The sequence below is a fragment of the Streptomyces sp. NPDC002742 genome (assembly GCF_042888885.1).
Classification (GTDB): domain Bacteria; phylum Actinomycetota; class Actinomycetes; order Streptomycetales; family Streptomycetaceae; genus Streptomyces.
On the sequence record NZ_JBIAQF010000016.1, the window covers coordinates 1 to 215,065 of the forward strand.

The window sequence follows — 215,065 nt, forward strand, 5'->3', positions numbered from 1 at the left end:
CGCCAGATCGCCGATGCCGCCGATCCCGAGGCGATGCGCGTCCGCATGGTCAAGGAGTACAAGGCCGAGCTGATGCACCCCTACTACGCGGCGGAGCGAGGCCTCGTCGACGACGTCATCGACCCCGCCGAGACCCGCGAGGTCCTGATCAAGTCGCTCGCGATGCTGCACACCAAGCACGCGGACCTGCCCTCCCGCAAGCACGGCAACCCCCCGCAGTAACCCTGCGGATTCTCCGCGGTTCCGCCGCGGAAACCTCTCTCATGGAGACTGAAACCTATGAGCAACGCTGACATCCGCGTCGAGAAGGGTCACGCCGAGCCCGAGGAAGTCGCCGCCATCACGGCGATCCTCCTGGCCCGTGCCGCGGCCGCTCCCACTGATGCCGCTCCTGCCCACCGTGCCCACCGGAAGGCGGGCTGGCGCCGCCTGGAGCGGGAGCCCGGCTTCCGGGCACCGCACAGCTGGCACTGAAGGTCTGACGCCGACAGCCCCGTCCTCCCGATGGAGGGCGGGGCTGTGGTGTGTCCGAGAGGCCGCCGGCGCCCCCCAGGGCCGACCAGGGGCTTCCCGGCGGCCCTTCGGGTGCTCCCCAGCCACCTCGTCGTCAACGGGGCTGTACGGGGCGGCAGTTCGACCTGGACCCCGCCGGTGCGCCGGATGTCGGGTAACAGGCGACAGGCGACAGGCGACAGGCGACAGGCCGCACGTGACGAACAACGGCCCCTGCTTCTCCGGGTGGAGAAGCAGGGGCCGTTGTCGCGGAAGCGGGAGACGCTAGCGGAGGCGCGCCATCAGGGCGTGCTCGACGAGCGTGATCAGCGCCGACTTCGCGTCCGCGCGGTGGCGGGCGTCCGTCGTGATGATCGGGGCGTCCGGGCCGATCTGGAGAGCCTCGCGTACTTCCTCGGGCTGGTACGGCTGGTTGCCGTCGAAGCCGTTGAGGGCGATGACGAACGGCAGGCCGCTGTTCTCGAAGTAGTCGACCGCGGGGAAGCAGTCGGCGAGACGGCGGGTGTCCACCAGGACGATCGCGCCGATGGCGCCGCGGACCAGGTCGTCCCACATGAACCAGAAGCGGTCCTGGCCCGGCGTACCGAAGAGGTACAGGATCAGGTCCTGGTCGAGGGTGATACGGCCGAAGTCCATGGCGACGGTCGTCGTCTTCTTGTCGCCGGTGTGCGTGAGGTCGTCGATGCCCGCCGAGGCGGACGTCATGACGGCCTCGGTACGCAGCGGGTTGATCTCCGAGACGGCGCCGACGAACGTGGTCTTGCCCACGCCGAAGCCGCCCGCCACCACGATCTTCGCGGACGTGGTGGAGCGGGAAGGCCCTCCGCTAGAGCTTGCGAAGTCCACTGAGCACCCTTTCGAGCAATGTCACGGCTGGCTGGCCGCCGGCGCTCTCGTCGCCGCCCGGCTGATGAATGGCGACCAGGCCCGCTTCCGCCAAGTCGGCGACGAGGATCCTGGCTACACCGAGAGGGATGGTCAGCAGGGCCGAGATCTCGGCCACCGACTTGATCTCCCGGCAGAGGTTGCAGATGCGCTGATGCTCGGGCAACTGGCCCTGCATCTGGTGCGGCTGCGCTGTGGTGTGCACCAGTGCCTCGATGGCGAGCTGGTAGCGGGGCCTGGTGCGGCCACCCGTCATGGCGTAGGGACGCACCAGGGGGTTGTTCGACGACCCGGCGGGCGACGGCTCGGGTGAGCGTCGCTGCGGCTGCACGGGCTGGATACGCGGTGCCGACGGCTGGTCGTACGGAGACGGCCCGGGACCCTGCGGACCCTGGGGCGGGTAAGGCTGACGTCGCTGGTTGGGTGCGGAGGGAAAGTTGTACGGGTTCGGGTTCTGTGAACCGTCGCCCTGGCCGCCCTGCCCCTGGCCGGGGCCGTACGACCAGTTGCCCGAAGACGAACCGCCTGGGGGTGTTACCACTCTCTCTCCTCCTCCGACTGTGCCGGGCACCCAACGAGTGGGACCGCGTCCCGAAACCTTACGGCCCCGGGACGCCAATTCGCACCGTCTGTCTATTAGTTGAGAAGGCTGCCCTGGAGCTCCGCACGAAGATCCGGAGTGAGGACCGTGCCCGCACGGTCCACCAGAAGCGCCATCTCGTACCCAATGAGACCGATGTCCGCCTCAGGGTGTGCGAGTACTGCGAGTGAAGAACCATCCGAAACGGACATGAGGAAGAGGAATCCTCGCTCCATCTCCACAACTGTCTGGTTCACATGGCCGCCCTCGAAGATACGGGACGCGCCCGCGGTCAATGAGGTCAGACCGGACGCGACGGCCGCCAACTGGTCGGCGCGGTCGCGGGGAAAGCCTTCGGACATGGCCAGAAGGAGTCCGTCGGCGGAGACCACCACTGTGTGGGACACCCCGGGGGTGTTGTCCACGAAGTTGGTGATCAACCAGTTCAGGTTCTGTGCCGCCTGGCTCATCGGGCTCACAACTAACGCTCCTGGTTGTAGGTGCTGTCAGGACCGAGGCCCTGACCGTTCGTCTCACTACCTGCACTGCGTCCCCGCTCCACGCCGCGACGCAGGTTGCTCAGCCTGCCCCGGACGTCCTCAGGAGCGCGGGAGACCTGGGGGCCGCCCTGGGGGGTCGATTCCGCGGTTCCCTCGACCAGGTTGGCCTTGGGCACCCGCCGCGGCAGACCGGACGAGGTGACCCCGCCCGCCTTGGGCTTTTTGAGCTGCTCGGCGCGCTGCCACCGATCGTCGTTGGACGATCGCCAGTCGTCGCCCGTGTTCCCGGAGGGAGCGGGCGCCGCCTGCTCCCTCGCCGGTTCCGCGGGCCGCCGGCCGTTTCCGGTGGCGGCGGCTCCACGACGGGGCAGTCCCGCGTCGGTCATCGTGTGGGCGGCCGAGGGGGCCGGACCCGGACGACTGAAGCCTACGCTGTCCTGCTGGGCCGCGTCGGCGACCTGCGCAGATTCCGCTTCCGGAGCGTAGTCGGACCGGTACCCGCCCTGGTACGCGTCCTGCTGCGGCCAGTCGTCCTGGTAGGACGGCTCGCCGAAGGCGGACAGCGTCTCCGGGGCGGTGCCGCCCATGCCCGCGTGCTCCGCCTGGACCGGCTCCGTGTAGGAGGGTTCAGGGTAGCCGCCGTTGGACGGGAAGTACGCCTCGTCGTACGCGGCCTGCTGCGGCTCCTCGTACGACGACTGCTGGTCGTAGGTGGTCTGCTGCTCCTCGTGCACACCCTGAGCGCCGTCGTACGCCGGGGCGCCGTTGAAGGACGGCTGCCCGTTGTCGTACGCGGGCTGGGCGTCGAAGCCGTCGGCGTAGGCCTGGGGGCCGTCGATGGCCTCCATTCCCTGCGCCTGGGCCTCCAGGGCCGCACGGCGCTCCTCGCGCACCAGGGAGCGGCCCACCGGGTCCAGGTCGCGGGCGTCGTCCGGGACCTCGTAGCGACTGTCGTCGAAACCGAGGTCCGCGGCGGTCAGCACGGGCTTCTGCTGCTGGGGCGCGAAGCTCTCGCCCTGGAACGACTGCTGCTGCTCGGGAATGATCTGGGACACGGTGAACTCGTCGCGCGTGGGCTGGTGCTCACCGCCGCCACCGTGGGTGATGGCGTCGGGGAGCATGACCAGCGAGGTCGTACCGGCCTGCTCGCCCGAGGGGCGCAGCTGGACGCGGATGCCGTGGCGGTCGGACAGCCGGCCGACCACGAACAGGCCCATGCGCTGCGAGATCGCGGCGTCCACGGTCGGCGGGTTGGCCAGCTTGTGGTTGATGTCCGCGAAGTCCTCGGCGGTGAGGCCGATGCCCTTGTCGTGGATCTCGACCATGATGCGGCCGTCGGGCAGCCGGGTCGCGGTGACGCGGACCTTGGTCTGCGGGGAGGAGAACGTGGTCGCGTTCTCCAGGAGCTCGGCGAGCAGGTGCACGAGGTCGGTCACGGCGCGGCCGTGGATCTCGGCCTCCGGGACACCGGAGAGCTCGATGCGCTCGTACTGCTCCACCTCGGAGGAGGCGGCGCGCAGCACGTCGACCAGCGGGACCGGCTGGTCCCAGCGGCGGCCGGGCTCCTCGCCCGCGAGGACCAGGAGGTTCTCGCCGTTGCGGCGCATACGGGTCGCGAGGTGGTCCAGGCGGAAGAGGTTCTCCAGCTGGTCCGGGTCGGCCTCGTTGTTCTCCAGGCCGGTGATCAGGGTCAGCTGGCCCTCGATCAGCGACTGGTTGCGGCGCGAGAGGTTCGTGAAGATCGCGTTGATGTTGCCTCGCAGGAGGGCCTGCTCGGCGGCCAGTCGTACGGCCTCGCGGTGGACCTGGTCGAAGGCGCGGGCGACTTCGCCGATCTCGTCCGTGGTGGTGATCGGGATCGGCTGCACGCGGGTGTCGACCCGGCCGGGGTCGGTGCGCGAGAGCTGGTCGACCAGCATCGGCAGGCGCTGCTCGGCGACATTGAAGGCGGCGTTGCGCAGCTGGCGCATCGCACGGCTCATCTGGCGGGCCACCATGCCGGCCAGGATGAACGCGGCGAGCAGGGCGATCACGACGATGGCGCCGGTGATGAAGGCGTCGGTCTTGGCCGCGTCGGAGATGTCCGCGGCCTCGGCCACCGCCTTGTCGGAGAGGTCCGACTCGATCTGGCGGTACGCGTTGTACTTGGCGGTGTTGACCGCCATCCAGTTCTGCGCGGTGATGCCTCCCGCGGCCAGCTTGACGCGGTCGCTCTCCAGCGGGGACTGGAGCTTCGCCAGAGCCGTGACCATGTCGGTCGGGTTCGACGGCGGCTTCACGTAGTTCGGGTCGGCGGCCGCGGCTTCCCGCGCCTTCGCCGTCAGGTCCGACTTGATCGTCGCCTGGGCCGCTTCGAGCTTGCTCGCGTCGGCCTCGGTGCCACCACCGATGTACTCCTCGACCGCGATGCCTTCGAGGTAGGCGTACGAGGAGAGGGCGACACGCTGACTGTCGAGGCTGCCCAGACCGGGACCCGGCTTGATCAGCATGTGCATGCCGATGGACCGCTCCAGCGACAGCGCGGCCTTGGACAGCGAGATCGCGTAGACCGTACGGCCGTAGCTCGTGATGTTTCCGGTGCCCAGACCGAGCTCGTTGGCGAACTCCATCAGCGGGTGCTGGATCTGGAGGTAGCCCTCTTCGGTCTTCACACCGGGAAGCTTGGTGGTGTACGCGGCCTTCCGCAGCAGCTCGAGACCGGGCTCGACGTTGCGGAAGACGGCGAGGCGGCGCTCCAGGCCCGGCGTCTTCGGCATGTTCTGGGCGGCCTGGTCGAACGCGTCGGCGGCCAGGTCCGTCTGCTTGCGGACCTTGACGACCGTGGGGTCCTTCTGGCCGGCGCCGCTCAGCAGCGGGTAGGCGCTCAGGTCGCGCTCGACGAACAGCTTGTCGCCGTAATTCAGCGCCGCCTGCACCAGGCGCGCCGTCTTCTCGGCGTCCTGTGCCTCCTGCCAGGTGTCGATCGAGCTCTTCACCTGGAAGCCGCCCATGACCAGGCCGACCACCACGGGTATGAGCAGGATCGCGTTCAGCCTGGTCGGCACGCGCCAGTTGCGCGGGGAGAATCGGCTCCCGCTCGGCGCGGGCGCCGGCGTGGGCTCCGGGCCGGGCGCCTGTGCGGGCGCCGCTCCGCGCGGCGGCGGGGTGAAGTTGCCCCGTGCCGACGGCTCGGGACCGTTCATGCTTCGCCTCACTCGACCAACAACCTCTCGGCGTCGGCACCTATCGTTGTGCCGCGGTATCTACCAGCGCCCTTGACTACTGGGCAGTTCAGCGCATTCCAGCACGTCGAGCGGCGCCCTTCCAAACACTCGGAATCGATGATTCCGAGTGGTGCTGACCACAGATAAAACGGTCATAAAGAGCGAGCCCCGCCAAAAGGCGGGGCTTTCATGAGCGCAGTGGCACCGGGTGACCGCGATGCGTGTCGGGGTCAGCGAAATTCTCTGTCGAAACGTTATGAACACTGTGGCCGACCGTGTCAAATGACACAGTCGGCTCCAATGCGTCTACGACAACTTCCATACGAAGCCGTCTACTTGGCTGCTACCGCAGCCGGGCCATGAGGGCGTGCTCGACCAGGGTGATCAGAGCGCTCTTCGCATCTGCACGGTGTCGGGCGTCCGTCGTGATGATCGGAGCGTCCGGGCCGATCTGAAGGGCCTCGCGTACTTCCTCCGGGTTGTACGGCTGGTGACCGTCGAAGCCGTTGAGGGCGATGACGAACGGCAGGCCGCTGTTCTCGAAGTAGTCGACCGCCGGGAAGCAGTCGGCGAGACGCCGGGTGTCCACCAGGACCACGGCGCCGATGGCGCCGCGGACCAGGTCGTCCCACATGAACCAGAAGCGGTCCTGGCCCGGCGTACCGAAGAGGTACAGGATCAGGTCCTGGTCAAGGGTGATACGGCCGAAGTCCATGGCCACCGTGGTGGTGGTCTTGTCCCCGGTGTGGGTGAGGTCGTCGATCCCCGCCGAAGCGGAGGTCATGACGGCCTCGGTGCGCAGCGGGTTGATCTCGGAAACGGCACCCACGAACGTGGTTTTGCCGACACCGAAGCCACCCGCTACGACGATCTTCGCGGAGGTGGTCGCCCGGCCTCCGTCAGAGCTTGCGAAGTCCACTGAGCACCCTTTCGAGCAAAGTCACGTCCGGCGCACCGCCGTTGTTCTCATCGCCGCCAGGCTGGTGAATGGCGACGAGTCCGGCCTCCGCGAGGTCCGCGACGAGGATCCTGGCCACACCGAGAGGCATGGACAGGAGGGCCGATACCTCGGCCACCGACTTCACTTCCCGGCACAGGTGGCAGATGCGCTGGTGTTCGGGAAGCAGTCCCATCAGCTGGGCCGGGTCGGCCGTGGTGCTGATCAGGGCCTCTATGGCGAGTTGGTACCGCGGCCGGGTCCGGCCACCGGTCATCGCGTACGGACGTACCAGCGGCTGGTCGCCCTCGTCTCCGTACGGCTCAGCGTACGGATCATGAGAGGCGGTGGGCGGTGTCATGAATCCTCCGGGCGGGACAGCAAGTCGGTCAGTCGTGCCGTCTGTTGGGGCCGGTGGGGGGATTGTGGCGGCCGGACGGTGATTTCGTGCGGTGTCTGGATCCGGCGGCGGTCAGTGAAGCAGACTGCCTTGTAGTTCGGCACGCAGGTCCGGCGTGAGGACGGCGCCCGCACGATCGACGAGCAGTGCCATCTCGTAGCCGACGAGGCCGATGTCGCACTCCGGGTGGGAGAGGACCGCGAGGGACGACCCATCCGAAACCGACATCAGGAAGAGGAAACCGCGCTCCATCTCCACGACCGTCTGGGCCACAGCCCCACCTTCGAAGATCCGGGATGCCCCGGCGGTCAGCGAGGTGAGTCCGGAGGCGACGGCCGCCAGTTGGTCCGCGCGGTCGCGGGGAAAGCCTTCGGACATTGCCAGAAGGAGTCCGTCGGCGGACACGACGACGGTGTGGGACACCCCGGGGGTGTTGTCCACAAAGTTGGTGATCAACCAGTTGAGGTTCTGTGCCGCCTGGCTCATCGGGCTCAACTAACGCTCCTGCTGGTGAGTGGGGCTGGGGAAGCTGCCGGTCTGGCCGTTGGGAGCGGCCTGTCGACCTTGCTGAATGCCCCTACGGAGATTGGTGAGCCGGCCGCGTACGTCATCGGGCGCACGCGAGACCTGCGGACCGCTTTGGTGCGTTTGCTGCTGTGCCGTACCCGCGACGAGGTTGGCTCGCGGGACGCGGCGCGGCAGGCCTGAGGTGGTGACCCCGCCTGCCGACGGTTTACGGGCGCGCTCCGCCTGCTTGACGAGATCGTCGTTCGGAGAGCTGCGCCACGTGGTAGCGGCCGGTGCGGCGGCCGGTCGCTGCGGAGCCGGGGGAGTCTGAGGCTGTTGGGGGGCAACCTGCGTGAATCCCTGGGAACCGTTGTTCTGGGGTGTGCCGTTGGCGGGAGCGCCGTTGGCGGGAGCGCCGTCCGAGCCGTTCGCCTGACCGTGGAACCAGTTGGTCTCCAGCGTGTCGTACAGCGGGGTACGGCCGTCACCGGGGTTGGAGGCCGGCGGAAGCGCCTCGGGCGCCTGACGGACGGGCGGCTGGGGGTTGGCCGGCCGCTCGTACTGCCCGGTGGACGACGAGCCCTGGCCGTTGCCGTAACCGGGCGTCGCGAACTGCCCGGTGGACGAGGGGTCCTGGGAAGGCGCGTAGCCCGGCTGGGCGAACTGGCCGGTGGACGACGGGTCCTGGGAGGCACCGTAGCCCTGGGCGGCGAACTGCCCGGTGCCGGCCGGGTTCTGGCCGGCGGCGGACTGGTTGCCGGAACCGTAGCCGTACTGGCCGTTGTTCTGGCCGTTGTTCTGCGGCGCGCTCGCGCCGGGGCGCGGGGCGTCGAAGTCGGGACGGGCGAACTCCGCGGTGGAGGCGGGGCCCTGGCGGTCGTCGATCCGCGGCATGCGCGAAGTGGAGTCGGGGTCCTCGTGGCCACGCGGGGTGTCGAGAGACGTACGCGGAACCGGCGGCTGCGCGTTGTCGTCGCTCCAGCTCGGCGTGCGCGAACCCGTGTTGCCACCGGGCAGCTCGGCACGCGCACCACCGCGGCCCGGAAGCTGCGGCCGACGACGGCTGCCCTTGCCACCACTGGCCGGTGCCTGCGCGGGCGCGGCGGGCGCGGGGTTGTTGTCGCCGAAGGCGTTCTGACCGGCGCCGGATCCGTTGCCGTACGAGTTCTGCTGGCCGCCGGAGGTGTCACCGAAGGCGTTCGGGGAACCCGATCCGCCGCCGAAGCCCTGCTGCGGCATGCCGTTCCCGGCCTGGCCGCCCTGCGGGCTCTGTCCGAAGGCGTTCGCCCCGGCCGGAGCCTGCCTGCCCTGCTGGCCGCCACCCTGGCCCTGCGGACCACGCGCTCCGCCGGGAGCAGCGCCCGGGCGACCGCCCTGGTTGCTTCCGGGCAGCGCGGCCCGCGGACCCGAGCCGGCGCCGACCTGTCCGCGCTGCGGCGGGGCCCCGAGGGGTCCACCGGGAGCGGCGGGGGCTCCGGCACCGAGCGAGGGACCGCCCTGCGGGCCGTTCGAGCGACGGGCCGCGGCCACACCGGCCGAAGCCTGTGCCGCCGCGGGGCCGCCGGAGGCACCCTGGCCCGGCTTGTTCGGCATGGGCTTCTTGCCGCCCTGCGCGACGTCCACGGGCAGCATGACCAGCGCGGTCGTACCACCGGAGTCGGACGGACGCAGCTGGATGCGGATGCCGTGACGCTGCGACAGACGGCCGACCACGAACAGACCCATGCGGCGGGACACCGAGACGTCCACCGTGGGCGGAGCGGCGAGCCGCTCGTTGATCGCGGCCAGGTCCTCGGGGGACAGACCGATACCGGTGTCGTGGATCTCGATCAGCACGCGGCCGTCGGGCAGGGCGTGACCGGTGACCTTGACCTTGGTCTGCGGGGAGGAGAACGACGTGGCGTTCTCCAGCAGCTCGGCGAGCAGGTGGACGAGGTCGTTGACCACCCGGCCGGCGACCTCGGTGGTCGGGACCGAGGAGAGTTCGATGCGCTCGTACTGCTCCACCTCGGAGGCGGCGGCGCGGAGCACGTCGACCAGCGGGACCGGACGGGTCCAGCGGCGACCGGGCTCTTCACCGGCGAGAACGAGAAGGTTTTCACCGTTACGGCGCATGCGGGTCGCGAGGTGGTCGAGCTTGAACAGCGAGGAGAGCTGGTCGGGGTCGGCCTCGCGGGACTCCAGCTCGGATATGAGCGAGAGCTGACGCTGGATAAGACCCTGGGAACGGCGCGAGAGGTTGGTGAACATCGCGTTGACGTTGCCTCGCAGAAGGGCCTGCTCGGCGGCGAGGCGGACGGCCTCGCGGTGCACGTCGTCGAAGGCCGCGGCCACCTGGCCGATCTCGTCCCGGGAGTGCACACCGACCGACTCGACGGAGGTGTCGACGTCCTGCGGGTCCGACTCCGAGAGCTGCTTGACGAGCTCGGGCAGGCGGTCCTGGGCGACCCGGGTCGCGGTGTCCTGGAGGCGGCGCAGCGAGCGGATCATGGAGCGGGCCACCACGAAGGCGCCGACGAGCGAGACACCGAGGACGAGCAGGATCAGTACACCGGAGACGATCGCCTCGCTCTGGGACTGGTTGCGCAGCTCGCGGGCCTTCTGCTCCATCTCGCCGAGCAGCGTGGTCTCGATCTTCGTCATCTGATCGATCTTGGAGGAGTCGTCGTCGACCCAGTCCTTGTAAGAACGCTTGTTCTGCGTCTTCAGACCGTCCTGGTTGCTCAGTACACGCTTGGCGTACTGGTCGGCGGCCTTGATCGTCGGGTTGTCGCCCTCGATCGGCGCGAGCAGCTCCGCGTTGCCCGAGCCGTAGATGTTCTTGAAGCTCTCGTTCTCGGACTCCTGGCTCGCCTGTGCCGAGAGCGCGTACTGCTGGTCGTTCTTGGAGAGCGTTCCGAAGACCGTCGGGCGCTCGGGCAGCGCGGCGGCGATGATGGCGCGCTGGACGGAGGCGTACTCCTTGGCGGCGGAGAAGGACGCCAGCGCACGGGTGCGCTGGATCATCTCCGGGTTGCTGGTCGCCTCGGCCATGTCCTGCGAGAGCGCGAGGAGCTCGGTGACCAGGCGGTGGTACGCGTCCACCGTCTGGGTCGAGTTCTGCGGGTCGTTGTAGGCGTCGCTGCGGATCTGGTTGAGCTTGTACAGCTCGTGCACGACACCGACGAGGCTGTCGTGCACACCGGACAACTGGCCCTGGGCCGTGGCGTCGTCCACCTGCTGCGTGCCTTGGAGGAAGTGGTTTCTCGCGATGTCGGTGGCGTCGCGCACTCCCTTGACGGTGTAGTCGTTGGCCAGGGCGCCGTGGGCCAGCGGACCGGCCGACTCGTCGCGCTCCTTCTGGAGGGCGGCGGCGAGCTCGGTGGCCTGCTTGGTCATCTCGGTCAGCAGTCGCATGTTGTCGAGCTGCTGGATGTTGTCCATCGACTGGTTGATGCGCAGCGCGCCCAGCGAGGTCGCGGCGACCACGGGGAGCGCGAGCAGCGAGACCAGTCGTGTCGAGATGCGCCAGTTCCGCAGGGCTACGCGCGAGCCGGGGCCCGGTTGCGTGCTCTTCGGAGTGACGGCCGTCGTGGTGGCGGGAGCCTTGGGCTTCGCGCCGGCGCGAGCGGAGTGTTCACCGCTGCCGCCGACCTCTGCCGGTCCCGGGTTCTGGGCGTGCTGGGGCGAGGAACCGCGGTCGGTCCCGCCGCGCGGCTCCGGCTCCGCCGAAGCGCTGCCATCCCTCTTGAAACGTCCCTGCACTAGCGTCGCAACCTCTGGACCAGGCGCCCCTCCGCTGGAACGGCGGGACGGTGTCGGCGTTGTACGAGAGGCACAGATGCGCCCCTTGTATGTGGTCTGAGTGACCGGCGCAGGTTCCCCCTATCCAGCCGCCACTCGGCGCTGCGTTGCGCCCCTGCGCGTCGGATCGTGATTCCGCGGCGGTCCGAGGAATTCCAGCACAGTGCAGGATCTCCAACAAGGCCCGAGTACCAGGCTGTGACCTCCGTGACAGCATGTGAGGGTCACGTCACGAGGTGTGCAAGGGGATCTCGTACATACCGGGCGTATGCCTACGAGCCGTTGGGCTATATACCCTGTCCCAGTCGCGATGATCAGGAGCGGAATGGCTGGTTCAGTGGAGCAATGTCCGTTTGGTCGGCCGAGGTTGAGGGCCGTGATTGACCGGTTTGCCCCTCGGTGAGTGAGGAAACTCACACGGTGATCATGACGTCTTCACGGCATCGCCCGGGAATTGAATGTTTAGCCTGACGCTTTACAGGGATGGCGAATCCGACAACCCGCGCCTATGTGGGGCTCTTTGACCCCGACCGGCGCCCAGGACGACAAGGTCGAGCAAAACGGTGAAGACGACGATGATGTTCCGCAACATAGCCAATCCGCGACGCACGACGCTGGCGCACCTCGAGGACGCCGATGGCCTGCGGACGCCGGAGCGGCCGGAGCACTCGGTCGAGCTTCCCCTGCAGACGGCCAACCCCCGCCGCACCGTGCTGATGGCCGTCCCGGTCGCGGCCTCCGCCGCGGAGTGATCCCGGCGACCGGCGGAGCCGCGCCCGGCGCGCGGCCCGCCGGTCACCACCGTCCTCGACCGGCGCCCCGTCACCCCACGGACCCGGACGACAGGCCCGCCGCTCACCGGACCGGCGGATATACGCGAAGCCCGCAGCCCTTGCCGCGTTAGCCTGGAGCGTCAGACTCCAGCCAGCTCAGTGAGGGGCGCAAGGATCCCGTGCGCATCGCCAGATTCTCCATCGACGGCAACGTCGCTTTCGGCGCGGTCGAGGGCGACAAGCCGGACGAGCTCGTCCTCGACATCATCAAGGGCATCCCGTTCGCGGACTTCGAGCTCTCCGGTACGAAGGTCCCGCTGAACAAGGTCCGGCTGCTGCCGCCGGTGCTCCCGAACAAGGTCGTGGCCTTCGGCCGCAACTACGCGGAGCACGCCAAGGAGCTCGGCAACGAGGTGCCCGACGCCCCGTTCGCCTTCTTCAAGCCCTCGACCTCGGTGATCGGTCCGGGCGACCCGATCCAGTACCCCTCCTTCTCCAGCGAGCTGCACCACGAGGCCGAGCTCGCCGTCGTCATCGGCCGCATGTGCCGCGAGGTCCCGCGCGAACGAGTCAAGGACGTCATCCTCGGCTACACCTGCGCCAACGACGTCACCGCCCGCGATGTCCAGCGCCGCGAGAAGCAGTGGGGACGGGCCAAGGGCTTCGACAGCTCCTGCCCGCTCGGCCCCTGGGTGGAGACGGACCTGGACCCCGCCGACCTCACGATCCAGTGCACGGTCAACGGGCAGCAGCGGCAGCTCGGCCGCACCAGCGAGATGATCCACTCCATCGAGGATCTGATCGTCAACATCACCGAGGCCATGACGCTGCTCCCCGGCGACGTGATCCTCACCGGCACCCCGGCCGGGGTCGGCCCCCTGAACGTCGGCGACGAGGTCGCCGTCACCATCGAAGGCATCGGCACTCTCACCAACAAGGTGATCAAGCGTGGCTAACGTCCGTGTACGTTTCTGTCCCTCCCCGACCGGCAACCCCCATGTCGGGCTGGTCCGCACCGCCCTGTTCAACTGGGCGTTCGCCCGGCACAACGAAGGCACCCTGGTCTTCCGCATCGAGGACACCGACGCGGCCCGCGACTCCGAGGAGTCCTACGACCAGCTGCTCGACTCGATGCGCTGGCTGGGCTTCGACTGGGACGAGGGCCCCGAGATCGGCGGCCCGCACGCGCCGTACCGTCAGTCGCAGCGCATGGACATCTACCGGGATGTCGCCCGCAAGCTGCAGGACGCGGGCCACGCGTACCACTGCTACTGCTCGACCGAGGAGCTGGACACCCGCCGCGACGCGGCCCGCGCCGCCGGCAAGCCCTCCGGCTACGACGGCCACTGCCGCGACCTCTCCGCCGAGCGGAAGGCCGCCTACGAGGCCGAGGGCCGCGAGCCCATCGTCCGCTTCCGGATGCCCGACGAGGCGATCACCTTCGACGACCTGGTCCGCGGCGAGATCACGTACCTCCCGGAGAACGTCCCGGACTTCGGCATCGTCCGGGCCAACGGCGCGCCGCTGTACACGCTGGTCAACCCCGTGGACGACGCCCTGATGGAGATCACCCACGTCCTGCGCGGCGAGGACCTGCTCTCCTCCACCCCGCGGCAGATCGCCCTCTACAAGGCGCTGACCGAGCTGGGCATCGCGAAGGAGACCCCGGCCTTCGGCCACCTCCCGTACGTCATGGGCGAGGGCAACAAGAAGCTCTCCAAGCGCGACCCGGAGTCCTCGCTCAACCTCTACAGGGAGCGCGGGTTCCTCCCCGAGGGCCTGCTGAACTACCTCTCCCTGCTCGGCTGGTCGCTCGCGGCGGACCGCGACATCTTCTCCATCGACGAGATGGTCGCCGCGTTCGACGTCACGGACGTGAACCCGAACCCGGCCCGCTTCGACCTGAAGAAGTGCGAGGCGATCAACGCCGACCACATCCGCCTGCTCGATGTGAAGGACTTCACCGAGCGCTGTGCCCCGTGGCTGCGCGCCCCCTTCGCGCCCTGGGCGCCGGAGGACTTCGACGAGGCGAAGTGGCAGGCGATCGCCCCGCACGCCCAGTCGCGCATGAAGGTCCTCTCCGAGATCACGGACAACGTCGACTTCCTGTTCCTGCCGGAGCCGGCCGTCGACGAGGCGTCCTGGACCAAGGCCATGAAGGAGGGCAGCGACGCCCTGCTCCGCACGGCCCGCGAGAAGCTGGACGCGGCCGACTGGTCCTCCCCGGAGTCCCTCAAGGAGGCCGTCCTGGCCGCCGGTGAGGAGCACGGCCTCAAGCTCGGCAAGGCGCAGGCCCCGGTCCGCGTCGCCGTCACCGGCCGCACGGTCGGCCTGCCGCTCTTCGAGTCCCTGGAGATCCTGGGCAAGGAGAAGACGCTGGCCCGCGTCGACGCCGCGCTGGAGCGGCTCGCCGCGTAGGCGGAAGACACGGTCGAGGGGGGTGGTGCCCGGTTCGGGCACCACCCCCCTCGCGTACGCCGACCCGTCGCCCCGCCTCCGTGGCGGCAGGCCCGGCGGCCGGCCGCCTACGATCACGGCTGACCGGGGGACAGCGGGCCGCGGCCGGGGATACGGTCGGCCCATGGGGATCGACGCCGTGGTCTGGGACATCGACGACACGCTCTTCGACTACACGGCCGCGGACCGGGCGGGCATGCGGGACCATCTCGCGGCCGAGGGCCTGCTCGACGGCCGTACGACGGTCGAGCAGGCCCTCGCGCGCTGGCGTGAGGTCACCGACGCGCAGTGGGCGCGGTTCTCGGCGGGCGAGACGGACTGGCAGGGCCAGCGCCGGGAGCGCGTCCGGGTGTTCCTGGGGGAGCCGCTGAGCGACACCGAGGCCGACGCGTGGTTCGACCGGTACGTCACGCATTACGAATGCGCCTGGAGCCTCTTCCCGGACGTCCTGCCCGCCCTGGACGCCCTCGGTGCCAGCCACCGGCACGCGGTCCTGTCCAACTCCAGCCTCCTCGTGCAGGACCGCAAGCTGCGCGTTCTCGGTGTGCACGGCCGTTTCGAGGCGATCTTGTGCGCCGCTGAGCTCGGCGTGTCCAAACCCGACGCGGCCGCCTTCCACGCGGCCTGCGAGGCACTGGGGCTGCCGCCGCACCGGGTCGCCTACGTCGGGGACCATCCGGAGATCGACGGACAGGGCGCGGCCGACGCCGGTCTCCTCTCGGTCTGGATCGACCGGGACGGCGCTCACGCCGCCGCCGCCGACTGCGGCGCGCGGACGGGTCCGCATCGGATCGGATCGCTCGCCGAGTTGCCCGCCGTCCTCGGCGCGGATACCCGTTTTGGAGCGTGGTCCACCTTCGGGTAATGTTCTTTCTGCGCCGCCGGGAGCGGGCCGAAAGGCCGGAGCCCGGAGGAGCTAGCTAAAACAAAATCCCCTTGTGGGGTTGCGTTTCAGTGGCCTATGGTGTAATTGGCAACACTACGGTTTCTGGTACCGTCATTCTAGGTTCGAGTCCTGGTAGGCCAGCTCGCAGAGCTCATCTGCACACGCGGAGTCCAGATCCGCAACGCCCCCGTTGTGTAGCGGCCTAGCACGCTGCCCTCTCACGGCAGTAGCGCCGGTTCGAATCCGGTCGGGGGTACAGATCCTTCCCAGGGAGGCAGTTCGGGTCGCACCCGCTGCCCCTCATGCAGGATCGCTAGGGCCCCCGTTGTGTAGCGGCCTAGCACGCTGCCCTCTCACGGCAGTAGCGCCGGTTCGAATCCGGTCGGGGGTACGGTCTAAACCACCATGGGCTATGGTGTAATTGGCAACACTACGGTTTCTGGTACCGTCATTCTAGGTTCGAGTCCTGGTAGCCCAGCTTCTGATCTGCGGAAACGCATGATTCAGGCCCCCGTTGTGTAGCGGCCTAGCACGCTGCCCTCTCACGGCAGTAGCGCCGGTTCGAATCCGGTCGGGGGTACACGGTCCGCAAAGGGTCTCCACTTCGGTGGGGGCCCTTTCGGCGTTCCCGGGCGCGTTCTCGCGCGCCTGCCGGAGATCGACTTCCCGTGTGCGGGCCGGTGATCAACCAGGCCTGTGTCGCCATGAGTCCGGTCACGCCGTAAAGAGTGCGGGGTGCGCCGGGGGCCGGCGCACCCCGCGTACGGGACGTGCGCTTCGGGGAGGGCCTGCCGCGGCGTTGAGGCCGGCCCGTCCCCTCGCGCGCGGGCGTGGAGCGGTGGAGAGAAGGTCAGCCGGTGCGGCGCAGGGCCTCGGAGAGACGGCCGGCGGCGTCGATGACCGCCTGGGCGTGCATACGGCCCGGGTGACGGGTCAGGCGCTCGATCGGCCCGGAGACCGAGACGGCGGCCACGACGCGGTTCGAGGGGCCGCGGACCGGCGCGGAGACGGACGCCACGCCCGGCTCGCGCTCGCCGATCGACTGGGCCCAGCCCCGGCGCCGCACTCCCGACAGGGCGGTGGCGGTGAAGCGGGCGCCCTGCAGGCCGCGGTGCAGCCGCTCGGGCTCTTCCCAGGCCATCAGGATCTGGGCGGAGGAGCCGGCCTTCATGGTGAGGGTGGAGCCGACCGGCACGGTGTCCCGCAGACCGGACAGCCGCTCGGCCGCGGCGACGCAGATGCGCATGTCGCCCTGGCGGCGGTAGAGCTGCGCGCTCTCGCCCGTCAGGTCCCTCAGGTGCGTGAGCACCGGGCCCGCCGTCGCGAGGAGACGATCCTCACCCGCGGCCGCGGCCAGTTCGGCGAGCCGGGGTCCGAGAATGAAACGGCCCTGCATGTCGCGCGCCACCATGCGGTGGTGTTCAAGTGCCACGGCGAGGCGATGTGCCGTGGGTCGTGCCAGTCCGGTCGCCGCGACCAGGCCCGCGAGGGTGGCCGGACCGGACTCCAGAGCGCTCAGGACAAGGGCTGCCTTGTCCAGAACGCCGACGCCGCTACTGTTGTCCATGAAACGATACTCGCGTCTCACTCTGTGAAACGCAAGTTCAATTTCCGGTGGAACGCGCCACCCTTGTAGACACAGCGGCCCGCGAACCAACGGGTCCGGCGGACGACGTCCGGTACTAGGGGTACGGACGTTCACCGCCCCGGAAATCTCTAGTTGGGCCGGCGCCACACAAGCCGGCCGGAGGGAAAGCGATGGGTAGGACACTCGCGGAGAAGGTCTGGGACGACCATGTCGTCCGGCGCGCCGATGGCGAACCCGACCTCCTCTTCATCGATCTGCACCTGCTGCACGAGGTGACCAGCCCGCAGGCCTTCGACGGTCTGCGTCAGGCGGGGCGCCCGGTGCGCCGCCTCGACCTCACCATCGCCACCGAGGACCACAACACCCCGACCCTGGACATCGACAAGCCCATCGCGGACCCGGTCTCCCGGGTCCAGCTGGAGACGCTGCGCAAGAACGCCGCCGAGTTCGGCGTGCGACTGCACTCGCTGGGCGACGTCGAGCAGGGCGTGGTGCACGTGGTGGGACCCCAGCTGGGTCTGACCCAGCCGGGCACCACGGTGGTCTGCGGTGACTCCCACACCTCCACGCACGGTGCCTTCGGCGCCCTGGCGTTCGGCATCGGCACGTCGCAGGTCGAGCATGTGCTGGCCACCCAGACGCTGCCGCTGGCCCGCCCGAAGACCATGGCCATCACGGTCGACGGCGAACTGCCCGACGGCGTCAGCGCCAAGGACCTGATCCTGGCGATCATCGCCAAGATCGGTACCGGCGGCGGCCAGGGCTACATCCTGGAATACCGCGGTTCCGCCATCGAGAAGCTCTCGATGGAGGCCCGGATGACCGTCTGCAACATGTCGATCGAGGCCGGCGCCCGCGCGGGCATGATCGCTCCCGACGAGACGGCCTTCGCCTATCTCAAGGGCCGTGTGCACGCCCCCGAGGGCGAGGAGTGGGACGCCGCGGTCGCGTACTGGAAGACCCTGAGGTCCGACGACGACGCCGAATTCGACGCGGAGGTCGTCATCGACGCCGCCTCGCTGTCGCCGTTCGTCACCTGGGGCACCAACCCCGGCCAGGGAGCGCCGCTTTCGGCGAACGTCCCCGACCCGGCTTCGTACGAAGACGCTTCGGAGCGCCACGCCGCCGAAAAGGCCCTGGAATACATGGGGTTGACCGCCGGACAGCCGCTGCGCGACATCAAGGTCGACACCGTCTTCGTAGGTTCTTGCACCAATGGCCGTATCGAGGACCTGCGTGCGGCCGCCGAGATCGTCGAGGGCCGCAAAGTCGCCGACGGCGTACGGATGCTGGTCGTCCCCGGCTCCGCGCGGGTCGGTCTGCAGGCCGTTTCCGAGGGTCTGGACGTGGTCTTCAAGGAGGCCGGCGCCGAATGGCGGCACGCGGGCTGCTCGATGTGTCTGGGCATGAACCCCGACCAGCTGGCACCCGGTGAGCGCTCCGCGTCCACCTCCAACCGCAACTTCGAGGGCAGGCAGGGCAAGGGCGGCCGTACGCATCTGGTCTCGCCGCAGGTCGCCGCCGCGTCGGCGGTCCTCGGTCACCTGGCCTCCCCGGCCGACCTGTCCGACGCCCCTGTGCCCGCTGGAGTCTGAGAGTCATGGAAGCATTCACCACGCACACCGGCCGGGCCGTCCCGCTGCGCCGCAGCAACGTCGACACCGACCAGATCATCCCGGCCCACTGGCTCAAGAAGGTGACCAGGGACGGCTTCGAGGACGGTCTCTTCGAGGCCTGGCGCAAGGAAGCGTCCTTCATCCTCAACCAGCCCGAGCGCAAGGGCGCCACGGTTCTGGTGGCGGGTCCCGACTTCGGTACGGGCTCCTCCCGCGAGCACGCCGTCTGGGCGCTCCAGAACTACGGCTTCAAGGCCGTGATCTCGTCCCGGTTCGCCGACATCTTCCGCGGCAACTCGCTCAAGAACGGCCTGCTCACGGTGGTTCTGGAGCAGAAGACCGTGGACGCGCTCCAGGAGCTGACGGAGAACGACCCCGAGGCCGAGATCACGGTCGACCTCCAGGCCCGTGAGGTGCGCGCCGAGGGCGTCACCGCCGCCTTCGAGCTCGACGAGAACGCCCGCTGGCGGCTGCTGAACGGGCTGGACGACATCTCCATCACCCTCCAGAACGAGGGTGACATCGCGGCGTACGAGGCCAAGCGGCCGTCGCACAAGCCGAAGACGCTGCAGGTCTGACGCCAGGGCCGGATCGCGACCGGGTCAAGACTGATTTCAGCCACCGCAACACCCCTCTGTACCCCCAATCGTGGACGGTTGGGGGTACAGCTGTTTCTGCTCCCGCACGGCTCCCGCGTGCCCCCGAGAAGCATGCCAACTCCCTTAGTTGCAAGGGGGGTTGCCTGGGTAGGCGGATGCTGGGGCGACTTCCGGCCAGGGTGGTCAGGAGGCCTCCAGGGGGCGGCAGTTACCCCCTGCGCAGGCGACAACTCGCCCCAGATGGCACAATCTGTGCATGGAACGTGACGGCCAACTCGAGCTCTACGCGGCGGTCGCGGCCCAACTCAAGGAAGCGCACACAACAGTGCGCGCACTGCAAGTCCCGGAGGGCGTACGGATGGCGCTGGCCCGGAAGCTGCTGGTCATTACGGCCGCGGCCAAGCACGATCTCGCCGACGCGGCAAGGCGTCTGGAGCGGTTCACCACCGACCTCGACGAGGGTCGATTCCTCGAAGGGGAACGCTGAGGACTTCCGCTGCGGCCCGAGTTCGTTGCGGCACAAGGGTGATTAGCCCGTTTCGTGTTTGATTTGCGGTATATATCTGCCTAACGTGCGAAAAAGCTTGAACGCATTCGTTCGGGCAATGTCTCCGAAGGGGAAGACGTGAACAAGGCGCAGCTCGTAGAAGCGATTGCCGACAAGGTCGGCGGGCGTCAGCAGGCCGCCGACGCGGTCGACGCGGTACTGGACGCCATCGTCCGTGCGGTTGTCAGCGGAGACCGGGTCTCGGTCACCGGCTTCGGTTCCTTCGAGAAGGTTGACCGTCCGGCTCGTTACGCCCGCAACCCGCAGACGGGTGAGCGTGTCCGGGTCAAGAAGACCTCCGTGCCGCGCTTCCGTGCCGGCCAGGGCTTCAAGGACCTGGTGAGCGGCTCGAAGAAGCTCCCGAAGAACGACGTCGCGGTCAAGAAGGCCCCGAAGGGCAGCCTCTCCGGCGGAGCTTCGGCGACGGTGAAGAAGGCCGCGGCCAAGAAGGCCACCACCGCCAGGAAGGCGGCGGTCGGGAAGGCCGCGGTTGCGAAGAAGACAGTCGCGAAGAAGACCACGGCCGCCGTGAAGAAGACCGCGGCGAAGAAGACGACGGCGAAGACGACGACGGCGAAGACGGCCGCGGCCAAGAAGACCGCGGCGAAGACGACCACCGCCAAGAAGGCCGCCGCCAAGAAGGCGCCGGCGAAGAAGGCCACGGCCAAGAAGGCCCCCGCCAAGAAGTCGACGGCTCGCAAGACCACCGCCAAGAAGGCCACCGCCCGCTAGAAGCCGGGCGCAGGGGCACCTCACGCGCAGGGCCGGGCTCCCGTCGGGAGCCCGGCCCGCGGCACGTTCAGAATGTCTGCGTCAGAACGTCTGCAGCGTGATCAGGGTGATACGGAGCTCCGCGCCCTCGCCCTCGGTCTCTATCCGCACGCGCTGGCCCGGCCGCAGCAGCCGCAGCCCGCCGGCGTCGAACGCCGACCCGTCGAAGGGCACCGGAGTGCCGTCGTCGAGCAGCACCTGTCCGCTGCGGGTCTCGGGGTCGTACGTGTACGAGGTCGCCTGCATGAGGGCAGCCTACTGATCGTGCCCCGCGGAGCGCCCCGCGAGGGACGGCGGCACTGCCCGGCCGCGTGGACTCCGGCTCGGGTCGCGTGGACTCCGGCTCGGGTCGCGCGGACTCCGGCTCGGGTCGCGCGGACTCCGGCTCGGGTCGCGCGGAGTCCGGCTCGGGTCGCGTGGACTCCGGCTCGGGCCCGGACCGGACCCTTCCGTGGGTGCCGGACCTGGCGGTCGGCGAACCGGCGGGGACGCGGCCCGTCGCGGTCGAACCGGCGTGCCGCCGCCTACTGCCCGGGAATCAGCAACCCCGCCGCGGCGGTGGCCGTGCGCGGCCCCACGCCGAGCCTCAGCGCCGCCCTCAGATCGTCCCTTGTGTCCACGTCCTGGCGTACGGAATGCACCGAGTCGAGACGGAGTTCCGCGGCTCCCGAGGCGCGATGGCGGGCCCGGGAATCGCCGCCGAAAGCGGGGAGCAATTCCATGCCCCGGGAAGCGGCCAGGAGAGTGGTGCCGATTGCGGCGGCATCGGCCAGAAAAGCCCGGGGGAATTCACCGGCGGCGGCCAGTACCCGGGCCAATTCCAAAGGCCGCAGAGCGGGCAGATCGGCGTTCAGGGCCGCGACGGCACTTTCGGGATCCCGGGCCCGTACGGCCCTCGCGCCGTGCGCCAGCGCCGCGTTGAGACCCCCTCCCGGCTCGTCGGCGACGATGCGCGCGCCCAGCGCGGACAGCTCCCGCCCGGCCAGCGCGTCGCCCGTGACGACCGCCACATCCTGCACCGCGGCGCAGGCCAGCGCCGCCGCCACGGTGTCCTGCGCGAACGCGAGGGCGAGGCCGGGGCGCACTACGTCGGAGGCGGTGTCCGCCAGCCTGCTCTTGGCCCGCGCCAAGGGTTTGAGGGGTACGACCAAGGTCCACCGCACGAGCGCTCCGCCCTCTCCAGTCACGCCCTATTGTGACCCGGTCACCCTGGCGGTCCGGGCGCCGGGGCGTACGGTGTTCTCGACAGACAGGCGGCCTGGAGCGACACTTGTGCGGCCCCCCAGGCTCTAGAGGAAGGTGTCCGCGTGCCCCGCCGCAGAATCGGCTTCTGGTACCGCTTCGCAGCGGTTCTCTGCAAACCGCCGCTGGTGGTTCTGATCAAGCGGGACTGGCAAGGAATGGAGAACATTCCGGCCGATGGCGGATTTATCACCGCGGTGAACCACAATTCCCACGCGGACCCGTTCGCGTACGCGCACTACCAGTACAACACCGGGCGTGTTCCGCGCTTCCTGGCGAAGGCCGGTCTTTTCAAGAAGGGATTCGTCGGTGCCGCGATGCGCGGGACCGGACAGATTCCCGTCTACCGCGAGAGCACCGACGCGCTGAGCGCCTTCCGGGCCGCGATCGACGCCGTCGAGCGCGGTGAGTGCGTGGCGTTCTACCCGGAGGGCACGCTCACCCGTGACCCCGACGGATGGCCGATGACCGGCAAGACCGGTGCCGCCAGGGTCGCCCTGCAGACCAAGTGCCCGGTGATCCCGGTCGCCCAGTGGGGCGCCAACGAACTGCTGCCCCCGTACGCCAAGAAGCCCAACGTCCTTCCGCGCAAGACGCACCACGTGCTCGCGGGCCCGCCGGTGGACCTCTCGCGCTTCTACGACAGGGAGATGAACCCTGACCTCCTGAAGGAGGCCACGGAGGTCATCATGGCCGCCGTCACCGCGCAGCTGGAGCTGATCCGCGGCGAGAAGGCGCCCGAGAACGTGTACGACCCGCGCGAGGTGCGTATCGCGCAGCGCCGCAAGGCCGTGGCCAAGGGCAAGGCACAGCAGGAAGAAGGGCAGGGCACGTGAGCAAGCCGGTCAGGGCGGCCGTCTTCGGGACCGGATCGTGGGGTACGGCCTTCGGCATGGTGCTCGCCGACGCGGGGTGCGACGTCACCCTGTGGGCGCGCCGTCCCGGACTCGCCGACGCGGTCAACTCCACGCGGATGAACCCGGACTACCTCCCGGGGATCGAACTCCCCGAGAACCTGCGGGCCACCGCCGACCCGGCGGAGGCCGCGCGCGACGCCGACTTCACCGTGCTCGCCGTACCCTCCCAGACGCTGCGCGGGAACCTCGCGGAATGGGTGCCGCTGCTCGCCCCGGACACCGTGCTCGTCTCGCTCATGAAGGGCGTCGAACTCGGCACCGTGAAGCGGATGAGCGAGGTCATCGAGGAGGTCGCCAAGGTCTCCGCGGACCGTGTCGCCGTCGTCACCGGACCCAACCTCGCCAAGGAGATCGCCCAGCGGATGCCCGCGGCCGCGGTCGTCGCCTGCCGGGACGAGGCCGTGGGGCGGCGCATCCAGGCCGCCTGCCACACGCCGTACTTCCGCCCGTACACGAACACCGACGTGGTGGGCTGCGAACTCGGCGGTGCCGTCAAGAACGTGATCGGTCTCGCGGTCGGCATCGCCGACGGCATGGGCCTGGGCGACAACGCCAAGGGCTCGCTGATCACCCGAGGCCTGGCCGAGACCACCCGGCTCGGACTCGTCATGGGCGCGGACCCGATGACGTTCTCCGGCCTCGCGGGCCTCGGCGACCTCGCCGCGACCTGCTCCTCGCCGCTGTCCCGCAACCACACCTTCGGCATCAACCTCGGCAGGGGCATGACCCTCCAGGAGACCATCGCGGTCACCCGGCAGACCGCCGAGGGCGTCAAGTCCTGTGAGTCCGTGCTGGATCTGGCCCGCAGGCACGGCGTCGACATGCCGATCACGGAGACCGTCGTCAGCATCGTCCACGAGGGCAAGCCCCCGGTGGTCGCGCTCAAGGAGCTGATGTCGCGCAGCGCGAAGCCCGAACGCCGCTGAACCGGCCCGGCCGAACGGCCAGGTGGGCGACGCTCCGCAACGGTGGGTACGACGCTGAGCAACGGCCGCCGTGGGGCGCTGACTCACCCCCGGACCACCGGGTACTCTCAACCCGATATGAGCACCGAGAACCTCTCCCAGAACCCTGAGCAGCCGCCTCGCAAGCCGCGCGTGGCCGTCGTCTTCGGCGGCCGCAGCTCCGAACACGGGATCTCCGTGGTCACGGCCGGCGCCGTCCTCAGCGCCATCGACCGTACGAAGTACGACGTACTGCCGATCGGCATCACCCAGGACGGCCGTTGGGCGCTCACCGCGGACGAGCCGGAACGCATGGCGATCGTCGACCGCAGGCAGCCCAGCGTCGAGCAGCTCGCCGAGTCCGGCGAGGGCGGCGTGGTGCTCCCCGTCGACCCGGCCAACCGCGAGGTCGTCTACAACGCACCCGGTTCGGTCCCCAAGGCGCTCGGCGAGGTCGACGTCGTCTTCCCGATGCTGCACGGCCCGTACGGTGAGGACGGCACCCTCCAGGGACTCCTGGAGCTGTCCGGGATCCCCTACGTCGGCTCGGGCGTGCTCGCCTCGGCCGTCGGCCAGGACAAGGACTACATGAAGCGGGTGTTCACCTCGTTCGGCCTGAAGGTGGGCCCGTACGTGGTGATCCGGCCGCGCGAGTGGCAGCAGGACGAGTCCGCCGCCCGCAAGAAGATCGTCGACTTCGCGGGTGAGCACGGCTGGCCGCTCTTCGTGAAGCCCGCGCGCGCGGGTTCCTCGTTCGGCATCACCAAGGTCGACGACCTCTCGGGCCTCGACGAGGCCATCGAGGAGGCCCAGCGGCACGACCCGAAGATCATCGTGGAGGCGCTGCTGCGCGGCCGAGAGATCGAGTGCGGGGTCCTGGAGTTCGAGGACGGGCCGCGCGCCTCGGTCCCCGCGGAGATCCCGCCGGTGCAGTCGCACGCCTTCTACGACTTCGAGGCCAAGTACATCGACGCGGCCGACGGGATCGTGCCCGCGCCGCTCACCGAGGAGCAGACCGCCGAGATCCGCCGGCTGGCCGTCGAGGCCTTCGAAGCGGCCTCCTGCGAGGGCCTGGTCCGCGCGGACTTCTTCCTCACCGAGGACGGCGAGTTCGTGATCAACGAGATCAACACGATGCCCGGCTTCACGCCGATCTCCATGTACCCGCGGATGTGGCGGGAGACGGGTATCGGCTACCCGGAGCTCGTCGACCGCCTGATCCAGGCGGCGCTGCGGCGGTCCACGGGACTGCGCTGAGCATCCCGCGGGACCACGACGTCAGTCGGCGATCCCCTTGGGGATCGCCTTCTTGACGGAGGCGGCGAGGTCGACGAGCACGCCGGAGACATCGGCACCTCGGGGCACCGTGACCTGGACGTACGCCAGACGCGAAGCGGTGGTGAGGCGGGTCGTCCCGTCGTCCTGCTTCTCCATCAGCCAGTCGACGCCGTTCACACCGCCGCCGACCGCCTTCGGGTCGTCGCCCGTCGCGACCAAAGGGTCGACCATCTTCGGGGGCCGCTCGACACCGCAGCGCAGTATGATCGCCGGGCTTCCCCAGCCCGCGGTCAGCGCGGACCGGGGCTCCGGGTCCTCACGGCCCTGGCCGTCCACTTTCCGCGGCAGCACCTTGTCCAGGTTCTGGCACAGCCCGGTGACCTTCGTGTCCGGGCTCGGAACCGCGACGGACGCGCTGTCGTCTGCTGAGGAGCAGCCGGCGATCGCGATCAGAGCCGCGAGAACGGGCAGCCCGAGCAGAGCGGTGTGCCGGTGACGGAAGGAGTTCACCGGCCAAGGGTAGACGGGGGCTACAGGTGCACGACCGGGCAGGTCAGGGTGCGGGTGATGCCGTCCACTTGCTGGACCTTGGCGACCACCATGCGACCGAGTTCGTCGACGGTGTCGGCCTGGGCGCGCACGATCACGTCGTACGGTCCTGTCACGTCCTCGGCCGTGATCACCCCCGGGATCTTGCTGATCGTCTCGGCGACGGTCGACGCTTTGCCGACCTCCGTCTGGATCAGGATGTACGCCTGTACCACGGAACCTCCAGGGCGGCCACGAGGATCATGTGGGGAAAAGGAACGCCACGGTATCGCGTTGCCGCTCGCCGCGGGGAGACCCGCGGTGACTGGGGCTCGCGCGCCGGGGTGGAGGGACTGCGCAAGTTGACGGTCAACTCGACCGTACCGAGTACTCAGACGGCTCGCGACCGGGCACGGGCAGCGACAGAGGGAGCACGACGATCATGAAGGGCACCGTGGGCGAGTTGGGGGAGTTCGGGCTCATCCGAGAGCTCACCTCGCGTCTCACCACCACCCCGGCGGTCCGGGTCGGTCCCGGCGACGACGCCGCGGTGGTGGCAGCGCCGGACCGCAGGGTCGTGGCGAGCACCGACATCCTCCTCGAAGGACGGCACTTCCGCCGCGACTGGTCCACCGCGTACGACGTCGGCCGCAAGGCGGCGGCGCAGAACCTCGCGGACATCGCCGCGATGGGCGCGGTCCCGACCGCGCTGCTGCTCGGCCTGGTCGTGCCCGCCGAGCTCCCGGCCACCTGGCCCTCCGAGCTGATGGACGGGCTGCGCGACGAGTGCCAGGTCGCGGGCGCGGCCGTGGTCGGCGGGGATGTCGTACGGGGCGAGACCATCACCATCGCGATCACCGCTCTCGGTGATCTGCGCAACCACGAGCCGGTCACCCGGGGCGGCGCGCAGCCCGGCGACGTCGTCGCCGTGACCGGCTGGCTGGGCTGGTCCGCGGCGGGGTTCGCGGTGCTCTCCCGGGGCTTCCGCTCGCCGCGCGCCTTCGTCGAGGCCCACCGCCGGCCCGAACCGCCGTACCACGCGGGTCCGGCCGCCGCCGGGCTCGGCGCGACCTCGATGACGGACGTCAGCGACGGATTGATCGCCGACCTCGGGCACATCGCCGAGGCGAGCAAGGTGCGCATCGACATCCGCTCCGGGGACATCGACATCCCCTCCCAGATGAACGACATCGGCCAGGCCGTCGGCGTCGACCCCATCCAGTGGGTGCTCACCGGCGGCGAGGACCACGCGATCGTCGCGACCTTCCCGCCGGACGTGAAGCTGCCCGCGCGCTGGAAGGTGATCGGCGAGGTCCTCAACCCGTCGGCCCTGCCGCAGGTCACGGTGGACGGCGCTTCCTGGACGAAGAAGGGCGGCTGGGACCACTTCGGGGACATCGAGTCCTGAGCCCGCGGCGCCGGGGCGAGCCCCGGCGTCCAACGTGCCGTCCGAGGGATGGACTTCGGGGTCCGAGGAATGAAATGACGCCGCCCGTCGTCAAGGTGGACCGATCATGGTGGAACTGCCCCGGGCCGTGGCCGAGTTGTCCGTGCCCCGGTTGACCGCTCGCGTGGGCCGGCCCGCAGAGGGGCCCGCCCGCAGGACCCGGCCCGCGGTTCACGGACGATGGTCGCGTTGTTCACGGACGCGGATGGCCCCGCGGTACAGGGACGCGGATGGTCCCGTTGTTCACGGGCGCGGATAGTCCCGCAGGTCGATGCCGGTCGCGGCCTTCTCGGTGAGTCTCTGGAAGAAGCCCGCGAGCGGTCGCGAGCTCAGGAGGCGGTACATGAGGTCACGGACGCGGATCCTGCGCTCGGTCGCCGGCGCGAAGAACGGGCCCGCGTTCCCGGAGATCTTCTGGCAGCCCCTGGCGAAGTCCCGGATCCGGTTCTCGTACTCGGCGAAAGCGGTGCGGTGGTCGCCGTCGGCCAGGGCCAGTTCACCGGCCAGGACGTACGCCGCCACGATCGCGACGCCGGTTCCCATGCCACCCATGGTGGCGCCGTACCCGGCGTCCCCGAGCAGCGCCACCCGCCCCTCGGTGAGCCGGTCGACCTGGATCTGGGCGATGGCGTCGAAGTACAGGTCGTCCGCACCCTCCAGGGCCTTCAGGACACGCGGGGCCTCCCAGCTCATCCCGGCGAACCGCTCGGCCAGGATCCGCTTCTGCGCGGCCGTGTCCCGCCGGTCGAACTCCAGTCTCTCCGACCGGAAGACGAGCAGCGCGCCCGAACGGTCCGGATCGCCGTCGTAGTTGCCGATGGCGACCGCCCGGCCCGGCTCGCTGTAGAGCCGGCCGACGCGGTCCAGGCCCAGGTGGTTCGGGACGCTGAAGGCCGCCACGTAGTGGTCCAGGAAGCGCAGGTGGCGGGATTCGCCGCCGAACACCAGGCGGCGGGTGAGGGAGTGCAGTCCGTCGGCGCCCACGACGAGGTCGAAGCGGCGGGGCGTGCCGCGCTCGAAGGTCACGTCGACGCCGTCGGGGGACTCGCCGAGTGTGGCGATCGATTCGCCGAAGACGTACTCGACCCGGTCCGAGGTGCGCTCGTAGATGATCCGGGCCAGGTCGCCGCGGAGGATCTCCACGTCGCCGCTCATCATCTCGGCCGGCAGCTCGACCCGCGGGGTGCCGTCGGCGTCGACGACGGTCTGCGGGCCCATGCGGGTCTGCCGGGCGTGGATCTCGTCCCAGATGCCCATCGAGGTCAGCACGGTGCGGTGCACCCGGCCCCGGAAGTCGACCGGGAACCCGCCCCCACGCAGATCGGGCGCCTTCTCGACGACGGTGACACGGGCGCCGTACCGCGCCAGGCCGAGGGCGAGTGCGGGCCCGGCGACTCCGGCGCCGGAGATGAGGACGTCGAGGTGCGCGAGCCTGCCGGTGCGGTTCTCCATCGGGTTCTTCGTCATGGCCAGGACCTTCGCCGTAGGCGCTTACCGTGCGCCTACCGTTCGCTGACCGCCGTCGCCCCGAGGCTCCGTCCCTTCCGGAAGGCCTTGTCGTACGCCTCCGCCGAGAGCTGACTTCTCACGCGGTCCCTCGTACGGACGATCTCGGGGTCGCCGTCGGCCGCGAAGCCCCGCAGGGCGAGGGCCGCGCCGAGCAGGACGGCAGCCTGTTCGGGAGCCCCGGCGACCGCGGCCGACGCCTCGGCCACGTCGGCGAGTTCGAGTCCGCCGCGCATCTCGCGGGCGAGGGCGCCGGCCCGGGCGAACCGGTCGCGGGCCTCGTCGGCCTGCCCCTCGGCGAGGGCGGTGCGGCCCAGTCCGATCAGGATCCGCACGGACTCGCCGACGCTGAACCAGTTCCGCGCGCACGTCTCCAGGGCGCTTTCGTAGTGCACGCGCGCGCGTGCCGTGTCCCCGTGGTGCCGGGCCGTGTCGCCGAGACCCCGGTGCGCGGCCGCGACCTTGTCCGGGGCTCCGGCGGTTCGGGCCAGGGAAGCGGCGCGCGTGTAGTGCGCGGCCGCTCCTTCGAGGTCCCCCAGATGCAGGAGGACGGTGGCCCGGCGCTGCAACAGGTCACCGGTCTCCTCCGACGCCGCGAGTTCCCGTACGTACGTCAGGGCCTCGTCGATGAGGGCCAGGGCCCGCCGGTGCTCGCCGCGCACGTCGGCCAGCAGCGCCAGCCAGTCGAGGCAGCCGGCCAGACCCCAGCGGCATCCGGTGGCCCGGAACCCGGTCAGTCCCCGGGTGAAGGCCGCTTCGGCGGCATCGGGGCGCCCCGCGAACAACTGCTGGAGGCCGTCGCCGAGTTCCAGCAGGGCCAGCCCCCAGGGGGCGTCACCGGCCTGGCGGCGCACATGGTCGTCGGTGACGTTCCGCGGTCCGTCCGCGACCGACCACATCACGAGGGCGAAGGGCAGCCGCAGGGGTCCGGCCAGGGTGGCGAGCAGGGCGGCGGCCCGCTCCAGGTGCCGCTGGGCGACGGGACCGCCGTCGCCGGAGACCGTATCGACCGTGTTGATCAGGCACAGGACGTACTCCTCGGTCATGCCCCGTGGAGGGGCCTCGCCGAGGGCCGCCAGCAGTTCGCGGGCGAGCGGCACCTGCTCGCCGTGCAGCCCGCGCAGACGCCAGAACCAGGACAGGGCGGCCATGAGGAGCAGGGCCCGTCGCGGGTCGGCGCGGACGAGGTGGCGCAGGGCCGCGTCCAGGTTTCCGCGCTCCGCGCTCAGCCGGGCCAGCCAGGGGAGTTGTCCACCACTTCGCAGACGCGGTTCCGCCTCCTCGGCCAGGACGAGGAAATACCGGGCGTGCGCGTCCCGAAGCAGGTCCTCCTCACCGGCCGACTCCAGGTGCTCGGCGGCGAACGCGCGGATGGTCTCCAGCATCCGGTAGCGCCCGTCGACGGCCTCCAGCAGTGACTTCTCCACCAGGGAGGCCAGCAGGTCCTCGGGATACGGCACGCCGCACACGGCCTCGACCGCGGCGAGGGTCGCGCCCCCGGAGAACACCGTCAGCCGCCGCGCCAGCCCGCGTTCCTCTTCGTCCAGCAGGTCCCAGCTCCACTCCACGACCGCCCGCAGTGTGCGATGCCTGGGCGCCTTGGTGCGGTCGCCCCGGGACAGTACGCGGAAGCGGTCGCCGAGGCGGTCGGCGAGTTCGTCCGGGGTGAGGGTGCGCAGCCGGGCGGCGGCCAGCTCGATGGCCAGCGGCAGCCCGTCGAGCGCGGCACAGATGCCGGCCACGCGCGCGTGTCCCGCGAAACCCGGCCGCACGGCCGCCGCCCGGTCGACGAAGAGCCGTACCGCGGCTTCCGGCGGCAGCGGCGGCACCGGGCAGAGCACCTCTCCCGTGATGCCCAGCGATTCCCGGCTGGTCGCGAGGATCCGCACGCCGGGGCAGGCGCCGAGCAGCAGCGCGGCCACCTGGGCCGCCTCCTCGACCAGGTGCTCGCAGTTGTCCAGCACCAGCAGCAGCTCACGGTCCTCCAGCGCGGCGAGGAGCCGTCGCGTGGTGTCGCTCGCAGGCGTACGGAGTCCCTCGCGGACACCGAGTGCGGTGAGGACGGCGTACGGGATCCGGGAGCCGTCGGTGAGGTCGGTCAGCTCGACGACGCAAACGTCCGCGTAAACGCTTGCGCAAGCGTTTACCTGGCTGTGGCTGTGGCTGTGGCTGCTGGTGCTGGTGCTGGTGCTGGTGCTGGTGCCGGAGCGGGTGCGGGTGCGGGTGCGGGTAATCGTTGCCCCGGCGCGGGCGCGGGCCGCCTCGATCGCGAGGCGGGTCTTTCCGGCTCCTCCCGGTCCGGTGAGCGTCACCAGACGGGCCCCGGCGAGGAGATCCCCGACGTGCCGGAGTTCGGCTTCGCGGCCGATGAAGCGGGTCAGCTGGGCCGGAAGGCGCCGCCGGGCGGGCTCCGCGCCCCGGAGCAGTTCACGGTGGAGCGCGGACAGTTCGGGCGACGGATCGGCGCCGAGTTCGGTGGCGAGCGTACGGCGGGCCTCCTCGTACACCGCGAGTGCCTCGGCGGGCCGCCCGTCGGCGTGCAGGGCCCGCATCAGCTGCCCGTAGAGCCGCTCGCCCAGTGGATGCGAGCCGATCAGCTCGCGCAGCTCCGGTACGAGTTCCGGGCCGCCGCCCACCGCGAGGTCGGCGTCGACGCGGTCCTGGAAGGCGGCGAGCCGCAGCTGGTCGAGGCGGGCGGCCTGGCCGTGCGCGTCCGGGAGGTCGGCGAGAGCGGGGCCCCGCCACAGGGCGAGCGCCTCCCGGAGAAGGCCGGCCGCAGCCACGTGATCGCCGCCTGTGAGGGCGGTGCGCCCCTCACCTGCCAGGCGCTCGAAACGGTGGGCGTCCACGGAGTCGGGGGAGACGAGCATGCGGTAACCGGCCGGCGTGGCCTCGATCTCCGGAGGGGTGCCGAGCCGTTTGCGCAGCCGGGAGATCTGGGACTGGAGGGCGTTGGCCGCCCCGGCCGGCGGTTCGGCGCCGTACAGGCCGTCGGTGAGCCGCCGGGTGGACACCGTCCGCCCCGCGTCGAGGAGGAGCAGGGTGAGCAGGGCGCGGGGCCGGGGTCCGCCGGGGTCCAGCGGGCCGCCGTCCTCGGTGCGGATGTCGAGGGGGCCCAGGATGCCGAAGCGCATTGGACAGATTCTGGCAGCGGGCGGAGTGCTCCTGCCAGGGGGAAGGGCGTCGCGTGAAGCCGCACGAAGCCTGTGAAGCCCCACGAAGTCACCTGAAACCCCGTGAGCGGGAGGTGGCGCAGGTGAGGGAACGAACGAGGGCGGCAAAAAACCCGCCCACCGTGAGGTGGACGGGCTCAGTGCAGACGTACCAGCAGTGGCCGCGCGCTAGCGGTTGTCAGCGCGTGACCTTGCCGGCCTTGATGCACGAGGTGCAAGCGTTCACGCGCTTCGGCGTCCCGCCGACCACGGTACGAACGCGCTGGATGTTGGGATTCCAGCGACGCGGCGTACGGCGGTGCGAAAAGGAGATGCTATTGCCGAAGCCCGGCCCCTTGCCGCAGACATCGCAGTTGGCAGCCACGGGTCACTCCAAAAACTTCAGATGCACTTACGGTTGATCCCGGCATGCCGAGAATCAAGATCTAGGATCTGAGTGGCGGTGCCAGGGGGATGGCCCGATCGGATCGGGCAACTGGAGCAGCATACAACGACTGCGTCCGGAGAACGAAACTACCATGACCGGCCGGTTGCCACTCCGCCCTCCTCAGGGCCCTCTACCGGCAGTAACCCTTTCTGGGTCTACGCTGCGTCCCACGTCCAGCAGCTCAAGGAGGCGCAGGTGCCGCAGGTGCCGCAGACATTCGATGCTCTCGCGGTGCGCACCTGGTGCGGGCTCGCGCTGGAGGCCCTCGGCCGCGCGCGCGAGGAGATCGACGCGATCAATGTCTACCCGGTTGCGGACGGCGACACCGGGACGAACCTGTATCTGACGGTGGAGTCGGCGGCGGCCGCGGTCGAGGCGGTGTTCGCGGGATACGAGGCGGTGACCGCCCGGGCGCCCGGGGCCGCCGGGGGGAACGGGGCCGCCGGAGGAGCCGGGACCACCGAAGGGCCGGGGGCGGCCGGAGGGTGTGGTGTCTCCCTCGCCGACGCCGCGCGGGCGATGGCGCACGGAGCCCTGATCGGGGCCCGGGGCAATTCCGGAACCATCCTCGCGCAGCTGCTGCGGGGCATGGCCCAGGTGCTCGCCGCCGAGGGTGAGACCGCTCACACCGACGGCCGGGGGATGGGCCTCGCCCTGCGGAACGCCGCCGACCTGGCCCGCCAGGCCGTCGCGCACCCTGTCGAGGGAACCGTCCTCACCGTCGCCTCGGCGGCCGCCGACGCGGTTTCCGGCGCCGAGGGGGACTGCGGCACGATCGCGTTCGCGGCCTACGAAGGAGCCAGCGCCGCGCTCACCGCGACCACCGGGCAGCTCGCCGTCCTGGAGCGCGCCGGTGTGGTCGACGCGGGCGGGCGGGGACTGGTGGCGGTGCTCGCGGCCCTGGTGGAGACGTTCACGGGCGAGGCGCCGAGGACGCTCGTGGGACCCGCCGGCCTCCACGAGCCGGGGAAGGAGACCGTTCCCGACGCCATGGGCGGGACCGGTACGGCCGGCATCCCGGCGTCCGGAACCGCCGACACCCTGGACGCCCGTCCCGGGGCCACCGGGACCACCCGGGCCACCGGCACGGGCCGATCCGCCGTGGGCGGGCGTCCCGGTCAGCGCGTGTACGGGGCCGACGGGCCGGCCGACGTGTCGGCGGCGCGGGACGGGACGGGCAGGGCCGACGCGGCCGACGTCTGTGCGGACAGGTCGGCGGAGGACGGACACCCCGCCTTCGAGGTGATCTACCTCCTGGAAGCGCAGGAGGCCGCGGTGGACCGTCTGCGGGACCGGCTCGACGGACTCGGCGACTCCCTCGTCGTGGTCGGCGGCGACGGCCTGTGGAACGTCCATGTGCACGTGGACGACGCGGGCGCGGCCGTCGAGGCGGGAGTCGAGGCGGGGCGGCCGCACCGGATCCGGATCACCCACTTCGGGCTCGGGGACGTGCACACCGGGGCCGGGGCCGGGCGTCCGCCGAGAGAACGGGCGCAGCGAGCCGTCGTGGCCGTCGTGCCCGGCGAGGGCCTCGCCGGGCTCTACACCGAGGCCGGGGCCACCACCGTGCTGGCCAGGCCCGGGGAGCCGCCCGCCAGCGGGGAGCTCGTGGAGGCCGTACGACGGGCCCACGCGCTCGAGGTGGTGCTGCTGCCCAACGACGCCGACCTGCGGCACACCGCGGCGGCAGCCGCCGAACAGGCCCGCGCCGAGGGCGTCCGGGTCGCCCTGATCCCGACCCGCTCCGCCGTGCAGGGCATCGCGGCGCTGGCCGTGCACGAAGCGGAACGCCGCTTCGACGAGGACGTCGTCGCGATGACCTCGGCGGCCGGCGCCACCCGCTACGCCGAGGTCGCCGTCGCCGAGCGGCAGTCCTGGACCATGGCCGGCATCTGCCAGGCCGGGGACGTCCTCGGCCTCATCGACGGCGATGTCGCCGTCATCGGCGCCGACCTCACCACCACGGCGGAGACCGTCCTCGACCGCATGCTCGCGGCGGGCGGTGAGATGGTCACCCTCGTCGTGGGCGACGAGGCTCCCGAGACCATCGCCGCGCACCTTGAGTCCCGGGTACGGGAGTCGTACCTCGCGGTCGACACCGTGGTGTACCGGGGCGGACGCCAGGGCGCGCTGCTGCTGATCGGGGTCGAGTAGCAGGCAGCGGGACGCCGCCCGCGCCGGCGTTCAGACGCTCGCGGGAACCGCGTCCCGCCGGGGGTGTTCCCCGGGTGCGACCGCCCGGTGGGCGCGTTCGACGGCCTGCCCCCAGTACGTTCCGGCGACCATGAGCACGGCACCGAGGGCGGTGAGGGCCGTGAGGTGTTCACCGCCCAGGCCGATGCCGACGGCGACGGCCCAGACCGGCTCGGTGCCCAGCAGCAGACTGGCCCGGCTGGCGGAACCGCGCTGCACCGCCCAGGTCTGGGCGAGGAAGGCGAACACGCTGCAGAACAGGGCGAGATGGAGAAGCTGCGCCCAGCCCGCGGCGTCGACCGTGCCCAGCGTCGGCAGGGTGCCGGCTACGGGCACCGCGAACAGGACGGTGCCGAGAGCCGTCTGGACGGCCGTGACGTGCAACGGCCGTACGGTGTGACGGGCCGTGAGCCGTCCCACGAGCGCCACGTGGGCCGCGCGGACCAGCGCGGCGGCGAGGATCAGCAGGTCACCGCTCCGGGGTGAGTGGAAACCGCTGCCGGACACCAGGAGCCCGACAGCCAGCAGGCACAGGCCGGTGGCGGCGAAGTAGCGAAGCGGCAGCCCCGCAGCGCCGGACGTGCGGTCCAGCAGTGGGGTGAGGACGACGGTGAGGCTGATGAGCAGTCCCGCGTTGGCCGCGCTGGTGTGCGCGACCCCGTACGTCTCCAGGACCAGGACCGCCGCCTGAGTGACCCCCAGCGCCGCCCCGACACGAAGCTCGTCTCGCGTACAGCGCCTGGTCCGGCGCCGGGCGGCCACGAGGGCGAAGCAGGCGACTGCCGAGATGCCGTACCGGGCGAACAGGACGAGCAGGACGGGGAGCGCCGAGGTGGCTGTCTTGGCGGCCAGATAACTGGAACCCCAGACGGCGGCGACGAGGAGGAGCACCGCGTCGGTGCTGCGGACTCTGGACACGTCCCACACGCTCCCCCACGCCGACCCTGAAGCCCAGAGCGAAGTTCTTCAGCGTCTTTTAAGCATCACTACAATGAGCGGATGAACGAGCGGCAGCTGCGGATCCTGCGTGAACTCGGTGAGCTGGGCAGTGTCACCGCCGTGGCGGAGGCGCTGCTGATGACCCCCTCGGCGATCTCCCAGCACCTGCGCCTGCTGCAACGCTCGATCCCCGTCCCGCTCACCGAACGCGACGGACGACGGCTGGTGCTGACGGACGCCGGGCGGGCGCTCGCGGGCGCGGCGATCGAGGTGGAGAGCGCCCTCGCCCGAGCGCGGCACTGCGTGGACGAGTTCGTCGACGAGCCGGCCGGGGACGTGTCGTTGGCCGCCTTCCACAGCGCGGGCGCCACCTTCTTCCCGATCCTCCTGCGCGGCCGGGGCCCGCGGGCCCCGCGGCTCTCGCTCGCCGACGAGGACGTGGCGCAGGACCACTTTCCCCGGCTGACGCGGGACTACGACCTCGTACTCGCGCATCACCTCGCGCACGCGCCGCCGTGGCCGCGGACCGTGACCGCCACCACGCTGCTGCGTGAACCGCTCGACGTCGCCATGCCGGCCGACCACCCGCTGGCCCGCGAAGAACGCCTGACGCCCCGTGATGTCGCGGACCGGCCCTGGATCACCGTGCACGACGGATTCCCGCTGATGGCCACCATCGACGCCATCGCGGCGGCCGCGAACCGACGGCTCGACATCGTCCACCGGATCAACGAGTTCGCGGTCGTCGCGGAGACCGTCGCCGCGGGCGGCGGGCTGGCCCTGATGCCCCGCTGGACCACGCGCCGGCATCCCGCCCTGGTCCTCAGACCACTCAGCGGGGTGCACGCCGTACGCCGCATCGACGTGCTCCACCGTCCCGAACGCGCGGCACGGAAGGCCGTCCGGACGGTGCTCGACGAACTGCGCCGTGCGGCGGAGGCGATCCGGGGTGGCGACGACGCCGATTCCGAGGCCTCGGGCACCTCCGCCGGCCCGCCGTGAGACCCGGCGGGAGGTCCCCGGCCCCTGCGCGGCGCGTACGCGCCCGGTTCCCCGCGAACGAACCGCCGCGCGGCACCCCCGGCCGGCCTCACGCGGACCCGGCCGTCAGGGGCGGCGTGCTCAGGCCTCGCCGGCCCTCTCCACGAGCGTGAGCATCTTCTCGGCCTCGGCCCGCCGGGCCCCGGCGACCTCCCCGTCCAGCCGCGCGCACGCGGCGAGGACCAGCTGCGCGCGTGCCGTGGCGGACTCGTGCCGCCCCAGGTCGGCCTCCAGCCGGCCGGCCGCCAACTCGGCGCCGGTCCGGGCGTCGAGCAGGGCGTCCCCGAGGGAGGCGAACACGGCGATCGCCCGGGTGAGGTGCCCGAGGGCCTCCTCGAACGCTTCCCGCGAGACGCCCGCCTCCGCGTCGTTCGGCACGGAACGGGCCACCAGATCCCCGAACTGACGGTGGGTGTGCCCGAGTTCGGCGACGATCCTGCGGCGCGCCTGTTCGTCTTCGAGCCCGTGGTCGGCCCCGGCCTGGATGTCGGTCCCGGCTTCGATGCCGGCCTCGGCTTCAATGTCGGCCCCGGCTTCGATTCCGGCCCCGGATCCGGAGTCGGTTTCTGCTTCGGTTTCTGCTCCGGTCTCGGGTTCCGCTCCGGTCTCGGGTTCCGCTTCGGCCGCCGATCCGGGTTCCGTCCCGGTCCCCGTCCCGAGGCGGGCCGCGGATTCGGCCCCGGTCCCGACGGCGGTACGCGTTTCGTCCCCGCCGACGGTCCCGGTCCCGGCCTCGCGTGAGTCGTCCGGCACGCCCGCGTGTCCCGCCTCCGGCGAGACCGGCGCAGCCGCCCAGTTCTCCACCGCGGACCTGCACTCCTGGACCGCCGCTCCCATCAGCTCCCGCGCCCCGTCGAGCCTCCCGTCCAGCCAGGCCGTGCCCCACGCGCGTGCCCGGAGCGTCCGGACCAGCCCGTGGACGTCGCCCAGCTCGCGCCAGAGGTCGCTCGCACGGGCGTACGCCTGATCCGCCTGGGCGGTCATCCCGGCGTGCCCGAGAGCCTCGGCCGCGAGGTGCGCGAGCGTCGCGTGGTCGCGCTGCTCTGGCCAGTGCCGCGCGATGTCCGCGGCGCGCAGCCAGTGCTCGGCGGCCTCGCGGTGTCCGCCGAGCTCGGTGAGACAGTCGCCGAGCCACCAGCGCGTCTGCACGATCGCGCCGTCGCCGTGCATCTCGCCGGTCAGGTCCGGCAGCGCCGACTCCAGGACCTCGGCGGCCTCCGCCCATCGTCCCCGGCGGAGCAGGAAACCACCGAGCTGGTGGCGTGCCCAGGCCCCGAACGTGGCGGCCTCGCCCGCCTCGTCGGCCCAGTGCGCGGCCTCCAGGGCATGCTCCGAAGCGGGGCCGAACCGCCCGGTCGCGGCGAGTATCTCGGCGAGCCGGAGATGCAGCTGGGCGTGGCCCGCCGGCTCCAGGTGCGAACCTCCGTGGTCCAGCGCCGCGCGCGTCGCCCGCTCCGCCGTCTCCGTGTCGCCGAGGTGCATCGCGATCCCGGCGAGCCGGGAGTCGTACTCGACGGCGAACCACGGCAGCCCCGCCGCCACGAACCCCTCGACGGCCCGCGTGAGGAACTCGGCGGCCCCTTCGGCGTCATTCGCGCGGGCCGCGAGCTCGCCGAGCATCGCGTACGCCTCGGCGGCCCGCGACGCCAGCGCCACATCGTCCCCGGCGTGCGGCTCCGCGAGAGCCAGCAACTCCCGCGCGGCCTCCTCCGCGGCGACCATGACATCGCCCTCGGAGCCGGAGCCGGAGCCGGCGGGCGGCTGTCCGTCCTCGGGACCGGCCTCCAGCTCGTCCACCCGATGCAGCAGCGTCCGCGCCCGCCCCACCAGCACGGACGCCGTCTGCGACACCTCCGTCCCGCCCTCCGCGAAGAGCGCCAGCACCTGCTCGCGCAGCTCCGCGACGATGTCCAGGGACTCCGCGGCCCCGCCGGACAGCGCCTGGACGTACGCGGCACGGGAACGGGCCGCCAGCGCCTCGCCCGGGTCGCCCGCCTCGGCGTACAGCTCGGCGGCCCGGTGGAAGAGTCCGGCGCCCTGCGGCCCGCGGCCCATCGCCGCGTGATCGGCGATCTCCGCGCGGTCGCGGACCTCCAGCTCCTGGCCCTCGGCGGCGCGCGAGACCGCCGCCCATGCCTCCACCGCGTCCGGGTTCCGCCGCGCCGAGAGCCGTCGGGCCTCGGCGAGCAGCGCGTCCAGGCCCGGTTCGGCGGCCTCGGCCCCGGCCTGCGGCAGGGGAGCGGCCACCGGAGCCGACGGGTGAGGTCCGGTGCCTGCTGGGCGCGCGGAGCGCACGCCCAGCGGCAGCCGGTCGACGAGGGCGGGCTGGTCCATGCGCGCGAGGGCCCGCTCGCTGACGTACGAAGTGCCGTTGCGGGCGTCGAACCGCGCGGCCAGCGCGAGCGCCTCCCCGCGCGCGTGCACGGCGAGTTCCGCCGCCGTCCACACCCGCCCGGCCGGCCCGGGAACCGGCTGCCCGCCGAGTCCGCGGGAGGTCAGGCGGTCCATGGTGAGCGCCACCACCGCCATGAAGCCCAGCTTGCTTCGCGGGTCCCCGGAGTCCGTGAAGTAGGCCGGGCGCTCCGCGAGCAGTTCCAGGGCGCGCGCCTCGTTGCCGGTGAGGGCGCAGAACTCCACATGGTCCGCGTACGCGGACCGCATGCTCTCCATGGCCCGCACCAGCCGGAAGCCACGCAGATGATGGGCGCGCGCCTCGTCGACGCGCCCGAGGCGCAGCAGCGGCAGCAGGGAGGACGCGAGGACGGTGTGCGGCTCGTGGGCGCAGGTGTACTCGCCCTCCAGCACCGGCGCCCACAGCTCCAGCGCCTCAGGGTCCGCACCGCGCACCGCCCGCCACGACCCCTGCCCGTGCAGCTCGCACGCGTGGCAGTCGGCCATGGAGTCGCGGTCCGCGGCCATCCAGGCGGTGTACGCCCGCTCGGCGCGCTCCAGGTCGCCCAGGTGGGCGGCGACGCTGAACTCGGCGCTGCGCACGGCCCGTTCGGAGTGCCCGGCGAGGCGGTAGCGCCGCTCCATCTCGCCGAGCCACTTCTCTATGGAGGCGAGCGGAACGTGCGGCTGGTTGAGCATGCCCGCCGACATCCACTTGAAGACCCAGTGCAGCGAGTGGATCTCGAACTCGTCGAAGTCCTCGGGGTGTTCGTCCCACATGCGCAGCAGGCGCGCGAAGGGGACGAACATCTTGCCCTTCTCGGAGCTGTAGTTGTAGACCTTCAGCTGGTGTCCGAGCGCCTCGATGACGGCGAGCGGGATGTGCAGCCGCTCGGCCTCCACGAGCAGTTGCTCCGCGCGCGCGTTGCGGCCGGGCCCCTCCGGCTGTTCGTAGTTGTCCGCCATCGCCCGGCGCAGTGTGTCGAAGTCCATGGCCGGGTTCATCGGCGGTCGTCCTTTCCGGGGTCGGTGTGGGTGGCCCACTCCAGGAGGCCGATGAAGGCGCGGTTGAGGAGCGCCGAGTCCGCGGGCCGCAGCGGGCGCTGGGCCATCAGCAGGGCCTGACCGTAGAGGGACTCGGTGGCGGTGCCGATCAGGTCCGGCTCACCGAGCGAACTGATCCTGCGGATCAGCGGGTTGAGGTGATTGAGGACCAGACGCGCGCGCGGGGCGCTGCCGCGCAGCGAGCCGAGAATGCCCGCCCACAGGTCGTCGGCATGTTCCTCGGCCTCCGCGCGGGCCTGCTCGTGGCGGGCCGCCCGGTCGTCCAGATGCAGGGCGGGCACCGACATGGGGTGGAAGGCGCGCAGGACCACGTCGCAGTTCAGCGGGTCGAGTCTGGCCCGCGCGACCCCGAGGAAGGCCGACAGGGCCAGTTCCTCGGCCGGGTCCACCGCGTCCAGGTGAGCCGTCACGGTGTCCGCGTCCAGCTCCGAGACGACCGTACCCGGGCGCACGCCCGGCAACGCCTCGATCAGCTCGCTGTCGTACGTGTAGCCGCCGTTGACGACCCCGACGCCCTGCGCGGAGGCGATCGGCGCGACCTGCCGGTACTCCTCCACGGTCCGCGTGAAGTGCACCACCGGGTGCCGCTGCGCGAACTCCTCCAGGGACAGCCGTCCGTCGGTCGTCTCGAAGGGCAGCCACGGCAGCATCGTGCGCAGCATCTCCGCGTCGTGCCGCGCCAGCGACTTCACACCCAGGTGGTGCACCGACAGGAACGCCGCCAGCCGCTCCGGATCGCCGGCCGCGAGCCCCGTCAGCCAGGACCGGATGCGCTCGCCCAGCGCCTCCCGTACGGCGGCGAGGGTCTCGTCCTCGTACAGCGACTCACGTGACGCGGTGGGCCGCAGACTGTCCGTGTCGAGGACGCAGCGCACGAAGAACGCCCAGTCGGGCAGCAGCTGTTCGGCCCGCTCGGTGAGCAGCATGCCCTTCAGGTGCACGCGGTGGCTCGCGCGCTGGGCGGGGCTGACCGCCGACGGCAGCACGTAGGCCACGCCCCGGATCCCGGCGACCGGCACGTCCAGGTCGATCGAGTCCAGCGGAGTGAACCCGAACAGCTCGTTGCAGTGCCGGGCCAGGGCGACCCTCCGGGTCGCGGGACTCGGATAGGGCCGGTCCCAGGGCGCGGGAAGGTCCGCGATCGGCTCGTCGCCGACCCGCACGTCGTACGGCAGCAGTGCCCCGAAGTCGCGTGCCAGCGATCGGACCCGCTCCTCGCTCAGCCACTCGCCGGCCCCGGCGCGGGCCACCAGGTGCACGGTGGTTCCCGGCTCGGTGCGCGCCTCCTGCGGCAGGGTGCGCACGGTGTACGAGCCGTCGTCGGCCGCCGTCCACTCGACGGGCGCCGCGTCGGGCGTCCGGGCGCTGCGGCTGACGACCCGGATGCGCTCGGCCACGACGAAACACGCCAGCAAGCCGATGCCGAACTGGCCGAGGAAGTCCGAACGCGCCGACTCCAGGCCGTCGTTCCGCTTGGAGCTGCGGCCGATCGTCGCCAGCAGGCTGTGCACGTCGGACTCGGTGAGCCCGACGCCGGAGTCCTCCACCCGCAGGGTGCCGCCCTCGGCGTACAGGCGCACCGTGGCGGGGGCGTCCGGCTGCTCGGCGCGCCGCGCGGTGATCGCGTCGACGGCGTTCTGCAGCAGTTCGCGCAGATAGACCTTGGGGCTGGAGTAGAGGTGATGGGAGAGGAGGTCGACCAGACCGCGCAGGTCGACCTGGAACGTATGAGGAGACGGGGAGGCCTGGGACGGCTGTGAGGTCTGGGAGTCCATCGTCGCTGCGCCGGTGGGTGGGGGGACGTGCGACGGCGCGGGGTCGGGCGGTCCCGGGGGACGGTGACCGCGAAGAGGGCCGGAGCGCGTCATCCTAGGCCCGGAACGAGCCGTCTGACCAGCGGATTTCCGGGACGTATACGGCGATGTCAGTGACGTGGTGTGCAATGGATCTCGTGCCCGTGCTCGAAGAACCACTGAAGAAGGCGCTCGGTCCCGCCACCGCGAAGGTGATGGCCGAGCACCTCGGCCTGCACACCGTCGGCGACCTGCTGCACCACTACCCCCGCAGATACGAGGAGCGCGGGCAGCTCACCCACCTCGCCGACCTGCCGCTGGACGAGCACGTGACCGTGGTCGCCCAGGTCGCCGACGCGCGCCTGGCCACCTTCGCCTCGTCCAAGGCGCCCCGCGGCAAGGGTCAGCGCCTCGAAGTCACCATCACGGACGGCAGCGGCCGCCTCCAGCTGGTCTTCTTCGGGCACGGCGTGCACAAGCCCCACAAGGACCTGCTGCCGGGCACCCGCGCGATGTTCTCCGGCAAGGTGTCCGTCTTCAACCGCCGTCTCCAGCTCGCCCACCCGGCGTACGAACTGCTGCGCGGCGACGGCGACGAGGCCGTGGAGAGCGTCGACAGCTGGGCGGGCGCCCTCATCCCGATCTACCCGGCCACCGCCAAGCTGGAGTCCTGGAAGATCGCCAAGTCCGTGCAGACGGTGCTGCCGAGCGCCCAGGAAGCGGTCGACCCCCTCCCGGACTCGCTGCGGGACGGCCGCGGCCTGGTCACCCTCCCCGAGGCCCTCCTCAAGATCCACCGCCCGCACACCAAGGCCGACATCCACGACGCCCGCGCCCGCCTCAAGTGGGACGAGGCGTTCGTCCTCCAGGTCGCCCTGGCCCGCCGCCGCCATGCCGACGCCCAGCTCCCGGCCGTCGCCCGCGTCCCCGCACCGGACGGCCTGCTGACCGCCTTCGACGCCAAACTGCCCTTCACCCTCACCGACGGCCAGCGGAAGGTCTCCAAGGAGATCTTCGACGGCCTCGCCACCGAACACCCGATGCACCGGCTCCTCCAGGGGGAGGTGGGGTCGGGTAAGACGATGGTGGCCCTGCGCGCCATGCTCGCCGTCGTCGACGCGGGCGGGCAGGCCGCGATGCTCGCTCCCACCGAGGTGCTCGCCCAGCAGCACCACCGGTCGGTCACCGAGATGATGGGCGAGCTGGCCGAGGGCGGCATGCTCGGCGGGGCCGAGCACTCCACGAAGGTCGTGCTGCTCACCGGCTCCATGGGAGCGGCCGGCCGCCGGAAGGCGCTGCTCGACCTGGTCACCGGCGAGGCCGGGATCGTCATCGGCACGCACGCGCTGATCGAGGACAAGGTGCAGTTCCACGACCTGGGCCTGGTCGTGGTCGACGAGCAGCACCGCTTCGGCGTCGAGCAGCGCGACGCCCTGCGCGGCAAGGGCAAGCAGCCCCCGCACCTCCTGGTGATGACCGCCACGCCCATCCCGCGCACGGTCGCGATGACCGTCTTCGGCGACCTGGAGACCTCCGTCCTCGACCAGCTTCCCGCCGGGCGCTCCCCGATCGTCAGCCATGTCGTCCCGGCCGCGGACAAACCGCACTTCCTCACGCGCGCGTGGGAGCGCGTGCGCGAGGAAGTGGAGAACGGCCATCAGGCGTACGTCGTCTGCCCCCGCATCGGTGACGAGGACGACGACCCGAAGAAGGGCGCCAAGAAGAAGACCCCCGAGGACGACGCGGAGAAGCGCCCGCCGCTGGCCGTCCTCGACGTCGCGGCCCAGCTCGCCAAGGGCCCCCTCCAGGGCCTCAAGGTCGAAGTCCTGCACGGCCGGATGCACCCGGACGACAAGGACGCCGTCATGCGCCGCTTCGCCGCGGGTGAGACGGACGTCCTGGTCGCCACGACGGTGATCGAGGTCGGGGTGAACGTGCCGAACGCCACCGCGATGGTGATCATGGACGCCGACCGGTTCGGTGTCTCCCAGCTCCACCAGCTGCGTGGCCGCGTCGGCCGTGGCTCGGCGGCCGGGCTGTGCCTGCTGGTCTCCGAGATGCCGGAGGCGAGCCCGGCGCGTCAGCGGCTGAACGCGGTGGCCTCGACCCTGGACGGCTTCGAGCTCTCCCGCATCGACCTCGAACAGCGCCGCGAGGGCGACGTCCTCGGCCAGGCCCAGTCCGGCGTCCGCTCCTCCCTGCGCATGCTCGCCGTCATCGAGGACGAGGAGATCATCGCGGAGGCCCGCGAGGAGGCCACCGCGGTCGTCGCGGCCGACCCTGACCTCAAGGGCATCCCCGGCCTGCGCACCGCCCTGGACGCCCTGCTGGACGAGGAACGGGAGCAGTACCTGGACAAGGGCTGAGCGGCGGCGACCGGCCGACGGCTGAGAGACTGGGAGGAACCGACCCACCCCCAGCGCAAAGGACCCTCATGACCCGCGTGATCGCCGGCCGGGCCGGCGGACGCCGTCTGGCCGTCCCGCCGGGCACCGGCACCCGCCCCACCTCCGACCGGGCGCGCGAGGGCCTCTTCTCGACCTGGCAGTCCCTGCTCGGCGGCCCGCTGGAGGGTGAGCGCGTGCTGGACCTGTACGCGGGCTCGGGCGCCGTCGGCCTGGAGGCCCTCAGCCGCGGCGCCGGACACACCCTGCTCGTCGAGGCGGACGCCCGTGCGGCCAAGGTCATCCGAGACAACGTGAAGTCGCTCGGCCTGCCCGGCGCCGAGGTCAGGGCGGGCAAAGCGGAGCAGATCGTCCGGACGGCGGCGCCGGAGGCACCGTACGACCTGGTCTTCCTCGACCCTCCGTACGTCGTCCCGGACGACGATCTTCGGGAGATCCTGCTCACACTCCGGACCGGGGGCTGGCTCGCGGAGGATGCGCTCGTCACCGTGGAGCGCAGCACCAGAGGCGGTGAATTCGGCTGGCCGGACGGTTTCGAAGCCGTCAGGGCCCGTCGATACGGCGAGGGCACGTTTTGGTACGGTCGCGCCGCCTCTACGTGCGAAGACGCACGATGACCGGACCGGAGAGCGAGGGACCACTGTTGCGCCGCGCCGTCTGTCCGGGGTCATTCGACCCCATCACCAATGGACACCTCGACATCATCGCCCGAGCCTCCCCGCTCTACGACGTGGTGCACGTCGTGGTGATGATCAATCAGTCGAAGAAGGGCCTGTTCACGGTCGACGAGCGGATCGAGCTGATCCGCGAGGTCACGGCCGAGTTCGGCAACGTCCAGGTCGAGGCCTACCACGGCCTCCTCGTCGACTACTGCAAGCAGCGGGACATCCCGGCCATCGTCAAGGGCCTGCGCGCGGTCAGCGACTTCGACTACGAACTCCAGATGGCCCAGATGAACTACGGCCTCTCGGGCGTCGAGACCCTGTTCATCCCGACCAGCCCCACCTACAGCTTCCTGTCCTCCTCGCTGGTCAAGGAAGTCGCGAACTGGGGCGGCGACATCTCCCATCTGGTGCCGCCGGTGGTCCTGGCGGCCCTCAAGGAGCGGCTGGGCCAGGACTGAGTGACTGACAGTCCGTCACCCGGTGTCGGACGGTGCGGGAGTGGTCGTACAGTCGACCCGTCCGTCTCCATCACAGCTGTAGAGAGTGGCGAGCACACGGTGGACGTGCAGAAGAAGCTCGATGAGATCGTCGCGGCGGTCGGCAGTGCCCGTTCCATGCCCATGTCGGCCTCGTGCGTGGTCAACCGCGCCGACCTGCTGTCGATGCTGGAAGAGGTGCGCCAGGCGCTGCCCGGCTCCCTCGCCCAGGCGCAGGAGCTGATCGGCGGCCGCGAGGAGATGGTCGAGCGGGCCCGTCAGGAGGCCGAGCGGATCATCGAGACCGCGCACGCCGAGCGGGGCTCACTGATCTCCGACACCGAGGTCGCCCGCCGCTCGCAGAACGAGGCGGACCGCATCCTCGCAGAGGCCCGCCAGGAGGCCGAGGAGGTCCGCGCCGAGGCCGACGACTACGTCGACTCCAAGCTGGCCAACTTCGAGGTCGTCCTCACCAAGACCCTCGGCTCCGTCGGCCGCGGCCGCGAGAAGCTCCTCGGCACCGGCCCGGGGGTCGACGAGCAGGGATACGAGGACGAGGACGCCCCGGAGCGCAGTTACGACCCGGAGACCCTGCGCCGCAACGCCGACGAATACGTCGACGTCAAGCTCGGCGCCTTCGAGGCCGTCCTCGCCAAGACCCTGGAGGCCGTCGGCCACGGCCGGCAGAAGCTGCACGGCCGGATCGCCAGCGACGACCTCGGCGACCTGAGCGCCTTCGGGGAGGACGGAACGCCCGGCGCGCACACCAGCGACGCCGACTACCTGGCCGGCCTCGCGGAGCTCGCCGACGGCCCCGAGCGGCCCGCCCAGGCCCCGGAGCCCGCCGCCCAGCCGTCCTACGGGCAGCAGCAGGAGGCGTACGCCTACCAGCAGCAGGCCGACCCGTACGGCTACCAGCAGCAGTACGCCCAGCAGCAGGACGAGTACGGCTACCAGCAGGCCGACCCGTACGCCGCCTACCAGCAGCAGGGCTACGACCAGCAGCAGGCGTACGACCAGGGCCAGCAGCAGGTCTACGCCCAGCAGCAGGCCCATGCCATGGACCAGCAGAACCACGCCCTCGACGAGGCCAGCCTCTTCGACACCAGCATGATCAGCGCGGAGCAGCTGAGGGCGTACGAGCAGGGGCGCGGCGGTCACTGACCGCCGGGTCAGGAGGGGCGCGTACGGTCGGTCGAGACCGGCGGTACGGACCGGATTGGGCCGAGAGCGAAAGGTCCAGTATCCTGGCTCTTCGGTCGCGTGTACGTCCGCGATCCACGCTGCCCGCGGGACACCAAGGGCGGCGTTCCCCTTGAGTTCGAAGATCGAAAGCAGGAATGGCTCTGAACGCCCGCCTCGACCACCGCAATCCTCTCGTGTTCGACACACACGAGCTGGGGCGGCGTCCTGGCGCGCTCCAGCGCCTGACCCGCACGATCGACGCTCCCAAGGATCTGGGGATCCAGGGTGTCATCGGAGTGCCGGAAGACGCCCCGATGGAGCTCGTGCTCCGCCTGGAGTCGGTCATGGAAGGTGTGCTTGTCACAGGCACCGCCCGTGCATCGGCCAAGGGGGAGTGCGTAAGGTGTCTGGAGCCGCTCGAGCAGGTGCTCGCAGCGGATTTCCAGGAGATGTTCTCGTACCCTGACGCCGATGACCGGAGCCGCCCCAAGGCGGAGCCGGTCGACGACGCCGAGGACGACGAGGACACGCTCTTCCTCGAGGACGGCCTGTTCGACCTCGAACCCGTGCTGCGTGATGCGGTGGTGCTCGCACTGCCGATGCAGCCGGTGTGCCAGGACGACTGCCCCGGCCTGTGCTCCGAGTGTGGAGCGCGGCTCGCGGACGACCCGGAGCACCACCATGACGCCGTCGACATCCGTTGGGCGGCACTGCAGGGACTCGCCGGTTCACTCGAAGATGGCGAGAAGGACGAGTTGAGCGGCGCCGAACCTGGCGTCGACGAGAAGCAGGAGAAGTAGCCGTGGCTGTTCCGAAGCGGAAGATGTCGCGCAGCAACACGCGCCACCGCCGGTCGCAGTGGAAGGCTGCGGTCCCCACCCTGGTTGCGTGCGAGCGCTGCCACGAGCCGAAGCTGCAGCACATCGCGTGCCCGGCTTGCGGCACCTATAACAAGCGCCAGGTCCTCGAGGTCTGAGCGGCTGGTGAGAGGTCTGATGTCTGACGCCAAGGCGGATCCAACCGCCAAGAAAAAGGCGGACAACACAGCCTCGTCCCACACGCTTCTGGAAGGGCGGCTCGGCTACAAGCTCGAGTCCGCCCTTCTGGTGCGTGCGCTGACCCATCGTTCCTACGCGTACGAGAACGGCGGTCTGCCGACCAACGAGCGTCTGGAGTTCCTCGGGGACTCCGTACTGGGCCTCGTGGTCACGGACACGCTGTACCGCACCCACCCCGACCTGCCCGAAGGCCAGCTGGCCAAGTTGCGGGCCGCGGTGGTCAATTCTCGTGCGCTGGCGGAAGTGGGCCGCGGCCTCGAACTCGGCTCCTTCATCCGGCTCGGCCGGGGCGAGGAAGGCACGGGAGGCCGGGACAAGGCGTCCATCCTCGCCGACACCCTTGAAGCGGTGATCGGCGCTGTCTATCTCGACCAGGGACTGGAGGCGGCGGGCGAACTCGTCCACCGGCTCTTCGACCCGCTGATCGAGAAGTCCTCGAATCTTGGTGCCGGCCTGGACTGGAAGACCAGTCTCCAGGAGCTCACGGCGACCGAGGGGCTCGGAGTTCCCGAGTACCTGGTCTCGGAGACCGGCCCGGACCACGAGAAGGTCTTTACTGCTGCCGCCCGCGTCGGAGGCGTCTCGTACGGCACCGGCACCGGCCGCAGCAAGAAGGAGGCGGAGCAGCAGGCCGCGGAATCCGCGTGGCGTGCCATCCACTCCGCCGCGGACGAACGCGCGAAGTCGGCCCAGGCCGCCGAAAAGGCGGCTCGTGCCGCCCAGCAGGCGGCCCAGGACATCGAGGAGACCGCCGACGTCTCCTCGACGCCGACCACCGACACGGCCACGGCCTGAATCCTTCATGCACCTGAAGTACCTGCGGTACCCGTAGTACCCAGCAGCAGTACCAGCGGTACCGGACCCCGTCGCAGCGCTCCCGCGCCGCGGCGGGGTCCGCGCGTTGACACGGCCCGGCTCAGGCCCGGGCGGAGGCCGGCCGGGTCCGGGTCCGTGACGGAGGCGGGGTCCGGACCCGGGCGCGGGCGGGCCTCGACTCCTCGGCGGGCGCGTGCCGCTGGACCGGGACGAACCGCCCGCCGACGGCCGCCGGCGGGCGCGATGTACCCTTCCGGCATCATCCGCTCAGCCCGCCCCTCAGGAGGAGTCCCGTGCCCGAGCTGCCCGAAGTCGAAGTCGTGCGGCGGGGCTTGGAGCGCTGGGTCACCGGCCGGGTCGTGGAGTCGGTGGACGTACGGCATCCGCGGGCCGTGCGGCGGCACCTGGCTGGGTCCGACGACTTCGCGAAGGCGCTCGCCGGTCACCGGGTGGGGGAGGCGATGCGCCGCGGCAAGTACCTGTGGCTGCCGCTCGACGACTCGCCGTTCTCCGTGCTCGCGCACCTCGGCATGAGCGGCCAGCTGCTCGTGCAGCCGCAGGACGCCGCCGAGGAGAAGCACCTGCGCATCCGCATCCGCTTCGAGGACGACCGGGGCACCGAGCTGCGCTTCGTCGACCAGCGCACGTTCGGCGGGCTGTCGCTGCACGAGAACACCCCGGACGGCCTTCCCGACGTCATCGCGCACATCGCCCGTGACCCGCTCGACCCCCTCTTCGACGACGCCGCGTTCCACACCGCGCTGCGGGCCCGCCGCACGACGGTCAAACGCGCCCTGCTCGACCAGTCGCTGATCAGCGGCGTCGGGAACATCTACGCGGACGAGGCGCTCTGGCGCTCCAAGCTGCACTACGAACGCCCGACAGGAACCATGACCCGGCCGCGCACCGCGGAGCTCCTCGGTCACATCCGCGACGTCATGAACGACGCCCTCGCCGTCGGCGGCACCAGCTTCGACAGCCTGTACGTCAACGTCAACGGCGAGTCGGGCTACTTCGACCGCTCGCTCGACGCGTACGGGCGCGAAGGGGAGCCCTGTCACCGCTGCGGGACGCCGATCCGCCGGCGGGCCTGGATGAACCGCTCCAGCTACTTCTGCCCGCGCTGCCAGCGGGCACCCCGCCCAGCAGGCTGACACCCCGGGCGCCGCCTCCGGTCCGACCCGCTACGCCTCGCGGTGGGCCGCGCGGGTCTCGTCGTAGCGCCCGCGAGCCTCCAGGACGTCGTCCATGCGGCCCTCGACGAAGGTGATGAGGTCCAGCAGCCGCTCGGCGACCTCGCGACCCAGCGGCGTGAGGGTGTAGTCGACGCGCGGCGGGTTCGTGGGCCGCGCGTCGCGGTGCACCAGACCGTCGCGCTCCAGCGCGTGCAGGGTCTGGGAGAGCATCTTCTCGCTGACGCCGTCGACCCGGCGCCGCAGCTCGTTGAACCGGAACGTGCCGTCGTGGAGCGCCCCCAGCGTGAGCGAGCCCCAGCGGCCGGTGACGTTCTCCAGCGTGCCCCGGGACGGGCAGCCGCGGGCGAACACGTCGTACGCGAGGTCCTTGCCGCCGCACACGGTGCTCTCGTCACTTCCGGCGCGTTCCGTGATCTGACCGGACGATTCCATTCGACCAGCATACTCAGCCACAGCGCTACCCGGAGGGTCGCACTAACTGCCGGTTAGCGTCGCGTCCTCGCGTAACACCTGGCGTACCTGGGGAACTTGGGGCACTTGGCGTACTGGTCTCACTTCCGAGGTGCGCACACACGCGCGGCACCCCCGGAGGTACTGCACACGGCCGACCCCCCGAGCGGGCCGACCAGGCCGGCGCGACCACCTCGAAGAGTGCGGCGCCAGCCCAGCCGCCATCGAGACCCTCGAACGTGCCTGGACTCGGTGAGGCGTACCGAGCTACCCAGGACGATGCCTGAGCCGGTCGCCTGGCTCCCATCCGGAGCCTGGCTTACCGGTCCAACGGAGGGCACTTCCAGGTGTTGCGGGTCAGGACGCTGGTGACGTGAGTTGTCGGCAGATCAGATGGTGAGCAAGTTGCGCTGTCGCGAGCAGGTCCTCGCGAGATGTGCCGCCGTTGGATCGCACTGACAATCCGTGCCAGACGCATTGGACGAGCCCGGTCAGGACCGCTGCGTTGGTGCCGGCGGCTAGTTCCCCTTCTTGGATCGCTCGTTCGATGCGTGCGAGGAGGGCCTGCTCGTTCGAGCTGTGCAGTTCGGCGACGTAGGCGCTGGTGTCGAGCGTGCTCGTGCTGTCGCTCATCACGGCACTGCTGATGAGGCAGCCGGGGTGTGTGTCGCTTGGCTGGGTGAACTCGTGCACCGAGTCGGCGAGGATGCGTTTGATCACGGTCAGGATGTCGTTCTCGGCGACAGCCTGCTGATAGATCTCGCGGTACCGCTCGGCGTAGGTCCGAACCGCTTCCTCGAACAGTCCAGCCTTGCTGCCGAAGGCGGCGTAGAGGCTGGAGGTGGACAGACCGAGGGCCGCGGTCAGGGCGCGGGTCGAGGTGCCGGAGTAGCCGCGTCGCCAGAAGAGGCGAGCTGCATCAAGGACCACGCGGTCACGGTCAAAGGCTCGTGGTCGTCCACGGTTTCGTTCGGTCACGCTTGCATTGTAGATCGTTTGCTCCATAATAAATTTATGGAGCGAACGATTCAGAAGAGGCTGCCGGCCGGCGGGGACAGTTGGGTGACGGTCGATGTGTACGGGGAGCCGGATGCTCCGGGCCTCGTCGTCGTCCCCGGCGTGATGAGCGACGCGCACACGTGGCGCCACGTTGCGGGCTCCGTCGACGCCTGGCCCTCGGTGGTAGTCGTAAACCGCCGGGGCCGCGCCCCCTCGGGGGCTCTGACCAACTCCTACTCGCTGCGGACAGAGATCGAGGACCTCGGCGTGGTCCTTGACGAGTTCGGCGGCGCGCGGACGCTCTTCGGCTGGAGCTACGGCGGCTTGATCACCTTGCTGGCCGCCAACGAGCGCCCGATTCCCCAAGTGATCGCCTACGAGCCGGTGATGCGACCGTTCGGACGCCATGCACTGCCGGACCTGAAGGTCGCCGAGGAGACGGCGGACTGGGATCGCTGCGTCGAGATCGTCAATCGGCAGATCTCCGGCTTCTCCGCAGCACATGTCGACGGCCTTCGGGCCGATCCCCACAGTTGGGCGACACTGCGTCGATTGAGCGGACCGCTGTACGCCGAACTCAGCGCCCTCAACGCGGAGCCACCTCCGGATCTGATGGCACAGCAGGCAGATCAAGCCGACCTGATCATCGGCCGGCATAATCGCGGCACGGCCCCCTACGGAACATCGTTCGACCACGTGCGGCAGTACGTCGCGCACGCCGAAGTCCACGAACTCCCTGGCCAGGGCCACCTGGCCCACATTCAGGCGCCGGCAGAGCTGGGCCACCTGCTCAACAAACTCGCCGCGATCTGATGGGCACCCAGGCCGGCGGACGTACGCGCGCCTGATGCCGTCGAGCGGGAAACGGACTCGGGCCGCCGTGGATGGCGTCTTCACGGATGAAGATTCCACGCACGGCGGCCCGGACACGGCCCAGGAGGGTGCTTAGCCCTCTGACCTGCGGTTGGCTCAGTAGCCGAAGTCCTGCGTCCACCAAGGGCCGCCCGTGGCGAAGTGGACTCCGACGCCGAGGGTCTTGAAGTCGCAGTTCAGGATGTTGGCCTTGTGACCGGGGCTGTTCATCCAGGCGTCCATGACGGCGGCCGCGTCGGCCTGGCCGCGGGCTATGTTCTCGCCGCCGAGGCTGGTTATCCCGGCCTTCGCCGCACGGTCCCAGGGGGTGAGCCCGGTCGGGTCGGTGTGGTCGAAGAAGTCCCGCGCCGCCATGTCCTCGCTGAAGGTCTGGGCCAGGTCCGACAGCGCGCTGTTCGCGGCAACCGGGCTGCAACCGACCTTGGCGCGCTCGTCGTTGACGAGCTTGAGCACCTCGGCCTCGGCTACGGCCTCCGCGGACACGTTCACCGGGGAGGTGGTGACCGGCGCCTCGGTGGCGGTCTGGGTGGGCTGCGGAGCCTCGGGCGCCGGTGCCTCGTCGGTGGGCTTGGCGGTCGGCACCTTCGGCGGCTGCGCCGTGGTCGGAGCGGCCGACGGCGAGGAGGAGGTCGAGGTCGAAGGGGCCGAGGGGGCGGCCGACGGCGAGGCCGCGCGATTGGCGCCACGGCTCGTCGACGTGTCGTCGCGGGAGTCCGCGCTGCCCGAGGTGCCGCCCTGCTGGGTGTTCCCACTGGACGGCGAGCCCACGGCCTGAACGCTGTCGGACTTGTTGCCGCCACCGCCGAGCGCGCCGAGCGAGTAGTTGTCGCTGCCCGGCACGACACCGGCCGCGACGGCCACGGTGCCGAGGGCCACGGCCGCCGAGACGCCGAGCAGTCCCGTCTTGACCGGGCTCGGACCCTTCCGCTTGCGGTGCGAGCGGTTGGCGGCCGCGGACGGGAGGTCGGCGACGGCCGCGTAGCCGTACAGGTTCTCCGGGCCGTAGCTTTCCGTGTGGGCACCGCTCGTATCTGTGACTCCGGTGGCGCGCCCTGTGGCGGCGCGGCCGGCGTCGGAGCGTCGGTGGCGTCCCATCTCTTGGGCCTTCCTCGATCTTGAGTCAGCGATTCTCACCTGAACCTCACCCGAAAGAGTGAGTTTCTAGTGAGACTCATTGGGTCGGGACGGTACCCCATGGCGCAAGGGGAGGATGTGCTCCACGTGACATTGTCCGGTTAGCGTGCAGCCATGAACGAGGTTGTGCGGCTGGTCGTCTGGGTGCGCGGACGGGTCCAAGGTGTGGGTTTCCGCTGGTTTACGCGGGCCAGGGCGCTGGAGATCGGCGGGCTGAGTGGTTTTGCTCTCAATCTCGACGACGGACGGGTCCAGGTGGTCGCGGAGGGCTCCCGGGCCGGCTGTCAGGGTCTGCTCGACTGGCTTCAGGGAGACGACACGCCCGGCCGGGTCGACGGAGTCACTGAGATCTGGGACACGCCCCGGGGGATCTACGACGGCTTCGCCATCCGGTGACGATGACGGCCTCGATGCCCCGGAAAGATGGCATGGCGTATGCCACCGGCACCCGTCAGTAGCGGAAACGGCCTGGTGGTTGCCAAGAACGGCTCGAAGTGGCAGGCTCCCGAGGTAACGATGATCTCGACGCCCTGAGGGCCCCGCAGGAGTCGTCGCGCCGCCGTTTCAGAAGCCGCGCGACAGTGGGTTGCCCGCCGATGCAGGGCGTGATCGTGTTGACCGTCAAACTTTTTGGTGAGACGCTGAAAGCCCCGCGCACCCTAGCTGTTTGGCATGTGGAACGGCAGCAGGACATCAGCAGTGTCAAGCATCGCGGGTGCGATTCCCTCACGACCCACACCGCTTCGGTCGGTCACTCAGTGTGGAGGACCATCCATCATGGCAAAGGCGCTTCTCGGTTACGTCGGCGGTTCCGACCCGCGACTCATTGCCGAGATGCGACGGCTCCAGCAGCGCGTCCAGGACCTCGAATCCGAGCTCGTACGGATTCAGGCCGAGAACGACGCGCTCGCGGCTGCCGCTTCTCACGACTCGCTTCTCGAGAGCATCGACGTACCCCAGGCGGAGCCTGCGCTCACCTGATCACTGCACCGCACCACGACAGCAGTGGTTGGGCAGCCCGAATCAACCGCTAAGTTGTCAGATTTGCAAGGGACGCCCTCAGGCGTCCCTTCTTTCTTTCCCCCGAGCACCGCTCCCCCTCTTTAACGTCTGGTGTGCCCTGCGCGTTCATGGGTGAAACCGCGCGTTCATGGAGTGAGACCGGCCCGAAAGGTAGAGTCCAGCGGCGTGCACCTCAAGGCCCTGACCCTGCGCGGCTTCAAGTCGTTCGCCTCCGCGACCACCCTGCGGTTCGAGCCGGGCATCACCTGTGTCGTGGGCCCCAACGGCTCGGGCAAGTCCAACGTCGTGGACGCCCTCAGCTGGGTCATGGGTGAGCAGGGGGCCAAGTCGCTGCGCGGCGGCAAGATGGAGGACGTCATCTTCGCCGGCACCACCGGGCGCCCGCCGCTCGGCCGTGCCGAGGTGTCACTCACCATCGACAACTCCGACGGCGCCCTGCCCATCGAGTACGCCGAGGTCACCATCACGCGGATCATGTTCCGCAACGGCGGCAGCGAGTACCAGATCAACGGCGACACGTGCCGACTGCTGGACATCCAGGAGCTGTTGTCCGACTCCGGCATCGGCCGGGAGATGCACGTCATCGTCGGGCAGGGCCAGCTGGACTCCGTCCTGCACGCGGACCCGATGGGCCGCCGCGCCTTCATCGAGGAGGCGGCGGGAGTCCTCAAGCACCGCAAGCGCAAGGAGAAGGCGCTGCGGAAGCTGGACGCGATGAAGGCGAACATGGCCCGCGTCCAGGACCTCACCGACGAACTGCGGCGCCAGCTGAAGCCGCTCGGCCGGCAGGCCGCCGTGGCACGCCGCGCCGCCGTCATCCAGGCCGACCTGCGCGACGCCCGGCTGCGCCTGCTCGCCGACGACCTCGTACGCCTGCGAGGGGCGCTCCAGTCGGAGATCGCCGACGAGGCCGCGCTCAAGGAACGCAAGGAATCCGCCGAGGCCGAGCTGAAGAAGGCGCTCCAGCGGGAGGCCCTGCTGGAGGACGAGGTACGGCAGCTCACGCCGCGCCTGCAGCGCGCACAGCAGACCTGGTACGAACTCTCCCAGCTCGCCGAGCGGGTCCGCGGCACCGTCTCGCTGGCCGACGCGCGCGTGAAGAGCGCCACCTCGGTGCCCGCCGAGGAACGGCGCGGACGCGACCCCGAGGACATGGAGCGCGAGGCCGCCCGCGTCCGTGAGCAGGAGGCCGAACTCGAAGCGGCCCTGGAGGCGGCCGAGCGGGCCCTGGAGGACACCGTCGCACACCGCGCCGAACTGGAGCGCGAACTCACCGTCGAGGAGCGCCGCCTCAAGGACGTGGCCCGCGCCATCGCCGACCGCCGGGAGGGCCTCGCCCGCCTCAACGGTCAAGTCAACGCGGCCCGTTCACGCGCCGCCTCCGCGCAGGCCGAGATCGACCGGCTCGCCGCCGCCCGCGACGAGGCCCAGGAACGCGCGGTCACCGCCCAGGAGGAGTACGAGCAGCTGAAGGCCGAGGTGGACGGTCTCGACGCGGGCGACGCCGACCTCGCCGAACAGCACGAGGCGGCCAGGCGGGCGCTGTCCGACGCGGAGGCCACGCTGAGCGCGGCCCGCGAGGCGGCCACCGCGGCCGAACGCGAGCGGGCCGCCACCCAGGCCCGTCGCGAGGCGCTGGCCCTCGGCCTGCGCCGCAAGGACGGCACGGGAGCCCTGCTCGGCGCCGCGGACCGGCTCACCGGCGTACTGGGTCCCGCCGCCGGACTGCTGTCGGTCACCCCCGGCTTCGAGGTCGCGCTCGCCGCCGCGTTCGGCGCGGCCGCGGACGCCGTCGCGGTCACCACGCCCGCCTCGGCGGCGGAGGCCATCCGTCTGCTGCGCAAGCAGGACGCGGGCCGCGCGGCGCTGCTGCTCGCCGGAGCACCCGAGGAAGCCCGCGCCGAAGCCGGACCGTCGGACGGCGCCTCCACCGCCGTACCCCTTCACGACAGGGACCAGGACCAGAACCAGGACCAGAACAGGGACCAGGGCAGCGTCCAGGGCGGCGACCAGGACCCGGACCCGGACCAGGACCAGGACAGGTACAGGGCCGGGGAGCGGAGCGACGGGCTGTCGTACGCCGCCGATCTCGTCCGGGGTCCCGCCGATCTGATGCCGGCCGTCCGCCGGCTGCTGCGCGGGATCGTCGTCGTGGGGACCCTCGAAGAGGCCGAGGATCTGGTCTACGCGCGGCCCGCGCTGACCGCGGTGACCGCCGAGGGCGACCTGCTCGGGGCGCACTTCGCGCACGGCGGGTCCGCCGGGGCGCCCAGTCTGCTCGAAGTGCAGGCCTCGGTGGACGAGGCCGCGGCCGAGCTGGAGGAACTGGCCGTCCGCTGCGAGGAGTTGACCGACGCCCAGCGGCTGGCGGCCGAGCGGCGCACGGAGCGGGCCGCGCTCGTCGAGGAGCTGGGGGAGCGGCGACGGGCCGCCGAGCGGGAGAAGTCGTCGGTCGCGCAGCGGCTCGGACGGCTGGCCGGGCAGGCGCGGGGCGCCGCGGGCGAGGCGGAGCGCAGCACCGCGGCCGCCGCCCGTGCGCAGGAGGCGCTCGACCGGGCCGTGGAGGAGGCCGAGGAGCTGGCCGAACGGCTCGCCGTGGCCGAGGAGATGCCCGTCGAGGAGGAACCGGACACCTCGGTACGGGACCGGCTCGCCGCCGACGGCGCCAACGCGCGGCAGACGGAGATGGAGGCCCGGCTACAGGTGCGTACGCACGAGGAGCGGGTCAAGGGCCTCGCGGGACGGGCCGACTCGCTCGACCGGGCCGCCCGCGCAGAACGCGAGGCACGCGCGCGTGCCGAACAGCGCCGGGCGCGGCTGCGTCACGAGGCGGCCGTCGCCGAGGCCGTCGCCTCGGGTGCCCGGCAGCTGCTCGCGCACGTCGAGGTCTCGCTCGGCCGGGCCGAGGCGGAGCGCACCGCCGCCGACAGCGCCAAGGCGCACCGCGAGCAGGAGCTCGTCGCCGCGCGCGGCCGGGGCCGCGATCTCAAGGCCGAGCTCGACAAGCTCACCGACTCGGTGCACCGGGGCGAGGTGCTCGGCGCGGAGAAGCGGATGCGCATGGAGCAGCTGGAGGCGAAGGCGCTGGACGAGCTCGGCGTCGAGCCGGCGGGCCTCGTCGCGGACTACGGCCCCGATCAGCTCGTACCGCCGTCGCTGCCCGCCGAGGGCGAGGTACTGCCCGAGGATCCGGAGCACCCGCGCAACCAGCCCCGGCAGTTCCACCGTGCCGAGCAGGAGAAACGGCTCAAGTCGGCCGAACGCGCGTACCAGCAGCTCGGCAAGGTCAATCCGCTCGCTCTGGAGGAGTTCGCCGCGCTGGAGGAGCGCCACAAGTTCCTCAGTGAGCAGCTGGAGGACCTCAAGAAGACGCGCGCCGACCTTCTCCAGGTGATCAAGGAGGTCGACGAGCGCGTCGAGCAGGTCTTCACCGAGGCGTACCGGGACACCGCCCGGGAGTTCGAGGGCGTCTTCAGCCGGCTGTTCCCGGGCGGGGACGGGCGGCTCATCCTGACCGACCCCGACAACATGCTCACCACGGGTGTCGACGTGGAGGCCAGGCCGCCGGGCAAGAAGGTCAAGCGGCTCAGCCTGCTTTCCGGCGGCGAGCGGTCGCTGACCGCCGTCGCGCTCCTCGTGTCGATCTTCAAGGCGCGCCCCAGTCCGTTCTACGTGATGGACGAGGTCGAGGCCGCGCTGGACGACACCAACCTCCAGCGGCTGATCAGGATCATGCAGGAGCTGCAGGAGGCCTCCCAGCTGATCGTGATCACGCACCAGAAACGCACGATGGAGGTCGCCGACGCGCTGTACGGCGTGTCCATGCAGGGCGACGGCGTGTCGAAGGTCATCAGCCAGCGGCTGCGGTGACGCCTCCGTGTCCGCGTCCGCGCGGTCGTACGTGCCCGAGGGCGCTCCCTGACATGCTCCCGGTGCGCCCGCGCCCGCGCCCGCCCGTGTCCGTGCCTCAAGCCTGCCCGATGCCGTAGGGCTGACCTACGCCCCGTCGGGGGTGGGGAGGTTCTCGCCGACGCCCTCGTCGGCGAGTTCGGCGATCACCTCCGCGTGGCAGAGCTCGGGTACGCACCAGCAGCCGAGCCGGTGGCCGCGCAGGGCCGGGAGCCGGGCCAGGAGCTCGGGACGCGCCAGCAGATGGGCACGGTACATCTCGACGACCTCCTTCCGGGTGCCGTCGTGGCCCGGACGGAACGGGCTCGCCAGCGGGGACCCGGCCAGGTGCCAGCCGCCCCGGTGCATGGCGCGGCCGACGTACACCACATCGGCGTACGCGGGATCGTCGCGGTGACCCTTGAGGTTGACGACCGTCGTGGGCGGCATGACCGGATCCTCGCCGCTCGGGCCGCTACGGGCAACGCGAAACACGGCGGGGACGGTGTCGGAGCGGGCGCACCCCGTAGGCGTGTCCGCGGTGTTCCGCGGGTGTTCCGCGTGTCACACCCGTGCGCTCCGTTCAGGATCCGCGCGCCGCGACGGTCCCCGCGGCCGCCGCCCGAGCCGGAGATGTCGACGGGCCCGATCGCCCGTGCGGTCGGCCTCGAGCAAGCCGACACGCTGCGGATTCCGCCGTCTGGACCCGGCTCAGTGACCGTGCGACGCGGTGCGCAAGGTGGCCTTTGATGGACCATTCGGGTACCGGATGTTCAAGTCTTGAACATAACTACGTCACATCTGCCATGGAAGTTCACATCCCTCCAACTTTGACTTCGAAAGTTGAAGGCATAGTCTCTCCGACGTTGCTTTTACCTTCAGGTGGTGGCCCGCGTGAACATGTGCGCCACTGGTACCACCAGCGAAGGGTTTCGCCCCCCACCCCCGGCAGCGAGGCCGGTGGCCCGAGGAGTTTTACGTGACCAGCGCATCGCAGGCACCTAAGTCAGAAGCCAAGTTGGCTCACCCCGAACATCTCGGGCATGTCATCTTCATCGCGGCTGCGGCCGCGATGGGCGGCTTCCTGTTCGGCTACGACAGTGCCGTGATCAACGGCGCCGTCGAGGCCATCCGCAGCCGCTACAACGTCGGCTCCGCGGCCCTGGCCCAGGTCATCGCCATCGCCCTGATCGGCTGCGCCATCGGCGCCGCGTCCGCCGGCCGCATGGCCGACCGCATCGGCCGCATCCGCTGCATGCAGATCTCCGCGACGCTCTTCACCATCAGCGCCGTCGGCTCGGCGCTGCCCTTCGCGCTGTGGGACCTCGCCTTCTGGCGCATCGTCGGCGGATTCGCCATCGGCATGGCCTCCGTCATCGGTCCCGCCTACATCGCCGAGGTCTCCCCGGCCGCGTACCGCGGACGGCTCGGCTCGTTCCAGCAGGCCGCGATCGTCATCGGCATCGCCATCTCGCAACTGGTCAACTACGCCATCCTGAACGCCGCCGGCGGCGAGCAGCGGGGCAAGCTCCTGGGCGTGGAAGCCTGGCAGGTCATGCTCGGCGTCATGGTCATCCCGGCCGTCCTCTACGGTCTGCTCTCCTTCGCCATCCCCGAGTCGCCGCGCTTCCTGCTCGAGGTCGGCCGCAGGGACCGTGCCCGTGAGGTGCTCAAGGAGGTCGAGGGCGACAAGATCGACCTCGACGCCCGCGTCGCCGAGATCGAGCACGCCATGAAGCGCGAGCACAAGTCGACCTTCAAGGACCTGCTCGGCGGCGGCTTCCTCTTCCTGCCGATCGTCTGGGTCGGCATCGGCCTCTCGGTCTTCCAGCAGTTCGTCGGCATCAACATCGCGTTCTACTACTCCGCGACGCTGTGGCAGTCGGTCGGCGTCGACCCGACGGACTCGTTCTTCTACTCGTTCACCACGTCGATCATCAACATCGTCGGCACCGTGATCGCCATGATCTTCGTGGACCGCATCGGCCGTAAGCCGCTCGCCCTCATCGGCTCGGTGGGTATGGCCATCGGTCTCGGCGCGGAGGCCTGGGCCTTCTCCTACGACCTGGTCGACGGCAAGCTGCCGGCCACCCAGGGCTGGGTCGCCCTGATCGCCGCGCACGTCTTCGTCCTCTTCTTCGCCCTCTCCTGGGGTGTCGTGGTCTGGGTCTTCCTCGGCGAGATGTTCCCGAACCACATCCGTGCCGCCGCGCTCGGTGTCGCCGCCTCCGCGCAGTGGATCGCCAACTGGGCCATCACCGCGAGCTTCCCGTCGCTGGCCGACTGGAACCTGTCCGGCACCTATGTGATCTACACATTCTTCGCCGTGCTCTCCATCCCCTTCGTGCTCAAGTTCGTCAAGGAGACGAAGGGCAAGACCCTGGAGGAGATGGGCTAGCCGCCCACGTCACCGGCGGCTCCTCGCGCGCCGCGGTGACTCCCCGGAACTCGGGGAGAAGGGCCAAGTCCCCGCTGCCCCTCTCCTCGTACTCGTAAAGAGGGCGTGCTGCCCCGGCTCGGACCGTGAGGTCACTCGAGCCGGGGCAGCACGCTTTCGCAGAACAGCCGCAGGCTGCGCCAGCCCTCCTCCACGGGCATCCCGCCGGACAGCGGATGCAGGACGAGGTTGTCGAGGCCCTGCGCCACGCACTGGTCGGGCGTGAGGATGCGGTAGACGCCCTCGGCGCGCAGCTCCTCGACCGTCGTGGCCGCCGACTTCACCGCCGAGCGGATGTCACCGGACTGCCAGGAGGCGTACGTCCGCGCCTCGTGCAGGAAGTGGGAGCCGTACGCGGCCCAGGCCCGGTCCGGGTCCTCGGCGATGTGCAGCAGCGGCGTCTCGGCGCCGGGCATCATGGTCCAGCCCTCGGTGCCGTACTCGATGAGCCGCTCCTTGTAGTAGGCCTCCAGCTCGGGCAGGTGCGCGCTCGGGAAGAACGGCAGCCCGAGCCGGGCGGCGCGCCTGGCCGCCGCCCTGGAGGAACCGCCCACCAGCAGCAGGGGATGCGGGTCCGAGAACGGACGCGGGGTGACCCGTACCGTGCGGCCCCGATAGGTGAACTCCTCGCCGGTCCACGCCTTCAGCACCGTCTCCAGGAGCTCGTCCTGGAGCTCGCCACGCCGCTTCCAGTCGACGTCGAAGAGCGCGTACTCCTCGGGCCGGTAGCCGATGCCGGCCACGGTCACCAGACGTCCACCACTGAGCAGGTCGAGTACGGCGATCTCCTCGGCGAGACGCAGCGGGTCGTGCAGCGGGCCGATGACGGCCGAGACGGTGACCGCGAGACGCCGGGTCGCCCCGAAGACCGCGCCCGCGAAGGCGAACGGCGAGGGCAGCCAGTTGTTGGCGACGCCGTGGTGCTCCTCGGTCTGCACCGTGGTGATCCCGCGGTCGTCGGCGTACGTGGCCATCTCGACGGCGGCCTGGTAGCGGGCACTGAGCGAGGCGGGGGTGGCGTCGGGTTCGACGAGGTTGAAGCGCACGACCGTTACGGGCATGGGGAGCCCCCCTTCGTGTGTGGAGGGGGACGGTAGCTGACGATGCGTCAGACGACCATAGGCGCGGAACCTTTCAAGCGCCGCCCGAGCCGGGCCGCGCTCCGGGCGCCACCGCGGGCCTGGGCGGCAGCACGTACGTACGACGCCGGCGGCGCCGCGAGGCCGGAGCCCCGTTGGTGTCGATGGCGAGGGCATGGCACGGTCGGCGACAGGGGCCATGGCACGCCCCGGCCGCGCCGCGCGCACCCGACGCGGCTCATGCACCACACCCGACGCGGCTCTCATCTACCGGACCCGACATGGCTCTCGCGTGCCGGACCCGTTGTCACTGTGCCTCTGAGAGGCTTTCCGGCCGACGCGGGGCCTGGCGGCGGACCGGCCCGGCCGGCGGGACATGCGGCCCCGCGCGGGCAACGAACGGTTCGGGCGGGAGGTCACGCCATACTGGGTCTGTTATGGAAACCATCATCCTTGCTGTAGTCATCGCCGTGGTGGTGATCGGCGCGCTCGGTGGGCTCGTCGTCGGCAGTCGCAAGCGGAAGCAGCTGCCCCCGCCGCCCCCCGCCGCCCCCGACATCACCGCGCCTCCGGCCGAACCGCACGTCGGCGACGAGGCGGAGGCGCCACGCGACGAACCACGCCGCACCATAGAGGAAGTAGATCTTCCCGACGGATCGGCCGCCCCGTCGGTCGTCGTCGAGGAACCTCCGGCCGTCCCCGAGATCGAGATCCCGGAACCGACCGCCGGCCGTCTGGTGCGCCTGCGCGCCCGGCTCTCCCGCTCGCAGAACGCGCTCGGCAAGGGGCTGCTCACGCTGCTCTCGCGCGAGCACCTCGACGAGGAGACCTGGGAGGAGATCGAGGACACGCTGCTCGTCGCCGACGTCGGAGTGCAGCCCACCCAGGAACTGGTCGAGCGGCTGCGCGAGCGCGTGAAGGTGCTCGGCACCCGGACGCCGGTCGAACTGCGCACCCTGCTGCGCGAGGAGCTGCTCACGCTGCTCGTCCCGGAGTTCGACCGCACGGTCAAGACCGACTCGAACCTCGACACCCCTGGCATCGTGATGGTCGTCGGCGTCAACGGCACCGGCAAGACCACCACCACCGGCAAGCTCGCGCGCGTGCTCGTCGCCGACGGCAAGAACGTCGTGCTGGGCGCGGCCGACACCTTCCGCGCCGCCGCGGCCGACCAGCTCCAGACCTGGGGCGAGCGCGTGGGCGCCCGCACCGTCCGCGGCCCCGAGGGCGGCGACCCCGCCTCGATCGCGTTCGACGCGGTCAAGGAGGGCATCGAAGAGGGCGCGGACGTCGTCCTCATCGACACCGCGGGCCGGCTCCACACCAAGACCGGCCTCATGGACGAGCTCGGCAAGGTCAAGCGCGTCGTCGAGAAGCACGCTCCGCTCGACGAGGTGCTGCTCGTCCTCGACGCGACCACCGGCCAGAACGGTCTGGTCCAGGCGCGTGTGTTCGCCGAGGTCGTGGAGATCACCGGCATCGTGCTGACCAAGCTCGACGGTACGGCGAAGGGCGGCATCGTCATCGCGGTGCAGCGTGAGCTGGGCGTCCCGGTCAAGCTGGTGGGGCTCGGCGAGGGCGCGGACGACCTGGCGCCGTTCGAGCCGGAGGCGTTCGTTGACGCCCTTATCGGAGAGTGACCACCCGCGTGAACGCGTAGGTACCCGAAGAAGCGCCCGCCCCCACAGAACTGTCGGGGGCGGGCGCTTCGTCCTGTGCGGTTCGTGCCGCAGACGGCGTCCGCCGCCACGGGGCGAAGAGGCGGCGGACGGACCCGTGCGGGCAGGCTCGGATGGATCCTCAGGCCCGCGAACGGTGTGCCACGTAGGCGAGTGTGCCCAGCAGCAGCCGGCCCGGGGGCGGCTTCGTGGCGGAGTCGAGGGCGGGGGAGCGCAGCCAGCGGACCGGGCCGAGTCCCGCGCGGTCGGAGGGCGGGGCGGTGATGAACGTACCGGGGCCCAGGCCGTGCAGGTCGAGGGAGGCGTCGTCCCAGCCCATCCGGTAGAGGAGCTCGGGAAGCTCGGCGGCGGAACCGGGGGAGACGAAGAACTGGGCGCGGCCGTCCGCGGTGGCCGTGACCGGACCGAGGGGGAGGCCCATGCGTTCCAGGCGGACCAGCGCGCGGCGCCCCGCCGGTTCGGCCACCTCGATCACGTCGAACGCCCGTCCGACCGCAAGCATCACCGCGGCACCCGGGAACTCGGACCAGATGCCGGTCGCCTCGTTCAGTGTCGCGCCGGCCCGGATCGTCGGGGCGAAGCCCAGCGGGTGCGCACCCGGTGCCGCGCAGTCGGCCCTGCCGCACGAGCACGCCCCCGCGGCGGCTCGGGCACCGGGGACCACATCCCATCCCCACAGTCCGGTGAACGCGGCCACGGCGGTGCCCTCCGACGAGCGGCCGCGGCGACGAGCGCCGGTCCGGATGTCGCGCATCGCCCGACTACTGCCGATCGTGAAGCCCATGCCCCCTCCAACGGGTCCGATGCGCCGGTGGTTACGTGACGGAACCGGATTGTCACCCTCTGTTCCTGGCTGCCCGATATCGCGCGATCCAGGCGGCGCCTTGTGGTGTGCGGGGTGGTGCGCTCGGTTTCGTGCGCCCTGGAGTGCACCTCTCCGCCCACCCTTGGCCGTTCTGTGTCAAGTGAATCGCGAGCAGGGCGACCGGAGTTCATTCGAAGGGGTGGCGAATGGTGGCGTTTCACGGATCGCCATGGTTGGGCGCGTGATCGTAGGATTACTTTGTGTGCACGAGTCCAGGGGTTGTCTGTACTCGTGGGTATGCCAAGGGCAAGCCGGCTTCCCGTTCGAAGGGTGAGAACTGCCGGACGCGCGGCCGTATTACGGGCATTCTGATAGGGCTTGGCGCAGAGCGGCGGCAAGTGGTCTCGGGGAGTGGGGGCGTTCCAGTGGGCGGCAACGGCGGAGGCGGGACAAACGCTGACAAGCGCCCCAACGACATGCTCGGCTCGTGGTTCGTGCGCAGCGGCTGGTCGAAGGGCGAGCTGGCGCGTCAAGTGAACCGCCGGGCCCGCCAGTTGGGTGCCAACCACATTTCTACGGACACCTCGCGGGTGCGCCGCTGGCTGGACGGGGAGAATCCGCGCGAGCCGATCCCGCGGATCCTGTCGGAGCTGTTCTCCGAGCGGTTCGGCTGTGTCGTCGCCGTGGAGGACCTCGGTCTGCGCGCGGCCCACCAGGCACCCTCCGTGTCCGGCATCGACCTGCCCTGGACCGGACCCCAGACGGTCGCGCTGATCAGTGAATACTCGCGCAGCGACCTGATGTTGGCGCGGCGCGGCTTCCTCGGCAGCTCGCTGGCGCTCTCCGCGGGCCCGGCCCTCATCGAGCCCATGCAGCGCTGGCTCGTCCCCACGCCCATGGCGTCGTACGAGGAACCCGAACCGCCGGCCTCGACCCGCCGCGGCGGCCGGCTCTCGCAGCCGGAGCTGGACCTCCTGGAGTCCACCACCGTGATGTTCCGTCAGTGGGACGCCCAGTGCGGCGGCGGACTGCGCCGCAAGGCGGTCGTCGGCCAGTTGCACGAGGTGACGGACCTCCTCCAGGAGCCGCAGCCCGCCGCCACCGGCAGGCGCCTGTTCAAGGTCGCGGCCGAACTGGCCGAGCTGGCGGGCTGGATGAGCTACGACGTGGGCCTCCAGCCCACCGCGCAGAAGTACTTCGTGCTCGCCCTGCACGCCTCGAAGGAGGCGGGCGACAAACCGCTCGGCTCGTACGTCCTGTCCAGCATGAGCCGCCAGATGATTCACCTCGGGCGGCCCGAGGACGCGCTGGAACTGATCCATCTCGCGCAGTACGGAAGCCGCGACTGCGCGAGCCCGCGCACCCAGTCGATGCTGTATGCGATGGAGGCCCGCGCCTACGCGAACATGGGCCAGCCCGGCAAGTGCAAGCGGGCCGTCCGGATGGCCGAGGACACCTTCGCCGACGTGCACGAGTGGGACGACCCGGACCCCGACTGGATCCGCTTCTTCTCCGAGGCCGAGCTGTACGGCGAGAATTCGCACTCCTACCGCGACCTCGCCTATGTCGCCGGGCGCAGCCCCACGTACGCCTCCATGGCCGAACCGCTGATGCAGCAGGCGGTCGACCGTTTCGGCAAGGATTCCGAGCACCAGCGTTCGTACGCACTCAACCTCATCGGCATGGCCACCGTGCACCTCCTGCAGCGTGAGCCCGAGCGCGGTGCGGTCCTGGCCAAGGAAGCCCTGAGGATCGGCAAGAAGGTGCGCTCGGAGCGCGTCAACACTCGTATCCGAAAGACGGTCGACACCGCGGTCCGCGACTTCGGGGACCTCGCGGAGGTCATCGACCTCACCGACCAGCTCGCCGTCGACCTGCCCGAGACCGCCGAGGCTGTCTGAAATCCGGCCGCCCGGCGGCCGCGCCCCGAGCCCCGGCTGCGGCCGGTCGTCCCGAACTGCCCGACTCGGCTCCCCCATGCCAGGTCATCGGACGGCCGGCCGTGGTCGGTTCCGCTGTATGCGGCCCGGGCCATCGGCGTTCTCGCGGACATGACTGGTCACCGCGGGGATGCTCCGCACGGTGGTCGCCGCGGTCCTCGTCGAAGAGGTCGCGAGCGCTCCGCCGGAGATTGCGTCACGATAACGATCGGTTCGACCGCAATCCGGCAGTTCATGAATGCGTAACACGCAAAGCGCCTTCGTCACTGGTGCGAAACATCGAGGGGCTTCCACGGAAACGGCGCTGCGTCAATCTCATGGCGCATAACCGGCCCACCCCTCACGACCACTCAGGCTTCGCCCGCACGGGGCCGTACCAACGACGAGGAGACGCCGATGGCACCAGCCATCACCCTTGCCGCAGAGGCACCTAAGCTGTCTGCTGCCAATACAGGGTTCATGCTCATCTGTTCCGCCCTGGTGCTCATCATGACGCCCGGCCTCGCCTTCTTCTACGGAGGCATGGTCCGCGTCAAGAGCACCCTCAACATGCTGATGATGAGTTTCATCAGCATGGGGATCATCACCATCCTGTGGGTGCTGTACGGCTTCTCCCTCGCCTTCGGCACGGACAAGGGATCGTTCATCGGCTGGACCTCCGACTGGGTCGGCCTCAGCAAGATCGGCCTGACGGAGCTCTGGCCCGGCTACACCATCCCGGTGTTCGTCTTCATGGTCTTCCAGATGATGTTCGCGATCATCACACCCGCGCTGATAAGCGGTGCTCTCGCGGACCGAGTGAAGTTCACCGCGTGGTCGCTCTTCATCACGCTGTGGGCCACGCTCGTCTACTTCCCGGTCGCCCACTGGGTCTGGGGCACGGGCGGCTGGGCCTTCGACCTCGGCGTGATCGACTTCGCCGGTGGTACGGCGGTCCACATCAACGCGGGTGCCGCGGCGCTCGGCGTGATCCTGGTCATCGGCAAGCGCGTCGGCTTCAAGAAGGACCCGATGCGTCCGCACAGCCTTCCGCTGGTGATGCTCGGCTCCGGTCTGCTGTGGTTCGGCTGGTTCGGATTCAACGCCGGCTCCTGGCTCGGCAACGACGACGGCGTCGGCGCGCTGATGTTCGTCAACACACAGGTCGCCACGGCGGCCGCCATGCTGGCCTGGCTCATCTACGAGAAGATCCGGCACGGCGCGTTCACCACGCTGGGCGCCGCCTCCGGCGCGGTCGCCGGTCTGGTCGCCATCACCCCGTCCGGTGGCTGTGTCTCCCCGCTCGGCGCGATCGCCGTCGGCGCCGTCGCCGGTCTCCTGTGCGCCATGGCCGTGGGCCTGAAGTACCGGTTCGGCTACGACGACTCCCTGGACGTCGTCGGTGTCCACCTCGTCGGCGGTGTCATCGGCTCCCTGCTGATCGGCTTCTTCGCCAGCGGCAAGGGCCAGTCCACGGCCGAGGGCCTCTTCTACGGCGGCGGCCTGACCCAGTTCTGGAAGCAGTGCGCCGCGGTCTTCGCCGTCCTCGGCTACTCCCTGGTCGTCTCCGCCATCCTCGCCTTCCTCATCGACAAGACCATGGGCATGAGGGTCACCGAGGACGAGGAGATCTCCGGCATCGACCAGGCCCAGCACGCCGAGACCGCATACGACTTCAGCGGTGCCGGCGGCGGCACCGCCCGGACCGCCGCGCCCGCCCCGGCCGACGCGGATGCCAAGAAGGTGGACGCATGAAGCTCATCACCGCCGTCGTGAAGCCTCACCGGCTCGACGAGATCAAGGAGGCCCTGCAGGCCTTCGGGGTTCACGGACTGACGGTCACCGAAGCGAGCGGCTACGGTCGGCAGCGGGGGCACACCGAGGTCTACCGCGGTGCCGAGTACACCGTCGACCTCGTCCCCAAGATCCGCATAGAGGTGCTGGTCGAGGACGACGACGCCGAGCAGCTCATCGACATCGTCGTGAAGGCGGCCCGAACCGGCAAGATCGGTGACGGCAAGGTGTGGTCCATCCCGGTCGATACGGCCGTCCGGGTCCGGACCGGCGAGCGCGGCCCGGACGCGCTCTGACCGGACCGGCCCGCAAGAAGAAAGACAGGAGTCGCTGGGTGACGAGTACGGACACGCGAGTGGAAGCAGAGGACTCGGGACCCAGCGGCTATGCGGCGGCCCGGCTGCGCCTCCTCCAAGAGGGGGCGCGGTCCGGGCCGCCGCGCCGTTCCGCCCTCGCCGAACTGACGGACGACTGGCTGACCGGCCTGTTCACCGCCGGATCCGAGGGCCTGCGCGGAGTCTCCCTCGTCGCCGTCGGCGGCTACGGCCGCGGCGAGCTCTCCCCCCGCAGCGACCTCGACCTGCTCCTCCTGCACGACGGCGGTGACTCCGGCGCCGTCGCCGCCCTCGCCGACCGCATCTGGTACCCCGTCTGGGACCTCGGCCTCGACCTCGACCACTCGGTCCGTACGCCGGCCGAGGCCCGCAAGACCGCCGCCGACGACCTCAAGGTCCAGCTCGGCCTCCTCGACGCCCGCCACCTCGCGGGCGACCTCGGCCTCACCGCCGGACTGCGTACGGCCGTCCTCGCCGACTGGCGCAACCAGGCCCCGAAACGGCTGCCCGAACTCCAGGAGCTGTGCGCGGAGCGCGCCGAGCGCCAGGGTGAACTCCAGTACCTCCTCGAACCGGACCTGAAGGAAGCCCGCGGCGGACTGCGCGACGCCACCGCACTGCGCGCCGTCGCCGCGTCCTGGCTCGCGGACGCACCCCGCGAAGGCCTCTCCGACGCCCGCCGCAGACTCCTGGACGTCCGCGACGCCCTGCACCTCGCCACCGGGCGCGCCACCGACCGCCTCGCCCTCCAGGAACAGGACCAGGTCGCCGCCGAACTCGGACTGCTGGACGCCGACACCCTGCTGCGCCAGGTCTACGAGGCCGCGCGCGTCGTGTCGTACGCCAGTGACGTCACCTGGCGTGAGGTGGGCCGCGTCCTGCGGTCGCGTGCCGTACGGCCGCGGCTGCGCGCCATGCTGGGCGGCGGCAAACCGGTCGCCGAGCGGTCCCCCCTCGCCGAGGGCGTGGTCGAACAGGACGGCGAGGTGGGGCTCGCCCGCACCGCGCGGCCCGAACGCGACCCCGTGCTCCCGCTCCGCGCGGCCGCCGCGGCCGCGCAGGCCGATCTCCCGCTGTCCCTGCACGCCGTACGGCGCATGGCCGCCGCCGCGCGCCCGCTGCCCACGCCCTGGCCCGCCGAGGCCCGCCAACAGCTCGTCACACTGCTCGGCTCGGGCCGCCCGACCATCGAGGTCTGGGAGGCACTGGAGGCGGAAGGGCTGATCACCCGGCTGCTGCCCGACTGGGAGCGGGTGCGCTGCCGGCCGCAGCGCAACGCCGTCCACATCTGGACCGTCGACCGCCACCTCATCGAGACGGCCGTCCGGGCCTCCGAACTGACCCGCCGCGTCGGCCGCCCCGACCTCCTGCTCGTCTCCGCGCTGCTGCACGACATCGGCAAGGGCTGGCCCGGTGACCACTCCGTCGCGGGCGAGATCATCGCCCGCGACGTCGCCGCCCGCATCGGCTTCGACCGCACGGACGTGGCGGTGCTCGCCACCCTCGTACGCCACCATCTGCTGCTGATCGACACAGCGACCCGGCGTGACCTGGAGGACCCGGCCACCGTCCGCTCGGTCGCCGAGGCCGTCGGATCGCAGGGCACCCTGGAACTCCTGCACGCGCTCACGGAGGCGGACGCGCTGGCCACCGGGCCCGCCGCCTGGTCCTCCTGGCGCGGCTCCCTCGTCGCCGACCTGGTCAAACGGGTCGCGGCCGTCCTCGCCGGGGACGCTCCCGAGGAGCCCGAGGCCGCCGCGCCGACCGCCGAGCAGGAACGGCTCGCGATCGAGGCGTGCCGCACCGGCGGGCCCGTCCTGGCCCTGCGCGCGCAGACGGAACCGGTCGACACCGAGACCGAGCCCACCTCCGACCCGGAGGACCCGGAACCACTCGGTGTGGAACTGCTCATCGCGGTCCCGGACCAGCCCGGCGTGCTCCCCTCGGTCGCCGGAGTCCTCGCCATGCACCGGCTGACCGTCCGCACCGCCGAGCTGCGCGCCCTGGACCTGCCCGACGGGGTCGAGGGCTCGGTCCTGCTGCTCAACTGGCGGGTCGCCGCGGAATACGGCTCCCTGCCGCAGGCCGCCCGCCTGCGCGCCGACCTCGTACGCGCCCTGGACGGCTCCCTCGACATCACCGCGCGCCTCGCCGAACGCGACGCCGCCTACCCGCGCCGCCGCGGAACCATCGCGCCGCCGCCCCGCGTGACCGTCGCCCCGGCCGCCTCGCGCCACGCCACGGTCATAGAGGTCCGCGCCCACGACGCCCCCGGCCTGCTGCACCGCATCGGGCGGGCCCTGGAGAACGCGCATGTCCGGGTACGGAGCATGCATGTCTCGACCCTCGGCGCGAACGCCGTGGACGCCTTCTACGTGACCGGCACGAAGGGAGCGCCGCTGCCGGGCGCGGAGGCGGCCTCACTGGCGCGCGCCCTGGAGGAGACGCTGAGGGGCTGACCCCGCGGTGGTTTTGCGCGGTGAGCGGACGAGTGATCCCCGCGTCTCGGGCCTGCTCGGGCCGACGAAAGCCGGTCCGGGAGGGTTTCCGGGCCTGCTCCACGCCGCTCCGGGCCTTGGCTGCTTCCGTCCCCGCCCGCCGAAAGCGGCGGGCGGGGACGATTCGCTTGCCGGGCCGGATACCCTGGAGGGCAGCCCAAAACGCCCCCGACTCCGAGGACCGAAGCCACCGTGTTCGATACCCTCTCCGACCGCCTCAGCGCGACGTTCAAAAACCTCCGCGGCAAGGGGCGCCTCAGTGAGGCGGACATCGACGCCACGGCCCGGGAAATCCGCATCGCGCTTCTCGAAGCGGACGTCGCCCTCCCGGTCGTCCGCACGTTCATCAAGAACGTCAAGGAACGCGCGCTCGGTTCCGAGGTCTCCAAGGCCCTGAACCCCGCCCAGCAGGTCCTGAAGATCGTGAACGACGAGCTCGTCACGATCCTCGGCGGTGAGACCCGCCGCCTCCGGTTCGCCAAGAACCCGCCCACCGTGATCATGCTCGCGGGTCTCCAGGGTGCCGGTAAGACCACGCTCGCCGGAAAGCTCGGCAAGTGGCTCAAGGACCAGGGCCACTCCCCGCTCCTCGTCGCCGCCGACCTCCAGCGCCCGAACGCCGTGAACCAGCTCAGCGTCGTCGCCGAGCGCGCGGGCGTAGCCGTCTACGCCCCCGAGCCGGGCAACGGCGTCGGCGACCCGGTCAAGGTCGCCAAGGACTCCATGGAGTTCGCGAAGACCAAGGTCCACGACATCGTGATCGTGGACACCGCCGGCCGCCTCGGCATCGACCAGGAGCTGATGCAGCAGGCCGCGGACATCCGCGACGCCGTCAGCCCCGACGAGATCCTCTTCGTCGTCGACGCGATGATCGGCCAGGACGCGGTCAACACGGCCGAGTCCTTCCGCGACGGCGTCGGCTTCGACGGCGTGGTGCTCTCCAAGCTCGACGGTGACGCCCGCGGTGGTGCGGCCCTGTCGATCGCCTCGGTCACCGGCAAGCCGATCATGTTCGCGTCGAACGGCGAGAAGCTCGACGACTTCGACGCCTTCCACCCGGACCGGATGGCCTCCCGCATCCTCGACATGGGTGACCTGCTCACCCTGATCGAGCAGGCGGAGAAGACGTTCAGCCAAGAAGAGGCCGAGAAGATGGCCTCCAAGCTGGCGTCGAAGAAGGGCCAGGACTTCACTCTGGACGACTTCCTGTCCCAGATGGAGCAGGTCCGCAAGATGGGCAGCATCAGCAAGCTGCTCGGCATGCTCCCGGGCATGGGCCAGATCAAGGACCAGATCAACAACCTCGACGAGCGCGACGTCGACCGTACGGCCGCCATCATCAAGTCGATGACCCCGGCCGAGCGCCAGGAGCCGACGATCATCAACGGCTCGCGCCGTGCCCGTATCGCCAAGGGCTCCGGCGTCGAGGTCAGCGCGGTCAAGGGCCTGGTCGAGCGCTTCTTCGAGGCTCGCAAGATGATGTCCCGCATGGCCCAGGGCGGCGGGATGCCGGGCATGCCGGGGATGCCGGGCATGGGCGGCGGCCCCGGCCGCGCCAAGAAGAAGCAGAAGCAGGCCAAGGGCAAGCAGCGCTCCGGCAACCCGATGAAGCGCAAGCAGCAGGAAGAGGAGGAGGCCGCTCGCCGCGAGGCGGGCGCACAGGGCGGCAACGCCTTCGGTCTCCCGCAGCAGGGCGCCCAGGACAACTTCGAGCTGCCTGACGAGTTCAAGAAGTTCATGGGCTGACCTACCGTCCCGGCCTTCCGTCCCGTACGGGAGCGCCTTTCGTGACGCCCGCTGGGGGCGCCCCTCACCGCGAGGGGCGCCCCCAGTGGCATGGGTGCGGGTGCCGGTGTCCGCCATCTGACGTAACGTCCCCTTATGAGCAATGCCGTGCCGCCGCGCAAGGCACCTGACCAGCCATGGCGTACCGAGGGCACGCCGCCCGAGCCGACCCCGCCGCCGGGCGGCCGGCGAAAGCTGCCCGGCGGCTGGTGGAGCCTGGCCCTGGCCGCGCTCATCGTGTTCCTGATCGCCAACCTGGTGCTGTCCTTCTACAACCAGGGCAACGAGCCGACGATCTCGTACACGGAGTTCAGCAGGCAGGTGAGCGACGGCAACGTCTCCAAGATCTACTCCAAGGGCGACGCGATCCAGGGGCAGCTCAAGAACTCCCAGGAGAAGCCCGACGGCGGCGGGAAGTACACCAAGTTCAAGACCCAGCGCCCGGCCTTCGCGGACGACAAGCTCTGGGAGAACCTGCAGACGCACGACGTCACGGTGACCGCCTCGCCGGTGGTCCAGGAGCGCAGCGTCCTCTTCAACCTGCTGATCTCGCTCGCCCCGATGATCCTGCTCGTCGTCCTGTGGATCTTCATCGCCCGGCGGATGGGTTCCGGCATGGGCGGCGCCGGCGGCATGCTCGGCCGCAAGACGCCTCCGAAGCCGGTCGAACTCGTCCCCGGCGGCAAACGCACGACGTTCGCGGACGTGGCCGGCATCGATGAGGTCGCCGGCGAGCTCAACGATGTCGTGGACTTCCTCAAGAACCCCGACGCGTACCGCAGGATGGGCGCGAAGATGCCGCGAGGTGTGCTGCTGGCGGGCCCGCCCGGCACCGGGAAGACCCTGCTCGCGCGGGCGGTCGCGGGGGAGGCGGGCGTCCCGTTCTTCTCCGCCTCCGCCTCCGAGTTCATCGAGATGATCGTGGGCGTCGGCGCCTCGCGCGTGCGCGAGCTGTTCGCCGAGGCCCGCAAGGTGGCTCCGTCCATCATCTTCATCGACGAGATCGACACCATCGGACGGTCGCGGTCGGGCGGCTCCGCCATGGGCGGCCACGACGAGCGCGAGCAGACACTGAACCAGATCCTCACCGAGATGGACGGTTTCTCCGGCTCGGAGGGCGTCATCGTCATCGCCGCCACCAACCGCGCGGACATCCTGGACGCGGCGCTCACCCGCCCCGGCCGCTTCGACCGCGTCGTGACCGTCTCGCCCCCCGACCGCGGCGGCCGTGAGGCGATCCTGGAGATCCACACCCGCGACATCCCGCTCGCCCCCGGCGTGGACCTCACGCAGGTGGCCCGTTCGACCCCGGGCATGACCGGCGCCGACCTCGCCAACCTCGCCAACGAGGCGGCCCTCCTCGCCGTCAAGCGCAAGCAGGAGGAGGTGACGCAGGGAGACCTCTCCGAAGCGCTCGAAAAGGTCCAGCTCGGCGCCGAACGCTCCCTGGTCATGCCCTACGAGGAACGCCGCCGCACCGCGTACCACGAGAGCGGCCACGCCCTCCTCGGGATGCTGAGGCCCGGTGCCGACCCGGTCCGCAAGATCACCATCGTCCCGCGCGGCCGAGCCCTCGGCGTCACGCTGTCGACGCCGGACGCGGACCGGTACGCGTACACCGAGGAGTATCTGCGCGGCCGGATCATCGGCGCCCTCGGCGGCATGGCCGCCGAGCACGTCGTCTACGACGTCATCACCACGGGCTCGGAGAACGACCTGGAACAGGTCACGAACCTCGCCCGTGGCATGGTGGCCCGCTGGGGCATGAGTGAACGGGTGGGAAGGCTGTCCGCGCTGCCCAACGACGCCCAGCAGGCCTACGGCCTCGCGGCCGCCCCGGGCACCCTCGACTCGATCGACCACGAGATGCGCCGCATCGTCGACGAGTGCTACGAGGAGGCCTGCCAGAAACTCCGCGAGCACCGAGGACAACTGGACGCCCTGGCCGAGGCGCTCCTCGCGAACGAGACGCTGGAGGAGGCGGAGGCGTACCGGATCGCCGGGGTGCCCCGGGCGGCGAAGGAGGCGTGAACGCCCGGGCCGGCCTCAGGGGGTGGCTCCCGAGACCGGGCTCAGGGTGGGTCCCGAGACCGGCCTCAGCAGAGAGCCCACCGACTCAGACTGTCCGGGCGATCAGATACCGGAACACGTTCGGCATCCAGACCGTCCCGTCCCTCCGCAGGTGCGGATGCAGTGCCTCGGCCACTTCCTTGTCGACCTGGGCCTGGTCGGTGGCGTCGATCGCGGCGTCGAAGAGCCCCGTGGAGAGCAGCCCGCGCACGGCGCTGTCCAGGTCGGCGTAGCCGAACGGGCAGGCCACCCTCCCCGAGCCGTCCGGCCGCAGCCCGGCCCGCTGGGCGACCTCCTCCAGGTCGTCCCGGCGGGCGGCGCGCCAGCTCGCCGCGCCACGCAGGGGATCGGCCAGCTTGGTGGCGACGCGCAGCACGGCCGAGGTGCTGCACCGCTCCGGCGGCCCCCATCCGACCAGCACCACGGGCGTCCCACGGCCGGCGAGCGGTGCCGCCTCGGCGAGGAGCCGGCCGAGCCCTTCGGAGTCGCCGGCCACGCACCCGATCGGCTCGAAGGCGGTCATCAGGTCGTACGCGGGCGACCCGGCGACGGCCGCGTCCCCGGGAGCGCCGGCCACGAGCCGGGCCTCGGCGCGCGGAGGCGTGTCCCATGCCTGTGGCAGCAGACGTTCCCGTGCGAGGGTCAGCCGTTCGGGTGACGAGGAGTCGACTCCCGTGACCGCGGCGCCGCGGGAGGCCGCCATCAGCAGGGCGAGCCCGGACCCGCAGCCGAGGCCGAGCAGCCGTGTCCCGTCGCCCACTTCGAGTCGCTCGTAGACGGCCTCGTAGAGCGGTACCAGCATCCGCTCCTGGATCTCGGCCCAGTCACGCGCGCGTGCACCCCGGTCCGCGCGGGGCGATGGGCCCGCATGAGGAAGGTGCCGCCGCACGAGCGTAGGTGTCATCGAAAGTGCCCCAATCCGCCGAGAGTTGCCGCCGGGCCCCCTTTTCCTTAGCCCCCGCGCACGAGGCCCGCACTCCCCCCGTATGTCAGGTAACTCCGCCCTCGACGTGCCGTCCAGGGGTTGCGGGGTCCCGTTTGTGCCCCGGCCGCAAAGGGCGCGAGAATTCACATACCGGCAACGTGGGCCCGTACCATCACCCGCATGGCAAAGGCACCCGTTCTCACGCCCCGGGCGGACGATTTCCCGCGCTGGTACCAGGACTTGATCAACAAGGCCGAGCTGGCGGACAACGGGCCGGTGCGCGGCACGATGGTCATCCGGCCGTACGGGTACGGGCTGTGGGAGCGGATGCAGCAGGAGATGGATGCCCGCATCAAGGAAGCGGGTGCCCAGAACGCGTACTTCCCGCTGTTCATCCCGCAGTCGTACCTGACCCGGGAGGCGGAGCACGTCGAGGGCTTCGCCCCCGAGCTCGCGGTCGTCACGCACGGCGGCGGCAAGGAGCTGGAGGAGCCGGTCGTCGTCCGTCCCACCTCCGAGACGATCATCAACGCCTCCTTCTCCAAGTGGGTGCAGAGCTACCGCGACCTGCCGCTGCTGATCAACCAGTGGGCGAACGTGGTCCGTTGGGAGATGCGTCCGCGGATCTTCCTGCGGACGACCGAATTCCTCTGGCAGGAGGGCCACACCGCCCACGCCACCTACGAGGACGCCCGGGACTACGCCGCGCACATCCACAAGAAGGTGTACGCCGACTTCATGGTCGACGTCCTCGGCATCGACGTCGTCCTTGGCCGGAAGACGGCGAGCGAGCGGTTCGCGGGCGCCGTCAACACCCTCACCCTCGAAGCCATGATGGGTGACGGCAAGGCGCTCCAGATGGGCACCAGCCATGAGCTGGGGCAGAACTTCGCGAAGGCGTTCAACACCCGGTACCTGTCCAAGGACGGGAAGCAGGAACTCGTCTGGCAGACCTCCTGGGGGTCCTCGACCCGCATGGTGGGTGGCCTGATCATGTCGCACGGCGATGACAGTGGGTTGCGGGTGCCGCCCCGGCTCGCCCCGGTACAGGTCGTCGTCCTCGCGATCAAGGGGGACGAGGCGGTTCTGGCCAAGGTCCGCGAAATCGGCGACCGCCTGAAGGCCGCGGGTGTAAGGGTCCAGGTCGACGACCGTACGGACACCCCCTTCGGGCGCCGCGCGGTCGACTGGGAGCTCAAGGGCGTCCCCGTACGCGTCGAGGTCGGCCCCCGCGATCTGGAGAACGGCACGGCGATGCTGGCCCGCCGCATCCCCGGGGGCAAGGAGCCCGTGGCCGTCGACGCGCTGGCGGCACTCCTTCCCGGCATCCTCGAAGAGGACCAGGCACTGCTCCTGGGGCAGTCCCGCGAGCGCCGCGAGTCCCGTACCTCCGACGTGTCGACGATCGATGCGGCGGTGGAGGCCGCGCTGGCGGGCGGCTGGGCGCGCATTCCCTGGGCCGACCTCGGCGAAGAGGGCGAGGCCGGGCTCGCCGAGCACGCGGTGACCGTACGATGTCTGGTCGCCGAGGACGGGTCGGTGCCGGACGCCGACGACGCACCCGGTAACGTCGCCGTCGTCGCCCGCGCCTACTGAGTGGGACGAGAGGGCGGCCGAAACACCTCTTGCGCATCTGCCGACCACAGGTGCCCCGGCGTGCGGATACCGTCTACGCGCTGGGGCGTACGTGTGCCTACGTACCGCCTTGGTATGAGCTGTGATGCTTCTCCGCAGATCAGCGCACCCGCCCTCGTCAGGACGCATCAGCGGCAACTGACGGGTACGTGCAAATTATTTGGGATGCCCCGGAATAGGAACACAGAGGCACCTCCGCTCGTTCTCATTACGTGAGCACGACACCACCTGTTCTCGCCGCAGAGCTGGCAGGGGCGTGGGCCGACATTCAGCGGCACCACCCCGAACTGCCGGATCTTGCCGCGCCAGAGTCCCTGATCGGAGAATCGTCGTCCGCCTGCGGACACGAGCTCTCCTTCGAACGACTGCTTCACGAAGCAGTCCACGGCATCGCCGCCGCCCGCGGAGTCCGCGACACCTCGCGCGCCGGCCGGTATCACAACCGCAGATTCCTCGCGATCGCCGAGGAGCTGGGCCTCGACCACCCCGAGGAGCCGCATCCAAGCAGTGGCTTCTCGCTGGTCACGCTCAACCCCGAGGCGAAACGCCGCTACCGCCCGACCATCGAGCGGCTCCAGCGGGCGCTGAAGGCCCATACGGCCGCCACGTCCGCCGACACCGCCCGCTCGTTCCGCGGCCCGGCCGCCCGCCACGGCTCCTCCGGTGGAGGCGTCCGCGTCAAGGCCGTATGCGACTGCGGGCGCAATGTGCGCGTGGTCCCGTCGGTTCTCGCGCAGGCGCCGATCGTGTGCGGAGGATGCGGCAAACCCTTCCGGATTCCGGAGGTGGTCGGGGCGGCCGCCGGCTGACGTGCGTGCGACACCGGCGTCTCGTGGGTGCCGGACGAACGCGCGCGGCCCGTGAGCAGTCGTGCCTCCCCCACTGCCTTGGGAAGTGGGGGAATTCAGGAGGCACGAGTGCCCGCGGGCGACAGCTCGCCGGCGCCCCCAGTGGCCGATCCACGCAGGCCCATGCCTGACGGGCACCCGGGAAGGCCGGGTGCCCGTCAGGCATGGGCGAACGCACCCTCGGTCCGGGCGGACCGCAGGATGTGGCAGAATGGCTAGCTGTACTCGACAGCCGCATAGGACCCCTCTCTCCTCCGGCTGACGCGTCCATCGGGCACTCGGGTACCGCAACCCCACGCGGCCATCTCGTCGTGTCCAACCCCGTCAAGACCAGGAGACACCACTTCCGTGGCAGTCAAGATCAAGCTGAAGCGTCTGGGCAAGATCCGTTCGCCTCACTACCGCATCGTCGTCGCCGACTCCCGTACCCGCCGTGATGGCCGGGCCATCGAGGAGATCGGTCTGTACCACCCGGTGCAGAACCCTTCGCGCATCGAGGTCGACACGGACCGTGCGCAGTACTGGCTGAGTGTCGGCGCGCAGCCGACCGAGCCCGTGCTCGCCATCCTGAAGCTGACCGGCGACTGGCAGAAGTTCAAGGGCCTGCCGGCCCCGGCTCCGCTGCTCGTGGCCGAGCCGAAGGCCGCGCGCCCGCTGTTCGACGCCCTCGGTGGCGACGACTCGGGCAAGGGTGAGGCCATCACCCAGAAGAAGAAGGCTGAGAAGAAGGACGAGGCTCCGGCCGAGTCCGAGTCGACCGAGGCCTGAGCATGCTCGAGGAGGCTCTCGAGCACCTCGTGAAGGGCATCGTCGACAACCCCGACGATGTGCAGGTCGCCTCGCGCAACCTGCGCCGCGGGCGCGTTCTCGAGGTTCGGGTCCACCCCGACGACCTCGGCAAGGTGATCGGCCGTAACGGCCGCACCGCGCGCGCTCTGCGCACCGTCGTGGGCGCCATCGGCGGCCGCGGTGTCCGCGTCGACCTCGTCGACGTGGATCACGTCCGCTGACGTAGCAGGCAGCACCGGCTCGGGCCGGGGAGGGCTTACGAGCCGTCCCCGGCCCGTAGTCGTCTGCGAACCCCCGCGGTCGGCTCAGGACCGCGTGGACACCCACGCGCCCCCGGGCGTCCGCTCATCCGCGGTCGTCATGAAGCATTGCCGTCGGCACACGACAGGAGATCAAGCACAGTGCAGCTGGTAGTCGCTCGCGTCGGCCGCGCCCACGGCATCAAGGGCGAGGTCACCGTGGAGGTCCGCACCGACGAGCCGGAGCTCCGGCTCGGCCCCGGTGCCGTCCTGCTCACCGATCCGGCCTCCACCGGACCCCTGACCATCGAGACGGGCCGCGTCCACAGCGGCCGTCTTCTGCTGCGCTTCGCGGGCGTGCGGGACCGCAACGCCGCCGAGGCGCTGCGCAACACCCTGCTGATCGCCGAGGTCGACCCGAACGAGGTGCCGGACGACCCGGACGAGTACTACGACCATCAGCTGATGGACCTGGACGTGGTCACCAAGGACGGCGCCGAGGTCGGACGCATCACCGAGATCTCGCACCTGCCCTCGCAGGACCTGTTCGTGGTGGAGCGCCCGGACGGGACCGAGGTGCTCATCCCGTTCGTCGGGGAGATCGTCGTCGAGATCGACCTGGAGGAGCAGCGGGCCGTCATCGACCCGCCGCCGGGACTGATCGACGACCAGGCGGAGATCGTCTCCTCCAGGGACGCGGAGGACGACTCCTCCGAGGCCGACGAGGACGCCGCGGGGGCCGACGCCTGATGCGGCTCGACGTGGTCACGATCTTCCCCGAGTACCTGGAACCCCTGAACGTCTCGCTCGTCGGCAAGGCTCGTGCGCGCGGGCAGCTGAACGTGCACGTGCACGATCTCCGGGATTGGACGTACGACCGTCACAACACGGTCGACGACACTCCCTACGGCGGCGGCCCCGGCATGGTCATGAAGACCGAGCCCTGGGGCGACGCCCTGGACTCCGCACTGGCGGACGGTTACGAGACGGGCGCCCACGGGCCCGTCCTCGTGGTGCCCACCCCCAGCGGGCGCCCGTTCACCCAGCAGCTCGCCCTGGAGCTCTCGGAGCGCCCCTGGCTGGTCTTCACGCCCGCGCGCTACGAGGGCATCGACCGCCGCGTCATCGACGAGTACGCGACGAGGATGCCCGTCTACGAGGTGTCCATCGGCGACTACGTCCTCGCCGGCGGCGAAGCGGCCGTCCTGGTCGTCACCGAGGCCGTGGCGCGGCTGCTGCCGGGTGTCCTCGGCAACGCAGAGTCCCACCGGGACGACTCCTTCGCCCCCGGGGCCATGGCCAACCTCCTGGAGGGCCCGGTGTACACCAAGCCCCCGCAGTGGCGCGGCCGTGAGATCCCCGATGTGCTGGTCAGCGGCCACCACGGGAAGATCGCCCGCTGGCGCCGCGACGAGGCACTGAGCCGCACGGCGGCGAACCGGCCCGACCTCATCGAGCGCTGCGACGCCTCCGCCTTCGACAAGAAGGACCGCGAGATGCTCTCGATCCTGGGCTGGCAGCCGGATCCCGGCGGCCGATTTTGGCGCAGGCCGGAGGCCGTGGAAGAATAGGCCGCTGCTCTCCGTCGTCCGGCGCGCGCCCCTGCCACAGGGGGACACGACGCCCGCCCCGACGAGGCAGCACCACCTTCGAACCTCTCTCCCGTTGATGACCTGTGGCATCAGCGAAGAAAGCAGACAAAATGACTCACCTGCTCGACATCGTCGACGGCGCGTCGCTGCGCACCGACATCCCGGCCTTCCGCCCGGGTGACACCGTCAACGTCCACGTCCGCGTCATCGAGGGCAACCGCTCCCGTGTGCAGCAGTTCAAGGGCGTAGTCATCCGCCGCCAGGGCGCCGGTGTCCGCGAGACCTTCTCGGTCCGCAAGGTCTCGTTCTCCGTCGGCGTCGAGCGCACCTTCCCGGTGCACACCCCGATCGTCGAGAAGATCGAGCTCGTGACCCGCGGTGACGTCCGTCGCGCGAAGCTTTACTACCTCCGTGAGCTGCGCGGCAAGGCCGCGAAGATCAAGGAGAAGCGCGACAACTGAGCTCGCGCCGCCGCGGTCGTCCGTCGGCGACCGAGCCGGTAAGAAGGCGTCTCATGGAGGCCGGATAGCATCTGGCCCCGATGGACACCGAAGCACAGCCCGTGGAGCGCGACCGCTCCTCCCGCCCTTCCGCTTCCGAGGAGACCTCGGACACAGCGGGGCCGGAGGACCGGTCGCGTTTTGCGTTCACCGACAGGGTCGCCGAACGGCTCCCCGGGGGCCGGATCACCCTGACCGTGCTGATCTGTCTGGTATTCCTGCTCCTGGTCAGCCGCTTCGTGATGCAGCCGTTCGAAATTCCCAGCGGTTCCATGGAGTCCGGATTGAGGATCGGGGACCGCGTTCTCGTAAACAAGTTGGCGTACCGTTTCGGTTCCGAGCCGCAGCGGGGCGATGTCGTCGTGTTCGACGGCACCGGTTATTTCGGGAACGCGGACTACGTCAAGCGCGTCGTCGGAGTAGGGGGAGACCACGTGGTCTGCTGCGACAAGGAGGGGAGACTCGAAGTGAACGGCCGATCGGTCGACGAGTCGACATTTCTCTATCGGGGCGACAGCCCGTCCGAGGTGCCCTTCGACATCGTCGTGCCCGAGCGGTCCCTGTTCCTCCTGGGTGATCACCGCAGCCGCTCCAGCGACTCCCGTGACCATCTGGGCTCGCCCGGCGGTGGCATGGTCCCCGTCGGCGATGTCATCGGCAGGGCCGACTGGATCGCCTGGCCCTCGGGCCACTGGACCCGTCTGACGCGTCCCGACGCCTACGCCGGTGTGCCTGCCGCCGGGGGTGCCCATGGGTAACCGTGGACGGGCGCGCGGGGTCTCCGCCGGCGCCGCCGAGAATCCGCTGCCCACCGGGGTCCGGCGTGCCTCCGGCGGAGCCGCCCGGCCCAGCCGGGTCGAGCGGCGCAAACTCGCGCGCAAGATCAAGCGGCGCAGGCGGCGCTCGGCGGTCAAGGAGATACCTCTCCTCGTCGGCGTCGCGGTGCTGATAGCCCTGGTTCTCAAGACGTTCCTCGTCCAGGCCTTCGTGATCCCGTCGGGCTCCATGGAGAACACGATCCAGATCGGCGACCGCGTCCTGGTGGACAAGTTCACCCCCTGGTTCGGCTCCGAGCCCAAGCGCGGTGACGTCGTCGTCTTCAAGGACCCCGGCGGCTGGCTCACCGCCGAGGACGCCCAGAAGAAGAGCGACCCCGTGGTCGTCAAGCAGTTCAAGGAGGGGCTGACCTTCATCGGTCTGCTGCCGTCCGACAACGAGAAGGATCTGATCAAGCGGGTCGTCGGGCTCGGCGGGGACACCGTCAAGTGCTGTGACGCGCAGGGCCGGGTGACCGTGAACGGCACTCCCCTGACCGAGCCGTACATCTACGCCGGGGACAAACCGTCGGCGTTCGCCTTCGAGGTGAAGGTGCCCGCGGGCCGTCTGTTCGTGCTGGGCGACCACCGGGGCAACTCCGCGGACTCCCGTTACCACCGCACCGACAAGTTCAGCGGCACCGTCTCCGAGAAGTCGATCGTGGGCCGGGCGATGGTCATCGGGTGGCCCATCGGCCACTGGACCCGGCTGCAGGAGCCGAACACGTTCTCGACGGTGGCCGACGCGCCTGGAGGGTCGGCCTCCGCTCTGTCTCTGTCGCATAGGGTGGCCTCTGCGGATCCAGATGGATTGATCCCGCTCCCGAGCCCTGCGGAACTCCCGCTCGTTATGGGAGTGGTGGGTCTGCGCCGAATACGGCGCGGGCGGCGGCACGGAGTGAGGAGTGGATGTGGGGGATGTGGCGGTCGGCGCGCGTTCTGGGCACGAGGGTCCCGAAGGGCAGCCGGAGCGGCCCGACGATGCGGCTGCCCCTGCCGTAGAAGACGGTTCGGGTTCCGGGAACGGCTCCGAGGACGGGGACACCCTGACCGGGCGCGCGGAGCGTGACCCGAAGTCCACCAAGCAGCGCTCCTTCTGGAAGGAGCTGCCGATCCTGATCGGCATCGCTCTGGTACTCGCGCTGATCATCAAGACCTTCCTGGTGCAGGCGTTCTCGATCCCTTCGGACTCGATGCAGAACACCCTCCAGCAGGGTGACCGCGTCCTGGTCGACAAGCTGACTCCGTGGTTCGGCTCGGAGCCGCAGCGCGGAGAGGTCGTCGTCTTCCACGACCCGGACAACTGGCTGGCGGGCGAGCCCACGGCCAACCCGAACGCCCTGCAGACGGTCCTGAGCTGGATCGGCCTGATGCCGTCCGCCGAGGAGAAGGACCTCATCAAGCGGGTCATCGGCGTGGGCGGCGACACGATCGAGTGCAAGAACACCGGCCCGCTGATGGTCAACGGCAAGGCGCTCAACGAGTCGTCGTACGTGTACGCCGGGAACACCCCGTGCAGCCAGGACGAGGACGGCGGCCAGTTCAAGGTCAAGGTTCCCAAGGGCATGATCTGGGTGATGGGTGACCACCGCCAGAACTCGCGGGACTCGCGCTACAACCAGTCGGACAAGCACCACGGCATGGTGCCCGTGAACGACGTCGTCGGCCGTGCCATCGTCAAGGCCTGGCCGATCAACCGCTGGGGCACCCTTCCGGTCCCGGACACCTTCGACCAGGCGGGTCTGAGCGACCAGGCGGCCGCGGCGGTCACCTCGCCGGGTGCCGTGGCGCTGCTGGGCGCCGCGCCGCTCGTGCTGGTGCGACGCAAGCGCAGGGCGTCCAAGGACGACTGAGACACCGCTCGGCCTTCGGGGCCGGCCTCTCCGGATCACCGGGGCGGTCGGCCCCGCTCGTTTCAGCCGGAAGCCGGAAGCCGGTGGCCGGTGGCCGGAAGCCGGTGGCCGGTGGCGGATGGCGGACCGGGCGGGGCGGCGGGGCGGACCGGGCGGGGCGGCGGGGCGGCCGGCACGAACCTCAGGGCACGAACCTCAAGGTACGAACCTCACGGCACAGGCCCCAGGGCACGAGCCCCATGGATCCCGTCCCCGCCGGTGATCGTGTTCCCGACGGGGGCTGACCCCGGACCGTACCCCCGGGTAAGGTGCGGGCTCATGGGTGGCGAGAGCGCAACACGTACGGCCCCGCGCAGCGGCGTCGCAGGCAAGGCCCCGGCGGGCAGCAGGACGGGACAGCGGCTGTCCGGGCTGGCCGTCGCGTTGGGCCTGGTGCTGTTCCTGGTCGGGTTCGGCTGGGCAGCGGTGGTCTATCTGCCCTACACCGTCCCTACGAGCTCGATGGCGCCGACGATCAACATCGGCGACCGGGTGCTGGCTCAGCGCGTCGACGGAAGCGAGATCCGGCGGGGTGACGTCGTCGTCTTCAAGGACAAGACCTGGGTCACCAACTCGTCCGTGGTCAAGCGCGTGGTCGCCGTCGGCGGCGACACCGTCGCCTGCTGCACCAACGGCAAGCTGACCGTCAACGGAAAGCAGATCGACGAGACGTATCTGGCCGCCGGAAGCCTCGCCGAGATCACCGGCTTCCCGACCGTGAAGGTCCCGGAGGGACGGCTGTTCCTGCTCGGCGACGAGCGGCGGGGCTCCTTGGACTCCACCGCGCATCTGACGGACGCGGCCAGCGGAACCGTGGCGCGCAGCGCCGTGACCGCCCGCGTCGACGCCATCGCCTGGCCGATGAACGGCATGCTCGAACGCCCCACCGGCTTCAAGGTGCTCGGCGGTCTGTCCCAGCAGGGACCGCTCCCCACGATGGTCGCCCTGGTGATCGCGGGCGCCGTGCTCGTGCTGGGTGGCGCGGCGTACGGGCCGGTGGCCAAGCTGGCGGGACGTTCCCGCGCCCGCACGGAGCCAGCCGGTGCCCGCTGAGGCGGCACGGGGGGACGAGGGTCCGCACCGAGGCGCGTTGCGCAAGGTCGCCCGGGTCGTCCTCCTCGACCCGCTGGACCGCGTCCTGCTGCTGCACGGTCACGAGCCGGACGATCCCTCGGACGACTGGTGGTTCACGCCGGGCGGAGGTCTGGAGGGCGACGAGACCCGGGAGCAGGCGGCCCTGCGCGAACTCGTGGAGGAGACCGGTATCACAGAGGTCGACCTGGGCCCGGTGCTGTGGCGGCGGATCTGCTCGTTCCCGTTCGCGGGGCGGCGCTGGGACCAGGACGAGTGGTACTTCCTGGCCCGTACGACCCAGACCGCCACGGCGGCCGCGGGGCTGACGGACCTGGAGCGGCGCAGCGTCGCCGGAGCGCGCTGGTGGACGTGCCAGGAACTGACCGAGGCACATGAGACGGTGTATCCGACCAAGCTCGCCGGGCTGCTGCGCAGGGTGCTCGACGAGGGTCCCCCGGCCACGCCCGAGGTCCTCGACACGGAAATCGTCTAGGGGCTCTCGGGGCTGGCGCACAATAGGGGGACGCACGGCTGAAGGGGAACATGCCATGAGCGCCGAGGACCTCGAGAAGTACGAGACCGAGATGGAGCTGAAGCTCTATCGGGAGTACCGCGACGTCGTCGGTCTGTTCAAATATGTGATCGAGACCGAACGGCGCTTCTACCTCACCAACGACTACGAGATGCAGGTGCACTCGGTCCAGGGTGAGGTGTTTTTCGAGGTGTCCATGGCGGATGCCTGGGTGTGGGACATGTATCGGCCTGCCCGTTTCGTGAAGCAGGTGCGCGTCCTCACGTTCAAGGACGTGAACATCGAGGAGCTGAACAAGAGCGACCTGGAGCTGCCGGGCGGCTGATCCTGGCGGCTGAAGTCCGGACCGCGGGACGACGGCTGGGGACTGGGGGCTGAGGGACGGAGGCCGGGGGAGGGGCGGGAGTCCTGAGCCGACTGTTTCCCCGACCGGCCGGCCGGCGAGCGGTGATCGTGGTGGTGGCTCGTGCGGGTGACGGAGATTTCCACAGTCACCCGCTCGTCCACCAAGATCCAATAGCTGGGTGACGCGGCCTCAGTGTCGGTGCCGGAGGTGGTGCCGACATGAGGACATCCGAGGCCCGTAACGCACTGGGCGTGTACGGCGAGGAACTGGCCGCGCGACGGCTGACCGGGACCGGAATGACGATCCTGGCCCGCAACTGGCGCTGCGGCAGGACCGGCGAGATCGACATCGTGGCCCGGGACGGCGACTCGCTGGTCGTCTGCGAGGTCAAGACCCGCAGGGTGGGCGCGTTCCAGCATCCGATGGAGGCTGTCACACCGGCGAAGGCCCTGCGCCTGCGCGGCCTGGCCGAACGCTGGCTCCAGGAACACGGCGGAGCACCGCCCGGCGGCGTCCGCATCGACCTGATCGGTGTCCTGATCCCCGAACGCGGCGCGCCCGTGGTCGAGCACGCGCGGGGGGTGGCCTGATGGGATTCGCGCGTACGTGTTCGGTGGCCCTGGTGGGTGTGGAGGGCGTCGTCGTCGAGGTCCAGGCGGACCTGGAGCCGGGCATCGCGGCCTTCACGCTGGTGGGGCTCCCCGACAAGAGCCTGACGGAGAGCCGGGACCGGGTCAGGGCCGCGGTGGTCAATTCCGGTGCGTCCTGGCCGCAGAAGAAGCTGACGGTGGGGCTGAGTCCGGCCTCCGTGCCCAAGGGGGGCTCGGGCTTCGATCTCGCCGTCGCCTGTGCGGTGCTGGGCGCCGCCGAGCGGATCGATCCCCGCGTGCTCTCCGACATCGTGATGATCGGGGAGCTGGGGCTCGACGGCAGGGTGCGGCCGGTCCGGGGCATCCTGCCGGCCGTCCTCGCCGCGGCGGACGCCGGATACGAGCAGGTGGTCGTGCCGGAGTGCGCGGCCGCCGAGGCCTCACTGGTACCGGGGGTCTCGGTGCTCGGCGTCCGCAGCCTGCGCCAGCTGATCGCGGTGCTGGCCGACGAACCGGTGCCCGAGGAGGAACCGGACGAGCAGGGCCGGCCGGACCCGCTGCTGGCCGGCCTGCGCGTGCCCGGCACGGGCGAGGCCACCGGCCTGTGCGGCATCGCCGTTCCGGAACACGACCGGGACCACGACCTCGGCGACGTCGTCGGCCAGCTGTCGGCGCGCACCGCGATGGAGGTGGCGGCGGCCGGCGGGCACCACGTCTTCCTCCAAGGGCCACCGGGCGCGGGCAAGACGATGCTGGCCGAGCGGATGCCGTCCATCATGCCGCGGCTGTCCCGGCAGGAATCCCTGGAGGTGACGGCGATCCACTCCGTCGCCGGCCTGCTGCCGCCCGGCAAACCGATGGTGGACGTCGCGCCGTACTGCGCACCCCACCATTCCGCGACCATGCAGGCGCTCGTCGGCGGGGGCAAGGGGCTGGCACGGCCCGGCGCGGTGTCCCTGTCGCATCGCGGAGTGCTCTTCCTCGACGAGGCACCGGAGTTCAGCGGCTTCGCGCTGGACGCCCTGCGGCAGCCCCTGGAGGCGGGCCACGTGGTGATCGCGCGCAGCGCCGGTGTCGTCCGCTTCCCCGCGAAGTTCCTGATGGTCCTGGCCGCCAACCCCTGCCCCTGCGGGCGCTTCGGCACGACGAACGACTTCTGCGAGTGCCCGCCCTCCGTCATCCGCCGCTATCAGGCGAGGCTTTCCGGGCCGCTGCTCGACCGGGTCGATCTGCGGGTGGAGGCCGAGCCGGTCACCCGGGCCGAGCTCACCGCGCGCGGAGCACGGGGCGAGTCGACGAAGACGGTCGCGGACCGGGTCCTCGCCGCCCGCGAGCGGGCCGCCGAGCGCCTGGCGGGAACCCCCTGGCACATCAACAGTGAGGTCCCGGGACGCGAGCTGCGCGGCCGATGGCAGGCGCGGGCGGGAGCGATGGACGAGGCCGAGCGAGGCCTGGAGCGCGGGCTGCTGACGGCCCGCGGGCTGGACCGGGTGCTCCGTGTCGCCTGGACGGTCGCGGACCTGTCGGGACACGACCGGCCCGACGCGGGAGACGTCGCCCTGGCCCTCCAGCTGCGCACCGGAATCCCGCGCGGGGTACCGATGGCGATCGGCTCGCCGGCATGACGGGCGACGTCGAGCGCAGGGCCCGCGTCACGCTCTCCCGGGTCCTCGAACCGGGCGACGAGGTCTGCGGGCGCTGGATTCGGGAAGTCGGGGCCCCGGAGGCGGTTCTGTGGCTGTACGGGGACCTGGGGCAGCCGCGGGGAATGACCGACAAGCGATGGGCGGGACTGAGGGCCAGAGCCGGGCGGGCCGACCCGGAGCGGGACCTCGCCCAGGCGCGGGACGCCGGGGTGCGGTTCGTCTGTCCCGGCGAACCCGAATGGCCCGCGCAGCTCGACGACCTGGGCGATGCCCGGCCCGTCGGACTGTGGGTGCGGGGGCGGGCCGGACTGCGGTTGTGGGCGCTGCGGTCCGTCGCCGTCGTCGGCGCCCGGGCCTGCACCGAGTACGGCGCGCACATGGCGGCCACCCTCGGCGCCGGGCTCGCCGAGCGGGGCTGGGTGGTGGTGTCCGGCGGTGCCTACGGCATCGACGGTGCCGCGCACCGCGGCGCCCTCGGGGCGGGCGGAGCCACCGTCGCCGTGCTCGCCTGCGGAGTCGACCGGCCCTACCCGCGCGGACACACTCAGTTGATCACCAGGATCGCGGAACAGGGTCTCGTGGTGGGCGAGTTGCCGCCCGGTGAGCACCCGACACCGAGCAGATTCATCCTCAGGAACCGGGTCATCGCGGCGCTCACCCGGGGCACCGTGGTCGTCGAGGCGGCGTACCGCAGCGGAGCGCTCGTCACGGCCCGTGCGGCACAGCGGCTGGGCCGGTTCACGATAGGCGTGCCAGGGCCCGTCACCAGCGGACTGTCGGCCGGGGTGCACGAACTGCTGCGCGGCGAAGCCGTCCTCGTCTCGGACGCGGCGGAAGTCGCGGAGCTGGTCGGTGACATGGGCGAGCTGGCCCCGGACCGGCGCGGGCCCGTTCTGCCGCGCGACCTGCTGCACCCGGGTGCGGGGCGCGTCCTGGCCGCCCTGCCGTCGCGGGATCCGGCCGGAGCCGAGGAAATCGCCCGGAGAGCGGCGACCAGCACGGACGACGCGGTCGGGAGACTGTACGAACTCCGAGCACTTGGATTCGTCGAACGACACGGCGACGGCTGGAAGTTGACACGCCAGGCCACGGCCTCCGTCCGAGGTGATCGGGAGGGATGCTGACCGAGCGTGTTCGGCCGTCCGGGGGAATGCCGACACGCCTGGTAATCCTTGCAGTTGGCGACCTTCGTTGGTCACGCAGGGCAACCGTCGCGACTTCGGGAGGTGCCCCGGGGAAAGGTTTCGCGTGCGGGTGACGGCCTGCGCTTCGCGCACTGCGACAGCCCAGTCACGCTACGCTCACAAGAATCCGAAGCAGGCACGCGATCTCGGCATGACGCCGACAGGACACCCAGGCCCCCAGCTCACGGCAGAACGGCACAAGGCGACGAATGCCCCAGCACACCTCCGGGTCCGACCGGACGGCGATTCCGCCAGCCGCCCGCGACGGCGGCAGGGTGCGCCCGCCCGCGCCCTCGACGCTCGACGAACTGTGGCGGTCGTACAAATCGACCGGCGACGAGCGGCTGCGGGAGCAGCTGATCCTGCATTACTCACCGCTGGTGAAGTACGTCGCGGGCCGGGTCAGCGTGGGGCTGCCGGCCAATGTCGAGCAGGCGGACTTCGTCTCGTCGGGGGTGTTCGGGCTGATCGACGCGATCGAGAAGTTCGACATCGAACGGGAGATCAAGTTCGAGACGTACGCGATCACCCGCATCCGCGGCGCGATGATCGACGAACTGCGGGCGCTGGACTGGATCCCGCGGTCGGTGCGGCAGAAGGCGCGCAACGTGGAGCGCGCCTACGCGACGCTGGAGGCTCGGCTGCGGCGCACCCCCTCGGAGGGCGAGGTGGCCGCCGAGATGGGCATCGGAGTGGAGGAACTCCACGCGGTGTTCAGTCAGTTGTCGCTGGCCAATGTGGTCGCTCTGGAGGAGCTGCTGCACGTCGGTGGCGAGGGCGGCGACCGGCTGAGTCTGATGGACACGCTGGAGGACACCGCCGCCGACAATCCGGTCGAGGTGGCCGAGGACCGGGAGCTGCGGAGGCTGCTGGCACGGGCGATCAACACGTTGCCCGACCGGGAGAAGACCGTGGTCACGCTCTACTACTACGAAGGGCTCACGCTCGCGGAGATCGGCAACGTGCTCGGGGTGACCGAGAGCCGGGTGAGCCAGATCCACACCAAGTCGGTGCTTCAGCTGCGTGCCAAGCTGGCCAGTTTCGGACGCTGAGCCGGGTGGTGCCGCCGTGCCGGGTCCCCTCGCCGTCCTGGCGCCGGGACCGGTGCGGCGGCCGCCACCGCGGTCGGCTCGGTGGAGTGGTTCCCGTCCGCGGCGGTGCGTCCGTACAGTGGTTGACGTGCCAAGGATTCGAGCGGCCTCCGTGGCCGAGCACCGGTCGATGCAGCGAGCCGCCCTGCTGGACGCTGCGCGGTCCCTGTTGTCCGAGGGCGGGACGGAGGCGCTGACCTTCCCCGCGCTCGCCGAGCGCACGGGGCTCGCGCGTTCCTCCGTGTACGAGTACTTCCGGTCCAGGGCGGCCGTCGTCGAGGAACTGTGCGAGGTCGACTTTCCCGTCTGGGCGGCCGAGGTCTCGGCCGCGATGGCCTCGGCGGACGGCCCCGAGGGGACGGTCGAGGCGTACGTACGCCGACAGCTGGCCCTGGTCGGGGACCGGCGGCACCGGGCCGTGGTCGCCATCTCCGCCAGCGAACTCGACGCGGGGGCCCGGGAGAAGATCCGGGCGGCGCACGGCGGGCTGGTCACGATGATCGGTGAGGCGCTCGCCGAGATGGGGCACGCCGAGCCGCGGCTGGCCGCGATGCTCCTGCAGGGCGTGGTCGACGCCGCGGTGCGGCGCATCGAGCTGGGCGCCGCCGAGGACCCCTCCGCGATCACGGAGGCGGCCGTGGCGATGGCCCTGCGCGGCGTCCGGGGCTGACTCCGGCCGGCCGCGGCGTCTCGGCCCCGACCCACGGCAAGGGCCCCTCGGTTCCAGGGGCCGCTTCGACACGCTTCCCGGACACCTGTCGGCCTTCGGTCGGTCAGGGGTCCGCGGGCGGTCCGTGGAGAGGCAGCAGGCGGGACGGGCCCGTGTTCAGGAGCCAGGGCGGGAGCAGCGACAGCGGGTTCAGGTACGTCCTGCCTCTCAGCAGGCCCCAGTGGAGGCAGGCCGTCGGTCCGCAGTGCGCGTCCGCCGCCTCCAGCGTGCCGAGAGCCTCGCCCGCGAGGACCTCCTCGTCCTTGCGCACCGACGCCCGCACCGGGCCGTACGTCGTCCGCAGCGGGGGCTCCCCCGTGCCCGACAGCTCCACCGAGACGACCCCGCGGCCCGCGACCCTGCCGGCGAACGACACCCGGCCGGGTGCGACGGCCCGCACCGGGACGCCGGGGACTGCCGCGAGGTCGACACCGCGATGACCCCGGGAGTAGGCCGTCGCCGGCGGTTCCCAGCCCCGTACGACGAACGGCCGGACACCCACGGGCCAGCCGCGGGCGAGCGCCGGGACCGAGGGGTCGGCCGCAGGCGTGGGGGCCGGGGCCGGTGACGCGGGGGCCGGTGGCGCGGGGCCGCTGCCCTCGGCCCGTGCCAACGGGGTCGGCGCGCCCAGGACGGCCACCGTCAGACCGAGGAGGAGTCCCGGCCACGTACGCGCACATCGGTTCACTCGCATGCGGGAACGGTCCCGCATCGGGCGGATCGTGGCCGGGATCTGTGGAGTACCGGCCGGTTGTGGACAGCGGCGTCACCTGCCCCCTCTCGGGTCCCGTACACTTCTGATGGCGATTCGGGTCACCGAGTCGACTTCGCACGCCCCGGCACCTGGTCGTCAGCGACCGGTGTCAGCGCCTCTCGGTCCTTTGTGGCAAGGCGCACCGCGGGCGTCAGGCGCGCGTGCCGTCCGGCACACGCGGTACAACCGAGAACACCGAGGAGAACGGCCATGGCCGTCGTCACGATGCGGGAGCTGCTGGAAAGCGGCGTCCACTTCGGTCACCAGACCCGTCGTTGGAACCCGAAGATGAAGCGCTTCATCTTCACGGAGCGCAACGGCATCTACATCATCGACCTGCTCCAGTCGCTGTCGTACATCGACCGCGCCTACGAGTTCGTCAAGGAGACCGTCGCCCACGGCGGCACGGTCATGTTCGTCGGCACGAAGAAGCAGGCGCAGGAGGCCATCGCCGAGCAGGCCACCCGCGTCGGCATGCCTTACGTCAACCAGCGCTGGCTGGGCGGCATGCTCACCAACTTCTCCACCGTCTACAAGCGTCTGCAGCGCCTCAAGGAGCTTGAGCAGATCGACTTCGAGGACGTCGCGGCCTCGGGTCTCACCAAGAAGGAGCTTCTCGTGCTCTCGCGCGAGAAGGCCAAGCTGGAGAAGACCCTCGGTGGTATCCGCGAGATGCAGAAGGTGCCCAGCGCCGTCTGGATCGTGGACACCAAGAAGGAGCACATCGCGGTCGGTGAGGCCCGGAAGCTCAACATCCCGGTCGTCGCCATCCTCGACACCAACTGTGACCCCGACGAGGTCGACTACAAGATCCCGGGCAACGACGACGCGATCCGCTCCGTCACCCTGCTCACCCGCGTGATCGCCGACGCCGTCGCCGAGGGCCTCATCTCCCGCTCGGGCGCCGGCAAGGCCGCGGGTGACAAGGCCGCGGGCGAGCCGCTCGCCGCGTGGGAGCGCGACCTGCTCGAGGGCGAGAAGAAGGCCGACGACGCCGAGGTCCAGACCTCCGCCGAGACGGAGAAGGTCGCCGACGCCGAGCAGGCCGAGGCCCCCGCCGAGGCTGAGGCCGTCGAGGCCCCCGCCGCCGAGGCCGAGGTTGCTGCCGAGGCGCCCGTCGCCGAGGCCCCCGCCGCGGACGCCGAGCAGGCCTGACCCCTCACCCCTTCGGGTTTGTGAACGGCGGGGGCACAAAGCCCCCGCCGTTCGTCCCGTAGATCTTCAGACTTCGAGAGAGATTCCAGGAATCATGGCGAACTACACCGCCGCCGACGTCAAGAAGCTCCGTGAGCTCACCGGCGCCGGCATGATGGACTGCAAGAAGGCGCTGGACGAGTCCGACGGCAACGTCGACAAGGCCGTCGAGGCGCTGCGGATCAAGGGCCAGAAGGGCGTCGCCAAGCGCGAGGGCCGCTCCGCCGAGAACGGCGCCGTGGTCTCCATCATCGCTGACGACAACACCTCCGGTGTCCTGGTCGAGCTGAAGTGCGAGACGGACTTCGTCGCCAAGGGCGAGAAGTTCCAGGCCGTCGCCAACGAGATCGCCCAGCACGTCGTCAAGACGTCGCCGGCCGACATCGAGGCGCTCCTCGGCTCCGAGATCGAGCCCGGCAAGACGGTTCAGGCGTTCGTCGACGAGGCCAACGCGAACCTGGGCGAGAAGATCGTCCTGGACCGCTTCGCCCAGTTCTCCGGCGCGTTCGTGTCCGCGTACATGCACCGCACCATGCCCGACCTGCCCCCGCAGATCGGTGTTCTGGTCGAGCTGGACAAGGCCGACGCCGACCTCGCCAAGGGCATCGCGCAGCACATCGCCGCCTTCGCGCCGAAGTACCTCTCCAAGGAGGACGTTCCGGCCGAGGTCGTCGAGACCGAGCGTCGCGTCGCCGAGGAGACCACCCGCGCCGAGGGCAAGCCCGAGGCCGCCCTCCCGAAGATCGTCGAGGGTCGCGTCAACGGCTTCTTCAAGGAGGCCACCCTCCTCGGTCAGCCGTACGCGCTCGACAACAAGAAGTCCGTCCAGAAGGTTCTGGACGAGGCCGGTGTCACCCTGAAGCGCTTCTCGCGCATCAAGGTCGGCATCTGAGTCCGTACCGCGATCGACGCGCGACCCCTATAGGGTCGAGAGCAGTCGTCCGCGTGCGCCGGCACCCACGCGTGTGTGCCGGACGACAGCAGATCTGACGAGGAGGCCATTGCCGAGCATGGGATGCGAACAACACCCCACCGGCAATGGCCTTCTTCGTATGTGCACCATGAGGAGATCTCCATGACCACCACCCAGGCCGACAAGGGCGAGAAGAGCGACGACGGCAAAGGCGCGGGCCGCTTTCTGCTGAAGCTTTCCGGCGAGGCGTTCGCCGGGGGCGGCGGACTGGGCGTCGACCCCGACGTGGTGCACAAGATCGCCCGCGAGATCGCGGCCGTCGTGCGCGGCGGTGCCCAGATCGCCGTCGTCATCGGCGGCGGCAACTTCTTCCGCGGGGCCGAACTCCAGCAGCGCGGCATGGACCGGGCGCGCTCCGACTACATGGGCATGCTCGGCACGGTCATGAACTGCCTCGCCCTCCAGGACTTCCTGGAGAAGGAGGGCATCGACAGCCGCGTCCAGACCGCCATCACCATGGGCCAGGTCGCGGAGCCGTACATCCCGCTGCGCGGCGTGCGGCACCTGGAGAAGGGCCGTGTGGTCATCTTCGGTGCCGGTATGGGCATGCCGTACTTCTCCACCGACACCACCGCCGCCCAGCGGGCCCTGGAGATCGACGCCGAGGCGCTCCTCATGGGCAAGAACGGTGTGGACGGGGTCTACGACTCCGACCCGAAGACCAACCCCGAGGCCGTCAAGTTCGACTCGCTCAGCTACGGCGAGGTCATCACCCGGGACCTCAAGGTCGCCGACATGACCGCCATCACGCTGTGCCGGGACAACAACCTGCCGATCCTGGTCTTCGAACTGCTGGCGGAGGGGAATATCGCGCGGGCCGTCAAGGGTGAGAAGATCGGCACACTCGTGGGCGACCAGAGCGGCCGGGCCTGACGGGTAATGCTGCTGGACCGGGTGCGACTTCCGGTCCAGGACGGACCCCGACCGGGGGATGGACAATGTCCTGCCGGTCCGGAACCGTGCAGGAACAAGACGCGACGCAGCCGGCCGCGAACCCCGACGAGGAAACAGCTGCCGGGCCTACTCAAGACACGCAGGAGCAAGTGGTGATCGAAGAGACCCTCCTCGAGGCCGAGGAGAAGATGGAGAAGGCCGTCGTGGTCGCCAAGGAGGACTTCGCCGCGATCCGCACCGGCCGTGCGCACCCGGCGATGTTCAACAAGATCGTGGCCGACTACTACGGCGCGCTGACGCCGATCAACCAGCTGGCCTCGTTCTCGGTTCCGGAGCCGCGCATGGCGGTGGTGACCCCGTTCGACAAGAGCGCCCTGCGCAACATCGAGCAGGCCATCCGCGACTCCGACCTGGGCGTCAACCCCAGCAACGACGGCAACATCATCCGGGTGACGTTCCCCGAGCTGACCGAAGAGCGTCGCAAGGACTACATCAAGGTCGCGCGGACCAAGGGCGAGGACGCCAAGGTCTCGATCCGCGCCGTGCGCCGCAAGGCCAAGGACGCTCTCGACAAGCTCGTCAAGGACAAGGAGTCCGGCGAGGACGAGGTCCGCCGCGCGGAGAAGGAGCTCGACGACACCACGGCGAAGTACGTCGCCCAGGTGGACGAGCTCCTGAAGCACAAAGAGGCGGAGCTGCTCGAGGTCTGATGAACGACTCTTCCTGGGGGGCGCCGCCACAAGCCGGGTACTGGGGGCCGTCCGAGCAGGGGCCTGTCCAGGGGGCAGACCCGGCGGGTCCCACGTACGATGCGCATGACGCGCAGCACACTCGGCCCATGCCCACCGTGCCCGAAGTACCCGCACACGGCGGAGACCAGGATGACGACAGTGGGGCCGCTCGGTCGAGCGGCCCCTCGGTCCGCGACGACACACCGCCGACGGCGCCCTATGGGGATCCGTCTCACAATCCGCAGAGCCCGCAGGAGCCCATGCCCAGCGCCGCCCCAGAGCCCGCCCCCGCACCTCAGAAGAAGAGTGCGGGACGCGACCTGGGCGCTGCCATAGGAGTGGGCGTCGGGCTGGGCGCGGTGATCGTCGCGTCGTTGTTCGTCGTCAAGGCCGTCTTCGTCGGCGTGATAGCGGTCGCCGTGGTGGTGGGGCTCTGGGAGCTCACCTCACGGCTGGAGGAGCGCAAGGGCATCAAGGCGCCTCTCGTGCCGCTCGCGCTCGGCGGGGCCGCCATGGTGGTCTCCGGGTACGTACGCGGTGCCGAGGGCGCCTGGGTGGCCATGGCGCTCACCGCGCTGGCCGTCCTGGTCTGGCGGATGACGGAACCGCCAGAGGGCTATCTGAAGGACGTCACGGCGGGGGTCTTCGCGGCCTTCTACGTGCCGTTCCTGGCGACCTTCGTCTCCATGATGCTCACGGCCGACGACGGTCCGCGCCGCGTGCTCACCTTCCTGCTCCTGACCGTCGTCAGCGACACGGGCGCGTACGCGGTCGGCTGGCGCTTCGGCAAGCACAAGCTGGCGCCGCGGATCAGCCCCGGGAAGACCCGTGAGGGTCTGTTCGGAGCGGTCAGCTTCGCGATGGTGGCGGGTGCTCTGTGCATGCAGTTCCTGATCGACGACGGCACCTGGTGGCAGGGCCTGATCCTCGGCCTCGCGGTCGCGGCCAGCGCCACGCTCGGTGACCTCGGCGAGTCCATGATCAAGCGGGATCTCGGCATCAAGGACATGGGCACCCTGCTGCCGGGCCACGGCGGCATCATGGACCGGCTGGACTCCCTGCTCCCGACGGCTCCGGTCGTCTGGCTGCTGCTGGTGCTCTTCGTCGGATCCGGCTGATCGTTTTTCCGCATGCGTCTACGACGCACGCGTGTACGACACCACGCCACCCCTTCCGGTCACCCGGTCACCTCACCGTGATCCCCGTGACCGGGAGGGGTGGCGTCGTATGTGTGAGGCCGGCCGTCCTGCCATTGAACCCAGCGCGGATCGTCGAGGAACTCCCACGCGTCCGGGAGGCCCGCGCGGCGCAGGAACTCGACCACGTCGACGTCGCTGTGGGCGACGCCGGCGCTCAGGCCGCGGATCGTCACCCGGCGGCCGCCGCTCCCGGCCGGGCGGCCGATGGTGATGGGCGCGGTGGATACGCCGTCGGCCCGTGCCTGTCCGTGGTGTTCGTGGTTCGGCTGTGCGTGTTCGTCGCTCGGCTGCGCGTGTTCGTGGTCCACAGGGCACCCAGATCCGTGTCGGGGCGGCAGTACGGGCATGCCGTGACGCCGTCTTCGGTGATCGCCCGGAGTGCCTGCTCACGTGCGAGTGGCTTCGTGTTCTTCCCGGCCATCCCGCAGTCGCCCGTGTGGACGGCGTCGGGAGTGGCCTTGGCGCCGCCTGTCCGTCGCGTCGCGACCTTCCATCGCGCGGCGGCGGGGGCGACGTGCGGGCCGCGCGAGTGGCGGCGACCTCCTGGCGCTCCAGCTCGGCGATGGTGTCGTCGGTGCGGCGCAGTTGCCGGAGCAGCCAGGCGCGGACACTGCGCAGGTACTCCAGGCGGGACGCTTTTTCGTACACATATTCGATTCTAGGCCTTGGTGCGACTCCACCGCAGCATCCCGCCTGTCGTCCTGTGACGGCGAACCCTGAGCTCGTGGTGGGAGACGCAGGTCACATGGAGCCGTGTCACATCGTGCGGAGCTGTTCCGTCGAAGGGGTGTAACCACGAACGACGACACAGGAGCCCACCATGGAAGCTCGGTTGAACCTCTTCGCCAGCCCGGTCGCGGCCAAGTTCACGAAGCACATCGTCGCGGCCGGCAGGGCGCTGGAGGACTCCACCCTGCCGGCCGCGACGCAGGAGCTGGTGAAGCTGCGCGCCAGCCAGATCAACGGCTGCGGTTTCTGCACCGACATGCACACCAAGGACGCCACCGCCGCGGGGGAGACCTCGGTGCGCCTCAACCTGGTCGCGGCCTGGCGCGAGGCGACGGTGTTCACCGACGCCGAGCGGGCCGCCCTGGAGCTGACGGAGCAGGGCACGCGGATCGCCGACGCGGCCGGCGGTGTCACGGACGAGTGCTGGGCGAACGCCGCCAAGTACTACGACGAGGAGCAACTCGCCGCCCTGGTGTGCTGCATCTCGATCATCAACGCCTTCAACCGCGGAAACGTGATCGTCCAGCAGCCGGCGGGCAGCTACCGTCCCGGCCAGTTCGCCTGACCGAGACCGAGGGTGCTCGGGCCGGGTTCCGGGGCCGGCCGGACTTCGGAACCCGGGTCCCGGGTCTGCCGGGCCGGCCGGGATTGCGGGTCCGCGGGGCCGGCCGGGATTGCCGGGTCCACCGGGCCCCGGGTCCCCGCGGGGCTCGCAGTGGGCCGGCTCGTGGCCGGTAGGCCGTTCGCGGGTGTCCCCCAGGGCGTTCATGGGCGCCCTCGGGCCGTCCCGCGGCGGCCCGAGGACGGACCCGGGGGAGCGACGGCCACCACCCCACCGTTCGGGCCCCAGGTCACACCATTCGATCTGCGACACTGGTACAGCCATGCCTAAGCCCGGAGAACTCACCTTTGTAGCGCCGCGCGGAGCCAAGAAGCCGCCGCGGCACCTTGCCGATCTCACGCCTGCCGAGCGCAAAGAGGCTGTTGCCGCGATCGGTGAGAAGCCGTTTCGTGCCAAGCAGCTCTCGCAGCACTACTTCGCCCGGTACGCGCACGACCCCGCCGAGTGGACGGACATCCCGGCCGCCTCGCGCGGCAAGCTCCAGGAGGCACTGCTTCCCGAGCTGATGACGGTCGTACGGCATCTGTCGACCGACCAGGACACCACCCGCAAGACCCTGTGGCGGCTCTTCGACGGCACGCTCGTCGAGTCCGTGCTGATGCGCTACCCGGACCGGGTGACCATGTGCATCAGCTCGCAGGCGGGCTGCGGGATGAACTGCCCCTTCTGCGCCACCGGACAGGCCGGCCTCGACCGGAACCTGTCGACCGGCGAGATCGTGCACCAGATCGTCGACGGTATGCGGGCGCTCCGCGACGGCGAGATCCCCGGCGGTCCGGCGCGGCTGAGCAACATCGTCTTCATGGGGATGGGCGAGCCGCTCGCCAACTACAAGCGGGTGGTCGGGGCGATCCGGGCCCTCACCGACTCCGAGCCGGACGGGCTCGGGCTCTCGCAGCGCGGTATCACCGTGTCGACGGTCGGGCTGGTCCCCGCCATCAACCGGTTCTCCGACGAGGGCTTCAAGTGCCGGCTCGCGATCTCCCTGCACGCTCCCGACGACGAGCTGCGCGACACCCTCGTACCCGTGAACACGCGGTGGAAGGTGCGCGAGGTGCTGGACGCCGGGTGGGAGTACGCGGCGAAGTCCGGGCGGCGCCTGTCGATCGAGTACGCCCTGATCCGGGACATCAACGACCAGGCGTGGCGTGGTGACCGGCTCGGGCGGATGCTCAAGGGCAAGCCCGTGCATGTCAACCTCATCCCGCTGAACCCGACCCCGGGCTCGAAGTGGACCGCCTCGCGGCCCGAGGACGAGAAGGCCTTCGTCGAGGCCATCGCGGCCCATGGCGTGCCGGTGACCGTCCGGGACACCCGGGGCCAGGAGATCGACGGAGCGTGTGGTCAGCTCGCCGCGACCGAGCGGTAGTCTGAGTCGGGTCAGTACGCCTTCATATTCCGACATCTTCATATTCCGACAGGGGAGCGCCACAGCGCTGAGAGTGCGGGACAGACCGCAGACCCTCTGAACCTTGCCCAGGTCATTCTGGGTAGGAAGTTCGGTCATTACTCAAGCTGTTGCGCCCTGCCCGGGAACCGTCAGAGGTCCCGGGCGGGGCCGCGTCTCTTCCTGGTCACCCAGGAGGAATCAGTGAGCACCACCACCAGCGCCGGCAGGCGGTTCGCGGCCTTGGCCGTCGGGCTCGGTCTCGTCGCGCTGCCCGCGCTGTCCGCGTGCGGCTCGTCCGACACCGCCGGCTCGGGCGACTCGAAGACGATCACGCTCGTCAGCCACGACTCGTGGCTCGTGTCGAAGAGCGTGCTCAAGGACTTCGAGAAGCGGTCCGGCTACAAGGTCCGCGTCCTCATGGACGGCGACGCCGGGCAGGCCGTCAACAAGGCGATCCTGACCAAGGACAACCCGCAGGGCGACGTCTTCTTCGGCGTCGACAACACCCTGCTCTCCCGCGCGCTCGACAACGGGCTGTTCCAGCCGTACGCGGCCAAGGGCGCGGACCTGGTCATGCCCGAGTACCGGACCGACCAGGACAAGCACCGGGTCACCCCCATCGACACGGGCGACATCTGCGTCAACTACGACAAGGCCTACTTCAGCGAGCACAAGCTGGCGCCGCCGCAGTCCTTCGACGACCTGGTCAAGCCCGCGTACAAGAATCTCCTCGTGACCGAGAACGCCGCCACGTCCTCGCCCGGCCTCGGTTTCCTGCTCGGGTCCGCCGCGCACTACGGCGACGACAACTGGCAGGGCTACTGGAAGAAGCTCAAGGCCAACGGGGTGAAGGTCGTGGACGGCTGGGAGCAGGCGTACAACGACGAGTTCTCCGGTTCCGCCGGCGGCAAGAAGGCCAAGGCCGACCGCCCGCTCGTCGTCTCGTACGCCTCGTCGCCACCCGCCGAGGTCATCTACGCCAAGCCGAAGCCCACCACCGCCCCGACCGGGGTCGCGGCCGGCACCTGCTTCCGGCAGGTGGAGTACGCGGGTCTGCTCAGCCACGCCAAGAACGCCAAGGGCGGCAAGGCGTTCCTGGACTTCCTGCTGACCAAGGAGTTCCAGGAGGACATGCCGCTCAACATGTTCGTCTACCCGGTGCGTGAGGGGGCGCGGGTGCCGGCGGAGTTCACCCGGTTCGGTCCGCAGGCCAAGGATCCCGAGATCCTGGCGCCCGCGAAGATCGCCGCCGATCGCGACCAGTGGGTCAAGTCGTGGACCTCGCTCGTACTGAAGTAGCCGACGGCGCGGACGGCGCGGACCGGGCCGACGGGGTCGGCGAGGGCGGCGGGACCGGCGAGGACGGCAAGGCTTCGGGAAAGGCGCGCGGGCAGGGCGTGACGCGGTTCGCGCTGATGGCCCTGCCCGTCGCGTTCTTCGCGGTCTTCTTCGCCTACCCCGTGGCCGCGATCGTCTCGCGCGGGCTCCACGGGGACGGCGGATGGCAGCTCGGCCGGATCTGGGACGTGGCGACCCGGCCGGACATCCGGCACGTGCTGTGGTTCACCACCTGGCAGGCGCTCGCCTCGACGGCGCTCACGCTCCTGGTGGCGCTCCCCGGCGCGTACGTCTTCGCGCGCTTCGATTTCAGGGGCAAGCAGATACTCCGGGCCGTGGTCACGGTGCCCTTCGTGCTGCCGACCGTGGTCGTCGGCACGGCGTTCCTCGCGCTGGTCGGCCGGGGCGGGCTGCTCGACGAGCTGTGGGGCGTACGCCTGGACACCACGGTGTGGGCGATCCTGCTGGCGCATGTCTTCTTCAACTACGCGGTCGTCGTACGGACCGTCGGCGGGCTCTGGTCGCAGCTCGACCCGCGCCAGGAAGAGGCCGCCCGCGTGCTCGGCGCCTCCCGCTTCGCGGCCTGGCGCAGGGTGACGCTGCCGGCGCTCGGGCCGGCCGTGGCCGCCGCCGCACTCATGGTCTTCCTCTTCACCTTCACCTCGTTCGGTGTGGTGCAGATCCTCGGCGGCCCCACCTTCTCGACCCTCGAGGTCGAGATCTACCGGCAGACCTCCGAGATCTTCGATCTCGCGACGGCGGCGGTGCTCACGATCGTCCAGTTCGTGGCGGTGGGGGCGATCCTCGCCGTGCACGCGGCGACCGTACGCCGCCGGGAGACCGCGCTGCGTCTGGTGGCCCCGGAGACGACGGCGCGCAGGCCGCGCGGGGCCGGGCAGTGGGGGCTCCTCGCGGGCGTGCTGGCGAGCATCGCGGTCCTCCTCGTGCTGCCGCTCGCGGTCCTCGTCCAGCGGTCCCTCGGCGCACCGGGATTCAGCTACTACCGGGCGCTGACCCACGACGACGGAGGTGTCTTCCTCGTCGCCCCGATCGAGGCGGTCGGCAACTCGCTGGAGTACGCGCTCGCCGCCACCGCCATCGCCGTACTGATCGGCGGTCTGGCCGCCGCGGCCCTCACCCGGCGCGCCGGCCGTCTCATGCGGGGCTTCGACGCGCTGCTGATGCTGCCGCTCGGCGTCTCGGCGGTGACCGTGGGTTTCGGGTTCCTGATCGCCCTGGACGAGCCGCCGCTGGATCTGCGTGCCAGCTGGATCCTGGTGCCGCTGGCGCAGGCGCTGGTGGGTGTCCCCTTCGTCGTACGGACGATGCTGCCCGTGCTGCGGGCGGTGGACGGGCGGCTGCGGGAGGCCGCTGCCGTGCTCGGGGCGTCGCCGTGGCGGGTGTGGCGCGAGGTCGATCTGCCGATGGTGCGGCGGGCGCTGCTGATCGCGGCCGGGTTCGCCTTCGCCGTCTCCCTCGGGGAGTTCGGGGCGACCGTCTTCGTCGCACGGCCCGACAACCCGACGCTGCCGGTCGCCGTTGCCCGGCTGCTCGGGCGCGCGGGCGATCTCAACTACGGCCAGGCCATGGCCCTTTCGACGATTCTGATGGTGGTGTGCGCGGTGGCGCTCTTGCTGCTGGAGCGGGTACGGACCGACCGGACCGGGGAGTTCTAGATGCTGTTGAGCCTGCGGGGCGCGACCGTACGCTTCGGCGGCCGGGCAGTGCTCGACGCCGTCGACCTCGATGTCGCCGAGCACGAGATCGTGTGCGTGCTCGGGCCGAGCGGCAGCGGCAAGTCCACGCTGCTGCGGGCGGTGGCCGGACTCCAGCCGCTGGACGGGGGCCGTGTGGTGCTGGACGGCCGGGACCAGGCGGCCGTTCCAGCGCACAAGCGGGGCGTCGGCCTGATGTTCCAGGACCATCAGCTCTTCCCGCAGCGGGACGTGGGCGGCAACGTGGCCTTCGGGCTGCGGATGCACGGCACGTCGAGGAGCGGACAGGCGTCCCGGGTGGCGGAGTTGCTCGACCTCGTCGGTCTGCCCGGAGCGCGGGACCGTGCCGTCGCCTCGCTCTCCGGCGGCGAGCAGCAGCGGGTGGCACTGGCCCGCGCCCTCGCGCCGCGCCCCCGGCTGCTGATGCTCGACGAACCGCTCGGCCAGCTCGACCGCTCACTGCGCGAACGGCTGGTCGTCGAACTGCGCGACCTCTTCGGCGAGTTGGGTACGACCGTGCTCGCCGTCACCCACGACCAGGGCGAGGCCTTCGCGCTCGCGGACCGGGTCGTGGTCATGCGCGACGGGCGGATCGCCCAGTCCGGTACGCCACTTGAGGTCTGGCAGCGTCCCGCGGACGCGTTCGTGGCCCGCTTCCTCGGCTTCGACAACGTGGTCGGGGCGACGGTGGGCGCGACGGCCGCCGACACCCCCTGGGGCAAGGTCCCGGTACCCGAGGGCGCCGCCCAGGGGCCCGGCACGCTCCTCGTACGGCCCGCCGGTGTACGGCTCGTGGCCGCGGACGACGGGCTGCGCTGCACGGTCGCCGCACGCACCTTCCGGGGCACACACGTCGCCGTACAGCTTCAGCCGGAGGGCGCGCCCCGGCTGGAGGCCGCGTGCGCGCTGCGGGACGCGCCGGAACCCGGGGACGTGGTCGGGGTGGAGTTCGACGCCGAAGAGATCGTCCTCCTCGGGGCGTAGGCGCCGCCGGGGCTCCCGGGAATCGGGGCGGCCGAGCGAGGGACCCGCCCGGACAGCCGTGTGGCCCGCCCCCTCGACGGGGGCGGGCCACACGGTCGTTCAGGACGCGGGTCAGGCCTTCGAGGCGCCGCGGCGGCGCATGCCGAAGAAGACCGCTCCGCCACCGACGATGACGAACGCGGCGGCGATGCCGGCGATCATCGGGGTGTTGGAGTTCGCACCGGTCTCGGCGAGGTTGGACTCACCGGCGGCAGCGGACGGCTGGTTGTCGCCCGGGGTGGCCGGAGCGGCGCTGCTCTCCGAGTCGGAGGGACTGGCCGAGTTCGAGGGAGCCTCCGAGGAGGGGGCCTCCGACGGCTTCGGGCTCGCCGAGGGGGACGGCGACTCCGACTTCGGGGCGCAGGCCTCGGAGGGCACCGACTTGACATCCTTGTCCGCGTTGACGCGGGTCGGGACATCGATGTGGGCCCGGTACTCGCCCCCGGGAACCCAGTCCTCCGTGAGCGTGATGGCAACGGAGGCCTTGCCGTCCTGCTGGCCGGTGACGTCTCCGGAGCCGACCTGCTTGTTTTCGCCACCCGAAGTCTTGAGGAAGACCGTGATGGTGGCCTTGTTGGCGGTAGTGTCCCTGTCGGACACGGTGACGATGGCCTTCGCGCCGTCGCAGGAAGCGACAGCCTCGAAGTCACCGATGCTGCAGGCGAGTGCGTTGCCGGCGACGCCGAGCGCGAGCGCGGCAGAGGCGGAGGCAACGCCGAGGATTCGCACGGTTCGTGCGGTGCGTCGAGATATGGACACGATTGCCCTTCACAGGTTGCGCAACTGCGGGGGGTGTTGGGGGGTTTGCTGCGAATCATTCCAGCAACAGCGCCCCCAGGAGTTTCACAGGTTTATAAGCGCAGCCTAAGGGCTGTCAATGCGTATGCCCCGTCTTGCTGTTGGCTTTGCCGAGTTGTTAACCTCCGAAGTGTTTGAGTGCTTCCGGAGCGTCATCGATCCGGTCGACCAGCGCGATTCGCGACTCCATCGCCCGTTCGCAGGCCAGCGACTTGAGCAGCGGCCAGGCGGGGTACTTCTCGGTCCAGTGCGCGCGGTCCACCAGGACCATGGGGGTGGGCTCGCCCCTCGACCCGTAGTAGTTGGGGGTGGCGTTGTCGAAGATCTCCTGTACGGTCCCGGCGGCGCCCGGAAGGAAGACGACACCCGCGTTCGAGCGGGCCAGCAGTCCGTCCTCGCGGGTCGCGTTGGCAAAGTACTTGGCCGTGTGCGCGGCGAAGGCGTTCGGCGGCTCATGGCCGTAGAACCAGGTGGGGATGCCGACCGAGGGGCCGCCCGAGGGCCAGCGCCGCCGCACCGCGAACGCCGAGCGCGCCCAGTCGGTGATGGAGGGGGAGAACGACGGGACGGCGGACAGGATGCCCAGCGCCTCGTCGAGCATGCCGTCGTCGAACGGAGCGGCGTACGCGCCGAGGTTCGCCGCCTCCATGGCGCCCGGGCCGCCGCCGGTGGCGACCATGAGACCGGAGCGGGCGAGCGTGCGGCCGAGCCGCGCGGCCCCCGCGTACGCCTTGGTGCCGCGCGCCATCGCGTGGCCGCCCATCACGCCGACCACCCTTGCGCCGACGAGGAGTTCGTCGAGCGCGTCCGAGACGGAGTCGTCATGGACCGCGCGCACCATCGACGCGAGTATGTCGCCGTCGGCCTTCGTCCGCTGGAACCAGGCGTACGTGCGGGCGTCGGGCGTCGCCTCGTACCCCGCGTCGAGCGAGGCGAAGAGCTCGTCGGGGGAGTAGAGGTGACCCCGGTAGGGGTCGAGGGGGAGGTCCGGCACGGGCGGGAAGACGAGCGCGCCCGAGGTCCGGACCCGCTCGGCCGCCGCCGGCTCCATCGGGCAGCCGAGGAAGACGGCCCCCGTGGTGTCCACCGACAGCAGATCCCGCGTACGGCCCGTCAGATCGACGGCCTGAACTCGGAACCGGGCGAGCGAGCCGCCCTTCGAGACGACCTCGTCGAACTCGGCGAGGGATTCGATCTCACGGTCATGGGATGAGTGAAGGGGTGTCGGCTGCACGCGGCCATGCTAGGGGCTGCCCTTCGGGACACCCCGGGATCGGGACATCCGCCACCACAACCCCCGCCCGGCTGCCGGGCGTTCGCAATGCGGTACGCCTCCGGGGGTGCGGCACGGGTCCGGCGCCCCGCGCCGGTTCCGGGGCCTTCCGGGGCCTTTCGGGGCCTTCCGGGGCCTTTCGGGGCCTTCCGGGGTGACGTCGCGGGGCCGGCGCGCGGACCCCTGTACCGCGCGCCGGCCCCGGAACGTGAACCGGATCGGTGGAGCTCAGCCCTGGACCGCCGCCGGGTCCATCCACATGACCTCCCAGGTGTGGCCGTCCGGGTCGTCGAAGGCGCGGCCGTACATGAAGCCCTGGTCCTGTGCCTCGCCGGTTCCCGAGCCGCCCGCCGCGATGGCGGCGTCGACCAGCTCGTCCACCTTCTCGCGGCTCTCGGCGCTCAGACACAGCAGCACCTCGCTGGTCTTCGTCGCGTCCGCGATCTGCTTCTTCGTGAAGTCCGCGTAGCGCTGCTTGCTGAGCAGCATCGCGATGATCGTGTCGCTGATCACCACACAGGCGCAGTCGTCGGTGGAGAACTGCGGGTTGATCGTGTAGCCGAGCTCCGTGAAGAACTTCTTCGAGGTGTCCACGTCGGACACCGGCAGGTTCACGAAGATCATCTGCTGGTACATGCGAGGGTCTCCCGTCAGTGTTGTGCCGTTCGCAAGGGATAGACCGGGGACCGGGCCGGAAATCATCGCCCGACGCGGACCTTTTCCCCGTGGATCGCGCGGAGCGGTCCGCGGGCGGATCAGCTGATCAGCGGAAGCGCGGCCAGTTCGGCGATCACCCAGGTCAGCGGGACGAACGCGGCGAACAGCGCCCCGGCACGCAGTGCCGCCGCGCCGCGCAGCAACGCGCTGGGCGCCCCCAGCCGCAGCAGGGCCGCCGTGGTGTCCGCACGGGCCTGCTTCGCCTCGACGGCGGCGGTCGCCAGCGTCAGCAGCGTGCACCCGGCGACCAGCAGGGCCCCGAGAGTGGTCAGCGGACCGAACGCGGGCCGGGCACCGGTGTACAGCGTCGTCATGGCGAACCCGCCCGACGCCACGGCGCACACCACGCCGAGCGGCTGCCCGATGCGCCGCGCCTCCGCCTGGAGCACCCGCCCGGCCAGCAGCCGCAGCGCGCCCGGACGTACGGCCTGGAGCAGCCGCCCGCACAGATACGTGATCGCGGGCCCGGCGAGGGCCAGACCGACCGCCGTCAGTACCCAGCCGAGCAGCACTCCGGCCGGACCGCCGACGAAACCGCCCGGTAGCGCGAGCGCGGGCGCGCGTCCCGAACGGCTCGCGTACGTCTCCACGGCCAGCCCCGCCGCCAGCGCGGCCGCGCCCCAGGGGAGCCCGTTCGGGGAGGCCTCCGGGGGCGGCAGCCGACGGGAGTGGGCCTCGGCGGCCTGACGCCGGTCCGGGCGCGCCTGGGACACCTCAGCACTCTCGTACGGCACCTCCCCACCGTCGTACGACCCGTCCGCACCGTCGTACGACCCGTCCGCACCGTCGTACGAGGCGGGCGTCCCGGGGTGCCTGTGGGCGACGGCGCCCGAACGGTCCTGCGCGCCCACCCGCTGGGCGGTCTCCCCACCGGCGTACGCCTCGGCGGTCCAGTGGAAGTCGGCGCCCTCGGAGCCGTCCGTGCCCGGGGCCCGCGGGTCGGGCTGCGGAAGGGCGGCGCCGCCGGTGCCGGCCGACACGTCACGGAACCCGTCCCCCGTTCCGGTCACCGTGAATCCGTCGGCCGGGTCGGCCGTGGTGGAGGCTGCGGCCGTGCGGGTCGTGGTGGAGGCCGTGGGCGTGCCGCGACCGTCGTCCTCGGGCCGTCCGCCGCCGCGGGTCCCGCGTCGCGGAGCGTTCGCGACCGCGTTCTGCCGTGCCGAGATCCAGGTGCGGCCGTACGACCACGCGGTGCGCTGCTGACCGCTGCGCCGTGGGCGCAGGACCACGGCGGCCGCGCCGGAGGCCGCGACCGGCACCAGGGTGAGCAGTGTCAGGGCCGCGGGCAGGGGCAGGGACTGGCCGGAGGCGAGGAAGTCCGTCGCCGCCCCGCCGAACGGGATGCCGGTCAGGTCGCCGCGCAGGTGGAGGAAGAAGAGCAGGGCGAGCAGGGAGCCGAGGAGCGTGGACAGGGCCGTGGTGACGGCGGAGATCGCCATCAGCCGGCCCGGACCGAGGCCGATGGCGGACAGGCCGGACCGGGGGAGGGTGGCGGGGTCCGTGCGGGCCACCGCGACGGCGAAGTACACCGTGGCGGCGAGGGGGGCGACGCACCAGGCCAGGCGCAGCGCGCCGGCGGCCGAGGCGTCCGGATGACTCATCGCGTAACCCAGCGTGCACAGCAGCAGGAACCCGGTGCCCGCGGAGGCGGCGGCGACCAGGAGCCGGCGGAGCTGGACGAGGGGGTGGCCCCCGCGGGCTAGGCGGAGAGCGAGCACGCGGCCCGGCCTTTCGTCTCGGCGACCGGGGGCAGGTGGACGGTGTTCACGCGCCGTCCGTCGAGCAGCGACACCGTGCGGTCGGCGAGCGCCGCGGTGTCCGGGTCGTGGGTGGCGAGGACGACCGTGATGCCGTGCGAGCGGGCCGCCGTGGTGAGGGTGCGCAGCACCTGGGCGCGGTCGGCGCGGTGCAGCGGGGCCGTCGGCTCGTCGGCGAACAGCACGGTGGGGGTGGGGGCGATGGCGCGGGCGAAGGCGACGCGCTGCCGTTCGGCCTGGAGCAGGGCGTGCGGGCGCTTGCGGGCGCAGCCGCCGATGTCCAGGCGCTCCAGCCACTCCAGGGCGGCGGTCTTGGCGGCCCGGCGGGGCCAGCCGCGCAGCATCAGGGGGAGGGCGGTGTTCTCCCAGGCGTTCAGCTCGGGGACCAGCATCGGGAACGGGTCGATCCAGCCGAACCGGTCCCGGCGCAGCCGCTCGCGGCTGAGCGGACCCATGGTGTGCACGGGCGAGCTGTTGAACCAGACCTCGCCCTGCTGTGGCAGCAGTTGGCCGGACAGGCACTGGAGGAGGGTCGTCTTGCCGCTGCCGCGCGGGCCGCCGACGGCGAGGATCTCGCCCTCACGGACGCCGAGCGAGACACCGCTGAGCGCGGGCGAGCCGTTGTGCTCGACGTGCAGGGCGCGTGCCCAGAGCACGTCGTTGTCAGGCGGGGCCACCATCGCGTACACCTCGTTCAGATCTGATGTGCCGTGCCCGGCGGCCTCTTCGAGGTCGCTCGGTCCCCCGGACGGGGGAACGAAGGCAGGGCCGATCGGTCACAGGGCACGCTAGGGAGTCGGGGCCGGGAGGCCGGACAGCACGCGGCCCCGGGCCGCCCATTCTCACTCGAACGGGCGTCACCGGGGCCGGTGTTGATCAGTCGGACGGGAGGCCGGAGGTCGCCGGGGGGAAGTCGGCGGAGCCGGGCTCGCGGCTGAGGATCAGAGGCGCGGGATCAAGCGCGTGATCCGAGGCGCGGGATCAGAGCTTGGTCCACGCCTCCGTCAGGACCTGGCGGACGATCCCCTCGATCTCGTCGAACGTCGACTGGTCGGAGATCAGCGGCGGCGACAGCTGGATGACCGGGTCACCGCGGTCGTCGGCGCGGCAGTAGAGGCCGTACTCGAAGAGCTTCTTGGAGACGAAGCCGTAGAGCACGCGCTCCGACTCCTCGTCCGTGAAGGTCTCCTTGGTGGCCTTGTCCTTCACGAGCTCGATGCCGTAGAAGAAGCCGTTGCCGCGGACGTCGCCGACGATCGGCAGGTCGTGCAGCTTCTGCAGGGTCTGCAGGAAGCCGGCCTCGTTGTCCAGCACGTGCTGGTTCAGGCCCTCACGTTCGAAGATGTCGAGGTTGGTGAGCGCCACGGCCGCGGAGACCGGGTGGCCGCCGAAGGTGTAGCCGTGCAGGAAGGTGTTGTCGCCCTTGTAGAACGGCTCGGCGATCCGGTCGGAGACGATGCACGCGCCGATCGGGGAGTAGCCCGAGGTCATGCCCTTGGCGCAGGTGATCATGTCCGGTACGTAGCCGAACTTGTCGCAGCCGAACATCGTGCCGAGGCGGCCGAAGGCGCAGATGACCTCGTCCGAGACCAGCAGCACGTCGTACTGGTCGCAGATCTCGCGCACGCGCTGGAAGTAGCCGGGCGGCGGCGGGAAGCAGCCACCGGCGTTCTGCACAGGCTCCAGGAAGACCGCGGCGACGGTGTCCGGGCCCTCGAAGAGGATCTCCTGCTCGATCTGGTCGGCGGCCCAGCGGCCGTAGGCCTCGGGGTCGTCGCCGAAGAGCGGGGCGCGGTAGATGTTGGTGTTGGGGACCTTGTGGGCACCCGGGACCAGCGGCTCGAAGGGGGCCTTCAGGGCCGGCAGGCCGGTGATGGACAGGGCGCCCTGCGGGGTGCCGTGGTAGGCGACCGCACGCGAGATGACCTTGTACTTGGTCGGCTTGCCCTGCAGCTTGAAGTACTGCTTGGCGAGCTTCCACGCGGTCTCGACGGCCTCGCCGCCACCCGTCGTGAAGAACACCTTGTTCAGGTCGCCCGGCGCGTGGTGGGCGAGACGCTCGGCCAGCTCGATGGCCTTGGGGTGGGCGTAGGACCACACCGGGAAGAAGGCCAGCTCCTGGGCCTGCTTGAAGGCCGTCTCGGCCAGCTCGGTACGGCCGTGCCCGGCCTGGACCACGAACAGGCCCGCGAGACCGTCGAGGTAGCGCTTGCCCTTGTCGTCGTAGATGTAGGTGCCCTCACCACGGACGATGGTGGGAACGGGCGCGTTCTCGTACGAGGACATGCGGGTGAAGTGCATCCACAGGTGGTCGTACGCGGTCTTGCTGAGGTCCTTGGTGCTCACGGCTATCGGGTTCCCCACATGTAGGTCTGCTTCTTGAGCTTCAGGTAGACGAAGCTCTCGGTGGAGCGCACCGCGGGGAGGGCCCGGATGCGTTTGTTGATGACGTCCAGCAGGTGGTCGTCGTCCTCGCAGACGATCTCGGCGAGGATGTCGAACGAGCCCGCGGTCATCACCACGTACTCGACTTCCGACATGGCAGTCAGCGCTTCGGCCACCGGGTCGAGGTCGCCCTCGACCGTGATGCCCACCATCGCCTGCCTGCGGAAGCCCACGGTGAGCGGGTCCGTGACGGCGACGATCTGCATGACGCCCTGGTCGAGCAGCTTCTGGACCCGCTGGCGCACGGCGGCCTCGGAGAGGCCCACGGCCTTGCCGATCGCGGCGTACGGGCGGCGCCCGTCCTGCTGGAGCTGCTCGATGATGGCGAGGGAGACGGTGTCCAACTGGGGACTGCCGTTCCTGGACTCGCGCGAGTCCCTGGGTTCCGCGCTTCGACTGACCACGGCCCCACTGTGCACGACGTCTCGATAGTTCCGCAAGGTTCGGGCGATGAAATTCGTTGTTTACGGGTACGTGTCTTGCGGATTTCGCAGTTCTGAGCCGTTCGGGGGTGTTGAAAACGTCGAGCCACGGATTAGGGTGGGGGCCAGGCATCTCAGGTAGTGGACACCTGAGTCGTTGGACATCCGACAGGAGGGCCGGGCAGTGAGCACCGAGCTGCGTCGTCTGCGCAATTACATCGACGGAGAGTTCCGCGATGCCGCCGATGGACGGACCACGGAGGTGGTCAACCCCGCGACCGGCGAGGCGTACGCGACCGCGCCGCTCTCCGGCCAGGCGGACGTCGACGCCGCGATGGCGGCCGCCGCCGCGGCCTTCCCCCAGTGGCGGGACAAGACCCCCTCCGAGCGCCAGAAGGCACTCCTGAAGATCGCGGACGCGTTCGAGGAGCGGGCCGAGGAGCTGATCGCGGCCGAGGTGGAGAACACCGGCAAGCCGATCGGTCTGACCCGGTCCGAGGAAATCCCGCCGATGGTCGACCAGATCCGCTTCTTCGCGGGTGCCGCCCGCATGCTCGAAGGCCGCTCGGCCGGCGAGTACATGGAGGGCATGACCTCGATCGTCCGCCGCGAGCCGGTCGGCGTCTGCGCCCAGGTCGCGCCGTGGAACTACCCGATGATGATGGCGGTGTGGAAGTTCGCCCCGGCCCTCGCCGCGGGCAACACGGTCGTCCTGAAGCCCTCGGACACCACCCCGGCCTCCACCGTCCTGATCGCCGACATCCTCGGCGGCATCCTGCCCAAGGGCGTCTTCAACGTCATCTGCGGCGACCGCGACACCGGCCGCGCGATGGTCGAGCACCCGACCCCGGCGATGGCGTCCATCACCGGCTCCGTCCGCGCGGGCATCTCGGTCGCCGAGTCGGCGGCCAAGGACGTCAAGCGCGTCCACCTGGAGCTCGGCGGCAAGGCGCCGGTCGTCGTCTTCGAGGACACCGACATCGCCAAGGCCGTCGAGGACATCTCGGTCGCGGGCTTCTTCAACGCCGGCCAGGACTGCACCGCCGCCACCCGCGTCCTCGTCCAGGAGTCGATCCACGACGAGTTCGTCACCGCGCTCGCCAAGGCCGCCGCCGAGACGAAGACCGGTCAGCCGGACGACGAGGACGTGCTCTACGGCCCGCTGAACAACCCGAACCAGCTCAAGCAGGTGGCCGGGTTCATCGAGCGGCTGCCCGCGCACGCCAAGGTCGAGGCGGGCGGCAAGCAGGTCGGCGACAAGGGCTACTTCTACGCCGCGACCGTCGTCTCCGGCCTCAAGCAGGACGACGAGATCATCCAGAACGAGGTCTTCGGCCCCGTCATCACCGTCCAGTCCTTCTCGGACGAGGCCCAGGCGATCGAGTGGGCCAACGGCGTCGACTTCGCCCTCGCCTCCTCGGTGTGGACCAAGGACCACGGCCGGGCGATGCGCCTGTCCAAGTCCCTCGACTTCGGCTGCGTGTGGATCAACACCCACATCCCGCTGGTCGCCGAGATGCCGCACGGGGGCTTCAAGAGGTCCGGCTACGGCAAGGACCTGTCGGGCTACGGGTTCGAGGACTACACGCGCATCAAGCACGTGATGACGTCGCTGGACGGCTGACCGCCGGCTGACCGAGCGGCGTTCACGCTCCGCTCGTACGCACCACGTGGCCCCGGACGGGAGTCGATCCCGGCCGGGGCCACGGTGTTCCCCCTGGGCGTTCGGCTCAGACGCTCTCGGTCACGCTGGAGAGCGTGGGTCCGTCGGGTGCGCCCGCCTCCCCGTTCCCCTTCTCCGTGTGGAAGCCGGGCAGCTCGCCGTAGCCTCCGACGGAGCCGCCGACAGGGCTTCTGCCGGATCCGGTGCCGGGCTTGCCGGGCTTGCCCGGAACGGGCAGCGGAGGCAGACCGGCGCCCGACGAGACGGTGATGCCGGCCTTCTTCAGGATCGGCGAGCACGCCTTCACGGCGGCCCGGTAGCTCTTGGACTGCGGGTCGAATCCCTTGGACGCCCCCACCCTCACGCTGAACCGGATGTGGCCCCGCTTGTCCTTCGAGGCGTGGAACGCCGGGAAGACCTTCTGACCATGGCCGCGCATACACGCCGCGAACGCGTCGTCGGCGGTGTTCACGTCGCCGGGCGCGTGCGAGGTCGGCCGGTAACCGATGGCCAGCATGGCTCCTCCGGGCGGCAGACTGCCCTTCGGCGGCCGGCCGGTCGCGTGCTGCGTGAGCCGGGCGGACGCGGCGGTCCACGCCGTCGCCGTGGTCACGGTGGACCTGTCGGACGCCGAAGCGGCCGAGGCGCTGACGGTCCCGAGGGTGGCGGCCGAGATCAAGGCGCAGGCCAGGGCGAGTCGTTGTGGCCGAGTGGCCAGTGCACGCATGGGTTTCCTCCATGGGGCGGGCGGCGGTGCCGCCGGGGCGGACGCGTTGGCACACGACCGCGCCGTCACGTGTCGTGGCTCGACCGTCAGGGCGGGGTGCGGTGTCGTGTTGTGCTCCAGCCAAGCCCGGGGGCGGTTACGGCACGGGAACGGCCGTCCTTATCGCGAACCGACGGCGAACCGACGGCGAGCCGAAGGCGTACGCCGGGACGGCCGGGCCCGGCCGGGGGTGCGGGGGCTCGCGCAGGGAACACTTATCCCCGTGTAACCCCCGGGCCGCCACACTGACCGCCATGCGTGTGCTGGTGGTCGAGGACCATGAAGAGCTCGCCGAGACCGTGGCCGCCGGGCTGCGCCGCGAGGGCATGGCGGTCGATCTCGCGCTGGACGGGCCCACGGCGCTGGAGCGCGCAGAGGTCAACGGGTACGACGTCGTCGTGCTCGACCGCGATCTGCCCGGCGTCCACGGCGACCAGGTGTGCCGGACGCTGACCGCGGGCGACAGCCGGGCGCGGGTGCTGATGCTCACCGCGTCCGGCACGGTGGCCGACCGGGTCATGGGGCTCGGCCTCGGTGCCGACGACTATCTGCCGAAGCCGTTCGCGTTCGCCGAACTCGTCGCGCGGATACGGGCGTTGGCGCGACGCGCGCAGCCCGCGCTGCCTCCTGTCCTGGTCCGCGGGGAGCTGCGGCTCGACCCGGCGAGGCGGCAGGCGACGCGGGGCGGTTCGGGGCTCGCCCTCAGCCCGAAGGAGTTCGCCGTGCTCGAACTCCTGCTGGCCGCGCAGGGCGCCGTGGTCTCCACCGAGGAACTCCTGGAGCGGGCCTGGGACGAGGCGGCCGACCCCTTCAGCCAGACCGTGAAGGTCACGGTGAGCCGTCTGCGCCGCAAGCTGGGGGAGCCTCCGCTGATCACGACGGTGGACCGGGCGGGGTACCGGATCGCATGACGGACGGACCTTCAGGCCCGAACCGGCCGGACCCGCACGACGGGCGCCCCCGGCCCCGGCCGGCCGCGCGCGCTCCCCGCCCGCGGCCGGAACCGTACGGTCACCGCCGGTGGCCGGGGCGGCGCGACCTCCGCCGGTGGCCGGTCCCGGGTGCTCTTCGCCGACGACCGGCCCCGGGCGCTCTTCGTCGGGCGCCGGGCCGAGGCGCACCACGCCGGACGCCGGCCCCGGGCGGTATCCGGTGGCGGCTGGCCCCGCGCAGTATCCGCTGGCGGCTGACCCTGCTCTACAGCGCGCTGTTCATGGTGGCGGGTGCGGCTCTGCTCGGCTTCACCTACCTGCTCGCCTCGCGGTCCACACCGTCGACGGCGATCGGCTCGTCCGTGGGGCCGGGGCTGCCCGGGGGCAACGCCTTCACCAGCCCCGATCCGCCGACGCTCACGATGTACGCCGAGGCCCTGCGCGCCGATCAGCTGCACCAACTGCTGGTCGAGGCGGGCATCGCCCTCGCCGTGATGACCTTCGCCTCCGTGGCCCTGGGCTGGCTGATGGCCGGCCGCGTCCTCGCGCCGCTGCGCACGATGACCGCCGCCGCCCGGCGCATCTCCGCGGACAACCTCCGCCAGCGTCTGGCGGTACCCGGCCCCGAGGACGAGCTCAAGGCGATGGCCGACACCTTCGACGACGTACTGGGGCGGCTGGAAGGCGCGTTCGAGGCGCAGAAGCAGTTCGTCGCCAACGCGTCGCACGAACTGCGCACTCCGCTCACGCTCCAGCAGGCGATCGTGGACGTCGCGCTCGCCGACCCCGGGGCGTCGGTGGAGAGCCTGCGAGCCGCGTGCCTGCGGGTACGCGCCGCCGGACAGGAGCAGGCGCGGCTCATCGATGCCCTGCTGACACTCGCGCGCAGCCAACGGGGCCTTCAGCGGCGGGAGTTCATCGACCTCGCCGAGATGGTGAGGGAATGGTTCCCGGACGGCGCGGTCGTCGACGGAGGCGGGGAGCCGACCGGTGGGCCGGAGGGCACCGGGCCCGGGGGCGATCGGGCCGAGGGCGACGGGTCCGCGCACGGTGGGCCGGAGCGCGCCGGGCCCGGGGGCGATCGGGCCGAGGGCGACGGGTCCGCGCACGGTGGGCCGGAGGGCGCCGGGCCCGGGGGTGATCGGGCCGAGGGTGACGGGTCCGCGCACGGTGGGCCGGAGGGCGCCGGGCCCGGGGGTGATCGGGCCGAGGGTGACGGGTCCGCGCACGGTGGGCCGGAGGGTGCTGGGCCGCGGGTGCGGGCCCATCTCGACTCCGCGCTCCTGCTGGGCGATCCCCAGCTGATCGAGCGGCTGGTGGCGAACCTCGCCGACAACGCCGTACGGCACAACACCCAAGAGAACGGCGAGAGTTGGGTCCGACTGTGGACCGGGACGGAGGCGGGGCGCCCTGTCCTGCGGATCGACAACACCGGCCCGGTGATCCCGCGCGACCAGGTGGCCGGACTCTTCCAGCCGTTCCGGCGCCTCGGTGCGGAACGGACCCGTACGCACCCTCGGCCCCGCCCGCACGGGAAGGGCCCCCATCGTGAGGGCCTGGGCCTCGGCCTGTCCGTCGTCACGGCCGTCGCCACCGCCCACGGCGGCACCGTCGAGGCATGGCCCCGTCCGCAGGGCGGCCTGACGGTGAGGGTCACGTTCCCGCCCTGCGCACCGCCGGTTCCCCCGCCGGGACCGGACGCCGCGCCCGCCTCCCGCGTACGGTCGTCCGACGGCCCCGCTTCCCGTGCGAGGCGGCCCGACGGGCAGGCAACTCACGCGCGCCCGGCCGACGGCCGCGCGCCCGGAGTCCTCGAAACGCCCGGAAAGTGATCGACAGGGTGTCGGGTCGACGGGCGACCGGTCGACGCAGCGTCCATTGTCCGGACCGAGCCCGGGTGGGCATGCTCGGCGCGTGCCAGTGAATCGGAAGACCTCGCCCCCGTCCCGCCGGTCCCTGCTGCGCGCCCTGGGCGGTGGTGCCGCGCTCGGAGCCCTCGCGGGATGCGGGGTACCGGCGGCGTACGTGGAACCGGGCGACCGGGCCGGAGCCGACCTCTCCGCCACGGACAAGCGGCTGACCTGGGCGAACTGGCCGCTCTACATCGACACCGATGACGAGGACACCACCAGCCGACCGACGCTGGAGGCTTTCGAGAAGCGCACCGGGATCTCCGTCGACTACATCGAGGAGATCAACGACAACGACGAGTTCTTCGGCAAGATCAGCCCGTCCCTGATGAACCACCAGCGGACCGGCCGCGACCTCGTCGTCATCAGCGACTGGATGTGCGCGCGGTTCGTCCGGCTCGGCTGGGTCCAGGAGATGGACCGGGCCGAGCAGCCGAACGTCACCAAGTACCTCGACCCGCTGCTGAGTTCGCCCGCCTTCGACCCCGGCCGCAAGGCCTCGGTGCCGTGGCAGTCGGGGATCACCGGCATCGCGTACAACCGCCGCAAGGCCGGCCGCGAGATCAGGCATGTGTCCGATCTGTGGGCCGACGACCTCAAGGGCCGGGTCACCTTGCTCTCCGGCCTGGACGAGGCGTTCGCGCTGCTCATGCAGGGCAACGGCGTCGACATCACGAAGTGGCGGGCCGACGACTTCCACCAGGTGTGCGATCAGGTCGAGAAGCAGGTACGCCGCGGCCAGATCCGCCGCTTCACCGGCAACGACTACATCAAGGACCTCGCGGGCGGGGACGTGCTGGCCTGCCAGGCCTACTCGGGCGATGTGATCCAGCTCCAGGCCGACGACCCCGACATCCGTTTCGTCGTCCCCGAGGAGGGCGCCGAGTTGTGGGCCGAGTCGCTGATGATCCCGAACCTGGCCCGGCACAAGGCGAACGCCGAGAAGCTCATCGACTTCTACTACCAGCCGGAGGTCGCCGCCGAGCTGGCCGCCTGGGTCAACTACGTCTGTCCGGTCCCGGCCGCCCAGGACGTCCTCGCCTCCTCCAAGGACAAGGACACCGCGGCCCTCGCCGAGGACCCGCTGATCTTCCCGGACGCGACCATGCGCGAGCGCCTCGCGATCGCCAGGGACGTCACCTCCACCGAGCGCACGGAGTTCGCCAAGCGCTGGAACGCGATAGCGGGGCTGTGAGCCGGGGCCGCCCCCGCCGCACCCCGGCGCCTTTGCCTTTCCTTTACAACCCCGTCCCTCGCTGCCTCGTCTCTCCGCTCGATCCGTAACGCAGCCCGCCGTGCCAACGGGCGGGCGGACCGACGAAAGAGAGCGATTCATGCGCCGAACCGTCTTCAGTGCCACGGCACTCGCGTGCACCGCCGTGCTGGTGGGCACGGTGCCCGCGTTCGCCGACGGGGCCTCCCCGACCCCCAGGACCCGTCCGAGCGTCACCGCCGCGCCGGCCCCGGCGAGCCCCGCCGCCACCCGGAAGGCCTCCGCTGTCCCCAGCCCGGTACCGTCGCGGGCGCCGGCCTCTCCTCAGGTCTCCGTCCGGCCGAGCGGGGCGCCCGACACCGGTGTCGCGCCGACGGCGGCCCAGTCCTCGGGACCGGGCGGGCTGATCGGCGGAAGTGCCGCCGCCGTGTTCGTCGCCGGCGCGACGGTCCTCGTCGTACGCCGCCGACGGGCCTCCGGGGCATGACGTCCTTCTCCAGGCGCGCGTTCGTCACCGCGGCGATGGCCGCGCTGCTCGTGGGCTGCGGCGGGCACCCGGCCGGCTCGCCCACGACCGCGCGGCCCGGGGACACGTCTCCGGCCTCGCGGACCGGCAGCGCACCTCCGGCCTCGCGGCTTGACACGAAGCCGGCGCACGCGCTGGGGCGTTCGGTCCCGGTCGGGCTGCGGATACCGGCCATCGGGGTCGACACCCCGCTCATGCGGCTCGGGCTGGCCCCGGACGGCAGCGTGCAGGTGCCCCCGATCGCGGCGCACGACCGGGCCGGCTGGTACCGGCACTCGCCGACGCCGGGCCAGAAGGGCCCGTCGGTGATCCTCGGTCATGTCACGGTCGGCGCGTACGGGGACGGCGTCTTCCGTCACCTCGCGCGGCTGCGCCACGGCGACCGGATCGTGGTGCGCCTGGAGAACGGCAGGTCGGCGGTGTTCGTCGTCAGCAGCGTCCGCACGGTCGCCAAGGCCGACTTCCCGACGGACGCGGTCTACGGCGACGTGGACCGCCCGGAGTTGCGGCTCATCACCTGCGGCGGTCTCCGTTCCGGAAGCGGCTACCTCGACAACGTGATCGTGTTCGCGGCGCTGAGCTCCGCGGGCCCCTGACAGGCGACCGCCGTTCCCTGCCACAGCCTCCGGGTCCGACGTGGACCCGGAGGCGGGATCCTGGGCCGCTGGACCGTATGCCCGCGGCCCGGGATTCTTCCCCTCAAGTGCCGTCACGACCATGGAGAATGTTGAAAGGGTCCCGTGAGAAGGCAGCGTCCGAGCTGTTCGCCGCCCTCTATCCGCGCCTGGCCGGCTGGTGCCGCCGTCTCGTCGACGACGACGGCACGGCCCACGAGATCGCCTCGGAGGCGTTCACCCGGCTCTGGGCCCGCTGGACCTCCGTGGCCGAGCCGCGCGGGTTCCTCTACGTCACCGCGGCCAACCTCGTCCGGGACCACTGGCGCAAGCTGGAGCGGGAGCGCAGGGCCGTGCACCGGGCCACCACCGAGGCGGCCGTCGGCCCGCGGAACGAACAGGCCGATCCGTCCGTACGTCTGCTCGTGCAGTCGCTTCCCGAACGGCTGCGCGTCCCGATCCTGCTGCACTACTACGCTGACATGCCGATCCGGGAGGTGTCCGCGCTGACCGGGCGTAAGGAGGGAACCATCAAGGCCGATCTCCACGCGGCCCGCGAACTGCTCCGCGCCCACCTGAGGAGAAGTCTTGATCACACACTCTGACGACGGTCCGGACTTCGGCCCCGACGACCCGCTCGCCGTCATCATGCGGCCCCCCGCCGACTACCTCGGACCACCCCCCGGCCGCTACGAGGCGATCCGCCGGGGTGCCGCCCGTCGCCGGCTGCTGCGCGCCGCGGCCGGGGTCGGCGTGGCGTGTGCCGTCGGTGTCCTCGTCGCGCTGCCGCTGCGGTCGGCCGCGCCGCAGGCACCCGTGTCCCCGGTGCCCCCGCTGGCGCCGCCGCCCGCGAGCGGTCCGTCGGCCGTGCCCAGCCCCTCGGTGTCGCCGGGGCGAGTCAGCCCCCGCCCCAGCGGGACCGGTCACTCCGACCGGAGCTCCGCTCCGAGCACCGCACCCGTTCCCACGGCCCGGACCCGTACGCCCGCCCGCACCGGCACCCCGTCGGCGACACGGGCCTCCGCGAGCGTGGCGCCGTCCGCCGTCCGGACCGGGGCCGTCCCCACCCCGTCGACGCCGGTCCGGCGGTAGGCGGTCGGGGTGGTCGCCGGTGCGCGAACGCGGGCGGGGCGGCCGACGGCCGGTGGCCCGTGGCCTGCCTTGCCGCCTGCCGCCTGCCGCCTGTGGTCTGTGTGCCTGGGTGGTTCGGGGTGGCGGCCGTGGTGCGAGTGCTTGGCCGGGCCCCTGGCCGCTTCTGCTCGCCGTGCTCCCGGTAGCCTCCGGCCCCACCGGCCGCACAGGAAGCCCACCCATAAAGCGGCCCTTCAGGACCCATAAGTCAGCCTTATGAGGTCATAGCCCGGACCCGCCTACTGACTTAGGTTTGCCTCAGTTTAGGCTTCCCGTCGAGTCCCCTGCCCCTGCTCGAAGGGAATCTGATCATGCCTCGCCCTCTGCGGGTAGCCATTGTCGGAGCCGGCCCCGCCGGAATCTACGCCGCCGACGCGCTGCTGAAATCCGCAGTGGCCGCCGAGCCCGGTGTCTCCATCGACCTGTTCGAGCGGATGCCGGCCCCGTTCGGTCTCATCCGTTACGGCGTCGCCCCCGATCACCCCCGGATCAAGGGCATCATCACCGCCCTGCACCAGGTGCTCGACAAGCCGCAGATCCGTCTCTTCGGCAACGTCGACTACCCGCGCGACATCAGCCTCGACGATCTGCGCGCCTTCTACGACGCGGTGATCTTCTCCACGGGTGCCACGGCCGACCGGGCCCTCGACATCCCCGGCCTCGACCTCGACGGCTCGTACGGCGCGGCGGACTTCGTCTCCTGGTACGACGGCCACCCGGACGTTCCGCGCACCTGGCCGCTGGAGGCGGAGAAGGTCGCCGTCCTCGGTGTCGGCAATGTCGCGCTGGACGTGGCCCGCATCCTCGCCAAGACCGCGGACGAACTGCTGCCCACCGAGATCCCGCCGAACGTCCACGAGGGGCTCAAGGCCAACAAGGCCCTCGAGGTCCACGTCTTCGGCCGCCGCGGCCCGGCGCAGGCGAAGTTCAGCCCGATGGAGCTGCGCGAGCTGGACCACTCGCCGAACATCGAGGTCATCGTCGACCCCGAGGACATCGACTACGACGAGGGTTCGATCGCCACCCGGCGCGGCAACAAGCAGTCCGACATGGTCGCCAAGACCCTGGAGAACTGGGCGATCCGCGACGCGGGCGACCGCCCGCACAAGCTGTTCCTGCACTTCTTCGAGTCGCCCACCGAGATCCTCGGCGAGAACGGTGAGGTCGTCGGCCTGCGCACCGAGCGCACCGCCCTCGACGGCACCGGGAACGTCAAGGGCACCGGCGAGTTCAAGGACTGGGACGTCACCGCGGTCTACCGCGCCGTGGGCTACCTCTCCGACAGCCTGCCCAAGCTGCCCTGGGACGTCGACTCGGGCACGGTGCCGGACGCGGCCGGCCGCGTGCTGGAGGACTCGGGCGAGCACCTGCGGTCCACGTACGTCACCGGCTGGATCCGGCGCGGTCCCATCGGTCTGATCGGTCACACCAAGGGCGACGCCAACGAGACGGTCGCGAGCCTGCTCGACGACCACGTGAACGGCCGTCTGCACACGCCCGTTTCACCCGACCCGGCGGCCGTCGACGCCTTCCTCGGCGAGCGGGACGTCCGCTTCACCACATGGGACGGCTGGTACCGGCTGGACGCCGCGGAGAAGGCGCTGGGCGAACCGCAGGGCCGTGAGCGCGTGAAGATCGTCGAGCGCGAGGACATGCTGCGGGAAAGCGGCGCCTGAGCCACCGGGCCCTTGGGCAGGGGCGGTTTTGAACACGTTCAAGTCGGGGCGTACGCTCCAGCCATGAGCGACAGAGCCGCCCTGCTCAAGGGCATCCGTGCGTGGCTTGTCTTCTTCGTCGTCAGCCTGGTGCTCAGTGGCGCCACGGCCTTCCCCCTGGTACACGAACTCCACTGGGCCGAGGATCTGTTGAGGTCCCTGTCCGTGCCGGAGCACCTGCCCGTCCTGATGGACTGGATCGTGCGTGTGCGGCACGGCCTCGACACCGCCGACGCCCAATACCCCTTCCTGCTCTACGGAACGGACTGGCTGGCGTTCGCGCATCTGGTGATCGCGGTCGCCTTCTACGGTCCGTACCGCGATCCGGTCCGCAACATCTGGGTCGTCGAGTTCGGGATGATCGCCTGCGCCGGCATCGTCCCGCTGGCCCTGATCTGCGGACCGATCCGCGGAATTCCCTTCTGGTGGACGGTTGTCGACCTGTCCTTCGGGATCCTCGGGGTGATCCCGCTGTACGTCCTCCGGAAGAAGATCAAGCGACTTGAGGCACTCACCCCGGACCGAACGACCGCGTCGGCACTGGCTACTTGACCGCACCGGTACGCGCCGCTCGACCGCTCCGGTACCCGCTACTTGAGCGCCGCCATGGCGATCCGCCGGGCGACCGGGTTCATCGTCTCGCCCTTGGCGTCGGTCGAGCCGACAGAGTAGACGAGGGTGCGGGACAGGTTCCGGGTGGCCGCGACCGCGGTGCTGTAGCCGTACCGGGCGCCCGACTTGAGCCAGTAGACCGTGCCCCCGTACTCGAAGCGCTGGAGTCCGGCGCTCATGTCGGCGCCCTTGATGCCCCGGGGCACGGTGAACATCTCCTCCAACTGCCGCGCCGGGACCAGGTCTCCCCTGAACAGCCGGGTGATCAGGCGTTCCAGGTCCGCCGTCGTGGAGATCATGTCGCCGGCGGCCCAGCGGTCGGCCTGGTTCCAGTCGGTGACGTCCACGAACGCCGTCGTGCCGTCGGGCCGCCGCACCGCCTGGTAGCCGCGGTTGTGCGGCCCGTGGATGTACGGGTCGGTGCCGGGGAAGTACGTGTGGCGCATCCCGGCGGGCCCGAGGATCCGCCGGGCCGCCTCGTGCGCGTACGTGTGGCCGGTCACCTTCTCGATCAGCATGCCGAGGATCGTGTAGTTGATGTTCAGGTAGTCCTGCCGGGTGCCCGGCGCGAACTCCGGTCCCTTCGCCACCGCGGAGGACACGACCTCGCGCGGTGTGAGGGTGTCGAAGCGGTGCGCGTACACGTCCTCGAAGGCGTCGCCGAAGCCGTCACCGGGCTGGATGCCGCTGGTGTGGTTCAGCAACTGCCGTACGGTGACGGGCTCGAAGGCGGGCGGCAGCAGCCCGGGGAGGTACTTCTGCACGGGAGTCCCCAGCCCGACCCTGCCCTCGGCCGCGAGCTGGAGGACGACCGCCGCCGTGACGACCTTCGTGGTGGAACCGGCGCGGAAGCGGGCGTCCGGATCGGCCGCGCGTCCGCTCTCCAGGTCGTGCACCCCGGCGCTGCCGTGCCACGTGCCGTCGCTGCCGCCGACCCGTACGAGCGCCGCCGTCGCGTCCGCGTCCGGGAGTCCGGCCAGCGCGGCGCGCAGCGCGTCGGCGTCGGGTCCGGCGGCCGTCCGCGCCGAAGCCGCGGCGGGGGCGGCGAACGCGGGGGCGCCCAGCGGTCCGGCCGCGAGACCGAGAGCGAGGGCGGCGGCGAGGGCGACTGCCGGGCGGCGTAAGGGCATTGAGTGCTCCTGAGGGCGGTGTGCCGGAAGCGGACACCGCTCATCCTCCGTCCGCGCTCGACCCTCCGGATCCTCACCAGGCAGGGCGTCGCCCCCCGCATCCGGGTCGGGGTCGCCCCTAAGGTACGACCGTGACGACCCCGACCCGTTGCGTGCCTCGCGACCGCCGCGCACGCCCCGCCGCACGCACGCCTCGCCGCAGGCACGATTCCGGTCGCGGCCGCACCGGGCACACCCACCGCATCCGGTCCGTCGTCTGCCGTCTGCCGATGCCGACCGCCGGGCCGGCTCACTCCCCGCGCAGGGCGGTGAGGGCGTCGATGCGGTTGGTCGTGATCGAGTCGACCCCCATGTCGAGCAGCCGGCGCATGGAGCGCCGGGTGTCCGGGGTCCATACGGAGACCAGGTGGCCGTCGCGGTGGACGCGGGCCACGAGGTCCCGGTTCACCAGCGGGAAGCGGTAGTTGAGCCAGTGCGGCCGTACGGCTTCGAGCAGCCCACGGCGCGGCGGCGCGGCGGTCGTCCAGGTCAGCGCGATCTCCGCGGACGGGTCCGCGGCCCGCACCGCGAGCATGGCGGGGGCCGCGGCGCAGTAGTACACCCGCTCCTCGGCGCGGCAGGCCCGCACCACGTCCACGACTTCGCGCGCGACTCCCGCGTCCACCGGTCCGGGCAGGTCGACCATGACCCGGCTGTCGCCGGTCGCCCCCAGTGCCTCCGCGAGGGTCGGCACCCCGCCCGCCGTGAGCCCGCGCACCTCGTCGGCGGAGAGCGCGCGCAGCGGCCGGTCGTGTCCCCACAGACGTTTGAGTGTCGCGTCGTGCAGGAGTACGGGTACGCGGTCGCGGGTCAGCCGTACGTCGATCTCGACGGCGTCCGCGCCCCGTTGGAGCGCGGAACGCAGCGAGTCGATCGTGTTCTCACGGGCGCGGTAGGGGTCGCCGCGATGGGCGACTGCGGTCACGGTGCGCATGGGTTCCTTGTACTGGGTCAGAGCGCGAGCCAGGTCGCGGCGTACGTGTCGATCTCCGCGGCGAGTTCCGCCTTTCCCGCGTCGTCGAGGAACGACGCCCGCACCGCGTTCTTGGCGAGTTCCGCGAGGCCCGACTCGTCGAGGTCGAGGAGCCGGGCGGCGACCGCGTACTCGGTGTTGAGATCGGTGCCGAACATCGGCGGGTCGTCGGAGTTGACGGTGACCGTCACCCCGGCCGCCACGAATTCCTTGACGGGGTGCTCGTCGAGGGTGCGGACCGCGCGGGTGGCGATGTTCGAGGTCGGGCAGACTTCCAGGGCGATGCCTTGCCCGGCGAGATGGGCGAGCAGCTTGGGGTCCCGCGCGGAACTCGTGCCGTGGCCGATGCGCTCGGCGCCGAGGAAGTTGAGCGCGTCCCAGACCGTCTCCGGGCCCGTCGTCTCACCCGCGTGCGGCACCGACCGCAGTCCCGCCGCGCGGGCCCGGTCGAAGTACGGCTTGAACTGCGGCCTCGGAACGCCGACTTCGGGGCCGCCGAGTCCGAAGGAGACGAGCCCCTCCGGTCGCAGCCGGTCGTCGGTCGCGAGCCGCACGGTCTCCTCGGCCGCCTCCAGACCGGCCTCGCCCGGGATGTCGAAGCACCAGCGCAGGACGACACCGAGCTCGGCCTCGGCGGCCTTGCGGGCGTCCTCGATCGCGTCCATGAAGGCGCGCTCGTCGATTCCGCGCCGCGTGGAGGACCACGGTGTGATCGTCAGCTCGGCGTAGCGCACCTGCTGGCGCGCCATGTCCCGGGCGACCTCGTACGTCAGCAGCCGTACGTCCTCGGGCGTGCGGACCAGGTCCACGACGGACAGGTACACCTCGATGAAGTGGCCGAAGTCCGTGAACGTGAAGTAGTCCGCGAGCGCCTCGGGGTCGGTCGGCACCCGGGAGTCGGGGTGGCGGGCGGCGAGGGCGGACACGATGCGCGGGGAGGCGGAGCCGACGTGGTGGACGTGCAGTTCGGCCTTGGGCAGCCCGGCGATGAAGGTGTGCAGGTCGCGGGCGTCGTCGCGGGCGGTGATGTGCTCGGTCAACGGGTTCCTCCCCGGAACGGCGTTCCCCTGACCGTGACAGGGGGACGCGGGTGATCGGCTGATCGATGGCTCGGGGATCATCGTAGGCGGCCCCCGCCCGGCGGGCCCGGTGTGTCCGGCACGGGCCGTCGTACGACGGAGATCCCCAGGAGCCGTACGGGCCGTAGCATGACGGAACGTACGAGAGAGGGGACCTCGCACATGTCCGACGACGCCCAGAGGCCGACAGCCCCACGCGACACGGGCGCGTGGACTCCGCCGGACGAGGCGAACCCGTGGACCGCGCCGGGCGGTGCGGACCCGGCGCCCGCGCGGACCGGGTCACCCGTGCCGGGCGCCGCGCCGGATCCCGGTCCGGGTGCCGCTCCGACGGACGCGATACCCGAATCGGACCGCATATCCGCGCCCGGCGCGGACCACGCGGCACCTGCGTCGGACAGTGACCGGTACGACGGTCGGGACGGCGGTCGGGACGGCGGTCCGGGTTCCGGGCCCGATGCGAGTGCGCGGTGGGTGGACAGCGCGTTCGGTGACGGACCGGCGTACCCGGCACCCGTGGTGGGCGGTGTGCCCGGTGACGGGCCGAAGGCCTCCGTTCCCGCGCAGGGCACCGCACCCTTCGCCGCCCCTGTCCCCGGCACCCAGGTCTCTCTCGGAAAGCCTGCCGTCGACCGGGAACCCGAGTTCAACCCCTGGGCGCCGCCCGAGGAGATCGCCTCGCCCGGGCAGACGGTGCGCGGGAGTGCCACGCCTCCTCCGGTGTACGGCCTGCCGACCATCACCTCGCTGCCCGGCGCACCCGCCCCACCCGGCGCATCGGTCCCGCCCGGACCGGGAACCCCAGGCGGTCCCTCCTGGGGCAACCCCTTCGCACCGCCGGCGGCACGCGGCCCGTACCCGCAGCCCGTTCCCGGCGAGCCCGTCCCTCCGCCGCCGATCGCCCCCGGCGGCCCCGGCCTCCCGTACGGCTACGGCTTCCCGCAGTACCCCGGCGCTCCCGCGGGTGCCCCCTATCCGGGCGTACAGGGATACGGCTGGCCACTGATGCGCCCCATGCCGAGCAACGGCATGGGGACCGCCGGGCTCGTGCTGGGCATCATCGCGGCGATCCTGTTCGTCCTGTGGCCGTTGTCGATCGTGCTGGGCGTCCTCGCCGTGATCTTCGGCCTGATCGGCCGGGCCAAGGCCCGCCGCGGCGAGGCCACGAACCCCGGGCAGGCACTGGCCGGGGTCATCTGCGGAGCCGTCGGACTCGTTCTCGCCGTCGGCGTGTTCGTCCTGATCATCGTGTTCGCTTCCGACGGCGACGGCGACGGCAGCGGTGACGCGGGTGGCGACGACGGCTTCAGCACGTCCCTGGTGACACAGCGGTGAGGGCCGTGTGACCCACCGGTGACGGGCCGCGTCGGGCCCGTCCCGTGGACCGGCCCGGCGGCGCTGTCAGCCGGCCGGCGGGGGTTCCTCCGGTTCCGTCGTCCCCCCTCGGCCGCCGGGGTGGCGCAGGGCGCACAGGAACCCGACGGCGAGTGCGATCGCCATGCCGTAGAAGACCCGCTGGTTGGCCTCGGCGAAGTCCGTCCGCACGCTGCTCATCACCTCCCGCATGGTCGACGCGGTGACGCCGGTGCCCGTCGGCTGCCGTGCGTCGGAGTTGCCCGTGACCGCCTGGGCGATGTCGTCGGCCACGCTGTGGGCCTCGGTCGACGACAGGCCGTGGGACCGGAGCGTCGATACGACCTTGTCCGTCATCGTGTGTGTCAGGACGGTCCCGAAGACGGCGAGCCCGACACTCGCCGCGTAGTTGCGGACGGTCTGGGTGATGCCGGTGACCTCGCCGTAGGAGGCTCCGATGGACCGGTTGACGGCGTCGGTGGACGCGGGCGCCAGGATGAAGCCGATCCCTGCTCCCGCGAGGGCGACGTACGGCCACTGGTCGTGCATGGACAGGTCGGTCAGCTTGCCGGCCCAGAGGTAGAACCCGACCGCGCCCAGGGCGGTGCCGATCTTCAGGGCCGGCCGCGGGCCCTGCCTGTCCAGCATGCGGCCGCCCCACTGGGAGGCGATCGCGAAGCCCGCGAAGAAGTACAGAAGGTAGAGCGCGGCCTGGTCGGGCGAGGCGCTGAGGGAGACCTGCGCGTACACCGAGGCGAAGAAGAACACCGGGACGAAGGCCAGCATGGCGAAGAAGAGCACCAGCGAGTCCACGGTGAACGCCCTGTCCTGGAAGACCGCCAGGTTGACCAGAGGGTGGCGCCGGTCCCGCTCGTAGCGCCAGAAGAGGATCAGGACGACGAGGCCGCCCGCGATGCAGCCCCAGGTCGCCACGCTGTCCCAGCCCCAGGACGCGGCCTGCTGGAATCCGAGCACGCTCAGGCCCATGCCGACCGCGATGAGCACGGCGCCGACGCCGTCCAGGGACTCGTCGCGCCGCCTGTCGGGGATGTGCGCCAGCACGGTCAGGACGAGCGCCACGACGGCGACGGGCACGTTGACCCAGAAGATCGCCCGCCAGGTCCATGCCGTGAGCCAGCCGCCCAGCAGCGGGCCGATGGCCGTCAGCGCTCCTGACAGTCCGAAGAACAGCGCCAGGGCCCGGCCGCGCCGCCGCACCGGGAACACGGCCACGACGACGGCGAGGGCCGCGGGGAAGAGGAGAGCGGCCCCCAGCCCCTGCGTCGCCCTGAAGACGATCAGCCAGGTCTGGGCGAGGTCTCCCTCGGGCACACAGCCGCACAGCACCGACGAGATGACGAACACCAGGGTGCCCACGACGACGACACGGCGTGGCCCGAGCAGGTCGGCCAGCCGCCCGCCCAGGGCGAAGAACGCGGCCAGCGACAGCAGGTAGGCGTTCACCACCCACTGCATCCCGGACGCTGAGAGCCCCAGCTCGCGGACGATGTCCGGCGCCGCGATGGAGACGATCGTCTGGTCGATGAACGTCATCGCCACCGCGAAGAGCATCGCCGCCAGGGCCAGTGACTGGCGCGGCGTGCGGGGTGCGGTGGGCGCGATGTCGTTCTGCTCTGCGTACATGCCACTCACACGGACAGTTTTGGCCGGTCGGGACACCACCGCATCCGGGGACCGCCACCCACGGGGCCGCCGCCCCGGCAACCGCGGACCGCCACCCGCCCCTGGCGGCGGGGCCTCCGGCCGATCGCTAGGAGCCCGCCTCCGTGGGCGCGTCCGCCGCGCGCAGCCGCTCGCGTGCCTCCATCAGAGCGAAGCCCAGCAGGTTCTCGCCCCGCCAGCGGCGGGGGTCGAAGGCGCCCTCGTCGTTCGCGGCGAGGCCGATGCCCCAGACCCGGTCCGTCGGACTCGCCTCGACCAGTACCCTCCCCCAGCCTTCGGCCGGGGGGACCCCCATCTCGCTTCGCTCGCCCGTGCCCAGCAGGAACGCCCGCAGGCCGGGGTGGGCGGAGAACTTGTGGACGCTGCCCTCGACGACGATCTCGAACCGCTCGCGCTCCCACAGGGAGTCGTCGAAGCCTCGCACCAGCCGGCCCGCCTTCTTGGCCAGGGCGGGGTTCGGCGCCTCGATCGCCTGCCGCTCGGCCTCGGCGTCGCCGAAGAGGCGTGCCTTGGACGCCATCATCCAGTGCTCCGCTGTCGCGTATTCGACTCCTTCGACCACGAAGGGTGACGGCCACCACTGGCTGAGACAGCTCGACCCCACCTGGCCGTCGGCCCTCGGGCGGTGCCCCCAGAAGTGCAGGTACTTCACCCGCGCCCCTGACTCCACCGCACTGACCAGTGCTTCCCGCGACTCGATCTTCCCCATGCACGCCACTGTGGCACGCACCACTGACATACCGTCCCGCCTTTTCCGGGGGGACTCGACACCTGGTCGAAGGATTCCGTCGCGTAACCAAAAGGCAACAACGGAATCACTTGTTGGAGTCCCTTTGCTCTGTCAGGATCGGCACTCAAATCGAGCTGGAGCTACGCCGACCCCCGTCTCGACGGGGAGGACGGCGGAGGAGAGCGACATGCACAATCCGGGCCATCGCTTCCAGGCGCAGGACCGTCTCGCGGACGGCGCGCAGTACATCGGAGGGCGTCTCGCCAAGGGCACCTCCGGTCGTACGCACGCTGTCGTGAACCCCGCCACGGGCGAGGAGGTCTACACGTACGAGCTGGCGAGCACCGCCGACGTGGACGCGGCCGTCGCGGCCGCCCGCGCGGCGTTCCCCGGCTGGGCGGGCACCACCCCCGGGGAGCGTTCCGACGCGCTGCACCGCTTCGCCGCCGTACTCGCCGAGCGTGCCGAGGAGTTCGCCCAGGCCGAGTCGCTGCAGTGCGGAAAGCCCCTCAAGCTGACCCGCGAGTTCGACGTGCCGGGAACCATCGACAACACCGCGTTCTTCGCGGGCGCCGCCCGGCATCTGCAGGGCCAGTCGGCCGGTGAGTACTCCGGCGACCACACCTCCTACGTACGCCGCGAACCCATCGGCGTCGTCGGCTCCGTCGCGCCCTGGAACTACCCGCTCCAGATGGCCGCCTGGAAGATCCTCCCGGCGATCGCGGCCGGCAACACGATCGTGCTGAAGCCCGCCGAACTGACCCCGCTCACCTCCCTGCTGTTCGCCGAGGCGGCCACCCACGCGGGCATCCCGGACGGGGTCATCAACATCGTCACGGGTCTGGGCAAGGAGGCCGGTGAGCATCTCGTCGGGCACCCCGACGTCGCCATGACCTCCTTCACCGGGTCGACCGCCGTCGGCAGGCGCGTCGCCGAGATCGCCACCTCGACCGTCAAGCGCCTCCACCTGGAACTCGGCGGCAAGGCCCCCTTCCTCGTCTTCGACGACGCGGACCTGGAGGCCGCCGTGCACGGCGCGGTCGCCGGTTCGCTCATCAACACGGGCCAGGACTGCACGGCCGCCACGCGCGCGTACGTGCAACGGCCTCTCTACGAAGCGTTCGTGGAGCGCACCGGCGCCCTGATGGCGAGCGTCCGGGTGGGCGATCCCTTCGCGTCGGACACCGACCTCGGCCCGCTGATCTCGCACGCCCAGCGCGACCGTGTCGCCGGATTCGTCGACCGGGCCCGCGGCTACGCGCGCGTGGTCACCGGCGGAGAGGCCCCACAGGGAGAGCTCAAGAGCGGCGCGTACTACGCGCCCACGCTCGTCGCCGACGCCGGGCAGGACAGCGAGATCGTGCAGGCCGAGATCTTCGGCCCGGTCCTCGTGGTGCTCCCCTTCGACACCGACGACGAGGGCATCGCGCTGGCCAACGACACACCGTACGGACTCGCGGCCTCCGCCTGGACCCGCGACGTCTACCGCGCGAACCGCGCGACCCGCGAGATCAAGGCCGGCTGCGTCTGGGTCAACGATCACATTCCGATCATCAGCGAGATGCCGCACGGCGGTTACAAGGCGTCCGGCTTCGGCAAGGACATGTCCGCCTACTCCTTCGAGGAGTACACGCAGGTCAAGCACGTCATGTTCGACAACACCGCGGTCGCCAGGAAGGACTGGCACCGCACGGTCTTCGGGGACCGGCCGTAGCCGACCGACCGGCTACGGCCCTGTGGCAGACCAGGCCGCGACCACGGCCGCGACCCTTCCGAAAGGGCATCAGAGCATGGAGCAGTACGAGCCCGAACGCCTGTCCCCGGTGCAACTGGCCGCCCTGCGGCGCAGCTTCCGGAACGGCAGGGCGTCCCTCACCCGCCGGTCACTGCTGCGCGCCTCGGCGGGCGGCGCGCTGGCCGTCGGCGGTCTCGGGGCGCTGAGCGCCTGCGGGATCCCCGCGGCGGGCAGGACCCAGGGCGGCACGTCCGCCCAGGACCACTCGGCCACGGAGAAGACCCTCAACTTCTCCAACTGGACCGAGTACATCGACCTCGACGACAGCGGCAAGCACCATCCGACGCTGGACACCTTCCGCAAGCGGACGGGAATCTCGGTGAAGTACACCGAGGACATCAACGACAACAACGAGTTCTTCGCCAAGATCAAGCCGCAGCTCGCCGCCGGCCAGGACACCGGCCGCGACCTGATGGTCCTCACCGACTGGCTGGCCGCGCGCGTGATCCGCCTGGGCTGGGTGCAGAAACTCGACCCGTCCAACCTGCCGCACGCCTACACCAACCTGTCGTCACAGTTCCGCAACCCCGACTGGGACCCGGGACGCGCCTACTCGTACCCGTGGCAGGGCATCCCCACCATCGTCGCCTTCAACAAGAAGGCGCTCGACGGGATCGAGGTGAAGTCGGTCTCCGACCTCCTCGACAACCCGAAGCTGAAGGGCCGCGTCTCGTTCCTGTCCGAGATGCGCGACACCATGGGCATGACCCTGCTCGACATGGGCAAGGACCCGGCGAAGTTCACCGACGACGACTTCGACGCGGCGATCGCCCGGCTCCAGAAGGCCGTCGACAAGGGCCAGATCCGCCGCTTCACGGGCAACGACTACACGTCCGACCTCACCAAGGGCGACATCGCGGCCTGTGTCGCCTGGGCCGGCGACATCGTCCAGCTCAAGAACGACAGCCCGGACGTCGACTTCGTCATACCCGACAGCGGCTACCTGACGTCGACCGACAACCTGCTGGTCCCCAACAAGGCGCGTCACAAGACGAACGCCGAGCGGCTGATCGACTTCTACTACGAGCCTCAGCAGGCCGCCGAGCTCGCCGCGTACATCAACTACGCGACGCCGGTCGAAGGCGTGAAGCCCTACCTTGCCAAGATCGACCAGGACGCGGCGAACAACCCGCTGATCGTCCCCGACAAGGCCATGCAGGCCAGGTCCCACTCCTTCCGCGCGCTGAGCCAGAAGGAAGAGACCGCCTACGAAGAGAAGTTCGCGAAGCTCACAGGGGCGTGACGATGATGACGACAGAGAACAGCGGCGACGTACGCCTCACCGGGATCAGCAAGACCTACGGCTCCTTCACCGCCGTGCAACCGCTCGACCTGACCGTGCCAGAGGGCTCCTTCTTCGCCCTGCTCGGCGCCTCGGGCTGCGGCAAGACCACCACCCTGCGCATGATCGCCGGTCTGGAGGAACCTTCCTCCGGCACCGTGCACCTCGGCGACCAGGAGGTGACGCACCTGCCGCCGTACAAGCGGCCGGTGAACACCGTCTTCCAGTCGTACGCCCTCTTCCCGCACCTGGACATCTTCGAGAACGTCGCCTTCGGCCTGCGCCGGCGCGGCATCAAGTCGGTGAAGAAGCAGGTCGAGGACATGCTCGACCTCGTCCAGCTCGGCGAGCAGGCGCGCAAGAAGCCGCACCAGCTCTCCGGCGGCCAGCAGCAGCGCGTCGCGGTCGCCCGTGCGCTGATCAACCACCCCAAGGTGCTGCTCCTGGACGAGCCCCTCGGCGCCCTCGACCTCAAGCTGCGCCGCCAGATGCAGCTGGAGCTCAAGCGGATCCAGACCGAGGTCGGCATCACCTTCGTCCATGTCACGCACGACCAGGAAGAGGCCATGACCATGGCCGACACCGTCGCCGTCATGAACGCGGGCCGCGTCGAGCAGCTCGGCGCGCCCGCCGACCTCTACGAGAACCCGAACACCACCTTCGTCGCCAACTTCCTCGGCACCTCCAACCTCATCGAGGCCGAGGTCGACTCCCGCAGTGGCGGCGACATCGTGCTCAAGGCGGGCGGCGGCAAGCTGGTGCTCCCCGAGGCGCGCTGTTCCGCGACCGCCACGACCGGCGGCAAGGTCCTGGTCGGGGTCCGCCCGGAGAAGATCTCCCTCACGCACGCCGACGACGCGGGCGAGATACCCGCCGGCCGCAACCGGATCACCGGCAAGATCGCCGACTCCAGCTTCATCGGCGTCTCCACGCAGTACGTCATCGACAGCGCCGTCTGCCCCGAGTTCGAGGTCTACGCCCAGAACATCGACCGGGACTCCCGGCTCGTCCCCGGCGCGGACGTCGTCCTGCACTGGAGCCCGGCGCACACCTTCGGCCTCGACGCCGCCCAGTCCCTGCTTGCCGGGACAGCGGGCTCCGCGGGTGTCGACACGGCCGAGGAGGAGGCCGCCTGATGGCCGTCGTCACCGAGGCGCCACCCGTGACGCCGATCCCCGAGAAGAAGCCGCCGCGCAAGCGCGGCAAGTGGACTCCGTACTGGCTGCTGCTGCCCGGCCTGCTCTGGCTGGTCGTCTTCTTCGCGCTGCCGATGATCTACCAGGCCTCCACGTCCGTGCAGACGGGCTCCCTGGAGGAGGGCTACAAGGTCACCTGGCACTTCGCGACCTACTGGGACTCGCTCGCCGAGTACTGGCCGCAGTTCCTGCGCTCGGTCTCCTACGCGGCCGCCGCCACGGTCCTGTGCCTGCTGCTCGGCTACCCGCTGGCCTATCTGATCGCCTTCCGCGCGGGCCGCTGGCGCAACCTGATCATGATCCTGGTGATCGCGCCCTTCTTCACCAGCTTCCTGATCCGCACCCTGGCCTGGAAGACGATCCTCGCCGACGGCGGCCCGGTCGTGCACGCGCTGAACTCGTTGCACGTCCTGAGCGTCACGGACTGGCTCGGCTGGACCGCGGGCGACCGCGTCCTCGCGACACCACTGGCCGTGGTGTGCGGTCTGACGTACAACTTCCTGCCGTTCATGATCCTGCCGCTCTACACCTCGCTGGAGCGGATCGACGGCCGGCTCCACGAGGCCGCGGGCGACCTGTACGCCAGGCCCTGGACGACCTTCCGCAAGGTCACCTTCCCGCTGTCGATGCCGGGCGTGGTCTCCGGAACGCTGCTGACCTTCATCCCGGCGGCCGGCGACTACGTCAACGCCGAACTCCTCGGTTCGACCGACACCCGCATGATCGGCAACGTCATCCAGACCCAGTTCCTGAGGATCCTGGACTATCCGACGGCTGCCGCGCTCTCCTTCATTCTCATGGCCGCGATTCTCCTCATGGTCACGGTCTACATCCGCCGGTCCGGGACGGAGGATCTGGTCTAAATGCCCTTCGTCAACTGGCTCAAGCGCCATCTCGTCGTCATCGCGGGACTGCTGACGCTGTCCTATCTGCTGCTGCCCAACGTCGTCGTCACCGTGTTCTCCTTCAACAAACCGAAGGGGCGCTTCAATTACGAGTGGCAGCAGTTCTCCACGGACGCCTGGAAGGACCCGTGCGGCGTCGCCGACATGTGCGGCTCGCTCGGGCTCAGCCTCCAGATCGCCGTCTGGGCGACGATCGGGGCCACCGCCCTCGGCACGATGATCGCCTTCGCGCTCGTCCGCTACCGCTTCCGCGCACGCGGCGCCGTGAACTCGCTGATCTTCCTGCCGATGGCGATGCCCGAGGTCGTCATGGCCGCCTCGCTGCTCACCCTGTTCCTCAACATGGGCGCCCAGCTGGGCTTCTGGACGATCCTGATCGCCCACATCATGTTCTGCCTCAGCTTCGTCGTCACGGCCGTGAAGGCCCGTGTCATGTCGATGGACCCGCGGCTGGAACAGGCCGCCCAGGACCTCTACGCCGGCCCGGCGCAGACGTTCCTGCGGGTCACCCTGCCCATCGCGGCCCCCGGAATCGCCGCGGGCGCGCTGCTCGCCTTCGCGCTCTCCTTCGACGATTTCATCATCACCAATTTCAACGCGGGCTCCACCGTCACGTTCCCCATGTTCGTCTGGGGTTCGGCACAGCGCGGAACACCCGTTCAGATCAATGTCATCGGTACGGCCATGTTCCTCGTCGCCGTACTCCTCGTCCTGGCCGGAATGGTCCTGGGCAATCGCCGGAACAGGCAAAAGGCATAACGCTCGTCACCCTTGTAGGGAGTTGAAATCATGGCCCCAAGCGCCATGACCAGTGGTAATCAGTGGACGAAATCCCTTTCCGACGCCCAGCCGGTCCCGTACTGGCTGGACGACCCCGGCAGACCCCGCCCCGAGCCCGCGCTCACCGGCGCCGAGACCTGCGACCTGCTCGTCGTGGGCGGCGGCTACAGCGGACTGTGGACCGCTCTGATCGCCAAGGAGCGCGATCCCGGGCGGGATGTCGTCCTGGTGGAGGGCCGCGAGGTGGGCTGGGCCGCCTCGGGCCGCAACGGCGGCTTCTGTGCCGCGTCCCTCACCCATGGTCTGTCCAACGGGCTCACCCGCTGGCCGGACGAGATCGGGAAGCTGGAGAAGCTGGGCGCCCGCAACCTCGACGAGATCGAGGCGGCCGTCGCCCGCTACTCCCTCGACTGCGACTTCGAGCGCAGCGGCGAGATCGACGTCGCCACCGAGCCGCACCAGGCGGCCGAACTGCGCGACTGGCACCAGGAGCTGGAGCGCGCGGGCCTCGCCGAGGGCATCGAGTTCCTCGACACCGAGGCCGTACGGGAGCAGGTCGACTCCCCGACCTTCCTGGCCGGGCTGCACGACCGTCGCGGTGTCGCGATGCTCCACCCGGCCAAGCTGGCCTGGGGTCTGAAGCGGGCGTGCGTGGAGCTCGGGGTGCGGGTGTACGAGCACACGCCCGCCCTCACCCTGAAGCCGTCCGGCGCCGGCATGGCCGTCCGCACGCCCTACGGCTCGGTCCGGGCCCGCCGGGTCGCCCTCGGCACCAACATCTTCCCGAACCTGGTCAAGCGCGTCCGCTCGTACACCGTCCCGGTCTACGACTACGCGCTGATGACCGAGCCGCTCACCGCCGACCAGCTGGCGTCCATCGGCTGGAAGAACCGGCAGGGCCTCGGCGACTCGGCCAACCAGTTCCACTACTTCCGGCTGTCCGCCGACAACCGGATCCTGTGGGGCGGCTACGACGCGATCTACCCCTACGGCGGCCGGATGAACGCCGAGCACGACGACCGCCCCGAGACGTACGCGAAGCTCGCCGGGCACTTCTTCACGTGCTTCCCGCAGTTGGAGGGCGTCCGCTTCTCGCACGCCTGGGGCGGCGCGATCGACACCTGCTCCCGGTTCTCGGCGTTCTTCGGCAGCGCCCACCAGGGCAAGGTCGCGTACGCGGCCGGCTACACGGGCCTCGGTGTGGGCGCCACCCGGTTCGGGGCGGAGGTGATGCTCGACCTGCTGGCGGGGGAGCGCACCGAACGCACCGAACTGGAGATGGTCCGCAGGAAGCCGCTGCCGTTCCCGCCCGAGCCGTTCGCCTGGACCGGCATCGCGCTCACCAAGTGGTCGCTGGCGCGGGCGGACACGCACGGCGGCCGGCGCAACCTGTGGCTGAAGACGATGGACAAGCTGGGCCTCGGCTTCGACAGCTGAGGGCGAGGGCCCCGCAGGCGATCCACCGGCGCGCGTGACCGGACGTACTCCACCCGCGCCCGCCCGCCCTAGGTCGGCCGGGCGTACTCCACCGGCGCACGCCCTACGTCGGCCGGGCGCCTTTATTCGTGTCAACTCGTGGCCGGAACCCGCGTAATGACCGGCCCTGACCTCCCTCTCCTCTGTGACGCGCACAGCGTCGACACGAGAGGGAGGTTCCGTCATGACAGGGCCCAAGGCGGCGGTCGAGTGGCTGACATCCGTGGCTCCGGATCCCGAGGCCTGCCGCTGGGAGTGGGAGCGCAATCCCCGCGGGATCGCGCTGCTGCCCGCGGGAAGGGCCTGGGACGTCCTCATTCTGCCGGCCGGGCTCGGCTATCCGACCCTCGACGTGCTGACCCGGGTGATCGACCAGCCCGGACCGGTGCTCGTCGACTTCGGCGACGCCCGGATGGGCTTCTTCGTGCCGACGGGCACCGCGGCCCGATGGCTCGGCACGGGGGTGCGCACGGCGGGCCACGGCACCTGGATCGTGGTGCCGTACCCCGGGCGGTCTACCGGCGGTATCCGCTGGCTGGTCCCGCCGGACGGCTCGGGCACGCTCACCGACCCGGCACTGCTCGAACTGGCCATGCACGAGGCCGCGGCGAGCCTCGCCGGGAACGAGGACAGGCGGCGGTGAGGACCCCGGCCCGGCGACCGGCCGAACTCCGTTGCCTGCCGGAGGACTTGACAACCGAATTGGTCTGGACCAAGTTGGGCGCGCCCCATCCTCCAACTCCCCCATGCCCGGAGGCAGTCGTGGACCCCATCAGACACAACAGACCGTTCGCGCGCGGTCGCCGAAGGCTGCTCGCCGTGTGTACGGCCACCGTCCTGGCCGTACCCGGCCTGGTCGCGCTCTCGTCCGCCGCCCGTGCGGCCGACGCGGACCTCGCCAGGAACGGCGGATTCGAGTCGGGTCTGGCCGGCTGGACCTGCACGGCGGCGAGCACCGTCAATTCGCCTGTGCGGAGCGGTGGTTCGGCTCTGATGGCGACCCCGGCCGGCAGCGACTACGCACAGTGCTCGCAGACCGTGACCGTGAAGCCCGACGCGCAGTACACCCTCTCCGGCTACGTCCGCGGCAGTTACGTCTACCTCGGCGCGACCGGCACCGGCACGACCGACGTCAGTACCTGGACCCCGTCCGCCGCCGACTGGCAGCAGCTGAGCACCACCTTCCGCACCGGCGCCGCCACCACCCAGGTCACGATCTACACGCACGGCTGGTACGGCACCGGCACCTACTACGCCGACGACGTCTCGCTGACCGGCCCCGGGGTCGACGCCGGGCAGCCGCCGGCCGCGCCCACCGGACTGACGGTCGGCACGGTCACCTCCTCGGCGGTCGCCCTGTCCTGGACGGCGGTCACCGGTGCGACCGGCTACTCCGTGTACCGCGACGGAGTGAAGGTCCAGACGGCCACCGGCACCTCGGCGACCGTGAGCGGTCTGTCGGCCTCGACCGCGTACTCCTTCCAGGTCGCGGCGACGAACGCCGCGGGCGAGTCGGCGAAGTCGGCCACGGTCACCGCGACCACCTCGGCGGGCTCCGGCGGGGGCGGCGGAGGCTCCTCCGACCTGCCCACCCACGCCCTCGTCGGCTACCTCCACGCGAGTTTCGCCAACGGCGCCGGCTACACGCGCATGGCCGACGTGCCCGACAGCTGGGACGTCATCGACCTGGCCTTCGGCGAGCCGACCTCCGCCACCTCGGGTGACATCCGCTTCAACCGCTGCCCGGTCACCGAGTGCCCCACGGTGGAGAGCGACGCCGACTTCAAGGCCGCGATCAAGGCCAAGCAGGCGGCCGGCAAAAAGGTGCTGATCTCGATCGGCGGCCAGAACGGCCAGGTCCAGCTCACCACCACGGCCGCCCGCGACACGTTCGTCTCCTCGGTCTCGAAGATCATCGACACCTACGGCCTGGACGGCCTGGACATCGATTTCGAGGGCCACTCGCTCTCCCTGGACGCGAGCGACACGAACTTCAAGAGCCCGACCACCCCGGTGATCGTCAACCTCATCTCGGCCCTGAAGACCCTGAAGGCCAAGTACGGCTCGAAGTTCGTCCTGAGCATGGCCCCGGAGACGTTCTTCGTCCAGCTCGGGTACCAGTACTACGGGACCGGCAAGTGGGGCGGACAGGACCCCCGCGCCGGCGCCTACCTCCCGGTGATCCACGCCCTGCGCGACGACCTGACCCTCCTGCACGTCCAGGACTACAACTCCGGCTCGGTCATGGGCCTCGACAACCAGTACCACTCCATGGGCGGCGCCGACTTTCACATCGCGATGACCGACATGCTCCTGACCGGCTTCCCGGTCGCGGGCGACGTGAACAACGTCTTCCCGCCGCTGCGCCCCGACCAGATAGCCATCGGCATGCCCGCCACCACCAACGCCGGCAACGGCTACGTGGCCCCGGCCGAGGTCACCAAGACGCTCGACTGCCTCACGAAGAAGACCAACTGCGGCTCGTACGCGACCCACGGCACCTGGCCGGGCCTGCGCGGCCTGATGACCTGGTCGGTCAACTGGGACCGCTTCGGAGGCTGGGAGTTCTCGCGGAACTTCGACGCGTACTTCGGCTGACGAGGAGCCACAGGCAGGACAGCAGGACGGCGCAGAGGCACCAACTGGCCACCACGTCCAGTGGCCAGTGGTAGCCGCGCCGGACCAGGCCGAACGCCACGCCCGTGTTCAGGGCCGCACACACGCACAGCAGTGCGCCACGGGCGCCCGCGGTGCGGAGCAGCGGGAGGAGGAGCACGGTCGCCGCGCCGTACGCGACGGCGGCGGTGGCGGTGTGGCCCGAGGGATAGAAGCCGGTGCCGGGTCCCATGACCGGGGGGCCCGGCCGGGAGACGAGTTCCTTCAAGGGCACGATCACCGCGGGCACGAGGGCCATCAGGACCGCGGCGGCGGCCGGGGGCAGCCACCATCGGTACAGACCGGTGGCGCGGCCCCGCAGGGCGACGTGGACCAGCGCCAGCGCGAGGACCGGAACCGCCACCTGGACGCTGCCCAGGTCGGCGAGCAGCTCGGAGAACCGGCTCGGGTGGACGAGGGCGCCGCTCAGCCCCTCGTCCAGGCCCACGAGCGGGCCGCCCGCCACGACCTGCCAGGTGATGAACACGAAGCAGAGGGCGGGCAGGCCGAACAGGAGGGGCGTGCGGGGCATGGGGACAGCCTGCCATTGCCGGACGCCGGCGCGGCACCACCCTCCTGCGGCATCGGGCTGAAGAACGGGCCCGGCGGAGGGAGGGGAAGGAAGAAGGAGGGTCGGCCGCCCCGGAACAAGGGGGGGGTGGTTCCGAGGCGGCCGTCCGGACCGGATACCGCGCGCCCCGGGGGGTTTGGGGCGGGCGGCCGTCCGATCGGTGAGGAGAACCGGAGCCGCAAGCTCCGGGTGTGTGCGCGAGGGCACGACCAGGGCGAAGCCGGGGAAGCCTCGGCCCGGTACAGCCCGCAGTCCCCTGCGGGCGGGTGTATCCCTGATCCGCTTAGAACCTACGGCAGGGGGTGCGGCTCCGACAGGCGGATCCGCGTCCCGCCATGTACCTCGCACACCTTCTTCACACGCCCCCACGGGAACGCCGCAGCACCGAAACCCCGGCGGAATCCGCGTGGGCGGGTCCGGGGTTCCGGTGCTGCGGTGGTGCTGCGGGGGCGTCCGCGTCGTCAGATGCGCGAGAAGGCCTGCTCGATGATGTCGAGGCCCTCGTTCAGGAGGTCCTCGCCGATGACCAGCGGCGGCAGGAAGCGGAGGACGTTGCCGTAGGTGCCACAGGTCAGGACCAGCAGGCCCTCCTGGTGGCAGGCCTTGGCGAGCGCGCCGGCCGCCTCCGGGTTCGGCTCCTTGGTGGCGGGGTCCTTGACCAGCTCGATGGCGATCATGGCGCCACGCCCGCGGACCTCGCCGATGATGTCGAACTTCTCGGCCATGGCGCCGAGGCGGGTCTTCATGACCGACTCGATGTGCTTCGCCTTGGCGTTGAGGTCGAGCTCCTTCATCGTCTCGATCGCGCCGAGCGCACCGGCGCAGGCCACCGGGTTGCCGCCGTAGGTGCCGCCCAGGCCACCGGAGTGCGCGGCGTCCATGATCTCGGCGCGGCCCGTCACGGCGGCGAGCGGCAGACCGCCCGCGATGCCCTTGGCGGTGGTGATCAGGTCCGGGACGATGCCCTCGTCCTCGCAGGCGAACCACTGGCCGGTGCGGCAGAAGCCGGACTGGATCTCGTCCGCGACGAAGACGATGCCGTTGTCCTTGGCGAACTGGCTGATGGCCGGCAGGAAGCCCTTCGCGGGCTCGATGAAGCCGCCCTCGCCGAGCAGCGGCTCGATGATGATCGCGGCGACGTTGTCGGCCCCGATCTGCTTGTTGATCATGTCGATGGCCTGGGCGGACGCCTCGGCACCGGCGTTCTGCGGGCCCGTCAGCCAGCGGTAGCCGTAGGCCACCGGCACGCGGTAGACCTCGGGCGCGAACGGGCCGAAGCCGTTCTTGTACGGCATGTTCTTGGCGGTCAGCGCCATCGTGAGGTTCGTACGGCCGTGGTAACCGTGGTCGAAGACGACGACGGCCTGGCGCTTGGTGTACGCGCGGGCGATCTTGACCGCGTTCTCGACGGCCTCGGCGCCCGAGTTGAACAGCGCGGACTTCTTGGCGTGATCGCCCGGGGTCAGCTCGGCGAGCGCCTCGGCGACGGCGACGTAGCCCTCGTACGGCGTGACCATGAAACAGGTGTGGGTGAAGTCCTGGAGCTGGGCGGAGGCCCGGCGTACGACGGCCTCGGCGCTGGCGCCGACCGACGTCACGGCGATGCCGGAGCCGAAGTCGATGAGGCGGTTGCCGTCGACGTCCTCGATGATCCCGCCGCCGGCGCGCGTGGTGAAGACAGGGAGCACCGACCCCACACCGGCCGCGACCACGGCGGTGCGCCGGGCCTGCAGCTCCTGCGACTTCGGGCCGGGGATGGCGGTGACGACGCGGCGCTCCTGCGGAAGTGCGGTCATGGGGGGCTCCCTGATGATCTTGCGAATCGGACGGTCCCCGGCGAACGCGGGGCGGTCCGGGCGGGGGGTTTCGGACGCTTGCCTTCTTTTCTCGCAGGCTAGGGCGGGGGAGGGGAGGCTGGCATGCTCCATGTGGGTGTTTTCGGCAGCCGCGTTTGTCCGTCGTGGATAGGGCGGGGCGTCGGGGCTTCACCGCCGACCCGGCCGGATGAGGGTGAACTCCCCTGGCTGGGGCGTTAGATTGACTCGCTGGTGGTGCACGGAGCGGCTGGTCAGGGGGCAAGGGCGATGGACGGCTACGGAACCCAGGACGCGCGGGGTACGCAGGCGAATCCCGTGCCACCGCCGGCGGGGCCACCGGACGTGCCGGCGCGCCCCGCGTACCTGCCGCAGCAGCCCCGTCCGGCGGTCGCCGACTGGCTCAACGAGCCGCGCCCGGAAGTCCGACCGGGCATCTGGCGCTACGGATACAGCCTGCCGAAGGCCGCGCGGGCCCGCGGGAAACTCTCACCGGTCGCCGTCATCGGCCTGGTCATCCCCCTGGTCGTAGGGATGATCGTGTGGTCCTTCTGGAAGCGGGGCGTCATCCCGTACCAGTGGACGCTCCTGCGGCTTTTCACCCCCGACGACTGGTGGTACGGCGGTTCGCTCGTCGCTCCCAAGGAAGCCGGGCGTGGCGCGGACGCCCTGGTGGCCTACAACGGCATCTTCTTCGTTGTGCTCGGGTTCGCCATGAGCCGACTGGGCAGCTGGCCACAGGCCTGCCGCTACTACTTCGAGCGCAGGCGGCAGCCCGCACGTGCCCTGCTGGCACTCCTCGCGGCCCTCTTGACCCTCAGCTTCGTCTTCCCGAGCGCGTTCCCCGGAGTCGGCTGGGATCCCGCTCCGATCGTCGATCCGATCTTCTCCCTCACGTACGCCATTTCGGGTAGTACCAGCCTCTTCAGCTCACTGCTGTTCGTGTACGGCGTCTACACCGCCTTGGTCCTGCTCTTCACCTGGCCCTTCGCCCGCGTCGGCGGCTGGTGGCCGCTTGCCAGGACCTGGCTCGCCGCGCGCGACCGCGGGAAGGACGAGCGCTCCCCGCAGCCGGCCCCCGACGAGCCCCGGGCGCGCTGGCCCGAACTGCGCGCGGCCGGCCAGCACGAGGCGGCGGACATCCTCACCGCCGAGGTGCTCGCCGGCCGGATGAACGACGTGGACTGCGCCCGGGTCGCGCACGCCTGGACGCAGGCCCGGAGCCCGGCACGGATCGCCGCCTTCGCCGACGCCGTGCGGCGCCAGGGCGCCGCCGCGCTCGTCCATCCCTCCGGCGCCCGTGACCTGCCCGGCCGCGGGGCCCGGCACGACCTGCTCGCGGGACAGGTGCGCATCGGCCGGTGGGCGGGCGGTGACCGTACGCCGCTCGCCTACGGGGGTGTGGGCGCGGCCCTCGGGACGGAGACGCTCGGCACGTCACTCCTTGTCGTCGGACCGTCGGGGTCCGGCAAGACCCGGCATGTGATCGCACCCGTGGTCGAGTCCCTCGCTCTCCAGGCGCTGACCGGCCGGTGCGCGGTCGTCGCCGTCTGCGCCGCCGGGACGGCACTCGCCCCGGACTCCGCCTTCGACGTCGTGGTACGCATCGGCAACCCGGCATCCGTCCACGACCTGGACCCCTACGCCGAGTCCGACGACCCCGACGAGGCTGCCGCCTTCCTCGCCGAAGCCCTGGCCGGCGACCTCGACACCATGGGCGTCCAGCGGGCCGCGACCGCGCTCGCCCAGCTGCTCGGCCCGTACCGGGCGGCATACGGCGCGTTTCCTTCCCTGCCCGTCCTGCGGGAGCTGCTCGAGGGGGAGCGCGTGGCGCTGGCGGACCTGCGCGAGGCGCTGGCCGACGAACGGCACCTGGCGATGCGCAGGGAACTCGACGCCCGGCTGCGGCAGACCGGCGCCCCCGCCGACCCGGCCCCGGCTCTCGCCGACCGGCTCGCCCTGCTGGACCGTCCGGCCTTCGCCGACTTCTTCGGCGCGGGCGATGACACGATCCGCCCCTTCTCGCTGCGCGCGGTGGCCCACCACCCCCTACGCGTCCGCATCGACCTGCCCGAGCACGGTCACGAGGAGGCGTCCCGGCTGATCACCCGACTCGTCCTGGCCCAGTTCACCGCCGTCGTCCGCGACACAGGCAGGGCGCACTTCGCCGGGCTGGTCCTCGACGACGCCACCGGCGTGGTGACCGCCGAGTCCCTGCACCGGACGCAGCGGCTGCGCTCGCTGAACGCGGGCGTGGTGCTCGCGCTGCGCACCGTCGCCGACGTCCCGGAACCCCTGCACGGACCGCTGTACGGTGCGGTCGGCTGCCGTATGGCCCTGTCCGGGGTCACGACCTGGGACGGTGGCAGGTTCACGGCCGCCTGGGGAACCGAGTGGGTGGAGACGCGTGACGTGGCCCAGCACACCGTCTTCGCCGACCAGCCCATGACCCGGGCGATTCACGCCCTGCGCAAGCTCGTGACGGGCAGGGCGGTGACCACGGACGCCGTCACCGTGCGTCAGGTCGAGCGGGAGCGCTGGTCCGCGTCCGAACTGGCCCACGCGGTGCCGCCGGGACACGCGGTGCTGTCACTGACCAGTGTCACCGGCGAACACGCCCCGCCACTGCTGGTGGACCTGCGCGGCTGACCCGCACCACGTATGGCGTATCGAAGCGGGCGCATGGATATACGGATCCGCTGACCAGGACGTATGGACAGGAACGCACGCGGCGACCGTACGGTGAGGCAGAATCGACACAGGCCGTTCATACGCTGCGGCCAAATGATCACAGAGATCGCAGAGATCACACAGACCTGAAGGCCTCATGCCCCCCACGCTCGCCTCGCTCGTCCACCACTCCGCGCTCAAGCTCACGGTGCGTGCGGGCGAGGACCGCCTGGACGTGCCGGTCCGCTGGGCACATGTCAGCGAGCTCGCCGACCCCGTGCCGTACATGGAGGGCGGGGAGCTGCTGCTGATCACCGCGCTCAAACTGGACGCGGACGACCCCGACGTCATGCGGCGCTACGTGAAGCGGCTGGCCGGCGCCGGAGTCGTCGGGATCGGCTTCGCCGTCGGGGTCAACTACGACGAGATCCCGAAGGCGCTCGTCGACGCGGCCGAGGAGGAGGGGCTGCCGCTCCTCGAAGTACCCCGGCGCACCCCCTTCCTCGCCATCAGCAAGGCCGTGTCCGCCGCCATCGCCGCGGATCAGTACCGGGCCGTCACCGCCGGGTTCGCCGCACAGCGCGAACTCACCAAACAGGCGCTGAACGACGGACCGGAAGGATTGCTCGGAGCGCTCGCCGGACAGGTCGACGGGTGGGCGGCGCTCTACGACGCCTCCGGTGCCGTCGTCGCCACCGCGCCGGACTGGGCGGGGCGCCGCGCCGCGCGGCTCACCCCGGACGTGGAGCGGCTGCGCGAGCGGCCCGCGCCCGCGAGCTCGGTGGTGGGCGGGGAGGACCGCGTCGAACTGCACTCCCTCGGCACGGGCCGCAGGCCGCGCGCCGCGCTCGCCGTCGGGACCGCCGGAGCCCTCGGCACCGCCGAGCGCTACGCCGTGCACTCGGCGATCGCCCTGCTGACGCTCACCACGGAACGCTCGCGGTCACTGCACGCCGCCGAGCAGCGGATCGGCGCGGCCGTGCTGGGGATGCTGCTCGCGGGGGAGTCCGACCACGCGCGGGCCGTCGCCGGGGACCTGTACGGCGAGCTGCTCGACGCGCCCTTCCGGCTAATCATCGCCGAGTCGGTGTCCGCGTCGGCCGGGCGGGCGCACGCCGAAGGGCACGCGCGCGTGGGCGCCGCCGCGCCCGCCAAGACGGCCGTCGCCGTGCCGGACGTCAACGGCGATCCGCTGGGCGGCCTCGCCGAGGTGGTCGAATCCGCCGCCGCGCGTTCCGGGGAGTCCGCGCTCGTCGTGCCCGACGGGGAGCGGCTGGTCGTCCTCGCCGTGGACGGCGGCGCCGCGGTCGCCGCCTGCGGGGACTACGCCGTGGTGCTGGAGTCGGCGCGGGCCGTCCCGCGCGAGCAGCCCGCCGGGGCCACCGGCGACGAGGACGAACTCGTCGTCGGGCTGTCGGCCCCCGCCGGTCCGATCGCCGCCCGCGCCGCCTACAAACAGGCTGAACAGGCCCTGTCCGTCGCCCGGCGGCGGGGCCGGTTCCTCGTCGAGCACGAGGAGCTGGCGGCCGGTTCCGTTCTGCCGCTGCTCGCGGACGACGCGGTGCGGGCGTTCGCGGACGGGCTCCTGCGGGCGCTTCACGATCATGACGCAACCGGGCGCGGGGACCTGGTCGCCTCGCTGCGGGCGTGGCTGTCGCGCCACGGCCAGTGGGACGCGGCGGCCGCCGACCTGGGCGTCCACCGTCACACCCTGCGCTACCGGATGCGCAGGGTCGAGGAGATCCTCGGACGATCGCTGGACGATCCCGACGTCCGGATGGAACTCTGGCTGGCCCTGAAGACGACGGCCGCGACGGGCGAGTGAACCGACTCCGCCGCCGCCGACGGGCGAGTGAACCGACTCCGGCGCCGACGACGGCAGCAGGCTCGGGCATGAGCTCGTCCGAGGCGCAGTGGCGGGATTGCCGAAGGACTCGGGCGATCAGGCCAAACCGGCGTACCCCGCCCTCCGACTGTTACGCGCCGGACAATCCGCCGGTGGTGCTCCCGGCCCTACCGTGGACGGGAAAGCGCAGTACCACCAGAAACACCCCCGTCTCCACCCCCCAATCGTCACCCCCCAATCGTCACCCTGAATATGGAAGGGCCGGGACTCGCACATGCCCCAGGAAGAAATCGTGGGGGCCACCCACGCCTTCTGGCTCGCCGGCCGCCAGGCCACCGGTGAGACCACGTTCGACGTCACCTCGCCGTGGGACGGCCGCCTCGTCGGCCAGGTCAGCGTGCCCACCGAGGCCCAGGTCGAGGAGGCCGTGGCCGCCGCCCACGCCGTGCGCGACGAGTTCGCCGCCACCCCGGCCCACGTACGTGCCGCCGCCCTCGACCACGTCTCGCGCCGTCTGGCCGAGCGCACCGAGGAGATCGCGCGGCTCATCTCCGCCGAGAACGGCAAGCCGATCAAGTGGGCCCGCGGCGAGGTCGGCCGTGCGGTGTCCGTGTTCCGGTTCGCCGCGGAGGAGGCCCGCCGCTTCAACGGCGGCGAGGCACAGCGCCTCGACACCGACCTGGGCGGTCAGGGCCGGCTCGCCCTCACGCGCCGCTTCCCCAAGGGTGTCGTCCTCGGTATCGCGCCCTTCAACTTCCCGCTGAACCTGTGCGCCCACAAGGTTGCGCCGGCCATCGCCGCGGGTGCCCCGATCATCCTGAAGCCGGCGCCCGCGACCCCGCTGTCCGGCCTGATCATCGGTGACCTGCTGGCCGAGACCGACCTCCCGGCCGGTTCCTGGAGCATCCTGCCGGTCGCCAACGACAAGATGCCCGCCCTGGTCCAGGACGAGCGTCTTCCGGTCATCTCCTTCACCGGTTCCGAGACGGTCGGTTACGCGATCATGGACTCGGTGCCGCGCAAGCACTGCACCCTGGAACTGGGCGGCAACGGCGCGGCCGTCGTCCTCGCCGACTTCGCGAGCGACGCGGACCTGGACTGGGCCGCGACCCGGATCGCGACCTTCTCCAACTACCAGGGCGGCCAGTCCTGCATCTCGGTGCAGCGCGTGATCGCGGACGCGGCGGTGTACGAGCGGCTGCTGCCGCGCATCGTCGCCGCCGTCGAGGCCCAGGTCACCGGCGACCCGTCCGACGACGCCACGGACGTCGGCCCGCTGGTCAGCGAGGCCGCCGCCGAGCGCGTCGAGTCGTGGGTGGACGAGGCCGTCGCGGCCGGCGCCACGCTGCTCACCGGTGGCAAGCGCGAGGGCGCCTCCTACGCGCCGACCGTCCTCGCCGACGTGCCGGCCGATGTCACGATCTCCTGCGAGGAGGTCTTCGGACCGGTCCTCACCGTGCAGAAGGTGGAAGGTGAGGCCGCGGCCTTCGCCGCCGCCAACAGCTCCAAGTACGGCCTCCAGACAGGCGTGTTCACGCACGACCTGCAGACCGCGTTCCGCGCGCACCGCGCCCTGGAGGTGGGCGGCGTCGTGATCGGCGACGTGCCGTCCTACCGCGCCGACCAGATGCCGTACGGCGGCGCGAAGCAGTCCGGTGTCGGACGCGAGGGCGTCAAGTTCGCGATGGACGACTACACGTACGAGCGAGTGCTGGTGCTGACGGGTCTCGCCCTCTGACGAAGACCTGACCGAAGCCGACGGCCGGAGCCCACTGTGCGGGGGCTCCGGCCGTCGGCGTATCCAGGGTTCTGACGTGCGTAGACGCTCGGATCGCGCCACTTGTCGTCGTCCTCGAATCGTCGTCGTCCTTGAGGGGGCGCGCACCGTCGTGCACGACAGGTCGACCAGCTCGTCCGGGTCGAGATCGAAGTTGGCTTGGGCCTGGTCGTGTGCCACGTCGCCGGGGCTGGGCTCGCTGGACCCGCAGCCGGTGAGCGACAGCACGGCGCCGGCAAGGACGGCCGGCAGGCCGGGGCGAACGCCACTACATCAATGGCGCGTCCGGCCAGGATCGCGCCGTGCGAGAGTGCCACGGTCGCCGCGCTCACGCTTGCTCACCCGGCCCGTACGGACCCGTCGTCCCACCGATATCGGCCCGTGTGAGCCGGACCGGACAAAAAAAGACCCTGCCCCGGACAACGCGGGACAGGGTCTTCACAGAGCGCCGGGCAGGCCTTGCACCTGCATCTCCCCGCAGGAAGCGGGACATCTTTCCTTGGACCACCAACGCATCGCGAACCGGCGTGACCTCCACCGATCTGCTGAAGATCACATTAGCGCATGGCCCGAGAGAGGCAAAATCCCGGTCGGGCGGGATTGCCGAACGTTCGCGGCAGGTGCACGGCCGGGTGTTCCTGGAAGAGCCCAGGGATACCCACGGGCTCCGGCCGTCCGCCTGTCGGGACGTGACCGAAAACGACATGTCTAGTGACAATCGTTTTCAGCTAAGGTCGCCAGAGGAGGGGCCCGGCGCCGATGCCTTCCGGTGCCGGACCCCTGTGCCGGCTCCTCCGGACCCTCAGCCGGAGAAGCCGACGTGCGCGAGCCGGACGGGCCCGTGCAGTCCGAGGCGGACGTCGTGCACGCCGGCGGCGGTGAACGCCGCGGTGAGGGTGCGGTAGTCGTAGGGCCCCCGCGTTCCGCTCAGCGTGACTTCGGTGGCCGATCTGCCGTCCGGCGTGACTTCGGTGACCGGCTTGCCGTCCAGTGAGACCTCGACAGTGCCCTCGCCCGCCACCTCGATCACGACACCGGCGACGCCCGTTTCGAAGTCGCACAGCCGGTACAGGAGTTCGCCCGTGCCGCCGTCCGCCGGGGTCACCGCGTCGCCCGCCTTCCGCGTGCGGTCGACGATCTCGGTGCCGCGCTGCTCGTCGAAGTCGGCCGCGTCCAGGCCGTGTTCGCGGACCGGGCGGAACGCGCCCGGCTCGCCGTCGAGTTCGACGGCTGCGCCGAGCCGGATGTCCTCGCTGGAGGCACCGACCAGCAGCTCGTACGCGCCCGGTTCCAGGCGTCGACGGCCCTGCGCCACGTCCCAGAACTCCAGCGCGGTGAGCGGGAGTTCGAAGGTGACGGCCGTCGAGGTGCCCGGAGCGAGCCGGACCCGCCGGTGCGCCGCCAGTTCGCGGCGCGGGCGGGGGACGGACGGGGCGACCGCCCGGGTGTAGAGCTGGACGACCTCGTCGGCGGTCATGGTCGCGGTGTTCGTCACGGTGCAGGAGACGGTCAGGGCCGCGGCTTCCCTGCGGACCCGCAGATCCGTGTAGGCGAACGAGGCGTAGGACAGGCCGTGCCCGAAGGGGAACAGTGCGGTCCCCTCGAAGTAGAGGTAGGTCTGCCGGCCGCCGATCACGTCGTAGTCGAGCAGACCGGGCAGGTCGTCGTCCGTGGCGTACCAGGTCTGCGGGAGGCGGCCCGCGGGGGAGACGTCCCCGGCGAGGACGCGGGCCAGCGCGGTGCCGGCCGCCTGGCCGCCGTGCGCGGTCCACAGCACGGCGGGCAGATCGGCGTGGTCGAGCGCGTACGGGTAGGCGCAGACCAGGGCCAGCACCGTGTCCGGGTTCGCCGCGCGGGCGGCCCGCAGCAGCCGTTCCTGATGGGCGGGCAGCCGCAGCGTCGTACGGTCCTCGGTCTCGCGGCCGTTGATGTGCGGGTCGTTGCCCGCGACGACGAGGACCACGTCGGCCGAGGCGGCGGCGCGGGCCACCGCGTCCTCGCCGCGCTCGCCGAACTCCAGCCCGAAGATCTCGGCGTTCCCGGGGTCGTCGTCGGCAACCTTCACGCCGTCGGCGGCGACACAGACGTACCTGCCCGTCCCCAGGTGCTTCAGGAGGTGGCCGTTCTCATGGGATGCGGAGGGTTCCAGCCGGAAGGTCTCCTGGACGACCCAGCCGCCCGGCTGGTCGGCGGAGGCACGGACGAAGCCGTCCTCGGCGACGGAGAGATACCGGCCGTCGGGCGCGCGCAGGGTGAGGGTCCCCTCGCCCCAGTCGACCAGCGCCAGTTCGGTGCCGGCGGCGTCGGCGGTCAGCGGGGGCAGATCCGTACGGCCCGCGAGCAGCGCCGGGTCGAGGGCGCCCTCTGCGCCGCGCGCCCCCTCCGGCGTGTCATGGGCGGTGGGCACCGCCAGGTACCCGCCGGACGACGTCCGCAGACGTACGCGGTCCACGCCCTCGGCGAAGTCCACCCGCTCGGCGCCGAACCGCTCGTACAGGCCCTCCAGCGGGGTCGCGCGGTGGATGAGCGTGCCGCTGTACCAGTCGAGCTTGCACTCGTCGGCGAGCAGGCCGACGACGGCGATCCGGACGCCGGGGCGAAGCGGCAGCATGCCGTCGTTCTTGAGCAGGACGATCGCCTGCTCCGCGGCTTCCCGGGCGAGCGCGCGGTGGGCGGGCGTGTCGAATGCGCCTGTTCCGGCGTACGGGTCCAGGTCCGGGTCGAACTCGCCCAGCCGGAAGCGCACGGCGAGCTGGCGGCGGACCGCGCTGTCGATGTCGGCCTCGGTCAGCAGGCCCCGCTGCAGGGCGCCCCGGACGCGTCCGGCGATCCGCGAGCCGTCCGTGCCGTGGTCGGTGAAGCTGTCGACGCCGGCGAGGAGCGCGGCCGCGGTGGCCTCCTCGTGGGTGCCGAAGTAGTGCTCGGAGTCGACCAGATTGGAGGGCGCGCCCGCGTCCGAGCAGACCAGCAGTTCCTGGTCGGTCCAGGCCCGCAGGTGCTCGCGCAGATACGGCGAGACGTGGTTGGGGCGCCCGTTGACCAGGTTGTACGCGGGCATCACCCCGGCGACGGCGCCCGCCAGGACGGTGTCGCGGAATGCGCGCAGATCGTACTCGTGCAGCACGCGCGGGCGGACGGACGAGGACGAGGTGTCCCTGCTCGTCTCGTTGTTGTGCGCGAGCCAGTGCTTGAGGACCGGTGCCGTGCGCCAGTAGACCGGGTGGTCGCCGCGCAGCCCGCGGGTGTACGCGGTGGCGATGGCGGAGGTGAGCGCCGGATCCTCCGAGTAGCCCTCCTCGTTGCGGCCCCACAGCGGGTGGCGGAGCAGGTTCACCGTCGGGGACCAGACGTTGAGGCCCACACGGTCGTCGCGGACGCTCATCGCGCGGACCTCCGACGAGACGGCCTCCCCGATCCGGTGCGCGAGATCCTCGTTCCAGGTGGCGCCGAGCCCGACGGCCTGGGGGAACACCGTCGCCGGACCCATCCAGGCGACCCCGTGCAGTGCCTCCTGGCCGGTGCGGAAGGCGCGCACTCCGAGCCGCTCGACGGCGGGCGCGAACTGGTGCAGGAACGCGATCCGTTCGTCGAGGGTGAGCCGCGCCAGCAGGTCGTCGATGCGCTTCGCGAACGGCAGGCTCGCGTCACGGAACGGCGGCACGGGTGGCGTCTCTGCGGTCACGTGGTGATCCCTTTGCGTGGAGCGAGGAAGTACTTTCGAAGCGCTTCGATGCTCGATCGAGCAGAGGGCAGGTGTCAAGACACCCGGGCGCGACACCTCCGTTTCCCGCCAGAGAGGTCAACTGCGGCAAGGTGACGCGCTGTTGTGCGACGCCTCCGAGGAATCTTGGGATCGACCCTTGTGCACCCTCAGGCGTTCACTTAACCTCGCAGCAACATCGAAGCGCTTCGATTGATGGGCTTCCCTCCTTGGAGGGCGCAGTCCTCCGAGGACCGCTTCAGCTCAGGCAGATCCACTCAAGACACCGCAGCCGACGGCTCCACCGCCGGGTGTCCTGCTGTGCGCCATGAAGGGTTGACGCAATGACGCCGAACTCCGCCACCTCCGCCCCCAGCCGGAGAAGCTTCCTCGCCTCCACGGCGGTCGCAGCGGCCGCCGTGGCCGGCGGAATGCCCCTGCTCGCCGCCTGCGGAGGCGGACAGGACGGCAACAAGGACGGCACCACCTCGGGCAAGGACGCGCGGAAGATCCTTCCGGCGTTCGTGGCGTCGAGCGTCGTGACACCCGACATCCCGTCGAAGAACGGATCGGCCGCGGGCTTCACACGGGCGATCGACCTCAAGACTCTGAAGGCGTCCGTCCCGGGGAAGCTGGGCGGAGGCAGCGACCTGAAGATCATGTCGCCGTTCTGGGGCACCCCGCCGGCCGACGACAACGCGTACTACACGGCCATGAACGAGGCCATCGGCATCAAGGCGACCTGGCAGAACCAGGACGGCAACACCTACGACGAGAAACTGGGCGCCATCCTCGCCTCCAGCGACATCCCCGACGTGGTCGTCGTCCCGGGCTGGAACCTGAACGGCAAGATACCGACCGCCATCAACGCCAAGTTCGCCGACCTCGGCCCCTACCTGTCGGGCGACAAGGTCAAGGACTACCCGAACCTCGCCGCCGTACCGACCGACGCCTGGCAGCGCTCCATCTTCGGCGGCCTGCTGCGCGCGATCCCGATGCCCGCCTCGTACGTCACCAACATCGCGGCCTTCTACCGCAAGGACGTCTTCGCCAAGAAGGGCTGGACCCTGCCCAAGTCGCCCGACGAGTTCCTGTCCTGGGCGAAGGAGGCCACGGACGCCAAGGCGAAGGTGTGGGCCTGCGACGACCTCAAGTGGACCGCCTTCAACATCTACGGCGTCCTCAACGGCAGCGACAAGGCGCTGTGGTGGGACCTGCGGGACGGCAAGCTGGTCAACCGGATCGAGACCGCCGAGTACCTCGAAGCCCTGGAGTGGACGCGCAAGCTGTACGAGGCGGGCGTCGTCCACCCCGACGCCAAGGCCGTCAAGGGCGACGCGTCCAACCGCTTCGGCGCCGGCCAGTCCCTCGTCTTCAACGGCGACCTGTCCTACTGGTACGGCAAGACGGCCGAACAGCGCACCCAGAAGACGGACTTCGAGATGGGCGCGTTCGACATCTTCGGCCCCGACGGCGGCAACCCCACGCTCTGGGCGACCCAGCCCGCGGGCATCTTCACCTTCGTCAGCAAGAAGGCGTCCAAGCAGCAGATCAAGGACTTCCTGGCGCTCGCCGACTACTGCGCGGCCCCGTACGGCACCAAGGAGTACATGCTGACGGTGTACGGCGTCGAGGGCACCGACTACACGGTCGAGAACGGCCTGCCCACCAAGACCACCAAGGGCACCAACGAGGTCAACGGCGCCTACGACTACACCGGCGACCCGGCCGCCTACCTCGCCCACCCCGATCTGCCGGAGATCGCCAAGCTCCAGGTCGAGTGGCAGCAGCGCATGGGCGCCTTCACCAAGAAGTCCTCCTTCTACGGCCTGACCATCACCGAGCCCAGCCGGTGGACCAACCTCGCCAACGACTTCGAGCAACTGGAGGACGACATCGTCCGCGGCCGCAAGAAGATCAGTGACATGCAGCAGGCCGTCGCGGACTGGAAGCAGAAGGGCGGCGACGACCTGCGCGCCTGGTACAAGAAGCTGCTCGACGACAACGGCTCCGCGGCCAAGTGAGCCAGGGCTGAGGCGAGGAGAAGGCCGTGTCGCACAGCACGGTGCCTCGGAGCAGGGCCGGGGCCAAGGCGGGCAAGCGGAGCCCGGACGGGAGTCCGCCGTCCGGCGCCGCCGGCCGGCGGGCACGGAGGAGCGCCGGACAGGGCGCCGGAAAGCTGGGCTTCCGGCTGCGGTTCGGACGCGACCGCACCCTGATCCTGATGACCCTCCCGGCGATCGCGCTGGTCCTCCTCTTCAACTACGTACCCGTCCTCGGCAACATCGTCGCCTTCCAGGACTACGACCCCTACCTGAGCGACAACGGCTTCGTCGCGATGTTCCAGAGCCCCTGGACCGGCCTGGAGAACTTCCGGCGGATCTTCGCGGACTCGGGCTTCTGGCACGCGTTGCAGAACACCTTCGTGCTGTTCTTCCTCCAGCTCGTGCTGTACTTCCCGATCCCGGTCGGCCTCGCGCTGCTCATCAACAGCGTGGTCAGGCCCCGGGTCCGGGCGGTCGCCCAGGCGGTCATGTACCTCCCGCACTTCTTCTCCTGGGTCCTCGTCGTCACCGTCTTCCAGCAGATCTTCGGCGGGGCGGGCATCATCGCGCAGACCCTGCGCCAACACGGTCACCAGGGCATCGACCTGATGACCGACCCGGGGATCTTCAAGTTCCTGGTGACGGCCGAGGGCGTCTGGAAGGACGCGGGCTGGGGCATCATCGTCTTCCTCGCGGCCCTGTCGTCCGTCTCGCCCGACCTGTACGAGGCCGCCGCCATGGACGGGGCCGGACGCCGGCGCCGGATGTGGCACATCACCCTGCCCGCCCTGCGCCCGGTGATCGCCCTGCTCCTGGTGCTCCGCGTCGGAGACGCGCTCACCGTCGGCTTCGAGCAACTCCTCCTCCAGCGCGACTCGGTGGGCCCCGGCGCCTCCGAGGTCCTCGACACCTACGTGTGGTGGAACGGCATCCGCAATCAGGACTTCGGCTACGCGGCCGCCGCCGGACTGGTCAAGGGTGTCGTCGGCCTGGGGCTCGTCCTGACCGCCAACAAGGTCGCCCATCTCATGGGCGAGCAGGGGGTGTACGAGAAATGACCGCCGTGACGTACGAACCGCGCGAGGGGCCCGGCCGCTGGGCGGCGCCGCCCCGGCCGCCCTGGGAGGAGGAGCCGTCGAAGGCCGGCCTCGCGGGCAAGGGGCTCACCCTCACCCTGGCCGCCCTCGCGATCCTCTTCCCGCTCTGGATCGTCGTCGTCACCAGCCTCCAGTCGAAGAAGACCATCGACGCGGCGGGCGGTCTCGTGGTCATCCCCAAGAGCGTCACCCTCGTCGCCTACAAGGAACTGCTCACCGGCGGCCAGGTGCAGCGCGCCGCGCTCGTCAGCGTGGGAGTGACCCTGGCCGGCACCCTGTTCAGCATGGCGGTCTCGGTCCTGTGCGCCTACGGACTCTCGCGCGTCGGATCGCTCGGCCACCGCTGGCTGTTGCTGCTGCTGCTCGCCACGATGTTCTTCGGCGCCGGACTCATTCCCACCTATCTGCTCGTGCAGGCGCTCGGCCTCACCGACACCTATCTCGCGCTGATCCTGCCCAGCGCGGTCAGCGTCTTCAACATCCTGGTGCTGCGCGCGTTCTTCATGGGCATCTCGCCCGAACTGATCGACAGTGCCCGCATCGACGGCGCCGGCGACTGGCGCATCCTGTGGCAGATCGTGATGCCGCTGTCCCGCGCGGTCCTCGCGGTGATCTCGCTGTTCTACGCCGTCGGTTACTGGAGCGCCTGGTTCAACGCCTCCATCTACCTGACCGACCAGGACATGATGCCGCTGCAGAACGTCATGATCCAGCTGGTGCAGAGGCAGGAACGCCCGGTCGGACTCGCCACGCAGATCAACACCGGCCAACTGTCGCCGCTGGCCGTCCAGATGGCCGTCATGGTGATGGCGCTGCTGCCGGTGGCGGTCCTCTCGCCCTTCGTCCAGCGGCACTTCAAGAAGGGCATGCTCACCGGCGCCGTGAAGGGCTGACCCCGGCCGGCCCTCCGCGCCCTCCGCACCTCTCCGTACCTTCGTGTTCCTCCGTACGGGCCCTGCTCCGCCGCCCCAAGCCCGCCGCGGCCGACCTGCTCCTGACCAGCGGTCGGCCGCGGCGATCCACACTCCTCACCCCGATCGAGGTAGGTCATGCGCACGCCCCGAGGAACCGGCCCGGAGCCCGGGCGGCCGAGTCTGAGCGACGCCACCCGGGGCCGCGTTCTGTTCGGCGGGGACTACAACCCCGAGCAGTGGCCCGAGGAGACCTGGCACGAGGACGTCCGGCTCATGAAGGAGGCCGGCGTCAACTCCGTCACCCTCGGGGTCTTCTCCTGGGCCAGACTGGAACCACGCCCGGGATCACGGGAGTTCGGCTGGCTGGACCGGCTGATGGACCTGATGCACGAGCACGGCATCGGCGTCGTGCTCGCCACCCCCACCTCCTCGCCGCCCCCCTGGATGGGCCGGCTGCACCCCGAGACGCTGCCCCGGGACGAGGACGGCCGCACCGAATGGTGGGGATCGCGGCAGCACTTCTCGCACTCCAGCGCCGTATACCGCCGTTGCGCCGCCGCCATCACCGAGGACCTGGCCACCCGCTACGGGAGCCACCCCGCTCTCACGATGTGGCACATCAACAACGAGTACTGCACCTTCGACTACGGCGACGAGGCCGCCGCCGCCTTCCGGCGCTGGCTCCAGGACCGGTACGGAACCGTCGAGGCCCTCAACACGGCCTGGGGAACGGCCTTCTGGGGCCAGGGCTACGACGGCTGGCACGAGGTGATCCCGCCACGTCACGCCCACTACATGAGGAACCCGACGCACGTCCTGGACTTCAAGCGGTTCACCTCCGACATGCTCCTGGAGTGTTACGTCGCCGAGCGGGACATCGTGCGCCGCCACAGCCCGCACACTCCGGTGACCAGCAACTTCATGCCGATGTGGGCCGGACAGGACGCCTGGCGGTGGGCCGCGGAGGAGGACGTCGTCTCCGTCGACATCTATCCGGACCCGCGCGACCCCCTCGGCGCCCAGAACGGCGCGCTCATCCAGGACATGACGCGCTCGCAGGCCGGGGGCGGTCCCTGGATGCTCATGGAGCAGGCGGCCGGAGCCGTCAACTGGCGCGGTGTGAACCATCCCAAGCCGCGCGGACTGAACCGGCTGTGGTCGCTCCAGGCGGTGGCGCGCGGCGCCGACGCCGTCTGCTACTTCCAGTGGCGGCAGTCCCGGCAGGGCGCCGAGAAGTTCCACTCGGGGATGATCGGCCACGCGGGGGAACGGGGCCGCACCTTCCGGGAGATCAAGCGGATCGGCGCCGAACTCGCCCTTCTCGGCGAGCATGTGACAGACAGTCACGTCACGTCGGACATCGCGGTCCTGCACGACTGGAACTCCTGGTGGGCGGGGGCGCACGACGGCCGGCTGTCCTCGGAGAACGACTACGCGGAAGTCGTACGGGCCTGGCACCGCGCCCTGTGGGAGGCCCACCTCACCACCGCGTTCGCGCATCCCGAGCACGACCTCCGCGCGTACCGGATGGTCGTCGTGCCCCAGCTGTACCTCCTCACGGACACGGCGATCGACAACCTTGTTGCCTATGCGCGATCGGGCGGGACGCTCGTCTGCGGCTTCCTCACGGGCGTCGCCGACGAGGACGACCGGGTGCGGCCGGGCGGCATGGACGAGCGGCTGCGCGAGCTGTTCGGCATCCGCACGCTGCACGAGTGGTGGCCGCTGGACGCGGAGGAGACCGCCGCCTGCGACGGCTTCCGGGGCACGCTCTGGTCCGAGGAGATCGAACCCGACGGCACGGCGGTCGTCGAGACCCGCTACCGGGGCGGCGAGTTGGACGGACTGCCCGCCGTGCTCCGCAAGGGCACCGCCCGCTACCTCTCCACCCTCCCCGAACCGGCCGCCCTGCGCGAACTGCTGGCGAAGGCGGCGGACGGCGCCGGCGTCCGTCCGGAGCTCGACGGGCTGCCCGACGGGGTGGAGGCCGTCCGCCGCGGCGAACTCCTCTTCCTGCTCAACCACGGGCGGGACCCGGTGACCGTCGAGGTCCCCGGTGGCCATCGCGACCTGCTCGGCGGCCCACCCGCGCTCGACTCCGTACGACTGGAGCGCTACGGAGCGGTGGTGCTCGCCCCATGACGGACAAGGCTCACGCCGACGCCCACTCCACCCGCACCGGTTCCGACGGCACCGGCAGCGCAGCCGCCCGAGGCGAAGGCGCAGCCGGCACCCGGACGGACGGCGGCCGTGGCGCCGCCCCCGTCCACGGCACGTGGGAGCCCCGGCCCGCGGCCCGCTGGGAGGACACCTTCCTGAGCGGGAACGGCACACACGGTGCCATGGTGTTCGGTGATCCGAACGACGACCGGGTGATCGTCAATCATCACCGTCTGGTCCGTCCGAACGGCAGCGCGGACGCCCGCCCGCCCGAGCTCGCCGCCCGCCTCGCCGACGTACAGGACCGGTTGCTCGCCGGAGACGTGAACGCGGGGGAGGACTTCACCGACGGCCGGCCGCTGCTGTGGGTGCAGCCCTTCCACCCGGCGTTCCAGGTGCGGCTGCGCCGCCCTGGTGACCTCGCGCATCCGGATGGTGCGCGCCGCCCCGCCGAGGACTGGCGTGCCTACCGGCGCGAGGCCGACTTCATCACCGGGGCCGTCCGCGCCGTGTGCGCCGACCGGCGCAGCGAGGTCTTCGTCTCGCGCGCCGACGACGTGATCGCGCAGTACGTGACCGCCCCCGACCTCGCGGCCGAGGTGACACTCGACCACCGGCTGCCGGGAGTGCCCGTCGGCCTGGCGGTGGGACACGGAGCCGTCCGCACCCCCGAGGGCGCCCTCCTCACGCTGCGCGCCCGCTACCCGGGCAGCGACCTGGCGTACACCGGGGTCACGCTCCTCGTGACCGACGGCCGGACCCGTCCCGCCCTTCCCGGCGTACGGGTCGAGGGCGCCCGCTCGATGCTGCTGCTCACCCGGGTACGCAGACACCCGGGCGAACTGGACGCCCTCGCCGAGGTCCGCGCGCTGCGGGAGCTCCTGCCCGGGGCCGGCCGCGGCCACGAGGACATCGAGCACGCCTACGCCCGTCTGCTCGCCCGCCACACCACCCTGCACCGCACCGCCTACCTCCGCGTCACCCTCGACCTGCACGCCGATCCCGCCGAACGAGCCCTGCCCGGATCGGAGCTGATCCGGCGCCCGAAGAGCCCCGCCCTTCTGGAGCGGCTCTTCGCCGCCGGCCGTCACCACCTGCTCTCCGCGGCCGGGACCCTGCCGCCCCGGCTGACCGGGCTCTGGACCGGCGACTGGGACACCGCCTGGTCCGGGGCGTTCACCACGGACGCCAACCTCAATCTGCAGACCGCGTCGGCCGCCGCCACCGCGCTCCCCGAGGTCACCGAGGCGCACGCGGCCCTGATCCACGGCCAGTTGCCGCACTGGCGGGACAACGCGCGAGCGGTCTTCGGCGCACGCGGCATCGTGGCCCCCGCGCACACCGACGGCGAGTCCGGCCACATCTACCACCTCAGCCACGCCTACCCGCTGCATGTGTGGACCGCCGGCGCCGACTGGCTCCTCAAGCCTCTCGTGGACCACGACCAGATCCGCGGCGAACGCGACCCCCGCCTCGCCGCCGTACTCGCCGAAGTCGCCCTCTTCTACGAGGACTTCCTCACCCGGACCGACGACGACGGCCACCTGGTGATCGTGCCGTCCTACTCCCCGGAGAACCGGCCCGCGAACGCGAGCTGGGTCACCGTCAACGCCGCCATGGACCTCTCGGCGGCCCGGCACGCCCTGCGCACGGCCGCCGATTACCACCCGGGGCCCGACGCCGAGCGCTGGCTCGCGCTCGCGGACCGGCTGCCGCCGCACCGGGTCAACGCCGAGGGCGCACTGGCCGAGTGGGCCCGCCCAGGACTCGACGACACCTACGACCACCGGCACCTCAGCCACCTCTACGGTGTCTGGCCGCTCGACGAGATCAACCCCTACGACACCCCCGAGCTCGCCGCTGCGGCGCATCGCGCCCTCGAACTGCGCGGAGCCGAGAACGACTCGGCGCACGGCCACCTCCACCACGCCCTGGTGGCCGCCCGGCTGCGGGACGCGACACGCGTGGCCGCCGCCCTCGACAACGTCCTGGCCGGGGACTTCTTCCACGTCTCCCTGATGAGCGGCCACTACCCGAACCGGCACGTCTACAACGCCGACGCCGCCCACACCCTGCCCGCGGTGCTCGTCGAGACGCTGATCCAGTCCACACCGGAGCGGCTCGTCCTGCTCCCCGCCCTTCCCGCAGGCCTCCCGAGCGGCGAACTCCGCGGCATCCGAACGAGGTTCGGCGCGACGGCCGACCTCACCTGGACCCCCGACGGCGCCACCGCCGTGCTGCGGCCGGGCCGCACCTGCCGCGTCGAACTCCAGACTTCCACCGGCGCGCGACCGCTCTCACTGAGCGCCGGAGAAGACCGCGTCCTCACCCTGGGGCCGCGGTAGACACCCGCACTCTCCCCCACCCATGGAAGGGACCCCATGGCACTTCGCACGCTGAACAGGATCACCAAGGCCCTCGTCGCCCCCGCGCTCGCGCTCGGCGCGACGATCGGCCTCGCCTCGGCCCCCGCCCAGGCCGCCGTCTGGTCCTCCTGCGACCAGTGGGGCAGCACCACCCTCAACGGGTACACGCTCTACAACGACATCTGGGGCTCCGGCGCGGGCAGCCAGTGCATCTGGGCCAACTCCGGCACCAACTGGGGAGTCTGGGCCGACCACCCCAACACCGGCGGCATCAAGTCCTACCCCAACTCCAAGAAGTACGTGGGCAAGACGATCTCGGCGCTGTCCACCCTCACCAGCACCTACAACGTCACCGTCCCGTCCTCCGGCGCGTACGACACCTCGTACGACATCTGGGACACCGGCTACGCCCACGAGATCATGCTCTGGGTCAACTACAACGGCGCCGTCGGCGCGCTCGGCACCTCGCAGGGCACGCTCACGCTGAACGGCAACACCTGGACCGTCTACAAGGGCAACAACGGCGCGAACGACGTCTTCTCGTTCCTGCGCACCTCGGACTCCACCTCCGGCACCGTCAACATCCTGCCGATCCTGAAGTGGATCGCGAACACCAAGGCCTGGATGTCGAGCGGCGCGACCATCGGAGACGTGCAGTTCGGCTTCGAGATCACCTCGTCCGCGGGCGGTCTCGACTTCACCACCAACAACCTGACGGTCAGCAGCAGCTGACCGGGGTCTGACGGTGCGGCCGGTCCCTCGCGGGGACCGGCCGCACCCGTCCCGGACAGGCCCTACCCGGCCACGGGCAGCCGCGCGCCGTCCCGCAGGAACAGCGGGATCCGGTCCAGCGGCGCGTCGACCGTGACGGCCGCGCCCCCTTCGTACGCCTTCCCGGTCCACGCGTCCGTCCAGCGCGCGCCCGCCGGGAGGTACGCCGTACGGGCCGTCGCGCCCGCGGTGAGGACCGGCGCGACCAGCAGGTCCGGGCCGAGGAGATAGGCGTCGTCCACCGACCAGGCCGCCTGGTCGGCCGGGAACTCCAGGAGCAGCGGACGCATCACCGGCAGCCCCTCCTCGTGGGCCTCCCGCATGACGTCCAGGAGATACGGCTTCAGCCGCTCGCGCAGCCTCAGGTACTTCTCCATGACGGCGCCGGCCTCCTCGCCGTACGACCAGACCTCGTTCGGGCCACCGGTCATGGCGGGGCCGAGCGGCAGGCCCGGGTCGCGGAAGCCGTGCAGCCGCATCAGCGGGGACAGCGCGCCGAACTGGAACCAGCGGACCATGACCTCGCGGTACGCGGGGTCGTCCGGGTCTCCGCCGTGGAAGCCGCCGATGTCGGTGTTCCACCAGGGGATGCCGGACAGAGCGGTGTTGAGGCCCGCGGCGATCTGGCGGCGCAGGGTCGCGAAGTCGGTTCCGATGTCGCCCGACCACAGCGCGGCCCCGTAGCGCTGACTGCCCGCCCAGGCCGAGCGGTTGAGGGAGACGATCTCGGTCTCCCCGGCCGCGCGCAGGCCCTCGTAGAACGTGCGGGCGTTCTCGCGCGGGTAGAGGTTGCCCACTTCGAGTCCCGGGCCCGCGTGGTAGCGGAGGTTCTCGGAGAAGCCCGGCTTCAGCTCCGGTTCGCAGGCGTCCAGCCAGAACGCGGAGATGCCGTACGGGTCGAGGTAGTTGTCCTTCACCCGCGACCACAGGAAGTCGCGCGCCTCGGGGTTCGTGGCGTCGTAGAACGCCACCTGCACCGTGGAGGCGACCTGCTTGTCCGGCCAGTCGGCGTGCGCCATCGGTCCGTACTCGGTGCCGATGAAGTAGCCCCGCTGCTCCATGAGCCGGTGGTTCTCGGAGAGCGGCGAGACGGACGGCCAGACGGACACGACCAGTTTGACGCCGAGAGAGGCGAGTTCGGCCTGCATGGCGGCCGGGTCGGGCCACTCGGCCGGGTCGAACTTCCAGTCGCCGAGGTGGGTCCAGTGGAAGAAGTCGCAGACGATGACCGAAAGCGGCAGGCCTCGGCGCTCGTACTCCCTTGCCACGTCCAGGAGTTCGTCCTGCGTTCGGTAGCGCAGCTTGCACTGCCAGAAGCCGGCCGCCCACTCCGGCAGCATCGGCGTACGGCCGGTCGCGGCGCTGTAGCGGCGCTGGGCGTCGGCCGGAGTGCCCGCGGTGATCCAGTAGTCGATCTGGCGGGCCGAGTCGGCGACCCAGCGCGTGCCGTTGCCCGCGAGCTCCACCCGGCCGATGGCCGGGCTGTTCCACAGGAGGGTGTAGCCGCGGCTGGAGGTGAGGACCGGAATGGTGACCTCGGCGTTGCGCTGGATCAGGTCCAGGACCGCGCCCTTCTGGTCGAACAGTCCGTGCTGGTGCTGCCCCAGGCCGTACAGCTTCTCGCCGTCGTACGCGGCGAATCGCTGTTCCAGCCGGTGGTGGCCGTTGCCTGTGGGGGTGTACAGCCGCGAGCCGGGCCACCAGAAGTGGGCGCGTTCCTCGGCGAGGAGTTCACCGCCGTCTTCGGTGCGGGTGAAGCGGACCAGCCCTTCGGCGCTCACCTCGACGGTCAGCGCGCCGACCGTCAACATGCCCGCGCCGTCGCGGAGTTCGAGCGTGCTCGCGGCGGCCTCCGGCTCGTCGAGCAGGGCGCCGGGCAGGCCGTCGAGCACGGGACCGCCGAGACGCGCCCGGACCCGGACCGCGTCCGGGCCCCATGGCTCGATCCGGACGGTCTCCGTGCGGCCGCTCCACTCCAGCGCGTCGTCACGCTCACGGAACGTTCCGACGGTCGGGGAGGACTGCGCGAGGCTGACCTGGGGCTGGGTTTCGGCGGACTGATTCACGTGGGTGCTCCTGAAGGAGTGCGGACATGAAGGTGCGCAGACACGAAGGAGTGCAGACACGAAGGAGTGCAGACACGAAGGAGTGCAGACGGGGAGTGCAGACAGGGAGTGCCTGCTGGGGTGTGGCTGGGGTGTGGCGGGGTGCGGGCGGCGAGTACGGGTGGAGAAGCGTGCGGGGGTGCGGACACGGTGGTGGGGTCGGGGCGGTGCTGAGAGAGCGTGCGGACAGCGGCGTGCCCCGGCGGGGTCACGGGGTCCGAGAAGGCGGCCCGGAAGGCGGGCGCCCGTCGAGGAGCCGGGTCAGGGAGCGGCCGGCGCCGGCCCCGTGCTCGCCCGTACCGTCAACTCCGGTGCGATCAGTACGACTTCGTCCTTGCCGCGCCCTTCGAGCTTGGCGATCAGGTGCTCGACGGCGTGCCGGCCCATGTCCTGCGCGGGGATGGCGACCGAGGTCAGCCGCACCGAGGCCTGGGTGGCGACCTGGTCCGGGCAGATCGCGATCACCGACACGTCCTCGGGCACGGCACGGCCCTCCCGGCGCAGCAGCGCGAGCAGCGGTTCGACGGCGGACTCGTTCTGTACGACGAAGCCCGTGGTGCCCGGCCGTTCGTCGAGGATGCGGGCGAGGGTGAGGGCCATCGCGTCATAGCCGCCCTCGCAGGGCCGGTGCAGTACGCGCAGCCCCAACTCCCTCGAACGGGAACGGAGTCCGTCGAGCGTGCGTTCGGCGAAGCCGGTGTGCCGCTCGTAGACGGCGGGCGCCTCGCCGATGACAGCGATGTCACGGTGGCCGAGCAGCGCCAGATGCTCGGCGCACAGCGCGCCCGTCGCCCCGAAGTCGAGGTCGACGCAGGTCAGGCCGGTGGTGTCGGCGGGCAGGCCGATGAGCACGGACGGCTGGTCCGTCTCGCGAAGCAACGGCATCCGCTCGTCGTCGAGTTCGACGTCCATCAGGATCATGGCGTCGGCGAGCCCGCTGCCGGTGACCCGGCGCACCGCGTCCGGCCCCTCCTCGCCGGTGAGCAGCAGGACGTCGTAGCCGTGGGTCCGGGCGTTCGTGGCCACCGCGATGGCGATCTCCATCATCACGGGTACGTACATGTCGGTGCGGAGCGGAACCATCAGCGCGATGATGTTGGACCGGCTGCTCGCCAGGGCGCGGGCGCCCGCGTTCGGGTGGTAGCCGAGCTCCTGGATGCTCCGCTCGACCCGCTGCCGGGTGTTCGCGGAGATGGACCGCTTGCCGCTGAGGACATAGCTCACCGTGCTCGCAGAGACTCCGGCGTGCTGGGCGACCTCGGCGAGGGTGACCATCCAGCTCTCCAAGCTTTGTGAAGCGCTTCGACAGTGCGCGCGGTACGGATAGGGGCGAGTGAGGGTGGCTCGACATTAGCCCGGTGGAGGAATGGTGTCCATAGGTTGTCGAAGCGCTTCGACAACGAAATTCCTTAACGCGGTTCAGCGTTCTCGCGATCGTGCCGCGGCCCCTGGCCGGCGTACCCGGACCGTCCCCCGGAAGGGGCCTCCGGCGCAACACCGCCGACCATGGCCGTCCCGGTGGGTGGGAGCGCGGGTGCGGGCCCGGGTGGGCGGCGGTGCCGGCCGGGGTTCCGGGCGGCGGCCATTGGGCCGAACGCTGCGCGAGGACTGGTGGGGTCAACCGGAATCAGGTAAATACGATCGAGTAGAACCGTTCGGTAACGAACAGCCCCAAGATCCCTATTCGCGGCGAGGTGAGCCTCATGTCCGCAACACCCCACCAGCCCACAGTCACCGAACGTGAGGCCCGACAGGTCGCCGAGGCCGCGCGCGAACAAGGCTGGCAGAAACCCAGCTTCGCCAAGGAACTCTTCCTCGGCCGCTTCCGGCTCGACCTCATCCACCCGCACCCGCTCCCGGCCGACGAGGACACCCAGCGCGGCGAGGAGTTCCTGGCCAAACTGCGCGACTTCTGCGAGACGAAGATCGACTCCGCCCGGATCGAGCGAGAGGCGCGGATCCCGGACGAGACCATCACCGGGCTCAAGGAAATCGGCGCCCTCGGCATGAAGATCGACACCAAGTACGGCGGGCTCGGCCTCACCCAGGTGTACTACAACAAGGCCCTCGCCCTGGTCGGCTCCATGAACCCGGCGCTCGGCGCCCTGCTCTCCGCCCATCAGTCGATCGGCGTACCGCAGCCGCTGAAACTCTTCGGCACCCAGGAACAGCGCGACACCTTCCTGCCGCGCTGCGCCCGCACCGACATCTCCGCCTTCCTGCTCACCGAACCGGACGTCGGCTCCGACCCCGCCCGGCTCGCCACGACCGCCGTGCCGGAGGGCGACGACTACATCCTCGACGGGGTGAAACTGTGGACGACCAACGGCGTCGTCGCGGATCTCCTCGTCGTCATGGCGCGCGTCCCGAAGTCCGAGGGCCACAAGGGCGGCATCACGGCCTTCGTGGTGGAAGCCGCCTCGGAGGGCGTCACGGTCGAGAACCGCAACGCGTTCATGGGCCTGCGCGGCCTGGAGAACGGCGTCACCCGCCTCCACCGGGTGCGGGTGCCGGCCGCGAACCGCATCGGACCGGAGGGGGCGGGCCTCAAGATCGCCCTCACCACCCTCAACACCGGCCGCCTCTCGCTGCCCGCCATGTGCGTGGGCGCCGGCAAGTGGTGCCTGAAGATCGCCCGCGAGTGGTCGGCGGTGCGCGAGCAGTGGGGCAAGCCCGTCGCCTTCCACGAGGCCGTCGGCTCCAAGATCTCCTTCATCGCGGCCACCACCTTCGCCCTCGAAGCCGTGCTCGACCTGTCGTCGCAGATGGCCGACGAGAACCGCAACGACATCCGCATCGAGGCCGCCCTCGCCAAGCTCTACGGCTCCGAGATGGCCTGTCTGATGGCCGACGAACTGGTCCAGATCCGCGGCGGCCGAGGCTTCGAGACGGCCGCGTCGCTGGCGGCCCGCGGCGAGCGAGCCGTCCCCGCCGAACAGGTCCTGCGCGACCTGCGCATCAACCGCATCTTCGAGGGCTCCACGGAGATCATGCATCTGCTGATCGCCCGGGAGGCGGTCGACGCCCATCTCTCCGTGGCCGGGGACCTCATCGACCCCGACAAGTCCCTCTCGGAGAAGGCGAAGGCCGGCGCGAACGCCGGTGTCTTCTACGCCAAGTGGCTGCCGAAGCTCGTCACGGGAGCCGGGCAACTCCCACGCTCGTACAGCGAGTTCGACCACGACGTGGACCTCTCGACGCATCTGCGCTACGTCGAGCGCGGCGCCCGCAAACTCGCCCGGTCCACCTTCTACGCGATGTCGCGCTGGCAGGGCCGCATGGAGACCAAACAGGGCTTCCTGGGCCGGATCGTCGACATCGGCGCCGAACTCTTCGCGATGAGCGCGGCCTGTGTACGGGCCGAACACCTGCGCGGCACAGGGGAACACGGCCGCGAGGCCTACCAGCTCGCCGACGCCTTCTGCCGCCAGTCCCGTATCCGCGTCGACGAGCTCTTCGGACGCCTGTGGACCAACACCGACGACCTCGACCGCAAGGTCGTCAAGGGCGTCCTGTCCGGCACCTACACCTGGCTGGAGGAAGGGGTCCTCGACCCGTCCGGCGAAGGCCCCTGGATCGCCGACGCCACACCCGGCGCGAGCACCCGGGAGAACGTCCACCGGCCCATTCGCTGACGATCGTCCCGGTGACGCCCACGGACCCCGTCCGCCACCGCGCTGCTTGCCGCGCCGCGGCAGGGCGCCGACAATGAACGCAACGGCGAACGGGGAACTCCACCGAGACGCCTCGCGGTTTTCCCCGGCATCGACCGCGCCGGACTGCGAGGGAATTCCCATGCCAGGAAAAGGGCTCGACGCCATCACCGGCAGGATCATGCGGGCGGGCGAGGGCCGGATGCTGCACCGCCTCGAACGGCTCGCCGCGCAGGTCGGCTCCCTGGAGGAAGAATTCAGGGCGCTGACCGACGAGGAACTCCAGGCACTCACACCGGAGTTCAAGGAACGGCACGCCGCCGGTGAGAGCCTCGACGACCTGCTGCCGGAGGCCTTCGCGGCGATGCGTGAGACAGCCCGCCGCGTCCTCGGCATGCGCCACTTCGACGTACAGGTCATGGGCGGAGCGGCGCTGCATCTCGGCAACATCGCCGAGATGCAGACCGGCGAGGGGAAGACCCTCGTCGGCACCCTGCCGGTGTATCTCAACGCCCTCTCCGGCAAGGGAGTCCACCTCGTCACGGTCAACGACTACCTGGCCCGGCGGGACGCCGAGTGGATGGGGCGCGCGTACCGCTTCCTCGGCCTGACCGTCGGCGTCGTCAGGACGGAGTCGACTCCCGCCGAACGCCGTGCCCAGTACGCCTGCGACATCACCTACGGCACCAACACCGAGTTCGGCTTCGACTATCTGCGCGACAACATGGCCTGGTCACTGGACGAACTCGTCCAGCGCGGCCACCACTTCGCGATCGTCGACGAGGCCGACTCGATCCTCATCGACGAGGCGCGCACCCCGTTGATCATCTCCGGCCCGGCCGACCAGCCCACGCACTGGTACGAGGCCTTCGCCGCGTTCGCCCAGCACATGAGGGGCGTACGCGTGCAGGAGGAGCAGTTCACCACGCAGGCCGACAAGGACCGCCTCGCCGAACTGCGGATGCGGCACGACTACGAGTACGACCCGAAGACCCGCACGGTGTCGATCCTGGACACCGGCGTCGAGTACCTCCAGGACCAGCTCGGCATCGACAGCCTCTACGAGTCCGACCACACCCCGCTGATCGGTCACCTCAACAACGCCCTCAAGGCGAAGGAGCACTTCAAGAGGGACAAGGACTACGTGGTCGTGGACGGCGAGGTGCTGATCGTCGACGAGCACACCGGCCGCATCCTCGCGGGCCGTCGCTACAACGAGGGACTCCACCAGGCCATCGAGGCCAAGGAAGGCGTCACGATCAAGGACGAGAACCAGACGCTCGCCACGATCACCCTCCAGAACTTCTTCCGCCTCTACGGCAAGCTCGCCGGCATGACCGGCACCGCCATGACCGAGGCGGCCGAGTTCCACCAGATCTACCAACTGCACGTGGTCCCGATCCCCACCAACAGGCCCATGGTCCGGCGCGACGACCCCGACCAGATCTACCGCACCGAGGAGGCGAAGTACGCCGCGATCCTCGCCGACATCGCCGAGAAGCACGACCTCGGCCAGCCGGTCCTGGTCGGCACCACCTCCGTCGAGAAGTCCGAGCTGCTCTCCGCCCTGCTGCGCGGGCAGGGCATCCGGCACGAGGTACTCAACGCCAAGAACCACCAGCGTGAGGCCCAGATCGTCGCCCAGGCCGGACGCCGGGGCGCGGTCACCGTCGCCACCAACATGGCCGGTCGCGGCACCGACATCATGCTCGGCGGCAACCCCGAGGCCATGGCGCTCGCCGAGGCGGGCGAGGACGCGGACCCGGAGGAACAGCGGAGGGTGCTCGACCGGATCACCTCCGCGGTCGCGGCCGAGCACGACGACGTCAAGGAACTCGGCGGCCTCTATGTGCTTGGCACCGAGCGCCACGAGTCACGGCGCATCGACAACCAGCTCCGCGGCCGCTCCGGCCGCCAGGGAGACCCCGGCGCCTCCCGCTTCTACCTCTCGCTGGAGGACGACCTGATGCGGCTGTTCCGGGCCAACGTCGTCGACCGCGTGATGTCCATGGCGAACGTCCCCGACGACGTACCCATCGAGAACAAGATGGTCACCCGCGCCATCGCCTCCGCCCAGGCACAGCTGGAGCAGCAGCACTTCGAGTCCCGCAAGGACGTCCTGAAGTTCGACGAGGTCCTCAACCGGCAGCGCACCCTCATCTACGCCGAACGCCGCCGCGTCCTCGACGGCGAGGACCTGCGCGAACAGATCGTCCACTTCATGGAGGACACCGTCCGGGCGTACACCGAGCAGGAGACCGGCGAGGGCTTCGCGGAGGAGTGGGACCTGGAGCGGCTGTGGGGCGTGCTCGGGCAGCTGTACCCCGTGGGGATCACCGTCGAGGACCTGGAGGACCGCTACGGCGGCCGTAACGACCTGACCACCGAACGGGTCGTCGAGACGGTGACCGACGACATCCGCACCCGCTACGAGGACCGCGAGACGGAACTCGGCTCCGACACCCTGCGCGACCTGGAACGCCTTGTCGTCCTGTCCGTCCTCGACCGCAAATGGCGCGAGCACCTCTACGAGATGGACTACCTGCGCGACGGCATCGGCCTGCGCTGGACGCTCGGCCGCGAGCCGATCATCGAGTACGAGCGCGAGGGCTTCGACATGTACGGAGCCATGACCGACGCGATCAAGGAGGAATCCGTCGGCTATGTCTTCAACCTCGACGCCACGGCCCCGGCCACCGAGGCCCTCGACCGGCGCGACCGCGGCGACGGCCTCCTCTTCACCGCGCCGACGCTCGACACGGCCGACGGTGTGGTCGAAGGCGCGTTCGCCCGCACACGGCCGCGCGGTCCCGCGCCGCCCGTTCCCGGCCCCGCCGACGGCCCCGCCGACGTGCCGCCCGGGCGGAACCGTCCCAAGCCGCAGAGGTCCGGATCCAAACGCCGCCGCAGGCGCTGACCTGCGGATCAGTACGGACGCCTGGCACGCCGGAACCCCCGCCGGCCGGCACCCGCCCACCGCCGCGCGTACGGGACGTCCGCACCCGGCGGCGGCCCCTCGACACGGCCGCGCACCGGCAATCGCGCAGGAGGCGGCGGGAATGGGGGACGCCCTGTCCTTCGGCGGACGCGGTGCGGCCACAATGGGGGGATGAGCGACAGTCCAGCCCCCCTCGCTGATCCGCATCTCGTCTTCGACCCCGTGGCCGGAGTCCGGGATGTCGTGATCCTCGGATCCACCGGCTCGATCGGCACCCAGGCCATCGACCTCGTGCTGCGCAACCCCGACCGGTTCCGGGTCACCGCCCTCTCCGCCGCTGGCGGCAGGGTCGCCCTGCTCGCGGAGCAGGCCCACCGACTGCGGGTACGGACGGTCGCCGTCGCGCGCGAGGACGCCGTCCCGGCGCTCAGGGAGGCCCTCGCGACCCACTACGCCCCCGGTGAGACCCTTCCCGACATCCTCGCCGGACCCGGGGCGGCCACCCAGGTCGCCGCCTCCGACTGCCACACCGTCCTCAACGGCATCACCGGTTCCATCGGCCTCGCGCCCACCCTCGCCGCCCTGGAGGCGGGCCGCACCCTCGCGCTCGCCAACAAGGAGTCGCTCATCGTCGGCGGCCCGCTGGTCAAGGCGCTGGCCAAGCCGGGCCAGATCATCCCGGTCGACTCCGAGCACGCCGCCCTGTTCCAGGCGCTGGCCTCCGGCACCCGCGCGGACGTGCGCAAGCTCGTCGTGACCGCCTCCGGGGGCCCGTTCCGCGGCCGTACGAAGGCCGAGCTGGCGGACGTGGCACCGGCCGACGCCCTCGCGCACCCCACCTGGGCCATGGGCCCGGTCATCACGGTCAACTCCGCGACCCTGGTCAACAAGGGACTCGAAGTCATCGAGGCGCACCTCCTCTACGACATTCCCTTCGATCGGATTGAGGTGGTCGTGCACCCTCAGTCGTATGTCCACTCGATGGTGGAATTCACGGACGGCTCGACGATCGCCCAGGCGACGCCCCCCGACATGCGGGGGCCCATCGCCATCGGCATCGGCTGGCCGGAGCGCGTCCCGGACGCGGCTCCCGCCTTCGACTGGACGAAGGCGTCGAGCTGGGAGTTCTTCCCGCTCGACAACGACGCCTTCCCGGCCGTGGGGCTCGCCCGGCACGTGGGGCAGCTCGCGGGTACGGCCCCGGCGGTGTTCAATGCCGCCAACGAGGAGTGCGTGGACGCGTTCCTGAACGGCACACTGCCGTTCAACGGGATCATGGAGACCGTCACCCGGGTCGTCGAGGAACACGGCACACCGAGTACGGGAACTTCCCTGACCCTCGCGGACGTCCTCGAAGCGGAGACCTGGGCGCGTGCCCGGGCCCGTGAACTGACGGCACAGACGACAATCGCGGAGGCTCGTGCATGACGACCCTGATGATGATCCTCGGCATAGTCGTCTTCGTGCTCGGGCTGCTGATCTCGATCGCGTGGCACGAGCTGGGACATCTGTCGACGGCCAAGCTCTTCGGCATCCGGGTGCCGCAGTACATGGTCGGCTTCGGCCCGACCATCTGGTCGCGCAGGAAGGGTGACACCGAGTACGGCATAAAGGCCGTTCCGCTCGGCGGCTACATCCGCATGATCGGCATGTTCCCGCCCGGCCCGGACGGCCGGATCGAGGCCCGCTCGACCTCCCCCTTCCGGGGCATGATCGAGGACGCCCGGTCGGCGGCCTTCGAGGAACTGAAGCCCGGCGACGAGACGCGCCTCTTCTACACGCGCAAGCCGTGGAAGCGCGTGATCGTGATGTTCGCCGGCCCCTTCATGAACCTCGTCCTGGCCGTCGCGATCTTCCTCGGCGTGATGATGACGTTCGGTGTCCAGACCCAGACCACCACGGTCGGCAAGGTCTCGGACTGCGTCATCCAGCAGAGCGAGAACCGCACGAAGTGCGCCAAGGACGACCAGGCGGCGCCCGCCAAGGCCGCGGGCCTCAAGGGCGGCGACAAGATCCTCGCGTTCAACGGCAAGCCCGTCGACGACTGGTCGGCCCTGCAGTCCGCCATCCGGGCCAACCCCGGCAAGGACGTCACGATCACCGTCGAGCGCAAGGGGCAGCAGCTCCCGCTGAAGGCCCACCTGATCAAGAACCAGGTGAGCAAGACCGACGGCAACGGCGGCTACGTCGAGGGCAAGTACGTGTACGCCGGCTTCCTCGGCTTCACGCCCGCCTCCGGCATCGTCCAGCAGTCCTTCGGCGAGTCCGTGAACCGCATGGGCGACATGATGCAGAACGGCGTCGAGTCCCTGGTCTCGCTGCCCGGCAAGGTGCCCGACCTGTGGAACGCGGCCTTCGGCGACGGACCGCGCAAGGCCGACTCCCCCATGGGCGTGGTCGGCGCGGCCCGCATCGGCGGCGACGTCTTCACCCTGGACATCCCCGCGTCGCAGCAGGTCGCGATGATGCTCCTGCTGGTCGCCGGGTTCAACCTCTCGCTGTTCCTGTTCAACATGCTCCCGCTGCTCCCGCTCGACGGCGGGCACATCGCGGGCGCGCTGTGGGAGTCGCTGCGGCGGAACCTCGCAAAGGTGCTGCGCCGCCCGGACCCGGGTCCGTTCGACGTGGCGAAGCTGATGCCGGTGGCCTACGTGGTGGCCGGAATCTTCGTCTGCTTCACCTTGCTGGTACTCGTGGCGGACGTGGTCAACCCGGTCAAAATCTCTTGATGAACCTGCGTTGGCGGCGGCCGGGCACCCTGGGTGTCCGGCCGCCTTCCATCGAGTGGGTTTGGGGGCGGGGGCGTGATGTGCCCGGTGGCGCGCCCGTACCGTAATCTCGAAGCCCGGAGCCCATGATTCCCGGGACCTTGATCCACAACTTGGGGTTGCACAGCAGATGACTGCGATTTCTCTCGGCATGCCGTCCGTTCCGACCAAGCTGGCCGAGCGCCGGAAGACCCGGCAGATCCAGGTCGGGACCGTGGCCGTGGGTGGAGACGCACCCGTCTCGGTGCAGTCGATGACGACCACGCGTACGTCGGACATCGGCGCCACGCTTCAGCAGATCGCCGAGCTGACCGCCTCCGGCTGCCAGATCGTGCGCGTCGCCTGTCCCACCCAGGACGACGCCGACGCGCTCGCCACGATCGCCAAGAAGTCCCAGATCCCGGTCATCGCGGACATCCACTTCCAGCCGAAGTACGTCTTCGCCGCTATCGACGCCGGCTGCGCGGCCGTCCGCGTCAACCCCGGCAACATCAAGCAGTTCGACGACCAGGTCAAGGAGATCGCGCGGGCCGCGAAGGACACCGGCACCCCGATCCGGATCGGCGTCAACGCGGGCTCGCTCGACAAGCGGCTGCTCCAGAAGTACGGCAAGGCGACGCCCGAGGCGCTGGTCGAGTCCGCGCTCTGGGAGGCCTCCCTCTTCGAGGAGCACGACTTCCGGGACATCAAGATCTCGGTCAAGCACAACGACCCGGTCGTCATGGTCAACGCCTACCGGCAGCTGTCCGCCGCCTGCGACTACCCGCTGCACCTCGGCGTGACCGAGGCCGGTCCCGCCTTCCAGGGCACCATCAAGTCGGCCGTCGCCTTCGGCGCCCTGCTCTCCGAGGGCATCGGCGACACCATCCGCGTCTCCCTGTCGGCCCCGCCGGTGGAGGAGGTCAAGGTCGGCCTGCAGATCCTGGAGTCGCTGAACCTCAAGCAGCGCGGCCTGGAGATCGTCTCCTGCCCGTCCTGCGGCCGCGCCCAGGTCGACGTCTACAAGCTGGCCGAGGAAGTCACCGCGGGCCTCACCGGCATGGAGGTCCCGCTGCGCGTCGCCGTCATGGGCTGCGTCGTGAACGGTCCGGGCGAGGCCCGCGAGGCCGACCTCGGCGTCGCCTCCGGCAACGGCAAGGGCCAGATCTTCGTCAAGGGCGAGGTCATCAAGACCGTCCCCGAGTCGAAGATCGTGGAGACCCTGATCGAGGAGGCGATGAAGCTCGCCGAGCAGATGGAGGCCGAGGGCATCGCCTCCGGCGAACCGTCGGTGTCCGTCGCGGGCTGAAGCCCGACAGCGCCCCACCCCGCACGCCCCCGGACGGGCCGAGGATCCCGGCGACCCTGGACCTGGCGAAGCAGCCGGGCTCCCGGCGGACCCCGGCCCGCCCCAGGATCCCGCGGACCCCGGCCCGGCCGGCGGACTCCGGACCGGTTGAGGTCGCACCTGGATCCCGGGTCGCGGCCGGCCCGGGTTCCCGGCGAACCCGGAAGGCACCCCGGGCTCCCGGCGACCTCCGGCGCGGCCGGGTCCCGTGCGAACCCCGGACCGGTCGAGGTTCCGTGCGAACTCCGGACCGGCCCAACTCGGGCCCCCGCGAACCCCGGCCCGGCCTAGGCCCATCGTGGATCGCTGGCTGGCTGGTTGGCCGACCCGGGTTCCCGGCGAACCTGGGGAAGCGCCCCGGGTTCCCGGGACAGAACACCTAGGGCCCGGCCGGGGTTCCCTGTGAACCGGACCGGCCGAGGTCCGACGTGGGTCCCGGGCACGGTGGCCAGGGTTCCCGGCGACCCCGGGAAGGCAGCTCGGGTCTCCGGGCCCCCTGGCCCTCCCCGGCCTCCCAGGTGCGCGGGGAACTGCGCGGACAGCCCCCGCGCACCTGGCGACCGGTCCGGCGGATGGATCGTGGGCACCGGTCCCGGCCGGGTGTGCCCGTGCAGGAGGGCGGGCGGGGCACAACCGCGCCAGGTACAGTGCGGAGATCAGCAGACCCCAGGGTGAGGCCTCCGTACGTGTTGACCCAGACCACCACCAGGGTCCTCGAACCGAGTGACCTGGACGCCGCGCTCGCCGTCCTCGGCCGCGAGCCGGTGGCGAACGCTTTCGTCGCCTCCCGTGTACAGGTCGCCGGGCTCGACCCATGGCGGCTCGGCGGCGAGATGTGGGGCTGGTACGAGGACGGCATGCTGCAGTCCCTCTGCTACGCGGGCGCCAACCTCGTCCCGATCTGCGCCACCCAGCGCGCCGTGCGCGGCTTCGCCGACCGGGCCCGCAGGGGCGGCCGCCGCTGCTCCTCGATCGTCGGGCCCGCCGAATCCACCGCCCAGCTGTGGCGGCTGCTGGAACCGAGCTGGGGACCCGCCCGCGAGGTCCGCGCCCACCAGCCGCTGATGGTGACCGACCGGCTGCCCGCCGAGATCGCCCCGGATCCGTTCGTCCGCCGCATCCGCAAGGACGAGATGGAGACGATCATGCCGGCCTGCGTCGCCATGTTCACCGAGGAGGTGGGCGTCTCGCCGATGGCCGGCGACGGCGGCCTGCTCTACCAGGCCCGGGTGGCCGAACTCGTCGGCTCCGGCCGGTCGTTCGCCCGCCTCGACCAGGACGGCAAGGTCGTCTTCAAGGCCGAGATCGGCGCCGCGACCGGCCAGGCCTGCCAGATCCAGGGCGTGTGGGTGGCCCCCGAGTACCGCGGCCGGGGAGTGGCGGCCCCCGGCATGGCGGCCGTGCTGCGCTACGCCCTCGCCGATGTCGCCCCGGTCGTCAGCCTCTACGTCAACGACTTCAACACGGCGGCGCGGGCGACGTACCGCCGTGTCGGGTTCCAAGAGGTCGGCGCGTTCATGAGTGTCCTGTTCTGACGTCCGGCGCGGGCCCGCCGGGACCTCACATGTCCCACGGTTCGCCAGGTAGTCTCCCGGCATGCTGCGCTTCCCCGGTCAGGGCCCCCGCGACTCCCACGACGTGGTCATCGGCCCGCTGGATCTCACCGCGCGCGTCGACGAGGCGCTCGCCGTGCAGGCGCTCGCCTTCGGGCTCGGCGCCGACGAGATCGCCGTACGACGTCAGATCGTGCTGCGCCACCTCACCTATCCGGGAGCCCACGCGCTCGGCGCGACCACGCCCGACGGACGGCTGGTCGGCTTCGTCTACGGCATGCCCAACGACCGGGCGCACTGGTGGTCCACCGTCGTCGAACCGTATCTGCGCGGCCGGGGCCACGACGGCTGGCTCGACGACTCCTTCGTGATCACCGAACTGCACGTCCACCCCCGCTTCCAGAACCGGGGGGTGGGCCGTGCCCTGATCACCTCCATCACGGACACCGCGGCCGAACCCCGCTCGATCCTCTCCGCGATCGACTTCGACAGCCCGGCCCGCGGCCTGTACCGCTCCCTCGGCTACGAGGACCTCGCGCGGCAGGTCCTGTTCCCCAGCGCACCCAAGCCGTACGCCGTGATGGGCGCCCCGCTTCCGCTGCGCCACGCCTAATGGATTTCCGGGGACGGCCGCTGCCCGGCTAACCTCCAGACATCACCCTTACGCAGCAGGAGTCGAGAATCATGGCCCAGGTCCAGCGCATGTCCCGTTTGATGGTCAAGACATTGCGTGACGACCCGGCGGACGCGGAGACGCTCAGCCACAAACTGCTCGTCCGCGCCGGCTACGTACGGCGCAACGCCGCGGGCATCTGGACCTGGCTGCCGCTCGGCAAGAAGGTCCTCGACAACATCTCCCGGGTGGTCCGCGAGGAGATGGACGCGATCGGCGCCCAGGAGGTCCTCCTCCCGGCCCTGCTGCCCAAGGAGCCCTACGAGGCTTCGGCACGCTGGGAGGAGTACGGCGACCTGCTCTTCCGCCTCAAGGACCGCAAGGGCGCGGAGTACCTGCTCGGCCCGACGCACGAGGAGATCTTCACCCTGGTGGTGAAGGACCAGGTGGCCTCGTACAAGGACCTGCCGGTCATGCTCTACCAGATCCAGACGAAGTACCGCGACGAGGCCCGTCCGCGCTCCGGCGTGCTGCGCGGCCGCGAGTTCCAGATGAAGGACTCGTACTCCTTCGACATCACGGACGAGGGCCTCGCCGAGTCCTACGGGCTGCACCGCGAGGCCTACCAGAAGATCTTCGCGCGCATCGGCCTCGACTACCGCATCGTGTCCGCCGTCTCCGGCGCCATGGGCGGCTCGGCCTCCGAGGAGTTCCTCGCGCCCGCCGCCGCGGGTGAGGACACCTTCGTGGACTGCCCGGCCTGCGACTACGCCGCCAACACGGAGGCCGTGACCTTCAAGCTCACGCCCGTCTCCGAGGAGCACGGCCCGGTCGAGGAGCTGGACACCCCCGACACCCCGACCATCGAGACGCTCGCCGAGCACCTGGGCGTGCCCGCCTCCGCGACCCTGAAGAACCTGCTGGTCAAGGTCGACGGCGAGATCGTCGCCGTGGGTGTCCCCGGCGACCGCGAGGTCGACCTCGGCAAGCTGGGCGAGCACCTCGCCCCGGCCGTCGTCGAACTCGTCACGGCCGAGGACTTCGAGGGCAGGGAAGATCTCGTACGCGGCTACGTGGGCCCGCAGGGCCTGGAGAAGATCCGCTACATCGCCGACCCGCGCGTCGCGCCCGGCACGGCCTGGATCACCGGCGCCAACAAGATCAACACACACGCGAAGAACGTCGTGGCCGGCCGTGACTTCGAGGTCGACGACTACCTCGACGTCGTCGTGGTGGAAGAGGGCGACCCCTGCCCGGCATGCGGCACCGGCCTCAAGATGGACCGCGCCATCGAGATCGGCCACATCTTCCAGCTCGGCCGCAAGTACGCCGACACCTTCGGCCTCGATGTCCTCGGGCAGCAGGGCAAGCCGGTCCGCGTGACCATGGGCTCGTACGGCATCGGCGTCTCCCGCGCGGTCGCCGCGCTGGCCGAGCAGTCGGCCGACGAGCAGGGCCTGTGCTGGCCCAAGGAGATCGCTCCCGCCGACGTGCACGTGGTCGCCGCGGGCAAGGCCCTCCAGACCGAGCTGGCGCTCGACGTCTCCGAGAAGCTCGGTGCCGCGGGCGTCCGCGTCCTGGTCGACGACCGTGCCGGCGTCTCCCCGGGCGTGAAGTTCACCGACGCGGAGCTCATCGGCGTACCGACGATCCTGGTCGCCGGCCGCCGCTCGGCCGAGGGCGTCGTGGAGCTGAAGGACCGCCGCACCGGCGAGCGCGAGGAACTGACCGTCGAAGAGGCGATCGCCCGCCTGACGGCGTAATCGTTCACCCGGCGGCGCCCGCAGCCTCCTCGTGCGAGGGGCGGGGCGCCGCCGGTCCGTTTCTCCCGGGCCGCTCCCCGTAAGCACAGAATGTGACGGACCGTCATGTGCCAGGCTTCGTAAGGGCCTTGTGTCGTACGGGTCTTGTGTCGTACGAACGGGCGAAGCCCGGACGGGGACCCGGGCGGGCGCCGACGATGGTGCGCCGGGGATTCGGAACCGGTACGTCTCCGGACTCGCCCGCGAACTTTCGCCGGGTCTCCGGTCGCCGTCCGGCGGCCTCCGACTCGCCGCAGCCGAGCGCGAGTTGCGGGACAGCCCTCAGGGCTTGCCGAGAACTAAGTTACTGCTTCTGGGACTTGACACCCAGGTCAGCAGGTTGCGCGCCCACAAGTCGTTCTTGTGCGGGCCCTCAGAGCCAGCCGGCGAACTCCAGGAGGAGTTCGGCGTCGCGCAGGCGGCCCACCCGGCCCGCCCGGACGCCCGACTCGACGGCGCGGAACAGGGTCCAGCCGCGCAGCCGCTCCTGGTCCACGTCCAGGGACTCGGCGAGCCGCTTGACCCGGCGCCGGGTGATCGACGGCCCCGAAGGTGAGGCGATGAGGTCCTCCACCCGGTCGCGGACCAGCCGGGCCAGGTCGAACGCGCACTCGCCGACCACCGGGTCCGGTCCCACGGCCAGCCAGGGCACGCGCTCCCCGGCGAGCACCTTGCTCTGCCGGAAGGTGCCGTGCAGCAGCCTCGGCTCGGGCGGCGCGGCCAGCAGCTCCTCGCGCGCCGCGAGCGCCGCGTCGACCAGGGCCGTCACCTCGGCATCCGCCCCGGCCCCGGCACCGGCCTCGGCCGTCGTCGTGGCCCGCATGGCCTCCGCCTGCCGCCCGGTCCGCTCCGCGACGGTCTCGAAGACCTGGCCGGCGGGCGGCTCGACCCACAGCCGCCGCAGCGTCCCCGCCGCCTCCAGCAGGGCCTTCGCCTCGGGCAGCGAACGTACGGACATGTCCGGGTGCAGCCGCTCCAGCAGCAGGACACCGTGGGTTTCGTGGATGGGGTGGGCGTCGGCCGGGTCGAGAAGCCGGACCGCGCCGCGGCCGTCCCAGTGGGCGAGCGCGGCCCGCTCGCTCTCCGGACGCGCCCGCTCGGGCGCCAGCTTCAGCACGGCGGGAGTGCCGTCGGCCCGTCGCACCAGGACGACCAGACTGCTGCGCCCACCCGGCGCCTGCACCCGTTCCACGGTCAACTCGCGTAGATCAAGGGCCTGTCGGGTCAGCTCGGGCAGCTTCTCCAGCCACTCGTCGGCCTCGTCGGCCCCCTCCGGCCCGCTCCGGCGGGTCTCGCCGAGCGCCCGAAGAAGGCGCTGCGGCGGTTCGAAGGCCATGCGCGGGTCCATGCGCGAGATGTTCCCTTCCAGGTCGCGTTACGTCGGCGAGGGTGCCGTGGCGGACGGGGTGCCCGCCCGCTCGGCGAGCCCAGGGAAGGCTACGCTCTCGCCGCTCCAGCGCACCGCACGGACCGCGGCCTCCCGCAGCGCCCCGGCCGCCATGCGTCGCCGGTCGCCAGTGGCGGCGCGTACGAGGTCGGAGTACACGGCGGCCACCCGCTCCTCCAGTTCGGCCGCGAACCGTATGGCCGTGGCGGTGTCCGTCACCGGGAACGGCAGCATGTACGCGGCCGACGCGGCCTCGGGTGTGCCGCCCATGTCCTTCACCGCCCGCGCCAGTTCGTCCCGGCGTGCCCGATGGGCGTCGTACGCCGACCGGGCGTCCGTCTGCCGGGCCTCGCCGATCCGGCCGCCCACGACGCCGTAGCCGTAGACGGCCGCGTGCTCGGCGCCCAGCGCGGCCTGCAGGGCCTTGAGCTCGGCTTCCAGGGTGCTGTTCCGCTTGCTCACTTCGCCGCCTTCGTCAGCAGAAACGCGTGGGCCGCACCGGCCGCCGCCACCGAGGCGAGCAGCCGGGCGAGCTCGCCGGGAACCTCCACGAGCGCCTGTGTCCGCTCGTCCGCGAGCGCCAGTTCGGCGGCGGCGAGGTCGGCGAGCGCGTCCTTGGGCCGGGCCGCCACACCGGGGGAGGCGTCGGCCGAAGCCGAAGCCGAAGCCGAAGCCGAAACCGTGCTCGCCGCCGACTCCGACGCCGACGCCGAACCCGACGCCGACGCCGAACCCGACGCCGACGCCGAACCCGACGCCGACGGGGACCCCGACGACGCAGGCGCGGACGGAGACACCGACGAGGAGGGCGCGGACGGGGACGCCGACGCCCCGGCGCTGCCGCCGCCGAAAGCCTTCACGTGCCGGGCGACCTCGGCCCGCAGCGGGCCGAGCCGCTCCGCCAGGTCCGGATGGGCGGCGATCACCGCGGTGTACCGGTCGGAGAGCGTCAGGCTGTCGCGGGCCCCGCGCGCGCGGGCCCGGTCCGCGGCCGAGGGGCTGCCGCCCGTCGTGTCGCTGGACGGCTCGGGAGCGGAACAGCCCGCGAGCGCGAAGGCGCCCGCGGCGGCCGCGAGCAGGGTCCTTCGGCGCGGACCCGACGGGGTGCGCGACGGCAGGGGGAACGACACGGCAGACGTCCTCGGAGGGCTCGAACGAAAGTATGGGCGAGCTGCCCGCGATCACGGTACCCGCGCATCGGCCGATCACCGCCCAGCGGCTCTCTCCCATCTGTCTCCGGTCTGTCTCCGGCGCGATTTCGCGGATGCTCTCCTGCACCTGTCCGCGCGAGCACACGCGTCCCGGTGGACGGCAACACCCTCCGCGACCGGATACCCTTTGAGCTGACACGCGACCAACCCACAACAGCACACGCGGCCGAGGAGTCACCCGGATGAGCACGACCCAGAGCGAGAGGCTGCGAGAACTCCTGGATCCGCTCGTGAGCTCCCAGGGCCTCGATCTGGAAGAGATCGAAGTGGAGACCGTAGGCCGCAAGCGTGTTCTGCGCGTCGTCGTCGACTCGGACGAAGGTGCCGACCTGGACGCGATCGCCGATGTGAGCCGTGCGCTCTCGGCGAAGCTCGACGAGACGGACGCGATGGGCGAGGGGGAGTACACCCTCGAAGTCGGAACCCCCGGTGCCGAGCGCGAGCTCAAGGAGCACCGTCACTACGTACGTGCCACCGACCGCCTGGTGAAGTTCCAGCTTTCGGAGAACGAAGAACTGCTCGCCAGGATCCTGCGGGTCGACGAGGACGGTCTGGATGTCGAGGTGCCTGGCGTGAAGGGGCGCAAGCCCACCGCCAGGCGGCTCGCCTTCGCGGACATCGTCAAGGCCCGCGTCCAGGTCGAGTTCAGCCGCAAGGACAAGAAGGAAGAGGAGGCGTAGCCGTGGACATCGACATGAGTGCCCTGCGGGGTTTGGTGCGGGAGAAGGAGATCTCCTTCGACCTGCTGGTCGAGGCGATCGAGTCGGCCCTCCTCATCGCCTACCACCGCACCGAGGGAAGCCGCCGGCGCGCGCGCGTGAAACTCGACCGGGAGACCGGTCACGTGACCGTGTGGGCGAAGGAGGACCCCGAGGACCTGGAGGAGGGGCAGGAGGCGCGCGAGTTCGACGACACCCCGTCGGGGTTCGGCCGGATCGCCGCGACCACCGCCAAGCAGGTGATCCTGCAGCGCCTGCGGGACGCCCAGGACGACGCGACCCTCGGCGAGTACGCGGGCCGCGAGGGCGACATCGTCACCGGTGTGGTCCAGCAGGGCCGCGACCCGAAGAACGTGCTCGTCGACATCGGCAAGCTGGAGGCCATCCTGCCGGTGCAGGAGCAGGTCCCCGGTGAGAACTACGAGCACGGCCTGCGCCTGCGCTCGTACGTCGTACGGGTGGCCAAGGGTGTCCGCGGTCCGTCCGTGACCCTGTCCCGTACGCACCCCAACCTCGTGAAGAAGCTCTTCGCGCTGGAGGTGCCGGAGATCGCCGACGGTTCCGTCGAGATCGCGGCCATCGCCCGCGAGGCCGGCCACCGCACGAAGATCGCCGTCCGGTCCAACCGCAGCGGTCTGAACGCCAAGGGCGCCTGCATCGGCCCGATGGGCGGCCGGGTGCGCAACGTGATGGCCGAACTGAACGGCGAGAAGATCGACATCGTCGACTGGTCGGACGACCCGGCCGACATGGTGGCGAACGCGCTCTCCCCGGCCCGTGTCTCCAAGGTCGAGGTCGTCGACCTCGCGGCCCGCTCCGCGCGCGTGACGGTTCCCGACTACCAGCTGTCGCTGGCGATCGGCAAGGAGGGCCAGAACGCCCGCCTCGCCGCGCGCCTCACGGGCTGGCGGATCGACATCCGTCCGGACACCGAGCAGCCCGCCGAGCGGCGCGGGGAATAGGCCGGGAATAGATCCGGCCCGCGGATCGCTTACATCACGACAACAACCGTTCGATTTTTGCCCCAAAGGGGTGAGGTCGGTACGGGGAGGTAGACTCAAGAGTGTCTGGCCGGACGCGAGCCCGCGCATGCCCTGAACGCACCTGTGTGGGGTGCCGGGAGCGAGCGGCCAAGAGAGACTTGCTGCGCATCGTGGCGGTCGAGGGCGATTGTGCCCCCGATCATCGCGGTACGCTGCCCGGCCGGGGTGCGTACGTGCATCCCGTTCTGGTCTGTCTCGATCTGGCGGTCCGCCGCCGGGCGATCCCGCGGGCGCTGCGCGCTCCGGGAGCGCTCGACACCGAGGCGCTGCGCCTCTACGTCGAGCAGGCAAACCCGTAAGAGAGCGTCGTGCGGAACCTCCGTGCGGCCCTGGTATTCCGCGAGTTGGAAGTAGGTCGAGATTGCGATGAGCACTCGATGAGCACGCGATGAGTACGCCCATGAAGTAGCGACGGTCCGGACGCAGACCCGGACCTAAAAGGAGCGAAGTGGCTAAGGTCCGGGTATACGAACTCGCCAAGGAGTTCGGCGTAGAGAGCAAGGTCGTCATGGCCAAGCTCCAAGAACTCGGTGAATTCGTCCGTTCGGCGTCCTCGACGATCGAGGCCCCCGTCGTACGTAAACTGACAGATGCCCTCCAGCAGGGCAACGGTGGCGGCAAGCCCGCCCCGCGCAAGGCTTCCCCGGCCAAGCCGGGTGCCCCCTCTCCGGCGCAGGCGGCCCGTCCGGCCGCCCCGCGCCCGCCGGCCCCGAAGCCGGCCGCGGCCGAGACGCCCGCGGCCTCTCCGGTCACCCCGGCGGCCGCGGGTCCGCGCCCGACTCCGGGTCCCAAGCCGGCCCCGAAGCCCGCTCCGGCGGCTCCGGCTCCGGTCGCGGCCGAGTTCACCGCGCCCCCGTCGGCGCCGGTCGCGCCGTCGACCCCCTCGGCTCCGGCCGCGGGTCCCCGTCCGGGCGCCCCGCGTCCCGCCGGCCAGGCTCCGCGTCCCGGTGCCCGTCCGGCCGGTGGTCCCGGTCAGGGTGGTCAGGGTCGTGGTGACCGTCCCGAGCGTCCCGAGCGCGGCGACCGTCAGGGTGGCGCCCCGCGCCCCGGCGGCCAGACCTCGCGTCCGGGTGCCCGTCCGGCCGGTCCCCGTCCGGGCAACAACCCGTTCACCTCTGGTGGCTCCACCGGTATGGCGCGCCCGCAGGCGCCCCGTCCGGGCGGTGCCCCGCGTCCCGGTGGCGACCGTCCCGGCGGCGCTCCGCGTCCGCAGGGCGCGGGCGGTCAGGACCGTGCTCCCCGTCCCCAGGGCGGTCCCGGCGGCGCTCCGCGTCCGCAGGGCGGTCCGGGCGGTGCCCGTCCCACTCCGGGCGGCATGCCCCGTCCGCAGGCCCCGCGTCCCGGCGGCGGTCCGGGCGGTAACCGTCCGAACCCCGGCATGATGCCTCAGCGTCCGGCCGCGGGCAGCCCCCGTCCCGGCGGCGGCCCCGGTGGCCGTGGTCCCGGTGCGGGCGGCGGTCGTCCCGGCGGTCCCGGTGCGGGCGGCGGTCGTCCCGGCGGCGGTTTCGCCGGTCGTCCGGCCGGTCCCGGTGGCGGCGGCGGCGGTTTCGCCGGTCGTCCGGGTGGTCCCGGTGGTGGCGGCGGCGGTTTCGCCGGTCGTCCGGGTGGTCCCGGTGGTGGCGGCGGCCGTCCCGGCTTCGGCGGTCGTCCGGGTGGTCCCGGTGCCCGTGGCGGCACGCAGGGTGCGTTCGGCCGTCCCGGCGGTCCCGCGCGTCGTGGTCGCAAGTCGAAGCGGCAGAGGCGCCAGGAGTACGAGGCCATGCAGGCCCCGTCCGTCGGCGGCGTGATGCTGCCTCGCGGCAACGGACAGTCCGTCCGCCTGTCGCGCGGTGCGTCCCTCACCGACTTCGCGGAGAAGATCGGCGCCAACCCGGCCTCGCTCGTCGCCGTGATGATGAACCTCGGCGAGATGGTCACTGCCACGCAGTCCGTCTCCGACGAGACGCTGAAGCTCCTCGCGGACGAGATGAACTACATCCTCGAGATCGTCAGCCCCGAGGAGGAGGACCGCGAGCTGCTCGAGTCCTTCGACATCGAGTTCGGCGAGGACGAGGGCGACGAGGACGACCTCGTGGTCCGTCCGCCGGTCGTGACCGTCATGGGTCACGTCGACCACGGTAAGACCCGCCTTCTCGACACCATCCGCAAGACGAACGTCGTCGCGGGCGAGGCCGGCGGTATCACGCAGCACATCGGTGCGTACCAGGTGGCCACCGAGGTCAACGGTGAAGAGCGCAAGATCACCTTCATCGACACCCCGGGTCACGAGGCGTTCACCGCCATGCGTGCCCGTGGTGCCAAGTCGACCGACATCGCGATCCTCGTGGTGGCGGCCAACGACGGTGTGATGCCCCAGACGATCGAGGCGCTGAACCACGCCAAGGCGGCCGACGTGCCGATCGTGGTCGCGGTCAACAAGATCGACGTCGAGGGTGCCGACCCGACCAAGGTGCGCGGTCAGCTCACCGAGTTCGGTCTGGTGGCCGAGGAGTACGGCGGCGACACCATGTTCGTCGACATCTCCGCCAAGCAGGGCCTCAACATCGAGGCTCTCCTGGAGGCCGTGGTCCTGACCGCGGACGCCTCGCTCGACCTGCGGGCCAACCCGGAGCAGGACGCGCAGGGTATTGCGATCGAGTCCCACCTCGACCGCGGCCGCGGTGCCGTTTCGACGGTCCTGGTCCAGCGCGGCACGCTGCGCATCGGCGACACCATGGTGGTCGGCGACGCGTACGGCCGTGTCCGGGCGATGCTCGACGACAACGGCAACAACGTCGAGGAAGCGGGTCCGTCGACCCCCGTCCTGGTCCTGGGTCTCACCAACGTCCCGGGCGCCGGCGACAACTTCCTGGTCGTCGACGAGGACCGCACGGCGCGTCAGATCGCCGAGAAGCGCGCGGCGCGTGAGCGCAACGCCAACTTCGCCCGCCGGGGTGTCCGGTTCTCCCTGGAGAACCTGGACGAGGCCCTCAAGGCCGGTCTGGTGCAGGAACTCAACCTCATCATCAAGGGCGACGCGTCCGGTTCGGTGGAGGCTCTCGAGTCCTCGCTGCTCCAGCTCGACGTCGGCGACGAGGTCGACATCCGTGTCCTGCACCGCGGTGTGGGTGCGGTCACCGAGTCCGACATCAACCTGGCGACCGGCTCCGACGCCATCGTCATCGGCTTCAACGTCCGCGCTGCGGGCCGCGCGGCGCAGATGGCGGAGCGCGAGGGCGTCGACGTCCGGTACTACTCGGTGATCTACCAGGCCATCGAGGAGATCGAAGCGGCCCTCAAGGGCATGCTCAAGCCGGAGTACGAGGAGGTCGAGCTCGGCACGGCGGAGATCCGCGAGGTCTTCAAGTCGTCCAAGCTGGGCAACATCGCCGGTGTCCTGGTCCGCTCGGGCGAGGTCAAGCGCAACACCAAGGCGCGCCTCGTCCGCGACGGCAAGGTCATCGCGGAGAACCTCAACATCTCCGGGCTGCGTCGCTTCAAGGACGACGTCACCGAGCTCCGCGAAGGGTTCGAGGGCGGTATCAACCTCGGCAACTTCAACGACATCAAGGTCGACGACGTCATCGCGACGTACGAGATGCGCGAGAAGCCGCGCTCGTAAAGCGGTTCCCAGGCTGGCCGGCGGTGAGCAGTCACCGCCGGCCAGCCTGGCTTTTACCGGATCACGCGGTTCCCCGCGTCCCTCATTCGGGGCGCGGGGAACTGTGCGACCGGCCCCGGCCGGTCAGCCGTCCGGCGAACGGCCCGGGGACCCGGAAACCCCGTCGAGCGAGCCGACGGTTCGTTGTACGGTTCTGATGTCCCTGCCAAGTGCATTGGCAGGCCGTCTATCCCGTACCGGCGGGACATCCGGTTACACATGTATGTGGGGACGCTGTCCTTCGATCTGCTCCTCGGCGATGTCCACTCGCTCAAGGAGAAACGCTCTCTCGTCCGGCCGATCGTCGCCGAACTCCAGCGGAAGTACGCGGTGAGTGCCGCCGAGACGGGCAATCAGGATCTTCACCGCAGGGCCGAGATCGGCCTGGCGGTGGTCTCCGGGGACACGATGCACCTGACCGAGGTACTGGACCGGTGCGAACGGCTGGTCGCGGCGCGACCGGAGGTGGAACTGCTGTCGGTACGGCGCAGAGTCCACACAGACGAAGACTGACGAGAAACAAGCAAGGCGAAGAAGGAGACGGACCAGTGGCCGACAACGCGCGGGCGAAGAGGCTGGCGGACCTCATCCGAGAGGTGGTGGCCAAGAAGCTGCAGCGCGGGATCAAGGACCCGCGGCTCGGCACTCACGTCACCATCACGGACACCCGGGTCACCGGGGACCTCCGGGAGGCCACCGTCTTCTACACGGTGTACGGGGACGACGAGCAGCGTGCCGAGGCGGCCGCGGGCCTGGAGAGCGCCAAGGGCGTGCTCCGCTCGGCCGTCGGCGCGGCGGCGGGCGTGAAGTTCACGCCGACGCTGACGTTCGTCGCGGACGCCCTGCCGGACACCGCCAAGACCATCGAGGACCTGCTCGACAAGGCACGGGCCTCGGACGAGAAGGTGCGCGAGGTCTCGGCCGGCGCGTCCTTCGCGGGTGACGCGGACCCGTACAAGAAGCCGGGCGAGGACGACGAGGACGACGCGGCGGAATGACGCAGAAGCCCAGCACGCCCGACGGGCTTGTCATTGTCGACAAGCCGTCGGGCTTCACCTCGCACGACGTGGTCGCCAAGATGCGCGGGATCGCCAGGACGCGCAGGGTCGGCCACGCGGGCACCCTCGACCCCATGGCGACGGGTGTGCTCGTCCTCGGAGTCGAGAAGGCCACCAAACTCCTCGGGCACCTCGCGCTCACCGAGAAGGAGTACCTCGGTACGATCCGGCTCGGCCAGAACACGCTGACCGACGACGCCGAGGGCGACATCACCTCCTCGACCGACGCCTCCGGTGTGAAGCGCGAATCGATCGACGCCGGGGTCGCCAAGCTGACCGGCGCCATCATGCAGGTGCCGTCCAAGGTCAGCGCCATCAAGATCAACGGAGTGCGCTCGTACAAGAGGGCGCGCGAGGGCGAGGAGTTCGAGATCCCGGCCCGCCCGGTGACCATCTCGTCGTTCGCGGTGTACGACATCCGTGACGCGGTCGCCGAGGACGGCACCCCGGTGCTCGACCTGGTCGTCTCCGTCGTCTGCTCGTCCGGGACGTACATCCGGGCGATCGCCCGCGACCTCGGCGCGGACCTGGGCGTCGGCGGTCATCTCACCGCCCTGCGCCGCACCCGCGTCGGTCCCTACAAGCTGGACTCCGCGCGCACCCTCGACCAGCTCCAGGAGGAGCTGACGGTGATGCCGATCGCGGAGGCGGCCGCGGCCGCGTTCCCGCGCTGGGACGTGGACACCAAGCGGGCCCGGCTGCTGCTGAACGGCGTCCGGCTCGACATGCCCGACGAGTACACGGGCAAGGGCACCGTCGCGGTCTTCGATGCCGAGGGGCAGTTCCTCGCCCTGGTGGAGGAGCAGAAGGGCAAGGCGAAGAGCCTGGCCGTCTTCGGCTGAGGGTTCCCCTCCGCCGAGGTGTCCCGCCCGCACGCCAGGCATGACGGCCGGGTGGACGATCCGTCCGCACGAAGGCCGGGTGGACGACGATCCGTCCACGCCGTGGCCGGGTGGACGGTCCGTCCGTGGAGCGGCGATCACGGGGTCTCGTGCCCGCCGCTCCACGGTCCCCCCTCGGCTCCCCCACCCATGGGTGTATATCCATCCACTCCCGCGTATTCACCCCATCGGGCAGGCGCTCGGAGTGAACCCAGGGAGCGGAAGGGGGCGCGTTCGCCCCACGATCTGTCCCGCTGATCACCTCGCCCCTACCGTCGGAGCAGGAGCGCGGCGGGGAGGTTCGAGTATGGCGGGGCGAGGCCCGCGGACCGGGAACGAAGAGGCGGCGGACGGCGCCGGACAACCGGGGGACGACGTCCTCGTACGCGTCCGCGACCTGGCGGGCCGCCCGCGCGGCACGGGCTTCGCGGCCGACCACCACGGCACGGTGATCACCGGCCATGAGGTCGTCGACGGCCTGGACCGACTCGTCCTGGACGCCCCCGGCGACCGCACCTGTGTGGTGACCGCCGACGCCGTCACGCCGCTGCCCGACGTCGGTCTGGCCCTCGTACGCACCGAAGGTCTCGGCCTCGGCCCGCTCCCCGTCACCGCGCGGGACCGCGTCGGGACCGGTACGTACGTCCGGATCGCGGCGGGCGGCTGGCGCGAGGCGCGGGTGCTGGGTTCCTCCGCTGTGACCTACCCCGCCGCCGCCCGCGTCCATCTCCTGGGAGACGCACTGGAGCTGGCGATCGGCACGGCGGGCGCGGACGCGCTGCGGCCGGGCGGTGGAGCGGCCGGGGGACCGGTCCTCGACGCCCGCACCGGCGCCGTCGTGGCGGTCCTCGGCACCGCCCTGCTTCCCCTGGCCCCCGACGGCACCGCGCCGGGGGAGCCCCCGGCCGGCCATCGCGCGCCCGGCCTCGCCGTCCCCCTGCGGGGCGCCCCGGGGCCGCTCGCCGAACTGCTGGCCCGTAACGCGGCGACCGTGCCCGCGTACGGCGCCGATCTGAATCTCGCGGGCGCGCTGGAACTCACCGCGACCTCGGTCGGCTCGGACGGGCCCCGTCCACAGGCCTTGCCCGGAGTCGCGGGAGCGGGCTCCGCGATCGTCGAACGAGCCGATGTCATCAGGGAGTTCGCGGCTTTCGAGAGCGGCCCGGCCGTCGTCCTCGGACTTGTCGGCGCACCCGGCAGCGGCCGTACGACGGAGCTGGCCGCGCTCGCCGCCCGCCGCCTGCGGGGCCTCGAACCGGCTCCCACCCTGTGGCTGCGCGGCGCCGACCTCCGCCCCGACGACACTTCGGTGGCGGACGCGGCGACGCGCGCACTGGAGCGCGCCGGGCGGATCGTGGCCGCGTCCCGGCGGGGCCCCGGGGCGACCGGGGCGGAGGGCCCGCGGCGGCCCGCCGACGAGGATGTGCTGCCCCCCGAGGGATACGGCGGCGAACTCGGCGACATCGCCCCGGACCGGCTGGCCCGGCTGGCGCGCTCCACCGCCCGGCCCCTGCTGCTCCTTCTCGACGGCCCCGAGGAGATGCCGCCCGAGCTCGCCCACCGGCTCCCCGACTGGACCGAGGGAACGGCCGCCTGGCTGACGGAGACCGGCACACGACTCGTGGTCGGCTGCCGGGAGGAGTACTGGGAACGGGCGGGCGCGGAATTCCCCGCGGAGCTGTTGCACCGGACGGCCGGACAGCCGGACGTGGAGGGGCGGGCGGCGGCCCACCCGGGTGGGCCGCTGTCGCCGGGCGTCGGCGGGCGGCCCGCGGCGTACGAGGGCGGGTCCCTGCCCGCCTGCGTGCTGCTCGGCGATCTGACCGAGGAGGAGGCCCGGCGGGCCCGGTCGCGTGCCGGGATTCCGGACGGCATTCTCGTGCCGGCCGACGCCCGCCATCCGCTGGTGCTGCGGCTGCTCTCCGAGGTGCGCGCCGCGCCGGTGGACGAACCGGCCGGACGGCTCGACCGCGACGACGTGTTCGCCGCCCACCTCGACCTGATGTGTCTGCGCGTCGCGGCCCGGCTAGCGGCGGCGAACGGGCTGCGCGGCACCGCCGTGCGCCGGCTCGCCGCCCGGGTCTCCGGCCAGGTGCACGAAGCCGCCCGACGCTGTCTGGGACCGGGGCAGGGCCAACTGCACCGGGCGTCCTTCGAAGCCGTCTTTCCCTGGGGCCCCGCCCCGGGACGCCTCGCCGGCATCACCGGCTGGGCGTCCGCCGTTCTCACCGAGGGACTCCTCGTCCCCGCCGGGGACGGCTACCGCTTCGCCCACGAGGAGCTGGCCGACTGGATCCAGGGAACCCACCTCGACCTGGACGCGGCACTGAACAGCCTGGTCCACCGCGGGCGCGCCGCACCCGACAGCGGCTCCGCGCGTACGGGGACCACGGGGACCACGGCGCCCGGCCGTCGCCGCGCCGACGGCTCCCGGCCCACAGGACAGCCCGACGCCGGGGCGGCCGACTCGGGGGCGGGCACCCTTCCCGTCCCCCGCCACAGGATCGGCCCCGTCGTCGAGACCCTGCTCGCGCTGGCCCGTCAACAGGGCACCGCCGAACTGACCCTCCGTCTGGAGGACCTCGTCCGCGCGGTCGACGATCTCCTGCCCGAGGCCCCGGACCGGCTCACCGCCCCGCCCGGGACCGCCCTGCCTGGTGTCCCGCACAGGGCCCCGCACAGGGCCCCGCACAGGGCCCCGCACCGGGCCCCGCTGGGCGACCCCCTCTGGTGGGCCACCCGCCTCTGCACCACCGCCCTGCTCCGGGTCCCCGACGCGACTCCTTGCGTCGGGGTGCTGCGGATGCTCACCGAGCGGATCGTGGCGTGGCGGCAACAGGGAAGGGCCGTGCCGGAGGAACTCGGTCCGGGGTTCTGGGAGGCGCTGTCCGTACCGGACGCCGAGCGCTTCGACCTGCTCAGGCGCCTGGTGGTCGCCGACCCCCGCCGGGCCACGGCGACCGGACCCTTGGCCCCCGGCGAGACCGCCGCCCCGCGCTACCTCGACACCGTCTCCCGTCTCCTCAAGGACCACCCCACCGCGGTGCACCGCCACCTCACCCGCTGGTTCGACGACGAGCGGCCTCTGCCCGCGACCCCGAACGCGACCGTGGCGACGGCCGCGCAGGCGCTGCTGTACGCGCACCGGCGACGGGCACCGGCCGATCTGGCCGAGTCCCTGGTGGTCTGCGCACACCCGCGGGGCGACGAGCTGCTGGCCGTGCTGGCCGAGGAGGAGCCGTCGTCCGTGTGCCGTGCGGTGGACCGGTGGGCGCACGACGAACAGCCGGCGCGGCGGGTCGCGGCGGTCGCGTACGGGCTGCGGGCGGCGCCGTTCGCGGGGGCCCCGGCCGATCGCGAGCTGCTTCGTCACGCCGCTCTCTCTCTGCTCACCCGCCCCGCCGACCACACGCTGCACGGCGGGGCGCTCGGCATCCTCGTACGGGATCCGCTGACGCGTGCCCGCTACCTTCCGCAAGCCCTGGAGCGCTTCGCGGCCGGCGACTCACGGCTGCCCCCGAGCGCGCTGGCCGCCGCGCTCACCACCCACCCGGAGCCCGTGCTCGACGCTTTCCGCGACCGGCTGCGGCGGCTCGGCCCCGACACGGCCGAGCTGCTCAGCGCCGTCGCCGACGCCACCACACCGGCGCTGGCCCGCCGAGTAGCCGCCCTGGTGCGGGAGGCGGTGGAGCTGTGCCCCGGAACCGCCGCGTACATGGCGGCATATGTGGACCGGCGCCTCGACCACGGGAGCACCGCCCAGGCAGTGCTGTTTCCCTTGGTCAGCGGTCTGCTGGAGGGGTGTGGCGCGCCAGTGCGGACAGTACTCGCCCAGGTCCTGGCGACGCCGGGGGACGACGCGTCGGTCCCGCTGCGGCGCGAGCTGCTCGATCTGCTGCTGGCCCACGAGCGGGATCCGGCCGTTCTCGACACCGTCCTGAGGGCCGCGGCCGACGGCCTCGACCGGAGGGGCGAGGAGCCGACCCGCGAACTGGTGCACCGCGTCGGCCTTCTCCTCGTGCGCACACCGGCCGGGGCCACCGGCCTCGACCGAACCCTCGTCGACCTGGCCCGGCGCGTCCCGGGCTTCGCCGGCCTGGTCGCGCGCCGGCTGACCGGCACTCCCGCCACCGGCACCCCCGAGGAGTGGTCCGGCCTGGTCGGCCCCGGCACCCGCCGCGTGATCGAGAACCTGGCCGGGGCAGGCGTTCCCGCCTGAACGACGCCCACGTGCGGCACTGCGCACCGAACGCAGGCCGCACTTCGCGGCGCTGAGCAATCGGTCACAGCCTGATGCCGATGCAAGCCGGGAGCACACGGCATGGCACCCTTAGAGCTGCGAATAAGGCAATGACGGACACGGGTTCGACAAGGAGCGGTCACAGTGCAGCGCTGGCGTGGCTTGGAGGACATCCCAGAGGACTGGGGGCGCAGCGTCGTCACCATCGGTTCCTACGACGGGGTGCACCGCGGACACCAGCTGATCATCCGGCATGCCGTGGACCGGGCCCGTGAGCTGGGCGTCCCCTCCGTCGTGGTCACTTTCGACCCGCACCCCAGCGAGGTGGTCCGCCCCGGCAGCCACCCCCCGCTGCTCGCCCCGCACCACCGTCGCGCGGAGCTGATGGCCGAACTGGGTGTGGACGCCCTGCTCATCCTGCCTTTCACCACCGAGTTCTCGAAGCTGTCGCCCGCCGACTTCGTGGTGAAGGTGCTGGTCGACAAGCTGCACGCCAAGGCCGTCGTCGAGGGCCCCAACTTCCGCTTCGGCCACAAGGCCGCGGGCAACGTCGACTTCCTGCGCGAGCAGGGGGAGACGTACGACTTCGAGGTGGAGGTCGTGGACCTCCACGTGACCGGTGAGGCGGGCGGCGGCGAGCCCTTCTCCTCGACCCTCACCCGGCGCCTCGTCACCGGGGGTGATGTCGAGGGCGCGCGGGAGATCCTGGGACGGCCGCACCGCGTCGAGGGCATCGTCGTCCGCGGTGCCCAGCGCGGCCGCGAGCTCGGCTTCCCCACGGCGAACGTCGAGACCCTCCCGCACACGGCGATTCCCGCCGACGGCGTCTACGCGGGCTGGCTGCACGTCGAGGGCGAGGCCATGCCCGCCGCGATCTCCGTCGGCACGAACCCTCAGTTCGACGGCACCGAGCGCACGGTGGAGGCGTACGCCATCGACCGCGTCGGCCTCGACCTCTACGGTCTGCACGTCGCTGTCGACTTCCTCGCCTTCGTCCGCGGCCAGGCCCGGTTCGACTCCATCGACGCCCTGCTGGAAGCCATCACCGACGATGTGAAGCGCTCGCGGGAACTCATCGAGGCGTACGACGGGGAGTAGCCCTCCTCGGCCCGTCCCGCTCGGAGGCGCGGCGCCGGGGCGGCCGGCACCTTCGCCCGGCGCCCGCCGCTCCCTCACCCGATCAGGCACCCCCTGCACCCGATCAGGCACCGGCGGCCCCCGCACCGGGTACGGCACCGGTCGCGTCTGCTCCGTGTCAGGCGTCGGCGTGTACCGCCCGCGCCCAGTGGCACGCCACCTGCGTTCCGCCGCCGCCGTCCAGCACCTCCAGGTCCTGGCTCCGGCAGGCGTCCGCGACGCCCGCCCGGCCGGCCTCCCCGCTCGCCAGAATCTGACAGCGCGCGTGGAACCGGCAGCCTCCGGGGATGCGGGAGGGGTCGGGGGGCTCTCCGCTCAGCACGACCGGATCGCCCGGGGCCTCCGGAAGCACGGACAACAAGGCCTGCGTGTACGGATGCCGTGGTGCCGTCAGGACCTGCTCGACGCCTCCGGTCTCCACGATCCGGCCGAGGTACATCACCGCGACCCGGTCGGCGATGTTCCACGCCAGGCCCAGATCGTGGGTCACCACCAGGGCGGACAGGCCGAGTTCGTCCCGCAGCCGCAGCAGCAGCGCGAGGATCTCGCCGCGGACCGAGGCGTCGAGGGAGGCGACCGGTTCGTCCGCGACGATGAGTTCGGGCTCCAGGACGAGCGCGCCGGCGATCACGACGCGCTGACGCTGCCCGCCGGACAGCTCGTGCGGGTAGCGCAGGAAGAAGCGCTCCGCGGGGCGCAGGCCCGCCCGGGACAGCGCCCCCGCGACCGCCGCCCGCTCGTCGCCGCCGTACCGGTGGATGCGCAGTCCCTCGGCCACCGCGTCGTACACCGTGTGCCGGGGGTTCAGTGAGCCGCTGGGATCCTGGAGGACCAGCTGGACGCGCTTTCGGTACGCCTTCAGGGCGCGCGAGGAGTAGTCCAGCGCCTTGCCGTCGAAGGTGACCCGGCCACCGGTCGGCGGGACCAGGCCGAGGAGCGAGCGGGCCAGTGTGGTCTTGCCGCAGCCCGACTCGCCGACCAGGGCGACGATCTCGCCGGGCCGGATGTCCAGGTCGACGCCGTCGACGGCGCGCGCACGGGCGGCGCCCGGCCGGCCAGGGAACGAGACGTGCAGGCCCTGTGCGCGCAGCAGCGGCCCGGTCGTCGCGGGGTTCGTCGTCATGGCGTACTCCTGACCGGTTCCGCGCCCATGGCCGTGTCCGCATGTACGCAGGCCGCCCGTCGGCCCGCCCCCGCGTCCCGCAGCACCTGGTCGTCCGTCCCGCACACGTCCAGCGCCACCGGGCAGCGCGGGTGGAAGGTGCAGCCGGACGGCAGTGCCGACGGGTCCGGTGGATCACCGGGCAGGCCGCGCGGCGCGAACCGGGAGGCCGCGTCGCCGATGCGCGGGAAGGCGGCCGACAAGGCCTTGGCGTACGGGTGCCGGGCGTTCTCGTAGACCTGCCGGGCGGGTCCCTCCTCCACCACGCGGCCCGCGTACATCACCGCGAGCCGGTCACAGGTGTCGGCCAGCACGGCGAGATCGTGACTGATCATGATGAGCCCCAACTCCTGCTCGCTGACGAGCTGTTCGATCAGCCGGAGGATCTGCGCCTGGATCATCACGTCGAGTGCGGTGGTCGGTTCGTCGGCGATGACCAGTCGGGGGTCGCACGCCAACGCCATCGCGATCATGACGCGTTGGCGCTGGCCGCCGGAGAGTTCGTGCGGATAGGCGTCCGCGCGGGCGGCCGGCAGTCCCACGTGTTCGAGCAGTTCGCCGGTCTTTCGCCGCGCGCCCGCCGGGGTCGCCTTCTTGTGCAGCAGGATCGGCTCGGCGATCTGGTCGCCGACGCGGTGCACGGCGTTCAGCGAGTGCATAGCGCCCTGGAAGACGATGGACGCGCCCGCCCAGCGCACCGCCCGCACCCGCCCCCACTTCATCTTCAGCACGTCCTCGCCGGCCAGGAGGATCTCCCCGCTCGTGCGCGTGCCCGCCGGCAACAGCCGCAGCAGCGCCAGCGCCAGTGTCGATTTGCCGCAGCCGGACTCGCCCGCGAGGCCGAGCTTCCGGCCCGCGTCGAGCGAGAGGTCCACCCCGCGTACCGCGGCCGCGCCGCCCGGGTACGTCACGTCGAGGTTCCTGACCTCCAGCAGCCGTCGCGCGCTCGGTGTTCCCTCGGTCGCCGTGTTCAACGCGACACCCCCAGCTTCGGGTTGAGGACGGACTCCACCGCGCGACCGCACAGCGTGAACGCGAGCGCGACCATCGCGATGGCGACCCCCGGCGGCACCAGGTACCACCACTTGCCCGCGCTGACCGCACCCGCCTCGCGCGCGTCCTGGAGCAGCCCGCCCCAGGAGACGACGGTCGGATCGCCGAGGCCGAGGAACGCGAGTGTCGCCTCCGCGAGGATCGCCGAGGAGATGATGAGCGTCGTCTGGGCCAGGACCAGCGGCATCACATTGGGCAGCACGTGGCGGGACATGATGTGCCAGTGACCGCCGCCGAGCGCCTTGGCCCGCTCGATGTACGGCCGCGACTCCACCGCGAGGGTCTGCGCGCGCACCAGCCGGGCCGTCGTGGGCCAGGTGGTGACACCGATGGCCAGGATGATCGTGCCGAGGGAGCGGGTCATCACGGTCGCCAGCGCGATGGCGAGGACCAGCGTCGGCATCACCAGGAACCAGTCGGTGATCCGCATCAGCACGGTCGCGTACCAGCCGCGGAAGTGCCCGGCGGTGATCCCGATCAGTGCCCCGATCGCCACCGACAGCACGGCGGCGAGCAGTCCGACCAGCAGCGAGACACGGGCGCCCCACACCAACAGGCCGAGCAGATCGCGTCCGAACTGGTCGGTGCCGAGGGGGAATTCGGCGCTCGGGCTCTCCAGCGGGTCACCTGGCGCGTTGGTCACGCTCTGCACGTCGGAGCCCACTGTCAGCGGCGCGGTCACCGCGATCAGCACGAAGAGGCCGAGGGCCGCGAGCCCGCAGACGCCCGCCCGGTGGGTGCGGTACTGCTTCCAGAAACGGGCCGCGGAGCGACGGCGGCGCTGCCGTGCCAGGGCGCGCGGACCCGGCCGGGCCGCCCGCGGGGGTGCTTCTGCTGTCATCGGCCCGTCCGGCTCGGTCGTGGTCATCGGCCCACCCGTGGATCCAACAGTGGATAGATCAGATCGGCCAGCGTGTTCATCACGATCACAGCCGCCGCGAAGACGAAGAACAGCCCCTGCACCAGCGGCAGATCGGGCACGCTCAGCGCCTGGTAGAAGAGCCCGCCGAGGCCGGGCCAGGAGAAGACGGTCTCGACGAGGATCACACCCGCGACCGTCCGGCCGAGGTTGATGAAGATCAGGGTGACGGTGGGCAGCAGCGCGTTGGGCACGGCATGCCGACGGCGCACTTGGTCGTCCCGCAGCCCCTTCGCCCGAGCCGTGGTCAGGTAGTCGCCGCCCATCTCGTCGAGCAGCGCCGAGCGGGTCACCAGCAGGGTCTGCCCGTACTCGACGGCGACCAGGGTCACCACCGGCAGGATCAGGTGGTGGGCGACGTCGACGACGTACGCGAAGCCCTCCTTGCCCCCCGATTCCATGCCGCCGGTCGGGAACATACCGGGGATCGGACCGATGCCCACCGAGAAGACGATGATGAGCAGCAGCCCCAGCCAGAAGGACGGAATCGAGTAAAGGGTCAGCGCCAGACCGGTGTTGATGCGGTCGCTCGTTCCGCCGTTGCGCCACGCGGAGCGGGTGCCGATGAAGATGCCGAGCACGGTGTAGAGGACGAACGCGGTCCCGGTGAGCAGGAGGGTGTTCGGCAGCGCCTCGGTGATCTTGTCGATGACGGGGGCGCGGAACTGGTAGGAGGTGCCGAGATCGCCGGTGAGCGCCTTGCCGCAGTAGTCGGTGAACTGCTCCCACAGAGGCAGATCGAGTCCGAACTCCTTGCGGTAGTTGGCGAGTTGTTCGGCGGACACCTGGCGACCGCCGGTCATGTACTTGACCGGGTCGCCGGGGATGAGCCGGAAGAGGAAGAAGCTGGTGACGAGGACGGCGAGCAGGGAGACGGCCGCGCCGCCCAACTTGCCCGCCACGTACCGCGGATAGGCGGTCCGGGTGCGCGCCTTCGGCCCGCGGACCGACGGCCCGGCCGTTGCCGGACCGCCGGTCGCCTCGACCAGCGAGGGTGTTGCCTCAGCGGTCATGAACCACTCATTCGCTCGTACGTTCATCGGGGCACCCGCCCGTGTTCGTGCGGGTGCCCTTGGGGGCGGTGCCTGCGCTACTCACGGTCCTCGGCCGTCGAGCGGCGGCGCATCACGAAGAACGCGCCGACGCCCGCGAGGACGACGGCGCCCGCGACGATGCCGATGATGATGCCCGTCGAGCTCGAACCGTCGGAGGACGCACCGGAGGAGCCCGCCGGAACCGCCGACCACCAGCTCCAGTAACCGTCCTGGCCGTAGATGTTGCCCGCGGCCTTCGGCATCGTCTCGATCGACTTGATCTGATCGGTGCGATAGGCCTCGACCGCGTTCGGGTACGCCATGACGTTCATGTACCCGGTGTCGTACAGCCGCGACTCCATCTGCTTGACGAGATCGGTCCGCTTGGCGGTGTCGTACTCGGCGAGCTGCTGGTCGTACAGCTCGTCGTACTTCTTGTCGCAGATGAAGTTGTCCGTCGCGCCCGTGTCCTTCGGGGTGGCGGGCAGGGCGCCGCAGGTGTGGATCGACAGGACGAAGTCGGGGTCCGGGTTGACGGACCAGCCGTCGAAGGCGAGGTCGTACTTGCCCGCCAGCCACGGGTCCGTCACGTTGTCCAGGCAGTCGAGGGTGACCCCGATGCCCAGCTTCCCGAACCACTCCTTCACGTACTGCCCGACCGCCTTGTCGTTCGGGTCGGTGGCGTGGCACAGGATCCGGTAGTCGATCGGCTTGCCGTTCTTCTCGACGCGCTTGCCGTCGCCGTTCTTCTTGTAGCCGGCCTGGTCGAGGAGCTGGGCCGCCTTCGCCGGGTCGTACGCCAGCGCCTGACCTGCCGACGGTTTCCAGGAGTACGTCGAGAAGCGCGGCGGGATGTAGCCCTCGCCCAGGACGGCGTGGCCCTGGAAGACCTTGTCGATCAGCGTCTGCCGGTCGATCGACATGAACAGCGCCTGGCGGACCTTCTGGTCGAGCAGCGACTCGGCGCCGTCACCGAAGTGCTTGCCGTTCCTGGCCTGGGCTCCGGGGTTGGTGGCCAGGGCGTAGAAGCGGCGCCCCGGGGCGTCGTTGACCTTGATGTTCCGCTCGGACTTGAGTGCCGCCGACTGCGCCGGCGTCAGACCGGAGACGAAGGACACCTCGCCCTTCTGCAGCGCCGCGACGGCCGCGTCCCCGTCTTTGTAGTACTTGAAGACCAGTTCGTCGAACTTGGGCGCCCCGCGCCAGAAGCTCTTGTTGGGCTTCAGGCGTACGTAGCTGTCGGCCTTGTAGTCCGTGAGGACGAACGGCCCGTTGCCGACGATCGGGAAGCTCTTGTCGTTGTTGAACTTGGAGAAGTCGCCGACCTTCTCCCAGATGTGCTTGGGCACGATCGGCACATCGAGCGCGGCCATCGTGGCCTGCGGCTTCTTGAGCTCGATCACCAGCTGGGTGGCGCTCGGGGCGGTGACCTTCTTGAAGTTGGCGACGAAGCTGCCGTTGGCGGTGGCCGCGCCCTCGTCGGTCATCATCTTGTCGAACGTCCACGCCGCGTCCTCGGCCGTGGCCTGCTGCCCGTCGGACCACTTGGAGTCGGAGCGGATCGTGTACGTCCAGGTCAGTTTGTCCGCGGACGGCTCCCACTTGGTGGCGAGGCCCGGGATCGCGTGGTTGTCCGCCGGGTCGTAGTTGGTCAGGTACTCGTACATGAGCCGGTGGATGCTCGTGCTGACCAGCCGCGACGCCAGGAAGGGGCTCAGCGAGTCGACGCTCTGCGCGACCGCGACGGTGAGCACCTTCTTGCCCTCCTTCGCCTCGGCCTGTTGCGGCACCGGATTGAGCGGGGTTGCGAGACCGGCGGAGAGGGTGAGGGCGGCGACGCCTGCGGCGGCGACGAGCCGGGGCCGCAGGCGGCCTCTGTGGTGCTGATCTTGTGTGTTCATGGGTCGGTGACCTCGCGTCATCGCTTGCACAGAGATGGCTGGTTGAACGACATGATCGGGGTGGCGCCGGCGGGGTTGATGTGTGTGTCTATCAGCGGTGGTCTGCGCGAGTCAACGGCGCGTGAACCCCATGTGGCCTGCAGAAATAACGAGTTGACGCGAATTTTTCGCTCATTGGTTCAGACCGGTGAAACTCCCCAGGTGAAAGCCTGACGGTTCGTGACGTCGCAGGACGCGCGCCCGTGACCTCTCCGGACGCGCGAAGGCCCGCACCGTCCGTGAACGGTGCGGGCCCGAGCGGGAATCGGTCCCTCGACGGGGCCGATCGGCTTACTGCTGAGGAGGTGCCGGAGGCGGCGGAGTCTGCCCCTGGTTCGACGGGTACGGCTGGTTCGGCGGGTACGGCTGTCCTGGCTCGAACTGCTGACCCGGCTGGGGCGGCTGCGGGTAGCCCTGCCCCGGCGCCTGCGGATAGGGCTGACCGGGCTGCTGCGGGTAAGGCTGTCCCGGCTGGGCGTACGGCTGTCCGGGCTGGGGCTGGGGCTGGGGCTGGGGCGGAGCCTGACCCGGCGCGGGCTGTCCCGGAACCTGCTGACCCGGGACGTACTGTCCTGGGACCTGCTGTCCTGGGACGTACTGGCCCGGCATCGGCGGGGCGGCCACCGGGGGCGGGTTGCCGTCGTTCGTCCACAGCCCGTGCGACTGCTGGTGCCGCGCGATGTCCTCGGCGACCATCGCGGAGAGGTTGAAGTACGCCTCCCGCACCTTGGGGCGCATCATGTCGAGGTCGACCTCGGCCCCCGCGGAAAGATGCTCGTCGAACGGCACGACCACGACACCGCGGCAGCGCGTCTCGAAGTGGCTGACGATGTCGTCCACCTTGACCATCTTGCCGGTCTCGCGCACTCCGGAGATGACGGTGATCGACCGCGCGACGAGGTCCGCGTACCCGTGCGCCGACAGCCAGTCCAGCGTCGTACTGGCGCTGCTCGCTCCGTCCACCGACGGCGTCGAGATGATGATGAGCTGGTCGGCGAGGTCGAGCACTCCGCGCATGGCGCTGTACAGCAGACCCGTACCGGAGTCGGTCAGGATGATCGGGTACTGCTTGCCCAGGAGGTCTATCGCGCGCCGGTAGTCCTCGTCGTTGAAGGCCGTGGACACGGCCGGGTCGACGTCGTTGGCGATGATCTCAAGACCGGAGGGCGCCTGGGAGGTGAACCGGCGGATGTCCATGTACGAGTTGATGTACGGGATCGCCTGCACGAGGTCACGAATGGTGGCGCCGGTCTCGCGACGCACCCGGCGGCCGAGCGTACCGGCGTCGGGGTTGGCGTCGATCGCGAGGATCTTGTCCTGCCGCTCGGTGGCGAGCGTGGAGCCGAGCGCGGTCGTCGTGGTCGTCTTGCCGACACCGCCCTTGAGGCTGATGACGGCGATCCGGTAGCACGAGAGCACCGGAGTCCGGATCAGCTCCAACTTCCGCTGGCGCTCGGCCTCTTCCTTCTTCCCGCCCAGCTTGAAGCGTGCCGACGCGGCGGCCGGACGACCGCTCTTGGCCTTCTGCCTCTTGTTGTTGAGCAGTCGGTCGGAGGAGAGCTCCACCGCCGCGGTGTACCCGAGCGGGGCCGCGCCGGGATTGGTCGGCTGGCGCTGATCGTGCCGCACGGGCTGCGGCCAGGCGGTACCGGTCCGCGGGTCGACGGGGGCGCTCGGCACGCCGGGCTGCTGCTGTACGGGCGGGGGGCCCGGCTGATGTGGAGGCTCCTGCTGCGGGCTCTGCGGGCTCTGCGGCTGAGTCGGCGCCGGGTACGGCGGGACCGCCTGCCCCGGGGCCGGGGGCTGCTGCGACTGCGGCCGCGTGAGGTCGTAACCGGGCTGCGGGGCAGGCGGGTCGGCCGCCGGCTGCGGGAACCCGTAGCCCTGCTGGGGGACCTGGGCGTGAGCGGGAGCCGGAGCATGCGGCGGCACGGCGTCCGGCACGGGCACGGCGGGCTGCGGGAACCCGTATCCCGGAGCCTGCGGAGTGACGGGGTGGGGCGTCTGCCGGTCCTGGGGCGGGGTGTTCTGCTGCGGGAACCCGTATCCAGGGGCAGGGGCAGGGGCAGGGGCAGGGGCAGGGGCAGGGGCCGGGGCCGGCTGGATGGGTGCCGGCTGATCCGGCGCGGGGGCGACCTGCTGCGGGAACCCGTACCCCGGAGCGTGCGGGGCGGCGGCCTGGGCCGGAGGAGCCGGGGCGGGCGCGCCGGGCTGCGGGAAGCCGTAGCTGCCCGCGGCGGCGGATGCCTGGTCCGGGGCGCCGGACCGGGGGAAGCCGTAACTCCCCTGCTGCGGCGGGGCCGGGGGCTGGGCCTGCGGCGGAGCCGCCGCACCGGGCGCACCGGGGGAGGGCCACGCCGCCGCGACGTGCTGCGTGGCCGGGGGCTGGAAGGGCTGACCGGGCGCGGGTGAGGCGGGCGGCTGGAACGGCTGGCCCGGCGCGGGTGAGGGTGCGGGCGCCGGGGGCTGGAAGGGCTGGCCCGGTGCCGGTGCGGCGGGTGCCTGCTGCGGCAACGGCGCCTGGTGCGGCATCTGGCCCTGTGCGTTCGGCACGGGTTCCGTGGACGCGGGCCACTGCGGGGCAGGCGCCGGCGCCGCGGGCTGGTAGGTGGGCGGCAAGGGCGGCAGCCCACCCTGCGGCAGCGGGGGCGGCGCCCAGGCCGGGGGCGTGTCCTGCACACCCGCGGGCTCGGGCCGGACCACGGGCACCGCGTCCTCGGGCTCGCTGTCCCGGGAGGAGGCGTACGGCGGCTGGAACCCGTCGGCCGCGGGGGCGTCGCTGTCCGTGGCGGCCCCGTCGTCCGTGAGGCGCGGCTCCACGACCTCGGCGTCCGAGCTCTCGACTCCGGCCGAGACGGCGTCGGGTGCCTCGGCGGACTCGGCATCAGGGGGGACGACGTCGGCATCGTCGGACGTGGCGGCTCGGTCCGTCACCGGTACTTCGGTCACGCTCGCGCGCTGGGAGGCGGCCTCCAGCGACTGGTAGGCGAGCACGGGATCGACGACCGGCTCGTTCTCCGGCCCGGCCACGGGCTGTGGCCGGGCCAACTGCTCGGACTGGAGCAGGTGTTCGGGCTGGACGACGGCGTCGGTCTCGACGGCGGCTACGGGCGCGCTCGGGGCCTCAGCCTCGCCCTCAGCCTCGCCCTCGTCCTCGCCCTCCACCGCCCGGGTGTCGCCCCGGCCGCCCTCTTCGGCGCTGGACCCGACGCCACCCTCGGCCTCCGCGCCCTCGCTGTCGGACCCGGCAGCAGCAACGGGAACATCGGCAGCCGCGACCGCAACCGCGTCATCGGACCCCGTGGTCTCGGAAACCGCCCGTTCCTCGATCTCCCGCCTCAGCGCGACAGCGGAGAACCGCATGGTCGCACCGCTTTCCAGGTCCCCGGTCCCGGAATCCGGCTCATCGGCAAGGGAAGGGGGAGCGGAAGGGGCGTCGGAGAGGATGGGGCGGGCGGCGTCCGGCGCGACCGGCTCGGCGACGGGAGCAGGGGGATCGGCAGGGGTCCACGGCGCCTGGAATCCACCCACGGGAAGGTTCGGCAGTGCGGTCGCGCCACCGGCGGCCGCGGCAGGCGGCACGGCCGGAGCGTGGGGCTGCGCGGCGTGGGGCTGCGCGGCGGGCGGCCGGACAGCCTCGGGGTCGCCGACGGGTACCGAGCCGACCGCGGCAGCCGGCTCAACGTGCGAAGGGGCCGGATCACCCGGGGCCACCGGGCCGTCCGAAGCCGTAGGGGCAACCGAAGCGGCCGAGTCCACGGACTCCTCCGGCTCCTCCGGCTCCTTCGAATTCTCCGGTCCTTCCGAGTCCCCCGCGTCGCCCGATCCCTGCGAGTCGCCCGTGCCCCCCGAATCCCCGGAGCCGCCCGAGGCGTTCTGCGTGTACCAGGCCGGCGCCGCGTAGTCGATGGTGAACTCGCCCGTCGTCTCGACGGCGGACTCGGCGTCGGACTGGTCATCGCCGGGCGTGGCCCAGCCCCCGCGGATCCCGTCCCGATCGCTGTTCACAATTCCTCCTGGTGTGGTCGAGCACCCTCAAGTCGTGCAGGGGCGACCGTCTGCTTGTCGTCCGTTGACGTTCCCGGACGACCGAGGCCGCCCGAAGTCCGTACGAGGTCATCCGAATTGACCGGCTCCCCGGGTAACGCGAGCCACCCGTCCACGGGTTCAGGCGTCGCACCCGGTCCCAGCCTAATCACCATGACTGTCCGTAGGGCAGGCCTGTCCACCTCATCGCGGCGGCCCGTTACGGCACACCTTGCCCAGAAGTGGCGCACACACGCTCACTATTGACCCCGAAAGCAGACAAACGATGGCACCGGGACGGCCACTTGTCTCACGGCCGCTTGCCTGCCGGCCACTTGCCCACCCTGCGGACTGCGAGGCGGGCAGACGAAAGGGGCCGCCACGGAAGACTTCTCCGCGGCGGCCCCTCGGTCCCGACGACCCGCGATCCCCGACGACCCGCGAACCCGGTAGGCCCGCACGGCTCGCCGGCGGACCTCGCCCGACGCGGCCGTCGGCCGGCCCCTCGCCGGAGGAGGACCGGCCACTGCGTCCGTTGACGACCGGCTACTCGGTCGGCGCGCCGCCGGTGTGCGGGGCCGGCTCCAGATCGAACTCGCCGTCCCGCGCGCCCAGCACGAAGGCCCGCCACTCCGCCTCCGTGTAGCGCAGGACCGTCCCCGGGTCGAGCGACGACCGCATGGCCACCGCGCCCCCGGGCAGATAGGCGATCTCCACCCGCTCCTCGTGCTCCTCCGTGCCCGGCGCGCTCTGCCATTCGACGCCCGAGATGTCGAGGGCGTAGAGCTCGTCCTTCTCCCGCTCCTTGCGCGCCTTGACGTCGTTGTCCGCTTCCTCGGCCATGTTCCGCCGGCCCCTTCCCCACGTACGAATGACCTCTGCCGTCACCCTAGTGGCCTGGTCCGCGCCGTCCGGGAAGGTTCGAAGACCCGGACAGACCGATCCGGTCTGGCTGGTACCCTGTGTAACGGCCGTTTGTGTACGCACCCCCGGAGCGCCGCTCTGGAGGCCGCGCCCAGCGGATCCCCGCCTCCCGAGTTACGGAAGCTCCCCTGAGAAGTGGACCAGGGGCACTCGGTGGCAGACATGAGACTACGAGGAGTACGCGTGTCGCTCGACGCCGCTACGAAGAAGCAGATCATCACCGAGTTCGGTCAGAAGGAAGGCGACACCGGCTCCCCCGAGGTCCAGGTTGCCATGCTCTCGCGCCGGATCTCGGACCTGACCGAGCACCTCAAGGCCCACAAGCACGACCACCACTCCCGTCGTGGTCTGCTGATCCTGGTCGGTCAGCGTCGCCGCCTGCTCCAGTACCTGGCCAAGAAGGACATCCAGCGCTTCCGTGCGCTGGTGGAGCGCCTGGGCATCCGCCGCGGTGCGGCGGGCGCCAAGTAAGACGCCGTGAAGGGAGCGGTTCCCACTCTTTGGGAGCCGCTCCTTTTGCTGTATGTGCTGCCGCACGCGCTCTCTACGTGCGGAGTGTCACCGACGCTTTGTAGTGTGGTAGCACAACGCAATACGCAGGAAACCGCACGTACGAACACAGCGTGACGAGGCCGTACCCGCCGGGTAGGGCATCTCACGACAACGAACGAGGAGAAGCGCGCCTCGCCGCCGCCGGTCCTCGGTAGTGGCCCCCGGGCGAAAGAGCCCCGGGTGCTTCGATCGAAGACCGGCCCGCACCAGAAGGAGCGCTTCTCCGCCACCGTCCCCCTGCCACACGGGCAGGACGGGACGAAGACGAGGAGAAAACGCTAGTGGAGAACGAGACCCACTACGCCGAGGCCGTTATCGACAACGGTTCCTTCGGCACCCGCACCATCCGCTTCGAGACGGGCAGGCTGGCCAGGCAGGCCGCCGGCTCCGCCGTCGCGTACCTGGACGACGACACCATGGTGCTGTCGGCCACCACCGCTTCGAAGAAGCCCAAGGACCAGCTCGACTTCTTCCCCCTGACGGTGGACGTCGAGGAGCGGATGTACGCCGCCGGCAAGATCCCCGGCAGCTTCTTCCGCCGTGAGGGCCGTCCCTCCGAGGACGCGATCCTCACCTGTCGCCTGATCGACCGCCCGCTGCGTCCGTCCTTCAAGAAGGGCCTTCGCAACGAGATCCAGGTCGTCGCGACGATCATGGCCCTCAACCCCGACCACCTGTACGACGTCGTGGCGATCAACGCCGCCTCCGCGTCCACGCAGCTGGCCGGTCTGCCCTTCTCCGGCCCGGTCGGCGGCGTCCGCGTCGCGCTGATCAACGGCCAGTGGGTCGCGTTCCCGACGCACACCGAGCTCGAGGACGCCGTCTTCGACATGGTCGTCGCCGGTCGCGTCCTGGAGGACGGCGACGTCGCGATCATGATGGTCGAGGCCGAGGCCACCGAGAAGACGATCACGCTGGTCCAGGGTGGCGCCGAGGCGCCGACCGAGGAGGTCGTGGCCGCCGGCCTCGACGCCGCGAAGCCCTTCATCAAGGTCCTGTGCAAGGCGCAGTCGGACCTCGCCGCGAAGGCCGCCAAGCCGACCGGTGAGTTCCCGATCTTCCTGGACTACCAGGACGACGTCTTCGAGGCTCTCAGCGCCGCGGTCACGAGCGAGCTCGCCCAGGCGCTCACCATCGCCGGCAAGCAGGAGCGCGAGGCCGAGCTGGACCGCGTCAAGGAGATCGCCGCCGAGAAGCTGCTCCCGCAGTTCGAGGGTCGCGAGAAGGAGATCTCCGCCGCGTACCGCTCGCTCACCAAGAAGCTGGTCCGCGAGCGCGTCATCAAGGACAAGGTCCGCATCGACGGCCGCGGCGTCACGGACATCCGTACGCTGGCCGCCGAGGTCGAGGCCATCCCGCGCGTGCACGGCTCGGCGCTGTTCGAGCGTGGCGAGACCCAGATCCTGGGCGTCACCACCCTGAACATGCTCCGTATGGAGCAGCAGCTGGACACCCTTTCCCCGGTGACCCGCAAGCGCTACATGCACAACTACAACTTCCCGCCGTACTCCGTCGGTGAGACGGGCCGCGTCGGCTCCCCGAAGCGCCGCGAGATCGGCCACGGCGCGCTCGCCGAGCGCGCGATCGTGCCGGTCCTGCCGACCCGCGAGGAGTTCCCCTACGCGATCCGTCAGGTGTCCGAGGCCCTCGGCTCCAACGGCTCGACGTCCATGGGCTCGGTCTGCGCCTCCACCATGTCGCTGCTCAACGCCGGTGTGCCGCTGAAGGCCGCCGTCGCGGGTATCGCCATGGGTCTGATCTCCCAGGAGATCGACGGCCAGACGCACTACGTCGCCCTCACCGACATCCTCGGTGCGGAGGACGCCTTCGGTGACATGGACTTCAAGGTCGCCGGCACCAAGGAGTTCGTGACCGCCCTCCAGCTCGACACCAAGCTGGACGGCATCCCCGCCTCCGTCCTGGCCGCGGCCCTCAAGCAGGCCCGCGACGCCCGCCTCCACATCCTCGACGTGATGATGGAAGCGATCGACACGCCGGACGAGATGTCCCCGAACGCCCCGCGGATCATCACCGTCAAGATCCCCGTGGACAAGATCGGTGAGGTCATCGGCCCCAAGGGCAAGATGATCAACCAGATCCAGGAGGACACCGGCGCCGACATCACGATCGAGGACGACGGCACCATCTACATCGGTGCCCAGCAGGGCTCGCAGGCCGAGGCCGCGCGCGCCACGATCAACGCGATCGCCAACCCGACCATGCCGGAGGTCGGCGAGCGCTACCTGGGCACCGTCGTGAAGACGACGACCTTCGGCGCGTTCGTGTCGCTGCTCCCGGGCAAGGACGGTCTGCTGCACATCTCGCAGATCCGCAAGCTCGCCGGCGGCAAGCGCGTGGAGAACGTCGAGGACGTCCTGGCCGTGGGCTCCAAGGTCCAGGTCGAGATCGCCGAGATCGACTCCCGCGGCAAGCTCTCCCTGATCCCCGTGGTCGAGGGCGAAGGCGACGACGAGAAGAAGGACGACACCGACCAGTGACGTCGAGTAGCTCCACGACGACGGCCCGCACCTCCTCGGAGGCGCGGGCCGTCGCCCGTACCCAAACCCTCATCAAGGGCGCGAACGGCATCGGTACGGTCCGCAAGACCACCCTGCCCGGCGGGCTGCGCATCGTCACCGAGACGCTCCCCTCCGTGCGCTCCGCCACGTTCGGCATCTGGGCGCACGTGGGCTCCCGCGACGAGACGCCGACCCTGAACGGCGCGACGCACTACCTGGAGCACCTGCTCTTCAAGGGCACGAACCGCAGGTCCGCCCTGGACATCTCCTCGGCGATCGACGCGGTCGGCGGCGAGATGAACGCGTTCACGGCCAAGGAGTACACGTGCTACTACGCGCGCGTGCTCGACACCGACCTGCCGCTGGCCATCGACGTCGTCTGCGACATGCTGACCGGCTCGCTCATCCGCGAGGACGACGTCAACGTCGAGCGCGGCGCGATCCTCGAAGAGATCGCGATGACCGAGGACGACCCGGGCGACTGCGTGCACGACCTGTTCGCGCACACCATGCTCGGCGACACCCCCCTCGGCCGCCCGGTCCTCGGCACGGTCAACACGGTCAACGCCCTCACCGCGGACCGCATCCGCCGCTTCTACAAGAAGCACTACGACCCGACGCACCTCGTCGTGGCCTGCGCGGGCAACGTCGACCACAACAAGGTCGTACGCCAGGTCCGAGCCGCCTTCGAGAAGGCCGGCGCCTTCAAGAACGCCGAGGCGGCCCCCATCGCCCCGCGAGACGGCCGGCGCTCCATCCGCACGGCGGGCCGCGTCGAACTGCTCGGCCGCAAGACCGAGCAGGCCCATGTCGTCCTCGGCATGCCGGGCCTGGCCCGCACCGACGAGCGCCGCTGGGCTCTCGGCGTCCTGAACACCGCCCTCGGCGGAGGCATGTCCTCGCGCCTGTTCCAGGAGGTCCGCGAGAAGCGCGGCCTGGCCTACAGCGTGTACTCGTACACCTCGGGCTTCGCCGACTGCGGCCTCTTCGGCGTCTACGCGGGCTGCCGTCCGAGCCAGGTCCACGACGTCCTCAAGCTCTGCCGCGACGAGCTCGACCAGGTCGCCGAGCACGGTCTCTCGGACGACGAGATCGGCCGCGCCATCGGCCAGCTCCAGGGCTCCACGGTCCTCGGCCTGGAGGACACCGGCGCGCTGATGAACCGGATCGGCAAGAGTGAGCTGTGCTGGGGCGAGCAGATGTCGGTCGACGACATGCTGGCCCGGATAGCGTCGGTCACCCCGGACGAGGTCCGCTCGATCGCCCGGGACGTCCTGGGACAGCGGCCCTCGCTGGCGGTCATCGGCCCGGTCAAGGACAAGCAGGCGTCCCGTCTGCACGACGCGGTCGCGTAGATCCCGTCTCGAATCCCGTCTCGGTAAGGAACGAAGCAATGAGCAAGCTGCGCGTGGCGGTCCTCGGTGCCAAGGGCCGGATCGGAGCCGAGGCGGTACGAGCCGTCGAGGCCGCCGAGGACATGGAGCTGGTGGCCGCCCTGGGCCGCGGCGACAAGCTGGAGACGCTCGTCGACGCGGGTACCCAGGTCGTGGTCGAGCTGACCACCCCGGCCTCGGTGATGGGGAACCTCGACTTCTGCGTCCGGCACGGCATCCACGCCGTGGTCGGGACGACCGGCTGGACCGAGGAGCGCCTCGCGCAGCTCGGCACCTCGCTGGCCGCGTCCCCCGAGACCGGCGTGCTCATCGCGCCCAACTTCTCCATCGGGGCCGTGCTGACGATGAAGTTCGCCGAGGTCGCGGCGCCCTACTTCGAGTCCGTCGAGGTCATCGAACTGCACCACCCGAACAAGGTCGACGCCCCCAGCGGCACCGCCACGCGCACCGCTCAGCTCATCGCCGCGGCCCGGCAGCGCGCGGGCAGCGCCCCGCAGCCCGACGCCACGGTGACCGCCCTGGACGGCGCCCGCGGCGCCGACGTCGACGGCGTCCCGGTGCACTCGGTCCGGCTGCGCGGCCTCCTCGCCCACCAGGAGGTCCTGCTGGGCGGCGAGGGCGAGACCCTGACCGTCCGCCACGACTCCCTCCACCACAGCAGCTTCATGCCGGGCATCCTGCTCGGCGCCCGCCGCGTGGTGACCACTCCGGGCCTCACCTTCGGCCTGGAACACTTCCTGGACCTCGGCTGAGCCGGGGAACGTACGACAGTTAGCCGGCAGACATGCGCGCGAAGATCACCTATGCCATCACGGCCGCCGTCCTGGTCGTCTATTTCGTCCTGGTCGGCAGCCGGGGTGTGCTGCTCATCCAGAACGGCACCCTGATCACCGTCACCTTCGGTGTCGCGGTGCTCATCCTGCCGGTCATCGGCGTCTGGTTCCTCTGGATGAACACCCAGTTCGTCCGGAAGGCCAACCGGCTCTCCGCCGTGCTCGACGCCGAGGGCGGGCTGCCCGTCGACGAGCTGCGGCGCACCGAGGGCGGACGTATCGACCGCGACTCGGCCGACGAGGTGTTCGCCCGCCGGAAGGCCGAGACCGAGGACGCCCCGGACGACTGGCGCAACTGGTTCCGCCTCGCTGTGGCCTACCACGACGCCAGGGACACCCCGCGCGCCCGCAAGGCCATGCAGCGGGCCATCGCCCTGCACGAGGGCCGGTCGCTGGAGGCCTGATCAGCTTGTACGACGATGGGGCCGGCCCGCGGTGCGCGGGGCGGCCCCATCGTCGTACAACAGTGCCTCAGACCCGCCGGTACTCGTCGGCCCACACCTCGACGACGTCCGCCGCGCGGTCGAAGGCCTCCGTACGCGCCAGGAAATCGGCGTTGTGCGTGGTCATCAGCGGTGGCACGTCACCGGGCGCGCGGTCCCCGCGTACGAGCGTCAGGGCCTGGCCCTGGACCGTGCGCGGCAGTCCCAGCCAGCGCACCGGCTGCTGCACCGTGCGCACCGCCACGACCTGCTCCCACGGCGTCGTGTGCGTGAGGAGGAAGCCCACCCTGCGCAGCCCCCGGGCGCTGACCCACACACCCATGCGCAGCAGTCGCAGCGCGCACGCAATGACCACCGTCGCCCCGGCCATACAGGCCACGGCGCCGGGCAGCTTCCCGGCGACGCCGATTATCACGGCCGCGACGAGCACGTACGAGGCGAGCAGCAGGACGAGCGCGGCCGCGCCCACCCGCCAGGGGCCGGGCCGGTAGGGGCGCCGCCAGCGGTCGCGGTCGTCGAAGGGCAGCGCGACATCCTCCGCCGCCTCGTCAAAGGCGCGGTCCGCCGTCAGAAAGGGCAGGGGCACGACTGATCCTCACTCAATCCACGCAGGGGCTGTGCCCGGTGAGGTTATCGAGCCGGTTGCCGGCTCACCACCCTTGGGGGTCCGGAAGAGTCAGCGGCCGTCCGACGCCTCGGAACGCTGTGTATGCGCAGGTGACCGATCCTGTGACAGGGCGGGCATTCCGAGGATCAGGGACCCGGCGATCCCGGCGATCAGGGTGAGGCCGAAGAGCCACCGGCCGGCTGTCTGCCCGGCGGAGGACCGCTCTCGGGGCGGGGGAGCGACATTGCTGCGGAACTGGTCGGCTTCGGCGGTGAAGGCGAACGGGACGGGCTCGCGCCGACGGAACATGGGCGGTGCTTCTCCTCTGAGGGGTTCGCGGGATGCGGTGATGCGGTGACAAGCGACTCGAACTGCTCGAACAGGTCAGTCTCACTCATACAGACGGCCGAACGCCCCAAGAGGTGCCCAGAATCACCGAATTCGCAGAAGTTCGCCTCCTAATGTCGCGGCACGGTACCGAACGCCCCGTTGTCAGTGCCGGGCCGTAGAGTGGTCGCCGCCCGAGCCAGTGATGGGAAGGACCCTCCGCACGTGACCGACACCCCAGCCGACGACCTCAAGCCCAGCTTCCGCAGCGACGTCACCGTCGAGCTGATCAAGCACACGGCCTCCGACGCCGACGTGCTGTTCGCCGCCCGTGTCTCCACCGCCGGGGAGCAGTCGCTGGAAGAGCTGCAGAAGGACCCGGAGCGTTCCAAGGGCCTGATCAACTACCTGATGCGGGACCGGCACGGCAGCCCCTTCGAGCACAACTCGATGACCTTCTTCATCAGCGCCCCGATCTTCGTCTTCCGCGAGTTCCACCGGCACCGGGTCGGATGGTGTCTGCCGGGTGACGCCATGATCCGTGTCGGCACCAGCAAGAACGGCAAGGCCAAGCGCATCGCGGACATCTACCGGGACTGGAAGATCGGTGTGCCCGATTCCATGGGGCGCACGCGCAGACTGAAGTCCTGCCAGAACCTCCTGGCCGACACCATCGACCTGGAGACGGGGCTGGCGGAGAAGGCGCCCATGGTCGACGTCTTCGAGTCCGGCGTGAAGCCGATCCTCAAGGTCTCGACGACCAACGGCAAGGTTCTGCGTTGCACCGCGGACCACCGTGTATGGACGCCGGACGGCTGGGTTCGCGCCGGCGACCTGCGCGTCGGGGACAGGGTCGGGCGACTCGGCCGGGTGGGGGTCGGCGAGCGGGTCGGCATCCCGAAGCGCCTGCGTGAGGGGATCCAGTTCTGGACCACCGAGCAGCGAGCCGATCTCGTCGCGCCCATGGACCTCTGCTACATCTGCGAGGAGAAGTTCGAGGCGAAGGACCTGGAGCTGGACCACGTCGTTCCCGTGGACGCCGACCTGACGAAGGCGCTCGACGTCTCGAACCTGAAACCGGCCTGCAAGCCGTGTCACCAGAAGAAGACCAACGGCGAAGGCGTGCCGATCGGAGTACGCCGCCGGGCCCTCCAGAACGGGGTGCGCTGGGAGGCCGTTGTCGCCGTCGTCGCCGACGGGGAGGAGATGACCTACGACATCTCCATGCCGCCGCCGCACCACAACTTCATCGCGGACGGTTTCGTCGTACACAACTCGTACAACGAGGAGTCCGGGCGCTACCGCGAACTCGAGCCGGTCTTCTACGTCCCGGGCGAGGACCGCAAGCTGGTGCAGCAGGGCCGACCCGGCAGGTACGAGTTCGTCCTCGGCACCCCGGAACAGCACGAGGCCGTCACCAGCGCCATGGAGGAGTCCTACCGGCAGTCCTACGCCGCGTACCAGGAGATGCTGGCGGCCGGTGTCGCCCGCGAGGTCGCCCGCGCCACTCTCCCGGTCGGCCTCTTCTCTTCGATGTACGCCACCTGCAACGCCCGCTCCCTGATGCACTTCCTCGGTCTGCGCACCCAGCACGAGCTCGCCAAGGTCCCGTCCTTCCCGCAGCGGGAGATCGAGATGGTCGGCGAGAAGATGGAGGCGGAGTGGGCCAGGCTCATGCCGCTCACGCACGCGGCCTACAACGCCAACGGGCGCGTGGCGCCGTAACGCGCCTCCGCGCACCGGTCCGGCACAGATGTACGGGTCAGCCGAGCGAAGTGTCCGTATTGCGGCATTTCGCGAAGTTCATCTAGCCTGATCAAACGGACCCGGCACTGCTTGAACCCCCGAGCAGGCAGTGCCGGGTTCCACCTTTGTCATGCTTTGTCGTGTCCCCCGAGGGCAGACCCCGCGTTGAGCAGCGAGTAGCGTATTACCCATGGCTCCGACCTCCACTCCGCAGACCCCCTTCGGGCGGGTCCTCACCGCCATGGTCACGCCCTTCACGGCGGACGGCGGGCTCGACCTCGACGGCGCTCAGCGGCTCGCCACCCACCTGGTGGACGCAGGCAACGACGGCCTGATCATCAACGGCACCACCGGTGAGTCCCCGACCACCAGCAACGCGGAGAAATCGGATCTCGTACGCGCCGTGCTGGAGGCGGTGGGCGACCGCGCCCACATCGTCGCCGGCGTCGGCACGAACGACACCCGCCACAGCATCGAGCTGGCCCGCGACGCCGAGAAGACCGGCGCGCACGGCCTGCTCACCGTGACGCCGTACTACAACAAGCCCCCGCAGGAGGGCCTGTACCGGCACTTCTCGGCCATCGCCGACGCCACCGAACTGCCGGTCATGCTCTACGACATCCCCGGCCGCAGCGGCGTCCCGATCAACACCGAAACCCTGGTGCGGCTCGCCGAGCACCCGCGTATTGTCGCGAACAAGGACGCCAAGGGGGACCTGGGCCGCGCCAGCTGGGCCATCGCCCGCTCCGGCCTCGCCTGGTACTCCGGCGACGACATGCTGAACCTGCCGTTGCTCTCCGTCGGCGCGGTGGGCTTCGTCTCCGTGGTCGGTCACGTCGTCACCCCGGAACTGCGCGCGATGCTCGACGCGTACATCTCGGGGGACGTCCAGAAGGCCACCGAGATCCACCAGAAGCTGCTCCCCGTCTTCACCGGCATGTTCCGCACCCAGGGCGTCATGACGACCAAGGCCGCGCTCGCCCTCCAGGGCCTGCCCGCCGGTCCGCTGCGCGCCCCGATGGTCGAACTGTCGCCCGAGGAGACCACCCAGCTCAAGATCGATCTCGGCGCCGGCGGGGTAGAGCTCTAGCCACAGACTTCACAACCGAATACGTACGACACAACTGAATACGCACGACCCGCAGGCCATCGGTCTGCACCCCACACACAACAGCTACTGCACGAACGTCACGCGCGCCACGTGCCTTGCCAGGTACGTGGCGTGCGTGGTGAGGAGAGTCTTTTGAGTCATCCGCATCCTGAACTCGGCGCCCCGCCGGTCCTCCCGAAGGGTGGCCTGCGGGTCACCCCGCTCGGCGGCCTCGGTGAAATCGGCCGGAACATGACGGTCTTCGAGTACGGCGGCCGTCTGCTGATCGTCGACTGCGGAGTGCTCTTCCCCGAGGAGGAGCAGCCCGGAATCGACCTGATCCTGCCGGACTTCACGTCCATCAGGGACCGCCTCGACGACATCGAGGGCATCGTGCTCACGCACGGCCACGAGGACCACATCGGCGGCGTCCCGTTCCTCCTGCGCGAGAAGCCGGACATCCCGCTGATCGGCTCCAAGCTGACCCTCGCGCTCATCGAGGCGAAGCTCCAGGAGCACCGCATCCGGCCCTACACGCTCGAAGTGGCCGAGGGCCACCGCGAGCGCATCGGCCCCTTCGACTGCGAGTTCGTCGCGGTCAACCACTCCATCCCGGACGCCCTCGCGGTGGCCATCCGCACCCCCGCGGGCATGGTCGTCCACACCGGCGACTTCAAGATGGACCAGCTCCCGCTGGACGGCCGGCTCACGGACCTGCACGCGTTCGCCCGGCTGAGCGAGGAAGGCATCGACCTTCTCCTCTCGGACTCCACGAACGCCGAGGTCCCTGGATTCGTCCCGCCCGAGCGCGACATCTCGAACGTACTGCGCCAGGTCTTCGCCGGTGCCAGCAAGCGGATCATCGTGGCGAGCTTCGCCAGCCACGTCCACCGTATTCAGCAGATCCTCGACACCGCCCACGAGTACGGCCGCAGGGTCGCCTTCGTCGGCCGCTCGATGGTCCGCAACATGGGCATCGCACGGGACCTCGGCTATCTGAAGGTCCCGCCGGGCCTGGTGGTCGACGTCAAGACACTCGACGACCTCCCGGATCACCAGATCGTCCTCGTGTGTACGGGGTCCCAGGGCGAGCCGATGGCAGCCCTCTCCCGGATGGCGAACCGCGACCACCAGATCCGTATCGTCCAGGGCGACACGGTGATCCTCGCGTCGTCGCTGATCCCCGGCAACGAGAACGCTGTCTATCGCGTCATCAACGGCCTGACCCGCTGGGGCGCGAACGTCGTCCACAAGGGCAACGCCAAGGTGCACGTCTCCGGCCACGCCTCCGCGGGCGAGCTGCTGTACTTCTACAACATCTGCAAGCCGCGCAACCTGATGCCGGTGCACGGCGAATGGCGCCATCTGCGCGCCAACGCCGAGCTCGGCGCCCTGACCGGTGTCCCGCACGACCGGATCGTGATCGCCGAGGACGGCGTCGTCGTCGACCTGATCGAGGGCAAGGCGAAGATCTCCGGCAAGGTCCAGGCCGGGTACGTCTACGTCGACGGACTCTCGGTCGGTGACGTCGGGGAGCCCGCGCTCAAGGACCGCAAGATCCTCGGCGACGAGGGCATCATCTCGGTCTTCGTGGTGATGGACGCCAGCACCGGCAAGCTCACGGCCGGCCCGCACGTGCAGGCACGCGGTTCCGGTATCGACGACTCCGTCTTCGTCGATGTCATCCCGAAGATCACGGAAGTCCTGGAGCGCTCGGCCCAGGACGGTGTGGTCGAGCCCCACCAGCTGCAGCAACTCATCCGCCGCACGCTGGGCAAGTGGGTGTCCGACACCTACCGCCGGCGCCCGATGATCCTCCCGGTCGTCGTCGAGGTCTGACCCTCGGCAAAGCCCCAACCTGGAGCGGAGCGCCTCGATTTGCATCGTGGCGCTCCGCTCCAGTACGTTTACGGCTCCGCCCGAACGGGAACCCGGAAGCTTCGTGCTCCGGAACCAGTCCCCTAACGGGGCGGGAATTCCGACTCAGAAGATCTGATAAAGTCGGGGTCGCTGGAAAGGGAAACGCGAAAGCGGATTACCTGGAAAGCACCGAGGAAATCAGGTCCGAAAGGTTCTGATAGAGTCGGACTCGCCGGAAAGGGAAACGCGGAAGCGGGAACCTGGAAAGCACCGAGGAAATCGGATACGGAAAC

Annotated in this window: 174 protein-coding genes, 5 tRNA genes, 3 pseudogenes and 1 riboswitch; of the genes and pseudogenes, 123 read left to right on the top strand and 59 right to left on the bottom strand. The window is 70.8% G+C overall.

What is annotated here, in order from left to right; genetic code table 11:
* A partial coding sequence (locus tag ACFYW8_RS27185) for a carboxyl transferase domain-containing protein (protein ID WP_389081499.1) occupies positions 1-222 on the top strand: 222 nt, incomplete at its 5' end.
* A 57-nt stretch (positions 223-279) separates the two neighbouring features.
* Positions 280-474 (top strand): acyl-CoA carboxylase subunit epsilon, encoded by a 195-nt coding sequence (locus ACFYW8_RS27190; RefSeq protein ID WP_261709981.1) that lies wholly within the window; start codon positions 280-282, stop codon positions 472-474.
* Positions 475-777: 303 nt separating this feature from the next.
* Here ACFYW8_RS27190 and ACFYW8_RS27195 read toward each other — a convergent pair whose 3' ends face one another.
* The 8 genes from ACFYW8_RS27195 to ACFYW8_RS27230 all read right to left on the bottom strand — a co-directional run bounded on the left by ACFYW8_RS27195 (position 778) and on the right by ACFYW8_RS27230 (position 11,269).
* A complete protein-coding gene (locus tag ACFYW8_RS27195; RefSeq protein ID WP_151472110.1) occupies positions 778-1,359 on the bottom strand; it encodes an ATP/GTP-binding protein in 582 nt (193 codons plus the stop codon).
* The gene (locus ACFYW8_RS27200; protein ID WP_389081507.1) at positions 1,340-1,939 is read right to left on the bottom strand and encodes a DUF742 domain-containing protein; all 600 of its coding nucleotides are present in this window, start codon (positions 1,937-1,939) and stop codon (positions 1,340-1,342) included. Before ACFYW8_RS27200 ends, ACFYW8_RS27195 begins: the two co-directional genes overlap by 20 nt.
* A gap of 95 nt (positions 1,940-2,034) precedes the next feature.
* Entirely contained in the window at positions 2,035-2,448 is a 414-nt protein-coding gene (locus ACFYW8_RS27205) for a roadblock/LC7 domain-containing protein (protein ID WP_261709979.1), read from the bottom strand.
* 11 nt (positions 2,449-2,459) lie between these two features.
* Positions 2,460-5,672 (bottom strand): nitrate- and nitrite sensing domain-containing protein, encoded by a 3,213-nt coding sequence (locus tag ACFYW8_RS27210; RefSeq protein ID WP_389081512.1) that lies wholly within the window; start codon positions 5,670-5,672, stop codon positions 2,460-2,462.
* 352 nt (positions 5,673-6,024) lie between these two features.
* A complete protein-coding gene (locus ACFYW8_RS27215) occupies positions 6,025-6,600 on the bottom strand; it encodes an ATP/GTP-binding protein (RefSeq protein ID WP_028802395.1) in 576 nt (191 codons plus the stop codon).
* Positions 6,581-6,979 (bottom strand): DUF742 domain-containing protein, encoded by a 399-nt coding sequence (locus tag ACFYW8_RS27220; RefSeq protein ID WP_059131717.1) that lies wholly within the window; start codon positions 6,977-6,979, stop codon positions 6,581-6,583. The genes ACFYW8_RS27215 and ACFYW8_RS27220 overlap by 20 nt, the downstream gene beginning before the upstream one ends.
* A gap of 111 nt (positions 6,980-7,090) precedes the next feature.
* Positions 7,091-7,504: a roadblock/LC7 domain-containing protein gene (locus ACFYW8_RS27225; protein ID WP_266765867.1), complete on the bottom strand. Its 414-nt coding sequence runs from the start codon at positions 7,502-7,504 to the stop codon at positions 7,091-7,093.
* A gap of 9 nt (positions 7,505-7,513) precedes the next feature.
* Positions 7,514-11,269, bottom strand: coding sequence for a nitrate- and nitrite sensing domain-containing protein (locus ACFYW8_RS27230; RefSeq protein WP_389081522.1), 3,756 nt, complete (start codon positions 11,267-11,269; stop codon positions 7,514-7,516).
* Between the two features lie 602 nt (positions 11,270-11,871).
* On the opposite strand from ACFYW8_RS27230, the gene ACFYW8_RS27235 reads away from it, so the two are divergent.
* The 9 genes from ACFYW8_RS27235 (at position 11,872) to ACFYW8_RS27275 (ending at position 16,004) form a co-directional block, all read left to right on the top strand.
* Entirely contained in the window at positions 11,872-12,060 is a 189-nt protein-coding gene (locus tag ACFYW8_RS27235) for a hypothetical protein (protein WP_365873163.1), read from the top strand.
* A gap of 200 nt (positions 12,061-12,260) precedes the next feature.
* Positions 12,261-13,037 carry a fumarylacetoacetate hydrolase family protein gene (locus ACFYW8_RS27240; RefSeq protein ID WP_389081527.1) on the top strand — a complete coding sequence of 259 codons (777 nt, stop codon included), beginning with the start codon at positions 12,261-12,263 and terminating at the stop codon, positions 13,035-13,037.
* The gene (gene gltX, locus ACFYW8_RS27245) at positions 13,030-14,499 is read left to right on the top strand and encodes a glutamate--tRNA ligase (RefSeq protein ID WP_389081532.1); all 1,470 of its coding nucleotides are present in this window, start codon (positions 13,030-13,032) and stop codon (positions 14,497-14,499) included. Before ACFYW8_RS27240 ends, gltX begins: the two co-directional genes overlap by 8 nt.
* A gap of 163 nt (positions 14,500-14,662) precedes the next feature.
* On the top strand, positions 14,663-15,403 hold the full coding sequence (locus tag ACFYW8_RS27250; RefSeq protein ID WP_365873169.1) for an HAD family hydrolase: 741 nt from the start codon (positions 14,663-14,665) through the stop codon (positions 15,401-15,403).
* 90 nt (positions 15,404-15,493) lie between these two features.
* A tRNA-Gln gene (locus ACFYW8_RS27255) sits at positions 15,494-15,565 on the top strand.
* Positions 15,566-15,607: 42 nt separating this feature from the next.
* Positions 15,608-15,680: transfer RNA gene (locus ACFYW8_RS27260), tRNA-Glu, on the top strand.
* Positions 15,681-15,742: 62 nt separating this feature from the next.
* Positions 15,743-15,815, top strand: a tRNA-Glu gene (locus ACFYW8_RS27265).
* A gap of 15 nt (positions 15,816-15,830) precedes the next feature.
* Positions 15,831-15,902 (top strand) — tRNA-Gln (locus ACFYW8_RS27270).
* A gap of 29 nt (positions 15,903-15,931) precedes the next feature.
* Positions 15,932-16,004: transfer RNA gene (locus ACFYW8_RS27275), tRNA-Glu, on the top strand.
* A gap of 270 nt (positions 16,005-16,274) precedes the next feature.
* Here ACFYW8_RS27275 and ndgR read toward each other — a convergent pair.
* Positions 16,275-16,991, bottom strand: a complete 717-nt coding sequence (gene ndgR, locus ACFYW8_RS27280) for an IclR family transcriptional regulator NdgR (protein ID WP_006383662.1) — start codon at positions 16,989-16,991, stop codon at positions 16,275-16,277.
* Positions 16,992-17,182: 191 nt separating this feature from the next.
* Between ndgR and leuC the strand changes: the two genes are divergently transcribed.
* The 4 genes from leuC to ACFYW8_RS27300 all read left to right on the top strand — a co-directional run bounded on the left by leuC (position 17,183) and on the right by ACFYW8_RS27300 (position 20,506).
* Positions 17,183-18,607, top strand: a complete 1,425-nt coding sequence (gene leuC / locus ACFYW8_RS27285) for a 3-isopropylmalate dehydratase large subunit (RefSeq protein ID WP_365873171.1) — start codon at positions 17,183-17,185, stop codon at positions 18,605-18,607.
* Positions 18,608-18,612: 5 nt separating this feature from the next.
* Positions 18,613-19,206 carry a 3-isopropylmalate dehydratase small subunit gene (gene leuD, locus ACFYW8_RS27290; protein WP_389081543.1) on the top strand — a complete coding sequence of 198 codons (594 nt, stop codon included), beginning with the start codon at positions 18,613-18,615 and terminating at the stop codon, positions 19,204-19,206.
* Positions 19,207-19,483: 277 nt separating this feature from the next.
* Complete coding sequence (locus tag ACFYW8_RS27295; protein WP_365873175.1) at positions 19,484-19,714, top strand: hypothetical protein; 231 nt, start codon at positions 19,484-19,486, stop codon at positions 19,712-19,714.
* 138 nt (positions 19,715-19,852) lie between these two features.
* Complete coding sequence (locus ACFYW8_RS27300) at positions 19,853-20,506, top strand: HU family DNA-binding protein (protein WP_365873177.1); 654 nt, start codon at positions 19,853-19,855, stop codon at positions 20,504-20,506.
* An 81-nt stretch (positions 20,507-20,587) separates the two neighbouring features.
* On the opposite strand, the gene ACFYW8_RS27305 is transcribed toward ACFYW8_RS27300, so the two are convergent.
* Positions 20,588-20,791 (bottom strand): hypothetical protein, encoded by a 204-nt coding sequence (locus ACFYW8_RS27305; RefSeq protein ID WP_389081553.1) that lies wholly within the window; start codon positions 20,789-20,791, stop codon positions 20,588-20,590.
* Positions 20,792-21,069: 278 nt separating this feature from the next.
* A complete protein-coding gene (gene cofC, locus ACFYW8_RS27310; RefSeq protein ID WP_365873181.1) occupies positions 21,070-21,708 on the bottom strand; it encodes a 2-phospho-L-lactate guanylyltransferase in 639 nt (212 codons plus the stop codon).
* Positions 21,709-21,852: 144 nt separating this feature from the next.
* Here cofC and ACFYW8_RS27315 point away from each other — a divergent pair, with 144 nt between their 5' ends.
* The 3 genes from ACFYW8_RS27315 to ACFYW8_RS27325 all read left to right on the top strand — a co-directional run bounded on the left by ACFYW8_RS27315 (position 21,853) and on the right by ACFYW8_RS27325 (position 24,905).
* Positions 21,853-22,623, top strand: coding sequence for a lysophospholipid acyltransferase family protein (locus ACFYW8_RS27315; RefSeq protein ID WP_365873183.1), 771 nt, complete (start codon positions 21,853-21,855; stop codon positions 22,621-22,623).
* Positions 22,620-23,630: an NAD(P)H-dependent glycerol-3-phosphate dehydrogenase gene (locus tag ACFYW8_RS27320; protein ID WP_365873185.1), complete on the top strand. Its 1,011-nt coding sequence runs from the start codon at positions 22,620-22,622 to the stop codon at positions 23,628-23,630. Before ACFYW8_RS27315 ends, ACFYW8_RS27320 begins: the two co-directional genes overlap by 4 nt.
* A 117-nt stretch (positions 23,631-23,747) precedes the next feature.
* Complete coding sequence (locus ACFYW8_RS27325; RefSeq protein WP_389081564.1) at positions 23,748-24,905, top strand: D-alanine--D-alanine ligase family protein; 1,158 nt, start codon at positions 23,748-23,750, stop codon at positions 24,903-24,905.
* Between the two features lie 21 nt (positions 24,906-24,926).
* Here ACFYW8_RS27325 and ACFYW8_RS27330 read toward each other — a convergent pair whose 3' ends face one another.
* Positions 24,927-25,436, bottom strand: a complete 510-nt coding sequence (locus ACFYW8_RS27330; RefSeq protein WP_389081568.1) for a DUF3515 domain-containing protein — start codon at positions 25,434-25,436, stop codon at positions 24,927-24,929.
* A 20-nt stretch (positions 25,437-25,456) separates the two neighbouring features.
* Positions 25,457-25,690: an Lrp/AsnC ligand binding domain-containing protein gene (locus tag ACFYW8_RS27335; protein WP_355766626.1), complete on the bottom strand. Its 234-nt coding sequence runs from the start codon at positions 25,688-25,690 to the stop codon at positions 25,457-25,459.
* Positions 25,691-25,896: 206 nt separating this feature from the next.
* Between ACFYW8_RS27335 and ACFYW8_RS27340 the strand changes: the two genes are divergently transcribed.
* On the top strand, positions 25,897-26,862 hold the full coding sequence (locus tag ACFYW8_RS27340; protein WP_365873191.1) for a thiamine-phosphate kinase: 966 nt from the start codon (positions 25,897-25,899) through the stop codon (positions 26,860-26,862).
* 282 nt (positions 26,863-27,144) lie between these two features.
* Here ACFYW8_RS27340 and ACFYW8_RS27345 read toward each other — a convergent pair whose 3' ends face one another.
* From ACFYW8_RS27345 to rpmB, 3 genes are all read right to left on the bottom strand, one after another.
* Positions 27,145-28,368, bottom strand: coding sequence for an FAD-dependent monooxygenase (locus ACFYW8_RS27345; RefSeq protein WP_389081577.1), 1,224 nt, complete (start codon positions 28,366-28,368; stop codon positions 27,145-27,147).
* Positions 28,369-28,403: 35 nt separating this feature from the next.
* A complete protein-coding gene (locus tag ACFYW8_RS27350; RefSeq protein WP_389081582.1) occupies positions 28,404-31,541 on the bottom strand; it encodes a BTAD domain-containing putative transcriptional regulator in 3,138 nt (1,045 codons plus the stop codon).
* Between the two features lie 217 nt (positions 31,542-31,758).
* Positions 31,759-31,944, bottom strand: coding sequence for a 50S ribosomal protein L28 (rpmB, locus tag ACFYW8_RS27355; protein ID WP_261708252.1), 186 nt, complete (start codon positions 31,942-31,944; stop codon positions 31,759-31,761).
* Positions 31,945-32,202: 258 nt separating this feature from the next.
* On the opposite strand from rpmB, the gene ACFYW8_RS27360 reads away from it, so the two are divergent.
* Positions 32,203-34,161: a DAK2 domain-containing protein gene (locus tag ACFYW8_RS27360; RefSeq protein WP_389081590.1), complete on the top strand. Its 1,959-nt coding sequence runs from the start codon at positions 32,203-32,205 to the stop codon at positions 34,159-34,161.
* Positions 34,162-34,191: 30 nt separating this feature from the next.
* Here the strand turns inward: ACFYW8_RS27360 and ACFYW8_RS27365 are convergent, their stop codons facing one another.
* Complete coding sequence (locus ACFYW8_RS27365; protein WP_389081595.1) at positions 34,192-35,118, bottom strand: DMT family transporter; 927 nt, start codon at positions 35,116-35,118, stop codon at positions 34,192-34,194.
* Between the two features lie 81 nt (positions 35,119-35,199).
* Here ACFYW8_RS27365 and ACFYW8_RS27370 point away from each other — a divergent pair, with 81 nt between their 5' ends.
* A complete protein-coding gene (locus ACFYW8_RS27370) occupies positions 35,200-36,141 on the top strand; it encodes a LysR family transcriptional regulator (protein WP_389081600.1) in 942 nt (313 codons plus the stop codon).
* 120 nt (positions 36,142-36,261) lie between these two features.
* On the opposite strand, the gene ACFYW8_RS27375 is transcribed toward ACFYW8_RS27370, so the two are convergent.
* Together ACFYW8_RS27375 and ACFYW8_RS27380 are read right to left on the bottom strand one after the other, a co-directional pair.
* The gene (locus ACFYW8_RS27375; RefSeq protein ID WP_389081605.1) at positions 36,262-39,576 is read right to left on the bottom strand and encodes a tetratricopeptide repeat protein; all 3,315 of its coding nucleotides are present in this window, start codon (positions 39,574-39,576) and stop codon (positions 36,262-36,264) included.
* Positions 39,573-41,411, bottom strand: a complete 1,839-nt coding sequence (locus ACFYW8_RS27380; protein ID WP_389081610.1) for an HSP90 family protein — start codon at positions 41,409-41,411, stop codon at positions 39,573-39,575. The genes ACFYW8_RS27375 and ACFYW8_RS27380 overlap by 4 nt, the downstream gene beginning before the upstream one ends.
* Before the next feature lie 167 nt (positions 41,412-41,578).
* On the opposite strand from ACFYW8_RS27380, the gene recG reads away from it, so the two are divergent.
* The 8 genes from recG (at position 41,579) to mutM (ending at position 49,188) form a co-directional block, all read left to right on the top strand.
* Positions 41,579-43,795, top strand: coding sequence for an ATP-dependent DNA helicase RecG (gene recG, locus ACFYW8_RS27385; protein WP_389081616.1), 2,217 nt, complete (start codon positions 41,579-41,581; stop codon positions 43,793-43,795).
* 68 nt (positions 43,796-43,863) lie between these two features.
* Positions 43,864-44,451 (top strand): 16S rRNA (guanine(966)-N(2))-methyltransferase RsmD, encoded by a 588-nt coding sequence (rsmD, locus tag ACFYW8_RS27390; RefSeq protein WP_365873209.1) that lies wholly within the window; start codon positions 43,864-43,866, stop codon positions 44,449-44,451.
* A gap of 26 nt (positions 44,452-44,477) precedes the next feature.
* Positions 44,478-44,957: a pantetheine-phosphate adenylyltransferase gene (gene coaD / locus ACFYW8_RS27395; RefSeq protein WP_261708304.1), complete on the top strand. Its 480-nt coding sequence runs from the start codon at positions 44,478-44,480 to the stop codon at positions 44,955-44,957.
* Positions 44,958-45,056: 99 nt separating this feature from the next.
* Complete coding sequence (locus tag ACFYW8_RS27400; protein ID WP_365873211.1) at positions 45,057-46,139, top strand: ATP synthase F0 subunit B; 1,083 nt, start codon at positions 45,057-45,059, stop codon at positions 46,137-46,139.
* Positions 46,140-46,315: 176 nt separating this feature from the next.
* A complete protein-coding gene (locus tag ACFYW8_RS27405; RefSeq protein WP_365873213.1) occupies positions 46,316-46,960 on the top strand; it encodes a DUF177 domain-containing protein in 645 nt (214 codons plus the stop codon).
* Positions 46,961-46,962: 2 nt separating this feature from the next.
* On the top strand, positions 46,963-47,136 hold the full coding sequence (gene rpmF / locus ACFYW8_RS27410) for a 50S ribosomal protein L32 (protein WP_006139588.1): 174 nt from the start codon (positions 46,963-46,965) through the stop codon (positions 47,134-47,136).
* Positions 47,137-47,155: 19 nt separating this feature from the next.
* Positions 47,156-48,013 (top strand): ribonuclease III, encoded by an 858-nt coding sequence (gene rnc / locus ACFYW8_RS27415; RefSeq protein ID WP_389081631.1) that lies wholly within the window; start codon positions 47,156-47,158, stop codon positions 48,011-48,013.
* A gap of 314 nt (positions 48,014-48,327) precedes the next feature.
* Positions 48,328-49,188, top strand: coding sequence for a bifunctional DNA-formamidopyrimidine glycosylase/DNA-(apurinic or apyrimidinic site) lyase (gene mutM / locus ACFYW8_RS27420; RefSeq protein WP_389081636.1), 861 nt, complete (start codon positions 48,328-48,330; stop codon positions 49,186-49,188).
* Positions 49,189-49,218: 30 nt separating this feature from the next.
* On the opposite strand, the gene ACFYW8_RS27425 is transcribed toward mutM, so the two are convergent.
* Both ACFYW8_RS27425 and ACFYW8_RS27430 read right to left on the bottom strand, forming a co-directional pair.
* The gene (locus ACFYW8_RS27425; RefSeq protein WP_365873219.1) at positions 49,219-49,662 is read right to left on the bottom strand and encodes a helix-turn-helix domain-containing protein; all 444 of its coding nucleotides are present in this window, start codon (positions 49,660-49,662) and stop codon (positions 49,219-49,221) included.
* A 375-nt stretch (positions 49,663-50,037) separates the two neighbouring features.
* Positions 50,038-50,658: a TetR/AcrR family transcriptional regulator gene (locus ACFYW8_RS27430; protein ID WP_389082090.1), complete on the bottom strand. Its 621-nt coding sequence runs from the start codon at positions 50,656-50,658 to the stop codon at positions 50,038-50,040.
* Between the two features lie 36 nt (positions 50,659-50,694).
* Between ACFYW8_RS27430 and ACFYW8_RS27435 the strand changes: the two genes are divergently transcribed.
* Positions 50,695-51,492, top strand: coding sequence for an alpha/beta fold hydrolase (locus tag ACFYW8_RS27435; RefSeq protein WP_389081641.1), 798 nt, complete (start codon positions 50,695-50,697; stop codon positions 51,490-51,492).
* Between the two features lie 156 nt (positions 51,493-51,648).
* Here the strand turns inward: ACFYW8_RS27435 and ACFYW8_RS27440 are convergent, their stop codons facing one another.
* The gene (locus ACFYW8_RS27440) at positions 51,649-52,647 is read right to left on the bottom strand and encodes a CAP domain-containing protein (RefSeq protein WP_389081646.1); all 999 of its coding nucleotides are present in this window, start codon (positions 52,645-52,647) and stop codon (positions 51,649-51,651) included.
* 153 nt (positions 52,648-52,800) lie between these two features.
* Here ACFYW8_RS27440 and ACFYW8_RS27445 point away from each other — a divergent pair, with 153 nt between their 5' ends.
* From ACFYW8_RS27445 to ACFYW8_RS27455, 3 genes are all read left to right on the top strand, one after another.
* Positions 52,801-53,082, top strand: a complete 282-nt coding sequence (locus ACFYW8_RS27445) for an acylphosphatase (protein WP_389081651.1) — start codon at positions 52,801-52,803, stop codon at positions 53,080-53,082.
* A gap of 381 nt (positions 53,083-53,463) precedes the next feature.
* Positions 53,464-53,667, top strand: coding sequence for a hypothetical protein (locus ACFYW8_RS27450; protein WP_028802434.1), 204 nt, complete (start codon positions 53,464-53,466; stop codon positions 53,665-53,667).
* 207 nt (positions 53,668-53,874) lie between these two features.
* Positions 53,875-57,579, top strand: coding sequence for an AAA family ATPase (locus ACFYW8_RS27455; protein WP_389081657.1), 3,705 nt, complete (start codon positions 53,875-53,877; stop codon positions 57,577-57,579).
* A gap of 126 nt (positions 57,580-57,705) precedes the next feature.
* On the opposite strand, the gene ACFYW8_RS27460 is transcribed toward ACFYW8_RS27455, so the two are convergent.
* Positions 57,706-58,047, bottom strand: a complete 342-nt coding sequence (locus ACFYW8_RS27460; protein ID WP_389081662.1) for a DUF4326 domain-containing protein — start codon at positions 58,045-58,047, stop codon at positions 57,706-57,708.
* Between the two features lie 529 nt (positions 58,048-58,576).
* Between ACFYW8_RS27460 and ACFYW8_RS27465 the strand changes: the two genes are divergently transcribed.
* Positions 58,577-59,995 (top strand): sugar porter family MFS transporter, encoded by a 1,419-nt coding sequence (locus ACFYW8_RS27465; protein WP_365873230.1) that lies wholly within the window; start codon positions 58,577-58,579, stop codon positions 59,993-59,995.
* Between the two features lie 131 nt (positions 59,996-60,126).
* On the opposite strand, the gene ACFYW8_RS27470 is transcribed toward ACFYW8_RS27465, so the two are convergent.
* Positions 60,127-61,095: an LLM class flavin-dependent oxidoreductase gene (locus ACFYW8_RS27470; protein WP_389081670.1), complete on the bottom strand. Its 969-nt coding sequence runs from the start codon at positions 61,093-61,095 to the stop codon at positions 60,127-60,129.
* A 455-nt stretch (positions 61,096-61,550) separates the two neighbouring features.
* On the opposite strand from ACFYW8_RS27470, the gene ftsY reads away from it, so the two are divergent.
* Positions 61,551-62,753, top strand: coding sequence for a signal recognition particle-docking protein FtsY (gene ftsY, locus ACFYW8_RS27475; protein WP_389081674.1), 1,203 nt, complete (start codon positions 61,551-61,553; stop codon positions 62,751-62,753).
* 160 nt (positions 62,754-62,913) lie between these two features.
* Here the strand turns inward: ftsY and ACFYW8_RS27480 are convergent, their stop codons facing one another.
* A complete protein-coding gene (locus tag ACFYW8_RS27480) occupies positions 62,914-63,576 on the bottom strand; it encodes a bifunctional DNA primase/polymerase (RefSeq protein WP_365873237.1) in 663 nt (220 codons plus the stop codon).
* Positions 63,577-64,022: 446 nt separating this feature from the next.
* On the opposite strand from ACFYW8_RS27480, the gene ACFYW8_RS27485 reads away from it, so the two are divergent.
* The 6 genes from ACFYW8_RS27485 to ftsH all read left to right on the top strand — a co-directional run bounded on the left by ACFYW8_RS27485 (position 64,023) and on the right by ftsH (position 73,959).
* The gene (locus tag ACFYW8_RS27485) at positions 64,023-65,498 is read left to right on the top strand and encodes a hypothetical protein (protein ID WP_389081680.1); all 1,476 of its coding nucleotides are present in this window, start codon (positions 64,023-64,025) and stop codon (positions 65,496-65,498) included.
* A 435-nt stretch (positions 65,499-65,933) separates the two neighbouring features.
* Positions 65,934-67,271, top strand: a complete 1,338-nt coding sequence (locus tag ACFYW8_RS27490) for an ammonium transporter (RefSeq protein WP_365873241.1) — start codon at positions 65,934-65,936, stop codon at positions 67,269-67,271.
* Complete coding sequence (locus ACFYW8_RS27495) at positions 67,268-67,606, top strand: P-II family nitrogen regulator (RefSeq protein WP_261708276.1); 339 nt, start codon at positions 67,268-67,270, stop codon at positions 67,604-67,606. The genes ACFYW8_RS27490 and ACFYW8_RS27495 overlap by 4 nt, the downstream gene beginning before the upstream one ends.
* 38 nt (positions 67,607-67,644) lie before the next feature.
* On the top strand, positions 67,645-70,104 hold the full coding sequence (locus ACFYW8_RS27500) for a [protein-PII] uridylyltransferase (protein ID WP_389081691.1): 2,460 nt from the start codon (positions 67,645-67,647) through the stop codon (positions 70,102-70,104).
* Positions 70,105-70,335: 231 nt separating this feature from the next.
* Positions 70,336-71,889, top strand: coding sequence for a signal recognition particle protein (ffh, locus tag ACFYW8_RS27505; protein WP_389081696.1), 1,554 nt, complete (start codon positions 70,336-70,338; stop codon positions 71,887-71,889).
* 135 nt (positions 71,890-72,024) lie between these two features.
* A complete protein-coding gene (ftsH, locus tag ACFYW8_RS27510; protein ID WP_389081700.1) occupies positions 72,025-73,959 on the top strand; it encodes an ATP-dependent zinc metalloprotease FtsH in 1,935 nt (644 codons plus the stop codon).
* An 85-nt stretch (positions 73,960-74,044) separates the two neighbouring features.
* Here ftsH and ACFYW8_RS27515 read toward each other — a convergent pair whose 3' ends face one another.
* Positions 74,045-74,902: an SAM-dependent methyltransferase gene (locus ACFYW8_RS27515; protein WP_389081705.1), complete on the bottom strand. Its 858-nt coding sequence runs from the start codon at positions 74,900-74,902 to the stop codon at positions 74,045-74,047.
* Between the two features lie 201 nt (positions 74,903-75,103).
* Between ACFYW8_RS27515 and proS the strand changes: the two genes are divergently transcribed.
* The 18 genes from proS to ACFYW8_RS27605 all read left to right on the top strand — a co-directional run bounded on the left by proS (position 75,104) and on the right by ACFYW8_RS27605 (position 90,366).
* Positions 75,104-76,519, top strand: coding sequence for a proline--tRNA ligase (proS, locus tag ACFYW8_RS27520; protein WP_365873251.1), 1,416 nt, complete (start codon positions 75,104-75,106; stop codon positions 76,517-76,519).
* A 251-nt stretch (positions 76,520-76,770) separates the two neighbouring features.
* On the top strand, positions 76,771-77,367 hold the full coding sequence (locus ACFYW8_RS27525) for a hypothetical protein (RefSeq protein WP_037625093.1): 597 nt from the start codon (positions 76,771-76,773) through the stop codon (positions 77,365-77,367).
* 387 nt (positions 77,368-77,754) lie between these two features.
* On the top strand, positions 77,755-78,174 hold the full coding sequence (gene rpsP / locus ACFYW8_RS27530) for a 30S ribosomal protein S16 (protein ID WP_365873253.1): 420 nt from the start codon (positions 77,755-77,757) through the stop codon (positions 78,172-78,174).
* 2 nt (positions 78,175-78,176) lie between these two features.
* On the top strand, positions 78,177-78,416 hold the full coding sequence (locus tag ACFYW8_RS27535; protein ID WP_003973401.1) for an RNA-binding protein: 240 nt from the start codon (positions 78,177-78,179) through the stop codon (positions 78,414-78,416).
* A gap of 180 nt (positions 78,417-78,596) precedes the next feature.
* On the top strand, positions 78,597-79,184 hold the full coding sequence (rimM, locus tag ACFYW8_RS27540) for a ribosome maturation factor RimM (RefSeq protein ID WP_365873255.1): 588 nt from the start codon (positions 78,597-78,599) through the stop codon (positions 79,182-79,184).
* Positions 79,184-80,005 (top strand): tRNA (guanosine(37)-N1)-methyltransferase TrmD, encoded by an 822-nt coding sequence (gene trmD, locus ACFYW8_RS27545; protein ID WP_365873257.1) that lies wholly within the window; start codon positions 79,184-79,186, stop codon positions 80,003-80,005. Before rimM ends, trmD begins: the two co-directional genes overlap by 1 nt.
* Before the next feature lie 131 nt (positions 80,006-80,136).
* Complete coding sequence (gene rplS / locus ACFYW8_RS27550) at positions 80,137-80,487, top strand: 50S ribosomal protein L19 (protein ID WP_365873259.1); 351 nt, start codon at positions 80,137-80,139, stop codon at positions 80,485-80,487.
* A gap of 80 nt (positions 80,488-80,567) precedes the next feature.
* The gene (gene lepB / locus ACFYW8_RS27555; RefSeq protein ID WP_389081723.1) at positions 80,568-81,284 is read left to right on the top strand and encodes a signal peptidase I; all 717 of its coding nucleotides are present in this window, start codon (positions 80,568-80,570) and stop codon (positions 81,282-81,284) included.
* Positions 81,277-82,410, top strand: coding sequence for a signal peptidase I (gene lepB, locus ACFYW8_RS27560; protein ID WP_365873263.1), 1,134 nt, complete (start codon positions 81,277-81,279; stop codon positions 82,408-82,410). Before lepB (ACFYW8_RS27555) ends, lepB (ACFYW8_RS27560) begins: the two co-directional genes overlap by 8 nt.
* Entirely contained in the window at positions 82,388-83,194 is an 807-nt protein-coding gene (gene lepB / locus ACFYW8_RS27565; protein WP_365873461.1) for a signal peptidase I, read from the top strand. The genes lepB (ACFYW8_RS27560) and lepB (ACFYW8_RS27565) overlap by 23 nt, the downstream gene beginning before the upstream one ends.
* Positions 83,195-83,512: 318 nt before the next feature.
* Complete coding sequence (gene lepB / locus ACFYW8_RS27570) at positions 83,513-84,286, top strand: signal peptidase I (protein WP_389081730.1); 774 nt, start codon at positions 83,513-83,515, stop codon at positions 84,284-84,286.
* On the top strand, positions 84,276-84,800 hold the full coding sequence (locus ACFYW8_RS27575) for an NUDIX hydrolase (protein WP_365873268.1): 525 nt from the start codon (positions 84,276-84,278) through the stop codon (positions 84,798-84,800). Before lepB (ACFYW8_RS27570) ends, ACFYW8_RS27575 begins: the two co-directional genes overlap by 11 nt.
* 55 nt (positions 84,801-84,855) lie before the next feature.
* Positions 84,856-85,164: a DUF2469 domain-containing protein gene (locus ACFYW8_RS27580; RefSeq protein ID WP_003965949.1), complete on the top strand. Its 309-nt coding sequence runs from the start codon at positions 84,856-84,858 to the stop codon at positions 85,162-85,164.
* A gap of 239 nt (positions 85,165-85,403) precedes the next feature.
* Positions 85,404-85,775, top strand: a complete 372-nt coding sequence (locus ACFYW8_RS27585) for a YraN family protein (protein ID WP_365873270.1) — start codon at positions 85,404-85,406, stop codon at positions 85,773-85,775.
* On the top strand, positions 85,775-87,400 hold the full coding sequence (locus ACFYW8_RS27590) for a YifB family Mg chelatase-like AAA ATPase (protein ID WP_389081740.1): 1,626 nt from the start codon (positions 85,775-85,777) through the stop codon (positions 87,398-87,400). The genes ACFYW8_RS27585 and ACFYW8_RS27590 overlap by 1 nt, the downstream gene beginning before the upstream one ends.
* Positions 87,397-88,545 (top strand): DNA-processing protein DprA, encoded by a 1,149-nt coding sequence (dprA, locus tag ACFYW8_RS27595; protein ID WP_365873274.1) that lies wholly within the window; start codon positions 87,397-87,399, stop codon positions 88,543-88,545. The genes ACFYW8_RS27590 and dprA overlap by 4 nt, the downstream gene beginning before the upstream one ends.
* A gap of 269 nt (positions 88,546-88,814) precedes the next feature.
* Complete coding sequence (whiG, locus tag ACFYW8_RS27600) at positions 88,815-89,657, top strand: RNA polymerase sigma factor WhiG (RefSeq protein ID WP_365873276.1); 843 nt, start codon at positions 88,815-88,817, stop codon at positions 89,655-89,657.
* A gap of 151 nt (positions 89,658-89,808) precedes the next feature.
* Positions 89,809-90,366 carry a helix-turn-helix domain-containing protein gene (locus ACFYW8_RS27605; protein ID WP_365873463.1) on the top strand — a complete coding sequence of 186 codons (558 nt, stop codon included), beginning with the start codon at positions 89,809-89,811 and terminating at the stop codon, positions 90,364-90,366.
* Positions 90,367-90,469: 103 nt separating this feature from the next.
* Here the strand turns inward: ACFYW8_RS27605 and ACFYW8_RS27610 are convergent, their stop codons facing one another.
* Positions 90,470-91,099 (bottom strand): M23 family metallopeptidase, encoded by a 630-nt coding sequence (locus ACFYW8_RS27610; protein WP_365873278.1) that lies wholly within the window; start codon positions 91,097-91,099, stop codon positions 90,470-90,472.
* Positions 91,100-91,369: 270 nt separating this feature from the next.
* On the opposite strand from ACFYW8_RS27610, the gene rpsB reads away from it, so the two are divergent.
* The 5 genes from rpsB to ACFYW8_RS27635 all read left to right on the top strand — a co-directional run bounded on the left by rpsB (position 91,370) and on the right by ACFYW8_RS27635 (position 96,069).
* Entirely contained in the window at positions 91,370-92,314 is a 945-nt protein-coding gene (rpsB, locus tag ACFYW8_RS27615) for a 30S ribosomal protein S2 (RefSeq protein ID WP_329301874.1), read from the top strand.
* Positions 92,315-92,408: 94 nt separating this feature from the next.
* Positions 92,409-93,245, top strand: a complete 837-nt coding sequence (tsf, locus tag ACFYW8_RS27620) for a translation elongation factor Ts (RefSeq protein ID WP_389081757.1) — start codon at positions 92,409-92,411, stop codon at positions 93,243-93,245.
* A gap of 183 nt (positions 93,246-93,428) precedes the next feature.
* Entirely contained in the window at positions 93,429-94,199 is a 771-nt protein-coding gene (gene pyrH / locus ACFYW8_RS27625) for a UMP kinase (protein ID WP_365873282.1), read from the top strand.
* 173 nt (positions 94,200-94,372) lie between these two features.
* Positions 94,373-94,930, top strand: coding sequence for a ribosome recycling factor (gene frr, locus ACFYW8_RS27630; RefSeq protein ID WP_037625129.1), 558 nt, complete (start codon positions 94,373-94,375; stop codon positions 94,928-94,930).
* Complete coding sequence (locus tag ACFYW8_RS27635) at positions 94,930-96,069, top strand: phosphatidate cytidylyltransferase (RefSeq protein ID WP_365873285.1); 1,140 nt, start codon at positions 94,930-94,932, stop codon at positions 96,067-96,069. The genes frr and ACFYW8_RS27635 overlap by 1 nt, the downstream gene beginning before the upstream one ends.
* Positions 96,070-96,128: 59 nt before the next feature.
* Here ACFYW8_RS27635 and ACFYW8_RS27640 read toward each other — a convergent pair whose 3' ends face one another.
* On the bottom strand, positions 96,129-96,458 hold the full coding sequence (locus ACFYW8_RS27640) for a hypothetical protein (protein WP_389081769.1): 330 nt from the start codon (positions 96,456-96,458) through the stop codon (positions 96,129-96,131).
* Between the two features lie 17 nt (positions 96,459-96,475).
* A pseudogene (locus tag ACFYW8_RS27645) lies at positions 96,476-96,802 on the bottom strand (DUF6233 domain-containing protein); the annotation flags it as partial.
* A 168-nt stretch (positions 96,803-96,970) separates the two neighbouring features.
* On the opposite strand from ACFYW8_RS27645, the gene ACFYW8_RS27650 reads away from it, so the two are divergent.
* From ACFYW8_RS27650 to ACFYW8_RS27670, 5 genes are all read left to right on the top strand, one after another.
* Positions 96,971-97,444: a carboxymuconolactone decarboxylase family protein gene (locus tag ACFYW8_RS27650; protein ID WP_365873291.1), complete on the top strand. Its 474-nt coding sequence runs from the start codon at positions 96,971-96,973 to the stop codon at positions 97,442-97,444.
* A gap of 319 nt (positions 97,445-97,763) precedes the next feature.
* Positions 97,764-98,870, top strand: a complete 1,107-nt coding sequence (rlmN, locus tag ACFYW8_RS27655; protein WP_389081776.1) for a 23S rRNA (adenine(2503)-C(2))-methyltransferase RlmN — start codon at positions 97,764-97,766, stop codon at positions 98,868-98,870.
* A gap of 40 nt (positions 98,871-98,910) precedes the next feature.
* Positions 98,911-99,016, top strand: a riboswitch (TPP riboswitch).
* Positions 99,017-99,092: 76 nt separating this feature from the next.
* Positions 99,093-100,190 carry a thiamine ABC transporter substrate binding subunit gene (locus tag ACFYW8_RS27660; protein WP_389081781.1) on the top strand — a complete coding sequence of 366 codons (1,098 nt, stop codon included), beginning with the start codon at positions 99,093-99,095 and terminating at the stop codon, positions 100,188-100,190.
* Complete coding sequence (locus ACFYW8_RS27665) at positions 100,166-101,905, top strand: ABC transporter permease (RefSeq protein ID WP_389081786.1); 1,740 nt, start codon at positions 100,166-100,168, stop codon at positions 101,903-101,905. The genes ACFYW8_RS27660 and ACFYW8_RS27665 overlap by 25 nt, the downstream gene beginning before the upstream one ends.
* Entirely contained in the window at positions 101,906-102,928 is a 1,023-nt protein-coding gene (locus ACFYW8_RS27670) for an ABC transporter ATP-binding protein (RefSeq protein ID WP_389081791.1), read from the top strand. It abuts the gene before it with no gap.
* Positions 102,929-103,039: 111 nt separating this feature from the next.
* Here ACFYW8_RS27670 and ACFYW8_RS27675 read toward each other — a convergent pair whose 3' ends face one another.
* The 7 genes from ACFYW8_RS27675 to ACFYW8_RS27705 form a co-directional block, all read right to left on the bottom strand.
* On the bottom strand, positions 103,040-103,696 hold the full coding sequence (locus ACFYW8_RS27675) for an LAETG motif-containing sortase-dependent surface protein (RefSeq protein ID WP_389081795.1): 657 nt from the start codon (positions 103,694-103,696) through the stop codon (positions 103,040-103,042).
* 187 nt (positions 103,697-103,883) lie between these two features.
* Positions 103,884-104,999 (bottom strand): LOG family protein, encoded by a 1,116-nt coding sequence (locus ACFYW8_RS27680; RefSeq protein WP_389081800.1) that lies wholly within the window; start codon positions 104,997-104,999, stop codon positions 103,884-103,886.
* Positions 105,000-105,266: 267 nt separating this feature from the next.
* Positions 105,267-105,674, bottom strand: a complete 408-nt coding sequence (locus tag ACFYW8_RS27685) for a VOC family protein (protein WP_365873317.1) — start codon at positions 105,672-105,674, stop codon at positions 105,267-105,269.
* Between the two features lie 119 nt (positions 105,675-105,793).
* Positions 105,794-107,473, bottom strand: a complete 1,680-nt coding sequence (locus ACFYW8_RS27690; RefSeq protein WP_389081807.1) for a hypothetical protein — start codon at positions 107,471-107,473, stop codon at positions 105,794-105,796.
* Complete coding sequence (locus tag ACFYW8_RS27695; protein ID WP_389081812.1) at positions 107,455-108,192, bottom strand: ABC transporter ATP-binding protein; 738 nt, start codon at positions 108,190-108,192, stop codon at positions 107,455-107,457. Before ACFYW8_RS27695 ends, ACFYW8_RS27690 begins: the two co-directional genes overlap by 19 nt.
* A gap of 301 nt (positions 108,193-108,493) precedes the next feature.
* On the bottom strand, positions 108,494-109,876 hold the full coding sequence (locus tag ACFYW8_RS27700) for an aspartate aminotransferase family protein (protein WP_389081816.1): 1,383 nt from the start codon (positions 109,874-109,876) through the stop codon (positions 108,494-108,496).
* A complete protein-coding gene (locus ACFYW8_RS27705; protein ID WP_365873325.1) occupies positions 109,861-110,376 on the bottom strand; it encodes an Lrp/AsnC family transcriptional regulator in 516 nt (171 codons plus the stop codon). The genes ACFYW8_RS27700 and ACFYW8_RS27705 overlap by 16 nt, the downstream gene beginning before the upstream one ends.
* A 187-nt stretch (positions 110,377-110,563) precedes the next feature.
* Here ACFYW8_RS27705 and ACFYW8_RS27710 point away from each other — a divergent pair, with 187 nt between their 5' ends.
* Positions 110,564-112,003 (top strand): gamma-aminobutyraldehyde dehydrogenase, encoded by a 1,440-nt coding sequence (locus ACFYW8_RS27710; RefSeq protein ID WP_365873327.1) that lies wholly within the window; start codon positions 110,564-110,566, stop codon positions 112,001-112,003.
* A gap of 106 nt (positions 112,004-112,109) precedes the next feature.
* On the opposite strand, the gene ACFYW8_RS27715 is transcribed toward ACFYW8_RS27710, so the two are convergent.
* Positions 112,110-112,769 (bottom strand): hypothetical protein, encoded by a 660-nt coding sequence (locus tag ACFYW8_RS27715; RefSeq protein WP_389081822.1) that lies wholly within the window; start codon positions 112,767-112,769, stop codon positions 112,110-112,112.
* A 293-nt stretch (positions 112,770-113,062) separates the two neighbouring features.
* Here ACFYW8_RS27715 and ACFYW8_RS27720 point away from each other — a divergent pair, with 293 nt between their 5' ends.
* The 9 genes from ACFYW8_RS27720 (at position 113,063) to ACFYW8_RS27760 (ending at position 121,401) form a co-directional block, all read left to right on the top strand.
* Entirely contained in the window at positions 113,063-113,719 is a 657-nt protein-coding gene (locus tag ACFYW8_RS27720; protein WP_365873331.1) for a response regulator transcription factor, read from the top strand.
* 302 nt (positions 113,720-114,021) lie between these two features.
* Positions 114,022-115,572 carry a sensor histidine kinase gene (locus ACFYW8_RS27725; protein WP_389081829.1) on the top strand — a complete coding sequence of 517 codons (1,551 nt, stop codon included), beginning with the start codon at positions 114,022-114,024 and terminating at the stop codon, positions 115,570-115,572.
* An 82-nt stretch (positions 115,573-115,654) separates the two neighbouring features.
* Positions 115,655-116,845 carry a spermidine/putrescine ABC transporter substrate-binding protein gene (locus ACFYW8_RS27730; RefSeq protein WP_389081835.1) on the top strand — a complete coding sequence of 397 codons (1,191 nt, stop codon included), beginning with the start codon at positions 115,655-115,657 and terminating at the stop codon, positions 116,843-116,845.
* A gap of 139 nt (positions 116,846-116,984) precedes the next feature.
* The gene (locus ACFYW8_RS27735; RefSeq protein ID WP_389081839.1) at positions 116,985-117,350 is read left to right on the top strand and encodes a sortase-dependent protein; all 366 of its coding nucleotides are present in this window, start codon (positions 116,985-116,987) and stop codon (positions 117,348-117,350) included.
* A complete protein-coding gene (locus tag ACFYW8_RS27740; RefSeq protein WP_389081844.1) occupies positions 117,347-117,985 on the top strand; it encodes a class F sortase in 639 nt (212 codons plus the stop codon). Before ACFYW8_RS27735 ends, ACFYW8_RS27740 begins: the two co-directional genes overlap by 4 nt.
* Positions 117,986-118,116: 131 nt before the next feature.
* Complete coding sequence (locus ACFYW8_RS27745) at positions 118,117-118,608, top strand: RNA polymerase sigma factor (protein ID WP_365873467.1); 492 nt, start codon at positions 118,117-118,119, stop codon at positions 118,606-118,608.
* Positions 118,592-119,095 carry a hypothetical protein gene (locus ACFYW8_RS27750; protein ID WP_389081847.1) on the top strand — a complete coding sequence of 168 codons (504 nt, stop codon included), beginning with the start codon at positions 118,592-118,594 and terminating at the stop codon, positions 119,093-119,095. Before ACFYW8_RS27745 ends, ACFYW8_RS27750 begins: the two co-directional genes overlap by 17 nt.
* A 350-nt stretch (positions 119,096-119,445) precedes the next feature.
* Positions 119,446-120,810, top strand: coding sequence for an FAD-dependent oxidoreductase (locus tag ACFYW8_RS27755; protein ID WP_389081852.1), 1,365 nt, complete (start codon positions 119,446-119,448; stop codon positions 120,808-120,810).
* A 63-nt stretch (positions 120,811-120,873) separates the two neighbouring features.
* Positions 120,874-121,401, top strand: coding sequence for a hypothetical protein (locus ACFYW8_RS27760; RefSeq protein ID WP_261708060.1), 528 nt, complete (start codon positions 120,874-120,876; stop codon positions 121,399-121,401).
* Between the two features lie 38 nt (positions 121,402-121,439).
* Here the strand turns inward: ACFYW8_RS27760 and ACFYW8_RS27765 are convergent, their stop codons facing one another.
* The 3 genes and pseudogenes from ACFYW8_RS27765 to ACFYW8_RS27775 form a co-directional block, all read right to left on the bottom strand.
* On the bottom strand, positions 121,440-122,591 hold the full coding sequence (locus ACFYW8_RS27765) for a serine hydrolase domain-containing protein (protein WP_389081859.1): 1,152 nt from the start codon (positions 122,589-122,591) through the stop codon (positions 121,440-121,442).
* A gap of 289 nt (positions 122,592-122,880) precedes the next feature.
* On the bottom strand, positions 122,881-123,564 hold the full coding sequence (locus ACFYW8_RS27770; RefSeq protein ID WP_389081864.1) for a glycerophosphodiester phosphodiesterase: 684 nt from the start codon (positions 123,562-123,564) through the stop codon (positions 122,881-122,883).
* A gap of 17 nt (positions 123,565-123,581) precedes the next feature.
* Positions 123,582-124,710 (bottom strand): annotated as a pseudogene (locus ACFYW8_RS27775) (adenosine deaminase).
* Between the two features lie 446 nt (positions 124,711-125,156).
* Between ACFYW8_RS27775 and ACFYW8_RS27780 the strand changes: the two are divergent.
* Positions 125,157-126,017, top strand: a complete 861-nt coding sequence (locus tag ACFYW8_RS27780) for a hypothetical protein (RefSeq protein WP_389081869.1) — start codon at positions 125,157-125,159, stop codon at positions 126,015-126,017.
* A 66-nt stretch (positions 126,018-126,083) separates the two neighbouring features.
* Here ACFYW8_RS27780 and ACFYW8_RS27785 read toward each other — a convergent pair whose 3' ends face one another.
* A complete protein-coding gene (locus ACFYW8_RS27785) occupies positions 126,084-127,679 on the bottom strand; it encodes an MFS transporter (protein WP_389082102.1) in 1,596 nt (531 codons plus the stop codon).
* Between the two features lie 127 nt (positions 127,680-127,806).
* Positions 127,807-128,457: an NADAR family protein gene (locus ACFYW8_RS27790; protein WP_389081874.1), complete on the bottom strand. Its 651-nt coding sequence runs from the start codon at positions 128,455-128,457 to the stop codon at positions 127,807-127,809.
* Between the two features lie 178 nt (positions 128,458-128,635).
* On the opposite strand from ACFYW8_RS27790, the gene ACFYW8_RS27795 reads away from it, so the two are divergent.
* The 8 genes from ACFYW8_RS27795 to ACFYW8_RS27830 all read left to right on the top strand — a co-directional run bounded on the left by ACFYW8_RS27795 (position 128,636) and on the right by ACFYW8_RS27830 (position 138,480).
* Complete coding sequence (locus tag ACFYW8_RS27795) at positions 128,636-130,162, top strand: gamma-aminobutyraldehyde dehydrogenase (protein ID WP_365873352.1); 1,527 nt, start codon at positions 128,636-128,638, stop codon at positions 130,160-130,162.
* A 76-nt stretch (positions 130,163-130,238) separates the two neighbouring features.
* A complete protein-coding gene (locus tag ACFYW8_RS27800) occupies positions 130,239-131,486 on the top strand; it encodes a spermidine/putrescine ABC transporter substrate-binding protein (protein ID WP_389081882.1) in 1,248 nt (415 codons plus the stop codon).
* A 5-nt stretch (positions 131,487-131,491) separates the two neighbouring features.
* A complete protein-coding gene (locus tag ACFYW8_RS27805; RefSeq protein ID WP_389082107.1) occupies positions 131,492-132,661 on the top strand; it encodes an ABC transporter ATP-binding protein in 1,170 nt (389 codons plus the stop codon).
* The gene (locus tag ACFYW8_RS27810) at positions 132,661-133,584 is read left to right on the top strand and encodes an ABC transporter permease (RefSeq protein ID WP_389081887.1); all 924 of its coding nucleotides are present in this window, start codon (positions 132,661-132,663) and stop codon (positions 133,582-133,584) included. Before ACFYW8_RS27805 ends, ACFYW8_RS27810 begins: the two co-directional genes overlap by 1 nt.
* Positions 133,585-134,385: an ABC transporter permease gene (locus ACFYW8_RS27815; protein WP_365873358.1), complete on the top strand. Its 801-nt coding sequence runs from the start codon at positions 133,585-133,587 to the stop codon at positions 134,383-134,385.
* 30 nt (positions 134,386-134,415) lie between these two features.
* Positions 134,416-135,843, top strand: coding sequence for an NAD(P)/FAD-dependent oxidoreductase (locus tag ACFYW8_RS27820; protein ID WP_389081894.1), 1,428 nt, complete (start codon positions 134,416-134,418; stop codon positions 135,841-135,843).
* A gap of 223 nt (positions 135,844-136,066) precedes the next feature.
* The gene (locus ACFYW8_RS27825) at positions 136,067-136,525 is read left to right on the top strand and encodes a hypothetical protein (RefSeq protein ID WP_389081900.1); all 459 of its coding nucleotides are present in this window, start codon (positions 136,067-136,069) and stop codon (positions 136,523-136,525) included.
* Positions 136,526-136,644: 119 nt separating this feature from the next.
* Positions 136,645-138,480: a chitinase gene (locus tag ACFYW8_RS27830; RefSeq protein WP_389081905.1), complete on the top strand. Its 1,836-nt coding sequence runs from the start codon at positions 136,645-136,647 to the stop codon at positions 138,478-138,480.
* On the opposite strand, the gene ACFYW8_RS27835 is transcribed toward ACFYW8_RS27830, so the two are convergent.
* Both ACFYW8_RS27835 and gabT read right to left on the bottom strand, forming a co-directional pair.
* Positions 138,419-139,069, bottom strand: coding sequence for a phosphatase PAP2 family protein (locus ACFYW8_RS27835; RefSeq protein WP_389081910.1), 651 nt, complete (start codon positions 139,067-139,069; stop codon positions 138,419-138,421). The two genes, ACFYW8_RS27830 and ACFYW8_RS27835, sit on opposite strands and share 62 nt — an antisense overlap.
* A gap of 500 nt (positions 139,070-139,569) precedes the next feature.
* Positions 139,570-140,904: a 4-aminobutyrate--2-oxoglutarate transaminase gene (gabT, locus tag ACFYW8_RS27840; RefSeq protein ID WP_365873370.1), complete on the bottom strand. Its 1,335-nt coding sequence runs from the start codon at positions 140,902-140,904 to the stop codon at positions 139,570-139,572.
* Between the two features lie 288 nt (positions 140,905-141,192).
* Here gabT and ACFYW8_RS27845 point away from each other — a divergent pair, with 288 nt between their 5' ends.
* From ACFYW8_RS27845 to ACFYW8_RS27855, 3 genes are all read left to right on the top strand, one after another.
* Positions 141,193-143,571 carry an ATP/GTP-binding protein gene (locus ACFYW8_RS27845; protein ID WP_389081917.1) on the top strand — a complete coding sequence of 793 codons (2,379 nt, stop codon included), beginning with the start codon at positions 141,193-141,195 and terminating at the stop codon, positions 143,569-143,571.
* A 178-nt stretch (positions 143,572-143,749) separates the two neighbouring features.
* Positions 143,750-145,417 (top strand): PucR family transcriptional regulator, encoded by a 1,668-nt coding sequence (locus ACFYW8_RS27850; protein ID WP_389081922.1) that lies wholly within the window; start codon positions 143,750-143,752, stop codon positions 145,415-145,417.
* 313 nt (positions 145,418-145,730) lie between these two features.
* Positions 145,731-147,176 carry an aldehyde dehydrogenase family protein gene (locus tag ACFYW8_RS27855; RefSeq protein WP_389082112.1) on the top strand — a complete coding sequence of 482 codons (1,446 nt, stop codon included), beginning with the start codon at positions 145,731-145,733 and terminating at the stop codon, positions 147,174-147,176.
* 841 nt (positions 147,177-148,017) lie between these two features.
* Here the strand turns inward: ACFYW8_RS27855 and ACFYW8_RS27860 are convergent.
* The gene (locus tag ACFYW8_RS27860) at positions 148,018-150,897 is read right to left on the bottom strand and encodes a glycoside hydrolase family 3 C-terminal domain-containing protein (RefSeq protein WP_389081928.1); all 2,880 of its coding nucleotides are present in this window, start codon (positions 150,895-150,897) and stop codon (positions 148,018-148,020) included.
* A 362-nt stretch (positions 150,898-151,259) separates the two neighbouring features.
* Here ACFYW8_RS27860 and ACFYW8_RS27865 point away from each other — a divergent pair, with 362 nt between their 5' ends.
* The 6 genes from ACFYW8_RS27865 to ACFYW8_RS27890 all read left to right on the top strand — a co-directional run bounded on the left by ACFYW8_RS27865 (position 151,260) and on the right by ACFYW8_RS27890 (position 160,229).
* A complete protein-coding gene (locus tag ACFYW8_RS27865) occupies positions 151,260-152,939 on the top strand; it encodes a Tat pathway signal sequence domain protein (RefSeq protein WP_389081932.1) in 1,680 nt (559 codons plus the stop codon).
* Between the two features lie 26 nt (positions 152,940-152,965).
* The gene (locus ACFYW8_RS27870; protein ID WP_389081936.1) at positions 152,966-154,018 is read left to right on the top strand and encodes an ABC transporter permease; all 1,053 of its coding nucleotides are present in this window, start codon (positions 152,966-152,968) and stop codon (positions 154,016-154,018) included.
* A complete protein-coding gene (locus ACFYW8_RS27875; protein WP_389081940.1) occupies positions 154,015-154,950 on the top strand; it encodes a carbohydrate ABC transporter permease in 936 nt (311 codons plus the stop codon). Before ACFYW8_RS27870 ends, ACFYW8_RS27875 begins: the two co-directional genes overlap by 4 nt.
* Before the next feature lie 156 nt (positions 154,951-155,106).
* On the top strand, positions 155,107-157,113 hold the full coding sequence (locus tag ACFYW8_RS27880; protein ID WP_389081944.1) for a beta-galactosidase: 2,007 nt from the start codon (positions 155,107-155,109) through the stop codon (positions 157,111-157,113).
* The gene (locus ACFYW8_RS27885) at positions 157,110-159,476 is read left to right on the top strand and encodes a glycoside hydrolase N-terminal domain-containing protein (RefSeq protein ID WP_389081948.1); all 2,367 of its coding nucleotides are present in this window, start codon (positions 157,110-157,112) and stop codon (positions 159,474-159,476) included. Before ACFYW8_RS27880 ends, ACFYW8_RS27885 begins: the two co-directional genes overlap by 4 nt.
* A 36-nt stretch (positions 159,477-159,512) precedes the next feature.
* Positions 159,513-160,229, top strand: coding sequence for a hypothetical protein (locus ACFYW8_RS27890; RefSeq protein ID WP_389081952.1), 717 nt, complete (start codon positions 159,513-159,515; stop codon positions 160,227-160,229).
* Positions 160,230-160,291: 62 nt separating this feature from the next.
* Here the strand turns inward: ACFYW8_RS27890 and ACFYW8_RS27895 are convergent, their stop codons facing one another.
* Together ACFYW8_RS27895 and ACFYW8_RS27900 are read right to left on the bottom strand one after the other, a co-directional pair.
* A complete protein-coding gene (locus ACFYW8_RS27895; RefSeq protein ID WP_389081955.1) occupies positions 160,292-162,334 on the bottom strand; it encodes a TIM-barrel domain-containing protein in 2,043 nt (680 codons plus the stop codon).
* Between the two features lie 300 nt (positions 162,335-162,634).
* Positions 162,635-163,648, bottom strand: coding sequence for a LacI family DNA-binding transcriptional regulator (locus ACFYW8_RS27900; protein ID WP_365873392.1), 1,014 nt, complete (start codon positions 163,646-163,648; stop codon positions 162,635-162,637).
* Positions 163,649-164,076: 428 nt separating this feature from the next.
* Here ACFYW8_RS27900 and ACFYW8_RS27905 point away from each other — a divergent pair, with 428 nt between their 5' ends.
* The 8 genes from ACFYW8_RS27905 (at position 164,077) to ACFYW8_RS27940 (ending at position 176,988) form a co-directional block, all read left to right on the top strand.
* Positions 164,077-166,008: an acyl-CoA dehydrogenase family protein gene (locus tag ACFYW8_RS27905; protein WP_365873394.1), complete on the top strand. Its 1,932-nt coding sequence runs from the start codon at positions 164,077-164,079 to the stop codon at positions 166,006-166,008.
* Positions 166,009-166,168: 160 nt separating this feature from the next.
* Positions 166,169-168,943, top strand: coding sequence for a preprotein translocase subunit SecA (gene secA / locus ACFYW8_RS27910; RefSeq protein WP_389081965.1), 2,775 nt, complete (start codon positions 166,169-166,171; stop codon positions 168,941-168,943).
* A gap of 192 nt (positions 168,944-169,135) precedes the next feature.
* Positions 169,136-170,392 (top strand): 1-deoxy-D-xylulose-5-phosphate reductoisomerase, encoded by a 1,257-nt coding sequence (dxr, locus tag ACFYW8_RS27915; protein ID WP_389081970.1) that lies wholly within the window; start codon positions 169,136-169,138, stop codon positions 170,390-170,392.
* Positions 170,389-171,693 carry a M50 family metallopeptidase gene (locus tag ACFYW8_RS27920; RefSeq protein ID WP_389081975.1) on the top strand — a complete coding sequence of 435 codons (1,305 nt, stop codon included), beginning with the start codon at positions 170,389-170,391 and terminating at the stop codon, positions 171,691-171,693. Before dxr ends, ACFYW8_RS27920 begins: the two co-directional genes overlap by 4 nt.
* A 169-nt stretch (positions 171,694-171,862) precedes the next feature.
* Positions 171,863-173,020: a flavodoxin-dependent (E)-4-hydroxy-3-methylbut-2-enyl-diphosphate synthase gene (ispG, locus tag ACFYW8_RS27925; protein ID WP_355842137.1), complete on the top strand. Its 1,158-nt coding sequence runs from the start codon at positions 171,863-171,865 to the stop codon at positions 173,018-173,020.
* Positions 173,021-173,745: 725 nt separating this feature from the next.
* Positions 173,746-174,594: a GNAT family N-acetyltransferase gene (locus ACFYW8_RS27930; protein WP_389081983.1), complete on the top strand. Its 849-nt coding sequence runs from the start codon at positions 173,746-173,748 to the stop codon at positions 174,592-174,594.
* A gap of 61 nt (positions 174,595-174,655) precedes the next feature.
* Positions 174,656-175,225: a GNAT family N-acetyltransferase gene (locus tag ACFYW8_RS27935; protein WP_389081988.1), complete on the top strand. Its 570-nt coding sequence runs from the start codon at positions 174,656-174,658 to the stop codon at positions 175,223-175,225.
* Positions 175,226-175,296: 71 nt separating this feature from the next.
* Positions 175,297-176,988, top strand: a complete 1,692-nt coding sequence (locus tag ACFYW8_RS27940; RefSeq protein WP_389081992.1) for a proline--tRNA ligase — start codon at positions 175,297-175,299, stop codon at positions 176,986-176,988.
* 412 nt (positions 176,989-177,400) lie between these two features.
* On the opposite strand, the gene ACFYW8_RS27945 is transcribed toward ACFYW8_RS27940, so the two are convergent.
* The 3 genes from ACFYW8_RS27945 to ACFYW8_RS27955 are packed head-to-tail and all read right to left on the bottom strand — an operon-like array spanning position 177,401 to position 179,544.
* Complete coding sequence (locus ACFYW8_RS27945) at positions 177,401-178,363, bottom strand: aminoglycoside phosphotransferase family protein (protein WP_389082117.1); 963 nt, start codon at positions 178,361-178,363, stop codon at positions 177,401-177,403.
* A 39-nt stretch (positions 178,364-178,402) separates the two neighbouring features.
* Positions 178,403-178,876: a ferritin-like domain-containing protein gene (locus tag ACFYW8_RS27950; protein ID WP_389081997.1), complete on the bottom strand. Its 474-nt coding sequence runs from the start codon at positions 178,874-178,876 to the stop codon at positions 178,403-178,405.
* Positions 178,873-179,544: a hypothetical protein gene (locus ACFYW8_RS27955; protein ID WP_389082002.1), complete on the bottom strand. Its 672-nt coding sequence runs from the start codon at positions 179,542-179,544 to the stop codon at positions 178,873-178,875. Before ACFYW8_RS27955 ends, ACFYW8_RS27950 begins: the two co-directional genes overlap by 4 nt.
* A 263-nt stretch (positions 179,545-179,807) precedes the next feature.
* On the opposite strand from ACFYW8_RS27955, the gene rimP reads away from it, so the two are divergent.
* The 9 genes from rimP (at position 179,808) to ACFYW8_RS28000 (ending at position 192,304) form a co-directional block, all read left to right on the top strand.
* Positions 179,808-180,305, top strand: a complete 498-nt coding sequence (gene rimP, locus ACFYW8_RS27960) for a ribosome maturation factor RimP (protein WP_365873413.1) — start codon at positions 179,808-179,810, stop codon at positions 180,303-180,305.
* A 2-nt stretch (positions 180,306-180,307) separates the two neighbouring features.
* Complete coding sequence (gene nusA, locus ACFYW8_RS27965; RefSeq protein ID WP_389082009.1) at positions 180,308-181,306, top strand: transcription termination factor NusA; 999 nt, start codon at positions 180,308-180,310, stop codon at positions 181,304-181,306.
* A gap of 101 nt (positions 181,307-181,407) precedes the next feature.
* The gene (locus tag ACFYW8_RS27970; RefSeq protein ID WP_389082013.1) at positions 181,408-181,686 is read left to right on the top strand and encodes a YlxR family protein; all 279 of its coding nucleotides are present in this window, start codon (positions 181,408-181,410) and stop codon (positions 181,684-181,686) included.
* A gap of 149 nt (positions 181,687-181,835) precedes the next feature.
* Positions 181,836-184,988 carry a translation initiation factor IF-2 gene (gene infB, locus ACFYW8_RS27975; RefSeq protein ID WP_389082016.1) on the top strand — a complete coding sequence of 1,051 codons (3,153 nt, stop codon included), beginning with the start codon at positions 181,836-181,838 and terminating at the stop codon, positions 184,986-184,988.
* Positions 184,989-185,246: 258 nt separating this feature from the next.
* The gene (locus ACFYW8_RS27980; RefSeq protein ID WP_365873421.1) at positions 185,247-185,540 is read left to right on the top strand and encodes a DUF503 domain-containing protein; all 294 of its coding nucleotides are present in this window, start codon (positions 185,247-185,249) and stop codon (positions 185,538-185,540) included.
* Positions 185,541-185,575: 35 nt separating this feature from the next.
* Entirely contained in the window at positions 185,576-186,025 is a 450-nt protein-coding gene (rbfA, locus tag ACFYW8_RS27985; protein WP_261709639.1) for a 30S ribosome-binding factor RbfA, read from the top strand.
* Positions 186,022-186,927, top strand: coding sequence for a tRNA pseudouridine(55) synthase TruB (truB, locus tag ACFYW8_RS27990; protein ID WP_389082025.1), 906 nt, complete (start codon positions 186,022-186,024; stop codon positions 186,925-186,927). Before rbfA ends, truB begins: the two co-directional genes overlap by 4 nt.
* 346 nt (positions 186,928-187,273) lie before the next feature.
* Entirely contained in the window at positions 187,274-191,185 is a 3,912-nt protein-coding gene (locus tag ACFYW8_RS27995; protein WP_389082028.1) for a trypsin-like peptidase domain-containing protein, read from the top strand.
* 165 nt (positions 191,186-191,350) lie between these two features.
* Complete coding sequence (locus ACFYW8_RS28000; protein ID WP_365873427.1) at positions 191,351-192,304, top strand: bifunctional riboflavin kinase/FAD synthetase; 954 nt, start codon at positions 191,351-191,353, stop codon at positions 192,302-192,304.
* Between the two features lie 157 nt (positions 192,305-192,461).
* Here ACFYW8_RS28000 and ACFYW8_RS28005 read toward each other — a convergent pair whose 3' ends face one another.
* The 7 genes from ACFYW8_RS28005 to ACFYW8_RS28035 all read right to left on the bottom strand — a co-directional run bounded on the left by ACFYW8_RS28005 (position 192,462) and on the right by ACFYW8_RS28035 (position 203,320).
* Complete coding sequence (locus ACFYW8_RS28005; RefSeq protein ID WP_365873429.1) at positions 192,462-193,466, bottom strand: ABC transporter ATP-binding protein; 1,005 nt, start codon at positions 193,464-193,466, stop codon at positions 192,462-192,464.
* Positions 193,463-194,479, bottom strand: coding sequence for an ABC transporter ATP-binding protein (locus ACFYW8_RS28010; protein ID WP_389082036.1), 1,017 nt, complete (start codon positions 194,477-194,479; stop codon positions 193,463-193,465). The genes ACFYW8_RS28005 and ACFYW8_RS28010 overlap by 4 nt, the downstream gene beginning before the upstream one ends.
* On the bottom strand, positions 194,476-195,426 hold the full coding sequence (locus ACFYW8_RS28015; RefSeq protein ID WP_389082041.1) for an ABC transporter permease: 951 nt from the start codon (positions 195,424-195,426) through the stop codon (positions 194,476-194,478). Before ACFYW8_RS28015 ends, ACFYW8_RS28010 begins: the two co-directional genes overlap by 4 nt.
* Positions 195,423-196,490 (bottom strand): ABC transporter permease, encoded by a 1,068-nt coding sequence (locus tag ACFYW8_RS28020; protein WP_389082045.1) that lies wholly within the window; start codon positions 196,488-196,490, stop codon positions 195,423-195,425. The genes ACFYW8_RS28015 and ACFYW8_RS28020 overlap by 4 nt, the downstream gene beginning before the upstream one ends.
* A 77-nt stretch (positions 196,491-196,567) precedes the next feature.
* Positions 196,568-198,412, bottom strand: a complete 1,845-nt coding sequence (locus tag ACFYW8_RS28025) for an ABC transporter substrate-binding protein (protein WP_389082052.1) — start codon at positions 198,410-198,412, stop codon at positions 196,568-196,570.
* A gap of 330 nt (positions 198,413-198,742) precedes the next feature.
* Positions 198,743-202,459, bottom strand: a complete 3,717-nt coding sequence (locus ACFYW8_RS28030) for an SCO5717 family growth-regulating ATPase (protein WP_389082056.1) — start codon at positions 202,457-202,459, stop codon at positions 198,743-198,745.
* Between the two features lie 564 nt (positions 202,460-203,023).
* A complete protein-coding gene (locus ACFYW8_RS28035) occupies positions 203,024-203,320 on the bottom strand; it encodes a DUF397 domain-containing protein (protein WP_365873439.1) in 297 nt (98 codons plus the stop codon).
* Positions 203,321-203,584: 264 nt separating this feature from the next.
* On the opposite strand from ACFYW8_RS28035, the gene rpsO reads away from it, so the two are divergent.
* From rpsO to ACFYW8_RS28060, 5 genes are all read left to right on the top strand, one after another.
* Positions 203,585-203,872 (top strand): 30S ribosomal protein S15, encoded by a 288-nt coding sequence (rpsO, locus tag ACFYW8_RS28040; RefSeq protein WP_261709633.1) that lies wholly within the window; start codon positions 203,585-203,587, stop codon positions 203,870-203,872.
* 362 nt (positions 203,873-204,234) lie between these two features.
* Positions 204,235-206,451 carry a polyribonucleotide nucleotidyltransferase gene (locus ACFYW8_RS28045; protein WP_389082066.1) on the top strand — a complete coding sequence of 739 codons (2,217 nt, stop codon included), beginning with the start codon at positions 204,235-204,237 and terminating at the stop codon, positions 206,449-206,451.
* A complete protein-coding gene (locus ACFYW8_RS28050) occupies positions 206,448-207,827 on the top strand; it encodes a pitrilysin family protein (protein ID WP_365873443.1) in 1,380 nt (459 codons plus the stop codon). Before ACFYW8_RS28045 ends, ACFYW8_RS28050 begins: the two co-directional genes overlap by 4 nt.
* 38 nt (positions 207,828-207,865) lie before the next feature.
* Positions 207,866-208,618 (top strand): 4-hydroxy-tetrahydrodipicolinate reductase, encoded by a 753-nt coding sequence (gene dapB, locus ACFYW8_RS28055; RefSeq protein ID WP_365873445.1) that lies wholly within the window; start codon positions 207,866-207,868, stop codon positions 208,616-208,618.
* Positions 208,619-208,650: 32 nt separating this feature from the next.
* Entirely contained in the window at positions 208,651-209,103 is a 453-nt protein-coding gene (locus tag ACFYW8_RS28060; RefSeq protein WP_261709629.1) for a hypothetical protein, read from the top strand.
* 67 nt (positions 209,104-209,170) lie between these two features.
* On the opposite strand, the gene ACFYW8_RS28065 is transcribed toward ACFYW8_RS28060, so the two are convergent.
* The gene (locus tag ACFYW8_RS28065) at positions 209,171-209,728 is read right to left on the bottom strand and encodes a hypothetical protein (protein WP_365873448.1); all 558 of its coding nucleotides are present in this window, start codon (positions 209,726-209,728) and stop codon (positions 209,171-209,173) included.
* 90 nt (positions 209,729-209,818) lie between these two features.
* Positions 209,819-210,058 carry a hypothetical protein gene (locus ACFYW8_RS28070; protein ID WP_365873450.1) on the bottom strand — a complete coding sequence of 80 codons (240 nt, stop codon included), beginning with the start codon at positions 210,056-210,058 and terminating at the stop codon, positions 209,819-209,821.
* 243 nt (positions 210,059-210,301) lie between these two features.
* On the opposite strand from ACFYW8_RS28070, the pseudogene ACFYW8_RS28075 reads away from it, so the two are divergent.
* From ACFYW8_RS28075 to ACFYW8_RS28090, 4 genes and pseudogenes are all read left to right on the top strand, one after another.
* Positions 210,302-210,592 (top strand): annotated as a pseudogene (locus ACFYW8_RS28075) (FAD-dependent thymidylate synthase); the annotation flags it as partial.
* A gap of 105 nt (positions 210,593-210,697) precedes the next feature.
* Positions 210,698-211,801, top strand: coding sequence for an FAD-dependent thymidylate synthase (thyX, locus tag ACFYW8_RS28080; RefSeq protein ID WP_389082122.1), 1,104 nt, complete (start codon positions 210,698-210,700; stop codon positions 211,799-211,801).
* Positions 211,802-212,012: 211 nt separating this feature from the next.
* Positions 212,013-212,912 (top strand): 4-hydroxy-tetrahydrodipicolinate synthase, encoded by a 900-nt coding sequence (dapA, locus tag ACFYW8_RS28085; protein WP_365873452.1) that lies wholly within the window; start codon positions 212,013-212,015, stop codon positions 212,910-212,912.
* A 153-nt stretch (positions 212,913-213,065) separates the two neighbouring features.
* On the top strand, positions 213,066-214,751 hold the full coding sequence (locus tag ACFYW8_RS28090; protein ID WP_389082079.1) for a ribonuclease J: 1,686 nt from the start codon (positions 213,066-213,068) through the stop codon (positions 214,749-214,751).
* Positions 214,752-215,065: the final 314 nt, after the last annotated feature.

What these genes read in the sequence shown, in the direction of transcription:
- ACFYW8_RS27190 (WP_261709981.1), top strand. Translation starts at nt 280, where the DNA reads ATGAGCAACGCTGACATCCGCGTCGAGAAGGGTCACGCCGAGCCCGAG.
- ACFYW8_RS27205 (WP_261709979.1), bottom strand. Translation starts at nt 2,448, where the DNA reads ATGAGCCAGGCGGCACAGAACCTGAACTGGTTGATCACCAACTTCGTG.
- ACFYW8_RS27220 (WP_059131717.1), bottom strand. Translation starts at nt 6,979, where the DNA reads ATGACACCGCCCACCGCCTCTCATGATCCGTACGCTGAGCCGTACGGA.
- ACFYW8_RS27225 (WP_266765867.1), bottom strand. Translation starts at nt 7,504, where the DNA reads ATGAGCCAGGCGGCACAGAACCTCAACTGGTTGATCACCAACTTTGTG.
- ACFYW8_RS27250 (WP_365873169.1), top strand. Translation starts at nt 14,663, where the DNA reads ATGGGGATCGACGCCGTGGTCTGGGACATCGACGACACGCTCTTCGAC.
- ndgR (WP_006383662.1), bottom strand. Translation starts at nt 16,991, where the DNA reads ATGGACAACAGTAGCGGCGTCGGCGTTCTGGACAAGGCAGCCCTTGTC.
- leuC (WP_365873171.1), top strand. Translation starts at nt 17,183, where the DNA reads ATGGGTAGGACACTCGCGGAGAAGGTCTGGGACGACCATGTCGTCCGG.
- leuD (WP_389081543.1), top strand. Translation starts at nt 18,613, where the DNA reads ATGGAAGCATTCACCACGCACACCGGCCGGGCCGTCCCGCTGCGCCGC.
- ACFYW8_RS27295 (WP_365873175.1), top strand. Translation starts at nt 19,484, where the DNA reads ATGGAACGTGACGGCCAACTCGAGCTCTACGCGGCGGTCGCGGCCCAA.
- ACFYW8_RS27305 (WP_389081553.1), bottom strand. Translation starts at nt 20,791, where the DNA reads ATGCAGGCGACCTCGTACACGTACGACCCCGAGACCCGCAGCGGACAG.
- ACFYW8_RS27325 (WP_389081564.1), top strand. Translation starts at nt 23,748, where the DNA reads ATGAGCACCGAGAACCTCTCCCAGAACCCTGAGCAGCCGCCTCGCAAG.
- ACFYW8_RS27340 (WP_365873191.1), top strand. Translation starts at nt 25,897, where the DNA reads ATGAAGGGCACCGTGGGCGAGTTGGGGGAGTTCGGGCTCATCCGAGAG.
- ACFYW8_RS27345 (WP_389081577.1), bottom strand. Translation starts at nt 28,368, where the DNA reads ATGACGAAGAACCCGATGGAGAACCGCACCGGCAGGCTCGCGCACCTC.
- ACFYW8_RS27350 (WP_389081582.1), bottom strand. Translation starts at nt 31,541, where the DNA reads ATGCGCTTCGGCATCCTGGGCCCCCTCGACATCCGCACCGAGGACGGC.
- ACFYW8_RS27370 (WP_389081600.1), top strand. Translation starts at nt 35,200, where the DNA reads ATGAACGAGCGGCAGCTGCGGATCCTGCGTGAACTCGGTGAGCTGGGC.
- ACFYW8_RS27375 (WP_389081605.1), bottom strand. Translation starts at nt 39,576, where the DNA reads ATGAACCCGGCCATGGACTTCGACACACTGCGCCGGGCGATGGCGGAC.
- ACFYW8_RS27380 (WP_389081610.1), bottom strand. Translation starts at nt 41,411, where the DNA reads ATGGACTCCCAGACCTCACAGCCGTCCCAGGCCTCCCCGTCTCCTCAT.
- recG (WP_389081616.1), top strand. Translation starts at nt 41,579, where the DNA reads ATGGATCTCGTGCCCGTGCTCGAAGAACCACTGAAGAAGGCGCTCGGT.
- rsmD (WP_365873209.1), top strand. Translation starts at nt 43,864, where the DNA reads ATGACCCGCGTGATCGCCGGCCGGGCCGGCGGACGCCGTCTGGCCGTC.
- ACFYW8_RS27405 (WP_365873213.1), top strand. Translation starts at nt 46,316, where the DNA reads ATGGCTCTGAACGCCCGCCTCGACCACCGCAATCCTCTCGTGTTCGAC.
- rnc (WP_389081631.1), top strand. Translation starts at nt 47,156, where the DNA reads ATGTCTGACGCCAAGGCGGATCCAACCGCCAAGAAAAAGGCGGACAAC.
- ACFYW8_RS27425 (WP_365873219.1), bottom strand. Translation starts at nt 49,662, where the DNA reads ATGGAATCGTCCGGTCAGATCACGGAACGCGCCGGAAGTGACGAGAGC.
- ACFYW8_RS27435 (WP_389081641.1), top strand. Translation starts at nt 50,695, where the DNA reads ATGGAGCGAACGATTCAGAAGAGGCTGCCGGCCGGCGGGGACAGTTGG.
- ACFYW8_RS27440 (WP_389081646.1), bottom strand. Translation starts at nt 52,647, where the DNA reads ATGGGACGCCACCGACGCTCCGACGCCGGCCGCGCCGCCACAGGGCGC.
- ACFYW8_RS27445 (WP_389081651.1), top strand. Translation starts at nt 52,801, where the DNA reads ATGAACGAGGTTGTGCGGCTGGTCGTCTGGGTGCGCGGACGGGTCCAA.
- ACFYW8_RS27450 (WP_028802434.1), top strand. Translation starts at nt 53,464, where the DNA reads ATGGCAAAGGCGCTTCTCGGTTACGTCGGCGGTTCCGACCCGCGACTC.
- ACFYW8_RS27460 (WP_389081662.1), bottom strand. Translation starts at nt 58,047, where the DNA reads ATGCCGCCCACGACGGTCGTCAACCTCAAGGGTCACCGCGACGATCCC.
- ACFYW8_RS27470 (WP_389081670.1), bottom strand. Translation starts at nt 61,095, where the DNA reads ATGCCCGTAACGGTCGTGCGCTTCAACCTCGTCGAACCCGACGCCACC.
- ftsY (WP_389081674.1), top strand. Translation starts at nt 61,551, where the DNA reads ATGGAAACCATCATCCTTGCTGTAGTCATCGCCGTGGTGGTGATCGGC.
- ACFYW8_RS27480 (WP_365873237.1), bottom strand. Translation starts at nt 63,576, where the DNA reads ATGGGCTTCACGATCGGCAGTAGTCGGGCGATGCGCGACATCCGGACC.
- ACFYW8_RS27490 (WP_365873241.1), top strand. Translation starts at nt 65,934, where the DNA reads ATGGCACCAGCCATCACCCTTGCCGCAGAGGCACCTAAGCTGTCTGCT.
- ACFYW8_RS27495 (WP_261708276.1), top strand. Translation starts at nt 67,268, where the DNA reads ATGAAGCTCATCACCGCCGTCGTGAAGCCTCACCGGCTCGACGAGATC.
- ftsH (WP_389081700.1), top strand. Translation starts at nt 72,025, where the DNA reads ATGAGCAATGCCGTGCCGCCGCGCAAGGCACCTGACCAGCCATGGCGT.
- ACFYW8_RS27515 (WP_389081705.1), bottom strand. Translation starts at nt 74,902, where the DNA reads ATGACACCTACGCTCGTGCGGCGGCACCTTCCTCATGCGGGCCCATCG.
- proS (WP_365873251.1), top strand. Translation starts at nt 75,104, where the DNA reads ATGGCAAAGGCACCCGTTCTCACGCCCCGGGCGGACGATTTCCCGCGC.
- ACFYW8_RS27535 (WP_003973401.1), top strand. Translation starts at nt 78,177, where the DNA reads ATGCTCGAGGAGGCTCTCGAGCACCTCGTGAAGGGCATCGTCGACAAC.
- trmD (WP_365873257.1), top strand. Translation starts at nt 79,184, where the DNA reads ATGCGGCTCGACGTGGTCACGATCTTCCCCGAGTACCTGGAACCCCTG.
- rplS (WP_365873259.1), top strand. Translation starts at nt 80,137, where the DNA reads ATGACTCACCTGCTCGACATCGTCGACGGCGCGTCGCTGCGCACCGAC.
- lepB (WP_389081723.1), top strand. Translation starts at nt 80,568, where the DNA reads ATGGACACCGAAGCACAGCCCGTGGAGCGCGACCGCTCCTCCCGCCCT.
- lepB (WP_365873263.1), top strand. Translation starts at nt 81,277, where the DNA reads ATGGGTAACCGTGGACGGGCGCGCGGGGTCTCCGCCGGCGCCGCCGAG.
- lepB (WP_389081730.1), top strand. Translation starts at nt 83,513, where the DNA reads ATGGGTGGCGAGAGCGCAACACGTACGGCCCCGCGCAGCGGCGTCGCA.
- ACFYW8_RS27580 (WP_003965949.1), top strand. Translation starts at nt 84,856, where the DNA reads ATGAGCGCCGAGGACCTCGAGAAGTACGAGACCGAGATGGAGCTGAAG.
- ACFYW8_RS27585 (WP_365873270.1), top strand. Translation starts at nt 85,404, where the DNA reads ATGAGGACATCCGAGGCCCGTAACGCACTGGGCGTGTACGGCGAGGAA.
- ACFYW8_RS27590 (WP_389081740.1), top strand. Translation starts at nt 85,775, where the DNA reads ATGGGATTCGCGCGTACGTGTTCGGTGGCCCTGGTGGGTGTGGAGGGC.
- dprA (WP_365873274.1), top strand. Translation starts at nt 87,397, where the DNA reads ATGACGGGCGACGTCGAGCGCAGGGCCCGCGTCACGCTCTCCCGGGTC.
- whiG (WP_365873276.1), top strand. Translation starts at nt 88,815, where the DNA reads ATGCCCCAGCACACCTCCGGGTCCGACCGGACGGCGATTCCGCCAGCC.
- ACFYW8_RS27610 (WP_365873278.1), bottom strand. Translation starts at nt 91,099, where the DNA reads ATGCGAGTGAACCGATGTGCGCGTACGTGGCCGGGACTCCTCCTCGGT.
- rpsB (WP_329301874.1), top strand. Translation starts at nt 91,370, where the DNA reads ATGGCCGTCGTCACGATGCGGGAGCTGCTGGAAAGCGGCGTCCACTTC.
- tsf (WP_389081757.1), top strand. Translation starts at nt 92,409, where the DNA reads ATGGCGAACTACACCGCCGCCGACGTCAAGAAGCTCCGTGAGCTCACC.
- pyrH (WP_365873282.1), top strand. Translation starts at nt 93,429, where the DNA reads ATGACCACCACCCAGGCCGACAAGGGCGAGAAGAGCGACGACGGCAAA.
- ACFYW8_RS27635 (WP_365873285.1), top strand. Translation starts at nt 94,930, where the DNA reads ATGAACGACTCTTCCTGGGGGGCGCCGCCACAAGCCGGGTACTGGGGG.
- ACFYW8_RS27650 (WP_365873291.1), top strand. Translation starts at nt 96,971, where the DNA reads ATGGAAGCTCGGTTGAACCTCTTCGCCAGCCCGGTCGCGGCCAAGTTC.
- rlmN (WP_389081776.1), top strand. Translation starts at nt 97,764, where the DNA reads ATGCCTAAGCCCGGAGAACTCACCTTTGTAGCGCCGCGCGGAGCCAAG.
- ACFYW8_RS27670 (WP_389081791.1), top strand. Translation starts at nt 101,906, where the DNA reads ATGCTGTTGAGCCTGCGGGGCGCGACCGTACGCTTCGGCGGCCGGGCA.
- ACFYW8_RS27685 (WP_365873317.1), bottom strand. Translation starts at nt 105,674, where the DNA reads ATGTACCAGCAGATGATCTTCGTGAACCTGCCGGTGTCCGACGTGGAC.
- ACFYW8_RS27695 (WP_389081812.1), bottom strand. Translation starts at nt 108,192, where the DNA reads ATGGTGGCCCCGCCTGACAACGACGTGCTCTGGGCACGCGCCCTGCAC.
- ACFYW8_RS27715 (WP_389081822.1), bottom strand. Translation starts at nt 112,769, where the DNA reads ATGCGTGCACTGGCCACTCGGCCACAACGACTCGCCCTGGCCTGCGCC.
- ACFYW8_RS27720 (WP_365873331.1), top strand. Translation starts at nt 113,063, where the DNA reads ATGCGTGTGCTGGTGGTCGAGGACCATGAAGAGCTCGCCGAGACCGTG.
- ACFYW8_RS27725 (WP_389081829.1), top strand. Translation starts at nt 114,022, where the DNA reads ATGGTGGCGGGTGCGGCTCTGCTCGGCTTCACCTACCTGCTCGCCTCG.
- ACFYW8_RS27735 (WP_389081839.1), top strand. Translation starts at nt 116,985, where the DNA reads ATGCGCCGAACCGTCTTCAGTGCCACGGCACTCGCGTGCACCGCCGTG.
- ACFYW8_RS27740 (WP_389081844.1), top strand. Translation starts at nt 117,347, where the DNA reads ATGACGTCCTTCTCCAGGCGCGCGTTCGTCACCGCGGCGATGGCCGCG.
- ACFYW8_RS27755 (WP_389081852.1), top strand. Translation starts at nt 119,446, where the DNA reads ATGCCTCGCCCTCTGCGGGTAGCCATTGTCGGAGCCGGCCCCGCCGGA.
- ACFYW8_RS27760 (WP_261708060.1), top strand. Translation starts at nt 120,874, where the DNA reads ATGAGCGACAGAGCCGCCCTGCTCAAGGGCATCCGTGCGTGGCTTGTC.
- ACFYW8_RS27765 (WP_389081859.1), bottom strand. Translation starts at nt 122,591, where the DNA reads ATGCCCTTACGCCGCCCGGCAGTCGCCCTCGCCGCCGCCCTCGCTCTC.
- ACFYW8_RS27770 (WP_389081864.1), bottom strand. Translation starts at nt 123,564, where the DNA reads ATGCGCACCGTGACCGCAGTCGCCCATCGCGGCGACCCCTACCGCGCC.
- ACFYW8_RS27785 (WP_389082102.1), bottom strand. Translation starts at nt 127,679, where the DNA reads ATGTACGCAGAGCAGAACGACATCGCGCCCACCGCACCCCGCACGCCG.
- ACFYW8_RS27790 (WP_389081874.1), bottom strand. Translation starts at nt 128,457, where the DNA reads ATGTCAGTGGTGCGTGCCACAGTGGCGTGCATGGGGAAGATCGAGTCG.
- ACFYW8_RS27795 (WP_365873352.1), top strand. Translation starts at nt 128,636, where the DNA reads ATGCACAATCCGGGCCATCGCTTCCAGGCGCAGGACCGTCTCGCGGAC.
- ACFYW8_RS27800 (WP_389081882.1), top strand. Translation starts at nt 130,239, where the DNA reads ATGGAGCAGTACGAGCCCGAACGCCTGTCCCCGGTGCAACTGGCCGCC.
- ACFYW8_RS27805 (WP_389082107.1), top strand. Translation starts at nt 131,492, where the DNA reads ATGACGACAGAGAACAGCGGCGACGTACGCCTCACCGGGATCAGCAAG.
- ACFYW8_RS27810 (WP_389081887.1), top strand. Translation starts at nt 132,661, where the DNA reads ATGGCCGTCGTCACCGAGGCGCCACCCGTGACGCCGATCCCCGAGAAG.
- ACFYW8_RS27815 (WP_365873358.1), top strand. Translation starts at nt 133,585, where the DNA reads ATGCCCTTCGTCAACTGGCTCAAGCGCCATCTCGTCGTCATCGCGGGA.
- ACFYW8_RS27820 (WP_389081894.1), top strand. Translation starts at nt 134,416, where the DNA reads ATGGCCCCAAGCGCCATGACCAGTGGTAATCAGTGGACGAAATCCCTT.
- ACFYW8_RS27825 (WP_389081900.1), top strand. Translation starts at nt 136,067, where the DNA reads ATGACAGGGCCCAAGGCGGCGGTCGAGTGGCTGACATCCGTGGCTCCG.
- ACFYW8_RS27835 (WP_389081910.1), bottom strand. Translation starts at nt 139,069, where the DNA reads ATGCCCCGCACGCCCCTCCTGTTCGGCCTGCCCGCCCTCTGCTTCGTG.
- gabT (WP_365873370.1), bottom strand. Translation starts at nt 140,904, where the DNA reads ATGACCGCACTTCCGCAGGAGCGCCGCGTCGTCACCGCCATCCCCGGC.
- ACFYW8_RS27845 (WP_389081917.1), top strand. Translation starts at nt 141,193, where the DNA reads ATGGACGGCTACGGAACCCAGGACGCGCGGGGTACGCAGGCGAATCCC.
- ACFYW8_RS27850 (WP_389081922.1), top strand. Translation starts at nt 143,750, where the DNA reads ATGCCCCCCACGCTCGCCTCGCTCGTCCACCACTCCGCGCTCAAGCTC.
- ACFYW8_RS27865 (WP_389081932.1), top strand. Translation starts at nt 151,260, where the DNA reads ATGACGCCGAACTCCGCCACCTCCGCCCCCAGCCGGAGAAGCTTCCTC.
- ACFYW8_RS27875 (WP_389081940.1), top strand. Translation starts at nt 154,015, where the DNA reads ATGACCGCCGTGACGTACGAACCGCGCGAGGGGCCCGGCCGCTGGGCG.
- ACFYW8_RS27880 (WP_389081944.1), top strand. Translation starts at nt 155,107, where the DNA reads ATGCGCACGCCCCGAGGAACCGGCCCGGAGCCCGGGCGGCCGAGTCTG.
- ACFYW8_RS27885 (WP_389081948.1), top strand. Translation starts at nt 157,110, where the DNA reads ATGACGGACAAGGCTCACGCCGACGCCCACTCCACCCGCACCGGTTCC.
- ACFYW8_RS27890 (WP_389081952.1), top strand. Translation starts at nt 159,513, where the DNA reads ATGGCACTTCGCACGCTGAACAGGATCACCAAGGCCCTCGTCGCCCCC.
- ACFYW8_RS27900 (WP_365873392.1), bottom strand. Translation starts at nt 163,648, where the DNA reads ATGGTCACCCTCGCCGAGGTCGCCCAGCACGCCGGAGTCTCTGCGAGC.
- ACFYW8_RS27905 (WP_365873394.1), top strand. Translation starts at nt 164,077, where the DNA reads ATGTCCGCAACACCCCACCAGCCCACAGTCACCGAACGTGAGGCCCGA.
- secA (WP_389081965.1), top strand. Translation starts at nt 166,169, where the DNA reads ATGCCAGGAAAAGGGCTCGACGCCATCACCGGCAGGATCATGCGGGCG.
- dxr (WP_389081970.1), top strand. Translation starts at nt 169,136, where the DNA reads ATGAGCGACAGTCCAGCCCCCCTCGCTGATCCGCATCTCGTCTTCGAC.
- ACFYW8_RS27920 (WP_389081975.1), top strand. Translation starts at nt 170,389, where the DNA reads ATGACGACCCTGATGATGATCCTCGGCATAGTCGTCTTCGTGCTCGGG.
- ispG (WP_355842137.1), top strand. Translation starts at nt 171,863, where the DNA reads ATGACTGCGATTTCTCTCGGCATGCCGTCCGTTCCGACCAAGCTGGCC.
- ACFYW8_RS27935 (WP_389081988.1), top strand. Translation starts at nt 174,656, where the DNA reads ATGCTGCGCTTCCCCGGTCAGGGCCCCCGCGACTCCCACGACGTGGTC.
- ACFYW8_RS27940 (WP_389081992.1), top strand. Translation starts at nt 175,297, where the DNA reads ATGGCCCAGGTCCAGCGCATGTCCCGTTTGATGGTCAAGACATTGCGT.
- ACFYW8_RS27945 (WP_389082117.1), bottom strand. Translation starts at nt 178,363, where the DNA reads ATGGCCTTCGAACCGCCGCAGCGCCTTCTTCGGGCGCTCGGCGAGACC.
- rimP (WP_365873413.1), top strand. Translation starts at nt 179,808, where the DNA reads ATGAGCACGACCCAGAGCGAGAGGCTGCGAGAACTCCTGGATCCGCTC.
- ACFYW8_RS27980 (WP_365873421.1), top strand. Translation starts at nt 185,247, where the DNA reads ATGTATGTGGGGACGCTGTCCTTCGATCTGCTCCTCGGCGATGTCCAC.
- truB (WP_389082025.1), top strand. Translation starts at nt 186,022, where the DNA reads ATGACGCAGAAGCCCAGCACGCCCGACGGGCTTGTCATTGTCGACAAG.
- ACFYW8_RS27995 (WP_389082028.1), top strand. Translation starts at nt 187,274, where the DNA reads ATGGCGGGGCGAGGCCCGCGGACCGGGAACGAAGAGGCGGCGGACGGC.
- ACFYW8_RS28005 (WP_365873429.1), bottom strand. Translation starts at nt 193,466, where the DNA reads ATGACGACGAACCCCGCGACGACCGGGCCGCTGCTGCGCGCACAGGGC.
- ACFYW8_RS28015 (WP_389082041.1), bottom strand. Translation starts at nt 195,426, where the DNA reads ATGACCACGACCGAGCCGGACGGGCCGATGACAGCAGAAGCACCCCCG.
- ACFYW8_RS28020 (WP_389082045.1), bottom strand. Translation starts at nt 196,490, where the DNA reads ATGACCGCTGAGGCAACACCCTCGCTGGTCGAGGCGACCGGCGGTCCG.
- ACFYW8_RS28025 (WP_389082052.1), bottom strand. Translation starts at nt 198,412, where the DNA reads ATGAACACACAAGATCAGCACCACAGAGGCCGCCTGCGGCCCCGGCTC.
- ACFYW8_RS28035 (WP_365873439.1), bottom strand. Translation starts at nt 203,320, where the DNA reads ATGGCCGAGGAAGCGGACAACGACGTCAAGGCGCGCAAGGAGCGGGAG.
- dapB (WP_365873445.1), top strand. Translation starts at nt 207,866, where the DNA reads ATGAGCAAGCTGCGCGTGGCGGTCCTCGGTGCCAAGGGCCGGATCGGA.
- ACFYW8_RS28060 (WP_261709629.1), top strand. Translation starts at nt 208,651, where the DNA reads ATGCGCGCGAAGATCACCTATGCCATCACGGCCGCCGTCCTGGTCGTC.
- ACFYW8_RS28070 (WP_365873450.1), bottom strand. Translation starts at nt 210,058, where the DNA reads ATGTTCCGTCGGCGCGAGCCCGTCCCGTTCGCCTTCACCGCCGAAGCC.
- thyX (WP_389082122.1), top strand. Translation starts at nt 210,698, where the DNA reads ATGGGGCGCACGCGCAGACTGAAGTCCTGCCAGAACCTCCTGGCCGAC.
- dapA (WP_365873452.1), top strand. Translation starts at nt 212,013, where the DNA reads ATGGCTCCGACCTCCACTCCGCAGACCCCCTTCGGGCGGGTCCTCACC.